This is a genomic window from Streptomyces sp. NPDC001157, from assembly GCF_053598255.1.
This window is the reverse complement of record NZ_JBSFJW010000004.1, coordinates 112,089-337,031: the sequence shown is the minus strand read 5'-3', so window position 1 is coordinate 337,031 and position 224,943 is coordinate 112,089. Positions and strand designations below refer to the sequence as shown.

The following is a 224,943-nucleotide window of genomic DNA, read 5'->3' as shown; positions in this document are numbered from 1 at the left end:
CCAGGTGGTCCGCGATCGCGTACGCGTCGAGGTGGTCGCGGACCCGGTCGTAGACCCGGATCAGGGCGTGCGTCATCAAGGTGTCGTCGGTGACGTGGCCGTCGCCCTTGTGGTACGGCGCGAGGGGGCGGGCCGTGCGCCAGGCCTCGCCGTTCCAGGGGCCGACGATGCCGTGGACGCGGCCGCTGTGGCGTTCGAGGATCTGGTCGGGGGAGTAGCCCTCGACGGGGCCGCCGAGGGCGTCGCCCACCGCCGCGCCCACGAGGGCCCCGGTGATCCGGTCCTCGAGGCTGGTTTTGGGGTTTTTGGTCCTCATGGCCCGAATCATCCTCCTGGTGGGGCCGGTTGTGTGGCTTCCAGGAGTTCGGCGAGTTCCACCAGGTCGGTGCCGGTGAGGCGGGGGAGAGCGCAGCCGGAGAGGGTGCGGCAGGCTTCGCGCCAGGACGGGGGGATCGATGCGCCGCCGCCCAGCGCGCCGGTGAGGGCGCCTGCGAGGGCGGGTGCCGAGTCGGCGACTCGGGAGAGGCAGGCCGCGGCCGGTACCGCCTCGGCGATACGGCCGTTCGACGCGGCGCTCAGGGCCAGGGCCACCGGGACTGTTTCGGCTGCGGCGATGCCGTAGCTGTAGACGTGGTCGACGATCTGGTGCTCCAGGAGGGGAACCAGGGTGAAGGCGGTCTCCGCGTCGGCGGCCAGCTTGAGAGCGTGGCGGGCGTTGCGGCCGATCTCCGTGGTCTCGGGGAGTTCGGTGAGGGCCGCACGTACGCAGGTCCCGACGTCCGCGCCGGACAGTGCCAGTGCGAGTGCCGCCGCCATCGCCCGGGCGCCGTGCACTCCGTCGCCGTCCTGGGTGTAGCGGGCGTCGAACTCGGCGAGGTCGGCGGCGAGTCGGGGGGCGCCGGGGTGGGCCACGGCGAGTACGCAGGCCCGTACGCAGGCCGCGTCGTCGAAGTAGTGGGGGTTGTCGTGGCCGGTGGCGGGCGGGCGCAGGCCGGTGGCGAGGTTGCCGAGGCCGGCGCGGACGGAGATACGGGCGCGGAGGGGGAGGACGGCGGACTCCACCTCCGGTGCGCGGTCCGCTGCGGCGGCCACCTCGCTGGCGAGGGTGTTCCAGGTGAGGTCGATGGCGGCTCTTGTACGGCGTTCTCGGCTGAGGTCGCCGAGGGCGGTGTCGTCGCCGGCGCGCAGGAGTGCCTCTGCGGCGAAGGCGGCCCACTCGGCGTCGTCGGAGGGGCCGAGGCGGAGGGGTTCGGGGGGTTGGTTCAGGGCGATGGGGACGGGGAGGGTGGTGGTGGCGTTCTGTTCGGCGAAGGTGTCGAGTTCGCGGGTGAGGCGGCGTGTCCACTCGGGCATACGGGCGGCTCGGTGGCGGGCGGCGGGCCAGCCGGCGGCGTCACCCGCGGCGAGACCGAGCAGCAGCCCCACGGTTCTTCCGGCCCCGGCGGGGGCGTGTGGGGGGCGGGGGTCGGCGGCCTGGGCGTGGCCCTGCCGGGGCCGGGGGTCGGCAGCCTTGGCGGAGCCGTGCGAGGGCCGGCGGTCGGCCGCCTCGGCTTCGCCATCGGCGGATTCGTTCCCACCCGCACCACCCGTGCGGCATTCGTCGTCGGGTGCGGGTAGCCCCTGTGGGGGGTTCTCGCCGTCGGCGACCGTGGGTTCGTCGGGCGTTGTGGGGTTCGTGCGGGTTTGGTTGTCGGGGGCGGGTGACCCCGCTGGGAGGTTCTGGCCGTCGGTGGTCGCGAGTTCGTCCCGCTTTGCGGGATCTGTGTGGGCTTCCTCCTCAAGGGCAGGTGGCCCCTGTAGGGGGCTTTCCGCGTCGGCCGCCGTGGGTTCGCACAGCTCCGCCGTTCCCTCGTCCCAGGGGGTGGGCGGGCTCATCGGGTCGGTTCCGTTTCGTCGTTCGCGCCCAGGGTGGAGGCGGTCGGGTCCGGCCGGGGGAAGGGATCGCGCACGACGACACGCGGTGTGGGTTCCTGTAGCAGCAGGTCCGCCACCTCCAGTACGTGGTGGCCCGCCATGGCCGGCAGGCAGCTGCCCCGTGCCGGGCCGATTGCCGCTGCCCAGGCCGGTGGGATCGCCGAGACTCCCTGGGTCGCTCCGGCCAGTGCGCCCGCCACCGCTGCCGTCGTGTCCGCGTCCCGGCCCATGTTGACCGCCGTGAGGACCGCGTCGCGGAAGTCGCCGTCCGCCGCCGCGTAGGCGCCGAAGGCCAGGGCGACCGCCTCCGGTGCGAGGTCGGTCCAGGGGTAGCCGCCGATGACGACCGCCGAGCGGACCGCCCGTTCGCCGCGATGGGCCACCGCCACGGCCCGGCGCAGCGAGCGGGCCGTCCAGGAGTCGTCCGGGACGACGGCGAGTGCGGAAGCCACGACGGCGATCGTCGGTGCGCCCGCCATCGCCGCGGCGACGCCCGCCGCGACCGCCTGGCCGCCGTAGATGCCCTCGCCGTCGTGGCTCACCGAACCGTCGATCGCCGCCAGCCGGGCCGCCTCGGCCGGGCGGCCCGCGGCGAAGACGCCGAAGGGGGCCGCGCGCATGGCCAGGCCGTCGCTCCAGGCATGGCGGTGCTGGGCCGAGATGGGGGCGGCGAGGCCGCGGCGGAGGTTCTCCAGGGTGCCGCGTTCGCTGAATCCCGCGCCCCGGAAGGGGCCTTCGTCGCGGTCCGCGATCCACTCGTGCCAGGCCGCCTCCACGTGTGAGGGGTTGAGTGCCGAGCCGTGCCGGGCCAGCAGCAGGCCGGAGAAGATCGCGTACTCGGTGTCGTCCGTGCCCGCCGGCTTGTCCGTCACGTAACCCGTGATGCGGCCCCAGCGGGCACGGATCTCCGACGGCTTCAGGTTCTCCGCCGGGGCCCCGAGGGCGTCGCCGACGGCCAGGCCCAGCAGCGCGCCACGTGCCCGCTCGCGGAGGTCGGTGGCGTTCCCGGGCGACGGGACCGAGGGAATGCAGGCGATCGATGCCATACGCGGCCTCTCCGGGGAGGGGGCTCGCACAGGGCGCGAACCCTTTGCCCATGTGTCCCACCGTCGGCGGTTGACCTGAGCCTTCGACCGAGCCATGTCACCCGGTCGACATCTGTGCGGGTGTGTGCACGGGTGAGCACGGAGAGGTAAAGCTGCAGGTTAGCCGAGCCTTTCCTTGCTGGCGGGAGGGGAATTCGGGGCGTAGGTTTGCTGTTGTCGAAGAGTAGAACTTGTCCAAAGTTAGCTTTGGCTTAGCTTCCCTGGGGGACTCCCGCAATGGCGATCATCGAGACCGAGGCCGCGCTGCACGTGGCGCACCGCGACAACCACACGCATCGGGATGTGAACGGCGGCTGGCTGCGGCCCGCGGTTTTCGGTGCGATGGACGGACTGGTCTCCAACCTCGCGCTGATGACCGGCGTCGCCGGCGGGGCCGTGGGTCAGCAGACCATCGTGCTGACCGGGCTTGCCGGTCTCGCCGCCGGTGCCTTCTCCATGGCCGCCGGGGAGTACACCTCCGTCGCCTCGCAGCGTGAGCTCGTCGAGGCCGAGCTGGATGTGGAGCGGGCCGAGCTGAGGAAGCACCCGGCGGACGAGGAGGCCGAGCTCGCGGCACTCTACGAGGCCCGGGGCGTCGAGCCGGAGCTGGCCCGGGAAGTGGCCCGGCAGCTGTCGAAGGACCCCGAGCAGGCCCTGGAGATACACGCCCGTGAGGAGCTCGGCATCGACCCCGGGGATCTGCCCTCGCCGCTCGTCGCCGCCGTGTCCTCGTTCGGTTCCTTCGCGCTGGGCGCCCTGCTGCCCGTACTGCCGTATCTGCTCGGTGCGACCGCGCTGTGGCCGGCCCTGCTGCTCGCGTTCTTCGGGCTGTTCGCCTGCGGTGCCGTGGTGGCCAAGGTGACGGCGCGCACCTGGTGGTTCAGCGGGTTCAGGCAGCTCGCGCTGGGCGCCGCGGCGGCCGGTGTGACGTACGCCCTGGGCATCGCGTTCGGAACGGCCGTAGGATAAGGCGGCTACGAGTTATGCGTTGGGCCGCATAAGTAGCCGTTACTCGCTGGTTTCGAATGCTTAACCACCGGGCATGAGCCGTAAGCGCTGTGGGCAATGAGGCCTGCCGCGCACCCGCGGGAAGGGCGACGCAGCCCTCCCCGTCTTTCGGGCCGATGGACATCGATCTGTCTCATTCGGTCCCCATAGCTTCCACCGCAGGCGCGGTACCCGCACTGCAGCCGCGCGGTGTCCGCATGCTGGAACGGAATATCCCGGTTCCCGAGAACCGCTCCATCATGTAACCTGCACGAAATTTTGCACGCCGCAGAGGGCCAACGTCGTCCCTCGGCAATATGCGCCCCCAGAGCCTCAAGAGCCTGGGAGGCGCCCCCAGCCACTTGAGACGACGACGGGAGAGCCGATGCGTACGCCGCGCCAGCCGTCCCAGCACTCCGCGAATGGCCAGAACTGGTCCTTCATGGATGCTCGCCCTGCTGCGCAGGGTATGTACGACCCCCGCAACGAACGCGACGCGTGCGGCGTCGGCTTCGTGGCGACCCTCACCGGCGAGGCGTCCCACACCCTGGTCGAACAGGCTCTGACGGTGCTGCGCAACCTTGAGCACCGCGGCGCCACCGGCTCGGAGCCCGACTCGGGTGACGGCGCCGGCATCCTCTCCCAGGTTCCCGACACCTTCTTCCGCGAGGTGGCCGGATTCGAGCTGCCCGAGGCCGGTGCCTACGCCGTCGGTATCGCCTTCCTCCCGGAGGACGGCACGGCCGAGACCGTCTCGCAGATCGAGACGATCGCGGCCGACGAGGGCCTCACCGTCCTCGGCTGGCGCGAGGTTCCGGTCGCTCCCGAGCTGCTCGGCGCCACCGCCCGTTCGACGATGCCCGCCTTCCGGCAGATCTTCGTCACCGACAACGCCGCTGTGCCTGCTACGGGTATCGCCCTCGACCGCAAGGCCTTCGTGCTGCGCAAGCGCGCCGAGCGTGAGGTGGGTGTCTACTTCCCGTCGCTCTCCGCTCGCACGATCGTCTACAAGGGCATGCTGACCACCGGCCAGCTGGAGCCCTTCTTCCCGGACCTCTCCGACCGCCGCTTCGCGTCGGCCATCGCGCTGGTCCACTCGCGCTTCTCCACGAACACCTTCCCGTCGTGGCCGCTCGCGCACCCGTACCGCTTCGTCGCGCACAACGGTGAGATCAACACCGTCAAGGGCAACCGCAACTGGATGGTCGCCCGCGAGTCGCAGCTGGTCTCCGACCTCTTCGGCGACAAGGGTCTGGAGCGGGTCTTCCCGATCTGCACGCCCGACGCCTCCGACTCCGCGTCCTTCGACGAGGTGCTCGAACTCCTGCATCTGGGCGGGCGTTCGCTGCCGCACTCCGTGCTGATGATGATCCCGGAGGCGTGGGAGAACCACGACTCCATGGACCCGGCCCGCCGCGCCTTCTACAACTTCCACTCCACGATGATGGAGCCCTGGGACGGCCCGGCCTGCGTCACCTTCACCGACGGCAAGCAGGTCGGCGCGGTCCTCGACCGCAACGGCCTTCGCCCCGGCCGCTACTGGGTCACCGACGACGGCCTGGTCGTCCTCGGCTCCGAGGTCGGCGTCCTCGACATCGACCCCGCCAAGGTCGTCCGCAAGGGCCGGCTGCAGCCCGGCAAGATGTTCCTCGTCGACACGGTCGAGCACCGCATCATCGAGGACGACGAGATCAAGGCGACCCTCGCCGCCGAGCAGCCGTACGCCGAGTGGATCGAGGCCGGTGAGATCGAGCTGGGCGACCTGCCCGAGCGCGAGCACATCGTCCACACCCACGCCTCGGTCACCCGCCGCCAGCAGACCTTCGGTTACACCGAGGAGGAGCTGCGCGTCATCCTCGCGCCGATGGCCAAGGCCGGTGCCGAGCCGATCGGTTCGATGGGTACGGACTCGCCGATCGCCGCGCTGTCCAGCCGCCCACGGCTGCTCTTCGACTACTTCACGCAGCTGTTCGCGCAGGTCACCAACCCGCCGCTGGACGCGATCCGCGAGGAGCTCGTCACCTCGCTGCGCTCGTCCCTCGGCCCGGGGAGCAACCTGCTGGAGCCGACGGCCGCTTCGTGCCGCTCGGTCACCCTGCCCTTCCCGGTCATCGACAACGACGAGCTGGCCAAGCTCATCCACATCAACGCCGACGGCGACATGCCCGGCTTCAAGGCCGCGACGCTGTCCGGCCTGTACCGGGTCTCCGGCGGCGGTGACGCCCTCGCCGCGCGCATCGACGAGATCTGCGCCGAGGCCGACGCCGCCATCGAGAACGGCGCCCGGCTGATCGTGCTGTCGGACCGCCACTCGGACGCCGAGCACGCGCCGATCCCGTCGCTGCTGCTCACCGCGGCCGTCCACCACCACCTCATCCGCACCAAGCAGCGCACCCACGTGGGCCTGCTGGTCGAGGCCGGCGACGTCCGCGAGGTCCACCACGTCGCCCTGCTCATCGGCTTCGGTGCCGCGGCCGTCAACCCGTACCTGGCGATGGAGTCCGTCGAGGACCTGGTCCGCGCGGGTACCTTCCTCTCGGACATAGAGCCCGAGCAGGCCATCCGCAACCTGATCTACGCCCTCGGCAAGGGCGTTCTGAAGGTCATGTCCAAGATGGGCATCTCGACCGTCGCCTCCTACCGCGGCGCCCAGGTCTTCGAGGCCGTCGGTCTCGACGAGGCCTTCGTCGAGAAGTACTTCAACGGCACGGCCACCAAGATCGGCGGCGTCGGCATCGACGTCATCGCCAAGGAGGTCGCCGCCCGCCACGCGAAGGCGTACCCGGCCTCCGGCATCGCGCCGGCCCACCGCGCTCTCGACATAGGGGGCGAGTACCAGTGGCGCCGCGAGGGTGAGCCGCACCTGTTCGACCCGGAGACGGTCTTCCGCCTCCAGCACTCCACCCGCACCGGCCGCTACGACGTCTTCAAGAAGTACACCGAGCGCGTCAACGAGCAGTCCGAGCGCCTGATGACGCTCCGCGGTCTGTTCGGCTTCAAGTCGGACCGCCCCTCGATCTCCATCGACGAGGTCGAGCCGGTCTCCGAGATCGTCAAGCGCTTCTCCACCGGCGCCATGTCGTACGGCTCCATCTCGCGCGAGGCGCACGAGACGCTCGCCATCGCCATGAACCAGCTGGGCGGCAAGTCCAACACCGGTGAGGGCGGCGAGGACCCGGACCGTCTCTACGACCCGGCCCGGCGCAGCGCCATCAAGCAGGTGGCCTCCGGCCGCTTCGGTGTGACCTCCGAGTACCTGGTCAACGCCGACGACATCCAGATCAAGATGGCCCAGGGCGCCAAGCCCGGCGAGGGCGGCCAGCTGCCCGGCCACAAGGTGTACCCGTGGGTCGCCAAGACCCGTCACTCGACCCCGGGTGTCGGTCTGATCTCCCCGCCGCCGCACCACGACATCTACTCCATCGAGGACCTGGCCCAGCTGATCCACGACCTGAAGAACGCGAACCCGCAGGCGCGGATTCACGTGAAGCTGGTCTCGGAGGTCGGCGTCGGTACGGTCGCCGCGGGTGTCTCCAAGGCGCACGCCGACGTGGTGCTGATCTCGGGTCACGACGGTGGTACGGGTGCCTCCCCGCTGACCTCCCTGAAGCACGCGGGCGGTCCCTGGGAGCTGGGTCTCGCCGAGACCCAGCAGACCCTGCTGCTCAACGGCCTGCGCGACCGCATCGTCGTCCAGACCGACGGTCAGCTGAAGACCGGCCGTGACGTCGTCATCGCCGCGCTGCTCGGCGCCGAGGAGTTCGGTTTCGCGACCGCGCCGCTCGTCGTCTCCGGCTGCGTCATGATGCGCGTCTGCCACCTGGACACCTGCCCGGTCGGCATCGCCACCCAGAACCCGACCCTCAGGGACCGGTTCTCCGGCAAGGCCGAGTACGTCGTCAACTTCTTCCAGTACATCGCCGAAGAGGTCCGCGAGATCCTCGCCGAGCTGGGCTTCCGCTCCATCGAGGAGGCCGTCGGCCACGCCGAGGCGCTCGACGTCACGCGTGCCGTCGACCACTGGAAGGCACAGGGCCTGAACCTGGAGCCGCTGTTCCACGTGCCCTCGCTGCCCGAAGGCGCGGTGCGCCACCAGGTCATCGCCCAGGACCACGGCCTGGAGAAGGCGCTCGACAACGAGCTGATCAAGCTCGCCGCCGACGCCCTGGCCGCGGACTCCGCCACCGACGCCCAGCCGGTGCGTGCGCAGGTGAGCATCCGCAACATCAACCGCACGGTCGGCACGATGCTCGGCCACGAGGTGACGAAGAAGTTCGGTGGCGCGGGCCTGCCCGACGACACCATCGACATCACCTTCACCGGCTCCGCGGGCCAGTCCTTCGGCGCCTTCCTGCCGCGCGGTGTCACGCTGCGCCTGGAGGGCGACGCCAACGACTACGTCGGCAAGGGCCTCTCCGGCGGCCGTGTGATCGTCCGCCCGGACCGGGGCGCCGACCACCTCGCCGAGTACTCGACGATCGCGGGCAACACCATCGCCTACGGCGCGACCGGCGGCGAGCTGTTCCTGCGCGGTCGTACCGGCGAGCGGTTCTGTGTCCGCAACTCCGGCGCGACGGTCGTCTCCGAGGGCGTGGGCGACCACGGCTGCGAGTACATGACCGGCGGTCGCGCGGTGGTCCTCGGCGAGACGGGCCGCAACTTCGCGGCCGGTATGTCGGGCGGCATCGCGTACGTCGTCGACCTGAACGTCGACAACGTCAACGTCGGCAACGTCAACGCCGTCGAGGCTCTGGACGAGACCGACAAGCAGTGGCTGCACGACGTGGTGCGCCGCCACCAGGAGGAGACCGGCTCCACGGTCGCCGAGAAGCTCCTGGCCGAGTGGGACACCGCGGTCGAGCGCTTCAGCAAGATCATCCCCAGCACGTACAAGGCAGTGCTCGCCGCCAAGGACGCCGCCGAGCAGGCGGGACTCTCCGAGTCCGAGATCACCGAGAAGATGATGGAGGCGGCGATCAATGGCTGACCCGAAGGGCTTCCTGAACCACGGCCGTGAGGTCGCCAAGTCCCGCCCGGTCGAGGAGCGTCTGAAGGACTGGAACGAGGTCTACGTCCCCGGTTCCCTGCTGCCGATCATCAGCAAGCAGGCCAGCCGGTGCATGGACTGCGGCATCCCCTTCTGCCACAACGGCTGTCCGCTGGGCAACCTCATCCCCGAGTGGAACGACTACGCCTACCGCGAGGACTGGTCGGCCGCGTCGGAGCGTCTGCACGCGACGAACAACTTCCCGGAGTTCACGGGCCGGCTGTGCCCCGCTCCGTGCGAGTCGGCGTGTGTGCTGGGCATCAACCAGCCGCCGGTGACCATCAAGAACGTCGAGGTCTCGATCATCGACAAGGCGTGGGAGACCGGGGATGTCGCCCCGCAGATCCCCGAGCGCCTCTCGGGCAAGACGGTCGCGGTCATCGGCTCGGGCCCCGCGGGCCTGGCCGCCGCCCAGCAGCTGACCCGGGCCGGTCACACCGTCGCCGTCTACGAGCGCGCGGACCGCATCGGAGGCCTTCTCCGGTACGGCATCCCCGAGTTCAAGATGGAGAAGCGGCACATCAACCGCCGTATCGAGCAGATGCGCGCGGAGGGCACCCGCTTCCGTACCGGGATCGAGATCGGCCGCGACCTCAAGGCGACCGACCTGAAGAAGCGGTACGACGCGGTCGTCATCGCCGCCGGTGCGACGACCGCCCGTGACCTCCCGGTGCCCGGCCGCGAGCTCAAGGGCATCTACCAGGCGATGGAGTACCTGCCCCTGTCGAACAAGGTCCAGGAGGGCGACTACGTCACCTCCCCGATCTCGGCCGAGGGCAAGCACGTCGTGGTCATCGGCGGCGGCGACACCGGCGCGGACTGCGTGGGCACCGCCCACCGCCAGGGCGCGGCCTCCGTCACCCAGCTGGAGATCATGCCCCGCCCGGGCGACGAGCGGAACCCGGTCTCCCAGCCGTGGCCGACCTTCCCGATGCTCTACAAGGTCACCTCCGCGCACGAGGAGGGCGGTGAGCGGGTCTACTCCGTCTCCACCACCCACTTCGAGGGCGACGAGGACGGCAACGTCCAGTGGCTGCACCTGACCGAGGTCGAGTTCATCGACGGCAAGCTGACCCCGAAGCCGGGCACGGAGCGCAAGATCCCCGCCCAGCTGGTCACCCTGGCGATGGGCTTCACGGGCACCGACCGGGAGAACGGTCTGGTCGAGCAGTTCGGCCTGGAGCTCGACGAGCGCGGCAACATCGCCCGCGACGCCGACTTCCAGACCAACGTCCCCGGCGTGTTCGTCGCCGGTGACGCGGGCCGCGGCCAGTCCCTCATCGTGTGGGCGATCGCGGAGGGCCGCTCGGCCGCCCGCGGCACCGACCGCTTCCTGACGGGCGCCAGCGACCTGCCGGCCCCGATCCGCCCGACGGACCGGGCCCTGATGGCCTGACGGTCCCTCATATACGTCCCGTACAAAGGCGTACGGAACACCGCAACGGCGCTTGCCCTGTCCCCGACCGGACGATGGCAGGCGCCGTCGCACGTCTGCGGTCGGCCGCCGGGCGGGGTGGGCTACGGCACCTTGTACGTCTCCCCGTACACCTTCCACGTCAGCGGCGTCGTAAGGGCCAGGTTCCCGGCGTACAGGAACTGCCGCTGGGCCGTGTCGACGCGGCTGGTGTCGATGTCCGGACGCGCGGTTTGCATGGCCTCGACGCGGATGTCGAGGAAGACGTCCAGGTAGTCCTTCTCGGAGCCGCCCTGTGAGGGGAGGTCCGCCTCGCCCATCGCCTGTTCGCGCAGGCCGTAGAAGCTGTTCGGGCCGGTGCCGGGGCCGTGCTGGACCATGGCGTCGTAGTAGACGAACTGGCCGAGTGTGCCGAGCCCGTCCAGCTTGGCGAGGCGGACGGCCGGGTCGAAGTAGACGCGGTCGCGCTCCTCGTCCTGGGCCTTCCGGAACGCGGGCAGCTCCGCCTCGGCCTTCCAGGCGGCGGTGAAGCCCGGGTCCAGGCCCTCGTGGGAGTCCGTACCGTCGACCTCGCGCAGGGCGGGCAGGTATTCGGCGAGGCCGTTGTCGGGATGGTCCTCGGTGTAGCGCTCGACGAGCGCGAGCAGGTCGTGGGTACCCGTGCAGAAGCCGACGATGCCGGCGGTGTAGCCCTGGCCGTCGTCGATGTCCTCGATGTAGCCGTAGGCACTGTGCCAGTCCAGCGTCGAGTTCTCGGCGCTGGCCACGAGCTCCTGGGCCAGCTCCTTCTTGGCGGGGGCGGCGAGGCCGGCCGGCAGGTCGGCGATCACCTCCTCGTCCTCCGCGCTCTCGTGCTCGGCCCGGCTCTTGGCGATCTGGCGGGCCTTCTGCGCGGCGCTGGTCGGGGTCCTGCTCCCGCTCCCGCCGGAGGATTCGGCGGGCGAGAGGACATAGACCACGCCCGTGACGACCGCGGGTAGGGCCGCGAACAGGAGGAACCCGGCACGTTTCATAGCGAAAGGGTACGGCCGGGTGATTCCGGGTGATTCCAGGTCAGACCGCCAGTTCAGTGACCTTCGCGACCGTCAGGATCACAAGGAGCGCCAGCAGGGCGAAGCAGGCACCCGCCTGGACGAGGTTGCGGCGGCCGTCACGCGGCGCGTACGCGTACGCCAGTGTCACCACGCCGCCGGCCAGCAGGCCGCCGAGGTGGCCCTGCCAGGAGGTGAGGCCCGCGGAGATCAGCAGCCACAGCAGCAGGCCCGCCATGAAACGGTTGACCTGGCTCATGTCGGCGCCGAGACGGCGGGCCATCACGTAGTACGCCGCCCCGAGCCCGAAGATCGCGCCGGAGGCGCCGAGGGTGGGGGTGTCGGGCGCGATCAGCAGCACGAGGGCCGAGCCGCCGAGCGCGGACAGCAGGTAGAGCGTGATGTAGCGGATACGGCCCAACTGCGACTCCACCACCCGGCCGATGTTCCACAGCGACACCATGTTCATCACGATGTGCAGGATCCCGAACGTGCCCCCGGTGACCGGCAGATGAAGGAACGCGCCGGTCAGCAGGCGGTACCACTCACCGGCGACGACCCCTTCGGCGTGGTAGTCCGAGGGGTGGTTGGCCACCCACATGTAGTGGCCGCCGTCCGGTCCCACCAGCCCGCGGCCCAGCATCTCGAACCGGTCCACGACCGACGACCGCACCAACTCGCCCAGATACGCGAGCACATTGAGCCCGATCAGGACGTACGTCACGACCGGCGCCGAGGTGATCCGGCCGCCGAACGCCGTGCGCGCCTGACGTACCGACCGCGCGCCCTCCCTCACGCACTCCACGCACTGGTGGCCGACGGCCGCCTCCCGCATGCAGTCCGGGCAGATGTACCGGTCGCAGCGGGTGCAGCGGACGAGGGACTCCACCTTGGGATGGCGGTAGCAGGTGGTGACGGTGGACTCGGATTCCACAGCCGGCTCCTCGGAGGGGGGTGGGACGGGCGGCGAGCCGGTGGGGACGGCGGCGAACAAAATAGCGAACGGCTGTGGGTGGTGAGAGGGGTGGGGTGGGCGTGACGTAACCTCGGCACGAACGAAGGGGGGAGCATGGCCGCGATCAGTCTCCGCAAGGTCGAGGAGACCGCGCCCGCGCTGGTCAGCCTGTACAAGAGCGCCGGGGTGTCACTCCAGAAGCACGGGCTGGACGGGCTGCGGGCGGCGGTGTACCTCGTAGTCGACTACTCCGGGTCGATGAAGCCGTACTACAAGGACGGCAGTGTGCAGGCCCTCGCCGACCGGGTGCTGGGGCTGTCCGCGCATCTCGACGACGACGGGCGCGTACCGGTGGTCTTCTTCTCGACGGACGTCGACGCCGAGACGGACATCGCGCTCGCCGGTCACGAGGGCCGGATCGAGAAGATCGTGGCCGGGCTCGGGCACATGGGCAAGACCAGCTACCACCTGGCGATGGACGCGGTCATCGACCACTACCTCGACAGCGGTTCGACCGCCCCCGCCCTGGTCGTCTTCCAGACCGACGGCGGCCCGATCAACAAGCTCGCCGCGGAGCGCTATCTGTGCAAGGCGGCCCGGCTGCCGCTGTTCTGGCAGTTCGTGGGCTTCGGGGACCCGGGCAGCAAGCAGTTCGACTTCCTGCGCAAGCTCGACGAGCTGGCGGTGCCGCACAAGCGGGTCGTCGACAACGCCGGGTTCTTCCACGCCGGATCCGATCCGGGGCGGGTGACCGACGCCGAGCTGTACGACCGGCTTGTCGGCGAGTTCCCCATGTGGCTGGCCGCCGCGCGGGCCCAGGGGATCGTGCGTCCCGCCTGAGAGCCCGCGAGGACGCGAGTCACTCGTACGGCTGCTGTCACCGTTGGCTTACCCGGGACGCCGTGCCACCCTGAGGATGATCCGACGGGGAGGCGACGAACATATGGACGGCGCACGATCGGGGAACGAGGCGGCCGGCTCCACGCGCAGGGAGCCGGCGCGCACGGGTGAGAAGCTGGCGGACTGGGCCGACGGACGGCTGGGCCTGTACGGGCTGGCCAAGGCCAACATGCGCAAGGTCTTCCCGGACCACTGGTCCTTCATGCTGGGGGAGATCTGCCTCTACAGCTTTCTCATCCTGATCCTCACCGGTATCTATCTCACCCTGTTCTTCGAACCGAGCGGCGTCGAGGTGATCTACCACGGCTCGTACGTCCCGCTCAACGGCGTCCCGATGACCCGGGCCTACGAGTCCACGCTCGACATCAGCTTCGACGTTCGCGGCGGGCTGTTGATCCGGCAGATCCACCACTGGGCGGCGCTGGTCTTCGTCACCGGCATGCTCGTACACATGATGCGGGTGTTCTTCACCGGCGCGTTCCGCAAGCCGCGCGAGCTCAACTGGCTGTTCGGCTGGACCCTGCTGTTCCTCGGCATCATCACCGGCCTGACCGGCTACTCGCTCCCCGACGACCTGCTGTCCGGCACCGGCATCCGCTTCGCCGACGGCGCGATCCTCTCCGTCCCGATCGTCGGGACGTATCTGTCGATGTTCCTGTTCGGCGGGGAGTTCCCGGGGCACGACATCATCTCGCGGCTCTTCCCCGTCCATGTCCTGCTGCTGCCGGGGATCATGCTGGGCCTGGTCGTCGCCCATCTGATCCTGGTCTTCTACCACAAGCACACCCAGTACCCGGGGCCCGGACGGGACCAGAAGACCGTGGTCGGCATGCCCTTCCTGCCGGTCTACATGGCGAAGGCGGGCGGTTTCTTCTTCCTGGTCTTCGGCGTGCTGGCGCTCATGGGCGGCATCGCCAGCATCAACCCTGTGTGGGCCTTCGGCCCCTACCGTCCTGACCTGGTGACCACGGGCGCCCAGCCCGACTGGTATCTCGGCTTCTCCGAGGGCCTGATCCGGGTGATGCCGGGATGGGAGCTCAACTTCTGGGGCCACACCCTGGAGCTCGGCGTCTTCATCCCCTTCTCGCTCTTCCCGCTGCTCCTGCTCGCCCTCGGCCTTTATCCCTTCCTCGAGGCATGGATCACCGGCGACAAACGCGAGCACCACATCCTGGACCGGCCGCGCAACATGCCCGTCCGCACCGGACTGGGCGCGGCCTGGCTGGCCCTGTACGTCGTCCTGCTGATCGGCGGCGGCAACGACATCGTGGCCACGCATCTGCATCTGTCCATCAACTCCATCACCTGGTTCGTGCGGGTCTCGTTCTTCGTGGCGCCGGTCGTCACGTTCCTCGTCACCAAACGGGTCTGCATGGGCCTGCAACGCCGGGACCGGGACAAGGTGCTGCACGGCAGGGAGAGCGGCACCATCAAACGGCTCCCGCACGGCGAGTTCGTCGAGGTCCACGAGCCCCTCGCGCAGGCCCAGCTGTTCACCCTCACCCAGCACGAGCAGAACCCGCCCTACGAGATCGGCCCGCTCGTCGACGCGAACGGCGTACGGCGGCCGGTCAAGCCGCGGCAGCGGGTGCGCGCCCGGCTGGCCCGGCTGATGTTCGGCTCGGAGTCGCACATCCCGAAGCCGACGGTGGAGGAGTACCGGGAACTCACCAGCGGCGATCACCACCACTGAGGACCAGGGCCCGGCACTCCTCGGGCCCGCCCCACGCGGTGCGCAGGGCGCGGGCCTTGGTCAGCCACAGGGACAGGTCGTACTCCGCGGTGTAGCCGATCGCGCCGTGCAGCTGCAGCGCCGTACGGGCGGTGGCGTACGCCGCCTCGGATGCCGTGACCTTGGCGGCGGCCACGTCGGCAGGGGTCATGGTGAGCGCGGCAGAGAACAGGAGGGGGCGGGCGAACTCCAACGCGATCTTCGCGTCGGCCAGTTGATGCTTGACGGCCTGGAAGGAGCCTATGGGGACACCGAACTGGGTGCGCTGCCCGACGTAGGCGACGGTTCTGTCCAGGAGGGCCAGTCCGATGCCGAGGCACTGGGCGGCGGTGGCGAGACGACCCCAGGTCAGGCCGTGGGCGACGGCTTCGGAGACCTGCGGACCCGTGGCGAGCAGTTCCCCGCCGGGGGCCGGCGCGAAGAGGCGGCGGGCGGGGTCGAGGGAGGGGTGCGGGCGGCCGGGCGGGGGAGCGAGGCGCAGCTCGGTGCTTCCTGGCGCCACGGTCAGCCGTACGTCCGCCATGTCCGCGTCCAGCGCATACGGCCCCGTCGCGAGCGTCGCCGCCGACTCGCCCGAGGCCAGCGCGGGCAGCAGGCGTTTGGCCGGGCCCGCGTCGTCCAGTGCGGCGAGCAGGGCGGCCGCCGCGACCGTCTCCACCAGTGGGCCCGCCACCGCATGCCGCCCCAACTCGACGAACGCGACGGCGAGTTCGACCGGACGCGGCCCCAGGCCGCCGTACTCCTCGGGGACCGCGAGGGCGAAGACGCCCGCGTCCGCGAGACGGGACCACAGTGCGCGGCCGCTGGTGTGCTTGCCTCGGCTCCAGTCCCGTACCGCCGAAGGCGTTTTTGCGGCCGTCAGCATCGCTTTGAGGGAGGCGGCGAAGGCCCGCTGATCGGCGTCGAGGAGGAAATGCATCAGTGCCGTCCCTTCAGGGCGCTGCGGTTCGGAAGCGCCCCAAAGGGGCGCGGGACTGTGCTGAACATGCGGCTACCGCCGCGTGGGCGCGACCAGCCACCATCGCCCCGCGGGCGACACACGACCCGTCGCGGCGCACCCGGCGGAGTCATCAGCGGCGCCCCTTCGGCAGGCCGAGCAGGCGCTCGGCGATGATGTCGCGCTGGATCTCGTTCGTGCCCGCGTAGATCGGGCCGGCCAGGGAGAAGACATAGCCCTCGGCCCACTCCGAGTCCGCCGTCTCGGCCTGTTCGCCGAGCAGATCGAGGGCCGTCTCGTGCAGCGCGATGTCGTACTCGGACCAGAAGACCTTGTTCAGACTGGACTCCGGGCCGATGGAGCCGCCCTCCAGGAAGCGGGAGGCGGCGGCGAAGGTGAACAGTTGGTAGGCCCGCGCGCCGATCAGGGCGTCCGCCACCTGGGCCTGGGCGGAGGGCGGGCACCCCTGTTGCTGCCAGAGGTGGCGCAGCCGTTCCGCCGCAGCCAGGAAGCGGCCGGGGGAGCGGAGCATCAGCCCCCGCTCGTTGCCCGCCGTCGACATCGCGATCCGCCAGCCCTCGCCGGGTGCGCCGATCACGTCCTCGTCCGGTACGAACACCTCGTCAAGGAACAGCTCGGCGAACGCCGGTTTCCCGTCGAGGCGGCCGACCGGGCGGACGGTGACGCCGGGTGCGCGCAGGTCGAACATCAGATAGGTCAGCCCCTGGTGGGGCTTCGGCGTGCCCGGGTCGCTGCGGAACAGGCCGAAGGCACGGTCCGCGAAGGCGGCCCGCGACGACCATGTCTTGTGCCCGCTCAGCAGCCAGCCGCCGTCCGTGCGCACCGCCTTCGACCGCAGGGAGGCCAGGTCCGAGCCCGCCTCCGGCTCCGACCAGGCCTGCGCCCACACCACCTCGCCCGTGGCCATGGGCGGCAGCACGCGTGCTCTCTGCTCCTCGGTGCCGTGTTCGAACAGGGTCGGTGCGAGCAGACTGATCCCGTTCTGACCGACCCGGGCCGGGGCCCCCGCCGCCCAGTACTCCTCCTCGAAGATCAGCCATCGGATCAGGCCGGAGTCCCTTCCGCCGTACGCCGTCGGCCAGTTGACGACCGACCAGTGGTCCGCGGCCAGTTCGGCCTCCCAGGACCGGTGGGCCGCGAAGCCCTCCGCGGTCTCCAGGGACGGCAGGGGAGCGCGCGGCACCCGGTCCGCGAGCCACGCCCGGGCCTCGGTGCGAAAGGCCTCCTCTTCCTGCGTGAAGGCGAGATCCATCGGCTGCCATCCTTCCCTAACAAGTGTTTGGTAGGTTAGCGTGGGGCTATGACAGTCGTCGAGAGTCCCGTGTACGAGCCGGGGCACGGGCTGCTGAAGGGACGCACCGCCGTCATCACCGCGGCGGCCGGAGCGGGCATCGGCGGCGCGACCGCGCGGCGCTTCCTGGAGGAGGGCGCACGCGTGCTGATCGGCGACGCGCATGTGCGGCGCCTCAAGGAGTACGAGGCCGAGCTCGCCGGCGAGTTCGGGGCCGCATCGGTCGCCGCCCTGCCCTGCGACGTCACCGACGAGGGCCAGGTGCAGGCGCTGTTCGAGGCCGCCGTGCGGGAGCACGGGCGGCTGGACGTCGTGGTCAACAACGCCGGTCTGGGCGGCACTTCGGACCTCGTCGACATGAGCGACGAGCAGTGGGCCCGCGTCCTCGACGTGACGTTGAACGGCACGTTCCGGTGCACACGGTCGGCGTTGCGGCTGATGCGGGCGGACGGGCGGGGCGGCGTGATCGTCAACAACGCCTCCGTGGTCGGCTGGCGCGCCCAGGCCGGCCAGGCCCACTACGCCGCGGCGAAGGCGGGCGTGATGGCGCTGACCCGGTGTGCGGCGATCGAGGCCGCCGAGTACGGGGTGCGGGTCAACGCGGTCTCGCCGAGCCTCGCCATGCACCCGCATCTGGTGAAGGTGACGACGCCGGAACTGCTGGAGGAACTGACCGCACGCGAGGCCTTCGGGCGGTATGCACAGCCCTGGGAAGTGGCCAACGTGATCGTGTTCCTGGCGTCCGGCTACTCCTCGTACATGACCGGAGAAGTCGTCTCCGTCAGCAGCCAGCACGCCTGAGGACCGGAGCGGACGACAATGGACCTGTGCCGACCAAGAAGAAGCCCCAGGTGACCGCCGCACCCGCGCGGCGCCGTGAACTCCTCGACACCGCCGCGGAGGTCTTCGCCGAGCAGGGCTACAACGCCACCACCGTACGCAAGATCGCGGACCACGCGGGCATGCTCGCGGGCAGCCTCTACTACCACTTCGACTCCAAGGAATCGATGCTGGAGGAGATCCTGCGCACCTTCCTCGACGAGCTCTGGGGCGGCTACGACTCCGTCCTGGACGCCGAGCTGGGGCCGCGGGAGACCCTGGAGGCCCTGGTCACGGAGTCGTTCAGGGAGATCGACCGGCACCGCGCCGCCGTCGCGATCTACCAGAAGGAGAGCAAGCAGCTGCTGGCGCAGGAGCGGTTCGCGTTCCTCGCCGAGTCGCAGCGCAAGTTCGAGAAGGCGTGGCTGGCCACGCTGGAGCGCGGGGTCGCCGCCCAGGTCTTCCGGGCCGACCTGGACGTCCGGCTCACCTACCGGTTCGTGCGCGACACCGTGTGGGTGGCCGCGTCCTGGTACCGGCCCGGCGGGCAGCACAGCCCGGAGGAGATCGCCCGGCAGTACCTGTCGATGGTGCTGGACGGGATCGCCGTACGCACGTAACTCATGGGGAAGGCTGGGGAGTTGCCATGGCCGAGGCCTATATCGTCGAAGCGGTCCGTACGCCCGTCGGGCGGCGTGGGGGCGGACTGAGCGGCGTCCATCCTGCCGACCTCGGTGCACATGTGCTGAAGGAGCTGATGGCCCGCTCGGGCGTGGACCCGGCCGCTGTCGAGGACGTCGTGTTCGGCTGTCTGGACGCGGTGGGGCCGCAGGCCGGGGACATCGCGCGGACCTGCTGGCTGGCGGCGGGGCTGCCCGAGGAGGTGCCGGGCGTGACGGTCGACCGGCAGTGCGGGTCCTCGCAGCAGGCCGTGCACTTCGCGGCGCAGGCCGTGCTGTCGGGCACGCAGGACCTGGTGGTCGCGGGCGGCGTGCAGAACATGTCGCAGATCCCCATCGCCTTCGCGACCCGCCAGGCCGCCGAGCCCCTGGGGTTCACCGAGGGGCCCTTCGCGGGCAGCGAGGGCTGGCGCGCCCGGTACGGGGACCAGCCGGTGAACCAGTTCGTCGGAGCCGAGATGATCGCCGCGAAGTGGGGAATCAGCCGCCAGGACCAGGAGGAGTTCGCGCTCAGGTCCCACCAGCGGGCGCTGCGGGCCATCGACGAGGGCCGCTTCGACCGCGAGACCGTCGCCCTCGGCCCGGTCGCCGTCGACGAGGGCCCGCGCCGGGACACCTCCCTGGAGAAGATGGCCGGGCTGGGGCCCGTCCTCGTCGGCGGCACCATCACCGCCGCCTGCTCCTCGCAGGTCTCCGACGGAGCGGCGGCGATGCTGCTGGCCTCGGAGCGGGCGGTGCGCGAGCACGGACTGACGCCACGCGCACGCGTGCACCACCTCTCCGTGCGCGGCGAGGACCCGATCCGCATGCTCTCCGCCCCGATACCGGCCACCGCCCACGCCCTGAAGAAGACCGGTCTGTCGATCGACGACATCGACCTCGTCGAGATCAACGAGGCCTTCGCGCCGGTCGTCCTGGCCTGGCTGAAGGAGACCGGCGCCGACCCGGACAAGGTCAACGCCAACGGCGGCGCGATCGCCCTCGGCCATCCCCTGGGCGCGACGGGCGTCAAGCTCATGACGACCCTCCTGCACGAACTGGAACGCACCAGCGGCCGTTTCGGCCTCCAGACGATGTGCGAGGGCGGCGGCCAGGCCAACGTGACGATCATTGAGAGGCTGTGAGGCGGGCGGCGAGTGCTCAGCGAGCCACTTGGGCGGAGGGGCGGCGCGGGGGCGCGAAGCGTGTGGGCCCGGGGGCGGGCGGTGTGAGGGGGCCGTTCGAGGGTGCGCCGGTGGGCGAGGGCGGTGAGCCAACGTGACGATCATCAAGAGGCCGTGACGGGCCGGCGAGCGGTCAAGCATCGCCGGACGTCAACTTGCCGATGATTTCCGCTGCTTGGTCAATGACGCCGGCCACCAGCTCCGCACACGACGGCAGATCCCCGATCACCCCGGCGACCTGCCCCGACGCCATCACCCCGAGGTCCGTACGGCCGTCCACCATGGCAGACCTGAGCAGCATGGGCGTGTTCGCGGCGAGCAGGACCTGACTCCAGGTGAGGTCCTTGCCGTGCTTCATGGCGAGCCCGTCGCGCACCATCTGCCGCCAGGTCAGCCCGGACAGCTTCCGGAAGCCTGCCGCCCGGCGGACCGCATGGAAGAGGGCCTTCGCGCGGCCGGAGTTCTCCAGGGAGTCCACCAGGTCCGTGCGCAGCATCCGGTGCGGCAGACCGTCCACCGCCCTGGTCACGGTGACGTCCCGCACGGTCGCCGCCAGATACCGCGCCTTCACCGCGTCCGGCACCGTCGAGTCCGAGGTCAGCAGGAATCGCGTGCCCATCGCGATCCCTGCCGCCCCGTACGCCAGCGCCGCGACCAGCCCCCGCCCGTCGAAGAAGCCGCCCGCCGCCACCACCGGTATCCGCACCGCGTCCACCACCTGCGGCAGCAGTACCGTCGTGGCGACCTCGCCGGTGTGCCCACCACCCTCGCCGCCCTGCACGATCACCGCGTCCGCGCCCCAGGCCGCTACCTTCTCGGCGTGCCGGCGGGCCCCTATGGAGGGGATGACGACCACGCCCGCCTCCTTCAGCTCCGCGATCAGCTCGGCGGAGGGCGCGAGGGCGAAGGAGGCGACCCGCACGCCCTCCTCGATCAGGATCCGCACCCGGTCGCCGGCATCCGAGGCGTCGGCCCGCAGATTGACCCCGAAGGGCTCCTGGGTGCGGGACTTGACCTCCCGTATCGCCTCGCGCAGCCGGTCGGCCGTCATGGTCGCGGAGGCCAGGATGCCCAGCGCGCCCGCGTTCGCCGAAGCGGAGACCAGACGCGGGCCCGCCACCCACCCCATGCCCGTCTGCACGATCGGATGCCGGACCCCGACCAGTCGGGTGAGGGCCGTCTCCATCACTCACGGACCTCCCTGGCACGGCTGCCGGCCGGGTCGATCACCTCGCGGATCAGCCGCAGCTCCTCGGCGGTCGGCTCACGCGTCGGCGGCACCTCGTCCGCGACGGCCAGATCGAAGCCCGTCGCCTCCCTGACCTGCTCCACCGTGACACCCGGGTGCACTGAAGCGAGCCGCATCGAGTGGTCGGGGGTGGCGAAGTCGAAGACGCCCAGATCGGAGACGACATACGGGATGCGGTGGTAGCGCGCACCGGCCGCCCGGTCGTATCCGACACCGCAGACCATGTCGACCTTCTCGACGAACACGCGCCGCGAATGCCTCGGTACCCAGTAACTCGTCGGGTTGTTCAGGGTGTTGACCGGTGCGCCCCGCACCCCGAGCAGCTGCCGTATCGGCCGTTCCCAGTCGCCGATGCACGAGATGTTCTGGTTGCCGAACCGGTCGATCTGGCTCGCGCCCATCATCACGTGCCGGCGGCCACTGGAGACCAGGGCAAGGTGCTGCCGGTACGGCAGCCAGCCCTCCGGGGTCCCGTCCGGGCGGACGAGTATCGCCTCGCCGTCGGTCAGCAGCAGATCCGGGGAGAAGGTGAGCCGGGCGAGACGGGCGCCGATGGACGGGATCAGCCCCATGGGGCTGGCGAGCACCTCACCGTTGCCCCGCCAGGCCTCGGCGCAGGCGATCACGCAGTACTCGGCGCGGGTGACGTCCGTCATGACTCCTCCCCGACCGCCGACTGATACGCCTGCTCGTCCCCGGCCAGGAACCGTGCGGCGAAGTCCGGCCACGGCGTGGACGCGTACATCTTCTGGAAGGCCTCGTCCCGCGCGTAGTCCGGCGCGCAGGAGGTGAAGTGCGCCCCGTTCGGCGCCTCGACGACGCCCGCCACCGTGTGCCGCTTGATCAGCAAGGTCTGCAGTGCGGCCTCCTTCGTCAACTCGGCCGTGTCGACGATCCGTTCGCACGACATGTACGCCGCGTCCGCCGCCCCGCAGAACAGGTCGTCGAAGTACGGGTCCGGGCCCAGATACTGCCCGTTGCCCAGCCGGTCGGCGCGGCCCACGTGCACCAGGGCCGCATCCATCCGCAGGGCGGGCATCGCCACGAACATCTCCCCGTCGTCGTAGGGCGAAGTCACCGTCCGCAGCCCGGGGTTGACCCGCATCACGTCCGAGCCGATCCCGGCGCGCACCGGCAGGAACGGCAGCCGGTTCGCCGCCGCGTGCAACCCCCACATGAACATCGCCTCGTCGATCTCCATCAGCTCGAAGGCACCGCCCTCGCGGGCCGCGCGGTAGTGCGGTTCGAGGGGGATGGAGTCCAGGGTGACGAAGGGCGCCACCAGTTTCCGGATCCGTCCGGCGGCCGCGAGCATGCCGACGTCCGGGCCGCCGTACGAGATGACGGTCAGGTTGTCGATACCGGACCGCAGCAGTGCCCTGACCAGGGCCATGGGTTTGCGTCGTGAACCCCAGCCGCCGATGCCGAGGGTCATGCCGCTCTGCAGACGGGAGACGACCTGCTCGGCGGTCATCGTCTTGTCACTCACGCCTGTGCACCCTCCCTCTCATCCCTCTCGTCCTTCTCCTTGCCGAAGGTGTCACGCACCCGGTCGCCCACCCCGACCGCGTTCGCCTCGTAGGTGAAGCCCTGCTCGAAGCGGTAGCTGCGGCGCACGTCGACCGGGTCGATGCCGTTGATGGCGGCCTTGGCCAGACGCAGCAGCTCACCGTCCTTGGCGGCTATCTCGCGCGCCAACTCAAGGGCCGCGGCCTGCAGTTCGTGCCGTGGCACCACTCGCCACACCGAGCCGTGTGCCTGCAACTCGGCGGCGGTCGCGGTGCGGGAGGTGTAGTACAGCGCGCGCATCAGGTGCTGCGGGACCAGCCGGGACAGGTGCGTGGCCGCGCCCAGGGCGCCCCGGTCCAGCTCCGGCAGCCCGAAGGTGGCGTCCTCGCTCGCCACGATCATGTCCGCGTTCCCCACCAGCCCGATCCCGCCGCCCAGGCAGAAGCCCTGCACCGCCGCCACCACGGGCACCGCGCACTCGTACACCGCGGCGAACGCCTCGAAGCAGCCGCGGTTGGCGCCGACCAGCGCGCTCGGCCCCTGCGCCTGTATCTCCTTGATGTCCACGCCCGCGTTGAACCCCCGCCCGCCCGCCGCCAGCACCACGCACCGCACCTGCGGGTCGCGGCCGGCCGCGCGCACCGCGTCGGCCAGCGCGAACCAGCCGTCCACCGGCAGCGCGTTCACCGGCGGGAAGTCGACCGTGACGAGCGAGATCCCCTCCTGAGGGGACGAGACGGAAATCCCCTTTTCCGGAGACGAGGTGGAGACACCCATGGGCGCATCAGCTACCTTTCCAACCAACGCCATTCCACCAAACATTTGTTAGGTGCGAGGCTTCGAAGCTAGCAGCCCTCGGATCGGAGCGGGAGGCCTGTGGATAAGTTGCGCCGGCCGCAGCTGAGCGGCAGGACCGTCGTCGTCACCGGTGGCACCCGAGGCGTCGGGGCCGGGATCGCGCAGGCCTTCGCCGAGGCCGGTGCCGAGGTCGTCGCCTGTGCGCGCCGACCGCCCGAAGTCCCGGTCGACGGCGTCGAGTTCGTGCCCCTCGACCTGCGCGATCCGCCCGCCGTACGTTCGTTCTTCGCCGACCTCTGCCGGCTCGACGTCCTGGTCAACAACGCGGGCGGCGGGCCCTACCGGCTGCTGGCCGACGCGGAAGCCGAGCGGCACGCGCGTGTGGTGGAGCTGAACCTCGTCGCACCGCTGACGGCCTCCCTCGCCGCGTACGAACAGCTCAGACGGGTACAGGGCGCCGTCGTGATGATCGGCAGCGTCAGCGGCAGCCGTCCCTCGCCCGGTTCGGCTGCCTACGGAGCGGCCAAGGCGGGCCTGGATAGCCTGGCCCGCTCGATGGCCGTGGAGTGGGCGCCCGAGGTGCGCGTCAACACCCTGGTCGTCGGCATGGTCCGCACCGAGCTGGCCCACCTCCACTACGGCGGCGAGGACGGCGTCGAGGCGGTCTCCCGCACGGTGCCGCTCGGCCGCCTGGCCACGCCCGCCGACGTGGGTGCGGCCGCCGTGTTCCTGGCCTCCGACGCGGCCGCCTACATCAGCGGGGCGAGCCTGCTGGTGCACGGGGGAGGGGAGCGGCCTGCGTTCCTGGATGCGGCAACTGCCAACAAGGAGACGTGAGATGAGCGGAATCTGCGACGGGCGGGTCGTGGTCGTCACCGGCGCGGGCCGCGGCCTCGGGCGAGCGCACGCGCGCGCGTACGCGGCGGAGGGCGCCCGGCTGGTCGTCAACGACCTGGGGGTGGGCCTGGACGGGGCGCCGGGCCCCGACAGCCCGGCCGGGCGGGTGGTGGACGAGATCCGTGCGGCGGGCGGCGAGGCGATCGCGCACGGCGGCGACATCGCCACCACCGAGGGGGCGTCCTCCCTGATCGAGGCGGCCCTGGAGGCGTACGGCAGGCTCGACACCCTCGTCAACAACGCGGGGTTCCTGCGCGACCGGATGCTCGTCAACCTCGACGAGGACGACTGGGACGCCGTCCTGCGCGTCCACCTCAAGGGCCACTTCCTGCCGCTGAAGCACGCGGCCGCGCACTGGCGGGCCGAGGCCAAGGCGGGCCGTATGCCGGTGGCCCGGATCGTCAACACCAGCAGCGGGGCCGGGCTGCTGGGGTCGGTCGGGCAGGGCAACTACAGCGCCGCGAAGGCCGGCATCGTCGGCCTGACGCTGGTCGCCGCGGCCGAACTGCGCCGGTACGGCGTCCAGGTCAACGCCGTGGCGCCCGCTGCCCGAACCCGGATGACGGAACGCACCTTCGCCGACACCATGACGGCGCCGGCGGCCGGCTTCGACGCGATGGCCCCCGAGAACGTCTCCCCGCTCGTCGTCTGGCTCGGCTCAGCCATGAGCGCCGGTGTGAGCGGGCGCGTGTTCGAGGCGGAGGGCGGCCGGATCACGGTCATGGAGGGCTGGCGGCCGGGCCCGAGCGCCGACAAGGGTGCCCGCTGGAGTCCCGGCGAGGCGGGCGAGGCGGCACTCAAGCTGCTGGCGGAGGCGGCGCAGCCGGGCGCGGTGTACGGGGCCTGAGCGCGCTCAGTCGCTGAGACGGGCGGCGGCCCTGCGCTGCTCCTGCGTCATCACCTGGAGGAAGCGGATCACGGTGTCCAGCTCGTCCGTGCTGAACTCCTCGCAGGCCGCGGCGATATCGCGCGCCCATTCCTCGAAGAACGCGAAGAGATGGGCGACTTTCTCCCGGTTCAGCTCGACGAGCACCCGCCGCTTGTCCGTCGGATGCTTGACCCGGCGTACGAAGTCCTTGGCTTCGAGGCGGTCGACCAGGCCGGTGACGGATGCGGGGGCCAGGCCGGTGTGCTCGGCGAGGTCCTTCGCGGTGAGCGGGCCGTGCCGCTCCAGGAGGTCGAGGGCCTTCTCCTCGCTCGGGATCAGGCCCTGCTTGGCGGACACCGCGGAATGGAACATCACGGTGGCCCCACTGTTCTCCCGGCCCACGGCGAACAGCCGCAACAGCGTCTCGGCCCGCCGCTTGTCGCCCGTGGGGACGGCCGACTCAAGGTTCGGCACCAGGGGCTGTTCGGATCCCGTCTCGCTGCCGCTCATGGCGCCATCGTAGCAAATATTTCGTTCGGTCGAACTAAGTACTTGCGATCACAGGAGTGTCGGTGCAAGTCTTTCGTTCGTCCGAACGAAATAAATCCGGACTCGACGAAGTCCGGGCCCGAACGGGAGACGCCATGACCACCACCCTTGCCATGTCCCCGCCCACCGGGGCGGATCCGTATCCGCGCCGCTGGGCCGCCGCCGTCGTGATGATGATCGCTGCGCTGATGGACCTGCTGGACGTGACGATCGTCAATGTGGCGATCCCGTCCATCGGCCGTGACCTGCACGCCTCACAGAGCGAGCTGCAGTGGGTGGTCTCGGCCTATCTGCTGGGCTTCGCCGCCACACTGATCGTCTCCGGGCATCTCGGGGACCGCTTCGGGCGCCGGGGACTCTTCCTCGCCGGCACCGCGGGCTTCGGCCTGGCCAGCCTGGGGTGCGGCCTCGCCCAGACGCCCGGGCAGCTGATCGCCGCGCGGGCCGTGCAGGGTGTGCTGGCGGCGGTGCTGATACCGCAGGTGCTCGGCTCCTTCCGCACCCTGTTCGCGGGCAAGGAGCGTGGTGCCGCGTTCGGGATGTACGGGGCCGTCGCCGGGTTCGCCTCGGCGGTGGGGCTGCTCCTCGGCGGCCTGCTGACCGATGCCGATCTGTTCGGCTGGGGCTGGCGCTCGGTGTTCCTGGTGAACGTGCCGGTGGCGGTTTGCACGCTGCTCGCGGGCCTGGTGCTGGTGCCGTCCACGAAGGAGCGGTCGGCCGGGCGGCCGGATCTGCTCGGGAGCGCGGTGCTGGCGGCCGGGCTGGTGGCGATCGTGCTCCCGCTGGTACAGGGCCGGGGGAACGGATGGCCGATGTGGGGTTGGTTCTGCCTCGCCGCGGGTGTCTGCGCCGTCGCCGGGCTCGGCGTGTTCGAGGCGCGCCGGCGCGGGGCGGGGACGGTGCCGCTGCTGCCGGCGCGGGCGTTCCGGCTGCCCGCGTTCTCCGTGGGCGTGCTGGTGCAGCTGCTGTTCTCGGTCGGCATGCAGGGGTTCTTCCTGGTCTTCGCGCTCTGGCTGCAGGGGAGCGAGCAGTACACGCCGATGCAGGCCGGAGTGGTGACCGTGGCCTTCTCGGCCGGGAGCTTCCTCACGGCGCCTGCCGCTGACGCACTCGCGATGCGGTTCGGGCGCCTGGTGCTCGGGGCCGGCGCCCTGATGATGGCCGCCGGTCTGGGCTGGGTGTGGGCAGCGGTCACCGGCGCGCCCGCCGTACACACCGGCGCCTGGCCGCTGGTGCCGGGCCTGGTGATCGCGGGGGCCGGACTGGGCTTCCTGGTGGTGCCGCTGGTGAACGTGGTGCTGTCCGCGGTGCCGGTGGAGCTGGCGGGCGGGGCGTCCGGGATCTTCTCCACGGCGCAGCAGTTCGGGGGCGCGCTGGGCGCGGCGACGGTCGGCACGGTGTTCTTCGACCACGCGGGCAACGGCCTGACGGACGCACTGACGGCGGCCATGCCCTGGGTGACCGCCGTGTTCGTGGCGTGCGCGGCACTGTGCGGAGCCCTCCCACGCCGCGCAGGTACTCTCAGCCCGTCCGGCGTGTGAGGACGAGGCCGTTCAGGCCGAACGGAGGTCCGGGAGCAGAGCCCCCGGACCTCACTGCAGCGCCGGGAGCAGAGCAGCACCCCTAGGTGTCACACTCCAGCACCGTCCGGCACAGCGCACACCGCGCGCGGACGCGCCCCCGTACCGGCACCCGGATCTTCTGATGACACGTCGGGCAGGGGAACGAGACGCGCAGGCGGCCGCCGCCGTCGGGGGTGAAGGTGTAGGGCACGCCGGGCTGCGGCCCGGGGGCGTGGCGGCGGTCGCGGGCGTAGCGGCGGCGGCCCGCCCAGCCGGCGGCCGTCAGCGGGGGCTGCTGCTCGTCGTGGCGGGCCTGTGCCATGCCCCGGGTGTAGGCCTCGTAGGCCTGGGGGCTGGTGAACCAGATCGACGGGTCCTCGTCGAAGATCAGCGCGCGCTTCGCCAGGACGTAGCCGAACTCCTCGGGGGTCAGATAGCCGAGCTTCTGGGAGGACGTCGAGTCCTCCCGGTAGGCGTCCAGCAGCAGCCAGCCCGCCCCCAGGTAGGTCGTCGCCGTGTCCGTGAGGATCTCGTTGTCGCGGGTGCCGGGGAAGGACAGGTCCAGGCGGTGCAGATACACATGCATGATCTCGTGGGCCAGGGCGGCACCGATGTCGCGGCGGTGGGTGCGGAAGCGGTCGTTCAGCTCGACGAAGTACTCGGGGCCCGCGGCGAGTTCGACGTTCGCCGCATGCTGCATCTCACGGAAGCTGACGATCAGCCGGGCGTCCGGCAGCCGGTAGTGGCGCACCAGCTCGCGGGCCACCCGCTGTGCGCCCAGATAGAGGTCGTCGGTGTCGCAGAAGGCCACATCGGCGGGCAGGACACTGCCGGAGAAGGTCTGGATGGTGTCGTACGACAGCCGTTTGTAGAGCGCGGTGATGGCGGCCCGCACCGTCTCCAGGTGTGGGTAGCCGTGCTGGACCGGTCCGCCGTTCGCCACGCCCGAACCCCCAAGACGCCCTGAACCCGATTCCACTCTACGGGGAGGTGGGCGGAATTTCCCCGGCCGGGTTCCAGGGCGCGGGCATGCTCCCGGCCTTTGGCATGCATGCCTCTGTCATGCATGCCTCCTGATCGCAATGCTGTGGGCCGCCCGTCCGCCCGTCGAACCGCCCCCATGAAGACCGCTAGAGGGCCTGCAACAGCGCGGCCCCCGCTGCCGCCTCCTCGAACTCCAGCAACCACACCTCGTTGTCGCCCTCGCGTAGCACCGGACCGGGCACGTACAGGGAGCGCTGGGGGCCCGCCGACCAGTAGCGGCCCAGGTTGAACCCGTTGACCCAGGCGAATCCGCGGGTCCAGCCGGGCAGTTCGAGCCGTGCGTCCCCGGCGCCCCGCACGGTGACGGTGCCCCGGTACAGCCCCGGGGCGCCGTCCCCCGCGAGCGGCTGGAAGCCGACGTCCCCGATGTCGTCCAGCGCATCCAGGCGCAGCCCACGCGCGCGTACTCCGTGCAGATACTGCCGCTCGTGCAGCAGGCCCCCGGTGATCCCCTTGGGCTCCCCGCTGCGCGGCCCGTAGTTGACGCGCCCCAGGGACTCCACCCACAGCTCCACGCGCGCGTGCCCGCCGATCGGTTCCTTGAGCTGCTCGTCGCCCTCGGCGAGCACACCGGCCCGCTCGCCGTCGACGTACACCACGGCCAGATCCCGCAGACCGCGTGCGGTCAGCGGATACGGCTGCCGCGGCCCGGGCACCGTCACCGCGTACCGGACGAGCCCGCGGTCCACGTCCAGTTCCTCGAAGGTGGGCGGCACGGGCGCCGAGGTCTCCGGGCCTCCCCGCGCCTCCAGTACGGCGGCCAACGGCGCCCACCCGTCCAGGCGCACCTCGGCCGACGCCCCCAACCGCGCGGGCGCGGGCGGCAGTTCGGGCAGCGGATCCTCGGCGTACTCGGCGAGGACCTCCCGCAGCCGCCAGAACTTCTCCGTCGGCCGGCCGAACTCGTCGATCGGGGCGTCGTAGTCGTACGACGTCACATCCGGCTCCAGCGGCCCCTCGTGCAGCGCGCCGCCGCCCCTGTTGGCGCCCGCCCAGCCGGCGAAACTGGTCCCGCCGTGCGCCATGTACAGGTTGACCGAGGCCCCGCACTCCAGGATCTCCCGCAGGGCGGCCGCGGCATCGTCGGCGCCACGGGTGATGTGCTCGCCGCCCCAGTGGTCGAACCAGCCGCACCAGAACTCCATGCACATCAGCGGCCCCTCGGGACGGTGCCGGCGCAGCGTCTCGAAGCCCTCACGCGCGCGGGAGCCGAAGTTCACCGTGGCGAGCACCCCCGGGATGCTGCCGCCGCCGAGCATGTGGTCCTCCGGGCCGTCCGAGGTGACCAGCGGCACCCTGACCCCCGCGTCCCGCAGCAGGTCGGCCAGGTGGCGCAGATACACGGCGTCCGAGCCGTAGCTGCCGTACTCGTTCTCCACCTGCACCATGATCACCGGGCCGCCGCGGTCGATCTGCCGGTCCACGACCTGAGGCAGCAGCACGCCGAACCAGCGCTCCAGGTGGCTCAGGAACCGCTCGTCGCGGGTACGCGCGCGCGTGCCCAGCTCGCCCGTCAGCCAGTGCGGCAGCCCGCCGTTCTCCCACTCGGCGCAGATGTACGGCCCCGGCCGCACGATCGCCCACAGCCCCGCCTCCCGGGCCGCGTCCAGGAAACGGCCCAGCGCCTGCACGTCAGCGAAGCGCCCCGGACCCGGCTCGTGCAGGTTCCACGGCACATACGTCTCCACGCAGTTCAGGCCCATCGACCGCAGCATCGCCAGCCGGTGACCCCAGTGCTCCTCGTGCACCCGGAAGTAGTGCAGCGCACCCGACAGCACCCGCACCGGCCGCCCGTCCAGCAGGAAGTCCGCATCGCCCACCGTGAACTCGCTCATGCACCCCAGCCTCACCCCTGGCACCGATCACCGTCCATGGACAAAGATCGGCGCTGCTTGGACGAAAACACGACCGCCGGACGACGATCCGAACAATGGCCGGGCAACGGCCCCGAACGACGCCGGGAGGAGCGCAGGCGATGTACCACACCTGGATGCGGTTCTTCACGCCCGGACCGGCCCACCACCGCCTCGGCCTCGTCTGCCTCGGCGTCGGCCTGCAGTACGGCCCGCTGCCCACCGTCGGCCCCCGCACCCTCGACCACCACGTCGCCGTCGTCATCAACACCGGCAGCGGCTGGTACCAGCACCCCGACGGCCGCCGCGCCACCGTCACCGCGCCCGCACTGCTGTGGCTCACCCCCGGCACACCGCACCACTACGGACCCGACCCCGGCACCGGCTGGGACGAGGGCTTCGCCGTCTTCACCGGGCCCGCCACCACCACCTACACCGAACTCGGCTACATCGAACCCGACCGCCCCGTCGTCCCCCTCTCCGACGCCACCGGCCCGCGCGCCGTCATCGGCCGCATCGCCCGCGCCGCCCGCCACGGCAACCCCCTCCTGGAGGTGGAGACCGGCGCCGCCGTCCACGAACTCCTCGTCGCCCTGCGCCGCGCCCGAGCCGACCTCGCCCCCGACGGCGACCCCGTGCTCAAGGCCCTCGCCCGCGACGCCTGCCTGCCCCTGACGGTCGCCGACCACGCCGCCCGGCACGGCATGACCCCCGCCGAACTGCGCACCGCCGTACGCCGCGGCGCCGGCTGCAGCCCCAAGGACTACCTGCTCGGCATCCGCCTCGGCCGCGCCAAGGAGCTCCTCGCCGCCACCGAACTCCCCGTCGCCGCCGTCGCCCGCCGCGTCGGCTACGACGACCCCGCCTACTTCTCCCGCCTTTTCACGCGCCGCGTCGGCATGCCGCCCGTCCGCTTCCGCGCCCAGCAGTACGGCGCCGTCCCCGGCGGCTGGAGCAACCAGGTTCCCGGCCCCGACGATCCGCCGATGATCGAACCCCCGCCCGCCAAGTAGGCAAACAGGGATGATCGAACCCACGCCCGCCACGTAGGCTGGGCGCTCATGACCACCAGCAACACCGGCACCCGCGACGTCGACCCCGCCGTCCGCGAGGAACTCGCCCGGCTGCGCGACAGCATCGACAACATCGACGCAGCCGTCATCCACATGCTCGCCGAACGCTTCAAGGCCACCCAGCAGGTCGGCCACCTCAAGGCCGCACACAAGCTGCCGCCCGCCGACCCCGCCCGCGAGGCCCGCCAGATCGAGCGGCTGCGCGCCCTCGCCGAAAGCGCCAAGCTGGACCCGGCGTTCGCTGAGAAGTTCCTGAATTTCATCATCGCCGAAGTGATCCGCCACCACGAACGCATCGCCGACGACGCCGTGAACGGCTCCGCAAAAACGGCGAATTGACCTCGCTGGATGCCGCAGAGGACGTGACAGAAGGGCCCGCACAGGGCATGCTGCGCTGTGCACTCCTTGTCAGCTGACGGCCACGCCACGTCAGCACCTCGGACATAAGCTGGTTGTCCACGCGGGAGGGACGACGGGCCATGCCGGAAGCCAAGATCCTCATCGTGGACGACCACGAGGACACCCTGTACGCCCTGGAGAGCGCCCTGGCCCCGCTGGGCTATCAGCTGGGCCGCGCCACCAACGGCGACGAGGCCCTCAAGCAGGTGCTCCGCGGACAGGTCGGCCTCCTCCTGCTCGACGTCCGCATGCCCGGCGTCAGCGGCCTGGACGTCGTCCGCTACATGCGCCGCGTGGAACAGACCCAGCACATCCCGGTCATCCTCCTCACCGGCTTCGGCCCCGACCAGTTACTGACCGCCACCGCCTTCGCCCTCGGCGTCGCCGACCTCGTCATGAAACCCATAGACCCCTGGTCGCTGCGCACCAAGGTCCGCTACCTCTACGACACCCACCGCCGCCACCTCGCCCTCGAGCAGGAGATCCGCGAACTGCGCGCCCTCGTCAAGGACCACACCGACGACCCCGCCCGCCGCCCCGCCGCCCTGCCCCACCCCGACCCCCGCCTCCCCACCCAGCGCCTCAGCCAGGCGCACAACGGGGAGCTCGAAGGGGAACGGACATAGGCCGCGTAACGGTCCGCCCCTGTGCCTTGTCAGTGCCATCGGGCAGCATTACCTGCATGTCCGTTCTGACGCGCGACGAAGCGCAGACCCGTGCCAAGCTCCTCGACGTCCACCGCTACACGATCGACCTCGATCTGACCACCGGCGACGAGACCTTCGACTCCCGCACCGTCATCCGCTTCACCGCGCGCACGGACGCAGACACCTTCGTCGAACTCAAGCCCGCCCAGCTGCGCACCGCCACCCTCGACGGACAGCCCCTCGACCCGGAAACCCTCGACGGCAACCGCCTGCCCCTGAACAACCTCACCGCCGGCGAGCACGAACTGCACCTCGACGCGAGCATGCGCTACTCCCGCACCGGCGAGGGCATGCACCGCTTCACCGACCCCACCGACGGCGAGACCTACGTCTACACCCAGCTGTTCATGGACGACGTCCAGCGCGTCTTCGCCGCCTTCGACCAGCCCGACCTCAAGGCCGTCTTCGACCTGACCGTGAAGGCCCCCGAAGGCTGGAGCGTCCTCGCCAACGGCATCACCGAACACCTCGGCGAAGGCCGCTGGCAGGCCACCACCACCCCCCTGATCTCCACCTACCTCGTCGCCGTCGCCGCCGGCCCCTGGCACTCCGTGCGCACCGAACACCGCGACCTGCCCTTCGGCCTGCACTGCCGCCGCTCCCTCGCCCCCCACCTGGACGCGGACGCCGAAGAACTCCTCGAGATCACCAAGCAGTGCTACGACCGCTACCACGAAAAATTCGAGGAGCCCTACCCCTTCGACTCCTACGACCAGGCCTTCGTCCCCGAGTTCAACGCCGGCGCCATGGAGAACCCCGGCCTGGTCACCTTCCGCGACGAATTCGTCTACCGCTCCGCCGTCACCGACACCGAACGCCAGACCCGCGCCATGGTCATCGCCCACGAGATGGCCCACATGTGGTTCGGCGACCTCGTCACCCTCCGCTGGTGGGACGACATCTGGCTGAACGAGTCCTTCGCCGAGTACATGGGCTACCAGACCCTCACCGAGGCGACCCGCTTCACCGACACCTGGACCGACTTCGGAGTCGCCCGCAAAGCCTGGGGCTACGACGCCGACCAACGCCCGTCCACCCACCCCGTAGCCCCCGAGAACGTCGAGGACACGGCCTCCGCCCTCCTCAACTTCGACGGCATCTCCTACGCCAAGGGCGCCTCCGCCCTACGCCAACTCGTCGCCTGGCTCGGCGACAAGGACTTCCTCGCCGGCATCAACACCCACTTCGCCCGCCACAAATTCGCCAACGCCACCCTCGCCGACTTCATCGACTCCCTCGCCACCGCCACCGAACGCGACGTCCACGCCTGGGCCGACGCCTGGCTGCGCACCACCGGCGTCGACACCCTCACCCCCGTGGTGACCCCCGGCGACGACGGCACCTGCACCCTCACCGTCGAACACACCGGCAGCCGCCCCCACCGCATCGCCGTCGGCCTCTACGACCTGGACGTCGCCGACGAGGGCCGCCACCTCATCCTGCGCGACCGCCTCGACCTCGACATCCCGCACACCACAGCCGAGCCCCTCGGCAAACGCCCCGCCCTGCTCCTCCTCAACGACGGCGACCTCACCTACGCCAAGATCCGCTTCGACACCGACTCCTTCGAAGCCGTCCGCACCAGCCTCTCCGGCCTGCCCGACCCCCTCACCCGAGCAGTCGTCTGGAACGCCCTGCGCGACGCCGTCCGCGACGGCGAACTCCCGCCCACCGCCTACCTGGAGACCGCCCGCACCCACCTCCCGCACGAAACCGACCTCGCCCTCGTCCAGGGCGTCCTCGCCTTCGCCGGCACCAAGGTCGCCGACCGCTACCTCACCCCCGAACAGCGCCCGGCAGCCCTCACCACCCTCACCTCCCTGTGCCGCGACCTCATCCGCCGCACCGAGGACGGCGACAACCCCGGACTGCGCCTGATCGCCGTACGCCACCTCATCGACGTCGCCGCCCACCCCGACACCATCGCCGCCTGGCTCGCCGACGGCACCGTCCCCGGCGGCCCCGAACTCGACCCCGAACTGCGCTGGCGCGTCCTCGCCCGCCTCGCCGTCCTCGGCGCCACCGACGAGCAGGCCATCGCCGCCGAACTAGACCGCGACCCCTCCGCCACCGGCCAGGAGGGCGCCGCCCGCTGCCGCGCCGCCCTCCCCGACGCCGAAGCCAAGGCCAGGGCCTGGGAAGCCATGTTCGGCAGCGACGACCGCACCGACCTGTCCAACTACCTCTTCACCGCCACCGCCCGCGGCTTCTGGCAGCCCGAACAGGCCGACCTGGTACGCGAGTACGTGCCCCGCTACTACGAGGACGCCGTCGCCGTCGCCGCCCGCCGCGGCCCCGCCATCGCCGCCGCCGTCGGCCGCTGGGCCTTCCCCGCCCACGCCGTCGACACCGAGAACCTGCACCTCGGCGAAGAGTGCCTCGCCACCGCCGACCCGATCCCAGCCCTGCGCCGCAGCCTGACCGACGAACTCGACGACCTGGCACGGGCGTTGCGGGTCAGGCAGGCCTAGGACCGGGGACGTACGACACCGCGGGCACGGCTGGTCCCTGACGACGATGCGGGGAGCTGATCGTCCTTCCTGGGCTCGACCGGGCCAAGGACGATCAGCCCGCACTCTCCTCAGGAGGCAACCCCGTGATCGTGGTGACCGGCGCCACCGGCAATGTCGGCCTTGCCCTCGTCGAACGCCTCGTCGCCGACGGGCAGCCGGTGCGGGCCCTGACCCGTGACCCACAGCGGGCCGCACTGCCCCACGGGGCCGAGGTGGTACGCCTCCAACACGACCGGCCTGAGGCCCTGTTCGAAGGAGCGTCCAGGCTCTTCCTCTACATCCAGGCAGACACCGACCTGCTGACGGCGGCCCGCACGGCCGGCGTCCGCTTCGGGCCCGGTGAGGCGGTGGACGGCGCCTTCGTGGCCGGGGTCGAGGAGGGCGCGTTCGGCGACCGCGGCGACGTCGTCCTCGTGGATGGGGGCGCTCCATCGGCCGGGCCATCGGACGCGACCTGGACTTCGTCGAGGTGGCGCCCGACCAAGCCGGCCCCGAGCTCTTCCCGGGCCTCCCGCCGCAGCTGCGCGAGAGCCTGCTGAAGTCCTTCGCGGCCACCGTCGGCGTCCCCCCCCGGAGATCACCACCACCGTCGAAAAGATCACCGGAACCCCGGCCCGCACCTTCACCGCCCGGGCCGACGACCACATAGACGACTTCCGGGCCTGAGACCGGGCAACGGTACAGGGCCTGAGACCGGGCAACGGCCCCAACACCCAGACCCCTAACAGGTTTCCCCCGCAGGAAAGCCGCAAGGCCACCCTTTCGGGTTCTGATCGTTGAACCTCTCGGGCACGCGCACACAAACACCGACAAGCTGGAACCCCCTCTGCCCGCGCGCCCGGGAGGAACCCCATGAGCACACCGAGCCTCGCCTCCGGCCCCGAAGGCCCCCACGTCCTGAGGCCGTTGCTCGACACCGTGCTCCACGCACTCGACGACGGCGCACACGCACGCGGAGGGCCCCTGCCCGCCGGCGGACCCGCCGCCGTCGCCACCCGCCTACGGGGCGCCCTCGGCGACGTACTGCCCCAGCACGGCGACCCCGACGCGCTGGGCACCCTCGTGCACGCCCTCGCCGAAGGCGCCGCCGACCCCGCCGACCCGCTGTGCGCCGCCCATCTGCACTGCCCGCCCCTCGCCGTCGCCACCGCCGCCGACCTCGCCGCAAGCGTCCTCAACCCCTCCCTCGACTCCTGGGACCAGGCCCCGGCCGCCTCCGAACTGGAAACCCTCGTCACCGAGGCACTGGCGAGAGAAGCCGGCGCATCCGACGCCCTCGTCACCACCGGCGGCACCGAATCCAACCAACTCGCCCTCCTCCTCGCCCGCGAGACCCTCGGAGCCGGTGTCCACCTGGTCTGCGGGGCCAACGCCCACCACTCCCTGCCGCGTGCCGCCTGGCTACTGGGACTGCCCGAACCGGTGATGGTGCCCGCGCCCGCCGGGATCCTCGACCCCGGTGCCCTCGACGAAGCCCTCACCACCCTCCCCGGCCCCCACCTCGTCGCCGCCACCGCCGGCACCACCGACGCCGGACTCATCGACCCGCTCCCCGAGATCGCCACCGTCTGCCGAACCCACGGCACCCGCCTGCACATCGACGCCGCCTACGGCGGAGGCCTCCTCTTCAGCGACCGCCACCGCGCAAAACTCACCGGCCTGGACCACGCCCACACCATCACCCTCGACCTGCACAAACTCGGCTGGCAGCCGGTCGCGGCCGGCCTCCTCGCCGTACGCGACCCCCACGACCTCGCCGCCCTGAACCAGCACGCCGACTACCTCAACGCCGACGACGACACCGAGGCCGGCCTCCCCGACCTCCTCGGCCGCTCCCTGCGCACCACCCGCCGCCCCGACATCCTCAAGATCGCCGTCACCCTCAAAACCCTCGGCCGCACCGGACTCGGCGTACTCGTCGACCAAGTCTGCGAACAGGCACAGGAGTTCGCCGCCCTCGTCCGCGACCATCCGCGCTTCGAGCTCCACGGCCGCCCCACCATCAGCACAGTCCTGTTCCGGCCCGCACACACCACCGACGACGCCGTCGCCGCCGTACGCCGAAAACTCCTCCACCAGGGCCGCGCCGTCCTCGGCCGCGCCCGCCTCGACGGCCGCCTCTGGCTCAAAGCCACCCTGCTCAACCCCCACACCCGCCCCGACGACCTCGCCACCCTCCTCACGCTCGTCGAAAAGGCCACCGACGAACCCGCCTGAGTGAAGTCACCCGAGCGAAGCCGCCTGACACCAAGCCGCCCGACACCAAGCCGCCCGAGACGAAGCCGCCCGCGAAATCGAAGAACCCACCGAAGACCCCGCCGAAGACCCGTGGAAGGAACCACCCCGATGAGCACGCCCCCGCACCCACACCCCCACCCTCCACACCACGAGCCCGACGCACCCCGCGACCTCGTCGGCATCGGCATCGGCCCCTTCAACCTCTCCCTCGCCGCCCTAGCCCACCCCCTCGCCGAACTCGACACCGCCTTCTACGACCAGCGCGCCACCTTCGCCTGGCACCCCGGCCTCCTCATCGACGGCGCCCGCATCCAAGTCCCCTTCCTCGCCGACCTGGTGACCCTCGCCGACCCCACCAGCCCCTGGACCTTCCTCAACCACCTCAAATCCCGCGACCGCCTCTTCCCCTTCTACTTCGCCGAGCGCTTCCACATCCAGCGCGCCGAGTACGACACCTACTGCCGCTGGGTCGCAGCGGGCCTCCCCGCACTCCACTTCGGCCACCAGATCGACGCCGTCCGCTGGAACCCCGAACGCGACATCTTCGAAGTCGACTACACCCAACTCGGCCCCGACGGAGAAGCCGAAGCCCTCGGCCGCACCCACACCCGCAACATCGCCCTCGGCATCGGCACCGAACCCCACATCCCCGAACCCCTCAAAACCCTCGTCGAAGCGCCCGGCGTACCCGTCGTCCACTCCGCCGACTACCTCGCCCACCGCGACACGTTCCTCACCGCCGACCACGTCACCGTCATCGGATCAGGACAGTCGGGCGCCGAAATCTTCCTCGACCTGCTCCGCGCCCGCCCCGCCGGCCGCGAAAACCTCCACTGGCTCGGCCGCACCGAGGCCTTCGCCCCGATGGAGTACTCCAAACTCGGCCTCGAACACTTCACCCCCGACTACACCCGCTACTTCCACGCTCTCCCCGAAGCCGTCCGCGACCGCCTCGTCACCAGCCAGTGGCAACTCCACAAAGGCATCGACACCGACACCATCGCCGCCATCCACGACGAGCTCTACAACCGCACCCTCGACGGCAGCTGGCCCGACGTCGTCCTCACCCCCGGTGTCCGCGTCCGCACCGCAGGCCGCCTCGCCACCACCAAAGTCGAACTCCACCTGGAACACACCCAGCAGGACACCCGCTCCCGCCTCACCACCGACGCCGTCATCCTCGCCACCGGCTACCAAGAACGCCCCCTCGACCGCCTCCTCGCCGGCCTCGACCCCTACCTGCGCCGCGACAGCCAGGGCCGCCCCCGCATCGACGAACACTTCCGCCTCGCCCTCGACCCCTCCATCAGCGCCGCCAACTGCCACGTCTACGTACAGAACGCCGAACGCCACACCCACGGAGTCGGCACCCCCGACCTCGGCCTCGCCGCCTGGCGCTCGGCCACCATCCTCAACTCCCTCACCGGCAAAGAGACTTACCCCCTCCCCACCCGAACCGCCTTCACCACCTTCGGACTCGACCAGCAGCAACACCCGCACATCCCACGCGCACGCCAGGCACCGGTCCTCACCCCCCTCGTCGACGACAGGCAATGAGCCACCAAAAGGCAGGAAGAACTCCGGCGGCGGTGACGTTGGAGCACACCATGACCACGACCTGGACCGCAGCCCACCGCACCGCCGTCGTCAACCCGCACGAGGCCTTCCACCTCTTCGAACCCCGCGGCTTCTCCGACCAGACCATCAGGCAGTCGATCCGCCTCGTCGGCGGCGGCGAAGCACTACGACTACGGCTCAGCAACCGCTACGGCAAAGAACCCCTCGACATCGGCGGCGCCCACCTCGCAGTCCGCACCCACGGCAGCGGCATCGACCCCACCAGCGACACACCCCTGCACTTCTCCGGCACCGAAACCGTCACCATCCCCGTCGGCGAGGACATCATCAGCGACCCCGTCGAGCTCCCCGTCAGCGCCGGCGAAGAACTCACCATCAGCCTCTACCTGCCCGGCGACACAGGACTCAGCACCTACAGCGCAGTCCCCTACGACCTCGGACACGCCGTCCCCGGCAACCAACTCTCCGCCGAACACCTCCACAACGCCGAAGAGTTGCCCACCGGCCACTTCCTCACCGGCGTCGACGTCCTCGCCCCCGCCGACACCCGCATCGCCGTCGCCTTCGGCGACTCCTGGATCGAAGGCGCCTTCACCACCCCCGGCACCGACAACAGCTTCCCCGCACAACTCAGCCGCCGACTCACCCGCGGCTGGATCGTCAACCAGGGCATCTCCGGCAACCGCCTCCTCACCGACGAGATCGGCGACCACCTGCTCTCCCGCATCGACCGCGACGTCCTCGCCGTCCCCGGTGCCAGCCACGTCCTCATCCACATCGGCCTCAACGACCTCGGACTCTCCGGCGTCATCGCCCACCCCGAACCCGCCGAAGGCCCCACCACCACAGAACTCATCGCAGGCCTGACCACCCTCGCCGACCGACTGCACACCGCCGGACTCACCGTCATCGGCTCCACGATCGGCCCCTACCGCGGCACCGCCTACGAGGGCTACGACACCGAAACCGGCCAGACCGTACGCCGCGAGGTCAACGCCTGGCTCCTCGGCACCGACCACCCCTTCGACGCCGTCATCGACCTCGCCGCCGCCGTCGCCGACCCCGCCCAACCGGACAGGATCCGCCCCGAGTTCAACGCCGGCGACGGCCTCCACATCAACGACGCCGGCGCAAAAGCCATCGCCGACGCCGTGGACCTGTCACTGCTCAAGCTCTAGAAGATCTAGAAGCTCTGGAAAACCGGCACACCACCCCGCGTCAGTCGCCAGTCCACCGACGCAAACTCCTTCGGATCCAGCACACCCTTCGCCGTCACCCACTCCGCGATCCGCGTCCGGATCTCCGTCGACTCCGACCACAGCTCCTGCGCGGACGCCACATGCGGGAACGCACCACCACCGTTGGCCCGGTAGTTGTTCACCGCGAACACGAACTTCTGCGCGTCATCCAGCGCGGCACCGTTGTAGGTCACATTCCTGATCCGCGAACCCGCCGCCTGGGCGATGTCGATCTCGTACGACAGCCCCGACACATAGTCGAAGTTGTAGTCGGGGCGGCCATTCGCGTTCGTCAGCTTCTCCACATCGACCACCACGTCCGGCGCCGTCTGCACGAAGTACTCCGCCGAATACTCCAGGTACGCCTTGAGCTGCGCACCCGTCAGCAACTTCGCGACGAGCGTGTTGTCGTACACGTACAGGCTGGAAAGATCCCGGATGGTCACATCACCGGCCGGGATCTCGGACGTCCGGGAGAACGGCGAAGCCTGCGCGATCACCGGCAGCGAGGCATACGACGTACCCGCCAGCGCCGCCTTGACGACATCCTCCTGCACCTTGGTGATCAGATCGATGATCGGCGCATCCTTGTACCGCGCCTCCACCGTCGTCAGCGTCTGCGTCGCCGTACCGACCACCTGGTTGACGTACTTGACCACCTTCGCGTGCTCATCGCTGAGCAGCTTGGTGATCTTCGGGTCATCGGCGACCGAGTTCGAATTCAGCACCTTGGACGACACCGACTCGACGGACCAGCGGCCCTTCGCGAAGACCAGCTCGACGTCGAACAACGACAGCCGCTCCGCATACGCCAGCGGCTCCGACAACACCACCGTCTTCCCGGTCTTGATGTTGGTGACCCTCAGCTCCGGGATCTCCACATGCGCATGCCCGACCAGAATCGCATCGATGTCCGGCACCTGCTGCGCCACCAGAGCCGCCGAATTCTCCACATACGGCAACTGGTCACCGTAGGAGGAGGTACCCGAGGAACCGGAGTGCGCCGAGACGACCACCACATCAGCACCCATCGACTTCAGCCTCGGCACCCACTTCGCCGCCTGCTCCTCCAGACCAGGGAACTCCAACTTCCCCTGCACATAAGCCTTGTCCCAGATCGCGATACCAGGGTTGGTGAGCCCGAGCACCGCCACCTTCACCGGCGGCAGACCCGGCACCCGGAACTTCTTGATGAAATACGGCGGGAAGGCGGGCTTCTGCGTCTTCGCGTCCAGCGCATTCGCGCCCAGCAACGGGAAGTGCAACTGCTCCTCGAACTTCCGCAGCGTCTCCAGACCGTAGTTGAACTCGTGGTTGCCCAGCGCCGCCGCGTCATACCCGATCGCATTCATCGCCTGCGCCATCGGATGCACCGGACCGCCCTCGGCGGTGATCGGGTCGACCTTCGCGTAGTAGTACGTCAGCGGCGTGCCCTGGATCGTGTCACCCGCGTCCAGCAGGAGCGTGTTGCAACGCCCCTTCTCCGCACGCACCTGGTTCACCAGCGTCGAGATACGGGACAGACCCTGCGCGTTGCCGGCCTTGTCGGAGTACTCCGCGTCCTTGAAGTAGTCCCAGTTGAAGACGTGCCCATGCAGGTCGGTCGTGCCCATCACGGTCAGCGAGTACCGCTTCCCGGGCTTCTTCGCCGCCGTGCCCTCCGCGGCCTGAGCCGACGGAGCGGCGACGGCACTCGCCACCGCCACCCCCGCTCCGGTCGCAGCGGACTTCTGCAGGAACCTCCGGCGGTTCAAGGGCATGTCTCGATCTCCTAAGGGAAGGGTCAACAACGCGCGTAGATTCTGACCTGCACATGACCGACCGCAACAGGTCCGGCAGGTTGCGATTGGATGACCGAAGCGGACAACCACACGGCGCCAGCCGACCAAGAGGTGACAGAGTGGGGCGTATGACCACCCCTTCGCCGGACACCCCCCACCCCGCCGTCCCCTACGGCACCCCCGACGCCCCCCGCATCGCCGTCCGCGGCGAAGCCCGCCTCGAAGTCGACCCCGAAATCGCCCGCATCGGCATCACCGTCGCCTCCCGCGGCAAAGACCGCCGCGCCGCCCTCGACGACCTCACCCGCCGCAACACCACCGCCCTCGACCTCATCAAGACCTACGGAGACGCCGTAGAACGACTGGAGACCGGCTCCTTCTCCATCACCCCCGAACTCAAGGAACACGGCCGCGGCGAACGCATCCACGCCTACCACGGCCGCGTCCACATCACCGCCGAGCTCACGGACTTCACCGCCCTCGGCGAACTCACCACCCGTCTCGCCGACCTCGAACTCGCCCGAGTCGACGGCCCCTGGTGGGCCCTGCGCCCCGACTCACCCGCCCACCGCCAAGCCCGACAACAGGCAGTAAAAGAAGCAGTCCAACGAGCCAGGGAGTACGCCGAGGCCCTCGGCACCTCACTCGCAGCCCTGGTGGAACTCGCCGACATCGGCGCCGAAGACGCCCAGCCCTACCCACCCGCCCCCGGCGCCCGCATGCGCTCCATGGCCTACGGCGCACCCGCCGAAGACACCGCAGCAGCACTCGACCTCGAACCCCAACGCCAGCACGTATACGCCGCCGTCAACGCCCGATTCACCATGGCACCACCACAGCTCTAGAACCCGCGTCCGGAGCCGTTCGAATGCTCATCGGAGCATGCATCTGCACACTTCAATACTTGTCAACACCCCTTCACCTAAAGGTTGTTGAGTAGTCACGCACGCCAAATTCTCTACCCGCTGGTAAGGCCTAGGGTCAAACCATGCGCCGAGCAAAAATCGTCTGCACCCTGGGCCCCGCCACCGACTCCTACGACCAGATCAAAGCCCTCGTAGAAGCCGGAATGGACGTCGCCCGCTTCAACCTCAGCCACGGCACCCACGCCGAACACGAGGACCGCTACCAGCGCGTACGGAAGGCCGCCGACGAAACCGGCCGCAGCGTCGGACTCCTCGCCGACCTTCAAGGCCCGAAGATCCGACTCGGCCACTTCACCGAAGGCCCCGTACTCCTTGAACGCGGCGACACCTTCACCATCACCGTCGAAGAAGGCACCGAAGGCAACGGCCACACCTGCGGCACCACATACCCCGGCCTCGCCACCGACGTCACCCCCGGCGAACGCATCCTCGTCGACGACGGCAAAGTCTGCCTCGAAGTCACCGACATCGATGGCCCCCGCGTCCACACCCGCGTCATCGAAGGCGGCATGGTCTCCGACCACAAAGGCCTGAACCTCCCGGGCGTCGCGGTCTCGGTCCCCGCCCTCTCGCCCAAGGACGAGGACGACCTCCGCTGGGCCCTGCGCACCGGCTTCGACGTCATCGCCCTCTCCTTCGTCCGCAGCGGCCGCGACATCGAAGACGTCCACCGCATCATGGACGAAGAGGCACGCCGACTCCCCGTCATCGCCAAGGTCGAGAAACCGCAGGCGGTGGAGGCCATCGACGACATCGTCGCCGCCTTCGACGGCATCATGGTCGCGCGTGGAGATCTGGGCGTGGAGATGCCTCTCGAACAAGTCCCGATCGTCCAGAAACGCGCCATCAAACTGGCGAAGCGCAACGCCAAGCCGGTCATCGTGGCAACCCAGATGCTCGACTCGATGATCGAGAATTCCCGCCCCACGCGCGCGGAGGCCAGCGACGTCGCGAACGCCGTCATCGACGGCACGGACGCGGTCATGCTGTCCGGCGAGACGAGCGTCGGCAAATACCCCATCGAGACGGTCCGCACGATGGCCAAGATCGTCGAAGCGGCGGAGGAGGACGTCCTCGCGAAGGGCCTCCCACCCTTGACGGAACGGAACAAGCCCCGCACCCAGGGCGGAGCGGTCGCCCGCGCGGCGGCGGAAATGGGCGACTTCCTGGGCGCGAAGTTCCTGGTCGCCTTTACCCAGTCGGGCGACACGGCCCGTCGGCTTTCACGCTACCGGTCGCCCATTCCGCTGCTGGCTTTCACGCCAGAGCCGGCGACGCGGTCGCAGCTGAGTCTGACGTGGGGTGCGGAGACATTCCTCGGGCCGCATGTGGACTCTACGGATGCGATGGTCGAGCAGGTGGATGAGCTGCTGTTGAAGTACGGCCGCTGCCAGAAGGGAGACGTCGTGGTGATTACGGCGGGGTCGCCTCCGGGGGTTTCGGGGGCGACGAACATGGTGCGGGTGCATCACATTGGGGAGGATGACAGTCCCAAGTAGGAGGCTGGGGTTAGTACTTGGGGCCTACGTGGATGTCCATGAGGGCTACGGAGGCTTTGCGGGCGATAGAGATGTTGAACGGGTCACTGCCGCGCGCGAGAGTTGTCCACTCGACGCCGACCTTGTCGAGCGTGTCCGTGAGGAGCTTGCGGATGTCGTCCGACTTGTTGGAGAAGAAGTACCGCGGGTATTCATAGCGCTTGCGCACTCCGGCAACGGTCTTCTCAGTCCAGTTGGTGATGCGGCAGCCGTCGGAGTGGACGAGGCCGCGGATGAACTCCCAGGGGTGGGCATCGACGATTTCCTGTTGCCAGGCGTCGAGGACGATCGGGCGGTCGTGTTTCTTGCCAGGACCGTGCTGGGGAAAGAGGCACGGCCAGTGCTTGCTGGCGCTGGAAACAGCGAAGCAACCTTTCCGCTTGACTCGGAAGACGCTGTTGTTCGGGCGCACTCCTCGGAGGGCTCTTTCGCACGCGTCGACAACCCCCGGCCAGGCCTTGTCGAGCACGATGCGCATGAAGTACACGCCTCGACGGTGCGCGCTGATGCACCCGTCGCCTAAGTAGAGGCCCAGGAGGTAGGCGTACGCAGCCTGGTCCTCTGGTGGGCGTGGCGCGTCCTCGCATCGAGGGCAGGGGCGACCTGTCTGCCTTCGGGGCCGGGGTTCGATACGGCGTTGCCAATTGCGGAGGGTGGCCCGGGAGATGCCCGTCTCTTTGCTGACGGAGGTCAGGCTGCGCCCCTGGGAGACCAGCGCCAATGCTCGCTTGCGCGTGCTGATGTCGTACATGTGATCACCGTGCGGGAGCGATCGCGGCGACACGCAGCAAAAAGCGGATGTTCACGAGAACGTGGACATCCGCTTTCCGGTGACTACCTTGGAATTGAAGGAAAAGTGCCCCGGGTGGGATTCGAACCCACACTGTATGCTGTTTGAGAGCATCGCCTGCTGCCGATTGGGCTACCGGGGCCAGTGAATCGAAGGTTTACCCCGACCCGCTGCCCGTCCACCATACCGCAGCTAGGTACGCTCTTGGGAGCAGCACCCCTGCCCTGAACGAGGAGCCCCCGTGACCGCCCCCGAGTCGCCCCAGCCCGTAGACGCGCCCGACGACGACAAGTCGCACGTGCCTCCGCTGACGACCCGTGTCGTCATCGCCGAGGACGAGGCCCTGATCCGGCTCGACCTCAAAGAGATGCTGGAGGAAGAGGGCTACAGCGTCGTCGGCGAGGCCGGTGACGGCGAGCAGGCCATCGAGCTTGCCCGTGAGCACCAGCCGGACCTCGTGATCCTCGACGTGAAGATGCCCAAGCTGGACGGTATCTCGGCGGCCGAGAAGATCGCCGAGGAGGGCATTGCCCCCGTCCTGATGCTTACCGCCTTCTCGCAGCGTGACCTCGTCGAGCGGGCTCGCGACGCCGGTGCGATGGCGTACCTGGTGAAGCCGTTCAGCAAGAGTGATGTCGTGCCGGCCATTGAGATGGCTGTCTCGCGGTTCACGGAGCTGAAGGAGCTGGAGAAGGAGGTCGCCGACCTCACGCTCCGCCTGGAGACTCGCAAGCTTGTCGACCGGGCGAAGTCCATTCTTCAGACGGAGTACGGGCTGACGGAGCCGGCTGCGTTCCGGTGGATTCAGAAGACGTCGATGGATCGTCGGATGTCGATGCAGCAGGTTGCTGAGGCGGTTATCCAGGACGCGGATGAGAAGAAGGCCGCGAAGGGCTGACCTCCGGCACCCGGACACAGACCGAGGCCCGCGCCCCTGGGAGACCAGGGGCGCGGGCCTCGTCGTACCGCCGTGAAGACCGGGCTCAGTCCTCGCCGAGGTATGCCTTGCGTACGGATTCGTCGTGCAGCAGGTCCTGGCCGGTGCCGGAGAGGACGATGTTGCCGACTTCCATGACGTGGCCGTGGTCGGCGAGTGAGAGTGCTGCCTGGGCGTTCTGCTCGACCAGGAGGATGGTCGTGCCCTGGGCCTTGAGCTCCACGATCGTCGCCATGATCTTCTGCATCATGATCGGGGAGAGGCCCATGGAGGGTTCGTCGAGCATCAGCAGCTTGGGCTGGGACATGAGGGCGCGGCCCATGGCCAGCATCTGCTGTTCGCCGCCCGAGAGGGTGCCTGCGGCTTGCTTGCGGCGCTCTCCCAGGATGGGGAAGAGGTCGTAGGCCCGCTGGATGTCCTTCTCGATGCCGGCCTTGTCGCTGCGTAGGAAGGCGCCGAGGCGGAGGTTGTCCTCGATCGTCATGCGGGGGAAGATGTGCCGCCCCTCGGGGGAGTGTGCGAGGCCGAGGGAGACGATCTGGTGGGCGGGGACCTTCTTCAGTGACTTGCCGTCGAACTTGATCTGGCCGCCGACGGGCTTGAGCAGGCCGGAGAGTGTGCGCAGGGTGGTCGTCTTGCCGGCGCCGTTGGTGCCGATGAGGGTGACGACCTCGCCTGCTTCGACCTTGAAGGAGATGCCTTTGACGGCCTCGATCTTGCCGTAGGCGACGCGGAGGTCCTCGACCTCCAGGAGTGCGGTCATCGGTCGTTCTCCTTGCCGGGCGCGTCGGCCTGGTTCTCTGCGGCTTCGACCTCGGCGACTTCTGCGTCGCCGGGGGCGTTGTCGAAGGGTTCTCCGAGGTAGGCGGCGATGACGCGTTCGTCGCCCTGGACGGTTGCGCTGTCGCCCTCGACGAGCTTCTCGCCCTGTACGAGTACGGCGACGCGGTCGCAGAGGTTGAAGATGAACCGCATGTCGTGCTCGATGACGAGGACGGCGATGCCCATGTCGCGGATGGCGAAGACGAGTTCCTCGGTGGCCCGCGTTTCCTGGGGGTTCATGCCGGCTGTCGGCTCGTCGAGCAGGAGCAGGCCGGGCTCGCTGGCGAGGGCACGGGCGATCTCCAGCTTGCGCTGTTCGCCGTAGGGCAGGTTGCGCGCGAGGTGGTCGGCCTTGTGTTGGAGGCCGATGAACTCGAGGAGTTCCATGGCTCGTTCGCGGGAGGCTTTTTCCGCGCGGTGGAAGCCGGGGCCGCGCAGGACGGCGGACCAGAAGCCTTCCTTGGTGCGGGTGTGGCGGCCGACGAGGACGTTTTCCAGGACGGTCATGTTGCCGAACAGGCGGATGTTCTGGAAGGTGCGGGCGATGCCTGCGGCGGTGACTTTGAAGGATTTCGGTGGGAGGACGCTGCCTTTGAAGCGGACTTCGCCCTCGGTGGGGATGTAGAGGCCGGTGAGGCAGTTGAAGAAGGTTGTTTTGCCTGCGCCGTTGGGGCCGATGAGGCCGACGATTTCGCCGCTGTTGACGGTGAGGTCGACGCCTCGTACGGCGGTGAGGCCGCCGAAGCGCATGGTGACGCCGCGGGCGTCGAGGACGGTTTCGCCGGGGGTGGTGGCGCCGGGGGTGCTGTCCTGGGTGGTGGTGTCGGTGGTCATGTGGTCAGGCCCCTGTCGTGCTCAGGACGGTGGGCGCTTCGGCCTCTTCGTGGAACTCCAGTTGGCGGCGCCGGTTGGCGACGAGGCCTTCGGGGCGGAAGCGCATCAGCAGGATGAGTGCGAGGCCGAAGGCGAAGAGCTGGTAGTCGCCGAGGAATTGGAGCTTGTTGGGGATGAGGTAGAGCAGGGAGGCGCCGATGAGGGGGCCGCCGATGGTGCCCATGCCGCCGAGGACGACTGCGGCGAGCAGGAAGGCGGAGTTGGGGGGGATGGGTCCGGCGAACTGGTACTGCTCGGGGGTGACTGTGTAGGTGACGTGGGCCTGGACGGTGCCGGCGAGGCCGGCGAGGGAGGCGCCGACGGCGAAGGCGATGAGTTTGACCTTGAAGCCGTTGATGCCCATGGCGAGGGCGGCGGTTTCGTCTTCGCGGATGGCGACCCAGGCGCGGCCGATGCGGGAGTCGCCGCTGCGTCGGAAGACGAGGACGACGATGGCTGTGATGATCAGCATCAGCAGGAAGTAGTTGGCGAACCGGCCGATGGTGAAGCCGAGGATGTCGTGGGGGGCGCCGAGGTCCCAGCCGAGGATCTTCAGGTTGGGGATCGAGGAGATGCCGTTGGAGCCGTTGGTGAGGCTGGGGCCGGAGGTGCCGTCGAGGTTGTTGGCGGTGATGCGGAAGATCTCTCCGAAGCCCAGTGTCACGATGGCCAGGTAGTCGCCGCGCAGTCGCAGGGTGGGGGCGCCGATGACGACGCCGAAGACGAGTGAGGCGAGGGCGCCGACGAGGACGGCTGCCCAGAACGGGAAGTGGACGTTGAAGGGTGAGCTGGGGGAGCCGGAGACGAGGGCTGCGGCGTAGGCGCCGACGCCGAGGAAGGCGACGTAGCCGAGGTCGAGGAGGCCGGCGAGGCCGACGACGATGTTGAGGCCGAGGGCGACGGTGGCGAAGATCAGGATGTAGACGCCGAGGGTCGCGTACTGGTCGTCGGTCTGGGTGAAGGGGAACAGGGCCGCGGCGACGAAGGCGCCGCAGACGGTGATGTTCTGGTGCCGGGCGGTGATCTGGGTGGCCTGGGCGACGAGGCCGGCCTTGTTGAGGGCGGCGAAGCCGAAGCCGGCGGTGATGAGGAAGCCGATGAAGAGTTCGTCGTACTCGGTGCCGATGCCGTAGGTGAAGACGAGCAGGCTGAGGGCGAGGACGCCGGCGATGATCAGGATCTCGACGTAGGCGGGGAGTTTGCCGACGGGGCGGGGGGAGCCTGCGGTGAAGGCGGCCTTGATGGTGTCCCGCTTGTGGGCGGCCTTGTTCTTGAACTTTTCCCAGGCGCCGTCGTCGGGGTCGATCGGGTCGGGCTCGGGGTGTTGGAAGGGCAGTGCCAGGGCGCCGATGAGTGCGGCGAGTGTGGCGATGGCGACGAGGAAGCCGCCCGGGTCGAGGTTGACGAGGCCGCCGAGTTCGTCGCTGATCGCGATGACCGTGTACCAGGCGGTGGCGAAGGCGGCGAGGGCGGCGAATCTGAGGGCGGCGTCGCCGCCGGCGGGTACGAGGTGGCGCAGGCCCTTGATTCCGTAGCCGGCGAGGGCGAGGAGGGTGGTGAGGGCGCCGCCGATGAGGACGAGGACCTGGAGGCCGCCCGGGTAGCCGTAGACGGTGAGGTCGCCGGGGAATGCGGCGGTCCAGGTCCATGACATGAATGTGGATATGACGGTGAGTATGCCGCCGCCGGTGGCGAGTGCGCGCCCGATGGGGGTGGGGATGCCGATGAGGCCGGTCGGGGTTGACGCGGCGGGGGTGCCCGGGGTTTCGGGTGCGGTGGTCTGTGTTGTCATCGGTGTCACGCCCTGTCCGCGACGCGCTCGCCGAGCAGGCCTTGGGGCCTGAAGAGGAGCACGAGGATGAGGAGTACGAAGGCCCAGACGTCGGCCCAGGACTGGCTGCCGAACTTTTCCATGCCGGGGATGTTGGAGATGTATGCGGAGGCGAGGGTTTCGGCGATTCCGAGGACGACGCCGCCGATCATGGCTCCGTAGATGTTGCCGATGCCGCCGAGGACGGCCGCGGTGAAGGCCTTGAGGCCGAGGATGAAGCCCATGCGGAAGTCGATCTCGCCGTACTTGAGGCCGTAGGCGACGCCTCCGATGGCGGCGAAGGTGGCGCCGAGGGCGAAGGCGACCACGATGATGCGGTCGGTGTTGATGCCCATCAGTTTGGCGGTGTCGGGGTCCTGGGCGGTGGCCTGCATGCCGCGGCCGGTGCGGGTCTTCATGACGAAGTAGGCGAGGACGGCCATGCTGATGGGGGCGGCGACGAGCAGGAAGATGTCGCCGGTCTGGATGGTGACGTCGCCGATGTGGAAGGGCCCGCCGTTGATCTCGGGGAAGGTGATCGAGGACTTGGCGTGCGGGTACCAGGCCCAGACCGCCTGCTGGAGGGCGAGGGAGAGGCCGATGGCGGTGATGAGGGGCGCGAGGCGGGGGGCAGTGCGCAGAGGGCGGTAGGCGAACCGTTCCGCTCCCACGGCGACCGTGACGGAGACGATGATGGCGCCGATGAGCATCAGCGGCAGGGCGATCAGCATGGATGTGCCGTCCGGCAGGACGTACAGGTAGACCGTCAGAGCGCCGAAGGCGCCGGTCATGAAGATCTCGCCGTGGGCGAAGTTGATGAGCTGGACGATGCCATAGACCATCGTGTAGCCGATGGCGACCAGCCCGTACATGGATCCCAGTAGCAGGCCGTTGACCAGCTGCTGCGGCAGTTCGTTCACCGCATGTCCTCCGAGACTATTCGGATGTTTTCGACGGATGGGGCCGGATGCGAGAACGCGCGGGGCGCTTGTGGAACAGCGCCCCGCGCGGCTCGTGAGTGGTGCGGGTGAGGGTCAGCCGGTGTAGGTACCGGACTTGACGGCGGCAAAGGCACCGTTCTTGACGGCGTAGACGGTGAGCTGCTTGTTGGTGGCGTCACCGAACTCGTCGAAGGAGACCTTGCCGGTCACTCCGTCGAAGGAGACGTTCTGCATGGCTGCGGTGATCTTGGCGCGGGCGTCGGAGGGCAGCTTGCCGCCGTTGTCGGCGACGACCTTCTTGACGGCCTGGATGATGGCCATGGTGGAGTCGTAGGAGTAGCCGCCGTAGGCGCCGTAGTCCTCCGAGTAGCCGCCCGCCTTGTAGTCGTCGACGAACTTCTTGGCGGAGGGGAGGGTGTCGACGGGAGCGCCGACGGAGGTGGCGAGGTCGCCGGTGCTCTTGGGGCCGGCCAGCTTGATGTAGGTCGGGTCGAAGATGCCGTCACCGCCGACCACGGGGATGTTGGCGCCGGCCGCCTTGATCTGCTTGCTGAGCGGGCCGCCGTTGGGGTACTCGCCGCCGAAGTAGACGACGTCGGCGCCGGAGTTCTTCACCTGGGTGGCGACCGAGGTGTAGTCCTTGGTGTCGGGGTTGATGTGCTGGGTGCCCACGACCTTTCCGCCGAGCTTCTTGAACTCCTGGGTGAAGGTGGCGGCGAGGCCGACGCCGTAGGTGCCCTTGTTGTCGATGACGAAGACCTTGGTCTTCTTGCTGGTGTTGTAGACGTACTGTGCGGCGAACGGGCCCTGGATGGCGTCCGTGGTCGCGGTGCGGAAGTACGACTTGAAGGGGCGGACCTTCTTCGTCTGCCAGTCGTTGCCCTGGGTCAGGGTGGGGTTGGTGTTGGCCGGGGAGACCTCGACCAGCTTGGCGTCGTCGAAGACCTTCTGCATGGCCTGGGCGACGGCGGAGTTCAGCGGGCCGACCACGCCGAGGACGCTCTTGTCGGCGACCAGGGCGGTGGCGTTCTGCTGTCCGGCGGAGGCCTGCTTCTGGTCGTCCTTGGCCTCGATCTTGAAGGTGATGCCGTCGACCAGCTTTTCCTTGTTGGCCGTTTTGACGGCCAGGTCCACGGAGTTCTTGATGCCCAGGCCCAGAGCGGACAGGTCGCCGGTCAGCGGGGCGTCGACCCCGATGGTGACGGTGGTGCCGCCGCTGCTGGAGCCCCCCTTGTCGCTGCTGTCGCGCGAGCCGCAGGCGGTGAGGGTGAGTGCTCCCGCTGCCAGCGCGGCGGTTATGGCGATGAGCGAACGTTGACGCACGGTCAGTCCTTTCCCTGGACGGCACTCCCTCCTGGAAGTGGCCGAGTCGTGGCGCCGGGTCGAAGTGACACTTCGGCGGCACGGTGACTGGCGGTGACTCTAAGCGGGTTGAGGAAGTCTGGAGGAGGGTCTGGGTGAGGCTGTGACTGTCTTGTTATGACATCGCGTAATGCAGAGCGGTGTTGGGTGGGTGGAACAGCGGAATTCCAGCCGATTCGCCCTGTCCACATTCTGAGAACTTGCAGGACCCATCGGTTGCTGTCAGGTGCTTCAAGCGTTTTGGTAATTACGGGGATCTGTGGTTACAGATGGCTTGCAGGGCGGTTGTGAGGTGCTGTGCGTAACGCTGCCCCAGGATGAAACTGTGGACCTCTATTGCGCGCGTATTACGCAGAGTTACATCCAGGAAAGGGAGTCCGGCGCTTTCCGGCGCTTTCCGGCATTGCGTGACGTGCATGGTGATCACGATCCTGCGGCTTGTCGCCGCCTGCGTCCGGAACGGTGTGTGGGGCCGCGTGGTCAGGGACAGGCCGGCGTAGGGCTGGGTGATGTCTCTGACGGTGACCGGCGGGCCCGACAGCACGCTCAGGTCCACCGCGAAGCTGAAGCTGCCGGGCTGAGCCGGCTTCGGTGGGGTCACGGGGTCGATGTAGGTGAGGTCCACGACCTGGGACGGGTACGGCGGGGCGGGGGCCGGCGGCTTGTGCGGCCGGGTGAGGTAGAGGTAGCCGCCGGCCGCGAGCAGGACGGCGGCCATGGCGGCGCTGAGGGTGGCGCGCCGGTGCCGGTCGTACCACTGCGGGAGGCGTCCGCGCGGGCGGCGGGGCGGGACGCTGTCGCGCGCCTCAGGGGAGTCCCATGCGCGGGTGCCCTCGCCCGGTTCGACGGGGCCGACGCCGCTCACTGCCACGCCCCGCTGCTCGGACTGCCGGTGCGGTACCGGTCCCGGCAGTCCTCGCGCGCCCGACGTCCGATCAACTCGTCGGCTGCTTCGGTGGCTTGGTGTTTCTTGGTGGCTCTGGCTGTGTTCACGACGCCCCGCAGGATGTCGTGCCGGCCGTGGGACAGGCCCGTCGTCCGGTAGCCCCCGTAGGTGACGCAGCCCGGCACCGCCCCCGCCCGGAGGGCTCCTCCCGTTCTCATGGCATGACGCTATGGCCTGATCGACGGGTCGGGCCAGAGGCGGGACGGTCAGCCGGCGGCGCCCGCGCGCGCCCCGTCGCCGGGCCGGACGTCCCGCAGCAGGCACGTCAGGCGTGCGCTGCACACGCGCCGTCCGTCCTCGTCGCTGATCACGATCTCGTACGTGGCGGTGGAGCGGCCGCGGTGGACGGGTGTGGCGACGCCGGTGACCAGGCCGGAGCGTACGCCGCGGTGGTGGGTGCAGTTCAGGTCGACGCCGACCGCGATCTTGGAGCTGCCGCCGTGGAGCATGGAGCCGACGGAGCCGAGGGTCTCGGCGAGGACGGCGGAGGCGCCGCCGTGCAGGAGGCCGTAGGGCTGGGTGTTGCCCTCGACGGGCATGGTGCCGACGACGCGGTCCGCGGAGGCCTCGATGATCTCCACGCCCATGCGGGTGCCGAGGTGTCCGGCGGAGAAGAGGGCCGGGAGGTCGACGCCGAGTGCGGCGTACTCGTCGATGACCTCCTGCGGGAACTTCACGTACTGCTGCTCACCCATGGGCCCGGCTCCGTTCGTCCTGATCACTCGTCCAGCCTGCCTGAGCAAACGCTCAGTCGGTTGCCGATTGTTCCAGACGCACGACGACGGACTTGCTGGCCGGGGTGTTGCTGGTGTCCGCGGTGGAGTCCAGCGGCACCAGGACGTTGGTCTCGGGGTAGTAGGCGGCGGCGCAGCCGCGTGCCGTCGGATAGTGCACGACGCGGAAGCCGGGTGCCCTGCGCTCCACGCCGTCCTTCCACTCGCCGACCAGGTCGACGTACGACCCGTCGGCGACGCCGAGTGCAGTTGCGTCCTCGGGGTTGACCAGGACGACGCGGCGGCCGTTCCTGATGCCGCGGTAGCGGTCGTCGAGGCCGTAGATGGTGGTGTTGTACTGGTCGTGCGAGCGCAGCGTCTGCAGCAGCAGACGTCCTTCGGGCAGCCTGGGGTACTCCACGGGAGCCGCCGTGAAGTTCGCCTTCCCCGTCGCCGTCGGGAAGCGGCGTTCGTCGCGTGGGGCGTGGGGGAGGGTGAAGCCGCCGGGGCGGGCCACGCGCGCGTTGAAGTCCTCGAAGCCGGGGACCACGCGCGCGATGCGGTCGCGGATGGTGGCGTAGTCCTTCTCGAACTCCTCCCAGGGCACCGTACTGTCCTCGCCGAGCACACGGCGGGCCAGGCGGCAGACGATGGCCGGTTCGGACAGCAGGTGGCTGCTCGCGGGCTCCAGGCGGCCGCGGGAGGCGTGCACCATGCCCATGGAGTCCTCGACGGTCACGAACTGCTCGCCGCTGCCCTGCAGGTCGCGCTCGGTGCGGCCGAGGGTGGGCAGGATCAGGGCACGCGCGCCCGTGACGACATGCGAGCGGTTGAGCTTGGTCGACACGTGCACGGTGAGGCGGGCGCGCCGCATGGCCGCCTCGGTGACCTCGGTGTCGGGGGAGGCGGACACGAAGTTGCCGCCCATCGCGAAGAACACCTTCGCCCGGCCGTCGCGCAGGGCGCGGATGGCCTGGACGACGTCGTAGCCGTGCGCGCGCGGCGGGGCGAAGCCGAACTCCCTCTCCAGGGCGTCCAGGAAGGCGGGGGCGGGGCGCTCGAAGATGCCCATCGTCCGGTCGCCCTGCACGTTCGAGTGGCCGCGCACCGGGCACACGCCCGCGCCCGGGCGGCCGATGTTGCCGCGCAGCAGGAGGAAGTTGACGACCTCGCGGATGGTGGGCACGGAGTGCTTGTGCTGGGTGAGACCCATCGCCCAGCACACGATGGTGCGCTTCGAGGCGAGGACCATCTCCAGGGCGGCTTCGATCTCCGCGCGCGTGAGACCGGTCGCGGTCAGGGTCTCGTCCCAGTCGGCGGCCTTGGCGGCTGCGGCGAACTCCTCGTAGCCGTGGGTGTGTTCGCGGACGAACTCCTCGTCGACGGCGCCCTCGGTCTCCAGGATGAGTTTGTTGAGGAGGCGGAAGAGAGCCTGGTCGCCGCCGATGCGGATCTGCAGGAACAGGTCGTTGAGGGCGGCGCCCTTGAGCATGCCCTGCGGGGTCTGCGGGTTCTTGAACCGCTCCAGACCGGCCTCGGGCAGCGGGTTGACGCTGATGATCTTCGCGCCGCCCGCCTTGGCCTTCTCCAGGGCGGAGAGCATGCGCGGGTGGTTGGTGCCCGGGTTCTGGCCGGCGACGATGATCAGGTCGGCCTTGTAGAGGTCCTCCAGCAGGACGCTGCCCTTGCCGATGCCGATCGTCTCGCTCAGTGCCGAACCGGACGACTCGTGGCACATGTTGGAGCAGTCGGGCAGGTTGTTGGTGCCGAGCCGGCGGGCGAAGAGCTGGTAGAGGAAGGCCGCTTCGTTGCTGGTGCGACCCGAGGTGTAGAAGAGCGCCTCGTCGGGGGAGGCGAGGGCGGCGATTTCCTCGGCGACGATGTCGAAGGCGCGCTCCCAGCTCACCGGCTCGTAGTGCGTGCCCCCTTCGGGCAGATGCATGGGGTGGGTGAGCCGGCCCTGCTGGCCCAGCCAGTAGCCGCTGCGGCCGGCGAGGTCGGCGACGGAGTGCGCGGCGAAGAACTCCGGGGTGACCCGGCGCAGGGTGGCCTCCTCGGCGACCGCCTTCGCGCCGTTCTCACAGAACTCCGCCTTGTGCCGGTGGTCCGGCTCCGGCCAGGCGCAGCCCGGGCAGTCGAAGCCGTCCTTCTGGTTGACGCGCAGCAGCGTCAGCGCGGTCCGCTTCACGCCCATCTGCTGCTGGGCGATGCGCAGGGTGTGCCCGATGGCCGGCAGTCCCGCCGCCGCGTGCTTGGGTTCGGCGACCTGCGGTGCGTCCTGGACCGGATCACCCTTGGGCGGCTTCGTCGCCATCGCGCACTCTCCTTCACAGACACCTGCGAGCTACCGGTTCGATCCTCGCACGCGCGACTGACAGCGGGGACAACCGGTTCTGTGCGGGGAGCGTGATCTCCGGTCGGGTCGGCGCCGGTCGCTGCTGTTCTCCGCTGTGGCGTTGCGTCGGCGCCCGTCGCCTTTCTTTGCGCCGGGTCGGCGATCGACTTCGACGACGGTGACGGGGGCTTCCCGGCTCTCAAAGCGGTGGGGGAGGCGCCGATCCGGCGGGGAGCCACGACTGTCAGTGGCACGTGGCAGGATCGGGGCGTGGCAGAAACAGCATCGAAGACGACCGACAAGACCGCCGGCGGCAACACGCGGCCCCGCCTCATGCTCATGGACGGGCACTCGCTGGCGTACCGCGCGTTCTTCGCGCTGCCCGCGGAGAACTTCACGACCGCGACGGGCCAGCCGACGAACGCGATCTACGGCTTCGCGTCGATGCTGGCCAACACCCTGCGTGACGAGGAGCCCACCCACTTCGCGGTGGCCTTCGACGTCTCCCGCAAGACCTGGCGCTCCGAGGAGTTCACGGAGTACAAGGCCAACCGCTCCAAGACCCCGGACGAGTTCAAGGGCCAGGTCGAGCTGATCGGCGAGCTCCTCGACGCGATGCACGCCGCGCGGTTCGCGGTCGACGGCTTCGAGGCGGACGACATCATCGCCACCCTCGCCACCCAGGCCGAGGCCGAGGGCTTCGAGGTGCTGATCGTCACCGGCGACCGCGACTCCTTCCAGCTGGTCAGCGAGCACACGACGGTGCTCTATCCGACGAAGGGCGTCTCCGAGCTGACCCGGTTCACCCCGGAGAAGGTCTTCGAGAAGTACGGGCTGACGCCCGCGCAGTACCCCGACTTCGCGGCGCTGCGCGGCGACCCGTCCGACAACCTGCCGGGCATCCCGGGCGTCGGTGAGAAGACCGCCGCGAAGTGGATCAATCAGTTCGGTTCGTTCGCGGAGCTCGTCGAGCGCGTCGAGGAGGTCAAGGGCAAGGCCGGGCAGAACCTGCGCGAGCACCTGGAGGCGGTCAAGCTCAACCGCCGCCTGACCGAGATGGTGCGCACGGTCGAGCTGCCCAAGGCGGTCGCCGACCTGGAGCGCGCCCCGTACGACCGCACGGCCGTCGCGATGGTCCTGGACACCCTGGAGATCAGGAACCCCTCGCTGCGCGAGCGGCTGCTCGCCGTCGACCCGGGCGGCGAGGAGGCCGAGGCGACGCCGGTGGCGCCCGGTGTGGAGCTGGACGGGACGGTGCTGGGCACGGGCGAGCTGGCCGGCTGGCTCAGCGAGCACGGCACCGAGACGCTCGGCATCGCCACCGTCGACACCTGGGCGCTGGGCACCGGCTCGGTCGCCGAGGTCGCGCTCGCCACCGCCGAGGGGCCGGCCGCCTGGTTCGACCCCTCCCAGCTGGACGAGGCCGACGAGAACGCGTGGGCCGGCTGGCTGGCCGCCGAGGACCGCCCCAAGGTCCTGCACAACGCCAAGGGCGCCATGCGTGTCCTCGCCGAGCACGGCTGGTCCCTCGCCGGTGTCTCGATGGACACCGCGCTGGCCGCCTACCTGGTCAAGCCGGGCCGCCGCTCCTTCGACCTGGACGCGTTGTCCCTGGAGTACCTGGGCCGTGAGCTGGCCCCCGCCGCCGTGGCCGACGGCCAGCTCGCCTTCGGCGCCGACGACGGCGCGGAGGCCGAGGCGCTCATGGTGCAGGCCCGCGCGATCCTCGACCTCGGCGAGGCCTTCCGGGGCCGTCTGGAGGAGGTCGGCGCCGCGGACCTGCTGCGCGACATGGAGCTGCCCACCTCGATCCTGCTCGCCCGCATGGAGCGGCATGGCATCGCCGCCGACCGGGCCCATCTGGAGGCCATGGAGCAGATGTTCGCGGGCGCCGTGCAGCAGGCGGTGAAGGAGGCGCACGCGGCGGCGGGCCACGAGTTCAACCTGGGCTCGCCCAAGCAGCTCCAGGAAGTCCTCTTCGGCGAGCTGGGCCTGCCCAAGACGAAGAAGACCAAGACCGGCTACACCACGGACGCCGACGCCCTGGCCTGGCTGGCCACCCAGACGGACAACGAACTGCCGGTGGTCATGCTCCGCCACCGCGAGCAGGCCAAGCTGCGCGTCACCGTCGAGGGCCTGATCAAGACGATCGCCGCCGACGGCCGCATCCACACCACCTTCAACCAGACGGTCGCCGCGACTGGCCGGCTCTCCTCCACCGACCCGAACCTGCAGAACATCCCCGTCCGCACCGACGAGGGCCGCGCCATCCGCCGCGGCTTCGTCGTAGGCGAGGGCTTCGAGTCGCTGATGACCGCCGACTACAGCCAGATCGAACTGCGCGTGATGGCCCATCTCTCCGAGGACGAGGGCCTGATCGAGGCGTTCACCTCCGGTGAGGACCTCCACAACACGGTTGCGGCGCAGGTCTTCTCGGTCGACCGGGAGCATGTCGACGCGGAGATGCGGCGCAAGATCAAGGCCATGTCGTACGGCCTGGCGTACGGGCTGTCGGCGTTCGGCCTGTCCCAGCAGCTGAACATCGACGCGGGCGAGGCACGGGTCCTGATGGACACCTACTTCGAGCGGTTCGGCGGCGTCCGCGACTATCTGCGCCGCGCCGTGGACGAGGCCAGGGCTACCGGCTACACGGCGACCCTCTTCGGCCGCCGCCGCTATCTGCCCGACCTCAACAGCGACAACCGCCAGCGCCGCGAGGCGGCCGAGCGGATGGCTCTGAACGCGCCGATCCAGGGCACCGCCGCGGACATCGTCAAGATCGCCATGCTCAAGGTGGACGACGCGCTGCGGGGGGCGGGCCTCACGTCCCGCATGCTCCTTCAGGTCCACGACGAAATCGTCCTGGAGATCGCTCCCGGGGAGCGCGCCGCCGCGGAGGAGATCGTTCGCCGCGAGATGGCTGACGCCGTTCATCTGAGGGTGCCGCTCGGCGTCTCGGTGGGCTTGGGCTCCGACTGGGAGTCGGCTGCGCATTAGCCTCCGGCCGTGGGGCGGGGATTCGGTGCTGCCTGGCCGGGTGGCGAGCGGGCCCTCCGGCCAGGGTGAGGCGCCCAGCCAGGGGAGCCCTCCGCGCAGGGGTTGTCGGGTGTCTGCGGGCTCGTCGTGGCTGGTCGCGCAGTTCCCCGCGCCCCTTCAGGGCGCGGCCGAACCCGGCGCGCAGGGGTGCACCCTCCGAGCAAGAGGCCTGCCGCACTCGTCAAGCCCCGCAGGGGACCGTCACTCAGGTGGCCCCCGCGAAAAGGCCCCCACCGCCTTCGCACCGTAAGGATGCGGGCATGGGTATACGCATGCTCAACCGCCGACCGGCGAGAGCGCAGGCGAGTGCCGAGTCGGCGCCCGCCGTGCCACCCGCACCGGTGCCGGCCTTCGCCGCTCGTGCAAGCACCGCCCGCATCCCCACCGACCTCGCCGTCGTGCTGCGCCGCACGGCGGCGGACCTCCGGCGCCGGCTGCCCCGGCCCGGCGCGGGACCCGCGGAGCCGTCGGCCTGGCGGCTGTGGGCGGGCCTGGGCCGCAGCTACGTCACCGGGCTGCTCGTCCGCGTCCGCCGCAGCCGCCACGCCCGTACCGTCAGAGTGTTCATCGTGACCGCGGGCACCCTCACCGACCGGCCGGACGGCCCTGCTCCACGCTGACCCGCTCCGGCTCCCCGGCAGACGGCACCGGCCGCCACACCCGTACGCCCACCACGTACAGCAGCAGCCCGAGCAGCAGCCCCGCGCCCGCGCCGAAGCACAGGGCCGGAATCAGCTCCCAGGGCCTGGCCACCGCGCCCCAGTAGTCCCACCACCGCGCCGCCCGCTCCACGGCCCAGACCCCCGCACACCCGAAGATCACCACACAGGCCCACCACCGGTCCCGCAGCGACAAGACGGGGACCGCGACCGAAACCGGGTGCGCCGACGCCCTCCGCAGCGCCCGCGTCACCCACAGCACGATCACCACCGCGGCCACCACCGAACTCCCGTACTGCAGGTACCAGTACAGGGGAGACCCCCACAGCTCCCGGCCCAGTACGGGAAACAGCCGTACGCCCCACCGGTCGTGATGGGTGAAGGCGTCCCACACCACGTGGGTCAGGGCGCCGAGCGCCGCGGACGCGTACCACCACGCGGCCAGGGGCGGCCGTATGGGCGCGCGTGGTGCCCCACAGCGCAGCAGGGCGGCCGGCCGCGGCTGCCAGGGCCGCGGCAGCAGCGCCACCAGCGGCTCGCGCACCAGCAGCCACAGCCCGACCAGCGCCCAGGCCACCACCACGTCGACCGTGAAAACGCCGGGAACGGAGTGCGTGACCGAGCCGAACTCCATCGCACCGGGTACCGCACTTGCCGCGTAGTAGGTCATGTCGGGCGCGAAGGACCCGGCCACGAGGACGGCCGGAATCAGCCGTCCTCGGCCCGTTCCGTCGCTGCGTACGGCGGGCAGGACGGCGGCCGCATGGCTCAGGGTGAACGGCAACTGGGCTCCTCACGCCGGACATTGCCCGAGCGGACGGCCCGGGTGATCGCTCCGGTCCAGTATGCGTGCGGCGATTCCGCGCCGGTCGCACATGGCCAATCGGTGAATATCGGGCACGAACGGGTCCCTGTGGAAAGCAAGTTGTCGTAGGGTCGCCTGGGTCACCGTGCCGGGCGTCACGCTCGAACAGGTGAACGCGGCAACTCGACAGGAACTCGCCGGAGAAACGACACAGAAACAGAGAGCGATACGAGGGCAACCCGCACGCCGGGTCGATCGTCACAACAGGGCGGGCGCACTTCGCGCCGGGCAGACGAAGACGGACGCTGGTGCGTCCACGGGAGGGGTTCACTCTATGGCGGCGCAATTCGGCATGAGGCTGCGCAAAGGAGCGGCAACCACAGCCGTGGCAGCGGCCGCGGTCGCTGCCCTGTCCGCGTCCCAGGCTCCGGGGGTCACGGTCGACGACCACGGCAGACAGACCGCCTCCAAGGCCCAGTCCTCACCCGATGCGTCCGCAGGTGACGGCGCGGCGACCGGCAACTCGCCGTACTACACCGATCTCCCCCCGCTCAACAGCCCGAACCCCTCGCCGACGCCGGGCGCCACCGGCACCCCCGTGGCGCAGGGCGCGGCGGAGGCGGGCATCCCCGCCACGGTCCTCGACGCCTACAAGAAGGCCGAGGCCGAGCTGCGCGAGTCCAAGCCCGGCTGCAACCTGCCCTGGCAACTGCTCGCCGCGATCGGCAAGGTGGAGTCGGGCCAGGCCCGCGGCGGCCGCGTGGGCGCCGACGGCACCACGATCACCCCGATCCTCGGCCCGCAGCTCGACGGCAACGGCTTCGCGCTGATCAAGGACACCGACGGCGGCAAGTACGACGGCAACAGCTCCTACGACCAGGCTGTCGGCCCCATGCAGTTCATCCCGTCCACCTGGGCGTGGGCGGGCCGCGACGGGAACGGCGACGGGGTCAAGGATCCCAACAACGTCTACGACGCCGCCCTGGCCGCCGGCCACTACCTGTGCCGCAACGGCTGGGACCTCTCCGTCCCGGCGGACGTCAACCGCGCGATCCTCAGCTACAACGACTCGCAGGACTACCTGAACACCGTCCTGTCGTGGCTGGAGTACTACCGCAAGGGCACCCACGAGATCCCGGACGGCAGCGGCAGCGTCCCCTCGGGCCGCAGCGACGACGGCCAGAAGGCCAACCCCAAGCCCTCACCCACGCCGCCCGCGAAGCCCAAGCCGCCGAGCAGCGGCTCCCCGAGCCCCAGTGCACCGCCGTCGAGCACGCCCGGCACTCCGAGCACGCCGGGCAGCCCGTCGCCCACCCCCACCCCCACCGACACCGTGGACCACCTGGCGGACGCGGGCACCGCGAAGCTCACCGCGATGGCCGGTGACGCGTTCACTCAGAAGATCAGCACCAAGGCCGTGACCAAGTCCGGCAAGGCGGTCGGCAAGGTCAGGGTCCGCTTCACCGTCGTCGGCGACACCGACACCACCTTCACCGGCGGCGAGTCCGTCGCCACGGTCGTCACCAACAGCTCCGGCGTGGCCGTCGCCCCCACCCTGCAGGCGGGCGAGAAGACCGGCGCGTTCACCGTCCGCGCCACCGTCGTGGGCCGCGTGGTCACCGGCCTCGACTACACCGCCACCGTCACCGAGCGCGTCGCCGACAGCGTCGTGCGCACCAGCGACACCGCGCTGACCTGCACGCCGGGCGGAGAGTTCGCGGACCAGGCCGAGGTGAAGGCCACCTACAAGGGCGCCGTCGCCGACAAGGTCGCGGTCACCGCAACCCTGATCAAGTCCGTGCTCGACCCGACCGAGAACGACAAGGGCCCCTACTTCAAGGACGCCGACGGCAAGACCGTGCGCACCCTGACCGGGCTGACGACGGACGCCAAGGGCCTGCTGACGCTGCCGAAGCTGTACGCCGACGACAACACCGGCGACTTCATCCTCCGCATCACCACCGCGGGCGGCGCGACCCTCGACATCCAGCTGACGGTCGCGGCGGCCGACTCCTCGGCGAGCCCCAGCCCGTCACCCAGCCCCTCCGCGTAATTCTCCGTATCGTCCCTGCGACGGCGGCGGCGCTCCTCGACCAGAGGGCGCCGCCGTCGTTGTGTGTGCAACGTGTTCTCATCTCGCCCGCCCGTTGCTACGGTGCCGGACCTGACGATGTATCAGTTCCAGTCCGTGTTCCCGTCCGCCGGGAGGCAGGCATGCGCGCCCTGATCGCCGCCGCGACCGGTCTCGCCGTTGCCCTCGCGCTGGTCCTCACGATCACGGCCATGGGCAGTCCCACGGGCAAGACGTCCCCGAAACCGCTGCTGACGACGGTGCCCGCACACCCGTAACCGCCCGGGAGGGAGGCCGAGATGCGCCGCAAGGCCAGTCTGGTCCTGCTCGCCTTCGCCGTGTTCTTCGCGGCACTGTCCCCGCTGCTGCGCTGGTACGCCTTCCCACGCCTGGCCAAGATCCCGGCCGACCAGTACCAGGACATGGTCCTGGAGGCGAAGAACGCGACCCTCCTCGACTACGGCACCATGAAGGCCCGCACGGTCCCCGAGGTCACCATCGTGCAGACCCTCAAGGGCAATGTGGAGGCCGCGAAGAAGATCGAGAAGACGGCCGGCCGGGACGTCGTCGTCTGGGACGGCCTCTCCTACGTCCAGGGCCCCGACGGCAAGATGGTCTCCCGGATCCCCGAGCGCTACATCTTCGACGCCCACAGCCAGGCCCCCGTCCATGCCACCGGCGAGATGGTCGACGGCGACCCGGTGAAGCGAACCGGCATCGAGTTCAAGTGGCCCTTCCTGACCCAGAAACGGGACTACGAGTACTTCGACGCGCAGACCCGCACCACCAACCCCATCCACTACAAGGGCACCCAGGACTTCCACGGTCTGGAGGTCTACTACTTCGAGCAGACCATCCCCTGGACCAAGGTCAAGTTCCCCAGGACCATGCCCGTCCAGGGCATCACCCCCGAGTCGGTCGCCGAGACCGGCACCACCCGCTGGTACACCACGGTCCGCAAGTTCTGGGTCGAGCCCGTCACCGGCGCCCCCGTCTACGGCGAGGAGATCCACAAGGAGGAACTCCGTGGCGGCACGCTCCTGGGGGGCCGGGAGAAGGTCACGGCCTTCGCGGGCCACGTCAAGATGCGCGAGGACTACATCAAACACACCGTCGACCTGGTCAAGTCCAACCGCACCCTGGTCCTGCTGATGACGTCCTACCTGCCCTGGGGCTTCCTCGCCCTCGGCGTCCTGCTGCTCGCCCTGTCGCTGTGGCTGGAGGCCAGCAGCCGCCGCCCCGGCGACCCGGAACCGGCCGAGTCCACCACACCGGAACCGGTCACCGCCTGAGCCGCGCATTGGTGTGCCGGGTCGGCTCCGCGCCGGCCGGGTCCTCGGGCCACGGATGCTTCGGATACCGGCCCCGCAGCTCCGCCCGTACGCCCTTGTAGCCGTCCCTCCAGAAGGAGGCGAGGTCGGCGGTGACCGCGGCCGGCCGCCCGGCGGGGGAGAGCAGATGCACGAGCAACGGCACCCCCGCGACGGCGGGCGACTCGTGCAGCCCGAACATCTCCTGCAACTTCACCGCGAGCACGGGCTGCTCAGGATTTCCATAGTCGATCCGGATCCTGGACCCACTGGGGACGGTGATGCGCTCCGGGGCCAGCTCGTCGAGCCGCCCCGCCTCCCCCGAGGCCCACGGCAGCAGGCGGTTGAGTGCCTGGCCCGCGTCGATCCGCGCGAGGTCGGCCCGCCGCCGGGCCCGGCCCAGCTCGGGCTCCAGCCACTCGTCCACGCGCGCGTGCAGCGCATCACCGGACACGTCGGGCCACGGCTCCCCGAGATGCAGACGCAGAAACGCCAGCCGCTGCCGCAGCACGAGCGCCTCGGGCGACCACCGCAACAGCCCGAACCCTTCCTGCCGCAGCCCTTCGAGAAGCGCCATGCGTACGAGGAGCGGGTCGGCGTCGGCCAGAGGCCGCACCGCCAGCTCGATCGCCCCCAGCCGCTCCACCCGACGCGCCACGACGTCCCCCTCGGCCCAGTGGACCTCCTGTCCCTCGGAGTACAGCGAGGCCGCCGCCGACCGGGCCATGTCCTCGTCCACCACGGCGGCAAGCTGCACGCGCGCGTGCCCCTTGCCCACGGGACGATCCGCGACGGCCACCGCGATCCAGCCGACGCCGCGCAGAGGACTGCCCTCGCCCAGTTCGGCGCGTGTCCCGGAGGCCATGAGAAAGGACCCACCGTCGGCCTTGGCGACCCGCTCGGGGAAGGCGAGGGCAGCCACGAGCCCGACGAGACGGTCGCCGCCGTCACCTGCCCGTCCACCCGCCCCGGGCGGGGCGACCGCGGCCGAAGCAGCGACGGAACCGGGCCGGGAAGGCACGCCGCCCGCGTCGCTGTCCGCGGTCCCGGCGGCAGGGCCTCCGGCGGTCGGCGGCGCGAGTTTCTTGGTGGTGGGCTGGAGGGGTTGTGCCTCTTCGGGCGGGGGAGGTTCGGTGGCCGTCCCGCGTGAGGCGTCGGTGCCTCCCGCTTCCGGAACAAGGCCCCCGGCTGACGGCCGCGTGAACTCCTTCGCGACGGCTCGGAGGCGCTGGGCCTCCGTGCGCCAGCGCGTGGCGTAGGCGTCACCGCCGCGGCGCGCGGTGCGCAGGGCGGCGGTCAGGTCGTCGCCGTAGGTGCGCGGTGGCTCTTCGGAGAGCAGTGCCACCGTCTCGGCGCCCTTGCCGGCCGTGTCCAGCAGCGCACGCCCCAGCCGCGGATGTACTCCCAGCCGGGCCAGCGCGGCGCCCCGCTCCGTCGCCCGCCCGGCGGCGTCCACCGCGCCGATCGCCGTCAGCACGGCCCGCGCCGCCGCCATCGCCCCGCCCGGCGGCGGGTCCAGCAGCGCCAGACCGGACGCGTCCGGATCGCCCCAGCACGCCGTCTGCAGGGCGAACGCCGTCAGGTCGGCCAGCTTGATCTCCGGCGCCGGGTAACGCGGCAGACGTGCATCCTCGGCCTCCGTCCAGCACCGGTACACCGCCCCTGGCGCCTCACGCCCGGCCCGGCCCGCCCGCTGCCGCCCGGCCGCCTGCGAGGCCCGTACGGTCGTCAGTGCGCTCAGCCCGCGGGCGTGGTCGACACGCGGCTCGCGCGCCAGCCCCGAGTCGACGACCACCCGCACGCCAGGAACCGTCAGCGACGACTCCGCCACCGAGGTGGCGAGCACGACCCTGCGCCGTTCGCCCGGCGCCAGCACAGCGTCCTGCACGGCGGCCGGCGCCCTCCCGTGCACCTGCAGCACCTCGACGTCGCCCAGGTCCCCCAGCTGCCCCGCCACGCGCCCGATCTCGCCCACGCCCGGCAGGAAGCACAGCACGTCCCCGTCCCGCTCGGCCAGGGCCCGCCGCACCACCGACGCCACATGCGTCAGCAGCGCGGGATCGACCCGCATGCCGTGCGGCGGCCGTACGGGACGGGCCGGCGGGGACCAGATCACCTCCACGGGGTGGGAGACGCCCTCCGCCTCGACCACCGGTGCGCCGCCCAGCAGTCGCGCCCACCCCTCGGCGTCAGTGGTCGCGGACGCGGCCACCAGCCGCAGCTCCGGCCGCAGCGTCTCCCGTACGTCCCACAGGAAGGCCGCCGTCGTGTCGGCGTCCAGATGCCGCTCGTGGCACTCGTCGAGCACCACCACGTCCACACCGGCCAGCTCTTGATCGCGCTGCAGCCGCTGCAGCAGCACACCGGTCGTCACGACCTCCACGCGTGCGTGCCGCCCGACGACCCGCTCGCCGCGCACGGTGTACCCGACGCTCCCGCCGGGCTTCTCGCCCAGCAGCCACGCCATGCGCCGGGCCGCGGCACGGGCGGCGATACGGCGAGGTTCGGCCACGACCACACGGCGCGCAGGCCCGTCCCCGAGCAGCCCGGCCAGCGCCAACGGCACCAGCGTCGTCTTGCCGGTACCGGGCGGCGCCACCAGAACGGCGGTGCCGTGCCCCTCCAGGGCATCGCTCAGAGCGGGCAGCGCACCACGTACCGGCAGCGCGTCCAGGGCGTCGTAACGGATCACGCACTCAGTCTCGTACGCACACGAAGATCGCGGTCCCCGGGATCAGGTTCCCGCGCAACGGCGACCAGCCGCCCCACTCGGACGTGTTCCAGGTCGGCCACTCCGGCTCGACCAGGTCCACCAGCCGGAAACCCGACGCGACGACGTCCCGGACCCGGTCGCCGAGCGTCCTGTGGTGCTCGACGTAGACAGCGCGGCCGTCCTCGTCCTGCTCGACGTAGGGCGTGCGGTCGAAGTAGGAGGCGGAGACGGACAGCCCCTCGGGGCCCGGCTCGTCCGGGAACGCCCAGCGGATCGGGTGGGTCACCGAGAAGACGAAACGCCCGCCCGGGCGCAGCACCCGCCGCACCTCCGTCAGGACCCGCACCGGGTCGGCGACGAACGGCAGCGCCCCGTACGCCGAGCACGCCAGGTCGAAGGAACCGTCCGCGAAGGGCAGCGCACCCGCGTCGGCGCACACCAGAGGGAACGTTTTGCCGATGCGCAGCGCGTGCTGCAGCTGACGGTGCGAGATGTCCAGGGCGACCGGGCGGGCACCCTGGGCGGCCAGCCAGCGCGCGCACTGGGCCGCACCGGCGCCGATCTCCAGGACAGCCCTGCCCTTGAGCTCCTCCGGCGGGCCGAGCAGCTCCGCCTCCACCTCGTCGAGGCCCTCGGGACCCCACACGAAACGGTCGTCGCCCAGGAACGTGCCGTGCTCGACCTGGTACTCGTCCGCGTTCCGGTCCCACCAGCCCCGGTTGGCGCGGGCGCTCTCCGTGACGTCGGACGCGCGGCGGGTGGCTTCCGGCTCGAACGCGGAATCGGAAGATACGGGCTCTTGGATGATCGGCTCCCTCGTCGTACTCTTCCGTCACCCTTATGGCGCAGTCGGCCTCTCGGCAGTGTCACGGAAGAGGTCTCTCAGGCCTGCGCGGCCTCCAGAGACAGTTCTTGTGCCGGGTATGCGGCGATCCGCCCCGGGTGTGCGCGTTCGCGCATTGACCCTGTCCGGCTGCCCCCGTATGCTACAAGTTGCGCTGCGGGCCTGCGCACCTCAGACGTAGCAGGCTGCGCTCGCATCTGTTGTATGTCCCCTCGGTTGTCGAGGCGCCATCACCAGTTTCTGGATTTTCCAGTTGGCTGTTGGGGCGCTTCCTTGGCTGTCCGGCTTCTTCAGAGCGATACGGGCTCCCGGCGTAGCAGTACCTACGACTTCAATGTCCGTACCGGAGCCCTTTCCCACATGACGAGCAGCACCGAGACCACCGCCACCACCCCGCAGGTTGCGGTCAACGACATCGGTAACGAGGAAGCTTTCCTCGCCGCGATCGACGAGACGATCAAGTACTTCAACGACGGCGACATCGTCGACGGCGTCATCGTGAAGGTCGACCGGGACGAGGTCCTGCTCGACATCGGTTACAAGACCGAAGGTGTCATCCCGAGCCGCGAGCTCTCCATCAAGCACGACGTCGACCCGAACGAGGTCGTCGCCGTCGGTGACGAGATCGAGGCCCTTGTCCTCCAGAAGGAGGACAAGGAAGGCCGCCTGATCCTCTCGAAGAAGCGCGCCCAGTACGAGCGCGCCTGGGGCACCATCGAGAAGATCAAGGAAGAGGACGGCATCGTCACCGGTACCGTCATCGAGGTCGTCAAGGGTGGTCTCATCCTCGACATCGGCCTCCGTGGCTTCCTGCCGGCTTCTCTCGTCGAGATGCGCCGTGTCCGCGACCTCCAGCCCTACGTGGGCAAGGAGCTCGAGGCGAAGATCATCGAGCTGGACAAGAACCGCAACAACGTGGTCCTGTCCCGCCGTGCCTGGCTGGAGCAGACCCAGTCCGAGGTCCGCCAGACGTTCCTCACGACCCTCCAGAAGGGTCAGGTCCGCTCCGGCGTCGTCTCCTCGATCGTCAACTTCGGTGCCTTCGTGGACCTGGGTGGCGTCGACGGTCTGGTCCACGTCTCCGAGCTGTCCTGGAAGCACATCGACCACCCCTCCGAGGTCGTCGAGGTCGGCCAGGAGGTCACCGTCGAGGTTCTCGACGTCGACATGGACCGCGAGCGCGTCTCCCTGTCGCTGAAGGCGACCCAGGAAGACCCGTGGCAGCAGTTCGCCCGCACGCACCAGATCGGTCAGGTCGTGCCCGGCAAGGTCACGAAGCTGGTTCCGTTCGGTGCGTTCGTCCGCGTGGACGAGGGCATCGAGGGTCTGGTCCACATCTCCGAGCTGGCCGAGCGCCACGTGGAGATCCCGGAGCAGGTCGTCCAGGTCAACGACGAGATCTTCGTCAAGGTCATCGACATCGACCTCGAGCGTCGTCGCATCAGCCTCTCGCTGAAGCAGGCCAACGAGTCCTTCGGTGCCGACCCGGCCTCGGTCGAGTTCGACCCGACCCTGTACGGCATGGCCGCGTCGTACGACGACCAGGGCAACTACATCTACCCCGAGGGCTTCGACCCCGAGACCAACGACTGGCTCGAGGGCTACGAGAAGCAGCGCGAGGAGTGGGAGCGCCAGTACGCCGAGGCGCAGACCCGCTTCGAGCAGCACCAGCAGCAGGTCATCAAGAGCCGCGAGGCCGACGCCGCCGCTGCCGCCGAGGGCGGCGAGGCTGCGGGTGCGGCTCCGGCCGCGGGTGGTGGCTCGTACTCCTCCGAGGGTGCGGACACCTCCGGTGCGCTCGCTTCCGACGAGGCGCTTGCCGCGCTTCGCGAGAAGCTGGCCGGGGGCCAGAGCTGAACGCTGCCGCTGAGGCTTAGCCGGTAGCTGAGGGGCCGCACCTTTTGAGGTGCGGCCCTTCAGTGCTGCCCGGGTCTTGTTGTTCGGCTGCGGGTCGGTGGGGGCTTGTCGCGCCCACGCGGCGGAGCCGCATATCGACACAGCCCCGCGCCCCTGAGGGTGTGGCCATCGCCCCTTGCGGAAACGTGCGGGATACACGAGTAACTGATGGGCTGTAACCGGCTGTTGGGAGGCTCCCCCGGTCAATCGTGATCGGAAAAGGGGAGCCGACAGATGGCACAGTCTCAGTACACGTCCGGTACCAGCCGCCGTTCCTTCCTCCGGAACGTCGGGCTCACCAGCGGTGCCGGCGCCATGTTCGCCACCATGGGGGCCCTCGGGCTCGCCCCCACCGCCCAGGCCGCCCAGCGGGAGCAGGCTTTCCGGGCGCCGAGCGTCGGCGACTTCAGCCTCACCGGGCGTGCCGCCGCCAAGGTCGTGATCATCGGCGGGGGCATCGCCGGTCTCGCCACCGCCTACGAACTCGGCAAGGCCGGCTATGACTGTACGGTCCTGGAGGCCAGAGACCGCACCGGCGGGCGCAACTTCACCGTGCGCGGTGGGGACACCACGACCGACCTCTACGGCCATACGCAGACCGCTCGTTTCTCCGACGGGCACTACATGAACTGCGGGCCCGCCCGCATTCCGCAGTGGATGGTCACCCTGGACTACTGCCGTGAACTCGGCGTGCCCATCGAGGTGTTCACCAACGTCAACGCCGACGCGTACATCTACAACGAGTCCGCCGGGATGACCAAGCCCATGCGGTACCGGACCGCGAAGGCCGATGTCTACGGCTATGTCTCGGAGTTGCTGGCGAAAGCCACCAACAAGGGCGCACTCGACAAGGAGTTGACCGCCGACGACCAGGAGCGGCTCGGCGAGTTCCTGAAGGACTGGGGCGAGCTCGGCGACAAGCTGACGTACGAAGGTGGTGAGCGGCGTGGGTACACGACCGTGCCCGCCGCGGCCGGGACGCCGGGCGTGCTGCTCGGGGATGTACCCACCGTTTCCGAGGTCTTCGCCAGCGGGGTAGGCCGCTACTTCTCCTTCGAGTTCGGCTTCGACCAGGCGATGCTGATGTTCCAGCCGGTCGGCGGCATGGATCAGATACCCAGGGCGCTGACCAGGGCGATCGGCGCCCGTCGTATCCGTACCGGCGCGGTCGTCTCGAAGATCACCGACACGGGTGGTGGGGTGTCGGTCGCCTACACCCAGGGCGGTCGTACGAAGGTGATCGACGCCGACTACTGCGTCGCCGCGATGCCGCCCAACATCCTCGCCAAGGTGTCGCACAACCTGGGATCGGGTGTGCAGTCCGCGTTGGAGGCGATCACCCCGTCCTCCGCCGCCAAGATCGGACTGGAGTACCGGACCCGCTGGTGGGAGCTCGACCACAACATCTACGGCGGCATCACCGAGACCGACCAGGACGTCACCCACATCTGGCATCCCTCGTACGGCTTCCATGGTGAACGAGGGGTCCTCATCGGGTACTACAACTACGGCGACGACGCGGACTCCTACGCGAAGCTCACGCCCGAGCAGCGCGAAAAGCGTGCGGTGGCCGCCGGCGTGAAGATCTACGGAGGGAAGTACCGCACCCAGCTCGCCTCCTCCTTCTCCCACCACTGGCGTCAGACGCCCCACCTGGAGGCCGCCTGGCACGACACCCCGGGCGGCCCCGACGACCCCCGCTACAAGCCGCTGAACGAACCGACCGGGCGGGTCTGGTTCGCCGGCGACTGGCTCAGCTACACCGACGCCTGGCAGCACGGCGCGTTCACCTCCGCGCGCAGGGCCGTCACCTCGCTCCACGCGCGCGTGCTGTCGTCGTAGGTCTGCGGCAGGGCATGAAAAGCCAGTAAGAGACGCCTGATCAGGGGCACGGGCGGGAATGCCCGTGCCCTGGGGCGCGTTGTGCAGTACGAACACGAGGAGGAGCGGTCACTGTGCTTGATCCGCAGGGTTTGTACGCATGGGAGCCGAAGGGGCTGGCTGTCGTCGACATGGCGCTTGCCCAGGAGTCGGCCGGTCTTGTCATGCTCTACCACTTCGACGGATACATCGACGCGGGCGAGACCGGCGACCAGATCGTCGACCGGATCCTCGACTCGCAGCCCCACCAGGTCGTCGCCCGCTTCGACCACGACCGGCTCGTGGACTACCGTGCCCGCCGTCCGCTGCTGACCTTCAAGCGCGACCGGTGGACCGAGTACGAGGAGCCCACCATCGACGTGCGGCTCGTCCAGGACACCACTGGGGCGCCCTTCCTGCTGCTGTCCGGCCCGGAGCCGGACGTCGAGTGGGAGCGGTTCGCCGCGGCCGTCCAGCAGATCGTGGAGCGGCTGGGCGTGCGCCTGTCCGTGAACTTCCACGGCATTCCGATGGGCGTTCCGCACACCCGCCCCGTGGGCCTGACCCCGCACGGCAACCGCAACGACCTCGTCCCGGGCCACCGCAGCCCCTTCGACGAGGCGCAGGTCCCCGGCAGCGCCGAGTCCCTGGTCGAGTACCGCCTCATGGAGGCCGGCTTCGACGTCCTCGGTGTCGCCGCGCACGTGCCGCACTACATCGCCAGGTCCCCGTACCCGGACGCCGCCCTGACCGTCCTGGAGGCCATCACCGCGGCCACCGGCCTGGTGCTCCCGGGCATCGCGCACTCCCTGCGCACGGACGCGCACCGCACGCAGACCGAGATCGACCGGCAGATCCAGGAGGGCGACGAGGAGCTCACCGCCCTCGTCTCGGGCCTGGAGAACCAGTACGACGCGGTCGCGGGCGCCGAGAGCCGGGGCAACATGCTGGCCGAGCCCGTCGACATCCCGTCGGCGGACGAGATCGGCCTCGAGTTCGAGCGCTTCCTGGCGGAACGCGAAGGCGACAACTGACCTCCGGTGGTCCCGCTGTCAGTGGCAGGCCCTAAGCTGCCGCTCATGCTGACAGTGGGCCTGACGGGCGGGATCGGTGCCGGCAAGAGCGAGGTGTCGCGGCTGCTCGTCGAGTGCGGCGCCGTGCTGATCGACGCCGACCGGATCGCGCGCGAGGTCGTCGCGCCGGGGACACCCGGGCTGGCCGCCGTCGTGGAGGCATTCGGTGAAGAGGTGCTCGCCGCCGACGGCGGTCTCGACCGGCCGAAGCTGGGCTCGATCGTCTTCGCCGACCCGGAGAAGCTGGCCGTTCTAAACTCGATCGTGCACCCGCTGGTGGGCGCACGCTCCCGAGAGCTGGAGGCCGCAGCCGCCGAGGACGCGGTCGTCGTCCACGACGTGCCGCTGCTCGCGGAGAACGGCCTCGCACCGCTGTACGACCTCGTGATCGTCGTCGACGCGAGCCCCGAGACCCAGCTCGACCGGCTCGTACGGCTGCGCGGTATGACCGAGGAGGACGCACGCGCGCGCATGGCCGCGCAGGCGACCCGCGACAAGCGCCGGCAGATCGCGGACGTCGTGATCGACAACGACGTACCGCTGGAAGACCTGCGGCGCCGGGTGAAGGACGTCTGGGCGGAGCTCGTACGCAGAGCGCAGGCCGCGTCCGGGGCGTCCGGTGCGCCACGATCACCGCAGGAATAGGGCCCCCTGATGGGGGCGTTGAACCCTTCGAGTGAGGGAAGGACTCTGCCGTGCCCGAGACCAGCGGTTCCACCGGACGTACTCCGGAGACGCATGTCATCGACTTCCGTGCCGCCGAGCAGCTGCTCAACGCACGGGACCCGCGGGGCGCGGTGAAGCTGCTCGACTCCGTCATCGCCGCCCACCCGGAGAACACCGCGGCCCGGCTGCTGCGCGCGCGAGCCTTCTTCGCCGCCGCGCAACTGCGGCCCGCCGAGCTGGAGTTCACGATCGTCCTGGAGCGCGAACCGGACAACGCGTTCGCGCACTTCGCGCTCGCCCGGACCTATGAGCGCCGGGGTGAGGCCGAGCAGGCCAAGCGCCATTTCAGACTGGCGGCCGCGCTCGACCCCAACCCGCAGTACCTGAAGGCGGCGCGGTTCGACTCGTGAGCACCGGCTAGCGGGGCCGGGGCCGGCTCTCCGGCGGCCGGTACGGGGGTATGTCCCGGCCCGGCTGGAAGTGCGGGCCCTGGCGCATGTGCTTGAGGATGACGGTCATGTCGACCGTGACCACCAGCCACAGCACACCGCACGCGGCTGCCCACCCGGGGCGCCCCACCAGGGCGAACGCGGCCGTGCCGAAGATCGCCCAGACCAGCCCCCACACGCTCAGCCAGAAGCGCGCCCGCAGTGCACTGCGCGCGGTGGTCGGCTCACTGCCCGTACGCATCGGGATCACCACTCCTGAGTGCAACGTACTCTTCGGGACGGACGTTCACCAAGGGGAACGGGACTAGGGGGTCGCCGCGTGCTGCCGGATGCCGATGAGCTCGCCGAGGTGCTGCTGGACCTCGCCGTACCGCACGAGGACATCAACCAGCTCGTACGGATGGGCCGACGGGTGACGGACGACCCGGAGCTGCTGCGCTTCCTCGAGGCGTCCGTGGAGGAACTCGTCCGGGGGATGGGGGAGGTCGGCACCGCCGTCGACCTGCCCCAGCTGGACTGGGCGTCGGGGCCGCTGCAGCGCTGCTTCCCGGTGTATGTGTTCGTGGCGGCGCTGCCGTACACGCGCGCGTACCACCGTGCGCGGGGCGTCCCGGACGACGTCTCCCGGCGCACCCTCGCCGACCTCGGACGGAACATGGCCGTGCACCGCAGGCGGCACCGCCGGGCGGGTGTGCAGGCGCCGTGGTGGCTCACCCACCACTTCCGGGGCGAGCTCTACCAGCTGGGCCGGCTGCAGTTCGAGCGGGCGCGGCACGGGCAGCGCACGGCGCGGGTGCTGGCGGCGGCCGGCCTGGACGTGGCGCCCGGCACGCCCTGTCTGAACGTCCACATCCCCGACCACCTCGGCCCGCTGTCACCGGCGGCCTGCGAGCGCTCGCTGGCGCTCGCGACGGAGTTCTTCGCGCGGCACTACCCCGAGGAGAAGTACCGGGCCGCGCTGTGCCACTCCTGGCTGCTGGATGCGCAGTTGAAGGAGTATCTGCCGGAGGACTCGAACATCGTGCGGTTCCAGGACCGCTTCCGGGTCGCCCGCGAGGACCGGGAGCCGGCCGACAAGGAACCCGTCCAGTTCGTGTTCGGCGACCCGGAGTTGCCCGTCGAGAGCCTGCCGCGGCGTACGGCGGTGGAGCGGGCGGTCGGCGACCACCTCAGGGCGGGCCGGCACTGGTACATCGGGCACGGCTGGTTCCCGTTGTAGGGAACCACGCGAAATTCCGCTCGGCGGCGATGAGTTCCCGGGCGGCGGCCGGTCTACCCCTGTGACAGCACGACGAACCGCTCACCACAGGAGAACCCCATGTCCGAGACCACCGCCCGCGTCGCCTCCGTCCCCGTCGTCGCCGAGTCCGCGACCGCCCGCGGCCGCCGCGCCCGGATCGCCCTGCGCACGCTGCAGGTGCTGCTCGCCCTCTTCTACGGCATCGCGAGCGCCCTGCCCAAGCTGATCGGCAACCACTACGCCGTCGACGCCTTCGACAAGATCGGCTGGGGCAGCGCGGGCATGTACACCATCGGCGCCCTCGAACTGGCCGGTGCGGTGGCCCTGTTGATCCCGGTGCTGCAGTCGGTCGCGGCGATCGCGCTGAGCGGGCTCATGGTCGGCGCGTTCGTCGTCCAGACCACCGTCTTCGACGGCCAGAACGCCGCGACCCCGCTGATCCTGATCGTGCCGCTGGCCCTCATCGCCTGGGCCCGGCGGGGTTCCACCGGGGAACTGCTGAAGCTGGTACGACGACGGGTGTGAGCCCTGAAGACGCAGGTGGCGTCCGGTCCGAGCCGGACGCCATTTCCGTGTGTCATCGTCCGCTCGGCCTCGGCTTGCCGCCCTCCATGAGCCCCCGCAGGCGCTCCATGTCGCGGCGGTCCCGCTTGGTCGGGCGGCCCGTGCCGCGGTCACGGATGCCGGCCGGGGCGGCGAAGGGCTCGCGGGGCGGCGGGGGCGGGGAGTTGTCGACGTAGCACTGGGCGGCCACCGGGGCACCCACTCGCTTGCGGATCAGCCGTTTGACGACGACGATCCGCTCCCAGCCCTCCTGCCGGACGCGCACCTCGTCGCCGACCCGCACGGTGTGCGCGGGCTTCACACGCACACCGTTCACCTGCACATGCCCGCCCTTGCAGGCGGCCGCGCCGACCGAGCGGGTCTTGGCCAGACGTACGGCCCAGATCCAGCTGTCGATCCGCACGGTCGTGCCGTCCGCGGGGCCCGCGGCCTCCGCGGCGGCGATGGCGGCGACGATCTTGGGGTCGACCGCCCCGGGCCCGGCCGCCTCGGGTGCCGTCCGCTCGGGCTCGGCGGAGCCCGGTCCGCCCTTCTCCTCGTCAGCTTCGGAAGCCATGCTCCCGACCTTAGTCCCCCGAGGCGGGTGGGCCGGATGGATTTCCGTGTGCACTCAGCTGATCGATCCAGGTGGATCGATCAGTTTCTCGATCAGCCGGCTCGATCGGCACCGCGCAGAAACAGTGCGCTGGTCAGGACGCCGAGCAGGACGACGGCCGCGTTCACCGCGATCGCCGTCCTCAGGCCGCCGAGGACGGCCGCGGCGCCCGATCCGGTCATCGCTGCGGTGGCGACGGCGCTCATGACCGGCGTACCCATGGTGATGCCGATCTGCTGGGTCATCGTCGCGAGCCCGGTGGCCAGGCCCTGTTCGTGGTCGGCCAGTCCCGAGGTGGCCGTGACCATGAAACCGACGATGACCAGCATGTTGCCGACCCCGCCGAGGAAGGTGCCGATCAGGAGCAGCCACAGCCACGACCGGTCCGCGCCCAACCCCACCAGTGCGGCGGTGGCGAGGGTCTGCGCCATTCCGCCGGCGATCAGCGTCGGCCTGCTGCCGATGCGGCCGATGACCTTCGGGGCGATCGAGCCGCCGACGACCGTGCCCAGTCCCAGCACACCGAAGCTCAGACCGGCGGCCAGCGGGGAGAAGCCGAGCACCTCCTGGAGGTAGAGGGTCAGCAGGAAGACGAGCGACGTCTCGGTCAGGAACGCGACCAGACCGGCGATGTTGCCCCAGGCCACGGACCGCCTGCCGAGCACACTCAGCGGTACCAGTGGGGCGGACACCCGGCGCTCGACGCCGTGGAAGACGAGGAGGAGTGCGGCGCCCGCCGCGAGTGGCAGCAGGGCGGTCGACGAGCCCCAGCCGTTCTCACCGGCCCGGGTGAAGCCGAACACGAGGGCCAGCAGGCCGAGCGTGACACTGACGGCGCCGGGCAGGTCCAGCCTCGGGCGCTCGGCCGGCCGGGACTCCTTGATGACCGTCGGGGCGACGAGGAGGACGGCGAGGGCGACGGGGACGTTGATGAAGAACGACCACCTCCACGACAGCAGGTCCGTCAGTAGTCCGCCGAGGATCGCGCCGGTGGTGAAGCCGGCGGACATCAGTGCTCCGTTCAGGCCCAGCGCCTTCTCCCGCAGCGGGCCCTCGGGGAACGAGGTCGTCAGCAGGGACAGGCCGGCCGGGGTGACCGCCGCGGTCGCCAGGCCCTGGAAGACCCTCGCCGTGATCAGCACCTGCGGGCTCTGCGCCAGACCGCCCACGAGCGAGGCCGCGCCGAGCACCACGAGACCGCCCAGGAACAGCCGACGGCGGCCGAACAGATCCGCGATCCGCCCGAAGAGGAGGGTGAAGCCGGCCGCGCACAAGGCGAACGCGGTGCCGATCCACTGCAGATGCCCCAGCGAGAAGCCGAGGCCCGCACCGATGACCGGCAGGGCCACGTTCAGGATGGAGAAGTCCACTGCCAGCATGAACTGGGCCGCCAGCAGCAGCACCAGCACCAGCCGTAGGCGCGGGGTGAGGACGGCCGCAGCGGCGCCGGTCGCCCTCGTATCGGTGACGGTCATGACGTCGAGTTCCTTCCTGGTCGCCTGATCAGCCGATCGGCTGAATCGGTCGTGCAGGAAGGCTCACTCGTGTCGACAGGCCCAGCCAGAACCCTCTTTTGGGTGGTCATGACGTGACCACCCTTGTCGGTCCCGCTCGCGCGGACCGGCGGGCATCATGGGCCCGGAGACCGAGGAGGCTGTCATGGACGCCCTGTCCGAGCTGGGGGACTTCCTCAAGTCCCGCCGTGCCGCGCTGCGCCCCGAGGACGTCGGCATCACCCCGCACCCCACCCGTCGCCGGGTCGCCGGGCTGCGGCGCGAGGAGCTGGCCCTGCTCGCGGGCGTCAGCATCACGCACTACACCCGCCTCGAACAGGGGCGCGGAAACGGCGTCTCGGACGCCGTACTCGAAGCGATCGCGCGCACGCTCCGGCTCAGCGAGGACGAGGCGGCGCACCTCAAGAACCTGGCCCGCCCTGCCTCCGGATCCCGGCCCGCTCCGGTGCGGGCCGAGCAGGCCAGTGCGTCGGCACGGCAGCTGCTCGCGGCCATGACCGAGATACCGGCCCTCGTCCTGGACCGGCGCGGCGACGTCCTCGCCTGGAACCCCCTCGGGCACGCCCTGCTCGCCGGGCACCTGGCGCCCGACAGTCCCACCGCGTCCGCCACCCGGCCGAACGTGACCCGGATGCTCTTCCTCGACGAGCGCTACCGGGAGCTGTACCCGGACCGCGGCAGGGAGGCCAAGCTCGCCGTCGCCTCCCTGCGGCAGGTGGCCGGCCGCCATCCCGACGACCGCAAGCTGGCCCACCTGATCGGCGAACTCTCCATGAAATCAACGGAGTTCACCGCGCTCTGGGCCCGCCATCCGGTACGCACCTGCACCTCGGGCGTCAAGCAACTGCATCACCCGCTGGCCGGCCCGATGGACCTCAGCTTCGAGAACCTCCTCATCCCCGGCGGCTCGGGACAGCGGCTGATCGCCTACACCGCCGAACCCGGCTCGCCGAGCGATGCGGCCCTGCGACTGCTGAGTGGCGTCAGCGCAGTGGTGGGAGAGGTTCCGCGTGTCACCGCCCGCGTTCCACGTACTTCTTGAAGTGCTGCAGATCCGTGCGGACGATCCGTTCGATCGTGCTCGCCTGGGCGAATCCCCTCGGTCCGCCGAAGGCCGCCCGGAGGGCGTCGGGGTCGTACTCGAGGCGTGCCTGGACCCGGGTGTGGTTGCGGTCGATCGGCTGCAGGGAGAAGGAGCCCGTCAGCTCGGGGGTGCCCATGGTGTGCCACTCCATCACGCGTTCCCCGTAGCGGTCGGAGACCTCGGCGTCGAACTCCCGGTCGCGCCCGCCGGCCTCGACGTCCAGGTGCGCCCGCCCTTTCGCCTCCGTACGGGCCCCACGCACGCCCTCCACGAAGCGTGAGTAGTTCTCCACCCGGTGGAGGCTGTCCCAGGCCTGGTCGATCGGAACTCCGACGTCGACGTGTTCTTCGAGGGTGCTCATGGCCCACCTCCAGGTTCGGCTCATGGCGCATGTCCCGCTTGTCCCCAGTGTGCGCCCACCGCCTGCGGCAGGCGCTCCGGGAAGCCGGTCATCGGGACCGGCCGCCGGCTACGTCGTGCTGTTCCACACGTACGGCCCGCCACCACGCCATTCGATCAGCTCGGGGTCGTCGACGGCCCGGTCCTCCTCGGCGGGCAGGCCCGCACCGTGCACGAAGTCCAGCACGTCGAAGAGGGTGTAGGCGGTGCCGACGCGCTTGCCGCGGATCGTCACGCGCCGTCCGCCGTCCGATTGCGGCGGAAGCACGACGACAGGGGGGACGACAGGGGGTTGCACGTCCATGACTCCAGCATGGGCCGGGATCGGCAGACCCGCCGCTCGGCGCCCGCGCATCGGGTGGTCATACCGTTGGGGAATGGACAGCCTGGCCGAGCTCGACACCCGTATCGCGGGCTGCGCCGCGTGTCCCCGGCTCGTGGAGTGGCGGGAGGAGGTCGGGCGGACGAAGCGCGCGGCCTTCCAGGACTGGACGTACTGGGCGCGCCCGGTGCCCGGCTTCGGTCCCGCCGACGCCTCGCTCCTGATCATCGGCCTCGCGCCCGCCGCCCACGGCGGCAACCGCACCGGCCGCATGTTCACCGGTGACCGCTCGGGGGACGTGCTGTACCGGGCGATGTACGACGTCGGCCTCGCCTCGCAGCCCACGTCGGTGGCCGCGGACGACGGCCTGGAGCTGCACGGCGTCCGCGTCACCGCCCCCGTGCACTGCGCCCCGCCCGAGAACAAGCCCACCCCCGGGGAGCGCGACACCTGCCGCCCCTGGCTGGTCCAGGAGCTGACGCTGCTGCGGCCGACCCTGCGCGCGGTCGTCGTCCTCGGCGCCTTCGGCTGGCAGGCTGCGCTGCCCGCGTTCACCGCGGCGGGCTGGACGGTTCCCCGGCCACGGCCCGTCTTCGCCCACGGCACACGCGTGCCGCTCGACGGCCTCGACCTCTTCGGCTGCTTCCACGTCAGCCAGCGCAACACCTTCACCGGCAAGCTCACCCCCGAGATGCTGCGGGACGTGCTGCGCAGGGCGGGGGAGGCGGCGGGACTGCCCGTGAAATGAGGGGGCGGGGAGGGCCGTAGGAGCGTTACGGTGCCCGGATGCCCCTCTACCCGGAGATCGAACCGTACGACCACGGCATGCTCGACGTCGGCGACGGCAACCGCGTGTACTGGGAGACCTGCGGCAACCCGCACGGCAAGCCCGCGGTCGTGCTGCACGGCGGGCCGGGGTCCGGCCGCAACCCCTACTCACGGCGCCTTTTCGACCCTGCCGCCTACCGGATCGTGCTGCTCGACCAGCGCGGCTGCGGACGCTCGACGCCGCCTGCGAGCGCGTACGACACCGACATGAGCGTCAACACGACGGCTCATCTCATCGCCGACCTGGAGCTGCTGCGGGCTCACCTGGGGATCGAACAGTGGCTGGTGTGGGGCGCGTCGTGGGGTTCGGTGCTCGGGCTGCGGTACGCGCAGACGCATCCGGCGGCGGTGTCCGAGCTGGTCCTGACCCTCGTCGCCACCGGCGCCGACGCGGAGCACGCGCTGCTGACCAGGGGACTGGGAAAGATCTTCCCGGAAGCGTTCGAGCGGTTCCTGGCCGAACTGCCCGCCGACGACCGGGACGGCAACCTCGCCGCCGCGTACAACCGCCTCCTCGAGTCGCCCGACCCCGCCGTACGGGAGCGGGCGGCGCGCGCCTGGACCGACTGGGAGACGGCGATCATTCCCGCGCCGCCGCGCTCGGTGCAGCGTTTCGAGGACCCGGCCTTCCGCATGGGGTTCGCGCGGACGGTCACGCACTACTGGGGCAACGACTGCTTCTTCGGCGAGGGCAACGACGAAGGCGTGGTCCTGCGGGACGCGCCCCTGCTCAAGGACATTCCCGGCACTCTCGTCCAGGGCAGTCTCGACTTCGGCAACCTGCTCGGTACCGTCTGGCGCCTGCACCACGCCTGGCCCGGCAGCGAGTTGGTCGTCGTCGACGAGGTCGGGCACGACACGCGGGCGCCGGGAGTCGCCGATGCGCTGGTGGCGGCGACCGACAAGTACGCGGTCACCCGGAGGTGAGTTGCGCGCCGAGCTTCTTCAGCTGGGTGCTGACGACCGCGTCCGGTACGACGGCCGCTTCTTTGCCTCGGTTCGACGTGCTGAACATGGCGACCGTGGCCCCCTGCCGGACGGCCACCAGCGCGTACGGAACCCGGACGGCGTCGTCGTATCCGGCCCCCGTCACCAGCTGCGTCAGTCGCAGGGACACGGACTCGTCGCCGTAACCGGGGTCGGGCTGCACCTTGACGCCTTCGTACGCGAGGTCCGCGGTGACGTCCTTGAAGCTCCCGCACTTCGCGGCGGCCGTCCGCAGCCGGTCCATCACCCGCACCGCGTCCGCGACGCTGTGCGACGACAGGGTCAGCCGCGTCGGCCTGCCGGCCTTCTTCGGGTAGACGGACCGGCCGACCCGCGCGGTGGCGGTGAAACCGCTGCCTCCCCCCACCGCGTGCATCACGGGAGCGCACTCCTCGGGATCCGTCGCCTTGTGCGCGGAGCCGACGGACGTGAACGAGCGTTCGACCTCGTAGCCGTCGAGGTCGGTCCCCTTGACCGCGGCCTGTTCAAGGGCCGTCGCGGTCAGCGTTCTGGCCTGCGCACCGGACGTCCCGGTCCTCGCCGTCCTGTCCGGCGCGGCGCCTTGCTGCGAGTCCTTCCCGGATCCGCATGCGGCCAGCAGGCCGAAAGTCATGAGCATGGCAATCGAGATGCCGCCGAGTCGTGCTGCGCGTGCCACTGTTGTCCCCCGCCTGATGGATCGTCGAGCAGCAGAGTAGAGCGTCGACGGTCGAGTCGGGGCGGGATTCTCCGGCGCGATGTCAGTCGGGCGTCTCGGCCTCGCCGAACAGATGCCGCACCGTGGAGCGGTAGTTGGTCCGCACATGGGCGAGGGCGTGGGCGCGGGCGCGGTCCGGGTCGCCGGAGGCGATCGCCTCGTACAACTCGCGGTGTTCCACGAGGAGTTGGGGCCACTCCTCGTTCCGCCGGGTCATCCAGCGCAGTCGGCCGGCGACCGGTTCCAGGGCCTCGGTCAGCAGGCTGTTGCCGGCGATCGCCACGATACGGTCGTGCAGACGGCTGTTGACGTCCGTGATCACTTCCGCGTCCCCCGCCTCGGTCGCGGTGGCCGCGAGGTCGAGCAGCTCCCGGACCCGGGCCAGATCCTCCGGTGTCGCGCGGGCCGCGGCGAGCCCGGCGGCGTAGACCTCCAGGGCCTCGCGCAGTTCGAAGAGCTCCTGGACGTCGTGCGGGGTGAGACGGCGTACGACCGTGCGGCGCGGCGTCTCGAAGTGCACGAACCCCTCGGCGACCAGCGCGCGGATCGCCTCGCGGACCGGCACCCGGGAGACCCCGAAACGGTCGGCCAGCTCCCGCTCGACCAGCCGGTCACCAGGGCGGAGGGTGCCCGCGATGATCTCCTGCCGCAGACTCGCCAGGACCCGCTCGCGGACCGCGCCCAGGGGTTCGATCTTCGTCGTCGTGGAGCTCATGGAGCCATCCTCTCCGACGCCGGGGCTGTTTTACCGAGCGTTAACGATGACGACATCGGACGGAATGCTTGACGGCAGGACCATGTCGGCAGTTTGGTATACCAAACGGTTGCCGTCTCCACCCTCCGCCCCGTCCCCTGGAGGCCCCGTGTCCCTCGCCGACCGCGCCGAAGCCACCGGCGCACCAGCGTTCGTCCCCGATCCCCGGCTCACCAACGAAGACCTCGCGCCCGCCGAGAAGCGCAACTGGAAGGTCTTCGACCTCTTCGCCATGTGGATGTCCGACGTCCACAACCTCGGCAACTACACCTTCGCCGCCGGACTGCTGGTCCTCGGCATGAACGTGTGGCAGGTCTTCACCTCCCTGCTCGTCGGCTTCGTGATCATCTACGTCGGCATGAACTGGATGGGGAAGATCGGTCAGCGCCACGGCGTGCCCTTCCCGGTCGTCAGCCGCATCAGCTTCGGTGTCTGGGGCGCCAACATCCCGGCCCTGATCCGGGCCGTGATCGCCATCATGTGGTACGGCATCCAGACCTATCTCGCCTCCGTCGCCGTCAACGTGATGCTGCTGGCCGCCTGGCCGGGCCTGGAGTCCTGGACGCACCACTCCTTCCTGGGACTCAACGCGCTCGGCTGGGTGTCGTTCGTGTCGCTGTGGCTGATCCAGGCGCTGATCATCAGCCAGGGCATGGAGTCCGTGCGGAAGTTCCAGGACTTCTGCGGCCCGGCGATCTGGCTGGTCATGATCGCGCTGGCGGTATGGGTCCTGTCCAAGGCCGACTGGAGCATCTCGCTCACCTCCACCCCGCACCCGGTCTCGACCGGCGAGCAGTGGCGGCAGTGGTTCGGCGCGATCGGCCTGATCCTGGCCACCTACGGCACGCTGATGCTCAACTTCTGCGACTTCTCCCGCTTCGCACCGGACTACCGCACCGTCCGCCGCGGCAACTTCTGGGGCCTGCCAATCAACTCGACGGCCTTCGTGGTCGTGTCGGTGATCGTCACGGCCGGCTCGCTGAAGGTGTTCGGCCAGGCGATCACGGACCCCGCGGAGCTGGTGGCGAAGGTGGGCAACACCTGGGTGCTGGTCGTGGCCGCGTTCACCTTCGCCGTCGCCACCATGGGCGTCAACATCGTCGCCAACTTCGTCTCACCGGCGTACGACCTGGCCAACGTCTGGCCGCAGAAGATCACCTTCAAGGTCGGCGGCATGATCAGCACGGTGGCGGCCCTGGTCGTGACGCCGTGGAACCTGTTCTCCAACCCCACGGTCGTCAACTACTTCCTCGGTGGCCTCGGCGCCTTCCTCGGCCCGCTGTTCGGCGTGATCATGGTCGACTACTACCTCGTCAAGCGCGGCCGCGTCGACGTGGACGAGCTCTTCGACGCCCGCCCCGGCTCCCGCTACTACTACCGCAAGGGCGTCAACCCCAAGGCGCTGGCCGCGTTCCTGCCGTCGGCGGCGGTCGCGGCGGTACTCGCCCTGGTGAAGACCTTCAGCGACGTGGCCCCGTACTCCTGGTTCATCGGCACGGCCCTGGGCGCCGGCCTGTACCTGGTGATCTGCCGGTCCGAGCGCGCCCCTGTCCCTGAGCCGACTGCTGTGGAGGTCTGACGAGCGTGCGGATCGTCGTCACCAACTGCAACACCACGCAGGAGATGACCGAGGAGATCGTACGAGGTGCCCGGGCCGCCGCAGGCCCGGGCACCACCGTGCTCGGTCTGACCCCCGCGTGGGGACCGGAGTCTGCGGAGGGCTGGCTCGACAGCTACCTCTCGGCCACGGCCGTCATCGACCTGCTGCGCACCTACGAGGGCCCGTCCTACGACGCCGTGGTGATGGCCGGCTTCGGGGAGCACGGGCGGGAAGGCGTACGGGAGTTGGTGGACGTACCCGTCGTCGACATCACGGAGGCCGCGGCCCATCTGGCCTGCTTGCTGGGGCGCCGGTACGGGGTCGTGACGACGCTGGAGCGGTCGTGCGGACAGATCGAGGACAGCCTGGAGTTGGCGGGGGTCGGGCGCAACTGCGCCGCCGTCGTCGGGACCGGCCTGGGGGTCCTCGACCTGGGCGACGCGGACCGTACGGAGGCCGCTTTCCTGACGGCGGCCGAACGGGTGCGGGAGGCCGGGGCCGAGGTTCTGGTGCTCGGGTGCGCCGGGATGACGGGACTCCAGCGGGTGGTGGGGGAGAAGCTCGGGCTGCCGGTGGTGGACGGGGTCGGGGCGGCCGTGAAACTGGCGGAGTCACTGGTGGCGTTGGAACTGACGACCAGCCGGGCGGGGAGTTATGCGAAGCCGGTGCAGAAGCGGAGGGCGTGGGGCGCACCCGCCCCCACGGCTCGCGATCACCGTCCCCGACAATGAGCGCCATGAACCTTCCTGACGGACTCGTCCCGGTCGCCGACGGACTCCACCTGTGGTCCCCGGGCCACGCGGGCACCTGGGGCTTCGCGAACTGCCTGCTCATCACCTCCGGCGAGCAGGCGGCTCTGGTCGACACCCCCTACGACCAGCCGATGACCGAGGCCCTGCTCGCCGCGGCCCGCCCGGTCCTGCCTGCGGGCGCGGCCGCCGTGACGACGATCGTCAACACCCACGTCAACGGCGACCACACCTTCGGCAACGCCTGTTTCCCGGGCGCCGAGATCATCGCCACGAAGGCGAGCGCGGAGCACCTCTGCCGCGAACCCTCCCCGCAGCAGATGCACTTCCTCACCCACCAGACACCCGCCGACCAGCCGCTGGGCTGGTACGCGCGCGAGCACTTCGGCCGTTATGCGTACGAGGGCGTGGAGGCCGTCCCGCCCACCACCACCTTCTCCGGCCGGTATGCCCTGACCGTGGGAGACATCGAGGCCGAACTGATCGAGGTGGGGCCCGCGCACTCGGCCGGTGACCTCATGGTCCACCTGCCCGGGCAGCGGGTCGTGTGTGCGGGGGACGTCCTGTTCGCCGACGACCACCCCGTCCACTGGGACGGCCCGCTCGCCCGGGTCGCCGCAGCCTGCGAGACGATCCTGGCCCTGGACCCCGAGGTGGTGATTCCCGGACACGGGCCGGTGATGACCGTCGAGGACGTCCGCGGCTACGTCACCTACCTGCGGGAGCTGGAAGCCCTCGTCCACGCGCACCACGCGGCCGGCGTCCCCGCGGGCGAGGCCGCCGCCGACATCCTCGCCTCCGGGTTCCACGACCACCTGGGCCTGCGCGAACGGATAGTGATCCTCACGGCGGTCGAGTACCGGCACCTCGACGGTGACGCCGGGGAAGTGGACGTGGTCGGGCTCGCGGCTCAGGCGGCGGCATGGGCGTACCGGGATCACGGGCCCGGGAAGCTCTGAGCTGAGCGGAAGTTCAGGGGCGTTCAGGGGCGCCACACATACTGCACGTCCGGCTCCTGCTCCTCGTTCCCGCTGCCGTCCGTGTACTCGACGGCGACGAAGCCGTGCCGCTCGTAGAACCGGTGGGCGGGCTTGTTGACCTGGAAGGTCCACAGGCTGAGCCCGCCGGGACTCCGCTCCTTGGCGAGCGCGACGAAACGGTCACCGATGCCGCGCCCACGCCAATCGGGACGCAGGTACAGCTGGGAGAGCTCGTCGTCGTGGAGCACCATCACGCCGACGATGCCGCCCTCGGCTCCGGCGTCCGCGACCCAGGTCTCGCGCAGGGGTACCACGACATCCCGGAAGTAGGTGCGCACGTCGTCGGCGGAGCGGGGGCTGACGACCGTGGGCAGGGCGGCGGCGAAGGAGGTCAGCCAGACGTCGGCCGCGGCGGCGGCATCGGGGGCCGAGGCGGCTCGGCGGAGAGTTATCGGAAAGGCTTCGGAAGGCAAGTGCGGTCCCGTCAGTCGTTGAGGGTGACGTCGTGGTGGTGGGCGCCGTAGTAGTCGACCTGGCGGGCCATGATGTCCCGCATGGAGGTGCCGCGCCGGACACCGTAGAGCGTGCCGGGGAAGTTCAACTCCTGCTGTACAGCCCATAGTTCGTCGTGCTCACCCGGCGCGAAGAGCCGAGCCGTCGGCGTCCCGGCCGCGATCCAGCCGATGGGTACGACGGTGCCGGGCGGCAGCACCGAGTTGACGTGCAGCACGCTGTTGATCCGCAACTCGGAGCCGGCGCCCGCGACGGCCCCCGGGAAGACGGAGGCCCCGGTGGCGACGAACACCTCGTCCTCGATGGTCGCGCCGTTGACATGGGCGTGCGGTCCGATGAGCACCGCGTCGCCGATGAAGGCGGGGTGCCCGGCGCGCCCACGTACCAGCGCGTTCTCCATGACGACGACGTCGGAGCCGACGCGGACCTCCCCGTCCTCGGCGGTGAGCACGGCACCGTGCAGCACCCGGGCACGCTCTCCCAGGGTCACGGCACCACACAGCACAGCTGTCGGGGCGACGTACGCGGAGTCGGGGACTACGGGACGCCGCCCGCGATGCTCGATCAACATGCGACCCCTTACGAAACGTGGGAAGCCTCGGAAACCACGGCGGTGGCTGTAATCTCCACCAGCTGCCCCGTGTACCCCAGACACGCCACGCCGATCAGTGTCGAGGAGTGCGGACCGGCACTGAGCCCGGAGGCCTCGACGACGTCCCAGACGGCGGAGAGCACGGCGGTCTCACTGCTGACGACGTATACGTCGGTGGCCACGACATGCGCCAAGTCGCTCCCGACCGCGTGCAGTTGCTCCTCAAGATTCGCCAGCACCTGCTCGGCCTGCCGTACGGGGTCGCCCTCGCCGACGAGCTTTCCTTCGGCGTCGAGGGGGACGGAGCCGGCGAGGAAGGCGAGTTTGGTACCGGCCTCCACCACGGAGGCGTGGGAGTAGACGGGCGGCGGGAAGAGGGACGGGACGGTGACGCGGCGGATCATGGGGCGGCTCCCGGAGTGGGCGACGGGACAACTCACCGATGGTCCGGTCCGGTCGCCGGGAGCGCACCCGAATTTCCCTCCGAGGTCAGGTCGCGGCCGGGCGGGCCGACCTCGGTGCCCCCCGGTCACGGAAACGCCGTGACCGGGGGGCACCAGGATCAGCCGGCGCGGAAGGCGCCGACCTCCGCTAGTTCCGGTACCGGAACACGATCCGGCCCCGCGTCAGGTCGTACGGCGGCAGCTCCACCAGCACCCGGTCCTCCAGCATGATCCTGATGTAGTTCTTGCGGATCTTCCCGCTGATGTGCGCGAGCACCTGGTGGCCGTTCTCGAGCTCCACGGTGAACATGGCGCTGCGCAGGCACTCGACGACCTTGCCCTCGACCTCGATGACGTTCTTGTTCTTCGTCATCGCACCAGCTCCAGGTTGCTGCTCGCCGGCCTGGCGCCGATGCCCTCGAACAGCGCCGAGGCCGCTTGGTTGGGCTCCTGGACTTCAGCCCAGGCCGTGGCGAACCCGGAGCGGTGCAGCGTCCCCAGCGTGTGCGCGAGCAGCGCCCGCGCGATGCCGCGGCGCCGTTCACCGGCCCGGACCGCGACCAGCCCGATGCGCGGCTGCTTCACCGTCACCACCCGGATCAGACCCAGGTAGCGGTCCGGCGCCGCGGCCACCGCGTACTTCGACGGGTCGACGATGGTGTCGTCCACGGGGCGGGGAATGACCTCCGCGGGCATCGACTGCCACCCGACGGTCGCCTCGACCTCGGCACGGATCGTGCGGTCCACCGCCCGCAACAGGCCCTCGTCCGCCTGACCGGCGGGCACGATCGTCACGCCCGCGGGCGGCCGGACCGCTTCGAGCCCTGTGACCTGCGGGTCGGTCGGCACCACGTACTCCCACTCGCGGCGCCGGATCGTGAACCCGGCCCGCCGCCAGCCGGCCGTCAGCTCCACGTCGGCTTCGTCGACCACCGTGTACAGCGGCGCCGGCAGGTGCGCCAGCATCGCCTCGGCGAGCCGGTCGAAGGTGGCGTCGTGCCAGGCGTCGATGCTGACGAACAAGCGTCCGTCGGGCCGGTGCTGCGCATGCCCGCGGCCGACCACCAGGTCGTCATCCAGCGCATGCCATTGCCGGTCCGCGACGCGCGTGATCACCACCGCGTTCTCGCCCGGACCGGATGTGAAAGGCTTTGTGTTCATCGGAGTCTCCCTCCAGGAGTGCCTCGATCTCAGGCGCTCCTGGCGACACCGAACGTCAGCCGCCGGACCGTGACGGGTTGAGGGAGCACCCACGGGTAACTGTGTTCACGGGGCTCACCTCCAAGCGACGACTTCACGGTCCATCAGGAACGTAACAGCGGGGCTCGGCCTCGCTCAAACCATTTCTACGAGCGTGATATTGCGTGGCACGGACACTTCGGTGAGCGGCAGGCTGGCCGGCATGGTGGAGATGACCAAAGACGATCAGGGGTTCCTCGACACCGTCGCCGACCGCCTCGCCACCCTTCCCGGTGTCCGGGCCGTCGCCCTCGGCGGTTCACGCGCCCAGGGCACGCACCGGCCCGACAGCGACTGGGACCTGGCGGTCTACTACCGCGGGCATTTCGACCCCGCCGACCTGCGTGCCCTCGGCTGGGAGGGTGAGGTCTCCGAGGTCGGGGGATGGGGCGGCGGCGTCTTCAACGGAGGTGCCTGGCTGACGATCGACGGGCGGCGTGTCGACGTCCACTACCGCGATCTCGACGTCGTCGAGCACGAGTTGGCGGAGGCGGAGGAAGGGCGGTTCCGGGTGGAACCGTTGATGTTCCATCTCGCCGGGATTCCGAGCTATCTGGTCGTCGCCGAACTGGCGGTCAACCGGGTGCTTCGCGGCGAGGCGTCACGACCGGCCGCGTATCCGGAGAAGCTGCGGGCCTCGGCCGCCCAGCGCTGGCGGGGCACCGCCCACGTCACGCTCGCCTACGCGAAGGCCAACCACGCCCCGCACGGCCGCCTCACCGAGGTCGCCGGAGCCGTCGCCACGGCCGCCGTACAGACCGGGCACGCCGTGCTGGCGGCACGAGGGGAGTGGGTGACGAACGAGAAGCGGTTGCTGGAGCGGGCCGGTCTACGGGGGCTCGACCCGGTACTTGAGCAACTGCGCTCGGATCCGGAGGTGTTGGTGCGGGTGATCGCTGACGCGGAGGACCTGTTCTCGTCCGCCTTCTCTTCAGCCGGCCCCGGTGGCGCGACGACGTTCGGGGAATTGCGTTCATAAAGAAGGCACCTTTCCGGCCGACCGTCACACCCCGGAAACACAATCGTCCCGTTCGCTCCAGGAACGCGATCTACCGTGGACACCACACCCCGCAACTCGGCCACCGTCGCCCGAAGGCACACCCCGCCCTCGTCCGGACAGGAGCCCCGTGTCCCGCCCCGCCGTACCGCTCGCACTACCGCCCTGGCTCGCCCACACCCTTCGCGCCCAGCGCGGCCCCATCCCCTGGAGCGCCGTCGTACGAGGTGCTCTCGCCGCCGGGCCGCTCCTTCTCGCCGCCGTCCTCCTCGGCCGCACCTCCCTCGGTGTCGTCGCCGCCATCGCCGCCATGCTCGCCGGGATCAACGACCGGCCCGGCAGCCGGCGCGCCTCCGTCCAGCGGCTCGGGGTGCCCGCGCTCGCGGGGGCCGGTGGGCTGCTCGTCGGGACGTATGCCGGGGCGCATGTCGGAGCGGTCGTGCTCACCCTCCTGCTCAGCGGCATCGGGCTTCTCGCCGGAGGCATCAGCGCCATCGGGCCCGTCGCCTCCGGTGCGGGGACGCAGTTGCTCGTCGCCTCCGCCATCGGGGCCGGCATGCCTGTCCCGGAGGCGGGGTGGCTGCGCGCTCTGGCCTTCCTCGCGGGCGCCGGTTGGCTGCTCGCCCTGCGGCTGCTGCTGCCCACCCCCGGTGCCACCGCCGGTGACTTCCGGTTCGACGGGGAGCGGGATGCCGTGGCGGCCGTGTACGACGCCGTCGCCGATCTGCTCGAAGCGGCGGGGTCGGAGCACGGCATCGCCCGCCGGGCCGCGCTGACCGCGGCCCTCGACCATGCACAGGACGCCCTCACCGGCCCCCGGCTGCGGCGTTGCGCCTCCTCCTCCGCGGAGCGACGGCTGCACGCGCAGTACGCGGCCGCTCTCCCTCTCGCAGAGGCCGCGACCGCTCTGGCGTGGGCCGGGGAGGCCGTCAGCGGGCGGGCATCCGAAGGGCCCCGGCGGCTCGCGGCCGCCGTACGGGAGAACACGCACACCGGGCCGCTGCCCGCACCCCACCGCTCGGCTCCCGCCCTGCGCGCCCTCGACGACGCCCTCCTGCACGCCGCCGACGCCTTCGACCAGGGGGAAGGGGCCGACCTGCACACCCGACGGCGTACCGCCAAGGACCTCTTCCGGGTCGCCTTCGGGGCCGGTGGGCGGGAGTACGGGCTGCGGGTCGCCCTGTGCTTCGGGGCCGGCGCGGGCGTGGCGCAGGCCCTGCACCACGCCCGCTGGTACGGGCAGCACGCGCACTGGTACTGGCTGCCCGCCACGGCCGTCTTCCTCGTCAAGCCCGACCTCGGGCCGCTCGTCTCACGGGTGCTGTGCCGGGCGGCCGGGACGGTGCTGGGGGCTCTTGTCTTCGCCGGCTTCGCGGCTGTGCTGCCGCGGCCCGAGGGGCTCATCGCGCTCGTGGCCGTCAGCGGGGCCCTCATCCCCGTCGCGACCCGGCACTTCGCCGCGCAGACCGCCGTCGTCACCGTGCTCGTGCTCGCCCTGGTGATGGTCGGCGGGGAGCCGCAGGCTTCCGCCGGCCGGATCGGTGAAACCCTGTTGGCCTGCGCGATCGTCCTTGTCGTCGGGCATCTGCCGATGCCGGGGCAGCGGGGCGGGACGGTGCGGGCACGGCTCGTCGCGGCGGGCAGCGCCGCGCACGCCTACCTCGCCCATGTTCTGCGTGAGGCCCGCGACCCGATGGCCGGCCCCGACTCCCGAGCCACCCGCTGGACCCTCCGCCGCGAGGCCTACCGCACGCTCGCCGAAGCCCACACCGCCATCGCCGTGGCCGCCGCCGAACTCCCCGCGCTCGCCCGGCACTCGGAGGGCGCGGACGACGTCGTCGCCGTCCTCGAACGGCTCGTCGACACGACCACCGCCTGTGCCGTGCAACTGGACGACTCGGGACGTCTGTCCGCCCGCCACCGGGAGCAACTCGCCGAGCTGCTCGGGCAGTTCGAGAAGAGGCGAGAACGGACGGGGCTACGTCTGCCCGAGCTGCCCCTCGCCGTGTAGCACCCGCGCCGCCACCGCCTTCACGGCAGCAGCCGCCGCTCCTTCGCCACCGCCACCGCCCCCGCCCGCGTCTCCACCCCCAACTTGCCGTAGATCCGCCCCAGATGGGTCTTCACCGTCGCCTCGCTGATGAACAGGGCCCGGGCGATCTCCCGGTTGCCCAGGCCGCGGGCCAGCTGGCCGAGGATGTCCTGTTCGCGGGCCGAGAGGGTGGGGCGCGGGCTGCGCATCTGGGCCAGGAGACGGTCGGCCACCGGCGCCGACAGGGTCGTACGGCCAAAGGCGGCGCTGCGGATCGCCGCGAAGAGCTCGTCCGGACGTTCCGCCTTCAGCAGGTACCCCGTGGCGCCCGCCTCGATGGCGCGGGTGATGTCGACGTCGGTGTCGAACATGGTCAACACCAGTACACGGGTGGCCCCTTCAGCGGTCAGCCGCCCGGTGGCCGTCACTCCGTCCATGCCCTCGCCGAGCTGGAGGTCCATCAGGACGACATCGGGGTGCAGGCGTGCCGCCATGGCGAGTGCCTCCTCGCCGCTGCCCGCCTCGCCGACCACCTCGATGCCGTCGGCACTCGACAGCAGCGCGCGCAGACCGGCCCGTACCACCACGTGGTCGTCGCAGAGAAGGACGCTGACGGGCATACTCAAGAGACCGCCTCCGTCACGGTCAACGGGACGGCGGCCGACACGACCGTGCCCTCGCCAGGCGTCGACTCCACGGTGAGGGTGCCGCCCGACTGGCGGGCCCGGATGCGCATGGCCGGCAGACCGTGGCCGCGTGTCCGGTCCGGCGCCGCGGGGGACGCGGTCGCGTCGAACCCGCGCCCGTTGTCCGCCACATCCAGCGAGATCTGATCGTCCAGGCAGGTCAGCGTCAGCGCGGCCCGGGTCGCTGCCGCGTGTTCCCGTACGTTGGCCAGGGCGCCCTGGGCGATGCGCAGAAGGGCGGCCTCCACCCGCTCGGGGAGCCGGCCCGGGGCGCCGTCGAGCCGGAACTCGACCGTCAGGCCGGGGCCGCTCTCCCGCTCGGCGAGCGCGCTCAGCGCCGCGGGCAGCGACTGCTCCGTGAGGTCGGTCGGGGCCAGGTCGTGGACGAAGCGGCGGGCCTCGGCGAGGCTGCGGGAGGTGATTCCGGCCGCCTTGCGGATGTGTGCGCCGGCCGAGTCCGGGTCCGTTTCCCACACGCGCTCGGCCGCCTGCAACAGCATCTGCTGGCTGGACAGGCCCTGTGCCAGGGTGTCGTGGATCTCCGTCGACAGGCGTTGCCGTTCCGCCAGCACGCCCGCCCGGCGTTCGGTCGCCGCCAGCTCTCGGCGGGTCCGGACCAGGTCGTCGATCAGGGCGCGCTGCCGGGTCGCCTGGCGCTGCAGATGGACGAAGAGGGCGGTCGCGACCGCGGCCACGGCGACCGGTGCCACCACCATGTTGGGGTTCAACGGGCCCTCAGCCACGCGCACTTCGGAGATCACGACCAGCGTGGTGAGTGCGGCGGCCAGCGGCACGGCGATCCGTGGCGGCAGCGCGTACAGGCCGGCGAACAGCAGCGGCATCGCACACCACGTGGCACTCGGCGTGAGAGCCAGCAGCGCGACCCAGACCGCGGACACCGAAGCCAGCCAAGTGAGGTGGCGTGTGGTGGGCGGGGTTCCGGCGCGCGAAGGCGGGGCGACCAAGCGGCCGAACACGTAGAGCACCCCGAAGGCCGCGAACAGCGCCGTCACCACCCATCCGGCCCCCGCACCGCCCTGGTCGCGGGAGAGGTGACGGACGAACGACGAGCACAGCAGCAGAAAGAACGCGGCATGCACGACCGCGTTCAGCCGCCGCTCGTCCGCTTCGGTGGTGTTCTCCATGCTCCGTGTCTAACGCGGCCGACCGTGGATCGCATCAACCGATCGGCTGACATCGCGATCGCCCGAACCGCCCGCCGAGCAGCGCCTCTCGACCGAGCCGGACACCGCGCCACCGCCCCGAGGCTTGCATCAGCCCCGCACCAGCACCTCGGAAAGGCAACGGCCCATGCCCGCCAGGAACCTCACCGCCAACCGCGCCGCCCTCACCCACCGCATCACCTACGCCCTGCGCCACCCGGGCCGCGTGCCCCGCCATCTCGCCCGCGCCGCCCGGGACCTGTGGCTCAGCCACCGCCACCCCGACCACATCTCCTACTACCGCGCCGTCATGCGCTCCGACACCCGTGCCGACCCGGACGCGGCCGTCGGCAGCCGCAGCCGGGAGCGCTGGCTGGCGCTCGGCGCGATGCAGTTCGACTACCTCGTCGGCCACGGACTGCGGCCCGAGCACCGCATGCTGGAGATCGGCTGCGGCAATCTGCGCGGCGGCTGGCGGTTCATCCGGCATCTGGAGCCGGGGCACTACTACGGCATCGACATCTCGCCGGACATCCTCGTCGCCGCGCAGCACACGGTCGTGGAGATGGGGCTGGAGAAGCGGCTGCCCACCCTCACCCCGGTACGCGATCTGACGCTGCGCTTCCTGCCCGACGCCCACTTCGACGTCGTACACGCGCACAGCGTCTTCTCGCACTCCCCGCTTCCCGTCATCGAGGAGTGCCTGGCCCACGTCGGGCGGGTGCTCGCACCGGGCGGCTGGTTCGACTTCACCTTCGACCGCACGGAGGGGGAGGAGCACCACGTACTGCGGGAGGACTTCTACTACCGCACCGAGACGCTCCTCGCCCTGGCCGAGAAGCACGGGCTGCGGGCCCGGTTCATGGACGACTGGGAGGAACTTCCGCACGGGCAGTCGAAGATCCGGGTGAGTGCGGGGTGAACACGCTGCCGCGCACTTCCCGTACGGATCACTGCCCCACCCGCACCCACACCGGCGCATGGTCCGAGCCCGGCTTCCCCCGCCGGTCCGCCGGATCCGGTCCCACCGACGGCAGCCGCAGTGTCCCGTCGCCCGGCAGGCCCGTGCCCGCCGCCGTCACCCGCCTCACCAGGCGGTGGCCGGCCAGGATGTGGTCGATCAGTTCGCGGCGCCCGGAGTTGATGCGGGAGTAGCGCTGCTCGGCGGGGATCAGCGGGGCCACGTCCCACAGCCGCTGCGCATCGCCCTGGTCGGGCCGGTCGTAGCCCGGTGTGCCGATCTCGGAGCCGGGCGGGCCGAGCAGGATCTGCGTGGTCGCGGCCTGCACCTCGTCGTTCAGGTCGCCCAGTACGGCGACGTCCCGTTCGCGTCCGTCCCCGGCCAGCAGGGTGTCGGCCAGCGCGCGCAGGGTCGCCGCCTCGGCGGCGCGCCGGTAGAGGGCGTAGGCGCCGTAGCGGGCCCGTTCGCCCTCGTCATGGGGGAAGAAGCGGTTCCCGGGATAGGTCAGCAGCTTCGACTTGAGGTGGGCCACGGCCACCCGCAGCGGGCCGAAGTCCGTCGCGACCTCGACCGCCAGGAAGCCGCGTCCCGCCGCCGACACCGGCGCACCGGAGTCGTCCTCCTGCACGGGCCGCAGCTTCGCCGGGAACGCGTTCGTGTCGGCCACCACCTCCACCGCCGTACGGCTGAGGAAGCCGACCCGGATGCCCCGGCCGTCCGGATGCCCGGACAGCGCGACATGCCAGTCGCCGTCCAGCATGCCGACCAGGTCGTCCAGCGCCTCCGGCTCGCCGACCTCCTGCACGCCGAGGAGCGTCGGGTCGAGCTCCGTGATCACGGCGGCGAGGGAGGCGAGCTTCGTCTCGTAGGCGGCCTTGTCCTTGGGCCCGAAGGGGCCGCCGGGCCGGTAGAGGTTCTCCAGGTTCCAGGTGCCGAGGAGCATGCCGGGCCCCTTCCAGAAGCCGTGCGGCGAGCTGTGGTGAGGACAGGTTCCCCGAGACCGGCCGTTTCCGCGAGCGGGCGGGACAGGATGCGCGGTTCGGCTCACGCCGGCCGACGACGGCGCCGTACGTTGGCGGGATGACCGACTCTCCCGCCGACCTCGTCATCACCGGCTGCACCGTCCTCGTGCACGACGATCAGGAACGGGTCGGGTTCGAGGAGGACGCCGCCGTCGTCGTACGGGACGGGGTCGTCGAGTCGGTGACGGCCGCCTCCGCGGTGCATCACCTGCGCGCGGCCGAGCGCATCGACGGGCGCGGCCAGGTCGCCATGCCCGGCCTGGTCAACTGCCACACGCACGCGCCGATGGTCGCCCTGCGCGGCGCCGCCGAGGACCTGCCCACCGAGGAGTGGTTCAACGACGTCGTCTGGCCCGTCGAGTCCAACCTCACCGAAAGGGACGTGGAGTTGGGGGCGCGGCTCGCCTGCGCCGAGATGATCCGCGGCGGCGTCACCTGCTTCGCGGACCACTACTTCGCCATGGACGCGGTTGCCGCCGTGGTCGAGGAGTGCGGGATCCGGGCCCACCTGGGCGAGGCGTACTTCTCCTCCCAGGGGCCCCGAGGCCGCGAGAAATCCCTGGAGTTCGCGCTACGGCACCGGGGTGGCGCCGACGGCCGCATCACCACCGCCCTCGCCCCGCACGCGCCGTACACCGTCGACGACGTCGACCTCACCGCCACCGCCGAACTCGCCCGTGCACACGGCCTGCCCGTCCACATCCACGCCGCCGAGAACCGCGACCAGACCGACGTCAGCCTCGACCGCCACGGCGTCACCCCGATCGAGGTGCTGCAGCGCACCGGCATCCTCGACACCGACGTCCTCATCGCCCACGGCACCGGCATCACCGAGCGCGACCTGCCCGTGCTCGAAGGCGCCACCGGCCGCGTGGCCGTCGCCACCGCGCCCCGCGGCTATCTCAAGTTCGCCTGGCCCACCACCACGCCCATGCGCGCCCTGTACGACATCGGCGTCCCCGTCGGGCTGGCCACGGACGGCGCGGCCTCCAACAACTCCCTCGACGTGTGGGAGTCGATGGCGCTCACCGCCCTCATCCAGAAGCAGACCACCGGCGACCCACGCTGGCTGACAGCCCGTCAGGCCCTCCACCACGCAACCCTGCAGAGCGCCCGGGCGGTCGGCCTCGGCCACACCCTCGGCACCCTCGCCCCCGGCCGTCGCGCGGACATCGTCCTCGTCGACCTCACCGGCCCGCACACCCAGCCGGTCCACGACCTCGCCGCCACCCTCGTGCACAGCGCCCGCTCGTCCGACGTGCGGACGACGGTCGTCGACGGGCGGGTACTGATGCGGGACCGGGAGCTGCTCACCCTCGATGTCCCGGCGGTCGTACGAGAGTTGGGCGAGCGGGTGCCCGCACTGCTCGACCGCGGTCATGGCCGCCGGATCCAGGATTACAAGACCTAGAAATCAGCCCTGCAGAAGCGTTTTGCCGCCAACCACCGGTGATCGGGCAGTCGCGGTAAGTGGTTTCACGCTACACAGGAAGGCCGGGACGTACGGGACGTACCCGTCTGACGGGAGGCCGGCCGGTGGAGCTCACGATCGATGTGGCGGTGCTGCTCGCTGTCGTCATCTTCGTGCGAATAAGTCGCCGCGATGTGCAGGCCCGCAGCCGTAACGACCAGTGGCTGACGGTCTTTCTGGCCCTGGCCTTCGGCGTGCTGATCGCCCCGACCACCTTCGGCCAGGGCGTCTTCCACGTCGTCGGTCAGCTCGCCCAGGGGATAACGCAGTCGGCCCCCAATCCGTGAGCCGGCCGCGCCCTACGCTGCTCCCATGGACCCCGCCGACGGCCTCCTCGACCATCCCTACGACGTCTACCGGCGGCTGCGCGAGACCACGCCCGTGCACCGGATCGCCGGGCCGGACGGCACTCCCGCCTGGCTCGTCACCCGCTACGAGGACGTACGGGCCGCCCTCGCCGACCCGCGGCTCTCGCTGGACAAACGGCACGCCACCGCCGGGACCTACAAGGGGTTCTCGCTGCCGCCGGCGCTCGACGCCAACCTGCTCAACATGGACCCGCCCGACAACACCCGCGTCCGTCGCCTGGTCGGCCGCGCCTTCACCACGCGGCGCGTCGAGCAGCTCCGTACGCCGATCCGCCGCACCGCCGACCGGCTCCTCGACGCGCTCGGCCCGCAGGGCACCACAGACCTGATCGCCGCCTACGCCGCGCCCCTGCCGATCACCGTCATCTGCGATCTGCTCGGCATCCCGGAGCAGCACCGCCTCGACTTCCGGGTCTGGACCGACACCCTCGTCGCCCCGGCTCCGGACGCCGGGCCCGAGGTCGCCAAGGAGGCGGTGGTGGCGATGCTCGGTTACTTCACCCGGCTTCTGGCGGACAAGCGCGGCGAGCCCGCCGACGACCTGCTCTCCGATCTGATCGCCGTGCGTGACGAGGGCGACCGGCTCAGCGAGGACGAGCTGATGTCCCTCGCCTTCCTCATCCTCTTCGCCGGCTACGAGAACACGGTGCAGCTCATCGGCAACGCCGTCCTCGCCCTGTTGCAGCACCCCGGGCAACTGGCCGCCCTGCGCGAGGACCTGACCCGCCTCCCGGCCGCGGTGCAGGAGTTCCTGCGCTACGAGGGCCCCGCACTGCTCGCCATCCGGCGCTTCCCCGTGGCGGACATGGCCATCGGCGGGGTCACGATCCCCGCCGGCGAGACGGTCTGGGTGTCCCCGTCCGCCGCCGACCGCGACCCCGCCCGCTTCCCCGACCCCGACCGCCTCGACCTGGCCCGCGACACCTCCGGTCATCTCGCCCTCGGCCACGGCATCCACTACTGCCTGGGTGCACCGCTCGCCCGCGCCGAGACGGAGATCGCCGTCGCCGCCCTCCTGGAGCGTTTCCCCGAACTCACCCTCGCGGACGAGAACCCGCGGTGGCGCCGCTCCCTGCGCGCCCGCGGCCTGGTCGAGCTCCCGGTGTTGTATGCAATGAGGCGTTACGACAAGTACGAGGAATGAAACAGAAAGTAGTCGATGTGTGGCTGGGATCTTCACTAAGTGACCGGATCCTCACACTCCGCGGTGAACGAGTGTCAACTACGTCTCAGTCCGGCAACTGAGCGAGGCGTTCAGCCCCTGGAAGGCGTTAACTCCTACAAGTACAACGCTTTCTGGAGGTGCAGGATGGTGAACGGGCGAACAGTGCTCGAACGCTTTCCCGCGGGCGGGCCGCGGGGATCGTGGCCGGCCGAGGAGTTCGCGCATGCGCGGCGCCTGGAGGGGCTGGCCGCCGAGGTCGTCATGGACCTGGCGACGGACACGTTTCTCGTGGTCGTCCGCGGCGAGGCGACCGCCGACGCGGTCGCCTGACCGCTCCGCAGCGGCGTCGGCTCAACCGGCCTTCGGCACCGGCGCCGAGTACTGCTCGGCCTGGAGCGAGTACAGCTCCGCGTAGATACCGCCGCTCGCCAGCAGCTCGTCCGGGGTTCCGGACTCCGCCAGCCGGCCCTGGTCGAGGACGTGCACCAGGTCCGCATGGCGCACCGACGCTAGCCGGTGGGTGATCAGCACGACGGTCTGCCCTGCCGAGGCCAGGGCCCGGATCTTCTCGAAGACCTCCAGCTCGGCCCGCGCGTCCAGGGCCGCCGTGGGCTCGTCCACGACCAGGATCCGGCCGCGCCGGTAGGCGGCCCGTGCCACGCCGAGCCGCTGCCACTGGCCGCCGGACAGCTCGTGGCCGCCGTTGAACTGGCGGGCCAGCAGGGTGTCCAGGCCGCGCGGCAGATCGGCCACCACGTCCTCCGCGCCGGCCTCCGCGAGCGATGTGGCCATGCGCTCCTCGGTCAGAGGCGCGGAGGAGCGGCCGATGGCCACGTTGACGCGGGCCGTGAACGGCCAGCGTTTGAAGTCCTGGGCCACCATCGCGACCCGCTCGGCGAGCTGGTGGCGGTCCGCGGTGGCCGCGTCGACGCCGTCCCACAGGATCCGGCCGCCGTCCGGCTTGTACAGGCCCGCGAGCAGCTTGACCAGGGTGGTCTTGCCGGAGCCGTTCTCACCGACCAGCGCCACGATCCGGCCCAGCGGGAGGGTGAGCGTGACGTCGTCGAGGGCGGGTCGGGCGGACTCGCCCGGGTAGCTGAACGTGACGTTCTCGAAGCGGATCTCCCGAGGGTCCTCGGGCAGCGGATCGCCGCCGACCGGGATCGCCCGCTCGGCCGCCTCGACGTACAGCTTCTGCAGATCGCCCACGAACAGGGCGTCCTCGTGGAGCGAGTTGACCGCCACCACCAGGTTGTCCAGGCTCGACGAGCCCGTGCGGATCGCGATCACCGCCGTACCGGCCACGGACAGCGCCATCGCCCCGGCGAGCAACAGCCCGGCGAGCGTCGCGTAGGTCGCCACGCTCGCGAGGCCCGTCCAGGCCGACGCGATCACCCCGGTGCGCGCCGCCAGCCGGGCCAGCCGCGCCTGTTCGGCCTCCGCCGTCTCCGCCATGGCGCGGTAGTGCCGCAGCAGGAAGGGGCCGACCCCGTGCAGCCGGATCTCGGGTGCCGCGGCAGGTTCGGTGAGCAGGCCGCTGAGCAGATAGCCGGCCCGGGCATGCTGGACCCAGGTGTGCCAGGACTCGTAGCGCCGACGGGCGTTCGTCAGCGCGCTCCAAGCGGTCGGCAGCGTCATCGTCGCGAGCAGCGGGAGCAGGACGGGGTGCAGCACGGTCAGCACGCCCGCCGCCGCGATCAGCGAGATCAGCGCGCTCACCACGCGCGTGGAGTACGAGATCATCCGCCGCGCCGAGCCGGCGCCGTACTGCGCGGTGTCCAGCAGCTTGTGGAACGCGTGGTCCTCGATCGCGGCCAGCTCCACGGCCGCCGCCCGCTCCAGATACAGCTCGGTCGCGACCCGCTCCACCTTGGGTTCGAGGCGTCCGGTCGCATACGTCGACGCACCCCGCAGCAGCGCCCCGAGCAGGGCCACGGCGGCCATCGCGGCCAGCACCGGTACGGCGTCGCGCAGCCGGTCCTCGATCGCGCCGCCGGTGATCAGCCGCCCGAGCACGCTGTTCATGGCGAGCAGGCCCACCGCCTGTGCCACACCCCGGCCCGCCTCGGCCGCCAGCACCATCCGCGCCGCCCGCCGGTCGGCCTGCCAGGCGAGCCGGAAACTGGAGCCCAGCAGGGCCGGCAGCCGCGTCACCATGGCCCGGAAGTTCAGCTCCATGAACGCGTCCCGGTGCTGGTTCCAGCCCAGGTCGTAGCGCAACGGCCCGCCGAAGAGCAGTTGTTCCGACTCGGAGACCTCGGGCGGGCCCTCGCCGCGCTTCCTCTCCCGCCTGCCCGAGCCCCGTGCCGTCCCGCGTCCGCCCGAGCCCTGTGTTTCCGCCACCGTCGGCCTCCCCCGATCCACGTCGACGAACGGCCACTATCGCGGGACCGGACCCTCCGGGGGAGAGCGCATGGCGCAGCGGGACGAGCGCGCGGGCGCACGCCCTGCAAGGCGCGATGTTTACGCAATCACGAGCGTCATGCGACGGCCGGCCGCGACCACGTCGGCGTTGTCCCCGTCACCCGGCACAGCGCCAGATACAGCGGGATCGGCGGGGTGTAGGGGAGTGTGCCGGCCGGCCGGTGGATGAGGTCGGGGACCGCCGGGGCGTCCGGAACTAGCGCCCCGGCGGCGTACTGCGCGGGCGTCGGCCACTGAAGTGCGTAGTCGGAGTCGGACGGGACGAGCCACCACCAGTGCGCCGCGTCGGCGTACACGCAGCCCACGCGTGGCAGCCGGGACAGCACCAGCGGGCCGAAGCGGGCGGGCACCTCCACGGCGTCGCAGCCCATCGGGGCCGTCATGCCGTCCGGCACGGGCAGCCGCCGGGGCGTGCCCGGCGTGCGCGCCCCGCGCCCGAGGCGGACCAGCGTGTCCAGGCTCAGCACCCGGCCGCCGGTCGCGGCGCTCACCGCCATGCGGCCCCCGTCCCGTGCTGCCCGTGGTGTGCGTCCCCGCCGTGCGGTGCGGCCGCCTCGTCCTCGTCGCCCGAACCACCGGCCGGGCCCGGCTTGGGGCGGGCTCCCCAGCCCAGGTCGTCATGGGGCTCGTTCGTCCTTGTGCAGGGCCCGCAGTCATGGCGGGGAGTGTCGGCCTTGCGCGGCAGCTCCGCCCAGACCAGCAGCCCCGGACCGTGCTCATGGGCGCCCCATGCCTCGCACAGCGCGTCGATGAGGAGCAAACCCCTCCCGTGCTCCTCCTCGGGCCGCGCCCGCGACGCATGGGGCGCACCCGCGGAGCAGCCCTCGTCCCGCACGGCTATGCGCACCAGCTCGCCGTCGTGCAGCTCGCAGACGATGTGGCTGCTCGCCGTGTGCACGAGGGCGTTGGTGACCAGCTCGGAGACGACCAGAGCCGCGGTGTCGCAGATGTCCTCGCACACCGACCAGACGTTCAGCCGGGCCCTCGTCAGGCGTCTGGCCTGCGCGGGAGAAGCCGGGTGCGCGGCCAGCTCGAAGCGGAACCGGCGGTCGGCGAAGGCCCCCTCGTGGCGTGCACCGAGGCTGTGGGGGCGGCCTTCGGTGGCGTCTGTTCCTAAGGGCGCGGACGGAATCACGCTTGCCACTATCGCCCCGGCGTGAACACTTGGCAAGTGTCACTCTGAAAATTGCAGAGTGCCCTGTGACGGTGTGGAAGGCCGTGGCACACTGCTCGCAACAGCACGTCAGACGGCGCCAGTTGGGATCGAGGGAGATCCGTACGAAACCGTACAGATCTTCGAATAGGTCTTCGAATGGCGCCGTATGGCTGTCAGCATGCTTTTTTTGGACTCTCAGCGGCCACGGGAGGTGGAGGGTGAGCGAACCGCGGTCCGCACCGACGGTCGGCCAAGTCGTCCTCGGTCGCCGCCTGTTGGACCTGAGGGAGCACGCCGGCCTCAAGCGCGAGGAGGCCGCCCGCATCCTCCGGGTCGCCCCCGCCACCGTCCGCCGCATGGAGATGGCGGAGGTCGCGCTCAAAATCCCGTACCTCCAGCTGCTCCTGAAGTCCTACGGCGTCTCCGACGAGGAGGCCGAGGTCTTCGTGCAGCTGGCCGAGGAGGCCAACAGGCCCGGCTGGTGGCAGCGGTTCCACGACATCCTGCCCGGCTGGTTCTCCATGTATGTCAGCCTCGAGGGCGCCGCGAGCCTCATCCGCTCCTACGACCCCCACTTCGTCCCCGGTCTGCTGCAGACCGAGGACTACGTCCGCGGAGTCCTGCGGTCGGGTGCGATCGGCCAGACCAGTCCCGAGGACATCGAGCGCCATGTCGCCCTGCGCATACAACGCCAGGAACTGCTCACCCGTCAGGACGCGCCGCGCTTCTGGGCCGTCATGGACGAGACCGCGCTGCGCCGCCCGGTCGGCGGCCCGGAGGTGATGCGTGCCCAGATCGACAGACTGCTCGAGGCCACGAAGCTGCCCCATGTGACCGTGCAGGTCGCGCCCTTTGCGGGCGGCCCGCACCCGGGCACGTACGGACCCTTCGTGCTGTTCCGATTTGCCATGCCGGAACTGCCGGACATGGTCTACAGCGAGTACCTGACCGGCGCCGTCTACCTCGACGCGCGCGCCGAGGTGGCGGCCCACCTCGAGGTCATGGACCGCATGGCGGCGCAGGCCGCTACGGCACATCGCACGAAGGAGATCCTCGAGGATCTCCGCAAGGAGCTGTGAATGGATCGCATCAAGGCGCGGGGGCGCGTCTACAACGGCATGCCCGCGCGGGAGTTGGGCAGCGAGGGCTGGCTCAAGCCGTGGAGCGGCGGCAACGGCGGCAACTGCCTGGAGGCGATGAAGCTGGCCGACGGCCGGATCGCCGTCCGCCAGTCCACCGACCCGGACGGGCCGGCGCTGATCTACACCACCGACGAGATGACGGCGTTCATCGAGGGCGCCAAGGCGGGGGAGGCGGACTTCCTGCTGTCGTGACGCACTGGTCCGACGCCTGCTCGGACACTTGATCAACTGTCCCGTCCTGATGGTGAACAAAGCTCGATTGTGAACTGATGGATCGTCAATCAATGGTTGAGATCGACGCCGACAAGCCGCATCCCGTGCGGATGTACGACTGGCACGTCGGCGGTAGGGGCAACTACCCGGTGGGCGAGGCCATGGGCCGCCGGATGCTCGCCCTCGACCCGCGCCGAACGCCCCTCCGGAAGCCACCTGGTGGGGGGTCGGTGCCCGGTCAGGGCGACGGGGTGACTCCGGGGTACGGGGCCGTGGGACGCAAGCCCTGACCCCTGTGGGGGAGGCGGATCAGCGGGAGGCGGGACGGGGTTTGTCCCCCTCCGGCGGCAGCACTCCGCACAGTGCCTCCAACGCCGCGCCGTACGCATGCTCGGAGGGCGTGGCGTACCCCACGACCAGACCGTCCTGGGCCGCCATGTCCGCCGCCGGGTGGCGGAAATCGGCCAGTCCGTCGAGGGCGACTCCCTGCCAGGCGGCGGCCTTGACGGCGGACCGTTCCGTGCCGGGCGGCAGCCGCAGCACCGCGTGCAGGCCCGCCGCCACCCCGGTGACCTCGATGTGCGGTGCGTGCCCGGCGAGCGCCGCGACGAGGCGGTCGCGGCGGCTGCGGTACCGCTGCCGCATACGCCGCACATGACGGTCGTACGAGCCCGACACGATGAAGTCGGCGAGACTCAGCTGGTCGAGGACGCTCGCCCACGCCTCGCGCTCGCCCTTGGCCGCGAGCACACCGGCCACGTACCGCCCGGGCAGCACCATCCAGCCCAGCCGCACGGCCGGCGAAAGGCTCTTGCTGACCGAGCCGAGGAGGATCACCCGCTCGGGGTCGAGTCCCTGGACCGCCCCGACGGGCCTGCGGTCGTAACGGAACTCCCCGTCGTAGTCGTCCTCCACCACCACCCCGCCACGCGCGCGTGCCCAGTCCACGACCGCGGCCCGGCGCTCCGCGTGCAGCGGCCCTCCGGTGGGGAACTGGTGCGCGGGCGTGAGCAGAACGGCCCGCTCCCGCGCCAGCCGGTCGACGCGTGCGCCCTGTTCGTCCAGGGGGAGCGGCACGGTCCGCACGCCCGCGGCAGCGAGCAGCTCCCGGTGGAACGGCAGCCCGTACGCCTCCACGGCCAGGGGGCCGGCGAGGACCGGGTCCCGGGAGCCGAAGAGCAGCCGCAGCCCGTGCGCGAAACCGGAGCAGATCACGATCCGGTCCGGCTCGGTGCGCACACCACGCGCGCGTGCCAGATACTCCGTGAGCGCCTTCCGCAGCTCGATCCGGCCGGCGGGATCGCCGGGGCCGAACACCTCGTTGGGCGCCTGCTGCACGGCCCGCCGATAGGACGCCAGCCAGGCCGCACGCGGGAACGCGGACGCGTCCGGGGTGCCCTGGCGCAGATCGTGGCGAGGTCCACGCGCGCGTGCCGGTGCCTTTCCGGGTGCCCGCTCGGCATGCCGCAGAGGTTCGGCTCGGTCCGCCACCCGGGTGCCCGAGCCCTGCCGGGCGGTGAGCCAACCCTCCGCCACGAGCTCCGCGTACGCGTCGGCCACCGTGTTGCGGGCGACACCGAGGTCGGCGGCGAGCGAGCGATACGGCGGCAGCCGGGTGCCCGGAGCGAGCCGCCCCTCCCGTACGGCCTCGCGCAGCGCCCCGATGAGCGCGGCCCGCCGCCCACCCGCCTCGGCCAGCTCAAGATGCAGGTCGGCCCCGATCCGCTCGGCGGAATTGACCCATGCTTTCGCCATGAAAATGCACCCTACCGTGGGTCTTTCCACCGCATAGGTTGAAGCACATGACGACGAACACGACGACGAGCACACCGACGAACTCGACGAACGCGATCGGCACCTCCGTAGCCGCGGCCGTGGCCGAAAAGGCCCGCCTCGACTTCGCGAAGTCCGCCCCGAAGGTCTTCCGCGCGCTCATCGGCTTCGACGCCGCCGCCCGCGAGGGACTCGACCCGACCCTCGTCGAACTGATCCAGATCCGGGCCTCGCACCTCAACCACTGCGCGTACTGCCTGCACATGCACACGGGCGACGCCCGCAAGGCCGGCGAGAGCGAGGACCGGCTGCACATGGTGGCCGTATGGCGCGAGGCCCGCCACTTCTTCACCGAGCGGGAACAGGCCGCCCTCGCCCTGACGGAGGCGGTGACGCTGGTGGCCGACGGCGGCGTCCCGGACGAGGTCTATGCGCAGGCCGCGGCCCATTTCGACGAGCAGGAACTGGCCCACGTACTCGCCCTGATCTTCACGATCAACACCTGGAACCGGGTGGCGCTCTCGACGGGCAAGGTGGCGGGGACGGACGAGCGGCGCCGCTGAGCGCTCCGCGGGTGTGCCGGTGTGTGGCTCCGCCGCCGGGCGGCGAGGTGCCGTCTTTTGGCTGCGGCATCGTTGTGGCTGGTCGCGCCGCGGAGCCGCATAGGGATGCAGCCCGCGCCCCTCAAGGGGCGCTGCCGAACCGCAGTGGACTTCGCCTGACCTGCTTGACCTCTGGGCGGGACAGGGAGGCGCCGGGCTACACCGTCATCGGGCGGTCGTACGGCCCGATCGGCGCCGGGAGCCGCGAACTCCCCGTCAGATAGCGGTCGACGGCCGCCGCCACCGCCCGCCCCTCCGCGATCGCCCACACGATCAGCGACTGCCCCCGCGCGGCATCCCCGGCCGCGAACACACCGGACACGTTCGTCGCGAACCCCGCATCCCGGGCGATCGTCCCGCGGGGCTCCATCGCCAGCCCGAGCTGGTCGACGAGCCCGTCCTCCCGGTCGGGTCCGGAGAAGCCGAGCGCGAGCAGCACGAGGTCCGCGGGGAGCGTCCGCCCGGTGCCCGGCAGCGGGCGCCGGCCCGCGTCCACCTCGACCAGGTGCAGCGAGCGCACATGCCCGCTCTCGTCGCCGGTGAAGCGGAGCGTGGATGCCGCGAACAGCCGTGCGTCCGCGTCCGCCGCCGGTGCCGTCTCCAGATCCCGCGCCTCCTCGTGGGCGGCCGACAGGCGGTAGATCTTCGGATACGTCGGCCAGGGCTCGGCGTCCTCGTCGCGCTCGGCGCCGGGCTGGGCGTAGATGTCCAACTGCGTGACGGACGCGGCCCCTTCACGCACCGCGGTCCCCAGACAGTCCGCCCCCGTGTCGCCGCCGCCGACGATGACGACGTGCTTCCCCGCGGCGGACATCGGAGAGCTCTCCAAGTCGCCTTCGCGCACCCGGTTGGACAGCGGAAGGTACTCCATCGCCTGCTGTATTCCGGCCAACTCCCGCCCGGGTATGGGCAGTTCACGCCACGCGGTCGCCCCCGTCGCGATCACCACGGCGTCGTACCGGGCCCGCAGCTCCGCCGCCCCCACGTCCCGCCCGACCGACGTCGACGTACGGAACTTGGTCCCCTCGGCCCGCATCTGCTCCAGTCGCCGGTCCAGATGGTGCTTCTCCATCTTGAACTCGGGGATGCCGTACCGCATCAGCCCGCCGAGCCGGTCGTCCTTCTCGTACACGGCGACCGTATGCCCGGCCCGTGTCAGCTGCTGGGCGGCGGCCAGCCCGGTCGGCCCGGACCCGATCACGGCGACGGTCCGCCCGGACAGCCGGTCCGGCGGCCGCGGCGGCGCGAACCCCAGCTCCCAGGCCTGGTCCGCGATGGCGGCCTCGACGTTCTTGATCGTGACCGCCGGCTGGTTGATGGCGAGCACACACCCCGCCTCGCACGGCGCGGGACACAACCGCCCGGTGAACTCGGGGAAGTTGTTCGTGGCATGCAGCCGGTCGGCCGCCTGCCGCCAGTCGTCCCGGCTGACGAGGTCGTTCCACTCCGGTATCAGATTCCCCAGCGGACAGGCGTCGTGGCAGAACGGTATGCCGCAGTCCATGCACCGGTCGGCCTGCTTGTTGATGATGGGCAGCAGCGCTCCGGGGACGTAGACCTCGTCCCAGTCCTGGACCCGTTCCGCGACCGGGCGGCGGGGCCAGTCCTGGCGAGGCGTGGTCATGAATCCCTTGGGATCGGCCATGGCCGTCTTCCTTGCCTACGCGTACGACGAGCCGTGCGTCATCGGGCGGCACTCTTTCGGCCACGATACGACTCCACGGGCCCATGCGCAGAGGGGACGGACAGCGCTTTCCGCAACGCCTTTCTCAGGCTTCTCCCAGCATCCGCCCGGAACTCCTCAGCGCCCGCTCAGTCCTCTGAGCACTCTCAGGTCAGCGCCAGCACATACGCCACCGCCGAACCGGCCGAGGCGACCATCCGCACGTGATTCCAGAACGTCCACTCGCGTATGTACGACGGCCAGTACGCGGCGGCTTCCGGGGTGCCCGGGTCGAGCTTGGCCAGAGTGTCGTTGCGCGGCACGTTCGCGACCATGGTCACCCCGAAGGAGCCGAACAAATACAGCGCGCTGCCCACCAGCAGTTCCACCCGCCCGTCGTCGGGCCACAGCACGAACGTCACCACCGCGAGCACCGCGCACAGCACCGCCGACCCCACGAACACGAGCATGAACGCCGGCATCACCGCGGTCACGTTGATCGCATTCATCGCGGCCACGCCCTGCGCGGGCGGCAGAGCGGCGAGCCCCCTCATCACGAACGTCGAGAAGCCGCAGAAAACCCCGGCCACCAGACCGGTCCCGAGCACGCCCAGCACCGTCAGCCAGAGATACGGTCCATCGATCATGTCGTCAACTCCCGCTTAGAGCCGAGATCTTCCCCGGCACCTCCTGTCACCACAAGTGAATTCCCGTACGAGCACAGTGACCATGGCCGAAGAACGCGCTCACATACGCGAGCGTCCAGCCATGATCCGCCGGCCGTCGGTCGTGCCCGCGACGAAGGCGAGCCGCCTGCGACCCGATCTCCCTTCGGCAAGGGCCCCGTGCCTTTCGCCGACAGTTCCGTGCGTCTTGCCAACCGGCCCGGGCCTGCTGCCAACGCATCCGGGCCTCTCGCCGCCGGTCCCCGGCTTTTCGCCAAACCTGGGGCACCGGTACGGGCACCGGCGTAATGGTGCCGTTCGTCGACCACGCCAAGCAGGCCGCTCGCAACGCACCGCAGGTCATGGCCTTTCGCCAACGGACCCTGGTTCTTCATCGATGGCCCCCGCGTCTTGCGTCAACGGCCCCGCCTTTCGCCGATCGACGTCGGCTTTTTGCCGACGGCCTCTGCCCTTCAGTAAGTGATCTCGGCCTGACGATGTGCTCGGTGTTCGCCGATCGACCTCGGCCTTTCGCTGACGGCCTCCGTCCTTCCGCAATTGATGTCGGCCTGTCGTCGATGGGCTCGGTCTTCGCCAATCGCTCTCGGCCTTTTGCCGACGGCCTCTGCCCTTCAGTAATTGATGTCGGCCTGTTGTCTATGGGCTCGGTCTTTGCCGATCGACCTCGGCCTTTCGCTGACGGCCTCTGCCCTTCGGCAATTGACGTCGGCCTGTTGTCTAGGGGCTCGGCCGTCGCCTATCGACCTTGGCTTGTCGCTGATCGGCCTCGCCCTTCGCCTGCTGCCGTCGGCTGTCGCCGACGGCCCCCACCCTTGGACAATCGACCCCGGCCAGCCGTCGACGAGCCGCGGCCATCTTTAATCGATCTCGGCCATTTGCCGATGAGCCTCTGCCTTTCGTGGAGCGACTCCGGCCTGTCGCCGACGAGCCTCTGCCTTTCGCGGAGCGGCCGCGTTCCGTCCTCAGTGGTGCCCGCCTTTCATGGACCGACCCGATCTTCTTCGTCAACGACCCCCGCCTTTGGCCACGACCCCGGACCTTCACTGACGGGCCGGCCCCCGGACGCGCATCGACGGGCCCCGGCCTTTCGCCGACCGATCCCGCCCTGCGCCAGCGGCCCCCGGCCCGCGTCAGCCGACCCCCGCCCCGCGTCAACCAACCCCCCACACCCCGCGTCAACCGACCCCCGCCTCTTCGGAACGCCACCCTCGCAGCACCGTCTCCACCGCCGCCCCGATCCGCCGCCGAGCCTCGTGCCTCGGTACGCCGCTCATCAGCAGCTGGTCGTACGGCGTGTCCACGTGCCGGACGGACGCCGCGACCGCGGAGACCACCGCCGCCTCGGACAGCGCCCGCCCGGCCGCACTCCGACCCACCCGCCCACTGCCCCGCACCGACGCATGCGCAGCGATCGCCTGGGCCCGCTCCGCCGGGCACCCGGGAAACAGTCGTCGTATCTCCGCCGCGAACGCCTCCGTGAACCGCAGGTCCTCCTCGATCCGCCGCCGGGCGTCCCGCACCCGGCGCCGCCGCCGAGCCTCCGCGTCCGCCAGGCACCGCTCCTCGGCCCGTGCGAGCCCCGCCTCCTCGACCAGGACGCCCTGCCGCTCGTACCGCGATCTGCGCCGGTTGAAGCGCACCACTACCGCCGACAACGCACTCTCCTCCCGCGACCGCCGGGTCAGTGCCGTGTCGCCGCGCGGCAGGAACACCAGATGTCCGAGATCGGCACAGTCGAGGCACCGCGGTGCCCCCTCCTCCAGCACGAGCAGCGGCAACGGTCCTGCATGGCACTCCCCGCAGTGCCGTCTCTTGATCGGCTGGAAGACGACAATCCCGGTGCGCGGCGCAGGAGTTGCAAGATGTGCCATAGATACTTCCTTCCCCCCGACGGCACTCCGGACTACCGCGAAATCGCGCCCGCCGCACCCTCTCCCTCCATCCCTCCTCCGCGCCGCCCTTCGACCGGTGCGAGGCGCATCCCGGCCGACGGCTGACGCATCATGGGCCATGTGCGACTCGAAGCGATCACCTGGGACCGGCTCGGCGACCTCCTGGCCGAGCGTCTGCTCGACCTGAAGCCCGCCGACGGCAGCCCCTGGCCCCGCATCGCCTTCGACGGAGCCCCGGCAGCCCGCCCGGTGGACCTCGCCGAACGCGTCGCCGAGGCCCTGCGCGTTCGCGGCCGCCCCTCGCTGACCGTCGGCGCGGAGGGCTTTCTGCGCCCCGCCTCCGTCCGCCTCGAGTACGGCCACCGCGACGTCGACGCCTATTACGACGGCTGGCTGGACACCGGCGCCCTCTGGCGCGAAGTGTTCGGCCCACTCGAACCCGACGGCGACGGACGCGTCCTGCCCGACCTGTGGGACCCGGTCACCGACCGCGCCACCCGCACGCCCTACACCCAACTCCCGCCCGGCGGCTTCCTGTTGCTGCACGGCCCCCTCCTGCTGCGCCACTGGTTCCCCTTCGACCTGACCGTCCATGTCCTCCTCTCGCCCGGCGCCCTCCGCCGCCGCACCCCCGAGGCCGACCACTGGACGCTCCCCGCCTTCGAGCGCTACACCGACGAGACCGATCCGGCCGGCACGGCCGACGTCCTGGTACGTGCCGACGACCCACGCCATCCCGCATGGAGGGGCTGATCGACAACCCCCTTTTATATGCAAGCGCATGTAGTTACTGTGGTCCCATGACGACCTCCTCGAGTGCTCCCGTCCCCTTCGCCGACTCCGTCCGCACTCTCCTCGACGGCAAGAACTTCGCCAGCGTCGCCACCCTCGGCCCCGACGGCGCCCCGCAGAACTCGGTGGTCTGGATCAAGCGCGAGGGCGACACCGTGCTCTTCTCCTCCACCGACGGACGCCAGAAGGTGCGAAACCTCCGCCGCGACCCCCGCATCAGCCTCTCGGTCTTCGACCTCGCCGACCCCTACACCTCGGTCGAGATCCGCGGCACCGCCGAGATCCTCCCCGACGAGGGCAAGCGGCTCCCGTACGAGCTCTCGCACAAGTACCTCGGCATCGACCCGCCCGGCGAGAAGGACGACGAGGTCCGCGTGATCATCCGCATCGTCCCGCGGAAGATCGTGGGCTTCTCGGCCTGAGGTCTCTCAGGCGCCGCGCCCCGGCCGCCCGTTACCGCGGAGTTCCGGGTGCAGGTGTCGGGCCGCGCGGCGAGAATGTAGGGCGCCGGGACTAGCGGTGCGTCCCCGCGCCGCGCCGGCCGTCCGGCACCGGGAGGTACTCCATGACCACCGCCGGAGACATCATGCACCGTGGCGCCCAGTGGATCCCCGCCCACGAGACACTGGACCGCGCGGCCCAGCTGATGCGCGAACTGAACGTCGGAGCCCTGCCCATCAGCGACCAGAACGAGCGGCTCTGCGGCATCCTCACCGACCGCGACATCGTCATCGGCTGCGTAGCCATGGGCCACGACCCGGCCAAGGTCACCGCCGGCGAGATGGCCCACGGCACCCCCCGCTGGATCGACGCGAACGCCGACGTCGGTGACGTGCTCCGGGAGATGCAGGACCATCAGATCCGCCGGCTCCCCGTCATCGAGAACAAGCGGCTGGTCGGCATGATCAGCGAGGCCGACGTGGCCCGGCACCTGACGGAGGAGCAGATCGCCGACTTCGCCCACGGTGTCTACGCGCGAGGCACGACGCGCTGACCCGCCCGACGGAGCGCCTCACAGCCAGCCGCTGCGCCGGAAGCCGCGGTACAGCGCCAGGCACGCCACCGTCATCACGCCTATGACCAGGGGGTATCCGAACCTCCAGTGCAGTTCCGGCATGTGATCGAAGTTCATGCCGTACACACCGCAGACCATCGTCGGCACCGCGATCACCGCGGCCCAGGCCGTGATCTTCCGCATGTCCTCGTTCTGTGCGACCGTGACCTGCGCGAGATGGGCCTGCAAGATCGAGTTGAGCAGTTCGTCGAAGGAGGCGATCTGCTCCTTCGCCCGCATGAGGTGGTCGAGGACGTCCCGGAAGTAGGCCTGTATCTCCGGGTCGACCACCCGGATCGGCCGGGTCGCCAGATCCTCCACAGGGCGTCCTAGGGGGACCACGGCCCGCTTCAGCTCGAGGAGTTCACGCTTGAGCTGGTAGATCCGGCCGGGGTCGGCCCGAGCGCCGTTCTCCGCGAACACGTCCATCTCCACCTGGTCGATGTCCGCCTGCACCGAGTCGGTGACCAGCAGGTAGTCGTCGACCACATGGTCCGCGATCGCGTGCAGCACCGCGGCCGGCCCCTTCGCGAGCTGCTGCGGGTCGGCCTCCAGCCCCTCGCGCAGCGGGCCCAGCGAACCATGCATCCCGTGCCGGACCGTGATCACGAAGTCCTCGCCGACGAACACCATGATCTCGCCGGTGTTCACCACCTCGCTGGTCGCCGTGAGCTCCTCGTGCTCGACGTAGCAGACCGTCTTGAACACCGCGAACAGCGTCTCGCCGTACCGCTCCAGCTTCGGGCGCTGATGGGCCTCGATCGCGTCCTCGACCGCCAGCGGATGCAGATCGAAGAGCTCGGCGATGCCCGCGAACTCCTGGTCCGTCGGCTCGTGCAGCCCGAGCCACACGAACCCGTCACGGTTTTTCCGGACTCGCTCCACTGCGTCGACCAGGTCACTGCCCCCGGGCACCCGCACGCCGTCCCGGTACGTCACGCAGTTCACCACTGAGGAGCCCAGCGGGGACCGGGCCGGGTGACTCAGGTCGACGCGTGGCCGCCGCCTGGCCAGCCGTGCCACCTTGCGCAGGCCGCCGACCGTGCTGAGGTGGGTGACCTTGCGCAGATTCCCTGCCATGGACATATCTGGATCTCCTTGCGTGGATCTCCGGGCTCGATGCGCGGTTCGCGGTTCGCCCCCGTGGTGAGCCGCCTGTCTGTGCCTTGGCGCGCCAGTTTGCCAGGTCTGCGTAAGGGGCGGGTGAGCCTGTGGGAGCACGGCATTCCGGTTGGTTCCCGCCTGTGGACGAAGGGGTTGCCGACAGAACGTCTGCCCAGCTCGCCGCAGGTGACTCGTCGACCGCTTCGGGTTGGCCGGGCAAGTGGGACCATCGCGTCATGAAGCGATCCGACGGCTATCTCCTCGACAACCGGCAGAGCGAGGCGGCGGAGCGCTTCGATGCCTTCGCCACCCTCTTCGACCCCACGACCTTCCGGCACCTGGAAGCGCTCGGCATCGACTCCGGCCTGCGCTGCTGGGAGGTCGGCGCGGGCGGCACCTCGGTGGTGTCCTGGCTCGCCGAGAAGGTCGGCCCGACCGGACAGGTCGTCGCCACCGACATCGACACGTCGCTGCTCGCCTCCGCGGCCCGCCCGCAGGTGGACGTGCGCGTCCACGACGTGGGCGCCGAGGAACCGCCGGGTGAGGCCTTCGACCTGGTGCACGCCCGGCTGGTCCTCGTCCATGTGCCGGACCGCGAACGGGCGTTGCGGTCGATGATCAAGGCCCTGCGGCCCGGCGGCCGACTCCTGATCGAGGATGCCGACCCCGCGCTGCAGCCCCTGCTCTGCCCCGATGAGCACGGCCCCGAGCAACGACTCGCCAACCGTCTGCGGCACGGATTCCGCAGGCTGCTCGCCGACCGCGGCGCGGACCTCTCCTACGGTCGTCGCCTGCCACGTCTGCTCCGCGAGGTCGGCCTGCACGGCGTGGAGGCCGATGTGTACTTCCCCCTCACCTCCCCGGCCTGCGCCGCCCTCGAGTCGGCCACGATCCGCCAGATCCGCGACACCCTCGTCACCGCGAACCTCGCCACGAACGAGGACATCGACCGCCACCTGGCGAACATCCAGGCCGGCGGGATGGACCTGGCCACGGCACCGATGATCTCGGCTTGGGGGACCAAGGCGTAGTCCCGCGACCGGGAGCTCCGGTCACACCCTTGCGGCCCGGTGGAGGCGGTACCAGCCTGAAGAACATGACGGACAACACGACACGTCTCGACCATGTCGTCCTGTGGGTGCACGACCCGGTCGCCTCGGCCGACTTCTACGAGAAGGCGGTCGGGCTGCGCCCCCTGAGGATCACCGAGTTCTCCGCGGGGAAGGCGTCGTTCCCCTCGGTACGGCTCAACGACGAGACCATCCTCGACCTCATGCCCCACTCCATGGCGGAGCACATGAAGATGCTCCCGGGCGCCGCCGACAGCGCGGGCCACCCCGTCAACCACGTCTGTCTGGCGCTGCCCGGCGACGACTTCGACGCTCTGCACAGCCGCCTCGAGGAACGCGCCGTCCCCGTCTCCGAGTTCTCCTACGACTCCTACGGCGCCCGCGGAAAGGCCAGGCGCAGCTTCTACTTCCGCGACCCGGACGGAAACGTCTTCGAAGCCCGGCACTACGACTAGCGAGGTGCCCAGGCGGACCGGCGGGTGCCCACGCGCGCGTGGGCACCCATGTCCCTTTCCGGCCTCTCCTGTCGTGCAGTTCAGGACTTCAGACGGGGCGCACGCCGTTCAGTGCCCCATGCGGATCGAGCACGTACTTGCGGCTGGCGCCCTGGTCGAACTCGGCGTAGCCGCGTGGTGCGTCCTCCAGGCCGATGACGGTCGCGTTCACCGCCTTGGCGATGTGCACGCGCCCGTGCAGGATCGCCATCATCAGGCCCCGGTGGTACTTCATCACCGGGCACTGACCGGTCGTGAAGTGATGGCTCTTGGCCCAGCCGAGCCCGAGCCGAACCTTCAGGGTCCCGGACTTGGCGTCCTCGTCGATCCCGCCGGGGTCGGCCGTGACGTACAGCCCGGGGATGCCCAGCGCACCGCCCGCGCGCGTGATGCCCATCAGCGAGTTGAGTACCGTCGCGGGCGCCTCCCCGGCGTCCTTGCCGTGCGCCCGGGCCTCGAAGCCGACCGCGTCGACTGCCGCGTCCACCTCGGGCTCCCCGAGGATCTGCGCGAGCTGGTCCTCGACGCTGCCCTGGGAGACGTCGACGGTCTCGCAGCCGAAGCTCCTTGCCTGCGCGAGGCGTTCGGCATTGAGGTCGCCGACGACGACCACGGCGGCGCCCAGCAGCTGCGCCGACGCGGCCGCGGCGAGACCGACCGGCCCCGCTCCGGCGATGTAGACCGTCGAGCCGACCCCGGCACCCGAGGACACCACGCCGTGGAAGTCGGTCGGGAAGATGTCCGACAGCATGGTCAGATCGAGCAGCTTCTCGCGCGCCTCGTCCCGGTCCGGGAACTTCAGCAGGTTGAAGTCCGCGTACGGGACCATGGCGTACTGGGCCTGGCCGCCGACCCAGCCGCCCATGTCGACATAGCCGTACGCCGCCCCGGGGCGGGCCGGGTTGACGTTCAGACAGATGCCGGTCTTGCGCTCCTTGCAGTTGCGGCACCGCCCGCAGGCGATGTTGAACGGTACGGAGACGATGTCGCCGACATCGATGAACTCGACGTCCGGACCCCGTTCGACGACCTCTCCGGTGATCTCGTGTCCGAGGGCCAGCCCTTCCGGTGCGGTCGTCCGCCCGCGCACCATGTGCTGGTCGCTTCCGCAGATGTTGGTGGCGAGCACCTTGAGGATCACACCGTGCCGGCACTTGCGGCCGACGTTCTCGGGTGCGACCCCTGGCCCGTCCTGGAGTTCAAGCGTCGGGTAGTCGATGGTCCTGACTTCCACCGCGCCCGGCTTGAGATACGCGACTGCCCTGTTTCCGCTCATGCGTGATCGCCGTCCCTTCGGCTCCGAGCCTTCGGATGCCAGTGGCTGTGCGCATGGCGGAGTCTGCTACCGCCCCCGCTTCCCGACCACCCTTCGCGCGCCTCCGGGGGCCTGTGTCTCAGAACAGCGGCTCGGGCAGCACTCCTTCCAGGGCCAGCAGCTTGCGCTTCGTCTCCAGCCCGCCCCCGAAGCCGCCGATGCCCCCGTCGCTCTCCACCACCCGGTGACAGGGCACGACGATCGGCAGCGGATTGGACCCCATCGCCACCCCCACGGCCTGGGCCGCGCCCGGCTGACCCACCCGCCCGGCCAGGTCGCCGTAGCCCACGACCGCGCCGTACGGCACGCCCGAGGCCAGCTCGCGCAGCACCTGCCGGTTGAAGCCCGAGATCAGCGACCAGTCCAGCGACAGCTCGAAGTCGCGCCGCTCGCCCGCGAAGTACGACTCGACCTGCCGTATCGCCTCGGCCAGCAGGGGCGAGTCGGGTGCCTCGACGGGCTCGCGGCCCAGCCGGGACGCCAGCCGCTCGAGTGCCCTGTCACGCACCGCGTCCGTGGCGTGGAACACGACGTTGACCAGGCCCTCGCGGGTCGCGGCCAGCAGCAGCGGACCGATCCCGGTACCGACCACCGCCCACACGACCTGCTGTTCGTACTGCCCATCGCTGTCCATGCGCCCACCGTACGACCCGCCACTGACAACGCCCGGCGAACGGGGCTCAGGGTGCCTGGAGCGCGGCCCGGACCACGTCGGGCTCGTTGGTGATGATGCCGTCCACGCCGTACCGGGTGACCTGCCGGGCGGTGTCCGCGTCGTTCACGGTCCAGGTGAAGACGTTGAGCGGCTTGCCGTGCGGTCCCGTGAAAGCGTGCACGGCGGCGACGTAACCCATCGAGATCGAGCCGAAAGAGGGATTGATCCCGTCGGTGAAGTGCGCATAGGCGGGCAGGTCCGAGACGTGCGGTGTACCGAGGAAGCTCGTCCTGACGGCGGGCTTCAGGTCGTGGACGATCCGCAGGCTGTCCGCGCTGAAGCTCTGCACGACCAGCCGGTCGGCCAGGTGCTGACGGTCGAGCCAGCCGTCATTGGCGAGCACCTTCAGGGTCTGCTGTTCGATGCCCGGATACAGCTCGGGATTCTTGATCTCCAGCAGCAGCTTCTGGTGGTTGTGCTCGACACGGCGCATGTACTCGTCCAGCCTCGGCACGCGTGCGCCCGCGTACCGGTGACCGAACCAGCTTCCCGCGTCGAGGCGGGCGATCTCGGCCGCGGTGAAGTCCTTCACATCCCAGGACGTCCGGCAGGGGAAGACCTGCTCGACGTCGGTCGTGCGCTGCAGGCTGTCGTCGTGGATGACGACGAGCTCGCCGTCCTTGGTGCGCTGGACGTCGTTCTCCACCCATGGGATGCCCAGCCGGGCCGCCTTGTCGATGGAGGCCAGCGTGTTCTCCGGAGCGTAGGCGGACGCCCCCCGGTGCCCGATGACCAGCGGGCGTTCGTCGACGTCGCCGGCCCGCGCGGCGGAGCCGGGCAGCAGGACGCCGGCGGTCCCCAGGAGCGCGGTGGTGATGGCGGCGACTGCGCGCGCGTACATGCGTACTCCTCGTGTCGAATGAACACGGACAGCTCAACTGTGACAGCAGAGCGTCAACGACGGAGGGGTACAGAACGACCACACATTGAACGCACTCGCCCAAGTCCGCTCACTGCGGCCGCACAAGTGGGGCAGCGACGTGTTTCTTTGCCGGAAAATCGTTCGACCATTCTGGTGGGAGTCATACTCTCTGCCTCAACCCTGACCGCTCGGGCGGTCCTGGGAGGGGGCGCATTTCAGGGAATTCCGGGACGTAAGAGGGCGGGAAGGGCAGCCGCGCATGCAGGGCACGGTCGACGGATTCAGCTACGGACTCGTCACACCGGTGGTGGCCTATCTCATGGCCTCCCTCGGTGGCGCCCTGGGGCTGCGCTGCACGACCAGATCCATGCTCGTGGCTCGCTCCTGGCGGCCCGGCTGGCTGGCCCTCGGGTCGGCGGCCATCGGCTCCGGCATATGGACCATGCACTTCGTCGCGATGATGGGGTTCACGGTCAAACAGGCGCCGATCCATTACGACAAGGCGACCACGTTCGCCAGCCTCGGTGTCGCCATTGTCATGGTGGGCGTCGGGATCTTCATCGTCGGTTACAAGGGCGCGAAGGGGACAGCCCTGTTCACCGGGGGCACGATCACCGGCCTGGGAATCGCCTCGATGCACTATCTGGGCATGGCGGGAATGCGCCTGAACGGAAGGCTGGAATACAACACGGTGACCGTCGGTGCCTCCGTCGTCATCGCGATGGTGGCCGCAACCGCCGCCCTGTGGGCAGCCGGACAGGTCAGGGGCTTCCTGTGGAGCGTGGGCGCGAGCCTGGTCATGGGGCTCGCCGTCAGCGGCATGCACTACACGGGCATGGCGGCCCTCAGCGTCCACCTCCACGACACCGCCGCCCCGGCCTCCGGGGACTCGCCCGCCGCACTGCTGTGGCCCATGCTGGTGGGCCCTCTCGCCTTCCTCGCGCTCGCCGCCGTGGTCGTGATGTTCGATCCGCTGATGGTCATGGGCAAGCCCACCCTGACCCCCGTCGAGAACAAGCCGGGCGTCCCGGCCCACCCGGCCGTCCACCACCCGGCCCACGCCCCGCTCCGCCCTGCCCGGCAGTCGGCCCGACGCAGCTCCCGCACCCCGCAGAACCGCTGATCGGTCCCCGTTGTCAGTGCCGGGTCGTACGGTTGATTCCATGCGGCCCGTTTCCAACATCGAACGCACGGTGGCGCCCTTCGAGGTCGTCAGCCCCTACCAGCCCAGCGGCGACCAGCCGCAGGCGATCGCCGAACTCGCCCGGCGCATCGAGGCAGGCGAGAAGGACGTCGTCCTGCTCGGCGCCACCGGCACCGGCAAGTCCGCCACCACGGCGTGGATGATCGAGAAGCTTCAGCGCCCCACCCTGGTGATGGCGCCGAACAAGACCCTGGCCGCCCAGCTGGCGAACGAGTTCCGCGAGCTGCTGCCGAACAACGCGGTCGAGTACTTCGTCTCGTACTACGACTACTACCAGCCCGAGGCCTACGTCCCGCAGTCGGACACCTACATCGAGAAGGACTCCTCGATCAACGAGGAGGTCGAGCGCCTGCGCCACTCCGCGACGAACTCGCTGCTCACCCGCCGTGACGTCGTCGTGGTCGCCTCGGTGTCCTGCATCTACGGCCTCGGCACGCCACAGGAGTACGTGGACCGCATGGTCCCGCTCAGGGTCGGCGACGAGATCGACCGCGACCAGCTGCTGCGCCGCTTCGTCGACATCCAGTACACGCGCAACGACCTGGCCTTCACCCGGGGCACCTTCCGCGTTCGCGGCGACACCATCGAGATCTTCCCGGTCTACGAGGAACTCGCCGTCCGCATCGAGATGTTCGGCGACGAGATCGAGGCTCTCTCCACGCTCCACCCGATCACCGGCGAGATCATCAGCGACGACCAGCAGTTGTACGTCTTCCCGGCCTCCCATTACGTCGCCGGCCCCGAGCGCATGGAGCGGGCGGTCAACGACATCGAGAAGGAGCTCGGGGAGCGCCTGGCCGAGCTGGAGAAGCAGGGCAAGCTCCTGGAGGCCCAGCGCCTGCGGATGCGGACGACGTACGACCTCGAGATGCTCCGCCAGATCGGCTCCTGCTCCGGCGTGGAGAACTACTCGATGCACTTCGACGGCCGGCAACCCGGCTCCCCGCCCAACACCCTGCTGGACTATTTCCCGGACGACTTCCTGCTGGTCATCGACGAGTCCCACAACACCGTCCCGCAGATCGGCGCGATGTACGAGGGCGACGCCTCCCGCAAGCGCACCCTCGTCGACCACGGCTTCCGCCTGCCCTCAGCCCTCGACAACCGGCCCCTGAAGTGGGAGGAGTTCCAGGAGCGCATCGGGCAGACGGTCTATCTGTCGGCGACCCCGGGCAAGTACGAGCTCTCGCGCGCGGACGGCGCCGTGGAGCAGATCATCCGCCCCACCGGCCTGATCGACCCGGAGGTGGTGGTCAAGCCCACCGAGGGCCAGATCGACGACCTGGTGCACGAGATCCGCACCCGCACCGAGAAGGACGAGCGCGTCCTGGTCACCACCCTCACCAAGAAGATGGCCGAGGACCTCACGGACTACTTCCTGGAGCTCGGCATCCAGGTCCGTTATCTGCACAGCGACGTCGACACCCTGCGCCGCATCGAGCTGCTGCGCGAACTGCGCTCCGGCGAGTTCGACGTCCTGGTCGGCATCAACCTGCTGCGAGAGGGCCTCGACCTGCCCGAGGTGTCCCTGGTGGCCATCCTGGACGCCGACAAGGAAGGCTTCCTGCGCTCCGGTACGTCGCTGATCCAGACCATCGGCCGCGCCGCGCGCAACGTCTCGGGCCAGGTCCACATGTACGCCGACAAGATCACCCCGGCGATGGAGAAGGCCATCGAGGAGACCAACCGCCGCCGGGAGAAGCAGGTCGCGTACAACACGGCGAACGGCATCGACCCCCAGCCGCTGCGCAAGAAGATCAACGACATCGTCGCCCAGATCGCCCGCGAGGACGTCGACACGGAACAGCTGCTCGGCTCGGGCTACCGCAAGCTGAAGGACGGCAAGGGCGCCAAGGCACCTGTGCCCGCTCTCGGCTCCAAGGCGGCCGGCGGTGCCAAGACCGCCAAGGGCAAGGCCAAGGAGACGGTCCCGACCGACCGTCCCGCGGCCGAACTCGCCGACCAGATCGAGGAGATGACGGCGCGTATGCGCGCCGCCGCCGCCGACCTCCAGTTCGAGGTCGCGGCCCGGCTGCGCGACGAGGTATCCGAGATGAAGAAGGAGCTGCGCCAGATGAGAGAGGCTGGCCTGGCCTGACCGCGCGCCGCCGCACCTCGGCCCATGCGCTCTGTGTTGCAAGACCGACACAAAGTACGGGTCGGGGTGCGGCAGTCTCGGCGGCCCTGCGTAGGGTTTTGGTCAACCGCGGACTTTGCGGCAACAGGGGACAGTTCGAGAGGGGATCAGCGCGTGACCGTCAACATGACCAAGGGTCAGGCCATCAGTCTGCAGAAGAACGACGGAGGCAGCCTGACCGCGGTCCGCATGGGTCTCGGCTGGCAGGCGGCCCCCCGGCGCGGCCTGTTCGGCTCGCGCACCCGGGAGATCGACCTGGATGCCTCCGCTGTCCTGTTCGCCGACAAGCAGCCGGTCGACGTCGTCTTCTTCCGCCACCTGGTGAGCGACGACGGCTCCGTGCGCCACACCGGTGACAACCTCGTCGGCGGTGTCGGCCAGGGCGGCGACGACGAGGCGATCCTCGTGGACCTGGCGCGCATCCCGGTCCACATCGACCAGATCGTCTTCACCGTGAACTCCTTCACCGGCCAGACGTTCCAGGAGGTGCAGAACGCGTTCTGCCGCCTCGTCGACGAGACCAACGGCCAGGAGCTCGCCCGCTACACGCTTGCGGGCGGCGGCGCCTACACGGCCCAGATCATGGCGAAGGTACACCGCTCGGGTCCGGGCTGGACGATGACGGCCCTCGGCACCCCGGCCAACGGCCGCACCTTCCAGGACCTGATGCCGGCGATCCTGCCGCACCTGTAGAACCTCCCCGCCGGGGCCTGCCGCCAAGACAGGTCCCGGCGGCACCCGACACGACACACCAGCGACACAGGGGGACGAGGGCGATGACGGCCGAGCTGGTGCGGGGGCAGAACCACCCGCTCTCCCAGTCCCGTCTCGAGATCCGGGTTGCGGCCGGCACGCCGATCGTGGCCTCGGCCACGCTCAGCGACGAGAACGGCAAGGCCCGCGGCGTCGAATGGGTGGCCCACCCGGGGGCGCCGACCCTGCCCGGGCTCGAGGTCTCCAAGCAGGCGGCCGCCGACCACCGTCTCGCGGTGGACCTGGACGCCATGCCGGAGGCCGTGCACCGGGTCAATGTGCTGCTCGCCCTGCCCACGGCAGGCGGGGGAGGCCCGGTCCGCTTCGGCACGGTCGCCGCCCCCTTCGTGGCGGTCACGGGCCTGGACGGCACCGAGGTCGCCAGCTACACGATCACCGGTCTGGACGCCGAGTGCGCCGTCGTCGCCCTGGAGCTCTACCGCCGCCAGGGTGCCTGGAAGGTGCGTGCCGTCGGCCAGGGGTACGCGGGCGGCCTCGCCGAGCTCTTCGCCGACCAGGGACTGACCGAGGCCCAGCGCCTCGCGGGCACCATCAACGACGCGGTCGCCCAGGGCCTGGCCCGGTCGGTTCCGGCACCCCCGCAGCGCACCGCGGAGGGGGACCGCACCCGCCAGGCCGCCGCGCCGGCGCACGGACCCGACCAGGGCGGTACCGCGGCACCCCAGGGCGTCCCCGGTCCCGTACCCCCGCCGCCCGCATCTCCGTATGGACCACAGGGCGCCCAGTCCGGGTACCCGGCGGATCCTTCCGCGGTCACGCAGCCGTCCTCGCCCACCGCCGGCGGCCCGGTCAACTACAGCCACCCGGGGCGGCAGGCCGCCGCTCCGCCACCGCCCCCGCCGACCGCGCCCCCGGCCCCGCCAGGACAGCCCGCGCCGCCGATCGCGGGCGACGCGACCGGCTGGTCCATGGACGAGCGGTTGTACAACCAGGTCTGGGGCATGTTCGAAGACCTCGCCCGCACCACGGCCGCCTACCGCAGTGCCGTCGACTTCGCCGACTCGCGCATGGAGAAGGAGCTCGACCAGGCCCTGTCCGACCCGCGCAACAGAATCGGCGGCCAGGGCGACGCCGCGCGCGAGGCGGCCCGCGCCAAGCACGCGCAGCTCGTCGACCAGGCCAGGGCGGCGCTCGACCGGGACCTCGCCCAGCTCGCCGCCGAGGCCGATGTGGTCGAGCCCGCGCTGCCGCCCGCGTACGCGCGCTGGGACAACCCCGTCTGGCACGCCTACCGGGTGCCGATGGAGATCCCCATGGCCCTGCGTCTGGGCGACCTCTCGCTGCCCGAGAGCGAGCTGTTGCGCATCCCGATGCTGGTCCGCCTGCCGCTCGAACGCGGCCTGTGGATCGACAGCGGACGTCCGGCGTCCCTCGACGACCCGGTCGCGGACGCCAATGAGCTGGGACGCCTCGCGATGGACACCGCGGTGGCGCTCGCGGCCCGGCTGCTCGCGGTCTATCCGACGGGCGAGTTCACCGTGCACGTCATCGACCCGGCCGGCTCCGCGGCCCAGCCGCTCGCTCCGCTCGTGCACAGCGGCGTACTCGCGGGCCCGCCTGCCCTGGGGGCGGCGGGTGTGGCGGACGTCCTGACCCGGCTCACCGAGCGCGTCGACCTGGTGCAGATGGCGGTGCGCGGCGGTGCGGCCGACTCGCTCCCGCCCGGCCTGGACACCGCCGAACAGCTCCTGATCGTCAACGACTTCCCGCACGGCTTCGACGACCGGGCCGTCACCCAGCTGCGCTATCTCGCGGACGAGGGCCCGGCCGTGGGCGTCCATCTGATGATGGTTGCGGACCGCGAGGAGGCCGCCGGGTACGGTCCTCTGCTCGACCCCCTGTGGCGTTCGCTGCTGCGCCTCACCCCGCTGCCCGACGACCACCTCGCCGACCCGTGGGTCGGCCACGCCTGGACCTACGAGCCGGCCCTGGTGCCCAACGGCAGCCAGGTGCTCCAGCAGGTGCTCACCCAGGTGGCAACGGCCCGCACCAAGTACCGGTAAAGGCCACTGACCTGGTATTTTGACCTTTCTTTTGCTAACTGCTTTACCTTTCCTTGGCGATGTGGGTACTGTAGTCCTCACGGAGGGGAGTACTCCCTGTCGACTGCGGCGTACCCGTCAATACGGATCAAGGCTGATCCCGGGGCGTCGGCCCACCCTGGGTGGAAGAGACCTCCGGCAGCGCGACGACGCTGGTCATCTGCCGTTACGTATTGCCGGAGGCGCAGTGGATGTTTCCCCGACCCTGTGGGTCCTGACCATCGTGGGCCTTGCCGCCCTGATCGCGGTCGACTTCTTCATCGGCCGCAAACCGCACGACGTCTCGATCAAGGAAGCCGGGATCTGGACGGTCGTCTGGATCGCCCTGGCCGGGCTCTTCGGGCTCGGGCTGCTCCTCTTCGGCGGCGGCCAGGCCGGCGGCGAGTTCTTCGCGGGCTTCATCACCGAGAAGTCCCTGAGCGTCGACAACCTCTTCGTCTTCGTCCTGATCATGGCGAAGTTCGCGGTGCCGTCCCAGTACCAGCAGCGGGTGCTGCTCGTGGGCGTCCTCATAGCCCTGGTCCTGCGGGCGATCTTCATCGCCGCCGGTGCGGCGATCCTCGCCAGCTTCGCGTGGGTCTTCTACCTCTTCGGCGCCTTCCTCATCTGGACCGCCTGGAAGCTCATCCAGGAGGCTCGGGCCGATGAGGAGGACGAGGAGTTCGAGGAGAACAAGCTGCTCAAGGCCGCCGAGCGCCGCTTCGGCGTCGCCGACCGCTACCACGGCACCAAGCTGTGGATCCAGCAGAACGGCAAGCGGGTCATGACGCCGATGCTGGTCGTGATGCTCGCCATCGGCACCACCGACGTCCTGTTCGCGCTCGACTCGATCCCCGCGATCTTCGGCCTGACCCAGGACCCGTACATCGTCTTCACCGCCAACGCCTTCGCGCTGATGGGCCTCAGGCAGCTGTACTTCCTGATCGGCGGACTGCTGAAGAAGCTGGTCCACCTCAGCTACGGCCTGTCGATCATCCTCGGCTTCATCGGCGTCAAGCTGGTGCTGCACGCACTGCACGAGTCCGGCGTCCACGTCCCGGAGATCTCCATACCGGTCTCCCTCGGCGTGATCTGCTCGGTCCTCATCGTCACCACCATCACCAGCCTGCGGGCGTCCAAGAAGCAGGCGGCGTCCCAGGCGGCGCAGAGCAAGAGCGAAGGCGCTGCGAAGGACAGCATCCAGGCCTGACTGCGACGGACGTAGAAACAACCACCACCGGGACCGGTGCGCGGCGAATTGCCGACCACCGTTCCCGGTGCTTCGTTGAGTGCTGAGCGCTTCCGCCCGGGAGCGCCGCTGCCGGGTGGAGGCACCATGGAAGCACCGATGAAGTTCGCCCAGATCATCGACTTCGAAACCGAGCGCATCGAGGAGATGCGTGCGCTGGTCCAGGAGGCCGACAAGCGTGCGTCGAGCCGCAGCGGCGGCCCGACGCACCGCCTGGTCCTCCAGGACCGGAACCAGCCGGGCCGCTACCTCGTCGTGATCGAGTTCGACTCGTACGAGGAGGCCATGCGCAACAGCAGCGACCCCGAGACGAGCAGGATGGCCGAGCAGATGGCCGCGCTGTGCAGCCGGCCACCGACCTTCACCGACTGCGACGTACGGGAGATGACCGAGCTGAAGTGACCGCTCCGGGCCCCGCACCGCCGGAGTGCGGGGCCCGTACGCCTCTGCAACGATCGCTGCATGATCGCTCGGCTCGGATCGCTCACGACGCGGTGGACGTCCGTCGTGCCGGTGCTCGCGATCGTCCTGCTCGCCTTCACCTGGGGGCGTGATCTGCCCGCCGCGGTCATCGCTGTGGTCAGCCTCGTCCTCGCCGGCGCAGTCCTCGCCGCCGTGCACCATGCCGAGGTGGTCGCCCACCGGGTCGGCGAACCCTTCGGCTCGCTCGTGCTCGCCGTCGCCGTCACGGTCATCGAGGTCGCCCTGATCGTCACCCTGATGGCAGACGGCGGCGGCAAGAGCTCGACCCTGGCCAGGGACACGGTCTTCGCGGCCGTGATGATCACCTGCAACGGCATCGTCGGCCTCTGTCTGCTGGTCGCCTCCGTGCGCCACGGCACCGCGGTCTTCAACCCCGAAGGCACCGGCGCCGCGCTCGCCACCGTCGCCACCCTGGCCACGCTCAGCCTGGTCCTGCCGACCTTCACCACCAGCAAGCCCGGCCCGGAGTTCTCGGGCGTACAGCTCACCTTCGCCGCGATCTCCTCGCTGATCCTCTACGGCCTGTTCGTAGCGACCCAGACCGTGCGGCACCGCGACTACTTCCTGCCCATCAGCCGCCAGGGCGGGGTGATCACCGCGGACGACCACGCGGCCACCCCGACCGTCCGCGCCGCGTGGATCAGCCTGGGCCTGCTCGCTCTCGCGCTGATCGGCGTGGTCGGACTCGCCAAGGGCGTCTCGCCCACGATCGAGTCCGCAGTGGAGGCCGCCGGACTGCACCACGCGGTCGTCGGCGTGATCATCGCCCTGCTGGTGCTGCTCCCGGAGACCATCGCGGCCCTGCGCTCCGCCCGCCGCGACCGGGTGCAGACCAGCCTGAACCTCGCCCTCGGCTCCGCCATGGCCAGCATCGGCCTGACCATCCCCGCCGTCGCCCTGGCATCCATCTGGCTCTCCGGCCCGCTCGTCCTCGGCCTCGGCTCCACCCACATGGTGCTGCTCGCCCTGACCGTGGTGGTGAGCTCGCTGACGGTGGTCCCGGGCCGGGCCACGCCGCTGCAGGGCGGGGTCCATCTGGTGCTGTTCGCGGCGTACTTGGAGCTCGCGGTCAATCCATGACCGGCTCCGCAACGACAACCGGCACCGGCCGCGTCTCCGGCAGCAGCGCGAAGCACGCCAGGCTCAGCAACGCGATCCCCGTCAGATAGGCGCCCACGCCCCACGGCACCCGGCCTCCGTGCTCGGCCAGCGCCGTCGCCGCGATCGGCGTGAGCGCGCCCCCGAGCACCCCGCCGAGGTTGTAGCCGACGGCCGCTCCCGTGCAGCGCACCCGCGGCTCGTACAGCTCGGGCAGATACGCGGCGATCACTCCGAACATCGTGACGAACGCGAGCAGCGCCCCCAGGAAGCCGGCGAACATCAGCAGCGGCTCACCGGTACCGAGGAGGTAGACCGTCGGAAACATCCACGCGGCGGCTGCGGTGCACCCCGTCAGGCACATCGGTCGCCGCCCGTAGCGGTCCCCGAGCAGCGCGGCCAGCGGTGTGAGCGCGCCCTTCACCACCACCGCGGCCATGATGCAGGTCAGCATGACGATGCGGCTGACTCCGAGCCGCTCCGTCGCATACGCGAGGGACCAGGTCGTCACGGCGTAGAAGATCGCGTATCCGACCGAGAGTGCCCCGGCCGTCAGCAGGACGAGGCGCCAGTGCTCGCGTACGACCTCCGCGAGCGGCACGCGCGCGTGGTCGTCGATCTCGAGGAAGCTGGGGCTCTCGGCGAGCGACGACCGCAGCCACAGCCCGACCGCGGCCAGGACACCCGCCGCCCAGAACGGCACCCGCCATCCCCACTGGGCGAACTGCGCGTCGGACAGCGTCGCCGACAGCGCCAGCACCACACCGTTGGCGAGCAGGAAGCCCAGGGCAGGCCCGACCTGCGGAAAGCTCGACCACAGGGCACGCCGTTCGGCGGGCGCGTGCTCGGCGGTGAGCAGCACGGCCCCGCCCCACTCCCCGCCGAGCCCCAGCCCCTGCAGAAAACGCAGCACCAGCAGCAGCGCGGGGGCGGCCACACCGATCGACTCGTACGTCGGCACACAGCCGACCGCGACCGTGGAGGCGCCGGTCAGCAGAAGCGAGCCGACCAGGACCGGCCGCCGTCCGCGCCGGTCCCCGATGTGCCCGAACAGGACCGAGCCCAGCGGCCGCGCCACGAACCCCACGCCGAACGTGACGAAGGCGGCGAGCGTCCCCGCCACCGGTGAGAACGCCGGGAAGAACAGCGGGCCCAGGACCAGTGCCGCGGCGGTCCCGTAGACGAAGAAGTCGTAGAACTCGATGGCCGTCCCGGCGAGCGAGGCGGCCGCGAGCCGCAGCATGGACGGTCTCATTACGGTGCGTACGTCGTGCATGCCGCGTCAACTACCCACGGTGACAGCGGGTTACGGGGGCGCACGGGCGTGATCGCGCCACGTCACTACGTGACGGTGATGCGCCGGGCGGCCGTCGGGAGTGCGGGCCGTCCCGGTGCGAATGCACCGTGATAAACCGGGTGCGGACAGCGGTCCTCGACGGATCGCCGCAAACCACCGGACCGGAGGAACCGTGCCCCGCACCCTGGCCAACGCCCCGATCATGATCCTCAACGGGCCCAACCTGAACCTGCTCGGCCAGCGCCAGCCGGAGATCTACGGCAAGGACACCCTCGCCGACGTCGAGGCACTGTGCGCCAAGGCGGCCGCCGCGCACGGCGGCACGGTGGACTTCCGCCAGTCCAACCACGAGGGCGAGTTGGTCGACTGGATCCACGAGGCACGGCTGAACCACTGCGGGATCGTCATCAACCCCGGCGCCTACTCCCACACGTCGGTCGCGATTCTGGACGCACTCAACACCTGCGACGGACTGCCCGTGCTGGAGGTGCACATCTCCAACATCCACCGGCGCGAGTCGTTCCGGCACCACTCGTACGTCTCCCTGCGTGCCGACGGTGTCATCGCCGGATGCGGAGTGCAGGGGTACGTGTTCGGCGTGGAGCGCGTCGCGGCGCTGGTGGGGGCCGCTCAGGCCGACGCGTAAGCCCCGATCACCAGGCGCGCGGGTCTTACAGCCGGCCCGCCTCCACGATCCGCCGCAGGAACCGCTGCGTGCGTTCCTGCTGCGGGTCGCCGAAGACCTGCTCGGCGGTGCCGCGCTCCAGGACCACCCCGGAGTCCAGAAAACAAACCTGGTCGGCGACGTCCCGGGCGAAGCCCATCTCGTGCGTGGCCAGCACCATGGTCATGCCGTCGTCCTTCAGGTCCCGCACGACGGTCAGCACCTCGCCGACGAGCTCGGGGTCCAGCGCGGCGGTGATCTCGTCGAGCAGCAGCAGCCGCGGCCGTACGGCCAGGGCGCGCACGATCGCCACACGCTGCTGCTGACCGCCGCTCAGCCGGTCCGGGTACTCGCCCGCCTTGCCGCCCAGTCCGAGCCGCTCCAGCAGCTCCCGGGCACGCTCCTCGGCCTCCGCGCGGGAGGCGCCGTGCACCCGCCGCGGGGCGAGGGTGATGTTGTCCAGGACCGTCATGTGCGGGAACAGGTTGTAGGCCTGGAAGACCACGCCGATTCGGCGGCGCACCGCGTCCTGGTCGGCGCGCGGATCGGTGATCTCCTCGCCGTCCAGCCAGATCGCTCCGTCGTCGATCTCCTCCAGGAGGTTCGCGCACCGCAGCAGTGTCGACTTGCCCGAGCCGGAGGCGCCGATCAGCGCGGTCACCGTGTGCGGCGCGACCTCCAGGTCGACATCGCGCAGGACGACCGAATCGCCGAAGGTCTTGCGCACGGACTCCATGCGCAGCACGGGCGCGTCGCTCATATCGATCCTCCCTGGGCCCGCCGGCGGTCCATCCGTGCCGTCACCCAGTCCGTGAAGCGGGTCATCGGGATGGTCAGCGCCACGAACACCAGGCCCGCGACGATGTACGGCGTGTAGTTGAGGCTGCGCTGGGCGATGATGTCGGCCGCTCGAACGGCGTCGATCGCGCCGCCGATGGACACGAGCCCGGTGTCCTTCTGGAGGGACACCAGGTCGTTCAGCAGGGGCGGCACCTGCCGGCGCACGGCCTGGGGGAGCACCACGTACCGCAGCGCCTGCCGGTTGGTCAGGCCCAGCGAACGGGCTGCGGCGCGCTGCGAGGGGTGTACGGACTCGATGCCGGCCCGGAACACCTCGGCGACGTAGGCCGCATATGTCAGTGTCAGCGCCGTACCGCCGAGCCACACGGGATCCACGGTCACACCCTGCAGGCGCAGCGCGGGCACACCGAAGACCACGATCATCAAATTGATGATGAGCGGCAGACCACGGAAGAAGTCCGTGTACGCGGCCGCCAGTGCCCGCACGGGGAAGAACACCGGCCCGGGCAGCGTACGCGCGATGGCGATCAGCATGCCCAGGACGAGCACCAGCACGCCGCAGATCAGCAGCAGCCGGACGTTGAGCCACAGCCCTTCGAGGACCTTGGGCAGGGCCTCGCGCGCGTAGTGCGCGTCGAAGAAGGTCTCCTTGGTGCGCTGCCAGCCCGGTGCGCTGACCACGACCACATACAGGACGACGGCCGTGACCAGAGTCGACAGCGCGGCGATCGCCGTGGCGCGACGGGCGCGGGCCCGCTTGTAGCGCTCACGGTCCAGGCGCCGCTGCGAGGGGACGTACGTGTCGCCCCCGCCGGGCATGTCGCCCTTGTCGTCCGCGCCCTCCCGGCTGGAATCGTCCTTCAGGAGCGTCACTTGAGCACCGGAGCGTCGACGGCGTCGGACAGCCACTGCTTCTCCAGCTTCGCCAGCGTGCCGTCCTTGCGCAGGGCGTCCACGGCCGACGTCACGCAGGACGTGAGGTCGCTGCCCTTGTCGAGGACGAGCCCGAACTGCTCGGGCGTGCCGCCCCGGTTCTCGAACTGGCCCACGATCTTGGCGTTGGTGACCTGGGCCGCGGTGACGTAGAACGCGGTCGGCAGGTCGGTGACGATGGCGTCCACCTGGCCGTTCTTCAGTGCGGAGATGGCCTGGTCGTTCTTGGAGTACGCGGCCGCCTCCTGCGAGGGCTTCACCACGTCGCCGATGTAGTTGAGGCTCGTGGTGCCGACCTGGGCGCCCAGCTTGAGGCCCTTCAGGTCCGCGATGCTCGTCGCCTTCGCGGCCTTCGAACCCTTCAGCGCGATGACGGCCTGGCGTACGTCGTAGTAGCCGGAGGAGAAGTCCACGGCCTTCTTGCGCTCATCGCTGATGGACACCTGGTTGATGTCGAAGTCGAACGTCTTCACGCCGGGTGCGAAGGCCTTGTTGAAGGGCACCTGCTGCCAGACGACGGCGCTCTTGTCGTAGCCGAGCTGATTCGCCACGGCGTAGGCGACCGCCGACTCGAAGCCCTTGCCGTTGGCGGGCTTGTCGTCCTTGAACCACGGCTCGTAGGCGGGCTCGTCGGTGGCGATGGTGAGCTTGCCGGACGTCTGGGTGGCCAGTTTGCCCTTGGCGCAGGTCTTCGAGGCCGAACCGGACGGTGTGGCAGCCGCCTTGTCCTCCGGCTGCGGAGCGCAGCCGACAGCGGTGGCGAGCAGGCCTATGGTTGCCGCGGCGACGGCGCGGCGCAGTGCGCGAGGGGCGAGGTGCATGGCGGGAGAGTGGCAGTCCAGCGTCCCGTTTGTCGAGGTCACGACGGGAATTGTCCGCATAGTGGGAACGAGTGTTGCGACTATGTGAACAGTTCCAGAGGGAACGCCGGGGCCGCCGGTCGAGGGCGGGGATCGAAAGACCGGCGGCCCATACCGCGCAGGAGCCGTCATCCTGTGCGGGGCTGCTTCCAGTTGACTGCGCAACAAGGTGTGCGGGGAGCGCGCGCAGGACTTCGGCTCGTGTGAATGGTTCACACGGGGCACGTGCGTCAAGTCGGCGCGGGTGTAGAGGGTGTTCACGCCGGAGCGGGCGCCGAGGGCGCGGGCCACGGCCCTTCGCACGATGGCGGGTGCGCGGCCGGGACGTGACGCATCTGCCGCTCTGTGCGCTGTAGGGCATGACTCCCATGGGTCATGGCCCGTCCTCTCGAGGCGGCAAGCGGGCCGAGGCGTACAGGGGCGGTCAGGTCATGGCACCTGACCGCCCCTGTGTGCCGTTCGGCGTTCTCACCACCCGCGCGCGTGCCACTCCGGCAGATGCGGCCGCTCCGCGCCCAGCGTCGTGTCGTTGCCGTGCCCGGGGTAGACCCAGGTCTCGTCCGGCAGCACGTCGAAGATCTTCGACTCGACGTCGTCGATCAGACTGGCGAACGCCTTCGGATCCTTACGGGTGTTGCCGACGCCGCCCGGGAAGAGGCAGTCCCCCGTGAAGACATGGGGATGCCCGTGCGGGTCGTCGTAGACGAGGGCGATCGAGCCCGGCGTGTGCCCGACCAGGTGGCGCGCGGTGAGCTCCACGCGCCCCACCCGGATGGTGTCGCCGTCGTCGACGAGGACATCGGTCGGCACCGGGATGCCGACGGCGTCCTCCCGGCCCGCGTACGTACGGGCGCCGGTGGCCGCGACGACCTGGGCGAGCGCCTGCCAGTGGTCGCCGTGCTGATGGGTGGTGACGACGGAGGCGATGCCGTCGTCACCGATCATGCCGAGCAGTGTGTCCGCGTCATTGGCCGCGTCGATCAGCAACTGCTCATCGGTGGCCCGGCAGCGCAGCAGATAGGCGTTGTTGTCCATCGGGCCGACCGCGATCTTGGTGATCATCAGGTCCTTCAGCTCGTGCACATCCGCCGGGCCGCCGACCGTCACCTGTCCGCTGTACGTCATGGCGGCAGCCTATAGCGGGGAGCAGGCCGGGAGCCCCCGCCATGGGCCGCGCGGTCACAACGGGGGGAGCGTCGGCAACGGGCCGCCCTGCACGGTGAGTCCGGAGCCGTCGCGCCGCCCGGCCAGCCAGCCGAGCAGCTCGGGCGCCGGGCCCGAGACGGTGACCTCCGGCTCCGTCGCCTCCCGGCCCGTCCGCCACGCGCGCGTGCCGTCCGTCAACTGCGCAGGGGGCACATCGGGGAGCCCGGAGAAGCGCGCGGCGAGGAAATCGATCTCCCGCTCCGAGAACTCCGCCGGCACATCCTCCAGCTCGTACCCGATACCGAGGTCCACATGGTGCAGCTCCACCTCGGCCCATCGGCGGAACGGCACCCTGGACGCCGAGTCGGTGACCCCGTTGCGCAGCTCCACCGTGCGTGACCAGTCCGCCGGCACGGCTCCCGCCTCCTGGAAGCGGGCCGCGCTGTCGCGCAGGTCGGTGAGCTGGACGTGGAGGGGGCGCGGGGCGTCCCGCTCGATGTCGGCGTCGCGGGCCTCCCCGGACGGATACATGGGACGGCCCTCCAGGACGTTCACGAGGGCGTCCGCGTTGCGGGCGAGGTGGGCGAGGACGTGGCCGCGGCTCCAGCCGGGGAGCCGTGACGGCTCGGCCACCGACGCGTTGTCCAGCTTGGCGGCTGCGGTGAGCAGCCGGTCCGTTGCGTCACGTACAGACGCCAGGTCATGACCGTGATCAATCATGGTGCTGACCCTAGCCCCGCCACACCTTTGGGTGAAGGTGGTGAAGCCGTGCCGTAAATCGAATGCGCGTGCTATATGGTCGAGCGTGGCGTCGGGCATGCTGGAGAGCCGGGGATTGTTATGCAACCCGGGAATCCGACCGGCGTTGTCAGTGGCTCCCCCTAGTCTGAGAAAGCACGGGGGCCTCGCCCCTGTCACTCCTCTCAAGCCAAGAAAGGTGCGGACCGGCGTGGCCGACCGTCTCATCGTCCGTGGCGCGCGCGAGCACAACCTCAAGAATGTCTCGCTCGACCTGCCGCGCGACTCGCTCATCGTCTTCACGGGCCTGTCGGGGTCGGGCAAGTCCTCGCTGGCCTTCGACACCATCTTCGCCGAGGGCCAGCGGCGCTATGTGGAGTCGCTCTCCTCGTACGCCCGCCAGTTCCTCGGCCAGATGGACAAGCCGGACGTCGACTTCATCGAAGGTCTGTCCCCGGCCGTCTCCATCGACCAGAAGTCGACCTCGCGCAACCCGCGCTCGACGGTCGGCACCATCACCGAGGTCTACGACTACCTGCGTCTGCTCTTCGCGCGCATCGGCAAGCCGCACTGCCCCGAGTGCGGCCGCCCGATCTCGCGCCAGTCGCCGCAGGCCATCGTCGACAAGGTCCTGGAGCTGCCGGAGGGGAGCCGCTTCCAGGTGCTGTCGCCGCTGGTGCGCGAGCGCAAGGGGGAGTTCGTCGATCTCTTCGCCGATCTCCAGACCAAGGGCTACTCCCGCGCGCGTGTGGACGGCGAGACCATCCAGCTCTCCAGCCCGCCCACGCTGAAGAAGCAGGAGAAGCACACCATCGAGGTGGTCGTCGACCGCCTCACGGTGAAGGACTCCGCCAAGCGCCGCCTCACCGACTCCGTGGAGACCGCCCTCGGTCTGTCCGGTGGCATGGTCGTGCTCGACTTCGTCGACCTCCCCGAGGACGACCCCGAGCGTGAGCGCATGTACTCGGAGCACCTGTACTGCGCGTACGACGACCTGTCCTTCGAGGAGCTGGAGCCGCGCTCCTTCTCCTTCAACTCGCCCTTCGGCGCCTGCCCCGAGTGCACCGGCATCGGCACGCGCATGGAGGTCGACCCCGAGCTGATCGTCCCGGACGAGGACAAGTCCCTCGACGAGGGCGCCATCCACCCCTGGTCGCACGGCCACACCAAGGACTACTTCGGCCGCCTGATCGGCGCCCTGGCGGACGCCCTGGGATTCAGGACCGACATCCCCTTCGCGGGTCTGCCGCAGCGCGCCAAGAAGGCCCTGCTGTACGGCCACAAGACGCAGATCGAGGTCCGCTACCGCAACCGGTACGGGCGCGAGCGCGTCTACACCACGCCCTTCGAAGGTGCCGTCCCCTTCGTCAAGCGCCGGCACAGCGAGTCCGAGAGCGACGCCAGCCGCGAGCGCTTCGAGGGCTATATGCGCGAGGTGCCCTGCCCCACCTGTCAGGGCACCCGCCTGAAGCCGATCGTCCTCGCGGTCACGATCATGGGGAAGTCGATCGCCGAGGTCTCCGGCATGTCCATCAGCGACTGCGCCGACTTCCTGGGCGAGCTGAAGCTCAACGCCCGCGACAAGAAGATCGCCGAGCGTGTGCTGAAGGAGGTCAACGAGCGGCTGCGGTTCCTGGTCGACGTCGGCCTGGACTACCTCTCGCTGAACCGCGCGGCCGGCACTCTCTCCGGCGGCGAGGCCCAGCGCATCCGCCTGGCCACCCAGATCGGCTCCGGCCTCGTCGGTGTCCTGTACGTCCTGGACGAGCCGTCCATCGGCCTGCACCAGCGCGACAACCACCGCCTGATCGAGACCCTGGTCAGACTCCGCGACATGGGCAACACGCTCATCGTCGTCGAGCACGACGAGGACACCATCAAGGTCGCCGACTGGGTCGTCGACATCGGCCCCGGCGCGGGCGAGCACGGCGGCAAGGTCGTGCACAGCGGCTCCCTGAAGGACCTGCTCACCAACGCCGAGTCCATGACCGGCCAGTACCTGGCCGGCAAGAAGGCGATCCCGCTCCCCGACATCCGCCGCCCGCAGGACCCCTCCCGCAGGCTCACGGTGCACGGCGCCCGCGAGAACAACCTCCAGGACATCGACGTCTCGTTCCCGCTGGGCGTGTTCACCGCGGTCACGGGCGTGTCCGGCTCCGGCAAGTCGACGCTGGTCAACGACATCCTGTACACGCACCTGGCCCGCGAGCTGAACGGCGCGAGGAGCGTTCCCGGGCGGCACACGCGCGTGGACGGCGACGACCTCGTCGACAAGGTCGTGCATGTCGACCAGTCGCCCATCGGCCGCACCCCGCGCTCCAACCCGGCCACGTACACCGGCGTCTTCGACCACATCCGCAAGCTGTTCGCCGAGACCACCGAGGCGAAGGTCCGCGGCTACATGCCCGGCCGCTTCTCCTTCAACGTCAAGGGCGGCCGCTGCGAGAACTGCGCCGGCGACGGCACGATCAAGATCGAGATGAACTTCCTCCCGGACGTGTACGTCCCGTGCGAGGTCTGCCACGGTGCCCGCTACAACCGGGAGACCCTGGAGGTCCACTACAAGGGCAAGTCCATCGCCGAGGTCCTGAACATGCCCATCGAAGAAGCCATGAACTTCTTCGAGGCGGTCCCGGCGATCAACCGTCACCTCAAGACGCTGAACGACGTCGGTCTCGGCTACGTCCGGCTCGGCCAGTCCGCCACCACCCTGTCCGGCGGCGAGGCACAGCGTGTGAAGCTCGCCAGCGAGCTGCAGAAGCGCTCCACCGGCCGCACGGTCTACGTCCTGGACGAGCCGACCACCGGTCTGCACTTCGAGGACATCAGCAAGCTGCTGACGGTGCTGGCCGGCCTGGTCGACAAGGGCAACACGGTCATCGTCATCGAGCACAACCTCGACGTGATCAAGACCGCCGACTGGATCGTCGACATGGGTCCCGAGGGCGGCGCGGGCGGCGGACTCGTCGTCGCCGAGGGCACGCCCGAGGAGGTCGCCGGGATCCCGGCCAGCCACACCGGCAAGTTCCTGCGGGAGATCCTCGGCGCCGACCGGATCAGCGACGCCAGCTCGGTACCGGCCCCGCGCAAGACCGCGGCCAGGAAGACGGTCGCGGCCGGGGCGACGGCGAAGAAGACGGCGTCGGCCCGGACTGCCAACAACACGGCCACGAAGAAGGCGGCCGCGGTCACCAAGAAGGCCACGCCCGCGAAGAAGACGACGCGGGCACGAAAGGCCTGAACAGCCCGAACGGACAGAGAACGGTGCGGCGCCCCGCGGGAGAACTTCTCGCGGGGCGCCGCCCGTCGAGGCCGGGCTGCCGGACCGGCCCAGGAGAGAAACCGGCCCCCTACACCTCGCCCACTTCGTACGCATACGGCGGCTCCGCGCCCGCCCGGGAGCAGGTGATCGCGGCTGCCCGCGCCGCGAAGCGCAGCAGCCTGGTCCAGCCGTCGGCGCCCAGTCCCAGGAGCGCCTCACAGGACAGGGCGTCCTGGGCGGCCAGCCCGTGCAGCAGGGCCGCGTTCACCGTGTCGCCGGCGCCGATGGTGTCGACGACGTCGACCTTCTCACCCGGTACGGGGTGCACGGCCCCGTCCCGGGTGAAGGCGCTGAGCCCGTCGCCGCCATGAGTGATCACCACAGCCGCGGGTCCGGCGGCCAGCCACTCCCGCGGGGAGCCGCCCAGCCACAGGGCGTCCTCCTCGGAGAGCTTGAGCAGCGACACCGAGGGCAGCCAGCTCCGAAAACGCGCCCGGTAGGCGTCAGGGTCGGGAATCAGGCCCGCCCGGATGTTGGGGTCGAGCGCGGTGAAGACACCCTGCGCGGCCGCGGTCCGCAGCAGGGCCTCGTAGGCCGTCGCGCCGGGCTCCAGGACGAGCGAGCAGGTGCCGAAGGACACCGCGCGCGTCTCGGCGGGGAGCGCCTCGGGCGCCGCGAACAGCCGGTCGGCGGTGCCCTCGACGTAGAAGGAGTAGGCGGCGGACCCGTTGCCGTCGATCGTGGCGACCGCGAGGGTGGTCGGCTCCGCACCGCGCTGCACGGCCGAGACGTCCACGCCCGCTGCCCGGAGTCCGTCGAGCAGCGCCTCGCCGTAGGCGTCGCGGGAGGTACGGGAGCAGAACGCCGTGGGGGAGCCGAGACGGCCGAGGGCCACGGCCGTGTTGTACGGGCCGCCGCCGAGCGCCGGTTTCAGGCCCGCGAGGGCACCCGTGCCCTGCGGTACCAGGTCGATCAGAGCCTCACCGGCGACGACGATCACGAGGCGGTTCCTTTCTCGCACTTGCCGAACTTCTCGGGCTGCTTGAATTTCTCGGCTGTTCGGGGTGTTCGGACCGCACCGGCCCCTGCGGACAGCCGCACGAGGTCCGGTGGATGAAGGTGCAGGGGAGCCGCAGGGTGCGGGCGGGGCGGTCCGGGGAGGCGAGGCGTTCCAGGAGCACCTGGACCGCCTGGGCGCCGATCTCCCGGCTGGGCTGGGCGACGGCGGTCAGCCGGGGCGAGAACAGGTCGGCCCAGGCGAAGTCGTCGAAGCAGCACAGCGCCATGTCCTCGGGCACGGACAGACCGCGGTCGCGCAGGGCGCGCAGAGCACCGATGGTCATCGCGTTGTTGGCGGTGACGAGTGCGGTGGGCGGGGCGGCAAGGGAGAGGAGGGCGGTGGTGGCGCGCTCGGCCTCGGCGGACTCGGAGTTGCCGTGCACCAGGAGGCGTTCGTCGTGGGGGAGCCCGGAGGCGGCGAGGCCGTGGCGGTATCCGGCGACGCGTTCGCGGGTGGTGCTGAGCCCGGGCCGGCCTGCGACCAGGGCGATCCGGCGGTGGCCGAGCTCGGCGAGATGGGTGACCAGCCGGGCGGTCGGCTCGACACTCTCGGCGCAGACCTGGTCGTAGGCGGGTGCGCCGTCGGCCGGGGTACCGACGAGCCGGTCGAGGAAGACGGCCGGCACGCCGTGGCGGCCGAGGTAGGCGAGGAGGTCGCCCGGGGTCGCCGAAGGGGCGACGATCATGCCGTCGACCCGGCGTTCATGCAGCAGCTGGACGACCTTGAGCTCATGCTCCGGGTCGTCGTGCGGATCGGCGATGAGCAGGCTGTAGCCGTGTTCCAGGGCGGCGGCCTCGACGCCCTGGAGGATCTCCGTGAAGTACGGGTTGCTGATCGCCGACACCGCGAGCCCGATGGACCGGGTGCGCGAGGTCACCAGGGACCGGGCGAGGGTGTTCGGGGTGTAGCCGAGCCTCTCGACGGCGTCCAGGACGGCCTGGCGGGTGTGGGGGAGGACGGGCCTGGTGCCGTTCAGCACGTGCGAGACGGTCGCCACGGAGACCCCGGCGCTTCGAGCGACGTCGGCCATGGTCGCCATCGCGTCCCCCTTCCCGGGCCCGGCCCCTTTCGACGGCACGGTGTGCCTTCCGGCCGGGACGGTATCCCATCGAAGGCCCCGCGTAAACGCTTGCGCAAACGTTTACGTCCCTTGACGGCGGAGAAGTGTGCCGATCTGCCCGGACCGTCGGACAGAGCTCACTCCCAGTCCCACCCGATGCCGACGATCCCCGTTCGCACCCGGGGCTCGACGAGATGGACCGAGCGGTGGCGGCCGCTGAGGGGCAGCTCCTGGCGGCCGCTGCGCGGGGCCGCCGGCGAGTGCTGGGCGAAGCGGTGGCAGCGGGAGGGCAGGGCATGCTCGTCGAAGTGCACCTGGAGCGCGTACTGCCCGCCCGCCGGCCCGAAGCCGCGGATGTACTCGCGGGACACGCCGGCGGTGCCGTCCTCGACGCCGTAGCGGAAGAGGAAGGTGTCCCCGGCCCGCAGGCGGGTGTCGAACAGGAGCTCGGCCGCGAGCACGCCGGTGTCGTGGTGCACGCGCACGCGTCCCGTGCGGCAGTTCTCCAGCGCGTGCACCCGCATGCGTTCCGGTGCGCAGCCCGGGTCGCCGTGGTGGACGGCCACGAAGCGGTCGACGCCGTCCTTGTGGGCGCGCACTATGTGATGGGACTCGCGCCCCGCCAGTTCGCGGTGGGCGCCGATGCGTACCCGCTCGTGGTGCCCCAGGGTGTGCAGGCCCCCGTCCAGGGGCGTGCCCAGCTCGGCCAGCAGCCGCTCCAGGACGCCCGACGCCTCCACCAAGGAGCGATAGGAACGGCCCGCGTGCCGCCCAGCGCACGAGGGTTCGTCGCTCTCGGCGAGCAGCCGGATCAGGGACTCCTCCGGCAGCTGGAGGATCTCCTCCAGCGCGCGTACGGCCCGCAGGGACTCGGGGCGCTGCGGGCGTCGGGCACCCTGCTGCCAGTAACTCAGGCTCGTCACACCGACCTTGACCCCGTAGCGCGACAGATGGTGCTGCACACGCTGCAGCGGCAGTCCGCGGGCGGCGATCGCGGCACGCAGTGCGACGTGGAAGGGGCCGCCCCGCAGGGCCGAGTCCAGTTCCGCGGTGGCGACGGCGGCGACGTCCGCGTGCTGTGTGGCGTGCGGCATGCAGGGGCCTTTCTGTGAATGCTCGCTACGGCTGGTCGGGCCGGGTTTGTGCGTGTCGTCGGGGCCACCCCGTCGGCGCCGTGGAGTCTTCACATCCGTACGCCGTCGTTCCCGGTCCCGAGTTCCCCCGCATTGAAGCGTGTTGACCTAGTCCCGACAACACCTGAGACCCAACAGCAGTGCACTCCTGGCCGAGACACGATCGGTGACCTCAAGTCGGCGCGCCGTTCCCGCCGTTGCCGAGCACCTTTCCGGTGGGACGGGCGAGTGGCACCGCACGACTCCCGGCACCGGCTCGCGCCCGGGCACGGTACGCAGGCCGTGGTTCACCGAGGGTGACGTTCCCCGAGTCCCGGGTGCCCGCCCGGCGGCGTTGTCCACAGCCCCGCCGCACTGTCAGCCCCCGCCAGTAGGGTGTGAGACATGGCCGATCCCTCCAGCTACCGCCCCAAGCCGGGACAGATCCCGGACTCCCCAGGGGTGTACAGGTTCCGTGACGAGCACCGCCGGGTGATCTACGTCGGGAAGGCGAAGAGCCTGCGCCAGCGCCTGGCGAACTACTTCCAGGACCTGGCCGGACTCCACCCCCGCACCCGCACCATGGTCACCACTGCCGCGTCCGTGGAGTGGACCGTGGTGTCCACGGAGGTCGAGGCCCTGCAGCTGGAGTACTCCTGGATCAAGGAGTTCGACCCCCGGTTCAACGTCAAGTACCGCGACGACAAGAGCTACCCGTACCTCGCGGTGACGATGAACGAGGAGTTCCCGCGCGTCCAGGTGATGCGCGGCCACAAGCGCAAGGGTGTGCGCTACTTCGGGCCGTACGGGCACGCCTGGGCGATCCGCGACACCGTGGACCTCCTGCTGCGCGTCTTCCCGGTGCGCACCTGCTCGGCGGGTGTCTTCAAGAACGCCGCCCGCACCGGACGCCCCTGTCTGCTCGGGTACATCGGCAAGTGCTCCGCCCCCTGCGTCGAGCGCGTCTCCGCCGAGGAACACCGCGAACTGGCGGAGGAGTTCTGCGACTTCATGGCCGGCCGTACGGGGACGTACCTCCGCCGCCTGGAGAAGCAGATGACCGAGGCGGCCGAAGAGATGGAGTACGAGCGGGCGGCCCGCCTGCGCGACGACATCGAGGCCCTGAAGAAGGCCATGGAGAAGAACGCGGTCGTGCTCGCCGACGCGACCGACGCCGACCTGATCGCGGTCGCCGAGGACGAGCTGGAGGCAGCGGTCCAGATCTTCCACGTACGCGGTGGACGGGTGCGCGGCCAGCGCGGCTGGGTCACCGACAAGGTCGAGGAGATCACCACCGGCGCCCTGGTCGAACACGCCCTGCAGCAACTGTACGGCGAGGAGAAGGGCGACTCCGTCCCCAAGGAGGTCCTCGTCCCCGCCCTGCCCGACCCGGTCGAGCCCGTCCAGGAGTGGCTCGCCGAGCGCCGCGGCTCCGCGGTCTCGCTGCGCATCCCCCAGCGCGGCGACAAGAAGGCCCTGATGGAGACGGTGGAGCGCAATGCCCAGCAGGCGCTCGTGCTGCACAAGACCAAGCGCGCCTCCGACCTGACCACGCGCTCGCGCGCCCTGGAGGAGATCGCCGAGGCGCTCGACCTGGACAGCGCCCCCCTCCGAATCGAGTGCTACGACATCTCGCACCTCCAGGGCGACGACGTGGTGGCCTCCATGGTCGTCTTCGAGGACGGCCTGCAGCGCAAGAGCGAGTACCGCCGCTTCCAGATCAAGGGCTTCGAGGGGCAGGACGACGTCCGCTCCATGCACGAGGTGATCACCCGCCGCTTCAAGCGGTACATCGCCGAGAAGGAGAAGACGGGGGAGTGGGCCGACGGCGAGAACGCACTCACCGAGGAGGACGGCCGCCCCAAGAAGTTCGCCTACCCGCCCCAGCTCGTCGTCGTCGACGGCGGGCAGCCGCAGGTCGCGGCGGCCAAGAAAGCCCTCGACGAGCTGGGTGTCGACGACGTCGCCGTGTGCGGCCTCGCCAAGCGCCTGGAGGAGGTGTGGCTGCCGGACGACGACGACCCCGTGGTCCTGCCCCGGACCAGCGAGGGCCTCTACCTGCTGCAGCGCGTCCGTGACGAGGCCCACCGCTTCGCGATCACCTACCAGCGCACCAAGCGGGCCAAGCGCTTCAGGTCGAGCCCCCTGGACGACGTGCCGGGACTCGGGGACACACGCAAGCAGGCACTGCTGAAACATTTCGGTTCGCTGAAGAAACTACGATCCGCCACCATCGACCAGATCTGCGAGGTGCCCGGCATAGGCCGCAAGACGGCCGAGACCATCGCCGTGGCCCTCGCCCAGGCGGCCCCGGCCGCGCCCGCCGTGAATACGGCGACTGGAGAGATCATGGAGGAGGAACCCGGAACAATGGGTTCCAGCGGGCAGTCCGTAACCATGGGCGCCCCGGACGAACGACGGGGGCAGGAGACATGAATGTGAACGAGCACGACGGGCAAGAAAGCCAGGCCGGAGACGGAGCACAGGTGAGTACGGGCAACGACACACCCGGGTCGGTCCCCGAGGCGGCCATCCCGGAGCTGGTGATCATCTCGGGCATGTCCGGTGCGGGCAGGTCGACCGCCGCCAAGTGTCTGGAGGACCTCGGCTGGTTCGTCGTCGACAACCTGCCGCCCGCGCTGATCCCCACCATGGTGGAGCTCGGCGCCCGCTCGCAGGGCAACGTCGCCAGGATCGCGGTCGTCGTCGACGTCCGCGGCCGCCGTTTCTTCGACAACCTCCGCGAGTCCCTCGCCGACCTGGAGGCCAAGAACGTCACCCGGCGGATCGTCTTCCTGGAGTCCTCCGACGACGCCCTGGTGCGCCGCTTCGAGTCGGTGCGCCGCCCGCACCCCCTCCAGGGCGACGGCCGGATCGTCGACGGCATCGCCGCCGAGCGCGAGCTGCTGCGCGAGCTGCGCGGCGACGCCGACCTGGTGATCGACACCTCCAGCCTGAACGTGCACGAGCTGCGCGCCAAGATGGACGCCCAGTTCGCCGGCGAGGAGGAGCCGGAGCTGCGGGCCACCGTCATGTCCTTCGGCTTCAAGTACGGCCTCCCGGTCGACGCCGACCTGGTCGCGGACATGCGCTTCCTGCCCAACCCGCACTGGGTCCCCGAGCTGCGCCCCTTCACGGGCCTCAACGAGGAGGTGTCGGCGTACGTCTTCAACCAGCCCGGCGCCAAGGAGTTCATCGACCGGTACGCCGAACTGCTGAGGCTCATCGCGGCCGGATACCGCCGCGAGGGCAAGCGGTACGTGACGATCGCCATCGGCTGCACGGGAGGCAAGCACCGCTCGGTCGCCACGTCGGAGAAACTCGCCGCGCGCCTCGCGGCCGAGGGTGTGGAGACGGTGGTCGTGCACCGGGACATGGGACGCGAATGACGGAACGTTCTTCGCGGCTGGGCAGGCTGCGCCGGGTGGTGCCCGAGTCCCGCGCGGGCCGGCCCGTCGAGGCCCGCGGCGCCCGGCCGCGCCGTCGCGGTGCCCAGCCCAAGGTGGTCGCCCTCGGCGGCGGCATGGGCCTGTCCGCCTCGCTCGCCGCACTGCGCCGGATCACCGGCGACCTCACCGCCGTCGTCACCGTGGCCGACGACGGAGGCTCCAGCGGCCGGCTGCGCGACGAGCTGGGGGTGCTGCCGCCCGGCGACCTGCGCAAGGCGCTGGCCGCGCTGTGCGGCGACGACGACTGGGGACAGACCTGGGCCCGCGTCATCCAGCACCGCTTCCAGTCCAAGGGCGACCTGCACGAACACGCGGTCGGCAACCTCCTGATCGTCGCCCTCTGGGAGCAGCTCGGCGACCACGTGCAGGCCCTCGACCTGGTCGGCAAGCTGCTCGGCGCGCACGGGCGCGTGCTGCCCATGTCCGCCGTGCCCCTGGAGCTGCAGGCGCTGGTCAAGGGGCACGACCCGGAGCGGCCCGAGGACGTCGACACCGTGCGGGGACAGGCGACCGTGGCGCTCACGCCGGGCGAGGTGCAGTCCGTGCACCTCGTGCCGCACGACCCGCCCGCCGTCCCCGAGGCCGTCGAGGCGGTCCTGGACGCCGACTGGGTCGTTCTCGGCCCCGGCTCCTGGTTCTCCTCGGTCATCCCGCACCTGCTCGTTCCCGAACTCCTGGACGCCCTCACCGAGACGAAGGCGCGCCGGGTACTCTCGCTGAACCTCGCCCCGCAGCCCGGAGAAACCGAAGGCTTCTCCCCGCAGCGTCATTTGGAGGTTTTGGGACGACACGCCCCTAAACTCGCCCTGGACGTGGTGCTGGCCGACGAGGCCGCCGTGCCTGACCGTGACGTGCTCACCGAGGCCGCCAAGCGGTTCGGTGCCGCGGTCGAGCTGGCGCCGGTGGCCCGGAGGGACGGAACTCCGCGGCATGACCCGGAGCTGCTGGCCGCCGCGTACGACCGTATTTTTCGGATGCATGGAAGGATCGGCCCATGGCGATGACGGCAGCGGTGAAGGATGAGATCTCCCGGCTCCCCGTCACCCGGACCTGCTGCAGAAAGGCGGAGGTCTCCGCCATTCTGCGGTTCGCCGGCGGCCTCCACCTGGTCAGCGGGCGCATCGTGATCGAAGCGGAGCTGGACACCGCGATGGCGGCGCGGCGCCTGAAGCGGGACATCCTGGAGATCTTCGGTCACAGCTCCGAACTGATCGTGATGGCGCCGGGTGGACTGCGCCGCGGTTCGCGCTACGTCGTCAGGGTGGTCGCCGGCGGTGACCAGCTCGCCCGCCAGACCGGCCTGGTCGACGGCCGCGGCCGTCCGATCCGCGGTCTCCCCCCGCAGGTGGTCTCGGGGGCCACCTGCGATGCGGAGGCCGCTTGGCGCGGCGCCTTCCTGGCGCACGGCTCGCTGACCGAGCCCGGCCGCTCCTCCTCCCTGGAGGTGACCTGCCCCGGCCCGGAGGCCGCACTCGCCCTGGTCGGCGCCGCCCGCCGGCTGTCGATCGCCGCGAAGGCGCGTGAGGTGCGCGGTGTGGACCGCGTGGTCGTCCGCGACGGCGACGCGATCGGCGCCCTGCTCACCCGTCTCGGCGCGCACGAGTCGGTGCTGGCCTGGGAGGAGCGCCGGATGCGCCGCGAGGTGCGGGCCACGGCCAACCGTCTCGCCAACTTCGACGACGCCAACCTGCGCCGCTCCGCGCGCGCGGCCGTCGCCGCCGGCGCCCGCGTGCAGCGCGCTCTGGAGATCCTCGGTGACGAGGTCCCCGAGCACCTCGCGGCCGCCGGGCGCCTGCGCATGGAGCACAAGCAGGCCTCGCTGGAGGAGCTGGGCGCGCTCGCCGACCCGCCGCTGACCAAGGACGCCGTCGCGGGCCGTATCCGCCGACTCCTGGCGATGGCCGACAAGCGCGCCTCCGACCTCGGCATCCCGGGCACGGAGTCCAGCATCACCGAGGAGATGGCCGACAACCTGGTCGGCTGACCCCGCGCAGGAACATCTGAAGATCGCTCAACATGCCGGTGCCGGCGCCCCTTTGGGACGTCGGCACCGGCATGTGGCTGTCCGTGAGGCGCCCTTGACTCGATCATGAAGTGTCATGAGCCTGGCAACAGTTCGCTGCTGTGGCGGACCATTGCTAGGGGGGTTCATGAGACACAGAGCGAGATCGATCCTCGCTGTCGGCGCGCTCCTGCTCGGCGGCGCGAGCCTCGCACCCATCGCCCAGGCGCAGAACGGAAGTTCGCAGGGATCCGACCCGGGCGAGGTCAAGGTCTACCGCGCCGATGTCACCGCCAAGCAGGTACCCCTGCTGCTGGCGGCCGGGCAGGACGGCAACGAACTCGGCGAGCAGGTCCCGGAGAAGGGCACCGCCTCGGTCGAGGTCTATCTCACCGGCCAACAGGCCCAGAAGCTGGAGAAGCAGGGCGTAGCCCTCACCGAGCACACGCTTTCGGCCAAGGCGGAGAAACGCGTGGACGCCGCCGCCCAGGGCGTCTTCCGCCCGTACGGCGGAAGCGGCGGTCTCAAGGAGGAGATCGTCCGGACCGGGCAGGAGAACCCCGGCCTCACCAAGGTCGTCTCCATCGGCAAGACCGTCAACGGACAGGACATCCTCGCCCTCAAACTGACCAAGGGCGCGAAGAAGTCCAAGGACGGCTCGAAACCCTCCGTCCTCTACATGTCCAACCAGCACGCGCGCGAGTGGATCACGCCGGAGATGACCCGCCGGCTGATGCACTACTACCTGGACCACTACAAGACCGACCAGCGCATCAAGAAGATCGTCGATTCCACCGAGCTGTGGTTCGTGATCTCGGCCAACCCCGACGGCTACGACTACACCTTCAAGAACTCCGAGACCCGCCTGTGGCGCAAGAACCTGCGGGACGTCAACGGCGACGGTGTCATATCCACCGGTGACGGCGTCGACCTCAACCGCAACTTCGCCTACAAGTGGGGCTACGACGACGAGGGTTCGTCCCCCAACCCCACCAGCGAGACCTACCGCGGCGCGAGCCCCGCCTCCGAGCCCGAGACCAGGGCGCTGGACGCCTTCGAGAAGCGCATCGGCTTCGCGTACGCCATCAACTACCACTCCGCCGCCGAACTCCTCCTCTACGGCGTCGGCTGGCAGGTCGCCACCCCGACCCCCGACGACGTGGTCTACAAGGCCCTCGCCGGTTCGCCGGACAACTCCGCGATCCCCGGCTACCGCCCCCAGGTCTCCTCCGAGCTGTACACCACCAACGGGGAGGCGGACGGACACGCGGGGAACGTCAACGGCATGTCGATGTTCACCCCGGAGATGTCGACGTGCCAGACCGCGTCGAACATCGACCCCAACGACCAGTGGAAGGCGGCCGACTGCCAGTCCGTCTTCAACTTCCCGGACGACGAGAAGCTGATCCAGCAGGAGTTCGAGAAGAACATCCCGTTCGCGCTGTCGGTCGCCGAGACCGCCCCGCACCCCGACACCCCGTCCTCCTCGCTCGGTCTGACCGCCGCCGACTTCACCCCGGCGAAGTTCTCGACGTCGTACTCGCGCGGCGCGGACCAGGAGGTCTCCGTCGTCGTACGCAAGGCCGTGCGTGACAAGGAGCTCAAGTACCGCGTCAACGGCGGCCGTACCCAGGACCAGGGGCTCAGGGCCTGGAAGGGCGGCGAGACCTACGGCGGGGACGACAACCTGCACTTCGACGAGTACCGGGCCAAGGTCAAGGACGGCGACCCGGGCGACAAGGTCGAGGTGTGGTTCACCGGCCGGGCCAGGAACGGCAAGAAGGTCTCCAGCGAGCACTTCACCTACACGGTCGCCCAGCGGCCCAAGGCCGACACGCTCGTCGTCGCCGAGGAAGGTGCCGCCGCCACGCAGGCGCAGACGTACGTGGACGCGCTGAAGGCGAACGGCCGCAAGGCGATCGTCTGGGACGTCGCCACCCAGGGCGCACCCGACGCGCTCGGCGTGCTGAAGCACTTCAAGACCGTCGTCCACTACACCGGGGCGAGTGTCCCGGGCAATGCCACCCAGCTCCAGCTGCGTGCCTACCTCAACGAGGGCGGCAAGCTGATCGAGGCGGGCGAGCAGGCGGGCGGCAGCGTCGACCTCGGCGGCGGCACCCTGTCGAACGACTTCAGCCAGTACTACCTGGGTGCCTACTCCCGTACGTCGACCCCCGGAGCCACCGGCTTCGCCGGCTCCGGCAAGCTCGACGGCTTCAGCGGGGCGCTCGGCGCCGCCACCGGCAACCCGCTCGACAAGGCGGGCACCTACAGCGTCACCTCCGACTCGCTGCCCGCCGACAAGTACCCCCAGTTCGCCAGCGCGGGCGCGGGGCAGTTCGCCGGGACCGTCAACCCGTACGGGCCGTACGCCGGCTCCTTCATGGCGGCCGCCGTTCACACCGACGACGCGTACAAGCGCCTCACCCGCACCATCGACCTCACCGGTGTCACCGCGGCCCAGCAGCCCACCCTGCGCGGCCAGTTGCTGTGGGACACCGAGCCCGGCTACGACCACGTGATCGTCGAGGCCCACACCACCGGCGCCGACGACTGGACGACTCTCCCGGAGAGGGGCGGCGCGACCAAGCAGACCGTGCCGAGCGAGTGCGGGGCGGGCTTCCTGGTGAACGAGCACCCGTGGCTCAAGCACTACCTGACCATCGCCGACAACAACTGCACCGCAACCGGCACAAGCGGTTCCTGGAACAGTCTCACCGGCGCCTCCAACGGCTGGGAGCAGGTCAACTTCGACCTGAGCGCGTACGCCGGCAAGTCCGTGGAGGTCTCCATCAGCTACGTCACCGACCCGGGTACCGGCGGGCACGGCGTCCTCGCCGACGACGCCTCCCTCGTGGTCGGCGGCACCGCGACCCAGACCGAGGGCTTCGAGACGTCGCTCGGCGCCTGGAACGTGCCCGGACCGCCCGCGGGCAGCCCCGCCGTCCTCAAGGACTGGACGCGCACCGGAGCCCTGTTCAGGACATACGGAGCGATCACCACCGACCGGACCGTGCTGCTGGGCTTCGGCCTGGAGCACGTCACCGCGGCGGCCGACCGCAACACCCTCATGAAGAAGGCCCTCGCGGCCCTGGAAGGGTGAATGCCCTGGTCAACGATGACTAGCTCACCGTAGTCAAAAAGAGTGATCGGTCTTCCGGGCCGGGCGGTCCGTACCCCTACTGGCGGGTACGGACCGCCTGCCCATGTATGGGGCGTCTCGATGTCACTCCGGGGCCCTCAGGGAGGTAGGGTCGGGGGTGGTCGGGGACATCCCAAACAGAGCTCGCCGGCACCGCATGGCCGGCGTACCAACGAGGAGATCGGTTCGTGACGATCCGCGTAGGCATCAACGGCTTCGGTCGTATCGGTCGCAACTACTTCCGCGCACTGCTGGAGCAGGGTGCAGACATCGAGATCGTGGCTGTCAACGACCTGGGTGACACCGCGACCACCGCCCACCTGCTGAAGTACGACACCATCCTGGGCCGCCTCAAGGCCGAGGTGTCGCACACCGCCGACACGATCACCGTCGACGGGCACACCATCAAGGTCCTTTCCGAGCGCAACCCCGCCGACATCCCGTGGGGCGAGCTGGGCGTCGACATCGTCGTCGAGTCGACGGGCATCTTCACGAAGAAGGCCGACGCCGAGAAGCACATCGCCGGCGGCGCCAAGAAGGTCCTCATCTCGGCGCCGGCCAAGGACGAGGACATCACCATCGTGATGGGCGTCAACCAGGACAAGTACGACGCGGCCAACCACCACGTCATCTCCAACGCCTCCTGCACCACCAACTGTGTGGCGCCGATGGCGAAGGTCCTCGACGAGAACTTCGGCATCGTCAAGGGCCTGATGACGACGGTCCACGCGTACACCAACGACCAGCGCATCCTGGACTTCCCGCACTCGGACCTGCGCCGCGCCCGTGCCGCCGCCGAGAACATCATCCCGACCACCACCGGTGCCGCCAAGGCCACCGCCCTGGTCCTCCCGCAGCTCAAGGGCAAGCTGGACGGCATCGCCATGCGCGTCCCGGTCCCCACCGGCTCGGCCACCGACCTGGTCGTGACGCTGCAGCGCGAGGTCACCAAGGACGAGGTCAACGCCGCGTTCAAGAAGGCCTCCGAGGACGGCGACCTCAAGGGCTACCTGTCGTACACCGAGGACCCGATCGTCTCCTCGGACATCGTCAGCGACCCCGCCTCCTGCACCTTCGACTCCTCCCTGACCATGGTCCAGGAGGGCAACTCGGTGAAGATCCTCGGCTGGTACGACAACGAGTGGGGCTACTCCAACCGCCTCGTCGACCTGACGGTCTTCGTGGGCAACCAGCTCTGATCTGATCCACAGAGCAGGCAACTCGATGTGAACGCAGGGCTCGGGCGGCGCAGGGACGCGCCGCCCGGGCCCTGACTCGCGTACGCAGCAGCCCTCGTACGATCAGAGCAACCCTCACCAGGAGCCTCCCTAATGAAGACGATCGACGAACTTCTCGCCGACGGCGTGGACGGCAAGCGGGTCTTCGTCCGCGCCGACCTCAACGTGCCGCTCGCCGACGGCCTCATCACCGACGACGGCCGCATCCGCGCCGTCCTGCCCACCGTCAAGGCCCTCGCGGACGCGGGCGCCAAGGTGGTCGTGGCCTCGCACCTCGGCCGCCCCAAGGGCGCGCCGGACCCTGCCTTCTCCCTCCTCCCGGCCGCCGAGCGGCTCGGTGAACTCCTGGGCGCCCCGGTCGCGTTCGCCCAGGACACCGTGGGCCCGGCCGCCCACGCCGCCGTCGACGGCTTGGAGCCCGGCCAGGTCGCGGTCATCGAGAACCTGCGTTTCAACGCGGGCGAGACCTCCAAGGACGACGCCGAGCGCGGCGAGTTCGCGGATCGGCTGGCCGCCCTCGCGGACGTCTATGTCGGAGACGGCTTCGGCGCCGTGCACCGCAAGCACGCCTCGGTCTTCGACCTCCCGGCGCGCCTGCCGCACGCCGCCGGCTACCTCATCGCGAACGAGGTCGCCGTACTGAAGAAGCTCACCGACGACGTACAGCGCCCGTACGTCGTCGCCCTCGGCGGCGCCAAGGTCTCCGACAAGCTCGCCGTCATCGACCAGCTGCTCGGCAAGGCCGACCGCCTGCTCATCGGCGGTGGCATGGCGTACACCTTCCTCAAGGCCAAGGGCTACGAGATCGGCAAGTCGCTCCTCCAGGAGGACCAGATCCCGGCCGTCCTCGAGTACATCGAGCGCGCGGAGAAGACCGGCGTCGAGCTGGTGCTGCCCGTCGACACCCTGGTCTCCACGGACTTCCCGGACCTGAAGACCAAGGCGCCGGCCAACCCCACCACCGTCCCCGCGGACGCCATCCCGGCCGACCAGGAGGGCCTGGACGTCGGGCCGGAGACCCGCAAGCTGTACGCCTCGAAGATCGCCGACGCCGCCACCGTCTTCTGGAACGGCCCGATGGGCGTCTTCGAGCACCCCGATTTCGCCGAGGGCACCAAGGCGGTCGCCCAGGCCCTCCTCGACTCCCCGGCCTTCACGGTCGTCGGCGGCGGAGACTCCGCCGCGGCCGTGCGCCTCCTGGGCTTCGACGAGAACGCATTCGGCCACATCTCGACCGGCGGCGGCGCCTCCCTCGAATACCTCGAGGGCAAGACGCTCCCCGGCCTCGCCGCACTGGAGGACTGACCCACATGACCGCGCGCACGCCGCTGATGGCGGGCAACTGGAAGATGAACCTCAACCACCTCGAGGCCATCGCCCACGTCCAGAAGCTCGCCTTCGCCCTCGCGGACAAGGACTACGAGGCCGTCGAGGTCGCCGTCCTGCCGCCCTTCACCGACCTGCGCTCCGTGCAGACCCTGGTCGACGGCGACAAGCTCAAGATCAAGTACGGCGCCCAGGACCTCTCGGCCCACGACTCCGGCGCCTACACCGGCGAGATCTCGGGCTCCATGCTGGCCAAGCTGAAGTGCACCTACGTGGCCATCGGCCACTCCGAGCGCCGCCAGTACCACAACGAGACCGACGAACTGGTCAACGCCAAGGTCAAGGCCGCCTACAAGCACGGCCTGACCCCGATCCTGTGCGTCGGCGAGGAGCTGGAGGTGCGCGAGGCGGGCAACCACGTCACGCACACCCTCGCCCAGGTCGAGGGCGGTCTGAAGGGCCTCCCGGCCGAGCAGGCCGAGACCGTCGTGATCGCCTACGAGCCCGTCTGGGCCATCGGCACCGGCAAGGTCTGCGGCGCCGAGGACGCCCAGGAGGTCTGCGCCGCCATCCGTGGCAAGATCGCCGAGCTGTACACCCAGGAGCTGGCCAACCAGGTCCGCATCCAGTACGGCGGCTCCGTCAAGGCCGGCAACGTCGCCGAGATCATGGCGCAGGCCGACATCGACGGCGCCCTGGTCGGCGGCGCCTCGCTGGACGCGGACGAGTTCGTCAAGATCGTGCGCTTCCGCGACCAGTGACACGAGCTGGGAGTATGCGGTAGCGGCGATACGTCGTACCCTTGCGGGGGCACAGCTTGGTTGCTGTGCCCCCCGTCGTTCATCCGAATCCGAGGAAGTTGGTCCAGCCGTGGTTTTGGGGTTCTCGATCGCCCTGATCGTCTTCAGCCTGCTGCTGATGCTGCTGGTGCTGATGCACAAGGGGAAGGGCGGCGGCCTCTCCGACATGTTCGGTGGCGGCATGCAGTCGTCCGTCGGCGGCTCCTCGGTCGCCGAGCGCAACCTCGACCGCATCACCGTGGTGATCGGTCTGCTCTGGTTCGCGTGCATTGTCGTACTCGGCATCCTCATGAAGTCCAACAGCTGAGCAGCGACGCACACAGCACGTACATTCCGCACGTAAGGCCCCATGTTCGGTACGCGCAGCTGAGCGCGGCCTATCATGGGGCTTGCGTCTAGGTGTGGGGGGTGTAACTCCAATCACTGGACGCGCGTTGGGCCTTACGTAGACTGAGGCGCTCGCAACGAAGCGAAACGCCGACTCGCTTCGCGGCACCATCACGCAGGGAGTTACGACCGTGGCAAGTGGCAACGCGATCCGAGGAAGCCGGGTCGGGGCGGGGCCGATGGGCGAGGCCGAGCGCGGCGAGTCCGCGCCGCGTCTGCGCATCTCCTTCTGGTGCTCGAACGGGCACGAGACGCAGCCCAGCTTCGCCAGCGACGCGCAGGTTCCCGAGACCTGGGACTGCCCGCGCTGCGGCTTCCCCGCCGGACAGGACCGGGACAACCCGCCGGACCCGCCGCGCACCGAGCCCTACAAGACGCACCTCGCGTACGTCAGGGAGCGGCGCAGTGACGCGGACGGCGAGGCGATCCTCGCCGAGGCGCTCGCCAAACTGCGGGGCGAGATCTAGGAGTTGAGAGCCGGTCGGGCACCGAGGAGTGCCTGGCCGGAGCTGTTTCGTGCCCGGCCGCCGGCCGGCTCCGGACCGATTGTCAGTGGTGCCCTCTACGGTTTGTGTATCGGCGAATCGTGAGGGGGAGTTGTGGCGACGGTCGAGGGGGTGGACAGTCTCGCGCCCGCGTGGCGTGGGGGGTTCGGGCGACTGTGGACGGCCGCGGTGGTGTCCCGGTTCGGAGACGCGCTGCGGGGTGCGGCGCTGCCCCTGCTCGCCGCGTCCCTGACCGACCGCCCCCTGCTCATCGCATCCGTGACCGCCTGCGGCTATCTGCCCTGGATCGTCTTCGGACTGCTCGGCGGCGCGGTCGCGGACCGGGTGGACCAGCGGCGCGCCATGTGGACGGTGGATGCGGTACGGGGACTGCTCGTCGCCGCCTTCGCCGTGGCCGTCGCGCTCGGCCACGCCTCGATCGCGCTGCTCATCGCGCTCGCCTTCGTGCTGACCGCCCTCCAGACGCTCTTCGACAACGCCTCCACTGCCCTGTTGCCCGTCCTGGTGGACCAGGAGGCGCTCGGCAGCGCCAATGCCCGGCTGATGACGGGACAGCAGATCGCGGGCGGCCTGATAGGGGCACCGGCGGTGCCGCTGCTGCTCGCCGCCGGGGCCGCCGTCCCCTTCGCAGCCGACGCCGGGACCTTCCTGGTGGCCGCCGCGCTGGTCGCGTCCCTGCGCACCACCGCACCCGAGCGCGGACCGAAACCGGCGGGCAGCACTCTGCGCCGGGAGATCGCGGAGGGACTGCGCACCCTGTGGCGCGACCGGGCCCTGCGCGGACTGTGCGCCGCGACCGCCCTGTGCAACATCGGTATGGGCGCTCTCATCGCCACCCTGGTCGTCCTGGTGATCGGCTGGCTGGACGCAGGCACCGCCGGATACGCGGTGGCGACCACCGCCTACACGGTCGGCGGCCTGGCCGGGGGCGCCGTGAACCGGCAGCTCACCACCCGCCTCGGACCCATGCGGGCTGTGCTGCTAGCGGGCCTCGTACAGATAGCCGCCCTCGTCGTCATGGGCAGCGTGCGCAGCCTGTCCGCGACGGCGGCCGCACTCGCCGTGTTCGGCTTCATGGGAATGGTGTGGAACGTCAACACGACCACGCTGATGCAGCAGCGCACCCCCGCCGACCTGCTCGGCCGGGTCAGCTCTGCCTTCCGCACCCTGGCCGTCGCCGGGGCTCCGCTGGGCGCCCTGCTCGGTGGCGCGGTCGCCACAGCCTGGGGCCTGAACACACCGGCCCTGCTGACCGCCGCCTTCTTCGTTCTGTCGGTCCTCGCCCTGATACCTGCCCGCAAGCCGGACGTACCTGTGGTTGCGCCGCACGGCGACGCCACGACAGCTCATGTCACGCGCTGATCAACTAGGTTGGGACCGGCAGCGGGGCACGGCAGGAAAGAAGGCTGAAGTCCGAAATGAACGCAGACGTCCGTAACAGGCTCAACCAGACGCCCGAGTGGACCGCCCTGGCCAAGCACCGTCAGGAGCTCGGCGAAGTGCGGCTGAGGGACCTGTTCGCCGCCGACCCGGGGCGCGGCGCCGGGTACACACTCCAGGTCGGCGACCTGTACATCGACTACTCCAAGCACCTGGTCACCGACGAGACCCTGCGGCTGCTGCGCGACCTGGCCGCCGCCACCGACGTGTTCGGCCTGCGGGACGCCATGTTCCGCGGCGAGAAGATCAACACAACCGAGAACCGGGCGGTCCTGCACACCGCGCTGCGCGCCCCGCGTGACGCCGTGATCGAGGTCGACGGGGAGAACGTCGTCCCTGGTGTGCACGCGGTGCTCGACAGGATGGCCGAGTTCGCCGAGCGGGTCCGCTCCGGCGCCTGGACGGGTCACACCGGCAAGCGCATCAAGAACGTCGTCAACATCGGTATCGGCGGCTCCGACCTGGGCCCGGCGATGGCGTACGAGGTGCTGCGCAGCTACACCGACCGCGATCTCACGGTCCGCTTCGTGTCGAATGTCGACGGCGCCGACCTGCATGAGGCGACCCGCGACCTGGACGCGGCGGAGACCCTGTTTGTCATCGCCTCCAAGACCTTCACCACCATCGAGACGATCACGAACGCGACCTCGGCGCGGGAGTGGCTGCTCGGCGAGCTGAAAGCCGGTCAGGAAGCCGTCGCCCAGCACTTCGTGGCGCTGTCGACGAATGCCGGGAAGGTGTCGGAGTTCGGCATCGACACGGCGAACATGTTCGAGTTCTGGGACTGGGTCGGCGGCCGGTACTCGTACGACTCGGCGATCGGGCTGGCGCTGATGATCGCCATCGGCCCGGATCGCTTCCGGGAGATGCTCGACGGGTTCCGGCTGGTGGACGAGCACTTCAGGTCGGCGCCCGTCGAGTCCAACGTGCCCTTGCTGCTGGGGCTGTTGGGCATCTGGTACGGCAACTTCCATGACGCCCAGTCGCATGCGGTGCTGCCGTACAGCCACTACCTCTCCAAGTTCACCGCCTATCTGCAGCAGCTGGACATGGAGTCCAACGGCAAGTACGTGGGGCGGGACGGGCAGGAAGTGGACTGGCAGACGGGGCCGGTGGTGTGGGGCACGCCCGGCACCAACGGGCAGCACGCCTACTACCAGCTGATCCATCAGGGCACGAAGCTGATCCCGGCGGACTTCATCGGGTTCGCCGAGCCGGTGGCCGAGCTGAGCGACGGGCTCAAGGCACAGCACGATCTGCTGATGGCGAACTTCTTCGCCCAGACGCAGGCCCTCGCCTTCGGCAAGACACCGGACGAGGTGCGGGCCGAGGGGGTGCCGGAGGAGCTGGTGGCGCACAAGACGTTCAAGGGCAATCACCCGACGACGACGATCCTGGCGCGCGAGCTGACGCCGTCCGTGCTGGGCCAGTTGGTCGCGCTGTACGAGCACAAGGTGTTCGTGCAGGGGGCGGTGTGGAACATCGACTCCTTCGACCAGTGGGGCGTCGAGCTCGGCAAGGTGCTGGCCAAGCGGGTCGAACCCGCGCTGACCGAGGGGGCTGAGGTGGCGGGCCTCGACGAGTCCAGCAAGGCGCTGGTCGCCAAGTACCGGGAGCTTCGGGGCCGGGCGTAACACCGCGACTGCGGCAGGGGGGGAGGCGAGCGGCGCATGACCGTCCGCTTCCCGCCGCCCTACAACTCCCACGATTTCTACGGCAGTTGACGTGCGCGGCCTTCCCTGTCAGGCCACCGCGCTGAGGGTGTCCGCGAGCCGTCGTCTTGCGGCGCGTGCCGCCGGGAGGGCGGCGAGTGCGGCCGCGCCGAGCACCGCGGTGGCGCCGAAGAGCACGAGCAGTACCGGCGACGGGCTCTGGGCGATTCCCGCGCCGATACCGCTCGATCTGCCCTGGGAGTCGATCAGCCAGTGTGCGAGGGGGGTGCCCAGGGCCGTACCGACGAGGGCGGCGGCCAGGGCGGTGCAGCCGGTGGCCGTGACGGTGATCGCGGTGATCTGGCGCGGGGACAGACCGATGGCCTTGAGGGCGAGCAGATCGCGCTCGCCTTCGCGGACGGTGCCGGCGATCGCGGTGAGCAGTTCGACGAGCCCGATGAGGGCCAGGACGGCGATCAGGCCGACGACGACCGAGCGCAGGGGGGAGAGGCCGTCGGCCGGGTTGGTCACGGCGTGCACGTCGAGCCGGCCGTGCCCGGCGGCGGCCAGCCGGCCTGCGACCGCATGCGGGTCGGCGCCGGGGCGCAGGCGGAGCTGGTAGAGGGTGGCGGTGAGGCGCGGGTCGTTCTCGCGGAGGGTGTCGAGCGAGGTGGAGATGACCCGGCCGGCGTTCTCCGGTTCGATGCTGCGGCCCACGATGTGCAGGATCTGCGGCTGGTCGCCGACCGTCATCCGGACCCAGTCACCGACGCGGACGTCCAGCAGATCCAGGAGGCCCTGCCCGGCCACCGCCTCGTCGCTGCCGTGTGCGGCGCGGCCCTCGGCGAGGGTGTACGGGTAGGGGTTCCGGCCGGTGCCGAGGCCGCGCAGGGCGATCGTGGCCGTCTGGCCCGGCACCAGGGCGGCGACCTCGACACCCGGGTAGACGGCGGCGACCTGCGGGTCGCGCTGAAGCAGGGAGCGGGTGGCCCGGTCGCTCAGACCCGCGTCGGCGTGGACGGTGAGCGCGGCCGGGAGCCCGATCTGCTCGGGTTCGCTGTGGAAGCGGTCGATGGTGGTCCAGGCACTCATCGCCACGACGATCAGCAGCAGGGGCAGGGCCAGCCGGGCCACAGTGGCCACGGACCGCAGCCGCCGGACCGAGGCAGTGTGCCACCCCAGCACCAAGGCGGGCGGCACACCGAGCCCCAACGCCCGCCGGGCCATACCGGAGAGGTGCCTGCCGGAGGGGGCGGTGGGGCGCGGGCTCGTGGTGCGGTGGGCGTGGCCGCCGGGTTGTCCGGTCGCCGGAGCCGTGGGGCGAGTGCTGGACGTCCCCTCCGCCCGGCTCGGCGGTGGGGGTTCTGTCGGGGCGCCGGGCTGTGCCGTCAGCCTCTGGTTTGCCACCTCCAGTGGCTCTTTGGCTGCCGTAGCCGGAGGCCGCGGGGTGGGCGCCCCTCGCGGCGGATCCGATCGCGGGTGGTCCGCCGAACCAGCCAGCCGTGCACCCAGCCTCAGCGTCCGTCGGGCCGGCTCCAGCAGCCCGCTGCCTCCCGCGGTCGCGGGCCGGGGGGTGGACAGCTGTGGGTCCGCGGATCGGGGTGCCGGGTCTGTGGAGTGTCCGTCGGGCGGGGGGCCGGGTGTCCGTAGAGCTCGGTCCGGCAGCCGGGGGGCGGCTTCCAGTCCGAGTGCTCGGCGAGCCAGGACCAGCCCTCCACCCCCACGACCCGCAGGCCGTGCCACCGGGACCGGTGGGACGCGGCCCGCTCGCCAGGCCGCCAGGGCTGTGGTGGCGCCGATGAAGAGCACGGCGCCCGCCGGGATGGCGAACAGGGTCGGTGTATGGCCGGGCAGGCCCTGCCATACACCGAGGGCGTCTCCGAGGCGGCCGGGGAAGCGGCTGCCCAGGGACTGGGTGAGCGTTGCCGCGGCTGCGGCGCCGAGGACGGCGTAGGCGATGTGCTGGAACAGGAATACGCGGACGACCTGGGCCGGGGTGAAGCCGATCGCCTTCAGGACGGAGATGTCGCGGAGGTGGCCGCGGATGCGGGTGGCGATCGCACCGTGGACGGCGAGGCCCGCGGCGATCAGTGCGCCCAGGCCGAACAGACCCAGGACCTGGCCAAGGAGCCGGTTGTCGCCCTGTGCCTCGGCGCGGGCCTGCTGCCAGGTGGAGACCTCGCCGATGGCGCCCGCGCCCAGGACGGTGACGGCGCGCTGGACTGCGTAGTCCGTGTCCTCGGGGTCGGTGAGGCGCAGGCCGATGACCTGGCCGGTGGGGTGGGGTACCGCGGAGGGGAGGGCCCATACCAGGCCCGGCTGTTCGTTGGCGCGGTAGCGGGGCTCCGCGCTGTCCGCCACGCCCACGACGGTGACCGTCCGTGCCGTGCCCGGCAGGGTGAGCGTGTCGCCCGGTTCGGCGAGCAGGGCGCGCGCGAGGCGGCTCTCCAGTACCACGCCGTCGGGGGTGGCCGGGTTCAGCCAGTGGCCTGCGCTGAGCAGCGGGCGGCCGACCTGGGGGCGCTCGGGCGGCGTCGTGCGCAGTTCGACCGAGGCTCGGGTGCCGCGTGAGGCGAGGGTGGCGACGGCGGTGGGGTAGGGGCCGGCGACGGACTGCACACCGTCCAGGCCTGCCAGCTTTCCCACCTGGGCCGACTTGTCCGTGTGGATCCAGACGTGCGCGCCCCGCTCCTGGGTGAAGATCCGCTGCCAGGGGTTGGTGGCATACCCGAACAGGGCCGTGGCCAGTAGCAGCGACACCACGATCCCGGCCGTGGCGAGGACCAGGAACAGCGCCTCGCCGCGGTGCGTGCGCAGGTCGGAGTGCGCCCAGCGCAGTGTTGCTCGCATGTCGGCTCAGGCCTTCCGGGGATCGTCGTCGTTCGCCCGCATGTCAGTCCCTGAGCTCCAGCACCCCGGATATCCCGCTCCGGCGGGACACTCCGGTGCCGTCCAGCTCCGCGTCGTCGGCGATCCGGCCGTCGAAGAAGCTGATCACACGGTCCGCGGCGCTCGCCAGCCGGGCGTCATGGGTGACCAGCACGATCGTCTGGCCGCGCTGGTGGAAGCGGGACAGCAGCCGCATCACCTCACGGGTGCCCTTGCTGTCCAGGCTGCCCGCGGGTTCGTCGGCCAGCAGGAGCGGCGGATGGTTGACCAGGGCGCGAGCCAGTGCGACCCGCTGCTGTTCGCCGCCGGACAGCTCGCCCGGCATGCTGCGCTCCTTGCCGCTCAGCCCCAGTTCGCCGAGCAGCTGCTCCCGCTCGGCCCGCGCCTGCTTCGGGGCGGCCCCCGCGAGCAGGGCCGGCAGCTCCACATTGTCGGCGACCGACAGATTGGAGACGAGATTGAAGAACTGGAAGACGATGCCGATCCGTTTCCTGCGCTCCACCGCCCAGCGCGCCTCGCTCCACGCGTCCGTGCGCTCACCGTCCAGCCGGATGCTGCCGCCGTCCGGCCGCTGCAGCCCGCCCAGCAGATGCAGCAAGGTCGACTTGCCCGCGCCGGACGGACCGGTGACGGCCACGAACTCGCCCTGCCGGACGCACAGATCGACCCCGCGCACGGCATGCGCCGGCGCGCCCTCGCCGTAGTGCGTCTTGACCAGGCCTTCTGCGTGCAGCACGGGAGCGGGACTGTCGCTCACTCCAGCTCCTCCAGCTCTTCCTGGCACCGTTCCAGCCAGTCGAGGTCGGCCTGCAGGTGCAGCATCGCGCCCTCGATCAGCAGATGGGCGATGCGGTTGTCGCGGTCTTCGGCGGCGGCCAGTTTCGACAGGTCGCGCATGGTGTTGAGGTACTGACGCCGCTGCTTGTTGATCAGGGCGATCTGTTCGGCGAGACCCGTCTGCGGGGCGAGCGCCAGCTTCATGAAGAACTCGTCCCGCACCCGCGGCTCGTCCTCGGGCTCCTCGAACCAGGCGCGCAGCGCCTCCCGCCCGGTGTCGGTGAGGTGGTAGACCTTTTTGTTGGGCCGGCTCGACTGCTCGACGTCCTCGCCCTCGATCAGACCTTGCTTCTCGAGGCGGCCGAGGGTTACGTAGATCTGGCCGACGTTCGGCTGAGGGTACGCGGACCCCAGCAGTTGCTCAAGGTCCTGCTTGAGCTCGTAGCCATGGGCCGGACCGCGTGCCAGGAGTGCCAGGAGGGGCAGGCGCACTCGTGCTGTCCTCCTGTCCTCGGAATGTGCTCCAGGCCCTAGTATCGCGCATACCTAACAGGTATACATGGCCTCTGACTCCGGGCGAAGATGCCCGTCGCCGGTGTACAGGGAGGAACCTATGCGGTGGATCCATGCCGCCGGTAGGGGCCTCCTTGTTCTCGTCGTGGTCATGACCGGATACATCGCCTCCGGTGCGCACGCCGACGAGGGTGCGACGGACGGCCGCGGGCCGTTGACGCTCGCCACCGCCGGAGATCTCACCAACTACCTCGACCCCCTTCTCCAGGGCTGGAATCGCACCCATCCCGGCGAGAAGGCCCATCTCGTCGAGCTCCCGGACTCCGCCGACGAGACCCATGCGCAGATGGTCACCGACCTGCGCGGCGGGGACCGCAGCCGGTTCGACGTCCTCAACATCGACGTCAGCTGGACCTCGGAGTTCGCGGCGGCGGGCTGGATACGGCCGCTGCCCCGCGACCGCTTCCCGATGAAGGGCTTCCTGAAGCCGGTCGTCGACACGGCGACCTACGACGACCATCTGTACGCCGTCCCGTACGTGACCAATGCCGGCCTGCTCCTCTACCGCAAGGACATCCTCGCCAAGGAGGGCGTCCCGCCGCCGCGCACCTGGGCCGAGCTGGAGTACGACGTGAAGACCATCGCGCCGAAGTACGGACTCGACGGCTACGCGGGGCAGTTCCTCCCGTACGAGGGCCTCACCGTCAACGCGGCCGAGGCCGTCTACTCCGCGGGTGGCAGCATCCTCGGCGACGAGGGCGCACGCGTCACCGTCGACTCGGCCGCCGCACGCGAGGGCATCGGCTTCCTCGCCCGGGGCGTGCGCGAGGGCTGGATCCCGAAGAAGGCACTGATGTACAAGGAGGAGGAGTCCAAGCAGGCCTTCCAGGACGGCCGTCTGCTCTTCCTCCGCAACTGGCCCTACGCCTACGTCGGCGCGTCGGCCAAGGGCTCCCCGGTCGCCGGCAGGATCGGCGCCGTGCCGCTGCCCGGCCCGGACGGGCCCGGCAGGAGTGTCCTCGGCGGCTCCAATCTGGCCGTCAACACGCACACACAGCACCCCGACTCCGCCGCGCGCCTGCTCGCGTACCTCACCAGCGAACCCGTCCAGCGCCAGGTCCTCACCCGTGGCGCGCTGCCGCCCGTACGGGCCGCGCTGTACCAGGACCCCGAGCTGATACGGCGGTTCCCGTATCTGCCGACCCTGCGCACGAGCGTCCTGCATGCCGCGCCGCGCCCCAAGAGCCCGCGCTACGACCAGGTCAGCCTGGTGGTGCAGGCGGTCGTGCGCGACGCGATGACCGGGCACGAGACACCCGCGGCGGCGGTGCGGAGGCTGGCGCGGGAGCTGGCGGCCGTCTCCAGTCGCTAGTTACTTGTTAAGTAACGCGGAAGTCTCATCTGGGCTCAGAATGCCCCTTTAGGTCCGCTTTTGCCACGCCAACTCGCCAGTAGCTTCTGTTTCTTTCATTGACACCCTCACGACACGCCTACCTAACATGCATACATGTTGAGTAAGTACCGCTGGTGGCGTGACGCGGTGATCTACCAGGTGTACGTCCGCAGCTTCCTGGACAGCACCGGCGACGGCGTCGGCGATCTGGCCGGGGTCCGCGCCGGACTGCCGTACCTGAAGAAGCTGGGCGTCGACGGGATCTGGCTGAGCCCCTTCTATCCGTCCCCGCAGCACGATCACGGCTACGACGTGGCCGACTACTGCGACGTCGACCCGCTCTTCGGCGACCTCGCCGAGTTCGACCTGCTGATGGCCTCCGCCCGGAAGCTGGGCGTCAAGGTGCTGCTGGACGTCGTGCCCAACCACTGCTCCAGCGAGCACCCGTGGTTCCAGGAGGCCCTCGCCTCGCAGCCGGGCAGCGCGGCCCGCGCCCGCTTCCACTTCGCCGACGGCCGCGGCGCCGACGGCTCGCAGCCGCCCAACAACTGGCACTCCATGTTCGGCGGCCCCGCCTGGACCCGGGTGACCGAGCCGGACGGCCGCCCCGGCCAGTGGTACCTGCACATGTTCGCGCCCGAGCAGCCCGACTGGAACTGGCGCAACCCCGAGACCGGCGCCGAGTTCGACCGGGTCCTGCGCTTCTGGCTCGACCGGGGCATCGACGGCTTCCGCATCGACGTCGCCGCCGGCCTCTACAAGCACCCCGAACTGCCCGACTCCGACGACCCGGAGGCCGACGCCCGCACCCGCGACTCCGTCAACCCGCTCGCCTGGAACCAGCCCGAGGTGCACGACGTGTGGCGGCACTGGCGGGCGGTGTGCGAGGAGTACACGGCACGCGACGGCCGCGAGCGGCTGCTGGTCGGCGAGGTGTCGGTCCCGACCGCGCGCGAGCACGCGAAGTATGTGCGGGCGGACGAGCTCCATCAGGCCTTCTTCTTCGACCTGCTCAGCGCCCCCTGGAACGCCGACGCCTTCCGCAAGGTCATCACCGAGGCCATGCAGGACATAGCCGGCACGGGCTCGACGGTCACCTGGGTCCTCAACAACCACGACCAGGTCCGCACCGTCACCCGCTACGGCGAACCCGCGCCGGAGGGCAGCGGCCTGGGCACGGCCCGCGCCCGCGCCGCCGCGCTGCTGATGCTGGCGCTGCCCGGAGCCGCGTACATCTACCAGGGCGAGGAACTGGGCCTGCCCGAGGTCGTCGACCTGCCCGACGACGTGCTCACCGACCCGATCTTCCGCCGCACCGGAAGCCGTGCCCGCATCCGCGACGGCTGCCGGGTCCCGCTGCCGTGGTCGGGACAGGCCTCACCCTTCGGCTTCACCTCCGGCGCCGAAAGCGCACGGCCGTGGCTGCCGCAGCCCTCCTACTTCGCCGAGTACGCCACCGACCGCGCCCTCGCCGACACCCGCTCCTTCTGGCACCTGTACCGCGACGGCCTCCAACTGCGGGCCGCACTGCCCCAGTTGGGTGAAGGAACGCTCGACTGGCTGGCCAGTCCGCCCGGCGTCCTCGCCTTCACCCGCGGCGACGGCCTCGTCTGCGCCGTCAACTTCGGTACGGCGCCCATGCCCGCGCCGGTCTCCGGCACCCCGCTGCTCTCCAGCGGCCCCTGCACGGCCGGGGTGCTGCCCGGTTCGACGGCGGCCTGGTGGATCAACGACCTCTGACCACCACGGCCCGTCACCCCTGATTGTTCGTCAGTTTCCCACCCCTTGAAGGGACATCAATGATGATGCGACGACGCACGACCCTGCTCGCGAGCTGCACCGCCCTCGCCCTCGCGCTCGGCGCCACCGCCTGCGGAGGCGGCCCGGTCTCCGCAGGCGGCGGCGACAAGGCGCTGGGCGGCCAGACCGTCACGGTGGCCGGAGTCTGGACCGGCAGCGAGCAGAAGAACTTCCAGAAGGTACTGGACGCCTTCAGCGCGAAGACCGGCGCCAAGACGCAGTTCATCTCCACCGGCGACAACGTCTCCACCGTCGTCGGCAGCAAGATCGAAGGTGGTAACGCGCCCGACGTGGTGATGGTCCCGCAGGTCGGCGTGTTGCAGCAGTTCGCCAAGAAGGGCTGGCTCAAGCCGCTGTCCGCCACCACCCAGAAGGCCGTGGACGCGGGCTACGCCCCCGTGTGGAAGAAGTACGGCAGCGTCGACGGCACCCTGTACGGCCTCTACTTCAAGGCCGCCCACAAGTCGACGGTCTGGTACAGCCCCGAGGCCCTCACCCAGGCAGGCGTCAAGCCGCCGAAGACGTACGACGAGATGCTGAAGGCCGGACACACCGTCTCCGACTCCGGCGTTGCCGCCTTCTCGGTCGCCGGGCAGGACGGCTGGACCCTCACCGACTGGTTCGAGAACATCTACCTCTCACAGGCGGGCCCCGAGAAGTACGACGCCCTGGCCGCCCACAAGTTGAAGTGGACGGACGCGAGCGTGGTCAAGGCGCTCGGCACCCTCGGCAAGCTGTTCAAGGACAAGCAGCTGATGGCCGGCGGCCAGAAGGAGGCCCTCAACACCGACTTCCCGGGCTCGGTGGAGAAGGTCTTCGGGCCCAAGCCCGAGGCCGGCATGGTCTACGAGGGCGACTTCGTCGCCGGGGTCGCACACGACCAGTTCGGCAAGACCATCGGCACGGACGCGAACTTCTTCCCCTTCCCCGCGGTCGACGGCGGCAAGGCGCCGGTGGTCAGCGGCGGTGACGCGGCCGTCGTCCTCAAGGACGGCAAGAACGCCACGGCAGGCATGAAGCTCCTGGAGTACCTGGCGACCCCGGAGGCGGCCGCCGTATGGGCGAAGGCCGGTGGCTTCCTGTCCCCGAACAAGAAGCTCTCTCCCGACTCCTACGGCGACGACGTCACCCGGGCCACCGCCAAGTCCCTTGTCTCGGCCGGGGATTCGGTCCGCTTCGACATGTCCGACCAGGCCCCGGCGGCATTCGGCGGCACCAAGGGCGCGGGCGAGTGGAAGCTGCTCCAGGACTTCCTGAGCGACCCGTCGAACCCGAAGGGCACCGCGGCACAGCTGGAGGCCGCGGCGGCCAAGGCCTACAAGGGCTGACGCACCATGACCACGACTCTGGTGAAAGAGACAAGCCCGCCCGCGATCGGGGGCGCCGAGCGGGCCCGGCGCTCCCGTCGCCGGGCCCGGATCATCGCCCTGCTCTTCGTCTTCCCGGCACTGCTCCTGCTGGGTGCGCTCGTCGTGTACCCCGTGCTGTTCTCGGTCGGCCGCAGCTTCTTCGACGCGTCCGGTACGCGCTTCGTGGGCGGCGAGAACTACACCGAGATGTTCCGCGACCCGGCGACCCTCAACGCCGTACGGAACACGGCCATCTGGGTCGTCGTGGCGCCCGCGCTGCTCACCGGCCTCGGCCTGATCCTCGCCGTACTGGTGGAGAAGGTCCGCTGGGCGACGGCCTTCAAACTCCTGCTGTTCATGCCGATGGCGGTGTCCTTCCTGGCGGCCGGCATCATCTTCCGGCTCGCCTACGACGAGGACCCGAACAAGGGCGTGCTCAACGCGGCCGTGGTCTCGGTGCACGACGCCTTCAAGGGCACCTCGGAGTATCCGACCGCGCGGGCTCGCGTGGGCCAGGGGCTGAAGGCGGCGCCGGACGGCTCGTACCGGACGAACGGGAGCGTGTCGCCGGGGCAGTCGGTGGCGCTCGGGCTCGTCGGCGTCGCGCCGAAGGACCTGCCCGGCGGTGCCGAGCCCGCGTACGGCGCCGCGCACCGCAAGGCCGCGGCCGACGAGGTGAGCGGGGTCGTCTATCTGGACTTCACCCCCGGCGGGGGCGGGAAGCAGGGCAAGGTCGACCCGCGGGAGAGCGGGCTGCCCGAGATGAAGGTCGAGGCGGTGCGGGACGACGGGACCACGGCCGGGAGTACGGCCACTGCCGCTGACGGCTCCTTCCACTTCGCGGGGCTGAAGTCCGGCTCGTACACGGTGAAGTTGCCCGCGTCGAACTTCGCGCAGCCGTACCAGGGTGTCTCGTGGCTCGGACCGATGCTCGTCACGCCGGCGATCATCGGGGCGTATCTGTGGATCTGGACCGGGTTCGCGATGGTGCTGATCGGGGCCGGCCTTGCGACGCTGCCGCGCGATGCGCTGGAAGCGGCGCGGATGGACGGCGCGAACGAGTGGCAGATCTTCCGGCGGATCACGGTGCCGCTGCTGGCGCCGGTACTGACGGTCGTCTTCGTGACCCTCGTGATCAACGTGATGAAGGTCTTCGACCTCGTCTACATCATCGCGCCCGGGCCGGTGCAGGAGGACGCGACCGTGCTCGCCACCCAGATGTGGCTGGTGTCCTTCGGCGGCGGCAACAACCAGGGGCTCGGCAGTGCGCTGGGCGTGCTGCTCCTGCTGCTCGTGGTCCCCGCCATGGTCTTCAACGTCCGTCGTTTCCGGAGGAGTCAGCGATGAACGCGGTCAGGCGTGGCCTGGGGAACGGGCTGGTGCAGGCTTTCCTGGTGGTGATCGGTCTGGTGTGGCTGACGCCGCTCGCGGGGTTGTTCCTGTCGTCGTTGCGGTCCTCGCAGGACTCGGCGAGCAGCGGCTGGTGGACGGTGTTCAGCAGCCCGGGTCAGCTGTCCTTCGACAACTACTCGGCGCTGCTGAAGAACTCCGGGATGACTCAGGCCTTCTGGAACACGGTGCTGATCTCCGTGCCGGCGACCGTGCTGGTCGTGGTGCTGGCGGCACTGGCCGGATATGCCTTCGCCTGGCTGGACTTCCCCGGGCGGGAGGCCGTCTTCCTGGTCGTGGTGGCGCTGTTGGTGGTGCCGGTGCAGATCGGGTTGCTGCCGGTGGCCAAACTCTTCGGTCAGCTGGGGCTGTTCGGGACGATTCCGGGGGTCGTGCTGTTCCATGTGGCGTACGGGCTGCCGTTCGCGGTGTTCCTGCTGAGGAACTACTTCGCCGAGATGCCGAAGGAGATGCTGGAGGCCGCCCGTATGGACGGCGGGAGCGAGTGGCGGATCTTCACGCGGCTGGTGCTGCCGGTGGGGCGGCCCGCGATCGCCTCGCTGGCCATCTTCCAGTTTCTGTGGGTGTGGAACGACATGCTGGTGGCGCTGTTGTTCGCGGACAGTTCCTCGCAGCCGCTGACGGTGCAACTTCAGTCGCAGATACGGCAGTTCGGGAGCAATATCGATGTGCTGGCGCCGGGGGCGTTCGTGTCGCTGGTGGTGCCGGTGGTGGTGTTCTTCGCGTTCCAGAAGCACTTTGTGCAGGGCGTGATGGCGGGTTCGGTGAAGTGAGTCTTCTTCGGCCTGAACGGCCTCGTCCTCAAACGCCGGACGGGCTGAAAATAGCCCCTCCGGCGTTTGAGGAGCGGGGGTCCGGGGGCTGGCCCCGGGACGGGTAGGGGCGGCGGGGGCGAAAAAATCCTCCGCCGCACCCTCGACTCACGGTGAAGCCGGTGGGTACAGCGAGCGGGGCAGTTGGGAGGCTGCCGTCGCGTCCAGTAGCCACAGGGTGCGGGAGCGGCCGCGGGCGCCCGCGGCCGGAGCCTGCACCTCGCCCGCTCCGGACAGGGCGATCGCAGCAGCCTGCGCCTTGTCCTCGCCGGCCGCCAGCAGCCAGACCTCCCGTGCCGCGCGGATGGCGGGGAGGGTCAGCGTCACCCGGGTCGGCGGAGGCTTGGGCGCCCCATGGACGCCCACCACCGTCCGCTCCGTCTCCCGTACCGCGGGCAGCTCCGGGAACAGCGAGGCCACATGCGTGTCCGGACCCACACCCAGCATCAGGACGTCGAAGGTCGGCACGGCACCGTGGTTCTCGGGCCCGGCCGCCCGGGCCAGCTCCTGCGCATAGCCCTCCGCCGCCGCCTCGACGTCGCCACCGTACGGACCGTCCGACGCCGGCATGGCGTGCACCCGCTTCGGGTCCAACGGGACGGAGTCCAGCAGGGCCTCGCGGGCCTGGGTGACATTGCGGTCCGGGTCGCCCTCGGGCAGGAAGCGCTCGTCCCCCCACCACAGATCGAGCCGGCCCCAGTCGATCGCGTCCCGGGCCGGTGCGGCAGCCAGGGCGGCCAGCAGGCCATTGCCGTTGCGGCCGCCCGTCAGGACCACGGACGCATAGCCCCGGGAGCTCTGCGCGTCCACGATCTTCGTGATGAGACGGGCCGCGGCGGCCTGCGCCATCAGTTCCTTGTCGTGGTGCACGACCAGCTGCGGAGTACTCACTTCGCCGCCGCCTTCTTCCCCGATTCCGCGGATTCCGCGGATTCCGCGGATTCCGAGGCGTCCGAGTCCGTCACCGGCGCCTCCGCCGCTTCCGGTGCGGAAGCTTCCGCAGCGACCTCGCCGTCCGCTCCTTTGGGAGCAGGCTCCGCCGGCTCCGGAAAGGAGACCTCCGGCAGCGAAGGGTTCAGCCGGTCCACCCCGAACCGCAGCGCCGACGCATACGTGTCGTCCGGATCCAGCCGCCGCAGCTCCTCCGCGATCAGCTCGGCCGTCTCACGCCGCTTCAGCGCCACCGCGCGGTCCGGCTGGCCCTGGATGGAGAGGGTCGCCAGGGAGCCGTCCGCACGGTCCAGGACTATCTGGCCGGTGTCCGTCGCCATGCGGACCGCCGTCAGGCCGGGGCCGTTCGACAGCGACCGCTTCACCGGTACGTCCAGGCGGTCCGCCAGCCACATGGCCAGCAGTTCGCAGCTCGGGTTGAACTCCTCGCCCTCCACCTCGACGGCCTCCACCTCGCAGGTGACCTGGTCGAGCGCGGCGGCCAGCATCGAACGCCAGGGCGTGATGCGGGTCCAGGACAGGTCGGTGTCGCCGGGGGTGTAGGTGTCGGCGCGCGCCGACAGCTCCCGTACCGGCTGCTCCGCGGCGTACGTGTCCGTCACCCGGCGCTGGGCCAGTGCGCCCAGGGGGTCGTTCGCCGGGTCGAGGGGGGCGTTCACCGGCCACCAGGCCACCACCGGGGCGTCCGGCAGCAGCAGGGGCAGGACCACCGACTGTGCGTGGTCCACGATCTCGCCGTACAGGCGCAGGATCACCGTCTCGCCGGTGCCCGCGTCGGCGCCCACCCGCACCTCGGCGTCGAGGCGCGACTGCGTACGGTCGCGGGGCGAGCGCGAGACGCGCTTGATGACCACGAGGGTGCGCGAGGGGTGCTCGTGCGAGGCGTCGTTCGCGGCCTTCAGAGCGTCGTACGCGTTCTCCTCGTCCGTCACGATGACCAGCGTGAGCACCATGCCGACGGCCGGCGTGCCGATGGCACGGCGGCCCTGCACCAGCGCCTTGTTGATCTTGCTGGCCGTGGTGTCCGTGAGGTCCATCTTCATGGCCGGCGCCAGCTCCGTCCGTCTCGCTCCAGCATTTCGTCCGCCTCGACGGGCCCCCACGTGCCGGACGGGTACTGCGCCGGCCGGCCGTTCTGGTCCCAGTACTGCTCGATCGGGTCGAGGATCTGCCAGGACAGCTCGACCTCCTCGGTGCGCGGGAAGAGGTTCGAGTCGCCGAGCAGGACGTCCAGGATCAGACGCTCGTACGCCTCCGGGGAGGACTCGGTGAAGGACTCGCCGTACGCGAAGTCCATGGACACGTCCCGGATCTCCATCGAGGTGCCGGGCACCTTGGAGCCGAAGCGGACCGTCACGCCCTCGTCCGGCTGGACGCGGATGACGATCGCGTTCTTGCCGAGCTCCTCCGTCGCCGTGTGGTCGAAGGGGGAGTGCGGGGCCCGCTGGAAGACCACCGCGATCTCGGTGACCCGGCGGCCCAGGCGCTTGCCGGTGCGCAGGTAGAACGGGACGCCCGCCCAACGGCGGTTGTCCACCTCCAGCTTGATGGCCGCGTAGGTGTCCGTCTTCGACTTGGGGTCGATGCCCTCCTCCTGGAGGTACCCGACCGCCTTCTCGCCGCCCTGCCAACCGGCCGCGTACTGGCCGCGCACGGTGTCCCGGCCCAGGTCCTTCGGCAGCCGTACGGCCCCGAGCACCTTGGTCTTCTCGGCGGCCAGCGCGTCCGCGTCGAAGGAGGCGGGCTCCTCCATGGCCGTCAGGGCCATCAGCTGGAGGAGGTGGTTCTGGATGACGTCACGGGCGGCGCCGATGCCGTCGTAGTAGCCGGCCCGGCCGCCGATGCCGATGTCCTCGGCCATGGTGATCTGCACATGGTCCACGAAGGACCGGTTCCAGATCGGCTCGAACATCGTGTTGGCGAAGCGCAGCGCCAGGATGTTCTGGACGGTCTCCTTGCCCAGGTAGTGGTCGATGCGGAAGACCTGGTCCGGGGCGAAGACCTCGTGGACGACCTTGTTGAGCTCCTCGGCCGACTTCAGGTCGTGGCCGAAGGGCTTCTCGATGACCGCCCGGCGCCAGGAGCCGCCGGTCTGGTCGGCAAGGCCGTGCTTCTTCAGCTGCTGGATGACGACCGGGAAGGAGCGCGGCGGCACGGAGAGGTAGAAGGCGAAGTTGCCGCCCGTGCCCTGTGCCTTGTCGAGCTCCTCGATGGTGCCGCGCAGCCGCTCGAACGCGTCGTCGTCGTCGAAGGTGCCCTGGACGAAGCGCATCCCCTGGATGAGCTGCTGCCAGACCTCCTCGCGGAACGGCGTACGGGCGTGCTCCTTGACGGCGTCGTGGACCTCGGCGGCGAAGTCCTCGTGCTGCCACTCGCGGCGCGCGAAGCCGACGAGGGAGAAGCCCGGCGGCAGCAGACCCCTGTTGGCGAGGTCGTACACGGCGGGCATGAGCTTCTTCCGTGACAGATCGCCCGTGACGCCGAAGATGACCAGGCCCGACGGCCCCGCGATACGCGGGAGCCGCCGGTCTGCAGGGTCACGCAGCGGGTTGCTGCTCGACAAGGTTTCAGCCCTCCGAGGGGGCGAGGCGCTCCAGCTCCGCCTCGGTCGACTTGAGCAGGTCGTTCCAGGACGCCTCGAACTTCTCGACGCCCTCGTCCTCCAGGAGCTGCACCACGTCGTTGTACGAGATCCCGAGCTTCTCGACGGCGTCGATGTCGGCGCGGGCCTGCTCGTAGGTGCCGGCCACGGTGTTGCCGGTGATCGAGCCGTGCTCCTCGGTGGCCTGCAGGGTGGCCTCCGGCATGGTGTTGACCGTGTTCGGCGCGACCAGGTCGTCGACGTAGAGGGTCGGCTTGTAGGCCGGGTCCTTCACGCCGGTGGAGGCCCACAGCGGACGCTGCTTGCGGGCGCCCGCGTTCTCCAGCTTGCTCCAGCGGTCGGAGGAGAAGATCTCCTCGTACGCCTGGTAGGCCAGCCGCGCGTTGGCGACCGCGGCCTTGCCGCGCAGCGCCTTGGCCTCGTCGGTGCCCAGCGCGTCCAGGCGCTTGTCGATCTCGGTGTCCACGCGGGACACGAAGAAGGACGCCACCGAACGGATCAGCGAGAGGTCCAGGCCGCGCTCCTTGGCCTTCTCCAGGCCGGAGAGGTAGGCGTCCATGACCTCGCGGTAGCGCTCCAGCGAGAAGATCAGCGTCACGTTGACGCTGATGCCGAGGCCGATGACCTCGGTGATCGCCGGCAGACCCGCCTTGGTGGCCGGGATCTTGATGAGCGTGTTGGGGCGGTCGACCAGCCAGGCCAGCTGCTTGGCCTCGGCGACCGTCGCCCTGGTGTTGTGGGCGAGGCGCGGGTCGACCTCGATCGACACGCGGCCGTCCTGGCCGTCGGTGGCGTCGAAGACCGGGCGCAGGATGTCGGCGGCGTCCCGCACGTCCGCCGTCGTGATCATGCGGACGGCCTCTTCGACGGTGACCTTGCGGGCGGCAAGGTCGGCGAGCTGCTGCTCGTAACCGTCGCCCGACGAGATCGCCTTCTGGAAGATCGTCGGGTTGGTGGTGACGCCCACGACGTGCTGCTGGTCGATCAGCTCGGCGAGATTGCCGGACGTGATCCGCTTGCGCGACAGGTCGTCCAGCCAGATCGCGACGCCTTCTTCGGAGAGGCGCTTGAGTGCGTCTGTCATGGAATTACATCTCCTACGTGTCGTATGTGAGCGTCAGCGCTGGGCGGCGGCGAGGGATTCCCGGGCCTTGGCGGCCACGTTCTCGGCAGTGAAGCCGAACTCGCGGAAAAGGACCTTGCCGTCGGCGGAAGCACCGAAGTGCTCCAGGGAAACGATGCGACCGGCGTCCCCGACGTACTTGTGCCAGGTGAGACCGATGCCCGCCTCGACCGCTACCCGCGCCTTCACCTGCGGCGGCAGGACGCTGTCCCGGTACCCCTGGTCCTGCTCCTCGAACCACTCCACGGAGGGCATGGACACGACCCGCGTCGGCACCCCGTCCGCCTGCAGCTGCTCACGCGCCTCGACAGCCACGTGCACCTCGGAACCGGTGGCGATCAGGATGACCTGCGCCGCGGCGCTCTGCCCTTCGGGCCCTTCGGCCTCGAACAGGACGTAACCGCCCTTCGCCGCCTCGTCGTTGGCCTCGTACGTCGGTACGCCCTGCCGGGTCAGCGCGAGGCCGTGCGGGGCGCCCTTGCCGAACTCCTTGGTGTACCGCTTGAGGATCTCGCGCCAGGCGATCGCGGTCTCGTTGGCGTCGGCGGGGCGCACGACGTTGAGACCCGGGATGGCGCGCAGCGACGCGAGGTGCTCGATCGGCTGGTGCGTCGGGCCGTCCTCGCCGAGACCGATGGAGTCGTGCGTCCACACGTACGTCACCGGCAGGTGCATCAGCGCCGACAGACGCACGGCGTTGCGCATGTAGTCGGAGAAGACCAGGAACGTACCGCCGTAGATACGGGTGTGGCCGTGCAGCGCGATGCCGTTCATCTCCGCGGCCATGGAGTGCTCGCGGATGCCGTAGTGGATCGTGCGGCCGTACGGGTTCGCCTCCGGCAGCGGGTTGTCCGCCGGCAGGAACGAACTCGTCTTGTCGATGGTCGTGTTGTTCGAGCCGGCCAGGTCGGCGGAGCCGCCCCACAGCTCGGGGATGATCGCGCCCAGCGCCTGCAGCACCTTGCCGGAGGCGGCACGCGTGGCGACGCCCTTGCCCGGCTCGAAGACGGGGAGCTTGTCCTCCCAACCGGCGGGCAGCTCACCGGCGTTGATGCGGTCGAACTCGGCGGCGCGCTCGGGGTTGTTCTGCCGCCACAGCTGGAAGGACTTCTCCCACTCGGCCTTCGCCTCGCGGCCGCGCTCCAGCGCCTGGCGGGTGTGCTTGATGACGTCGTCGGAGACCTCGAAGGACTGCTCCGGGTCGAAGCCGAGGACGCGCTTGGTGGCCGCCACCTCGTCGTCGCCGAGCGCCGAGCCGTGCGCGGCCTCGGTGTTCTGCGCGTTCGGGGCGGGCCAGGCGATGATCGAGCGCATCGCGATGAAGGACGGCTTGTCCGTCACCTGCTTCGCGGCCTCGATCGCGTTGTAGATCGCGTGCGGGTCGAGGTCGCCGTCGGGCTTCGGGGCGATGCGCTGCACATGCCAGCCGTAGGCCTCGTAGCGCTTGACGGTGTCCTCGGAGACGGCCGTCTCGGTGTCGCCCTCGATCGAGATGTGGTTGTCGTCCCACAGCAGGATCAGGTTGCCGAGCTTCTGGTGGCCGGCCAGCGAGGACGCCTCGGCGGAGATGCCCTCCTGGAGGCAGCCGTCACCGGCGATCGCGAAGACGAAGTGGTCGAAGGGCGACTCGCCCTGCGGGGCGTCCGGGTCGAACAGGCCGCGCTCGTAGCGGGCGGCCATCGCCATGCCCACCGCGTTGGCGACACCCTGGCCGAGCGGGCCGGTCGTCGTCTCGACGCCCTTGGTGTGGCCGTACTCCGGGTGGCCCGGGGTCTTCGAGCCCCAGGTGCGGAAGGCCTTCAGGTCGTCCAGCTCCAGGCCGAAACCGGCCAGGTAGAGCTGTGTGTAGAGGGTCAGGGACGAGTGACCGGCGGACAGCACGAAGCGGTCGCGGGCGACCCAGTCCGGGTCGGCCGGGTCATGCCGCATCACCTTCTGGAAGAGGGTGTAGGCGGCGGGCGCCAGGCTCATGGCCGTACCAGGATGGCCGTTGCCGACCTTCTGTACGGCGTCGGCGGCCAGGACGCGGGCGGTGTCGACGGCCCGCTGGTCCAACTCGGTCCACTCGAGGTCTGTGGTGGTCGGCTTGGTGCTCACCCTGAGTCAGGGCTCCTCTCCACATGTCACGCATGTCGAATGCCGGCGCACTGGACGCCCACCGGCCGCTGTCGAGCCTACCCCCGTAAGTACGTGCAATTTTTCGAGTCATTCCAGACTGCCGGGCCTACGGGGGATCCGCCTCCCGACTGGGCAGATCGCATTCGGCAACTGAATACGGAGCGGCTCATCCGAGTGCTCAATCGAGCTCCCGATCGAGCTTCTGTACGACCCCTCCCAACACGACCCCACCCCCGCGAAGGCCGAGGTATGGGCAACGTCTACAGTGGCGTGGTACGCGCGAGCCTTTACCGGGACTTCACACGGGTGAGGCTTGCTGGGATGTCTCTGTAGGGGTGTGCGTGACGGCCGTCGAATCCCGTCCAGCCGGGGTGCTGGGGGAGAGCAGGAGCTCGAGTCACCGGCCGTTCGGGGCCCGTGTCAAGGCGTTCGTGGCGCTCACCAAGCCGCGGATCATCGAGCTGCTGCTCATCACCACCGTTCCGGTGATGTTCCTGGCCCAGCAGGGCGTGCCGGACCTGACGCTGGTGCTGCTCACCTGCGTCGGCGGCTACCTCTCGGCGGGCGGCGCCAACGCGCTGAACATGTACATCGACCGCGACATCGACGCCCTCATGGACCGCACCTCGCAGCGCCCGCTGGTGACGGGAATGGTCAGCCCCCGTGAATGCCTGGCCTTCGGCATCACCCTCGCGGTGGTCTCCACGCTCCTGTTCGGCTTCACCGTCAACTGGCTGAGCGCCTGGCTCTCCCTCGGCGCACTCCTCTTCTACGTCGTCGTCTACACGATGATCCTCAAGCGCCGTACCTCGCAGAACATCGTGTGGGGCGGCATCGCGGGCTGTCTCCCGGTGCTCATCGGCTGGTCGTCCGTCACGAACTCCATGTCGTGGGCGCCGATCATCCTCTTCCTCGTCATGTTCTTCTGGACGCCGCCGCACTACTGGCCGCTGTCCATGAAGGTCAAGGACGACTACGCGCGCGTGGGCGTGCCGATGCTGCCGGTCGTCGCCTCCAACAAGGTGGTGGCCAAGCAGATCGTCATCTACAGCTGGGTGATGGTCGCCGTCTCGCTGCTGCTGACCCCGCTCGGCTACACGGGCTGGTTCTACACGCTCGTGGCACTGCTGGCCGGCGGCTTCTGGCTGTGGGAGGCACACGGCCTGCAGAACCGGGCCAAGGCCGAGGTGACGGGCGCGAAGCTGAAGGAGATGCGCCTGTTCCACTGGTCCATCACCTACGTGTCGATCCTGTTCGTGGCGGTCGCGGTGGACCCCTTCCTGCGCTAGTCCTTCTCTGTACGTCGCCGCGGGCGGGGTGCGTGGTCAAGGCCACGCACCCCGCCCGTCGCCGTTCGACCTACCCGTCGGTAGCATCCTGGCCATGGCAGAGACTCAGCAGGTTGACCCGAAGGCCGAGCGCAAGGTGGCGCGGCTCGCCAAGCAGATCAGCGCCTTCTCCAAGGCGCACGGCGGGGCCGAGGGCCAGGTGGCCTACATCGGCGAGCGCGGCGCGCGCATCGTCCTCGTCGGCGAGGACGGCGGCTGGGGCGACCTGGTGGCGCCCTCGTACGAGCTGGCCGAGAAAGCAGTGGAGAAGGCCGGCATCACCGTCCACGAGGACTTCGACGGCGAGTTCGCGGCCAAGGTGAAGACGGGCCGGTACGAGTGGACGCGCATGGCGGGCATCCAGGTGGGCGGTCCGAGCAACACCTAGTGCCGGGTTCACCCGTTAGGCCCTGCGACAAGCGCAGACGTCGGCACACGGGGAGCCCGGATGATCGAAACACCGTCCCTCGTGGACCAGTACTGCCACGGCGTACTGAGGACGGAGCTGGGCCTCGGCACCTTCGAGGCCCAGCTGTCCCGCACCGAGGGCCCGCCCGCCCCCGGCACGACCCTCTTCGACACACAGACCGGTTTCGCCGTACGACGCTGGTGCCCTCCGCTGCTCGGCCTGGAACCGCACTGCGCGCCCGCCCGCTATCTCGCCCGCCGTCGTGAACTGGGCGTACTGGAAACGGGCCGCAGGCTGCTGCGCGGCAGCGGCATCACGACGTATCTGGTCGACACGGGGCTGCCCGGCGATCTGACCGGGCCCTCGGAGCTCGCGTCCGCCGGGGCCGCCGAGGCCCGCGAGATCGTCCGCCTGGAGTTACTGGCCGAACAGGTCGCCGACACCTCCGGGACCGTGGAGTCCTTCCTCGCCAACCTCGCCGAGTCGGTGCACGCCGCGGCCGCGAACGCCGTGGCCTTCACATCGGTCGCGGGCGTACGGCACGGTCTGGCGCTCGCTCCCGAGCCGCCGGGCCCGGGGGAGGTGCGGGGCGCCGCCGGCCGGTGGCTGGCCGGTCGCCGGGTCGGCGGCGAGCTGACCGACGCCGTACTCCTGCGGCACCTGCTGTGGATCGCCGTCGCCTCCGGCCTGCCGCTCCAGCTCCACGCTGGCCTCGGCGAACCGGGCCAGCGCATCGACCGCACCGATCCGGTGCTGCTCACGGACTTCGTCCGCGCGACGGCGGGCCTGGGCACCGACCTGGTCCTGCTGCACGGCTACCCCTACCACCGCCACGCCGCCCACCTGGCCGGCGTCTTCCCGCACGTCTACGCCGACTCGGGCGCCGCCCTGGTCCGCACCGGCGCCCGCGCCGCAACGGTCCTCGCCGAGATCCTGGAACTGGCCCCCTTCGGCAAGATCCTCTTCTCCAGCGGGGCTCATGGCCTGCCCGAACTGCACGTGGTGGGGGCGCGGCTGTTCCGGGAGGCCCTGGGGCGGGTGCTGGGCGGCTGGGTCGCCGAGGGGGCATGGTCGTTGGGGGACGCACAGCGGGTGGCGGGGATGGTGGCGTCCGGGAACGCGTGCAGGGTGTACGGACTGGAGTGAGCCGTACCGGAACGGGGGCCTGGGGCAGGCCCTAAGCGCGGCTTGCCACCGTCACCTCGGCCGAGGGGCCGGGCAGGTCGGCAATGGCCTGAGGCCGCTCCCGCAGTGCCAGCAGCACCCGCAGTACCCAGATCCAGATCAGGCAGGAGCCGAGCATGTGCAGTCCGACAAGCACCTCGGGCAGGTGCGTGAAGTACTGGACGTAGCCGATGACGCCCTGCGCGAGCAGGACCAGGAACAGCTCGCGGGTGCGGGCCAACGGGTCCTTGGGGGCGTCGACCGCCTTCAGGACGAACCAGAGGGCGAAGGTCAGCGTCACCACGATCCACGCGAGCACCGCGTGCAGCTTGGCCACCGTCTCCCAGTCGATCGGGATCCGCTCGACCTTGTTGGAGTCGCCCGCGTGCGGTCCCGCGCCGGTGACCACCGTGCCCACCGCGATCAGCAGCACGGTGGCGAGGACCAGGAACCACACCATCTGCTGCACCGGCTTGCCGACCAGCGGGCGGGGCGCCCCGTCGCCCTCGCGGGTGCGCTGCCACATCACGACGGCGACCGCGATCAGCGCCGAGGCGAGCAGGAAGTGGGCCGCGACCGTGTACGGGTTCAGACCGACCAGGACCACGATGCCGCCGAGCACCGCGTTGCTCATGACCAGCCAGAACTGCGCCCAGCCCAGGCGGGTCAGGCTGCGCCGGAACGGCTTCTCGGAGCGCGCGGCGACGATCGCCCAGCCGATGGCGGCGCACAGCACATACGTCAGCATGCGGTTGCCGAACTCGATGGCGCTGTGGAAGTTCATCTCGCCCGTCGGTGCGAGCGAGTTCGCGGTGCACTTGGGCCAGGTCGGGCAGCCGAGCCCGGAACCGGTCAGCCGCACCGCACCGCCGGTGACGACGATGACCACCGACATGACGAGCGCGGAAAGAGCAGACCGCTGGACCGTCCGGGGCTCGGGGGTCCAGCGTCCGGCGATGAAGGAGAGCGGGTTGCGCAGGGCCGCCACGGCGTCGGCGCGGGTCACGTTTGGCACGGGCCCATCGTAGGCGGGCCGCTTGTGCACGCGTTCACGAGGGTCCGCGAAGCCCCTGTCCCCGCACTGCTGCGGGCTACTCCCAGCGGAAGAACCTGCCGGCCGCCGCGAGCCCCACGACCGCCCACACCCCCAGAATCCCCAGGTCACCCCACGGCATCCCGGCTCCGTGCTGCAGCACGTCCCGCAAGCCGTCGGAGAGGGCGGAGATCGGCAGGAGTCCCAGCACGTCCTGGGCGCCCTGCGGGAACTTTTCCATCGGCACGATCACGCCGCCGCCCACGAGCAGCAGCAGGAAGACCAGGTTGGCGGCGGCCAGGGTCGCCTCCGCCTTCAGCGTGCCCGCCATGAGGAGACCGAGGCCGGAGAAGGCCGCCGTACCGAGGACGAGCAACAGCAGGACGGCTGCCACGCTTGTAAATGTTCCAGCGCCGTGCGGGGACCAGCCCAGCGCGAAGGCGATCACCGTCAGGAGGATCACCTGAAGGATCTCCGTGACCAGCACCGACGCCGTCTTCGCGGTCATCAGGCCCCAGCGGGGGAGCGGCGAGGAGGCCAGGCGCTTGAGGACGCCGTAGCGGCGCTCGAAGCCCGTGGCGATCGCCTGGCCGGTGAACGCCGTCGACATCACGGCGAGCGCCAGGATGCCGGGGGCGAGGAAGTCGACGGACTTGCCCGCGCCCGTGTCGACGATGTCCACCGAGCTGAACAGGACCAGCAGCAGGGTCGGGATCACGACCGTCAACAGGAGCTGCTCACCGTTGCGCAGCAGCATCTTCGTCTCGAGCGCGGCCTGGGCCGCGATCATGCGAGGGAGGGGGGCCGCGCCCGGCTTGGGGGTGTAAGTGCCGGTGATCGTCACGAGCGCAGCTCCTTGCCGGTGAGCTCCAGAAACACGTCTTCGAGGGTGTGCCGTTCGACCGAGATCTTGTCCGGCATCACCCCGTGCTGCGCGCACCAGGACGCCACCGTCGCCAGCAGCTGCGGGTCGACCTTGCCGACGACCCGGTAGGAGCCCGGTGTCAGCTCCGCCGCCGAGCAGTCCGCGGGGAGCGCCTTGAGGAGGGAGCCCACGTCCAGGCCGGGGCGGCCGGTGAAGCGGAGCGTGTTCTCGGCGCCGCCGCGGCACAGCTCCTCCGGGGAGCCCTGGGCGATGACCCGGCCTGCGTCGATGATCGCGACGTCGTCGGCGAGCTGTTCGGCCTCGTCCATGTAGTGCGTGGTGAGGATGACCGAGACGCCGTCGGCGCGCAGGTCGCGGACCAGGTCCCAGGTGGCGTGCCGGGCCTGCGGGTCGAGGCCGGCGGTCGGCTCGTCCAGGAACACCAGCTCCGGGCGGCCCACGACCGCCATCGCGAGCGCGAGGCGCTGCTGCTGGCCGCCGGAGAGGCGGCGGTAGGTCGTACGGCCGCAGGAGCCGAGCCCGAGTCGCTCGATCAGGGCGTCCACGTCCAGCGGGTTCGCATGCAGTTTCGCCACGTGCCGCAGCATCTCGTCGGCCCGGGCGCCCGAGTAGACGCCGCCGGACTGCAGCATCACGCCGATGCGCGGATGCAGTTGACGGGCCTGCCGCACCGGGTCGAGCCCCAGGACGCGCACCGTGCCGGAGTCCGGTCTGCGGTATCCCTCACAGGTCTCGACGGTCGTGGTCTTGCCCGCGCCGTTCGGGCCGAGTACGGCGGTCACGCCCGCCTGGGCCACCAGGTCGAGGCCGTCCACAGCGGTTTTGGTGCCGTACCGCTTCACCAGGGCCTGAACCTGGACCACGGGCTCACTTCGCATGGGCGAGAGTCTAGGTACGGGTTCCACGGCCCGGACCGGCGGGTGCAGGATCTCCACTCCCGGGGGGCGCGGGCTCGTCCTCCCGGGACCGGTGCAACGCCAGCCACCGCTGCGCGTACGCCACCGCGTCCGCCACCGGGAACAGCCGGACGTCGGCGGCGCCCACCTTTCCGCGTACGACGGCACGGTCCCGCTCGAAGTCGTACCCGAGCTCGTCGAACCGCTCCGAGGTGATCGACACCTCGGTCACCGTCTCCCAGCCGCCACCGGGGGCGGGGCGGCCCACCGCGACGAGCGGTGACGGTATCCGGTACTCGGCGAGGTGGAAGCTCGTGCACGACCCGTACCCGGCGCCGAGCAGCAGCACCCGGGCGCCCAGCTCCTCCAGCCGTGCCAGCGGGCTGCGCTCGCCGAGCCGGCAGTCGGTCGCGTGGTCGTCGACGATCTCCGCCGCGCGCGGACCGACTGCCGCGAAGGAAGTCTGCGGGTGCGCGCTGCGCCGGGCGCCCGGCCAGGTGCGCACGGTCTCCGGGATCACCCCGACCCCGCGCGAGGGTGTGACCAGCGGGTCGTAGGCGGGCATGGTGGCCCGGATCCGCTCCCACCACTCCTCGGGCACCGGCGGATTGCTCCACAGCGCCGGGTCCGAGAGGTCTCCCGTCTGGGTCGGGACGACGATCGTGCCCTCATGGCCGACAGCGTCGAGAAGACCTTGCACGACCGCGACGGCACCTCCACACACCCAGCCGAGGCTGCTGAGAGAGGAGTGCACCAGGAGGATCTCGCCGGTCTCGACGCCCAGCAGGCGCAGCTGTGTGGCGATGGTGTCGCGAGTGACAAGAGGGCCGGTCGGAGGGGGTGTCGGCATGGTTGGGGAGTGTTCCCGAAGGGGCCCCGGAGCGCCACCGAATTGTCCCGGCTCTGATCGATCAAAGATCGTTTCCGCAGGTCAGGTTAGGTGTGCCTAAGTGACGCAGGGCACCGTCCACTGGCCGGGACGTGGGTTGCCCGGTCCTGAGGAATTACGCAACAATGGCGTTGTGAAAAACGTCGGCGAGGCTCTGGAGACCCCCACGGGGGCCCAGCAGGACGAGCACGCGACCGGTGAGCGTTCGACGCGCAACCGGGTCGCGCGGTCGATCCTGGACCACGGGCCGTCGACCGTCACCGAGCTGGCCGGCCGCCTGGGGCTCACCCCCGCGGCCGTACGACGTCATCTGGACGCGCTGGTCGCGGACGATGTCGTGGAGGCCCGGGAGCAGCGGGTGTATGGCGCGCGCACGCGCGGCCGTCCCGCCAAGGTGTTCGCCCTGACCGACTGCGGCCGTGACGCCTTCGACCAGTCCTACGACAAGCTCGCCGCGGACGCCCTGCGCTGGATCTCGGAGCGGTTCGGCGGGGACGAGGCGGTCGTCGCCTTCGCACGCGCGAGGATCGCCGAGCAGGCCGGTGCCTACCGCAGGGCGATCGAGGCCGCAGCCCCCGAGGAGCGCACCGAAGCCCTGGCCAAGGCCCTGAGCGCGGACGGGTACGCTGCTACGGCGCGCAGCGCACCGGTCGGCGAGCAGCTGTGCCAGCACCACTGCCCCGTCGCCCATGTCGCGGAACAGTTCCCTCAGCTCTGCGAGGCGGAGACCGAGATCTTCTCCCAGCTGCTCGGCACGCATGTCCAGCGACTGGCGACCATCGCGCACGGTGACGGCGTCTGCACGACGTTCATCCCCAAGATTTCCAAGACCACTGACAACGCAACCGCAAGCACGGCCGGGAGGAACCCCGCATGACTCTCCCCACGGAGACTGCCCACCCTGAGCTCGAGGGTCTGGGCAAGTACGAATACGGCTGGGCCGACTCCGACGAGGCCGGTGCCTCTGCCAAGCGCGGTCTCAGCGAGGACGTCGTCCGGGACATCTCCGCCAAGAAGAACGAGCCGGAGTGGATGACCAAGCTCCGTCTCAAGGGCCTGCGCCTGTTCGAGAAGAAGCCCATGCCGAACTGGGGCTCCGACCTCTCGGGCATCGACTTCGACAACATCAAGTACTTCGTGCGCTCCACGGAGAAGCAGGCGGAGTCCTGGGAGGACCTGCCCGAGGACATCAAGAACACGTACGACAAGCTCGGCATCCCGGAGGCGGAGAAGCAGCGCCTCGTCGCCGGTGTCGCGGCCCAGTACGAGTCCGAGGTCGTCTACCACCAGATCCGCGAGGACCTGGAGGAGCAGGGCGTCATCTTCCTGGACACCGACACCGCCCTGAAGGAGCACCCGGAGCTCTTCAAGGAGTACTTCGGCACGGTCATCCCCGTCGGCGACAACAAGTTCGCGTCGCTGAACACCGCGGTGTGGTCCGGCGGCTCCTTCATCTACGTGCCGAAGGGCGTGCACGTGGAGATCCCGCTCCAGGCCTACTTCCGCATCAACACGGAGAACATGGGCCAGTTCGAGCGGACGCTGATCATCGTCGACGAGGACGCCTACGTCCACTACGTCGAGGGCTGTACGGCGCCGATCTACAAGTCGGACTCCCTGCACTCCGCGGTCGTCGAGATCATCGTCAAGAAGGGCGCCCGCTGCCGCTACACGACCATCCAGAACTGGTCGAACAACGTCTACAACCTGGTCACCAAGCGCGCCGTGGCGTACGAGGGCGCGACCATGGAGTGGATCGACGGCAACATCGGCTCCAAGGTCACGATGAAGTACCCGGCCGTCTACCTGATGGGCGAGCACGCCAAGGGCGAGACCCTGTCCATCGCCTTCGCGGGCGAGGGGCAGCACCAGGACGCCGGTTCCAAGATGGTCCACATGGCGCCGAACACCTCCTCCAACATCGTCTCCAAGTCGGTGGCGCGCGGCGGCGGCCGTACGTCCTACCGCGGTCTCGTCGAGATCGGTGAGGGCGCCGCCGGATCCAAGTCGAACGTGCTGTGCGACGCGCTGCTCGTCGACACCATCTCCCGCTCCGACACGTACCCCTACGTGGACGTCCGCGAGGACGACGTGTCCATGGGCCACGAGGCGACCGTCTCCAAGGTCTCCGAGGACCAGCTCTTCTACCTGATGAGCCGCGGCCTCAGCGAGTTCGAGGCGATGGCGATGATCGTGCGCGGCTTCGTCGAGCCCATCGCGAAGGAGCTGCCGATGGAGTACGCGCTGGAACTCAACCGGCTGATCGAGCTCCAGATGGAAGGTGCGGTCGGCTAAGCAACGGCCGCCCCCATCAAGTCACTTACGTAGGAAGAGAGCAGACCGACAGCCATGGCTGAGGCTCAGAACATCCCCGTGGGGTCCACCACCGCGGGCCAGATCGCGGTGGCCGCCGAGTCGACCGTCGCCACGCGCATGAGCGCGCCCCCGTCCTTCGACGTGGCGGACTTCCCGGTCCCGCACGGCCGCGAGGAGGAGTGGCGGTTCACCCCGCTGGAGCGCCTGCGCGGGCTGCACGACGGCACCGCCGTCGCGACCGGCGAGGGCGTGAAGGTCGAGGTCGAGGCCCCCGAGGGCGTCACCGTCGAGCTCGTGGACCGTGACGACCCGCGCCTCGGCAAGGCCGGCACCCCGGTGGACCGCATCGCCGCCCAGGCGTACTCGGCGTTCGAGAAGGCCGGCGTGGTCACCGTCCCCAAGGAGACGGTGCTCACCGAGCCGATCCGCATCGCCGTGCACGGCGAGGGCGGAGTCGCCTACGGCCACCAGGTCGTGGAGCTCGGAGCCTTCGCCGAGGCCGTCGTCGTCATCGACCACACCGGTGACGCGGTGCTCGCCGCCAACGTCGACTACATCCTGGGCGACGGCGCCAAGCTGACCGTCGTCTCCGTCCAGGACTGGGACGACAAGGCCGTGCACGTGGCCCAGCACAACGCCCTCGTCGGCCGGGACGCCTCGTTCAAGTCGGTCGTGGTGACCTTCGGAGGCGACGTCGTACGGCTGCACCCGCGTGTCTCCTACGCCGGCACCGGCGGCGAGGCCGAGCTGTTCGGGCTGTACTTCACGGACGCCGGTCAGCACCAGGAGCACCGTCTCCTGGTCGACCACAACGTCCCGCACTGCAAGTCGAACGTCGTCTACAAGGGCGCGCTGCAGGGCGAGTCCGCCCACGCGGTGTGGATCGGCGACGTCCTCATCGAGGCCAAGGCCGAGGGCACGGACACGTACGAGATGAACCGGAACCTCGTCCTGACGGACGGCGCCCGGGTCGACTCCGTGCCGAACCTGGAGATCGAGACCGGCGAGATCGTCGGCGCGGGGCACGCGAGTGCCACCGGCCGCTTCGACGACGAGCAGCTCTTCTATCTGATGGCCCGCGGCATCCCGGCCGACGAGGCCCGTCGTCTGGTGGTCCGCGGCTTCTTCGCCGAGCTGGTCCAGCAGATCGGTGTCGACGACATCCAAGAGCGCCTTCTCGTGAAGATCGACGAGGAGCTGGAGGCCACGGTCTGATGGCCTTCGTACGCGCCTGTGCGCTGAGCGAGCTGGAGGAGGACACCCCGAAGCGGGTGGAACTCGACGGCACGCCCATCTCGGTCGTGCAGACCGAGGGCGAAGTGTTCGCGATCCACGACATCTGCTCGCACGCGAACGTCTCGCTCTCCGAGGGCGAGGTGGAGGACTGCCAGATCGAGTGCTGGCTGCACGGCTCCAGCTTCGACCTCCGCACCGGCAAGCCGTCCGGCCTCCCCGCGACGCGCCCCGTCCCCGTATACCCCGTAAAGATCGAAGGGGACGACGTTCTCGTCTCCCTCAACCAGGAGTCCTGAGGCACCCATGGCAACGCTTGAAATCCGCGACCTGCACGTCACCGTCGAGGCCGACAACGCCACGAAGGAGATCCTCAAGGGCGTCGACCTCACCGTGAAGCAGGGCGAGACGCACGCCATCATGGGCCCCAACGGCTCCGGCAAGTCGACCCTCGCCTACTCCCTCGCGGGCCACCCGAAGTACACGATCACCGGCGGCACCGTCACCCTCGACGGCGAGGACGTCCTGGAGATGTCCGTCGACGAGCGCGCCCGCGCGGGCCTGTTCCTGGCGATGCAGTACCCGGTCGAGGTTCCCGGTGTGTCCGTGTCGAACTTCCTCCGCACGTCCGCCACGGCGATCCGCGGCGAGGCCCCCAAGCTGCGCACCTGGGTGAAGGAGGTCAAGGAGACCATGGAGCGCCTCTCCATGGACCCGTCCTTCGCCGAGCGCAACGTCAACGAGGGCTTCTCCGGCGGTGAGAAGAAGCGCCACGAGATCCTCCAGCTCGAACTGCTCAAGCCGAAGATCGCGATCCTCGACGAGACCGACTCCGGCCTCGACGTCGACGCCCTTCGTGTCGTCTCCGAGGGCGTCAACCGCGTCCGCGAGACCGGCGAGGTCGGCACCCTGCTGATCACGCACTACACGCGCATCCTGCGCTACATCAAGCCCGACCACGTCCACGTCTTCTCCGGCGGGCGCATCGTCGAGTCCGGCGGCGCCGAGCTCGCCGACAAGCTGGAGGACGAGGGCTACGAGGCATACACGAAGGGTGGCGCATCCGCGTGACACTGCTGCCGGGCCTCCTCGACACTGAGGCGATCCGCAAGGACTTCCCCATCCTGGACCGACAGGTCCACGACGGGCAGAAGCTCGTGTACCTGGACAACGCGGCGACCTCGCAGAAGCCGCGCCAGGTGCTGGACGCCCTGAACGAGTACTACGAGCGCTACAACGCCAACGTCCACCGCGGTGTGCATGTGCTCGCCGAGGAGGCCACGGCGCTGTACGAGGGCGCGCGGGACAAGGTCGCGTCGTTCATCAACGCGCCGAGCCGCGACGAGGTGATCTTCACCAAGAACGCCTCCGAGTCGCTCAACCTCGTGGCGAACATGCTGGGCTGGGCCGACGAGCCCTACCGCGTGGACCACGAGACCGAGATCGTCATCACGGAGATGGAGCACCACTCCAACATCGTGCCGTGGCAGCTGCTCTCGCAGCGCACGGGCGCGAAGCTGAAGTGGTTCGGCCTGACCGACGACGGCCGCCTGGACCTCTCCAACATCGACGAGATCATCACGGAGAAGACGAAGATCGTCTCCTTCGTGCTGGTGTCGAACATCCTCGGCACGGTCAACCCGGTCGAGGCGATAGTCCGACGCGCCCAGGAGGTCGGTGCGCTGGTCTGCATCGACGCCTCGCAGGCCGCCCCGCACATGCCGCTGGACGTGCAGTCGCTGCAGGCCGACTTCGTGGCCTTCACCGGCCACAAGATGTGCGGCCCGACCGGCATCGGCGTCCTGTGGGGCCGGCAGGAGCTGCTGGAGGACCTGCCCCCGTTCCTGGGCGGCGGCGAGATGATCGAGACGGTGTCGATGCACTCGTCGACGTACGCTCCCGCCCCGCACAAGTTCGAGGCGGGCACCCCGCCGATCGCGCAGGCGGTCGGCCTGGGCGCGGCGATCGACTACCTCTCCTCGATCGGCATGGACAAGATCCTCGCCCACGAGCACGCCCTCACCGAGTACGCGGTGAAGCGGCTGAGCGAGGTCCCGGACCTGCGGATCATCGGCCCCACCACGGCCGAGGACCGCGGCGCGGCGATCTCCTTCACGCTCGGCGACATCCACCCGCACGACGTGGGCCAGGTCCTCGACGAGCAGGGCATCGCGGTCCGTGTCGGCCACCACTGCGCGCGGCCGGTCTGCCTGCGTTACGGAATTCCTGCGACCACGCGAGCGTCGTTCTATCTGTACTCCACGCCGGCCGAGATCGACGCTCTGGTCGACGGACTGGAGCACGTACGGAACTTCTTCGGCTGAGGGACGTGAGCTGAGACAGTGAAGCTGGACTCGATGTACCAGGAAGTCATCCTGGACCACTACAAGAACCCGCACGGGCGTGGTCTTCGGGATGGCGACGCCGAGGTGCACCACGTGAACCCGACGTGCGGCGACGAGATCACCCTGCGTGTGAAGTACGACGGCACGAAGATCGAGGACGTCTCCTACGAGGGCCAGGGCTGCTCGATCAGCCAGGCCTCGGCCTCCGTCCTGAACGAACTGCTGGTCGGCAAGGACCTTGCGGACGCCCAGAAGATCCAGGAGACCTTCCTGGAGCTGATGCAGTCCAAGGGCCGGATCGAGCCGGACGACGCGATGGAGGAGGTGCTGGAGGACGCGGTCGCGTTCTCCGGTGTCTCCAAGTACCCGGCCCGGGTCAAGTGCGCCCTCCTCAGCTGGATGGCGTGGAAGGACGCGACGGCCCAGGCCCTGGGCGGAGCCGACGCCGAAAGGAAGACGGCATGAGCGAGACCGTTGAGATGAAGCCGGCCTCGGAGGAAGAGATCCGCGAGGCGCTGTACGACGTCGTCGACCCCGAGCTGGGTATCGATGTCGTCAACCTCGGCCTGATCTACGGCATTCACATCGACGACGCGAACATCGCGACGCTCGACATGACGCTGACGTCGGCGGCCTGTCCGCTGACGGACGTCATCGAGGACCAGGCCAAGTCCGCCACGGACGGCCTCGTCAGCGAGCTGCGCATCAACTGGGTGTGGATGCCGCCGTGGGGCCCCGACAAGATCACGGACGACGGGCGGGAGCAGCTGCGGGCACTCGGGTTCAACGTCTGAGTCCCACGCACTCGTTCAAGACAACGGCGACGCCCTCAGGGCGTCGCCGTTGTTGTGTCATCAGGTGCTGTGGCCTCAGATGTTGTGTCCTCAGGCCAGGCCGGCCACCAACCGGAACGCCGAATCCGCCCGGTAGCCGTCGCCGTACTGGTAAGGGTCAAGCTCCAGCTGGAAGTTCTGGTGCCGCAGGAAGCGGCCCGGATAGTTCACCGACTCCAGCATGACCGCTCCCGAGTAGGCGGAGGCGCGGGGGCAGAAGGTGGCGTCCTGCTTGAAGAGGCCGGAGCCGTCGTTCGGTTCGTCGCGGAGCAGGAAGTTGCGGTGGCGCAGGTACTTGCCGTCGTGCGTGACGAACGAATAACAAGAGCTGTCCGCCAGGCCCCTGACCACCTTGAAGGTGGAGCCCTGGCGGGACTCCGAGCCGGTCGGCGGGTCGAGCTTCACGTAGTCGCCGCTCACGTGCCAGTAGCGGTCGGGGTAGTTCACCGACTGCAGGGACCTGTAGGCGGCCGACGGTTTCGAGTGGTGGCTCGGCGAACTCGCGTGAGGCTTGGGCGACTTGGACGGCTCGGTGCCGCCGGCCGCCGAGTCGTGCGGGCCGGGCGCGGGGGAGGAGCTGGTCTGTGCGGACGACAGGCCGCTCTTCCCGGCGGGTGTCTTGACGCCGTTCGTGGACGGGGTGGCGAAGGAGATCAGGCCGGGGGGCGTTTCGGCGACGGGCGACGACGGGGTCCCGGACGCCCGTGACGGGCGGTCAGAGTCCTTGTCCATCACGGTTATCGCCGTCGCGCACGCGACGATCGTGGCCAGGGCCAGCGCGCCGGCCAGCCAGAGTCTTCGGGTTCCCGGGGCTCGGGAGGTGTCGGGGGACCAGCCGTTGTCCCAGGGCTGGTTCCGGGGTGGCTCGGGGGTGGTTTCTGGCATGCGCTGTTTCTCCAGCGGCGCCCGAGGCGGCGGCCGGGGGTGAGGTGGGGGTGAGGTGAGTGAGCGGTGAAACCTTAGTGGAGAGGGGAGATCGCGGGGAGTCGTTTGAGTGAGCGATTTCCATGAAAGTTGAACCTCCTCATGCGGAATGCGGGCTTACGGATCTCTCGGCGTCGACGTGCCGTTGTGTACGGTCGTACGCATCATTGTGTACGCTCGTACACATGGCACTCCTGATGCTTTTCGCGGCCATCGCCGCCGAGGTGGGCGGTACCACCGCCATGAAGTTCAGCCACGGCTTCAGCAAGCTGTGGCCGTCCGTGCTGACGCTCGTCGGATACGGCGTCTCCTTCTGGCTGCTCGCCCAGACGCTGAAGACCATCCCGGTCGGCACGGCCTACGCGATCTGGGCCGGCCTCGGCACCGCGGCCATCGTGGCCATCGGCATCCTCTTCCTCGGCGAGGGCCTGACCGTCCCGAAGGCCGTGGGGATCGGGCTGATCATCGTCGGGGTCGTGGTGCTCAACCTGGGAGGCGCGCACTGATGCCCCGCCGCTACGACCCCGACCGGCGGCAGCGGATCATCGACGCGGCGATCCGGGTGGTGGGCGAGAAGGGCCTGACCGGGCTGAGCCACCGCTCCGCCGCCGCCGAGGCCGACGTGCCGCTCGGTTCGACGACGTACCACTTCAAGACCCTCGACGAGCTGATGGTCGCCGCGCTGCGGCAGGCGAGCGAGGGCTTCGCCGACGTGGTCGCCTCCCGCGGCGGCCTGGAGGATCCGCGGCCCGACCTCGCCGCCGAACTCGCGGGCTGTCTGGGCGAGTGGCTCGCCGGCGACCGCACCGGCGTCGAGCTGGAGTACGAGCTCTATCTCGCCGCCCTGCGCCGCCCCGCCCTGCGCCCGGTGGCCGCCGAATGGGCCGATGACGTCGCCGAACAGATCGCCCGGCACACCGACCCGGTGACGGCCCGGGGGCTGGTCGCGCTGATGGACGGCATCTGTCTGCAGGTGCTGCTGACGGGGGCGCCCTATGACGAGGAGTACGCGCGCGAGGTGCTGGCGCGGATGATCCCCGGCCCCCGTTCATGAGCCGGCGCCGCCCGCGTCATTCCTCCGAGGCGAGACGCCGGACCGTGGCCAGGGCGCCCGCCACGCTTCCCGCGATGTCCGTCACCGGGTACTGCACCTCCCGTACGACCCGCTCCCGGTCCACGATCAGCGTGAGCCGCTTCAGCCGGCTGGCCCCCGCCGCGCGGAACGTCGGCAGCCGCAGTGCGGCGATGAGCGACAGCCCGGCGTCCGACAACAGCGGGAAGTGCAGCCCCTCCTTCTCCGCGAACGCCCGCTGTTCGTCCGGGCGTTGGGTGGAGACACCGTGCACGGCGGCCCCCGCGGCGGTGAACTCGGCGAGCCGGTCGCGATAGGTGCAGGACTCCAGGGTGCAGCCGGGCGTGCCGGGGATGTCCGTCCAGCCCGGCGGGTAGGAGTCGGCGCGGGCGTAGGCGCCGGGGAAGCAGTACAGGACGGTGTACGGGCTGTCGGCGGCGACCGGGTCGAGCAACCCGCCCGTGTGGCCCGGGAGCCGGAGCTCGGGGATCCGTTCGCCGACCAGTTCGTGCACCCGCTGGGCCTCGGCGGACGCCTCGGCGGTCGTGGCCGTCGTGCTCCCGTCGCCCAGGACCCAGGCATCGCCCCAGTCCTGAAGGGCGATCAGGACGGGGAGCAGGGCACGGCCGCGCGGGGTGAGGCGGTACTCGTGGCGGACGGGGCGCTCCTGGTACGGCACCCGGGAGAGCACGTCCGCCTCCACGAGAAGGCGCAACCGCTCGGTCAACACCTTTCTGGACACGCCGAGTTCGGCCTGCAGCTCGTCGAAGCGGTGCACTCCGCGTGCCGCGTCCCGGACGATCAGCAGCGTCCACCAGTCGCCGACCACGTCCAGGGCCTGGGCGATGGCGCAGGTGGCGTCCTCAAGGCTCGTCCTGCGGGCCATGGATTCCCGTCCCTTCGTGCACAGGTCGTGGTTGACCCGAGGTTGTCATGCCTCCATAGTAAGTTCCTAAAAGGAACTCACTGGGGGACGAGTGCGAGGTCTGCGAGAAGTGCCGCGGACGGTCTGGCTGCTGGCCTGCGGGACCTTCGTGAACATGGTCGTGAGCGTGAGCTTCGCCTACACGTTCCTGTATCTGACCGGGCCGAGGGGGCTGGGCACGGGCCAGGCGGGCCTGCTCAGCGGCGTCGCGGGGGCTGGGCTGGTGGCGGGGAACTTCACCGGCGGCTGGTACGGAGACCGGTTCGGGCACCGGCGGGTGCTGCTCGCGGGCGCCGCGGTGTCCGGGCTGGTGCTGGCCGCCGTGCCGCTGCTGCCGACCTCGCTGCTGTTCGCCGCACTGCCGCTGTCCCAGTACGCGTCCGGGGTGCAGCGCGCGGCCAACTCCGCGCTCGTCGCGGTCATCGTGCCCGAGGGGGCGCGGCGGCAGGCGTTCGCCGTGGTGCGGGCCGCGGCGAACGGGGGGTTCACTCTGGGGCCGGTCCTCGGGGCGCTGGTCGCCACCCGCTTCTCGTACGACTGGCTGTACGTCGCCGAGGGGCTCGGGAGCCTGGGGCTGGCGTGCTGGACGGCGCGGGTGGTGCCGGCGCGGGGGGCTGCCGGGCGGGGGCGGGCGGGGCGTGGGGAGCGGCGGGGTGGGGTGTGGGCGGCGCTTCGGGCTCGGCCCGCGGTGTTGGTGCTGCTGCCGGCGATTCTGGTGATCGACGTCGTCTATCGGCAGCAGTACTCCACGTTTCCTCTGTTTCTCGCGGATCACGGGATGGATGCGCGGGTGTACGGGGCGCTGCTCGCGATCAACGGGGGAGTGCTGCTGTGTCTGGAGCTGCCGGTGGCGGTGGTGCTGCGGCGGCTGGCGCCGTTGCGGATCGTGGGGTGCGGGCTGTTGTTGGTGGGTGGGGGATATGGGGTGCTGCTGGTGGGGGCCGGGGTCGGTACGGCGGTGGTGATGATGGGGCTGCTGACCTTGGGGGAGGTGCTGTACAAGACGACTGCCACGGCTTATGTCGCTGATCAGGCGCCGGAGCATGTGCTGGGGCGGTTTCAGTCGCTGTATGCCGGGGTGTCGATCAGTGGGGTGGTGTTGGCTGCGCCGTTGGGTGGGGTGCTGTATGAGGCGGCGCCGGGGGTGTTGTGGCCGGTGTGTGCGGGGGTGGGGGTGGTGGCTGGGGGTGCGGTGCTGTTGGCTGCCGGACGTTCGCCCGCGGCCGCCGGGGTCCTGGGAGGTTCTCGCCCCCGCCGCCCCTACCCGTCCCGTCCCAGGGGCGCTGCCCCTTCGGCCCCGCTGGGAGCTGCGCCCCCAGACCCCCCTTCGGCCTGAACGGCCTCGTCCTCAAACGCCGGACGGGCTGGGTGGGGGCCCGCCCGTTACCTGAGACGGGGGCGCCATCGGTTGGCCTGGGTGGGGTTCGGGCGGTTAGGTTGCCCTCATGACCGACACGACTGCTCCTCGTACCACCGGCGCCGTGGGCGCCGGGCTCGCCACGATCGCCACTGACGGCACTGTTCTCGACACCTGGTTCCCCGCGCCCGTGCTGAGCGAGGAGGCCGGTCCGGCCGGGACCGAGCGGCTGTCTGTGGAGAAGGCCGTGGAGCTGCTCGGGGACGGTGCGGCGAAGGCGATCGGGCCGGACGCCCGCCGGGGCGTCGAGGTCGTCGCGGTGCGCACGGTCATCTCCTCGCTCGACGAGAAGCCGATCGACACGCACGACGCCTACCTGCGGCTGCACCTGCTCTCGCACCGCCTGGTCCAGCCGCACGGCCAGAGCCTGGACGGCATCTTCGGCCTGCTGCCCAACGTCGCCTGGACCTCGCTCGGCCCGGTCGCCGTCGACGAGATCGAGAAGGTGCGGCTCAACGCCCGTGCCGAGGGTCTGCACCTCCAGGTGACCTCTGTCGACAAGTTCCCGCGCATGACGGACTACGTCGCTCCCAAGGGCGTCCGTATCGCCGACGCCGACCGGGTGCGGCTCGGTGCGCACCTCGCCGCGGGCACCACCGTCATGCACGAGGGCTTCGTCAACTTCAACGCCGGCACGCTCGGCACGTCCATGGTCGAGGGCCGTATCTCCGCGGGCGTCGTCATCGGCGACGGCTCCGACATCGGCGGTGGCGCCTCCACCATGGGCACGCTGTCCGGCGGCGGCAACGTCCGCATCACCATCGGCGAGCGCTGCCTGATCGGCGCCGAGGCGGGCGTCGGCATCGCGCTCGGCGACGAGTGCGTCGTCGAGGCCGGGCTGTACGTCACCGCGGGCACCCGCGTGACCATGCCCGACGGGCAGATCGTCAAGGCCCGTGAACTCTCCGGCGCCTCCAATATCCTCTTCCGCCGCAACTCGGTCACCGGCACGGTCGAGGCCCGCCCGAACAACGCGGTCTGGGGCGGTCTGAACGAGATCCTGCACAGCCACAACTGATCACCGGCGGGCGTCGCCGCCGAACTTGCACACCCCAGAGGGGGGCGTAACGTCGTTTATGCCCCTCTTATGGCAGGGTGGCAGTGTTGATCGGGAACGGCGTCGCGGGGCCGGGCACCGGCACCCGCTGGGGTACGGCGAGGCTTCTCGCGTCTCGCCGTACAGGCGTGCCCCGACAGCGCGGTCCGCCGCAGCGCGTGCAGCAGCCAAGGGCGGGATTCATGTGGCCGGACTTCCGGCCGACGCCTTCGGGCACATCCACACGTCGAATCGCGCTGCGAATGAGGCGATTTCTCATGCGACGAAGCGCACTGTTCCTGCTTCCCGCGGCGACGGCGATGACCGCCGTGTCGCTGCTTGCGGGTCCCGCTTACGCGGGCAGTCCGCACTTCATCAAGTCGGATACCACTGTGAGCCGGTCCGATGACACTCTGACCGTCAGCGCCAAGGAGGCCGGGCTCGGCGACGAAGCTCAGATCCATGTCGTCCTGAATGCCACCGCCCTGTGCATCAACGGCGGCGGCAACCACCCGCATGCGGTCAACAAGACGTCCGTCAGCGCTGCCAAGGACACTCCGGTGCAGAACGGCAAGGCCGATTACACACTGTCGGCGACGGCTACCTTCTCGCCGTCGTGCAGCCCGCCGATGACCGTCGAGTTCACCAACGTCTCGGTCACCGACAGCACCAACAACCTCACTCTCAACATCCCCGGCACCTTCTGACGGCGCCGCAGGCATGAGGCCGCCCGTCCAGGTTTCATGCCCTCATGGCCGCCGCGAACTCCGCCAGCGCGGCGAAGTCCTCCTCGCGCAGCCCCCGTCGCGGGCTGACATGGTGCAGGAGCGCGGGGGCCGGGTGGTGTGCGGTCACGTACTCCTCGTCCGCCGGGCTCTGCTCGTCGTCCACCCAGGCGAACGGGCGGCCCTCGGCGTACGCCACGATCGCCTCCGTCTTCCAGTGCACCCCGTCGGGCCGGAGCGCGAACAGGCCCGCCCCGAAGTCGACGTACGGCAGCTCGGGCAGGCCGATGACCGGGGCGATCCAGCGGTTGGCGGCGTCCATCCAGGTCGTGGCCCAGCAGAGGTCGTAGTCCAGGGAGAGGAGCGCCGGGCCGTGGGACGGGTTCAGCCAGACCCGCAGGGGCCGGCCGGGGTGCAGGGCCACCCGGATCGTCGTATAGCCCTCGGGGCGTCGTTCCGGCTGTGCGGCCCACGGGTTGAGCGGGCCGTCGACGTCGAGGAACAGCAGGGGGCGGCTCACAGCAACAACGTACGGAAAAATTCTTCGTCATGGCAGGTGTAGCCGCGGACGGCCGGACACGAAGGTGACGATGAATGCCGAAGGGCCGGACAGCTTCCGCGAGTTCGTGGACAGCAGGTCGTCGGCTCTGGTCAACGACCCGGGACTGAAGTCCGGGGCGGTTGACTGCGCCCCGCGCCGCCACAACTCCCACGCTCTGGCGCGGATGTTGCGGGAGCTGTTCCGAACTGCGTGATCAACGGATCCGCGGTTCCGGCACGCGAACCAGGCCTGAGAGACCCGGTTCGCCTTGTCGAGGTGGCCGCACTCGGCGCAGGTGCGCGAGGTGTACGTCGCGTCTTCTTGACGACATGCTGGGCGGCCTGCGCCCCCAGCCCCCAGCCCCCAGCGGGCCATTTCACGTCCTTCTCGAAAGCTGCGCCGCTGGCCCAGGTCGCCGCTTCGTTGCAGGCGCGTAAGGTCGCCTCAAGTGCCGCCGCCTGCACGGGCGTCGGCAGCAGCCTGACCTGCACCACCAGCTTCACGAGCATCAAACCCACGCACACGTGCGACTGCCCACCGCGTGTTCACCGTGTGTCACCGGCGCGAAACCGAGGTGAAGGGGCAGCAACTGCTTGCCCGGGGTGGGGAGGAGTGGCTGATCGCCCAGGACATCGTCCCGGGCATCAACGAGTTCCACCAGCGGCTGGTGCCGGTGACCATCGGCAGCGACAAGGAGGTGCCGCTCAGCGGTTTCCGCAGGGGCAACGAGGGGGCCGCCGGGCGGTGGGAGCCGCTCTTCGCTCAGCCCTAGCGGTCACTCGGCCGTGAGCTCCTCGTAGGCCGCCAGCAGCCCGTCGACCGCCTCGCGGCCGGCGGGCCGCAGGGGGGCGCGGACGGTTCCCGCGGGCAGGCCGAGTCGGCCGAGGAGCGCCTTCGCGGTGACCGTGCCGGGCAGGCCCGCCGACATCATCAACTCGATGAGCGGCGTGGCGCGTTGCTGGAGGCGGGCGGAGACGGGGGTGTCGCCCGCCTCGAACGCGTCGATGACCGGGCGGAGTTGTTCCGGAACCACGTTCGCGACCGTGCTGATGTAGCCCGCTCCGCCCACCGCGTACAGGGCGAGGTTGTGTTCGTCGCAGCCCGCGTAGTACGCCAACTCCGTTCGGGACAGCACCTTCTGGGCCGCGAGGAAGTCGTAGGAGCAGTCCTTGACCGCCACGATCCGGGGGTGCTCGGCCAGCCGGATCAGCGTGTCCGGTTCGATGCGGGTGCCGGTGCGGGCCGGGATGTCGTACAGCACGACCGGCAGCCCGGAGGCGTCCGCCACCGTCCGGAAGTGCTCCTCCAGTGCGTCCTGCGGGGGCCTGCTGTAGTACGGGCTGACCACCAGCACGCCGTCCGCGCCCGCCTTTTCGGCCTCCCGGGCGAGCTCCACGGTGTGCCGGGTGTCGAAGGTGCCGACGCCCGCCACGACCGAGGCCCGGCCGCCCACCGCCTCCCGGACCGCCTCGACCAGCGCCGCCTTCTCGGCGTCCGTGGTGGTCGGCGACTCGCCCGTCGTACCGGAGAGCACCAGACCGTCGCACCCCCGGGAGACCAGGTGGTCGGCGAGCCGCTGCGCCCCGTCGAGATCGAGTGCGCCCTCCTCGGTGAAGGGGGTGATCATCGCGCAGAGCGCACGGCCGAAGGGAGCGGGGGCGTCAGTTGTCATGTTCTCAGTCTCGGCGGGCCGACAGTGAAGCTCCACTTAATTCTTCTACGAGATATTGATAAGCGTTGCTGTGCTGCGGCAGGCGAGAAGCCATGTCCGTCCAGGCCCTATGTCCATTTCGCCCGCCATGGGTCAGCATGGTCGTGACGGTCATCGGCATCGGCCCATGGAGGCGTCATGAAGCTCGGCAAGGCACTGGCCACCGGAGTCGCGGAGGAACAGCCGCGCATCCATGAGGAAGAGCTCGAACTGCCGGAGGAGACCCAGGACGTCGAGGCGTCCGCGCGCGAAGAGGTTCCGGCGGCCCGATGAGAGTGCGGCTTCCGGAGGAACGCCCGACGGAGCCGCCGACCGGATACAAGATCGCCCACCCGGTGCTGTCCCAGGACGGCACCCGGGCCGGGTTCACCGGTGTGTCGCTGGGCGGCGCGCTGCCGTACGGAGTCCTGGCCGACGCGTCCTGTGTCTACGGTCTGCGCCACCGGGCACCGCACCGCCGCTGCGACTGCGGCTTCCACTGCGTGCACGACCGCACGGCGGCCGAGGCGCTGCTGTGCACGGCCGAGCACCGGGCGGCCGTCCTGCTGGAGGTCCTGGTTCTCGGCCGCTACATCCGCTTCGAGCGCGGCTTCCGCTATGCCCGCCAGCGGGTGCGGACCGCCACGGTCGGCCCCTGCGTGTGCGGCACGGTCGCCGCCGCCCTGGCCGACGCGGGCTGGGGCCGGCCCGGCTGGCGTGCGCTGGCCCCCTCGTGCGCGGGCTGCGTCCGCGGCCGTACGTCCGTCTCGCTCGCTGCCTTTGCGCGGCTGGCCGGGGAGGGACTGCGGGTGGTGGCGGGCAGCGGCGCCGCACTGCCGACGGGGGACCTCGCGGTGCCCGAGGGGCTCGGGGTGCCCGAACTCGTCGCCGAGGCAGCCCTGTTGCAGGCCCGCCTCGACTGGTTCCAGACCCAGCTCGGCCGGCTCGGCGAGCGCGGGCCGGGCGGTGGCCGACAGGGGTAGCGGAGGTCGACAGGGGTACCCGGGGGGCTCCGAACGGAGGAAGCCGAGAGGGACGCGAGAGGAGGCGACCCCATGACCGGGACCATGCACCCCCAGCCGGTGCGCGACGGTCACCACTCGGTGGGCGAGCTCGTCGGACAGGCCACCGAACAGCTTTCCCGGCTCGTACGACAGGAAGTGGCCCTCGCCAAGGAGGAGTTGTCCGCCAAGGGCCGGCGTGCCGGGCGCGGCGGCGGACTGCTCGGCGCCGCGGGCGCCTTCGCCTACGCCGGGCTGCTCGCTCTGGCCGGCACGGGCGTCGCCGCTCTCTCGCTGGTGCTGTCGGTCTGGGCTGCGGCGCTCATCGTGACCGGTGTGCTGTTCGTGATCGCGGGCGTGCTGGCCGTGACCGGCCGCGCCCAGCTGCGCCGCGCCGCACCGCCGACGCCCGAGGAGACCCTCGGCAGCGTCCGTGCCGATGTCGAGGAGATCAGGGAAAGGGTGCACCGATGACGGACAGGGCAGGGCCTTCCGGCGCCAAGGGGCCCGATGAGCTGAGGCGGCAGATCGAGCAGACGCGCAGTCAACTCGGCGCAACTGTGGAGGAGTTGGCGGAGAAGATGGATGTGAAGGGACGCGCGCGGGCCCGGGCGGCCGACCTGAAGGACAAGGCGAGCGCCATGACCGTGCAGCTGCGCAGCACGGCCGCGCAGGCCGGCCATGCGGTCCAGGACCGGGCCACGCAGACCGGCCACAAGGTGCACGACCGGGCCATGCAGGCGGGTCACCAGGTGCACGACCGGGCCACGCAGGCAGGCCACCAGGTGCACGACAGGGCGACGAGCGCCGGTCACCAGGTGCACGACCGGGCTCTGACGGCGGGCCACGCCGCCCAGGACAGGGCCACCCGGACCGGACACACGCTGGAGCACAGGGCCGAACACGACATGCCCTGGCCCGCCGGCCCCGTCGTCAGGGCGGCGGTACGGCATCCGCGGCCCGCGCTGGTCATCGGAGCGGCGCTGGTCGTTGTCGTGGTGGTGGGCTGGAGGTACCCCAAGCGGTAACAGGACCACCGTCCTGCCACTTGCCCTGACACCGTCCCACCGAAAATCTCAGTCTTCTGGACAAAAAAAGTTTTCGGTGGGACGGTGGACGCATGCTGGACGTGACCGTCATCGAGGACCCCGAGGCCGCCGCCGTCTCCCTGGACCCCACAAGGGCCGCGCTGCTCGCCGAGCTGGCGGCCGGACCCGCGTCGGCGGCGATGCTCGCCGGCCGGGTCGGCCTGCCGCGGCAGAAGGTGAACTACCACCTCAAGGCGCTGGAGCGGCACGGCCTGGTCGAGCTGGCCGGGGAGCGCCGCAAGGGCAATGTCACCGAGCGGCTGATGCAGGCCACCGCGGCCTCGTACGTCATCTCGCCGCTCGCGCTCGCCGCCGTGCAGCCCGACCCGGACCGCTTCCGGGATCAGCTGTCCGCGCGGTGGCTGCTGGCGCTCGGTGCCCGGCTCGTGCGGGACGTCGGCTCGCTGATCACCGGTGCCGCGAAGGCCCGTAAACGGCTGGCCACGTATGCGCTCGACGGCGAGGTGCGCTTCGCCTCCGCGGCCGAACGGGCCGCGTTCGTCCAGGAGTTGACGGCGGGCGTCACCGCTCTGATCCGCAAGTACGACGCGCCCGACGCCGAAGGCGGACGCGACCACCGGATCGTCGTGGCCGTCCATCCCACCCTCAAGGCAACCGAGCAGGACTAGTCAGGAGCCCACCATGTCCAAGGAATTCGAGATCGCCAGAGAGTTCGAGGTCGACGCCACTCCGGAGGAGGTGTGGGAGGCGATCACCACCGGAACCGGTGGATATCTGTGGCCGATGGAGCCGCCGGAGCCCCGGGTCGGCGGCACGGGACCCTTCGGGTCCAAGGTCGTCGCCTGGGACCCGCCGCACCGCTACACGAACCGCGTCGAGGACGTCGAAGGCATCACCGAGCAGACGCTCAACCAGCTGGACTACACGATCGAGCCGCGCGACGAGGGCCGTCGGGCGTGGGTGCGATACGTGCACAGCGGCATCTTCGTCGACGACTGGGACAACCAGTACGACGGCGCTGCCAAGCACACCGACTTCTATCTGCACACCCTGCGCGAGTACCTGGTGCACTTCGCGCCGCGGCCGGCCGCCTTCGCCACCTTCGACGGGCCCGACGCGTCGAAGGCCGCCGACGCCCTCGCCGTCGTCGGGCGGGCGCTCGGTGTCGGCGATGACGTGGCTGCCGGCACCCGGGTGACGGTCCGAGGGCCCGACGAGTTCGACGCCGTGGTCGACTTCCGCAACCCGTACTTCATCGGGCTGCGCACGGACCGCGGCCTCACCCGCATCTTCGGACGCAACCACTGGGGTCACCCGGTCGGCATCTCCCTGCACGACTTCACCCCGGACGCCGACATCAAGGAGTGCGAGGCCGCCTGGCAGGACTGGCTGAACGGCGTGTTCAGCCAGTCCTGAGCGGGGCCGGGCCCGTTACGGGCGGAAGCGCAGCACCTGCGGGTCGTGGTCGCTGATCTGGTCGTTGAACTCCGAGTTGACGTGCACGCTGTCGTACTCGAAGTCGCAGGACCGCCGGATCGACGGGCTGATCAGGATCTGGTCCAGGACCTGCTGGTTGCCCTGGTAGTCGTAGGTGTAACGCTCGCTCTTCGGCAGCGACTTGATCGCCGACCAGAGCTCGCCGTCACCCTCCAGGATCTTGGCGGTGTCGGAGAACTCGAAGTCGTTCATGTCGCCGAGCGCGACGACGTCCGCGTTCTTCTGGACGTCCAGGATGCTCTTGACGAACGCGTTGACCAGCGTCGCCTGGGCGTGGCGCTGGGTCTCCGAGCTGCGGGTCGGGGGCTGGTACTGCGAGGTCAGCCCCTGGTCGCCGCCCTTGGAGTTCAGGTGGTTGGCGATCACGAAGACCGTGCGGCCACGGAAGACGAACTCGCCGGCCAGCGGCTTGCGGCTGGACTTCCAGGCGACGTCGGAGGGGTCGATGCGGCCGGGGGAGGCCGTCAGCTGCGCCTTGCCGTTCACCTTGGTGACACCGACGGCCGTGGTGGAGTCGCCGCCCGCGCGGTCCACGAAGGAGACGCGCTCAGGGTTGAACAGGAACACCTGGCGGATGTTGCCGCCGGGCTCGCCGCCGTCCTGGTCGTTGACCGGGTTGATCGAGCGCCAGTCGTACTTGGGGCCGCCGGCCGCGACGATCGCGTCGATCAGCTTGTTCACCGTCACGTCGGCGGCGACCGTGCCGTCGTCCGTGGCGCCGTTGTTGTCCTGGATCTCCTCCAGGGACACGATGTCGGGCGACTGCAGGTTGTTCACGATCGCGGCGGCGTGCGCGTCGAAGGTCTTGTCGGACGGGTCGAGGTTCTCGACGTTGTACGTCGCGACCGCCAGCTCGCCGCGCGACTGCTTCTGCGTCGTCTCGCGCTGCAGACCGCCGCTCTTCAGCGTGCCCAACTGGCTCGCGACCAGGGTGTAGCCGCCGAACTGGTTGAAGTCCAGCGGGCCGGCCGTGGTGCCGGTCAGAGTGTCGCCGACGTTCGCCTTGGGGAAGTCGGCCGTCGCGCCCAGCGACTGGATCTGCAGGCGTCCGGTGTTCTGCGACTCGTAGGAGCCGTACAGCGTGCCACCGCGGTGGGTGCGGTGCTCGTGCGGCTTCACGGTGACCCACAGCTCGGAGTACGGGTCGGTCGCGGTGACCACGCGGGCGTCGGCGACCTGGACGTTCATGCCCTCCAGGGACTCGTAGTGGTCCAGGGCGTACGTCGAGGGCTGCAGCGTCAGACCGTTGATCGAGCCGCTCGCGGCGGTGTCGCCCGCCGGGGTGTAGAGCGCGGGCACCGACTTCGCGTCGATCACCGTCGGAGCCGGCACCGCGTTGCCGGTGGAGACGGTGGTGATCGTCGGCTTGGTGATCTCGGTGACCGACTGGTTGCCGGACGAGGCACCGCCCGGCACGTACTCGGAGACCGTGCCGGTGACCGTGACGGAGTCACCGATGGCGGCCTTCGGGGTGGAGCTGGTGAAGACGAATACGCCCTCACTGGTCGCCGGGTTGTCGTCCGGGTTCGGATCCTGGATCCAGAAGCCTTTGGAGGAGCCGTAGGTGCGCACGCCGGTGACAATTCCGGCCACGTCGGCGACCTTCTGGCCGGCGTACGGAGAAATGCGCGTGCTGCCCTGGATGTCATGGATGCGCACGGTGTCGGCATGCGCGGGTGAGGTCAGGGCGACGGCGGACGCCGCGGAACAGACGGCGGCGACGGTGAGCGCGGCGAGACGCGCGGAAGACTTGCTCGGCAACGGGATCCCTCCGGGGACATGCGTGGGTGCCGGGACGAGGGTGGTGCGTGGGACGGTCCGAGGCCGCGACCTGTGGGGCGGTGGCGACGCGCGTAGAAAATACAGTGAACATATGTCCGCTTCATTTCTACGCGCGTCAATCTCCTGTGTACTCCCGCCAGTTGTCAAGGTTTCGGCCATGTACGGACGGGGTCCGGGAGATGAACCGGGCGGCATGGGTGGAAATCCGTCTAGGCTGAGCGTTTGAGTGGTACGACACGCCCGAGGAGAACCAGCCGATGTCAGACAGCTCCCCCCTGCCGCCGGTGCGGCTGCATCCCGAAGCGGAGCTGGCGCGGGACGCGTTGGCCACACCGTTGCTCTCCCGGGCCGCGCGGCTCGCCCGTTGGGCCGGGCCGGACACCCGGGTCGACGCCGGGGGCGGGCTCGTGGAGGAGCAGTTGCCGGCCGCCGCCGAACAGCTCGGGCTGAGCGGGGACGACGCCGCGGCCCTCGCGAGCGAGGCCTGGCGGGTCGCCGTGGACACCGGACTCGTCGAGATCGTCGACTCCGAGGACTCCGAGGACGAGGACACCGTCACCGCCGGACAGGACCTGGCACTGCTCACCCAGGGCTCGCCGCACGAGGTGCTGGCCGTGTGGCAGGAGGCCCTGGAGACGGTGCTCGCCGACGCGAGCGTCCCCGACCTGGACGACCTGGAAGGCGCCCTCGACGAGACCGGCGAGATCGACTTCTCCCGGCTGGAGTGGGACCCCGAGGCGGAGGCCGAGTTCCTCGACGGTGTCCTCGGCAACCTCTACCTGCTCACCGTCAGCGAGGACGGCCCCGGCGACGGACCCGTCCCGCTGCCCGCCCTCGCCGCGTCGATGATCGTGCCCAGCGACATGGGGGAACCCACCAACGACGTCCTGGAGCAGGTCTCCGACGCGATGATGCGGCTCGACGACCAGTTCCGGCTGCTGGAGCCGGTGGGACTCGTCGAGTACCAGCCGGTCGACGAGGCGCTGATGGCGGAGCCCGACGACGCTGCCGCGGAACCCGCCGCCCGGGCCGACGACACCGACGTCTCGCGCTACGGCATGGTGCGGCTGACCCCGCTCGGCCTGTACGGGCTGCGGGCACGGCTGCTGGAGGCCGGGCTCACGGCGCCCGCGGTCGGCGACCTCGTGGACAAGGGCGCCGACGCGCTGCTCGACGGCACGGCCACCTTCCCCCAGGCCGCGGCACAGGCCGAGACGGAACAGTGGCTGGCCCGCCGCGAACCCCTCGCCGCCGCACGGGAGTTGCTGGCGGCGGCCCGCGGTCTGGACGCGGGCGCGCCCCTGCGCCGGCTGCGCTGCCAGCAGGCGCTGTCCCTCGTCGGCGCCGAGGCCGAACCCGCACTGCGCGAAGTCCTCGACGACCCGGAGCTGGGGGGCCTCGCCCGGGTCTGGCTGACCGAGCACGGCGCACCGGACGTGCCCGCGCCGTCCGAGGCGATGATCTTCTGGCTGACCATCGACACGATTGCCGCGCAGCTGGCTGCGGAGGGGAACTCCGAGGAGCTGCGGGCGCTGGTGCAGGGGTTGGCCGCTCAGCACGGCGGGTTCTTCGCGGCGGCTTGGCGGGTCGACCATCCTGCCACGGCGGATGTGCTGGAGGCGATGGGGCGGCTGCATCCGGACAAGCGGATTGCGAAGGAAGCGCGGAAGGCCGCGTTCAAGGCGCGGTCGCAGCACGGGGGTTGAGCTGCGCGCTCCGCTCCGCGGGTTGTGCCGCGATGGGTAGTTGGTTGTCTGCGGGCCTCGTCGTGGCTGGTCGCGCAGTTCCCCGCGCCCCTTGAAGGGGCGCAGGGAACGTAACGCCTAGCAGTGGTAGACCGTCGTGTGCTTGAAGGACGACGTCGCTCCGTTGAAGCCGTACGTTCCGCGGTACGCGGGCGGGTTCTGGTACTCGCCCACGATGGTGACCGTCGTGGTGCCGTTGTGCTGCTTGGCGTCCAGGCGGATGGTGTCGCCGATGAAGCCGCCCGTGATGTTCCAGGGCGGACTGGCGATGGTGCCCGTGATCTGGCCGCCGAGGACGACGTACGGATGGGTGTTGGGGTTGTACTTCACCTCCAGCTCCCAGGTGACCGTCGCCCCGTTGTGCAGCTCCAGCTTGGCCGTGGCGGACACAGCCTCCGGCGACACCTCCTGCTGCCCCGCGAACGCCTCGTCGCGCGTCTTGACCTCGGCGCCCTGAGCGTTGTGGAAGCGGTGCTCCACCGACGCCGCGGGCCTCTGCCTGCGTGCCTGTGTGGTCATGGGAACGAGCCTTTCCTCGTACGGAAATCGATCGACCGTCAGGCCAGTTGCTCGGCGACCTCGATGCGCAGCAGCGCGCGGACGTTCTCGACGTGGTTGGCGATCGTGACGGTGGACGAACCCGCGAACAGCAAGCCCACCGCGACGTTGTCCAGCGAGGTGACCAGGGAGCCCGAGTCGCCGCCCGCCGAGATGTTCGTCGTGAGGATCTGGTCCTTGAAGCGGGCCGTGCCCGCCGTGCCGTAGTTGACGTCGATCGTCGCGTCGACCGCCATGATCCGGCCGAAACTGATGTTGGTCGTCCGGCCCGTCTTCTTCACCAGGTCGCCGACCGCGACATTGGCCTTGCGTCGCCAGGCGCGCGGGGCCCCGCTGAAGTACTGCTCACGGGTGGCGTCCTGGAACTCCACCGCGCCGAGCGCGCAGTCCACCACGTTGTTCTGCCGGTCCAGGGGGATCTGCGGCGCGAACTGGATGGTGATGAAGCGGTCCAGCGTCGCGATCCGGTCCGCCGGGTCCGTGCCGCCGTCGAAGACACCCGGCTGCACGATCGGGCTGCCCAGCTGCGCCCGGTTGGAGTCAGCCAGCACATGGTTGTTGGAGAGCACGTAGAACTTCGCGGGCGTGCCGAGGCCGGGGCCCGGTGGGTCGACCGTCGCGCCCGGCAGGAAGTCGTACACCACGCTGCCCAGCGTGCCCGCCGTCACCCGCACGTTGCCCACCGAGAAGCCCGAAGGGCACGGCCGCATACGGCGCTTGAGGATCTGCGGCTCGAACGCCGCCGGAGCACCGCTCAGTTCCTCGAGCAACGGCTGGGTCAGACGCGCCAGTTGGTCCTCGACGCCGCCGTCGGGCCCGTACGCCGTCCCGCGCCGCTCCTCACGGCGCGGGCCCGTCTGCCGCTGCTGGCGCTGCGCGGCGACATGGCCGACCGCCACCACGTCCGTGGGCGTCCCGTCGTCCATCCGGTACGGCACCACGTCCCGCTCCGGCAGCATCGACTCCGGGACCTTCTGCGTCACGAACACCAACACGGCCTCCTGGCCGGTGGGTTCACCGCCGCTCCACTTCACGCCGTGGCCGAAGCCGACCACGTTCGCCAGCGGCTGCTCGCGGCGCAGGAAGTCCGACAGCGCCTGCTGCCGGGAACTGTCGCTGAGCTGTCCGCCGGTCGGTCCTCGCATCAGTTCGGGCTGGCTCGTCACGGCCAGACCACCTTCTTCCGCGGTGTCACGGTGATTCCGGGACCGCGGCTACTCCTGCGCCCAGACCTCGCCGATCGCGAGTACGCGCACGGGTACGCCCTCAAGTTCCTCCGGAACCACGTCCTCGTCCCTGAGCCGGTCCCGGGGCACCTTGCGGGTCACGAAGACGATGATGACGTCCCGGCCCGTGGCCTCGTCCTTCCCGGTTCCGACCCCCGTCACGTTGGGCAGGCCCATCAGCCGGCCCTCATGGAGGCTGCGCGCACGACGTGCGTCCACTTCGGCTCGCCTCCCCCGGGTTCTCCAGGCAACTGGGTGTCTATTGCCGTGGACACCGGCGGTCAAGGTGTCCTGCCTTAAATCATGGGATCGGTGACGATAAGCGTCATTGGACCTTCCTTACGAAGATTCGTCTGACCAATTACCCGGACACCAGAGTTTTTTGAGTCCCGTGGTCCTATGCGTACGGATTCATGGAAGCGAGCCTGCAGGCGTCGCCCGGTGTTCAACTCCCGTTCAGGCGTGGGCGGGACGGTGGCGCCGACCGAGGTCCGCCACCCTCCACGGCACGCCCACCGTCACAGGAGACACCATGTCGCTCACCCGCAGGGACTTCGCCAGAAAATCCGCGATCACCGGTGCCGGTGTCGCGCTGGCGGGCAGCGTCGGCGCCCTCGCCACCGCCCCCAATGCCCTTGCGTCAACGGACAGCGAGGACGCCGACGGGGAGTCCGCCGGCGCACACGGCGGCGTCGGCTACGGACCGCTGGTTCCCGACCCGGACGGCATCCTCGCCCTCCCCGCAGGCTTCAAGTACCGCATCATCACCTACAGCGGCAGGACCAAGCTGGAGTCGGGCGAGTTCACCCCCTCCAACCACGACGGCACCTCCACCTTCGACGGCCCCCGCGGCGCCACCCTCCTCGTCAACAACCACGAGCTGAAGGGCCCGCGCGCCAACTGGCCGCACCCCGTGCCGCTCACCGAGGGCCTCGTCTACGACCCCGCCGCATCCGGCGGCTGCACGGTCGTCGAGGTGCGCCGCGACCACGTCGCCGAGTGGGTCGGCATCGCCGGCACCTCCACCAACTGCGCGGGCGGCAACACCCCTTGGGGCACCTGGCTCACCTGCGAGGAGACCGAGGACAAGGCCGGCCAGAACGGCATGACCAAGGACCACGGCTACGTCTTCGAGGTCGACCCCGCCGACCGCCGCGCCAACCGTGACCCCAAGCCCATCAAGGCGCTGGGCCGGTACGCCCATGAGGCGGTCGTGGTCGACCCCAGGCGCGGCCACCTCTACCTGACCGAGGACGCGGCGACCCCCAACGGCCTGCTCTACCGCTGGACCCCGCCGGAGGGCTTCTGCCACGGCCGCGACAAGCTCCGCACCCTCGCCGACGACGCCGGCGTCCTCCAGGCCTTCAAGTGCTTCGACTCCGGCGGCCAGTTCGTCGACGACCTCTCCCGGGCCACGAGGATCGGCACGGTCTACGGCGTCGACTGGGTGGACGTCCCCGACCGCGACGCGAAGACGACCTCCGTCCGCAAGCAGTTCACCACCGGCCAGGTCACCCGCGCCCGCAAGCTCGAAGGCATGTGGTGGGGCGACGGCGGCGCCTACATCGTCTCCTCCTACGCCCGTGCCGAGAGCCCCGTGCAGCACGACGGCGCCGTCTGGTTCTATGACCCCAAGCGCCGCACCCTGACTCTGAAGGTCCTGCTCGGCGTCAACCCCGACCCCTCCGCGGACGGCAACTTCGACGGCCCGGACAACATCACCGTCTCCCCGTACGGCGGCCTGGTCATCGCGGAGGACGGCGAGGGCCTTCAGCACCTCTTCGGCGCGACGGACAGCGGCCGCACGTACCCGATCGCCCGCAACGAACTCAACATCGGCACCGAAGAGAAGCCTGAATACAGCGAGTTCACGGGTGTCACCTTCTCGCCCGACGGCAGCACGCTGTTCGCCAACATTCAGGAGCCGGGGATCATGCTGGCGATCACCGGGCCCTGGAAGCGCCAGAAGCGCGGGTAATTAATTCGGTCGCTCGTCCCGCGGTACGCCTCTTAGAGTGATGAACGTCCAGGTGCGAAGGCAGGACCTACTTCCACTCATAATGGGGCGGCCGCGGGTTCGAGTCCCGCCACCGGTACAACGCGCCGGTGTAGCTCAGGGGTTAGAGCACCTACGTCGGTTCCGCCGGCCTTGAACTCTGGACACCACAACTTCATTGCACCTCCCGGTGCGAACCATTTGATCTCGGGGAGGCGCAGCTCAAGGTGGGTGCCCGGTGCGCAGGCAGCGGATACTTCAGGGGACTGGTGGGGGAAAGCCCTCATGCGGGTTCGAATCCCGTCATCGACCCGGGTTCGGTGTGGCGGAACGGAAGACGCGCCAGTTGACAAGCACCGCAGCCGAATTCGACCTCGGACACCCTCCTTCTGCTGCGCCTCCCTCCGAAACGGAAACGAATTCGGGGGAATTCACCATGGCGCGATTCAACACCAAGGCTGCGCGGGCGCAGCCCACTTCGCGTGTCACCTCCACGGGCCGCGTGCTCCGTACATACGAGGGCGGCCGCGGCCGTGAGCGGGACGAGCGCTCCGAGCTTTTTCTGCTCGCGATCGCCAACTTCGTGTCGCAGCGGACGTTTTACGAGAGCGGCGCCGACCGCGACGACCGGTTCGCGCGTCTCGTACGGCGGCTCGCCGTCGAGGACCCGACCTGGACCGCCGGTCTGCTGGCCTGGCTGCGCGGGGAGGGCAACATCCGTACGGCCTCGCTCGTCGGCGCCGCCGAGTACGTGAAGGCACGCCTCGACGCGGGTGCCACCGACGGCCCGTCGAACCGCCGGGTCATCGCCTCCGTACTGCAGCGGCCGGACGAGCCCGGCGAACTGCTCGCGTACTGGACCGCGACGTACGGCCGCAGCGTCCCCAAGCCCGTCAAGCGCGGGATCGCCGACGCCGTGCGCCGCCTCTACAGCGGCAAGTCGCTGCTGAAGTACGACACCGCGTCCAAGGGCTACCGCTTCGGCGACATCCTCAACCTGGTGCACGCCGCGCCCGACCCGGACAAGCCGTGGCAGGGCGAGCTGTTCCAGTACGCCCTCGACCGCCGGCACAACCCGGACACCGCGGTGCCGCCGACGTCGAACCGCGTACTGACCGCGCACCGCGAGCTGATGGCGGTGCCGGTGGCCGAGCGGCGCGCGGTCGTGACCTCGCGCCGTGGAGCGGAGCGGCTCGCGGCGGCCGGGATGACCTGGGAGGCGCTGGCCGGGTGGCTCCAGGGGCCCATGGACAAGGCGGCCTGGGAGGCCGTGATCCCGTCCACGGGGGTCATGGCGCTCGTGAGGAACCTGCGGAACTTCGACCAGGCCGGCGTCTCCGACAAGGTCGCGGCCCAGGTGGCCGCACGCATCAGCGACCCGGCGGAGGTCGCGCGCTCGCGGCAGTACCCCTTCCGGTACCTCGCCGCGTACCGGCACGCGCCCTCGCTGCGCTGGTCGTACCCGCTGGAGCAGGCGCTCGGCCACTCGCTGGCCAATGTGCCCGCGCTGCCAGGCCGGACGCTGGTGCTCGTCGACCGTTCCGGCTCGATGTGGGCGCCGCTGTCGGACCGCTCGGAGCTCAACCGGGCCGACGCCGCGGCGATCTTCGGCACGGCGCTCGCACTGCGGGCGGCGGAGGCGGACCTCGTCGAGTTCGGCACGACGAGCCGACGGCTGTCGTTCGACGAGGGCGAGTCGGTGCTGAAGATCCTCGGCCGCTTCGGCGACCTGGGCGGCACCGACACCACCTCGGCGATCCGCGCGCACTACCGGGGGCAGGACCGTGTACTGATCGTCACCGACGAGCAGTACACGTACAGCCGCCACGGCGACCCGACCGAGCAGGTCCCGGCGCATGTGCCGGTGTACACCTGGAACCTCGCCGGCTACCGGGTGGGCCACGGCCCCTCGGGCAAGGCGAACCGGCACACCTTCGGGGGCCTTACGGATGCGGCTTTCCGCATGGTCCCGTTGCTTGAGGCGGCACAGAGTGCCGACTGGCCCTGGGCGGCCTGAGTCGCACGGTCGTGGCCCGCACTTCTACGGGGTGCGGGCCACACCCTTGTCCGTGCCCGGACTGACATCTAACATTTCAGTTCATGGAGGCCATACGACCCGTCGAGCGCACCCTCCTCAGGGACCGCGCCTACGAATCCATCCGGGACGCCATCGTGGCCGGGGAGCTGGAGCCCGGCGCCGTGGTGCGGGACGCCGAGCTCGCCGAGCGGCTCGGGCTGTCCCGGGCGCCGGTACGGCAGGCCTTCTCCCGGCTGGTGGACGAGGGGCTGCTGGAGAGCAAGCCGCAGAGCTATACACGGGTCACCCCGGTCGTCACGGCCGAGGTGCGGGACGCGGCCGCCGTGGTCGGCTCCATGCACGAGCTGGCCACGCGGGTCGCCGTCCCCAGGCTGTTCGCCGCGGACATCCAGGCGATGCGCGCGGCCAACGAGCGGTTCGCCGCGGCCGTCGGCTCGCGGGACGTCGACGGTGCCCTGCGCGCCGACGACGAGCTCCACGACGTGCTCGTGCGCGTCGCCGGCAACTTGGCGGCGGCCGCCACCATCGCCCGCTACACCCCCCTCATCCGCCGACTGGAGCGACGCCGCTTCGGCGAGAGCACCTGCCGCTCGGCCGGCCTGCACGAGCAGCTGATCGACGCCTGCGCGGACGGCGACGTGGCTGAGGCGGTCCGCGTCACCGCGGAGATCTGGCGCACCCTCGCCGACGACCTCGCCGACGGCGACTGATCCCGACCCCGGGAGGACCCATGTCCCTTTCCTCGTACGAGCGTTACCCGCTCCTCTTCGGCCCCTCGCCGGTGCACCCGCTGGAGCGCCTGACCGCCCACCTCGGCGGCGCCTCCCTGTGGGCCAAGCGCGAGGACTGCAACTCCGGTGTCGCCTACGGCGGCAACAAGACCCGCAAGCTGGAGTACCTGGTCGCCGACGCGCTCGCCAAGGGCTGCGACACGCTCGTGTCCATCGGTGGCGTCCAGTCCAACCACACCCGCCAGGTCGCCGCCTGCGCCGCCCGCGCCGGGCTCAAGTGCGTGCTGGTGCAGGAGAGCTGGGTGGAGTGGCCGGACTCCGTGTACGACAAGGTCGGCAACATCCTGATCAGCCGGCTCGCCGGGGCGGACGTACGGCTGGTGCGGGCCGGGTTCGGGATCGGGTTCAAGGAGAGCTGGGAGCAGGCGCTCAGGGAGGTGGAGGAGTCGGGCGGCAAGCCGTACGCCATCCCGGCCGGGGCCTCCGACCACCCGCTCGGCGGCCTCGGCTTCGCCGGATGGGCGTACGAAGTCGCCGAGCAGGAGCGGGAGTTGGGGGTCTTCTTCGACACGGTGGTGGTGTGTTCCGTCACCGGGTCGACCCAGGCCGGCATGGTCGCAGGGTTCGCCGCCCTGGAGGAGGCCGGCGGACGGCCCCGACGCGTGCTCGGCATCGACGCCTCGGCCAAGCCCGCCACCACCCGGGAGCAGATCGCCCGGATCGCCCGGAACACCGGCCAACTCATCGGCGTCAAGAGCGAGTTGACCGAGGAAGACGTCGAACTGGACGAGCGGTACCACGCGGGCGTCTACGGCATCCCCGACGAGACCACTCTCGCCGCCATGCGCCTCGCGGCCCGCACCGAGGGAATGGTCACCGACCCCGTGTACGAGGGGAAGTCGATGGCCGGGATGGTGGACCTGGTCGAGCGAGGGGAGATCGGCCGGGACTCGACCGTGCTCTACGCGCACCTGGGCGGGCAGCCCGCGCTCAACGCGTACAGCGCCCTGTTCTAAGCGGCTTCACGCCGGGCGACCTGCTTCTGCCCTGTGATCACGAACGCCGACACCAGCAGGGCGGCGAGCGCGATCAGTGCGCCGACGCCGAACGCGCGCGCCGACCCTTCCGTGAGGATCTCGGCCGGGGTGCCGGAGGCATGCCGGGTCGCCGTGCCGAACACGGTGACCAGGACGGACAGTCCGAGGGTGCCGCCGAGCCACTGCAGGGTCTGGAGGAGGCCGGAGGCGGCGCCCGCCTCGCGCGGCTCGATACGGGCGAGGATCGTCGCGTTGAGCGGCATGAAGCTCAGGCCGACACCGACGCCCATCAGCAGCAGCGGGCCGAGCAGACCGGACGGGTAGCCCTCGCCGGGTTCGAGCCGCCACAGCCAGGCGGCCGCGGCGACGAGGAGGCCCATGCCGGTGAGCAGGACCGGCTTGACCCCGAACCGGGCCAGCAGCCGCGGCACGAAGCGGACGGTGGTGAACATCGCCAGGGTCATCGGCAGGAAGGCGAATCCTGCGCGCAACGGGCTGTATTCCAGGACCTGTTGACTCATCAGGGTGAGGAAGTAGAACGCGCCGAACATGCCGGCCGGCAGCAACAGCACGCCCGCGTAGCCGCCCGCGCGGTTGCGGTCCGAGAAGAGCCGCAGCGGCATGATCGGCTGGACGGCGCGGGACTCGACAATAGTGAAGGCGGCGAGCAGGGCGGCGGCCGTACTGAAGCCGAGCAGCGACTGGGTGTCGCTCCAGCCCGCCTCGGAGACCCGGATGAAGGCGTATACGAGTGAGGTCATGCCCGCGGTGCCGGTCAGTGCGCCGGCCGCGTCGAACCGGCCTGCGTGGCGCGGCGTCTCGTTGACGAAGCGGGGCAGGGCGAGGGCCACCCCGATCCCTATCGGGACGTTGATCAGCAGTGCCCAGCGCCAGGACGCCCAGGAGGTGAGCATGCCGCCCAGGACCAGTCCGATGGAGGCGCCGATGCCCGCCATGGAGGAGTAGATGCCGAGGGCGTGGTGCCGACGCGGGCCCTCCGGGAAGTTGGTGGTGATCAGGGCGAGGGTGCTGGGGGCGGTGAGCGCGGCGCCCGCGCCCTGCAGCGCGCGGGCCGCGAGCAGCCAGGCGCTGTCGGTGGCGAGCCCGCCGAGCAGGGAGGAGCCGGCGAAGAGCAGAACGCCGGTGGCGAGCGTGCGGCGGCGGCCGACGATGTCCCCGACGCGCCCGCCGAGCAGCAGCAGACCGCCGAAGGCGAGCGTGTAGGCGTTGAGGACCCAGGACAGGCCGGTGCGGCTGAAGCCGAGGTCCTGCTGGATGTCGGGCAGGGCGACGTTGACGACGGTGGAGTCGACACCGACCATCAGGTAGGCGGTGACGATGACGAAGAGGACGGTGCCGAGCCTGGCGGGGTGTTGTGGTGTCAAGAGTGCTTCGGTGGTGGTGCCGGACGGGCTGGACATGGAGTTCTCCCGTTGCGAAGCCCCGGGGCGGATGTGCGCGGGCAGCACGAAGTGATCACGAAGTGATGGAGTACGGGCAGGCGAGGTGGCCCGCGGAGATAACCGGGGACTGTCTCCGTTTAACTCTCGCTAAGATACGGAGAGGGTCCCCGGTTCGCAAGGAGTATCTGGATGACGCAGGTCAGGCCCATGCGCGCGGACGCTCGGCGCAACTATGAGCGGCTGCTGAAGGTGGCGGCGGAGGCCTTCGCCGAGTATGGGGAGCAGGCGTCCCTCGACGAGATCGCCAAGCGGGCGGGGGTCGGGTCGGGCACGCTGTACCGGCATTTCCCGACGCGGCAGGCGCTGCTGGAGGCGGTGTACGTCGATGCCATCGAGGCGCTCGCGGCACGCGCCGACGACTTCGCGCGGGAACTGCCGCCGGGCGAGGCGCTGGTGGAGTGGCTGAATGAACTCAGCGCCGGGATGATCCAGGTCAGGGGCCTCAAGACCCTGCTCGGCTCGGCCGTCACGGACGGCAGCAGTGCCGTGGTCACGGCCTGCGGCAACTCGGTGAAGGGGGCGGCGGAACGGCTGGTCGGGGCGGCGAAGCGGGAGGGGACCCTGCGCGAGGACGTCGAGCCGATCGAGATCCTGCGGCTGGCGCACGGTGTGGCCACGGCGTCCGAGCTGGCGAACGGCGAGGGCAAGTACATCCGCCGCTATCTGTCGCTGCTGACGGACGGTCTGCGTCCCGCAACCGAGGCGTGAACGCCGGGCGCCCCCCTGGCCGGGGGCGCCCATGGTCGTTCGCAGGACGGGCTACAGCGCCTGCGCGGCCGGCTTCACCATGTTCCGGACCGTGCGGGCCTTCACGAACTCGCCCATCGCCGTCATCTCCCACTCGCCGGAGAACTGGCGGATCAGCTTGGCCATCATCACGCCCGTCTGCGGTTCGGCGTTGGTGAGGTCGAAGCGGACGAGTTCCTCGCCGGTTGCCGCGTCCAGGAGGCGGCAGTAGGCCTTGGCTACCTCGGTGAACTTCTGGCCGGAGAAGGAATTGACGGTGAAGACCAGGCCGGTGGCTTCCTGCGGGATGCGGCCGAGGTCGACCACGATGACCTCGTCGTCGCCTCCGCCCTCACCCGTGAGGTTGTCGCCGGAGTGCTTGATCGCCCCGTTGAGGATGGACAGCTTGCCGAAGTAGCAGCTGTCGATGTGGTTGCGCTGCGGGCCGTAGGCGATGACCGACGCGTCCAGGTCGATGTCCTTGCCGCCGTAGGCGGGCTCCCAGCCGAGGCCCATCTTGACCTGCGAGAGCAGCGGGCGGCCGCCCTTGACGAGGGACACCGTCTGGTTCTTCTGGAGGCTGACCCGGCCCTTGTCGAGGTTGATCTTTCCGGTGCCGGGGGCGGGCGGGCCCGCCGCGGGGGCGGGTGTGGCCGGCGGAGGCGGCGGGGTGGTGGACAGGGGCGGGGCCGGCGGGGTCACCGGGGGCTGCATCGTGGGCGTCGGCGGGGCGACCGGCTGGGGCGGGGCGGCCGCGGCCGGCTCCTCCACCGTGACGCCGAAGTCGGTGGCGATGCCCGCCAGGCCGTTGGCGTAGCCCTGGCCGACCGCGCGGGCCTTCCACTGGCCGCCCCGCAGATAGATCTCGACGACCACCAGTGCCGTCTCGGTGCCGAGCTGCGGGGGTGTGAACGTGGCCAGGACGGTGTTGTCGTCCGCGTTGCGGATCGTGGCCGTCGGTTCGATGCCCTGGAAGGTCTGGCCCTGGGCGTCCGGGCTGGCGGTGACCACGATCTTCTCGATGCCCGGGGGGACGGCGGCGGTGTCGACGGTGATCGCGTCGGGTGCCGTGCCCCCGCCCGACCGGTAGGTCACGCCCGGGCCGACCGGCTGGTTGTAGAAGATGAAGTCGTCGTCGGAGCGCACCTTGCCGTCGGCGGTGAGCAGCAGGCCCGATACGTCGAGCCGCACGGGGGCGGCGACGTCCACCGTTACGCGGGCGGTGGGGAGAGGGATGTTCGAGCCGGGGGTCATAGCTGTCATGCCGGGTGAACGAGCGGGGGCGCTTTACCGTTCCCTTACCCTGCGCCCAATTGGCCGGACCCCCGCTCCTCAAACGCCGGAGGGGCTGATTTTGCCGGGCTTGGTCTTTCAGCCCGTCCGGCGTTTGAGGACGAGGCCGTTCAGGCCGAACGGGGGTCTGGGGGCGGAGCCCCCAGGGACGGGACGGGTAGGGGCGGCGGGGGCGACACCCCTTACGGGATCACCACGATCTTGCGGCCCACCCCCGCCGCGAACTGGTCCAGCGCCTCCGGATACCGCTCCAGCGGGATACGGTCGCTGATGAAGATCTCCGGATCCAGCACCCCGTTGGCGAACAACTCCGCCGCCCGCTCGAAGCTGTGCAGCACCGCCATCGAACCGGTGATCGTGATCTCCTGGTTGTAGATGCGGTACGGATCGATCGTCACCCGCGTCGCATAATCCGCCACCCCGAACTGCAGGAACGTGCCGGCCTTCGCGACCCGCCCCAGCCCGTCCTGGATCGCGGCCGCGTTCCCGGTGGCGTCGACCACGACGTCCCAGCCCTGCGGCCGGTCCAGTTCGTCCGCGTTCGAAGCCGCCGCCGACACCCCCAGCCGTACCGCCGTCTCCAGCCGCGCCGGGTTCAGGTCCACCACGTCCACGCTCGCCGCCCCCGTGCGCTTGGCGAGCTCCAGCATCATCAGGCCCATGGTCCCCGAGCCGTAGATCAGGACGTGCGCGCCCAGGCGTGACTTGAGGACGTCGTAGCCGCGGACGGCACAGGAAAGAGGCTCCACCAGGGCCGCGTCCTCCGTGCGTACGTGCTCGGGCAGTTTCACGCAGTTCGCCACCGGCGCCACCGCGAACTGCGCCGCGCCGCCGGCCGTCGTGACGCCGATCGCGGCCCACCGTTCGCAGAGGTTGTTGTGGCCCGTACGGCAGTACCGGCACTCGTAGCAGTACAGGGACGGGTCGACCGCCACCCGGTCACCGACCGCGACCTCCGTGACCTGGGTCCCGACCCCGACCACCTGGCCCGCGAACTCGTGTCCGGGGACGATCGGCAGCTTGGGCGCGAACTCGCCCTGGAGGATGTGGAGGTCCGTGCCGCACAGGCCGCAGGCCGCGACCTCGACGACGACCTCGCGCGGGCCGGGTGTCGGGTCGGGGACCTCGGTGACGACGGCGCGGCCCACGGACTCGATGACGGCGGCCTTCATTTGACGGCTCCCAGTGACAGGCCCTGGACCAGCTTGTCCTGGGCGGCGAACCCCGCGGCGAGCACCGGCAGGGAGATGACGAGCGACGCGGCGCACACCTTGGCCAGGAACAGGCCCTGGCTGGTGATGAAGCCGGTCAGGAAGACGGGGGCCGTCTCGGCCACCACGCCGGTCAGGACTCGGGCGAACAACAGCTCGTTCCAGCTGAAGATGAAGCAGATAAGGGCCGTTGCGGCGATGCCGGGCAGGGCGATCGGGGCCACCACGCGCGCGAGGATCGTCGGCAGCCGGGCGCCGTCGATCTGCGCCGCCTCGATCACCGCCACCGGTACCTCGGCGAGGAAGGACTGCATCATCCACACCGCGATCGGCAGGTTCATGGAGGTGTAGAGGATGACCAGCAGCCAGATGTTGTCCAGCATGTCGGTGTTCTTGGCGAACAGGTAGATCGGGAGGAGCCCCGCCACGATCGGCAGCATCTTCGTCGACAGGAAGAAGAACAGGACGTCCGTCCATTTCTTCACCGGGCGGATGGAGAGTGCGTATGCCGCGGGGAGGGCCAGCAGCAGGACCAGGACCGTCGAACCCACCGACGCCACCGCGGAGTTGACCAGCGCCGGCCAGGGGCTCGCGCCGCCGCCCGTGCCGAAGAACTCGCGGTAGCCGTCGAGGGTGAGGGCGGCGCCGAAGGACGGCGGGTTGGTCGCCGCGTCCGACTCCGAGTGGAAGGACGTCAGCGCCATCCAGGCGATGGGCAGGAAGAAGACGACGCCGAGCAGCCAGGCCACCAGACCCAGGCCGACTCCCTTGCGGCGGGGGCTCGTTCGTACGGCGACCGTGCTCATGCGCGGGACACCTCCTCGCGGAACAGGGACGACACGACGCGCAGGGCGAAGGTCGCGATGATGATCGAGCCGATGACCACCAGGACGCCCGCGGCCGAGGCGAGGCCGTTCTCGTGGGCCTGGTAGAAGCTCTGGTAGACCGTGTACGGCAGATTCGCCGTGCCCAGGCCGCCGGACGTGATCGTGAAGACCGCGTCGAAGTTCTGGACGATGTAGATCGAGCCGAGCAGGGCGCCCAGCTCCAGATACCTGCGCAGGTGCGGGAGCGTCAGATGGCGGAAGATCTGCCAGTCGTTCGCGCCGTCCACGCGCGCGGCTTCGAGCTGCTGGCTGTCGCGGCTCTGCAGGCCCGCCAGCAGGATCAGCATCATGAACGGCGTCCACTGCCAGATCAGGGAGGCCTCTACGGCGAGCAGCGGCGTGTTGGAGATCCAGTCCGGCTGTGGGCCGCCCACATAGTGCAACAGGCCGTTGAGCAGGCCGTATTCGGGGTTGTAGAGGACGTGCTTCCACAGCAGGGCCGCGGCCACCGGGACCACCAGGAAGGGGGCGATCAGCAGGGTGCGGACCACTCCTCGGCCCCGGAACCTACGGTCGAGGAGGAGCGCCAGCACCAGGCCGAGGACCAGGCTGACCAGGACCACCGTCACCGTCAGCAGGACCGTCGTCCACACCGAGTGGCGCAGGTCGGCGTCGGTGAGGACCTCCTGGTAGTTGTCGAAGCCGGTGAAGTGGCGGGCCTTGGGATACAGGGCGTTCCAGTCGAAGAACGAGATCACCAGGGTCGCCACGAACGGCAGCTGGGTCACCACGATCATGAAGACCAGGGCGGGCAGCAGCGGGGCCCGAGTGGACCAGGCGCGCAGCCGGGCGGAGGGCCGGCGTGTCATGCGTACGGGAGTTGCCGTGATGCGGGCGGTTGTCGTGGCGCTCATCGTCCCTCGTACTCCTTCGAGATCTTCTCGGCGAGCTGCTGGGACTTCCTCAGCGCCGAGTCGACGGACTGCCGTCCGGCGATGGCCGCGCTGATCTCCTGGGAGACCTTGGTGCCGAGATCGGTGAACTCGGGGATGCCGACGAACTGGATGCCGGGCGCGGGGCGCGGCTGCACCCCCGGGTTGTCGGGTTTGGCGCCCTCGATGGCCTCCCTGGTCATCTCCTGGAAGGCGCCGGCCTCCTTGCGGTAGTCGGCGTTGGTGTACGTCGAGGCGCGCTTGCCGGCGGGGACGTTGGACCAGCCGCTGGTGTCGCCGACCAGTTGCTCGTACTGCTTGCTGGACGCCCAGGACACGAACTTCCAGGCCTTGTCGGGGTTGCGGGAGGCCTTCTGGATGCCCCAGGCCCAGGTGTAGAGCCAGCCGGAGGAGTCGGTCTTCTCGACGGGGGCGGGGGCGTAGCCGAGCTTGCCCTTGACGGGGGAGCCCTTGGCCTCCAGGGATCCGGCGGCGGAGGTGGCGTCGTACCACATGGCGACCTTGCCCTGGGTCATGTTGTTGAGGCACTCGGCGAAACCGGACTGTGCGGCGCCGGACTCGCCGTGCCCCCGCACCAGGTCGACGTAGAACTTCGTCGCCTTCTCGAAGGCGGGGGAGTCGAGTCGGGCCTTCCAGTCCTTGGTGAACCAGGTGCCGCCGAAGGTGTTCACGACGGTGGTGAGCGGTGCCATGAGTTCGCCCCAGCCGGGCAGGCCGCGCAGACAGATGCCGCGCATCCCGGACTTGGCCCCGTCGACCTCGGCGGCGAGCTTCGCCACCTGGTCCCAGGTGGGGTGGGCCGGCATCGTCAGGCCCTTCTCGGCGAAGATGTCCTTGCGGTACATGAGGAAGGACGACTCGCCGTAGAAGGGCTGGCCGTAGAGCTTGCCGTCGTCGGCCGTGAGGGACTGCCGCATCGGCTTCAGGACGTCCTGCTCGTCGTACGACGGGTCCTTGGCGACGTACGAGTTCATCTCGTGCAGCCAGCTGTTCTTGGCGTAGATCGGGATCTCGTAGTTGCTGAGCGTCGCGACGTCGTACTGGCCCGCCTGGTTGGCGAAGTCCTGGCTGATCTTGTCGCGGACGTCGTTCTCCGGCAGGACGGTGAAGTTCACCTTGATGCCGGTCTCCTTGGTGAAGTGCGCGGCGGTGAGTTTCTGCAGCTCCACCATCTGCGGGTTGTTGACCATCAGGACGTTGACGGAGTTGCCGCCGGAACCGGACCCGCCCGCCCCGACCCAACAGCCGGAGAGCAGCGGGGCGAGCAGCGTCCCTGCGGCGGCCAGGGCGAGCGTGGCTCGCGGTGGCCGTCGTCGGCTCGGGGTGCGCATGTATCGCTCCTGAACATATGGGGAGATAAGGGGCGGTTGTGGGCGTGGGAGTGCCCTGGGAGGGGAGGTGAGTTGGTCTTTCAGGCGCGCACGCGCGGGCGTGGACGGGTCTTCTAGACGCGGATGACCTGTGGGCCCAGCAGTGAGTAGCGGTGGGCCTCGGCCGAGGGGAGCAGGGTGCTCGTGACGATCGTCTCCAGTGCGCCGATCTCCGCGAACCGGTAGAAGCTGACCGCCCCGAACTTGGTGTGCACGCCCGCGAACACCGTGCGGCGCGCGGCCCGGATGGCCTGCGCCTTGACCTCGCTGACGGCGGGGTCGGGGGTGGTCAGGCCGTGCTCGCGGGAGATGCCGTTGGCGCCGATGAAGGCGAGGTCGAGGACGAAGCCGGCCAGCATCTTCGTCGTCCAGTGGTCGACGGTGGCCAGGGTCCCGGAGCGGACCCGGCCGCCGAGCAGCAGGACGGAGACGCCGTCGGCCTCGGCGAGTGTGCCCGCGACCGGCAGGGACGCGGTGACCACGGTCAGCGGCCGGTCCCTGGGCAATGCCTCGGCGATGAGCTGCGGGGTGAAGCCCTCGTCGACGAAGACCGTCTCGGCGTCACCGAGCAGCTCGGCCGCGGCGGCCGCGATCCGGCGCTTCTCGGGTACGTGGCTGGTGGCGCGGAACTCGAGCGTGGTCTCGAAGCCCGCACTCTCCACGGGGTAGGCGCCGCCGTGGGTGCGGCGGACCAGGCCGTGGTCCTCCAGGGCGCGCAGATCCCGCCGTACGGTCTCCTTGGCCACGCCCAGTTCGGCGGCGAGCGCGGTGACGTCGACCGAGCCGGTGGCGCGTGCGGTCCGCACGATCTCGCGCTGGCGCTCCTCTGCCGTTTTCGCAGTGTTCGCCGTCATCGCCGTCACCTGCTCTCGTGCCGTGCTGCCCGTTCGGGCCCGGTGGGGCCCTCGCAGGAAGTTCTACCCCCGGTGTGCGGCACTGACCAGGCCTGTTGCAGGGCGGATGCTGCCCGGGTGTGCCCGTTTGCGGAGCGGAGTGCCCGCCTCGGACCTGCGTGGCTGTGAGCGGGGGCGTGGGATCGGGCGCGTGCGGTGCCCGAACAGGAGGGCGGGCGGGCCCGTTCGGTGCCCGGACGCTCCGCTGGTTGTGTCGTTGATCGTCTGCGGCGCCGTCGTGGCTGGTCGCGCCCGCGCGGCGGAGCCGTACATAGATGCAGTCCCGCGCCCCTTCAGGGCGCTGCCGAACTGCAGCGGATCTCGCCCCGCCTACTCATGGACGCCGGGATCTCAGTACGGCCAGATCGGTGGGTCGCTCACGAAATGGCCGCCCAGGTAGGCGTGGGTGATGTTTTCGGGGTCCAGTTCGCCCTGGTCGGCGATCAGTTTTTCCGCGTACGGCTCGGAGTCGTCCTGTGGCTCGTAGCCGAGTGCCCGTGCCGTGGAGAGGTCCCACCACAGGCGTGTGTTGGCGGAGGAGCCGTAGACGACGGTGTGGCCGACGTTCTCCGCGGTCAGCGCCGCGTGGAAGAGGCGGGCGCCGTCGGCCGGGCTCATCCAGATGGACAGCATGCGCACGCTGGTGGGCTCGGGGAAGCAGGAGCCGATGCGCACCGACACCGTCTCCAGGCCGTGCTTGTCCCAGTACAGCTGCGCGAGGTCCTCGCCGAAGGACTTGGACAGGCCGTAGAAGGTGTCGGGGCGGCGCGGGGTGTCGATGGGGATCAGTGCGCTTGAATCAAGAGGTGTGTCGCCCTGCGGGCGCGGGGTGAAGCCCACCGCGTGGTTGGAGGACGCGAAGACGATCCGCTGTACGCCCTCCTCGCGCGCGGCCTCGTACAGGTTGTACGTGCCCTCGATGTTCGCCGCGAGGATCTTCTCGAAGGGGGCTTCCAGGGAGATGCCGGCCAGGTGGATGATCGCGTCCACACCCCGTACGGCCTCGCGCAGGGCCTTCTTGTCGGCGAGGTCCGCGGTGACGGCGTCCGGGTCGCCCTCGATCGGGCGCATGTCGAGGAGGCGCAGCTCGTAGCCGAAGGCCGGCAGCAGGTTCCGCATCAGGGTGCCGAGGCCGCCGGCGGCGCCGGTGAGCAGAACGGTGCGGGGGGCTGGCATCCTCGCTTCTCCTTCGGTCGGCGGGCGCATGCCTGCACAGTATTCACATCCATGGACACGCTATGGAGCCGGGCGGACCCCGTCAAGTGCCCTGCCGTGCTCTGCGAAATGCGGAAATCCGCTGATGCGATGCGGGGAGGCGCGCTTGACCGGCCATGAAGAGGCGCCTTAGCGTGGTGGCGTTCAGAAATGTAGACACAGATCATGAACATGGAATCGGTGACCATGGAATCGGGAGCGCCCGTGACGCCAGTCCCTCTCGCCGCTCGACTCGGCATCCCCAGCGGGCCGCTGTTCTTCCCGGTCACCGCCTACGGCCCCGACAGCTCGGTCGACCTCGACGTGTACCGCGCCCATGTGCGCCGTGGGGTCGAGGGCGGGGCGGCCGCGGTCTTCGCGTGCTGCGGCACCGGCGAGTTCCATGCGCTCACTCCCGAGGAGTTCGAGGCGTGCGTGCGCGTGGCGGTGGAGGCTGCGGACGGCCGCGTGCCGGTCGTGGCCGGCGCCGGGTACGGCACGGCGCTCGCCGTCCGGTACGCGCGCGTGGCGGAGGTTGCCGGGGCGGACGGGCTGCTCGCCATGCCGCCGTACCTCGTGCTCGCCGGTCAGGAGGGACTGCTGCGGCACTACCGGGAGGTGGCAGCCGCGACCGCACTGCCCGTGATCGTCTACCAGCGCGACAACGCCGTGTTCACGCCGGAGTCCGTCGTCGAACTGGCTCGCACGGACGGGATCATCGGCTTCAAGGACGGCCTCGGCGACCTCGACCTCATGCAGCGCATCGTCAGCGCCGTGCGCACCGAGGTCCCCGGGGACTTCCTCTACTTCAACGGCCTGCCGACCGCCGAACAGACCCAGCTCGCCTACCGCGCCATCGGTGTCCCGCTCTACTCCTCCGCCGTCTTCTGCTTCGCCCCGGAGATCGCGCTCGCCTTCCACCGGGCACTGGAGTCCGGCGACACCACCACCGCGCACCGGCTCCTCGACGGCTTCTACCGGCCGTTCGTCGAACTGCGCGCACAGGGGCGCGGTTACGCCGTCGCCCTGGTCAAGGCGGGGGTACGGCTGCGCGGGCTCGACGTCGGCGAGGTCCGGCCGCCGCTGCACGAGCCCACCGAGGATCACGTCAAGCAGCTCGCCGAGCTGATCGAGCGTGGATACGCGCTGTTGGAAGAGAACAAGTGAAGGCGGAGAGCGAGTGAAGGCGTCGACTTTCGTCTACCCCTGGGACGTCAACGGGGACCCGGAGGCCGCGGGCCGTATCGCCGCGCTCGGTGTGCAGCAGGTGACGCTCGCCTCCGCGTACCACTCCACGCGTGCGCTGACGCCCCGCCACCCGCGCCACCGCATCGTCACCGCCGAGCACGCGGCCGTGCTGTATCCCCCTGGCGGCCGCTGGGACGGACGTGCGCTGCGCCCGTACCCGGCCGGGGACTGGGCGCCCGGAGACGCCTACGGCGAGGCGGCCGCGGCCCTGGCGGATGCCGACCTGGAGGTGCACACCTGGGTCGTCCTCGCCCACAACTCCCGCCTGGGCGCCGAGCATCCGGGCACCTCCGTGGTCAACGCGTACGGCGATCGCTACCCCTGGGCGCCGTGCATCGCCCAGCCCGCCACGCGCGCGTACCTCGTCGACCTGGCCGTCGAGGCGGCCGTACGGCCGGGAGCGCGCGGCACCGAGCTGGAGTCCCTCGGCTGGTACGGACTCCAGCACCTGCACGCCCACGACAAGACCGGCGGGGTCGGCCTCGGCGACGCCGGGATGTACCTCATGGCGCTCTGCTTCTGCCCGGCCTGCCGGGAGGGGTACGGCGAACAGGGTCTGGACGCCGACGAGTTGGCGGCCGCCGTACGCGAGGCGCTGGAGCCGCTGTGGCAGGGTGCGCCCGACGGCGGGGGAGGCTGGGCCGAGGCCGAGAAACTGCTCGGCGAGGCGAAGGCGGCCGCCACGCGCGCGTGGCGCGACGAAACCGCCCGCACGCTCCAGGAGACCGCCGTACGGGCGGTCCGCGCGGTGACCCCCGACGGCTTCCAGATCCTGCTGCACGCCGACCCCGTGACCTACCACGTCGGCGCCAACCCGGGCGTGGACCCTGCCCACATCCTGTCCGTCGCGGACGGCGTGGTCGTACCGTGCGCGGGCGGCACGGAGCTGCTGACGCCGTTCGCCGAGCAGGGCCGCGAGGGCGCCGTCATCGCCGCCAACTTTCCCGTTGTCTCTGGGATGGGCGGCAGCCCGGCCACGCTCGCCGCGGACGCGAGGCAGGCAGGACACCGCGGAGCGACCGAACTGCGTCTGTATCACGCCGGTTTGGCGTCGAACGGTGACCTGGAGAAGGTGCGCACGACACTCGCCGGGCTCTGAGGGAGCCCGGCGGGGGTGGGGCTGTGTGTCGGGGGTGCTGGTCCTGGGGTGGGCGGCTGCCCGGACGCAGTGACTGCGGAGGTGGGGCAGGCGGCGGGCGGGGGCGGCCGAACTGCGGTTGTTTCATGCCGGGTTGGTGTCGGGCGGTGGCTGGGTGGGGGTGCGGTTGGCGTTCGAGGGGCTTTGTGGGAGCAGCCGGGCGGCCGTGGTCGGGAGGGTTGCGGTAAGGGGATTGCTGGCAGCCTTCGTCGGGAGGGGTGGTCGTCCCGACTCGTTGGCCGGGTACGCGAGGTGGGCAAGGGCGGCGGGGCCAGCCGAATTGCGGTTGTTTCACTCTGGGTTGGAGTCGGACGGCGACCGGGCGGTGATGCGGTCGGTCTTCGACGGGGTTTGCGGGAGCAGTCGGGTGGCCGTGGTCAGCAGAGCTGCTCCGAGGGCGAGCAACAGGGGGCGGTAGTCGGTGAGTTCGACCAAGGTCGCGCCGGCTGCCAGGCCGAGTACGTTCGGCGTGAAGATCAGTGTGTTGGCTGTGGCGGCCGTGCGGCCCAGCAGTGCGTCCGGGGTCTCGTGCTGTACGGCGGTCAGTGCGGCGATCAGGACGCAGGGCAGTCCCGCCCCGATCGCCGCGCTGCACAGCAGGGCGACCGGGTCCCAGGGGACGGCCCGCGCGGCGACCGCGACGCCCGTGAGGGCGATTCCGCAGGCTGCGAACCGGTGTCCGCCCAGGCGGCGCAGTGCCGGGCCGGAGGCCAGGCCGACGGCGACCGAGCCGACGCCCTGGACGGCGTACAGGACACCCGCGTAGGCGGGGGAGTGCCCGAGGCCGTCGATGACGGCGTAGAGCAGCGCCCCGGACAGCCCCGCGCAGAACATCGTGGTGCCGCCCGCCAGGACGAGGGGGCGCAGCCGGGCGTGCGTCCACAGGTGTCCGACGCCCTCCGCGGTCCGTGACCCCCGGCCGCTCGCGGGCGGCCGCGGCCTCTCCTCGTGGACACGCAGCAGTGCGTACGCGCCTGTGGCCAGCACGAACGTGACAGCGTCCAGCAGGGCGACGCTCGGGCCGCCGTACGCCGCGAAGAGGGCCGCGCCCGCGAGCGGGGCCACCAGCTTCATGCCCTCGGTGGCCGTCATGCGCAGTCCGTTGAAGTCGCCCAGCAGGGACCGGTCGACCGCGGCCGCGACGAGAGCCGACTCGGCCGCGTCGTGTACGACGCCTGCGGCGCCGTACACGAACAGGACCGTGTAGAGCAGCCACAGCCGCCCCGGGGAGTCGACGGCGAAGAGGGTGAGCAGGAGGGCGGCCAGGAGCAGGTTCACGCCGATGAGAAGGGGTTTGCGGCGGAAGCGGTCGGCGAGGGTGCCGAGCAGGGGGCCCGCGAGCGTGGGCGCCCACATGGCGAGCAGGCACAGCGCGGCCAGTCCGTCCGAGCCGGTCAGCTCCTTGGCCCACACGCCGGACGCCAGCCACAGCGCCGACGTCCCGAAGCCGGAGATCACCACGCCGGCGAGATACAGGCCCGCGTCGCGATCCCGCAGGACCCGTACGACTGCCCATGTCGATGTCGTCATGCCTGGCCATCGTGGGTCTAAGGCCCCCGGTCGGGGATCAGGCATGTGCCTTAAGAACCCGGCCGCACTCCAGGCCTCCCACGACTTCCTACTGGCCGCGGCCGGGCGACCCGTGCAGGGGCGGCGGCATCTTCGGGCCCGTGGTGCCCCTTACCGCCTCAGGATCCGCTGCTCGACCGGACGGTGTGGCTGAGCGGCCGCTACCCGGGGTGGACGCGCACGCCGTGACGTGCGGGGCGATGGCGTCCGCCGGGCCAGGACCCCTCGTCCGAGTCCGAACTGCCGCCCTGCAAGCCCAACTTCCTTTGTCAGAAGCATTGACGCAACATGCGCCCCCTCCTACCTTCAACGCGTCGTACTTCGTACGTCATATATGAGACGCGATACGCGAGATCAGATACCGAGCTCTGATACCGAGCTCTGATACGTGACTTCCGAGAGGCGCGTATGACCTCTGTGCCCACGCCGATCCCGTCCCGCACGCAGTACGTGCTGGACGCGATCAAACACCGCATCCTCACCGGGCAGTTGACGCCGGGTAAGGCCCTGGTCGAGACCGAGCTCGCCGCGCAGTTCGGGGTGTCCAAGACCCCCGTGCGCGAGGCGCTCAAGACCCTGGCCGGTACCGGGCTCGTCGTGATGAGCCAGTACAAGGGCGTCACGGTGCGCATGGTGGACGCGGACATGGCGCGTGAGGTGTACGACGTGCGGCTGCTGCTGGAGCCCGAGGCGCTCAGGCGTGCGGTGCGGCGAGGGGCCTCCCTCGACGCCGCACGCACCGCGCTGACCAGGGCCGACGACGCCACCGATACCGCCGAACGGTCCCTCGCCAACCGGGAGTTCCACCGCGCCCTGTACCTGCCCTGCGGCAACCCGCTGCTCGGCCGCATGCTCGACGAGGTCCGCGACCAGGCGGCCCTCGTCTCCACCGTGGCCTGGGCGGCCTCGCCCTCCTGGGAACGGGAGGCCGGCGAGCACCGCGAGATCCTGCGGCTCGCCCTGGCGGGCGACGCCGACGGCGCGGCCCGCGCCCTGCACGCCCATATCGCGTCCTTCGTCGAGCGAGCGTTCCCCCAGGCAACCGACCAGGCAACCGGCCAGGTCACGGACCAGGCAGCGAACCAGGAAGGCACCGCATGAGCAGCGTGACGTTCGAGACCCAACGGGCCGCCCTGGCCGACGTGGTGGCGATCCCGGTGACTCCGTTCGCCGAGGACGGCACCGTCGACCAGGACGCCCACCGGGCCCTGCTGCGTCGGCTGCTCGAAGGCGGGATCGGCATCCTCACCCCCAACGGAAACACCGGCGAGTTCTACGCCCTGGCCCCCGAAGAGCGCCGTCTCGTCACCGAGTTGACCATCGAGGAGACCGGCGACCGCGCAGCGGTCCTCGTCGGCGTCGGCCACGACCTGCCCACCGCCATCGCCTCCGCCCGGCACGCCCGCGAGCACGGCGCCCAGATGGTGATGGTCCATCAGCCCGTCCACCCGTACGTCTCCCAGGGCGGCTGGGTCGACTACCACCGCGCCATCGCCGAGGCCGTCCCCGAACTGGGTGTCGTCCCGTACATCCGCAACGCCCTGCCGGCCGGCGCCCGCCTCGCCGAACTCGCCGACACCTGCCCGAACGTCATCGGCGTCAAGTACGCCGTCCCGGACGCCGCCAAGTTCGCCGCCTTCGCCCGGGACGCAGGGCTCGACCGCTTCGTCTGGGTCGCCGGTCTCGCCGAGCCCTACGCGCCCTCGTACTTCTCCGCGGGCGCCACCGGCTTCACCTCCGGACTCGTGAACGTCGCCCCCTCCGTCTCGCTGAACATGATCGAAGCCCTTCGATCCGGGGACTATCCGGCCGCCATGAAGGTCTGGGAGCAGATCCGCCGCTTCGAGGAACTCCGCGCGGCCAACGGTTCCGCCGACAACGTCGCCGTCGTCAAGGAGGCCCTCGCCTCCCTCGGCCTGTGCCGGCGCGACGTCCGCCCGCCGAGCAAGGAGCTGCCGGAGGACGCACGCGCGGAGGTCGCCGCGATAGCAGCCGGGTGGTCGATATGACCCACAGGAAGAGCCCGGAA

Annotated in this window: 208 protein-coding genes, 1 tRNA gene and 1 pseudogene (2 of these 210 running past the window's edge); 117 read left to right on the top strand and 93 right to left on the bottom strand. The window is 70.3% G+C overall.

What is annotated here, in order from left to right; all coding sequences use genetic code 11:
• The 3 genes in view from ACWDAG_RS09855 to ACWDAG_RS09845 are tightly spaced (at most 8 nt apart) and all read right to left on the bottom strand, a layout consistent with a single transcriptional unit that may run on beyond the window.
• Positions 1-316 carry the beginning of an ADP-ribosylglycohydrolase family protein gene (locus ACWDAG_RS09855; RefSeq protein ID WP_450695074.1) on the bottom strand. 851 nt of this gene lie to the left of the window's left edge, so only the first 316 of its 1,167 coding nucleotides appear in the window; it begins with the start codon at positions 314-316; the stop codon falls past the left edge of the window.
• An 8-nt stretch (positions 317-324) separates the two neighbouring features.
• Positions 325-1,875 (bottom strand): ADP-ribosylglycohydrolase family protein, encoded by a 1,551-nt coding sequence (locus tag ACWDAG_RS09850; RefSeq protein ID WP_450695073.1) that lies wholly within the window; start codon positions 1,873-1,875, stop codon positions 325-327.
• Positions 1,872-2,960: an ADP-ribosylglycohydrolase family protein gene (locus tag ACWDAG_RS09845; protein WP_450695072.1), complete on the bottom strand. Its 1,089-nt coding sequence runs from the start codon at positions 2,958-2,960 to the stop codon at positions 1,872-1,874. The genes ACWDAG_RS09850 and ACWDAG_RS09845 overlap by 4 nt, the downstream gene beginning before the upstream one ends.
• A gap of 276 nt (positions 2,961-3,236) precedes the next feature.
• Here ACWDAG_RS09845 and ACWDAG_RS09840 point away from each other — a divergent pair, with 276 nt between their 5' ends.
• The 3 genes from ACWDAG_RS09840 (at position 3,237) to ACWDAG_RS09830 (ending at position 10,429) form a co-directional block, all read left to right on the top strand.
• Positions 3,237-3,968 carry a VIT1/CCC1 transporter family protein gene (locus ACWDAG_RS09840; RefSeq protein ID WP_450695071.1) on the top strand — a complete coding sequence of 244 codons (732 nt, stop codon included), beginning with the start codon at positions 3,237-3,239 and terminating at the stop codon, positions 3,966-3,968.
• 403 nt (positions 3,969-4,371) lie between these two features.
• Positions 4,372-8,973, top strand: a complete 4,602-nt coding sequence (gltB, locus tag ACWDAG_RS09835; protein ID WP_450695070.1) for a glutamate synthase large subunit — start codon at positions 4,372-4,374, stop codon at positions 8,971-8,973.
• Positions 8,966-10,429, top strand: coding sequence for a glutamate synthase subunit beta (locus ACWDAG_RS09830; RefSeq protein WP_450695069.1), 1,464 nt, complete (start codon positions 8,966-8,968; stop codon positions 10,427-10,429). Before gltB ends, ACWDAG_RS09830 begins: the two co-directional genes overlap by 8 nt.
• Positions 10,430-10,551: 122 nt before the next feature.
• Here ACWDAG_RS09830 and ACWDAG_RS09825 read toward each other — a convergent pair whose 3' ends face one another.
• Both ACWDAG_RS09825 and ACWDAG_RS09820 read right to left on the bottom strand, forming a co-directional pair.
• Positions 10,552-11,460, bottom strand: a complete 909-nt coding sequence (locus tag ACWDAG_RS09825; protein ID WP_450695068.1) for a chitosanase — start codon at positions 11,458-11,460, stop codon at positions 10,552-10,554.
• A gap of 40 nt (positions 11,461-11,500) precedes the next feature.
• A complete protein-coding gene (locus ACWDAG_RS09820; protein ID WP_450695067.1) occupies positions 11,501-12,412 on the bottom strand; it encodes a rhomboid family intramembrane serine protease in 912 nt (303 codons plus the stop codon).
• Between the two features lie 135 nt (positions 12,413-12,547).
• Between ACWDAG_RS09820 and ACWDAG_RS09815 the strand changes: the two genes are divergently transcribed.
• A complete protein-coding gene (locus ACWDAG_RS09815; protein WP_450695066.1) occupies positions 12,548-13,273 on the top strand; it encodes a vWA domain-containing protein in 726 nt (241 codons plus the stop codon).
• A 103-nt stretch (positions 13,274-13,376) separates the two neighbouring features.
• Positions 13,377-15,026, top strand: coding sequence for a cytochrome bc1 complex cytochrome b subunit (gene qcrB / locus ACWDAG_RS09810; RefSeq protein WP_450695065.1), 1,650 nt, complete (start codon positions 13,377-13,379; stop codon positions 15,024-15,026).
• On the opposite strand, the gene ACWDAG_RS09805 is transcribed toward qcrB, so the two are convergent.
• Positions 15,001-15,984 (bottom strand): acyl-CoA dehydrogenase family protein, encoded by a 984-nt coding sequence (locus ACWDAG_RS09805; protein ID WP_450695064.1) that lies wholly within the window; start codon positions 15,982-15,984, stop codon positions 15,001-15,003. The two genes, qcrB and ACWDAG_RS09805, sit on opposite strands and share 26 nt — an antisense overlap.
• A 151-nt stretch (positions 15,985-16,135) precedes the next feature.
• Positions 16,136-17,275 (bottom strand): acyl-CoA dehydrogenase family protein, encoded by a 1,140-nt coding sequence (locus tag ACWDAG_RS09800; protein WP_450695063.1) that lies wholly within the window; start codon positions 17,273-17,275, stop codon positions 16,136-16,138.
• Between the two features lie 48 nt (positions 17,276-17,323).
• Here ACWDAG_RS09800 and ACWDAG_RS09795 point away from each other — a divergent pair, with 48 nt between their 5' ends.
• The 3 genes from ACWDAG_RS09795 to ACWDAG_RS09785 are packed head-to-tail and all read left to right on the top strand — an operon-like array spanning position 17,324 to position 19,937.
• Positions 17,324-18,115 carry an SDR family oxidoreductase gene (locus ACWDAG_RS09795; protein WP_450695062.1) on the top strand — a complete coding sequence of 264 codons (792 nt, stop codon included), beginning with the start codon at positions 17,324-17,326 and terminating at the stop codon, positions 18,113-18,115.
• A gap of 26 nt (positions 18,116-18,141) precedes the next feature.
• Positions 18,142-18,753, top strand: a complete 612-nt coding sequence (locus tag ACWDAG_RS09790; protein ID WP_450695061.1) for a TetR/AcrR family transcriptional regulator — start codon at positions 18,142-18,144, stop codon at positions 18,751-18,753.
• A 26-nt stretch (positions 18,754-18,779) separates the two neighbouring features.
• Positions 18,780-19,937, top strand: coding sequence for an acetyl-CoA C-acetyltransferase (locus ACWDAG_RS09785; protein WP_450695060.1), 1,158 nt, complete (start codon positions 18,780-18,782; stop codon positions 19,935-19,937).
• Positions 19,938-20,109: 172 nt separating this feature from the next.
• Here the strand turns inward: ACWDAG_RS09785 and ACWDAG_RS09780 are convergent, their stop codons facing one another.
• The 4 genes from ACWDAG_RS09780 to ACWDAG_RS09765 are packed head-to-tail and all read right to left on the bottom strand — an operon-like array spanning position 20,110 to position 23,511.
• Positions 20,110-21,162, bottom strand: a complete 1,053-nt coding sequence (locus ACWDAG_RS09780; protein WP_450695059.1) for an NAD(P)H-dependent flavin oxidoreductase — start codon at positions 21,160-21,162, stop codon at positions 20,110-20,112.
• On the bottom strand, positions 21,162-21,881 hold the full coding sequence (locus tag ACWDAG_RS09775) for a CoA-transferase subunit beta (protein WP_450695058.1): 720 nt from the start codon (positions 21,879-21,881) through the stop codon (positions 21,162-21,164). Before ACWDAG_RS09775 ends, ACWDAG_RS09780 begins: the two co-directional genes overlap by 1 nt.
• Entirely contained in the window at positions 21,878-22,714 is an 837-nt protein-coding gene (locus tag ACWDAG_RS09770) for a CoA transferase subunit A (protein ID WP_450695057.1), read from the bottom strand. Before ACWDAG_RS09770 ends, ACWDAG_RS09775 begins: the two co-directional genes overlap by 4 nt.
• A complete protein-coding gene (locus tag ACWDAG_RS09765) occupies positions 22,711-23,511 on the bottom strand; it encodes an enoyl-CoA hydratase family protein (protein ID WP_450695056.1) in 801 nt (266 codons plus the stop codon). The genes ACWDAG_RS09770 and ACWDAG_RS09765 overlap by 4 nt, the downstream gene beginning before the upstream one ends.
• Positions 23,512-23,610: 99 nt before the next feature.
• Here ACWDAG_RS09765 and ACWDAG_RS09760 point away from each other — a divergent pair, with 99 nt between their 5' ends.
• Positions 23,611-24,369: an SDR family oxidoreductase gene (locus ACWDAG_RS09760; RefSeq protein WP_450695055.1), complete on the top strand. Its 759-nt coding sequence runs from the start codon at positions 23,611-23,613 to the stop codon at positions 24,367-24,369.
• Between the two features lies 1 nt (position 24,370).
• Entirely contained in the window at positions 24,371-25,276 is a 906-nt protein-coding gene (locus tag ACWDAG_RS09755) for an SDR family oxidoreductase (protein WP_450695054.1), read from the top strand.
• Between the two features lie 6 nt (positions 25,277-25,282).
• Here ACWDAG_RS09755 and ACWDAG_RS09750 read toward each other — a convergent pair whose 3' ends face one another.
• The gene (locus ACWDAG_RS09750) at positions 25,283-25,807 is read right to left on the bottom strand and encodes a MarR family winged helix-turn-helix transcriptional regulator (protein ID WP_450695053.1); all 525 of its coding nucleotides are present in this window, start codon (positions 25,805-25,807) and stop codon (positions 25,283-25,285) included.
• 134 nt (positions 25,808-25,941) lie between these two features.
• Between ACWDAG_RS09750 and ACWDAG_RS09745 the strand changes: the two genes are divergently transcribed.
• The gene (locus ACWDAG_RS09745) at positions 25,942-27,387 is read left to right on the top strand and encodes an MFS transporter (protein WP_450695052.1); all 1,446 of its coding nucleotides are present in this window, start codon (positions 25,942-25,944) and stop codon (positions 27,385-27,387) included.
• An 82-nt stretch (positions 27,388-27,469) separates the two neighbouring features.
• Here the strand turns inward: ACWDAG_RS09745 and ACWDAG_RS09740 are convergent, their stop codons facing one another.
• Both ACWDAG_RS09740 and ACWDAG_RS09735 read right to left on the bottom strand, forming a co-directional pair.
• Complete coding sequence (locus tag ACWDAG_RS09740; protein WP_450695051.1) at positions 27,470-28,351, bottom strand: hypothetical protein; 882 nt, start codon at positions 28,349-28,351, stop codon at positions 27,470-27,472.
• 187 nt (positions 28,352-28,538) lie between these two features.
• A complete protein-coding gene (locus ACWDAG_RS09735) occupies positions 28,539-30,287 on the bottom strand; it encodes a glycoside hydrolase family 35 protein (RefSeq protein ID WP_450695050.1) in 1,749 nt (582 codons plus the stop codon).
• A 140-nt stretch (positions 30,288-30,427) separates the two neighbouring features.
• Here ACWDAG_RS09735 and ACWDAG_RS09730 point away from each other — a divergent pair, with 140 nt between their 5' ends.
• The 8 genes from ACWDAG_RS09730 to ACWDAG_RS09695 all read left to right on the top strand — a co-directional run bounded on the left by ACWDAG_RS09730 (position 30,428) and on the right by ACWDAG_RS09695 (position 39,991).
• Positions 30,428-31,318, top strand: coding sequence for a helix-turn-helix domain-containing protein (locus ACWDAG_RS09730; protein WP_450695049.1), 891 nt, complete (start codon positions 30,428-30,430; stop codon positions 31,316-31,318).
• Between the two features lie 48 nt (positions 31,319-31,366).
• On the top strand, positions 31,367-31,717 hold the full coding sequence (locus ACWDAG_RS09725) for a chorismate mutase (RefSeq protein ID WP_030933038.1): 351 nt from the start codon (positions 31,367-31,369) through the stop codon (positions 31,715-31,717).
• A 140-nt stretch (positions 31,718-31,857) separates the two neighbouring features.
• Entirely contained in the window at positions 31,858-32,403 is a 546-nt protein-coding gene (locus tag ACWDAG_RS09720; RefSeq protein WP_450695048.1) for a response regulator, read from the top strand.
• A gap of 56 nt (positions 32,404-32,459) precedes the next feature.
• The gene (gene pepN, locus ACWDAG_RS09715) at positions 32,460-34,955 is read left to right on the top strand and encodes an aminopeptidase N (protein WP_450695047.1); all 2,496 of its coding nucleotides are present in this window, start codon (positions 32,460-32,462) and stop codon (positions 34,953-34,955) included.
• Positions 34,956-35,080: 125 nt separating this feature from the next.
• On the top strand, positions 35,081-35,536 hold the full coding sequence (locus tag ACWDAG_RS09710) for an SDR family oxidoreductase (RefSeq protein ID WP_450695046.1): 456 nt from the start codon (positions 35,081-35,083) through the stop codon (positions 35,534-35,536).
• A gap of 313 nt (positions 35,537-35,849) precedes the next feature.
• On the top strand, positions 35,850-37,214 hold the full coding sequence (locus tag ACWDAG_RS09705) for a pyridoxal phosphate-dependent decarboxylase family protein (protein WP_450695045.1): 1,365 nt from the start codon (positions 35,850-35,852) through the stop codon (positions 37,212-37,214).
• 129 nt (positions 37,215-37,343) lie between these two features.
• Positions 37,344-38,792, top strand: a complete 1,449-nt coding sequence (locus tag ACWDAG_RS09700) for a lysine N(6)-hydroxylase/L-ornithine N(5)-oxygenase family protein (RefSeq protein ID WP_450695044.1) — start codon at positions 37,344-37,346, stop codon at positions 38,790-38,792.
• A gap of 50 nt (positions 38,793-38,842) precedes the next feature.
• Positions 38,843-39,991, top strand: coding sequence for a GDSL-type esterase/lipase family protein (locus ACWDAG_RS09695; protein WP_450695043.1), 1,149 nt, complete (start codon positions 38,843-38,845; stop codon positions 39,989-39,991).
• A gap of 5 nt (positions 39,992-39,996) precedes the next feature.
• On the opposite strand, the gene ACWDAG_RS09690 is transcribed toward ACWDAG_RS09695, so the two are convergent.
• Entirely contained in the window at positions 39,997-41,811 is a 1,815-nt protein-coding gene (locus ACWDAG_RS09690; RefSeq protein WP_450695042.1) for a bifunctional metallophosphatase/5'-nucleotidase, read from the bottom strand.
• Between the two features lie 149 nt (positions 41,812-41,960).
• Between ACWDAG_RS09690 and ACWDAG_RS09685 the strand changes: the two genes are divergently transcribed.
• The gene (locus ACWDAG_RS09685; protein WP_450695041.1) at positions 41,961-42,677 is read left to right on the top strand and encodes an SIMPL domain-containing protein; all 717 of its coding nucleotides are present in this window, start codon (positions 41,961-41,963) and stop codon (positions 42,675-42,677) included.
• 143 nt (positions 42,678-42,820) lie between these two features.
• Entirely contained in the window at positions 42,821-44,257 is a 1,437-nt protein-coding gene (gene pyk, locus ACWDAG_RS09680; RefSeq protein ID WP_450695040.1) for a pyruvate kinase, read from the top strand.
• A gap of 10 nt (positions 44,258-44,267) precedes the next feature.
• Here pyk and ACWDAG_RS09675 read toward each other — a convergent pair whose 3' ends face one another.
• Positions 44,268-45,047: a helix-turn-helix domain-containing protein gene (locus tag ACWDAG_RS09675; RefSeq protein ID WP_450695039.1), complete on the bottom strand. Its 780-nt coding sequence runs from the start codon at positions 45,045-45,047 to the stop codon at positions 44,268-44,270.
• Positions 45,048-45,153: 106 nt separating this feature from the next.
• A tRNA-Leu gene (locus ACWDAG_RS09670) sits at positions 45,154-45,228 on the bottom strand.
• 99 nt (positions 45,229-45,327) lie between these two features.
• On the opposite strand from ACWDAG_RS09670, the gene ACWDAG_RS09665 reads away from it, so the two are divergent.
• Positions 45,328-45,984: an ANTAR domain-containing response regulator gene (locus ACWDAG_RS09665; protein ID WP_123964488.1), complete on the top strand. Its 657-nt coding sequence runs from the start codon at positions 45,328-45,330 to the stop codon at positions 45,982-45,984.
• 85 nt (positions 45,985-46,069) lie between these two features.
• Here ACWDAG_RS09665 and ACWDAG_RS09660 read toward each other — a convergent pair whose 3' ends face one another.
• The 9 genes from ACWDAG_RS09660 to ACWDAG_RS09620 all read right to left on the bottom strand — a co-directional run bounded on the left by ACWDAG_RS09660 (position 46,070) and on the right by ACWDAG_RS09620 (position 55,804).
• Positions 46,070-46,786, bottom strand: a complete 717-nt coding sequence (locus ACWDAG_RS09660) for an ABC transporter ATP-binding protein (protein ID WP_450695038.1) — start codon at positions 46,784-46,786, stop codon at positions 46,070-46,072.
• Entirely contained in the window at positions 46,783-47,679 is an 897-nt protein-coding gene (locus ACWDAG_RS09655; protein ID WP_450695037.1) for an ABC transporter ATP-binding protein, read from the bottom strand. The genes ACWDAG_RS09660 and ACWDAG_RS09655 overlap by 4 nt, the downstream gene beginning before the upstream one ends.
• Positions 47,680-47,683: 4 nt before the next feature.
• The gene (locus ACWDAG_RS09650) at positions 47,684-49,510 is read right to left on the bottom strand and encodes a branched-chain amino acid ABC transporter permease (protein WP_450695036.1); all 1,827 of its coding nucleotides are present in this window, start codon (positions 49,508-49,510) and stop codon (positions 47,684-47,686) included.
• A gap of 5 nt (positions 49,511-49,515) precedes the next feature.
• Positions 49,516-50,448: a branched-chain amino acid ABC transporter permease gene (locus ACWDAG_RS09645; RefSeq protein ID WP_450695035.1), complete on the bottom strand. Its 933-nt coding sequence runs from the start codon at positions 50,446-50,448 to the stop codon at positions 49,516-49,518.
• Between the two features lie 114 nt (positions 50,449-50,562).
• The gene (locus tag ACWDAG_RS09640; protein ID WP_450695034.1) at positions 50,563-51,792 is read right to left on the bottom strand and encodes a branched-chain amino acid ABC transporter substrate-binding protein; all 1,230 of its coding nucleotides are present in this window, start codon (positions 51,790-51,792) and stop codon (positions 50,563-50,565) included.
• A gap of 286 nt (positions 51,793-52,078) precedes the next feature.
• Entirely contained in the window at positions 52,079-52,696 is a 618-nt protein-coding gene (locus ACWDAG_RS09635; RefSeq protein ID WP_450695199.1) for a Tat pathway signal sequence domain protein, read from the bottom strand.
• Complete coding sequence (locus tag ACWDAG_RS09630; protein ID WP_450695033.1) at positions 52,693-52,935, bottom strand: hypothetical protein; 243 nt, start codon at positions 52,933-52,935, stop codon at positions 52,693-52,695. The genes ACWDAG_RS09635 and ACWDAG_RS09630 overlap by 4 nt, the downstream gene beginning before the upstream one ends.
• A 48-nt stretch (positions 52,936-52,983) precedes the next feature.
• On the bottom strand, positions 52,984-53,472 hold the full coding sequence (locus ACWDAG_RS09625) for a PaaI family thioesterase (protein ID WP_450695032.1): 489 nt from the start codon (positions 53,470-53,472) through the stop codon (positions 52,984-52,986).
• Between the two features lie 52 nt (positions 53,473-53,524).
• Positions 53,525-55,804, bottom strand: a complete 2,280-nt coding sequence (locus ACWDAG_RS09620; protein ID WP_450695031.1) for an FdhF/YdeP family oxidoreductase — start codon at positions 55,802-55,804, stop codon at positions 53,525-53,527.
• A 291-nt stretch (positions 55,805-56,095) separates the two neighbouring features.
• Between ACWDAG_RS09620 and polA the strand changes: the two genes are divergently transcribed.
• The gene (polA, locus tag ACWDAG_RS09615) at positions 56,096-58,822 is read left to right on the top strand and encodes a DNA polymerase I (RefSeq protein ID WP_450695030.1); all 2,727 of its coding nucleotides are present in this window, start codon (positions 56,096-56,098) and stop codon (positions 58,820-58,822) included.
• Positions 58,823-59,121: 299 nt separating this feature from the next.
• Positions 59,122-59,481, top strand: a complete 360-nt coding sequence (locus ACWDAG_RS09610) for a hypothetical protein (RefSeq protein WP_450695029.1) — start codon at positions 59,122-59,124, stop codon at positions 59,479-59,481.
• Here ACWDAG_RS09610 and ACWDAG_RS09605 read toward each other — a convergent pair.
• Entirely contained in the window at positions 59,447-60,304 is an 858-nt protein-coding gene (locus ACWDAG_RS09605; RefSeq protein ID WP_450695028.1) for a DUF4184 family protein, read from the bottom strand. The two genes, ACWDAG_RS09610 and ACWDAG_RS09605, sit on opposite strands and share 35 nt — an antisense overlap.
• A gap of 355 nt (positions 60,305-60,659) precedes the next feature.
• Between ACWDAG_RS09605 and ACWDAG_RS09600 the strand changes: the two genes are divergently transcribed.
• From ACWDAG_RS09600 to ACWDAG_RS09590, 3 genes are all read left to right on the top strand, one after another.
• On the top strand, positions 60,660-62,378 hold the full coding sequence (locus ACWDAG_RS09600; protein ID WP_450695027.1) for a lytic transglycosylase domain-containing protein: 1,719 nt from the start codon (positions 60,660-60,662) through the stop codon (positions 62,376-62,378).
• Positions 62,379-62,539: 161 nt separating this feature from the next.
• Positions 62,540-62,674, top strand: coding sequence for an SPW_0924 family protein (locus tag ACWDAG_RS09595; RefSeq protein ID WP_450695026.1), 135 nt, complete (start codon positions 62,540-62,542; stop codon positions 62,672-62,674).
• 21 nt (positions 62,675-62,695) lie between these two features.
• A complete protein-coding gene (locus tag ACWDAG_RS09590) occupies positions 62,696-63,688 on the top strand; it encodes a DUF3068 domain-containing protein (protein ID WP_450695025.1) in 993 nt (330 codons plus the stop codon).
• Here the strand turns inward: ACWDAG_RS09590 and ACWDAG_RS09585 are convergent.
• On the bottom strand, positions 63,678-66,398 hold the full coding sequence (locus ACWDAG_RS09585; RefSeq protein WP_450695024.1) for an ATP-dependent RNA helicase: 2,721 nt from the start codon (positions 66,396-66,398) through the stop codon (positions 63,678-63,680). The genes ACWDAG_RS09590 and ACWDAG_RS09585 overlap by 11 nt on opposite strands.
• Positions 66,399-66,402: 4 nt before the next feature.
• Positions 66,403-67,224, bottom strand: coding sequence for a class I SAM-dependent methyltransferase (locus ACWDAG_RS09580; protein WP_450695198.1), 822 nt, complete (start codon positions 67,222-67,224; stop codon positions 66,403-66,405).
• A gap of 399 nt (positions 67,225-67,623) precedes the next feature.
• Between ACWDAG_RS09580 and rpsA the strand changes: the two genes are divergently transcribed.
• The 5 genes from rpsA (at position 67,624) to ACWDAG_RS09555 (ending at position 73,168) form a co-directional block, all read left to right on the top strand.
• Positions 67,624-69,120, top strand: coding sequence for a 30S ribosomal protein S1 (rpsA, locus tag ACWDAG_RS09575; RefSeq protein ID WP_099928071.1), 1,497 nt, complete (start codon positions 67,624-67,626; stop codon positions 69,118-69,120).
• A 354-nt stretch (positions 69,121-69,474) separates the two neighbouring features.
• Positions 69,475-71,001, top strand: coding sequence for a flavin monoamine oxidase family protein (locus tag ACWDAG_RS09570; protein ID WP_450695197.1), 1,527 nt, complete (start codon positions 69,475-69,477; stop codon positions 70,999-71,001).
• A gap of 113 nt (positions 71,002-71,114) precedes the next feature.
• Positions 71,115-72,053, top strand: a complete 939-nt coding sequence (locus ACWDAG_RS09565; protein ID WP_450695023.1) for a PAC2 family protein — start codon at positions 71,115-71,117, stop codon at positions 72,051-72,053.
• A gap of 45 nt (positions 72,054-72,098) precedes the next feature.
• Positions 72,099-72,737 carry a dephospho-CoA kinase gene (gene coaE, locus ACWDAG_RS09560; protein WP_450695022.1) on the top strand — a complete coding sequence of 213 codons (639 nt, stop codon included), beginning with the start codon at positions 72,099-72,101 and terminating at the stop codon, positions 72,735-72,737.
• Between the two features lie 50 nt (positions 72,738-72,787).
• Complete coding sequence (locus ACWDAG_RS09555) at positions 72,788-73,168, top strand: tetratricopeptide repeat protein (protein ID WP_123964467.1); 381 nt, start codon at positions 72,788-72,790, stop codon at positions 73,166-73,168.
• Positions 73,169-73,175: 7 nt separating this feature from the next.
• Here ACWDAG_RS09555 and ACWDAG_RS09550 read toward each other — a convergent pair whose 3' ends face one another.
• A complete protein-coding gene (locus tag ACWDAG_RS09550; protein WP_450695021.1) occupies positions 73,176-73,448 on the bottom strand; it encodes a DUF6343 family protein in 273 nt (90 codons plus the stop codon).
• Between the two features lie 78 nt (positions 73,449-73,526).
• On the opposite strand from ACWDAG_RS09550, the gene ACWDAG_RS09545 reads away from it, so the two are divergent.
• A complete protein-coding gene (locus ACWDAG_RS09545) occupies positions 73,527-74,426 on the top strand; it encodes an acyltransferase domain-containing protein (protein ID WP_450695020.1) in 900 nt (299 codons plus the stop codon).
• A 99-nt stretch (positions 74,427-74,525) separates the two neighbouring features.
• A complete protein-coding gene (locus tag ACWDAG_RS09540; protein WP_450695019.1) occupies positions 74,526-74,972 on the top strand; it encodes a DoxX family protein in 447 nt (148 codons plus the stop codon).
• Positions 74,973-75,024: 52 nt separating this feature from the next.
• Here ACWDAG_RS09540 and ACWDAG_RS09535 read toward each other — a convergent pair whose 3' ends face one another.
• Together ACWDAG_RS09535 and ACWDAG_RS09530 are read right to left on the bottom strand one after the other, a co-directional pair.
• Complete coding sequence (locus ACWDAG_RS09535) at positions 75,025-75,567, bottom strand: RNA-binding S4 domain-containing protein (protein ID WP_450695018.1); 543 nt, start codon at positions 75,565-75,567, stop codon at positions 75,025-75,027.
• Between the two features lie 92 nt (positions 75,568-75,659).
• A complete protein-coding gene (locus ACWDAG_RS09530; RefSeq protein WP_450695017.1) occupies positions 75,660-77,081 on the bottom strand; it encodes an MFS transporter in 1,422 nt (473 codons plus the stop codon).
• Positions 77,082-77,265: 184 nt separating this feature from the next.
• On the opposite strand from ACWDAG_RS09530, the gene ACWDAG_RS09525 reads away from it, so the two are divergent.
• A complete protein-coding gene (locus ACWDAG_RS09525) occupies positions 77,266-78,162 on the top strand; it encodes a helix-turn-helix transcriptional regulator (protein ID WP_450695016.1) in 897 nt (298 codons plus the stop codon).
• On the opposite strand, the gene ACWDAG_RS09520 is transcribed toward ACWDAG_RS09525, so the two are convergent.
• Together ACWDAG_RS09520 and ACWDAG_RS09515 are read right to left on the bottom strand one after the other, a co-directional pair.
• Positions 78,134-78,565: an SRPBCC family protein gene (locus ACWDAG_RS09520; protein WP_450695015.1), complete on the bottom strand. Its 432-nt coding sequence runs from the start codon at positions 78,563-78,565 to the stop codon at positions 78,134-78,136. The two genes, ACWDAG_RS09525 and ACWDAG_RS09520, sit on opposite strands and share 29 nt — an antisense overlap.
• A gap of 108 nt (positions 78,566-78,673) precedes the next feature.
• Positions 78,674-78,907: a hypothetical protein gene (locus tag ACWDAG_RS09515; protein WP_450695014.1), complete on the bottom strand. Its 234-nt coding sequence runs from the start codon at positions 78,905-78,907 to the stop codon at positions 78,674-78,676.
• Between the two features lie 73 nt (positions 78,908-78,980).
• Between ACWDAG_RS09515 and ACWDAG_RS09510 the strand changes: the two genes are divergently transcribed.
• Positions 78,981-79,673: a uracil-DNA glycosylase gene (locus tag ACWDAG_RS09510; RefSeq protein WP_450695013.1), complete on the top strand. Its 693-nt coding sequence runs from the start codon at positions 78,981-78,983 to the stop codon at positions 79,671-79,673.
• Positions 79,674-79,711: 38 nt separating this feature from the next.
• Positions 79,712-80,680 carry a prolyl aminopeptidase gene (gene pip, locus ACWDAG_RS09505; RefSeq protein WP_450695012.1) on the top strand — a complete coding sequence of 323 codons (969 nt, stop codon included), beginning with the start codon at positions 79,712-79,714 and terminating at the stop codon, positions 80,678-80,680.
• Here pip and ACWDAG_RS09500 read toward each other — a convergent pair.
• Positions 80,667-81,359, bottom strand: coding sequence for a hypothetical protein (locus ACWDAG_RS09500; RefSeq protein WP_450695011.1), 693 nt, complete (start codon positions 81,357-81,359; stop codon positions 80,667-80,669). The genes pip and ACWDAG_RS09500 overlap by 14 nt on opposite strands.
• Before the next feature lie 121 nt (positions 81,360-81,480).
• Complete coding sequence (locus ACWDAG_RS09495) at positions 81,481-82,152, bottom strand: GntR family transcriptional regulator (protein WP_450695010.1); 672 nt, start codon at positions 82,150-82,152, stop codon at positions 81,481-81,483.
• 148 nt (positions 82,153-82,300) lie between these two features.
• On the opposite strand from ACWDAG_RS09495, the gene ACWDAG_RS09490 reads away from it, so the two are divergent.
• Genes ACWDAG_RS09490 through ACWDAG_RS09480 form a run of 3 tightly spaced genes read left to right on the top strand, consistent with a single transcriptional unit; the run spans position 82,301 to position 85,499 of the window.
• Positions 82,301-83,770: an NCS1 family nucleobase:cation symporter-1 gene (locus ACWDAG_RS09490; RefSeq protein WP_450695009.1), complete on the top strand. Its 1,470-nt coding sequence runs from the start codon at positions 82,301-82,303 to the stop codon at positions 83,768-83,770.
• 5 nt (positions 83,771-83,775) lie between these two features.
• Positions 83,776-84,522, top strand: coding sequence for an aspartate/glutamate racemase family protein (locus ACWDAG_RS09485; RefSeq protein WP_450695008.1), 747 nt, complete (start codon positions 83,776-83,778; stop codon positions 84,520-84,522).
• Positions 84,523-84,527: 5 nt separating this feature from the next.
• Positions 84,528-85,499, top strand: coding sequence for an MBL fold metallo-hydrolase (locus ACWDAG_RS09480; protein ID WP_450695007.1), 972 nt, complete (start codon positions 84,528-84,530; stop codon positions 85,497-85,499).
• Between the two features lie 23 nt (positions 85,500-85,522).
• On the opposite strand, the gene ACWDAG_RS09475 is transcribed toward ACWDAG_RS09480, so the two are convergent.
• The 5 genes from ACWDAG_RS09475 to ACWDAG_RS09455 all read right to left on the bottom strand — a co-directional run bounded on the left by ACWDAG_RS09475 (position 85,523) and on the right by ACWDAG_RS09455 (position 88,229).
• Positions 85,523-85,993 carry a GNAT family N-acetyltransferase gene (locus ACWDAG_RS09475; protein ID WP_450695006.1) on the bottom strand — a complete coding sequence of 157 codons (471 nt, stop codon included), beginning with the start codon at positions 85,991-85,993 and terminating at the stop codon, positions 85,523-85,525.
• An 11-nt stretch (positions 85,994-86,004) separates the two neighbouring features.
• Complete coding sequence (locus tag ACWDAG_RS09470; protein WP_450695005.1) at positions 86,005-86,604, bottom strand: gamma carbonic anhydrase family protein; 600 nt, start codon at positions 86,602-86,604, stop codon at positions 86,005-86,007.
• An 8-nt stretch (positions 86,605-86,612) separates the two neighbouring features.
• On the bottom strand, positions 86,613-87,029 hold the full coding sequence (locus tag ACWDAG_RS09465; RefSeq protein ID WP_450695004.1) for a RidA family protein: 417 nt from the start codon (positions 87,027-87,029) through the stop codon (positions 86,613-86,615).
• Between the two features lie 187 nt (positions 87,030-87,216).
• Positions 87,217-87,441: a translation initiation factor IF-1 gene (gene infA / locus ACWDAG_RS09460; protein ID WP_403868016.1), complete on the bottom strand. Its 225-nt coding sequence runs from the start codon at positions 87,439-87,441 to the stop codon at positions 87,217-87,219.
• Positions 87,438-88,229, bottom strand: coding sequence for a GNAT family N-acetyltransferase (locus ACWDAG_RS09455; RefSeq protein ID WP_450695003.1), 792 nt, complete (start codon positions 88,227-88,229; stop codon positions 87,438-87,440). The genes infA and ACWDAG_RS09455 overlap by 4 nt, the downstream gene beginning before the upstream one ends.
• Before the next feature lie 250 nt (positions 88,230-88,479).
• Between ACWDAG_RS09455 and ACWDAG_RS09450 the strand changes: the two genes are divergently transcribed.
• Positions 88,480-89,286, top strand: coding sequence for a nucleotidyltransferase domain-containing protein (locus ACWDAG_RS09450; protein WP_450695196.1), 807 nt, complete (start codon positions 88,480-88,482; stop codon positions 89,284-89,286).
• Between the two features lie 148 nt (positions 89,287-89,434).
• Positions 89,435-91,315 (top strand): FUSC family protein, encoded by a 1,881-nt coding sequence (locus ACWDAG_RS09445; protein ID WP_450695002.1) that lies wholly within the window; start codon positions 89,435-89,437, stop codon positions 91,313-91,315.
• Positions 91,316-91,335: 20 nt separating this feature from the next.
• On the opposite strand, the gene ACWDAG_RS09440 is transcribed toward ACWDAG_RS09445, so the two are convergent.
• Positions 91,336-91,956, bottom strand: a complete 621-nt coding sequence (locus tag ACWDAG_RS09440) for a response regulator (RefSeq protein WP_450695195.1) — start codon at positions 91,954-91,956, stop codon at positions 91,336-91,338.
• Positions 91,957-91,958: 2 nt separating this feature from the next.
• Positions 91,959-93,167 (bottom strand): sensor histidine kinase, encoded by a 1,209-nt coding sequence (locus tag ACWDAG_RS09435; protein WP_450695001.1) that lies wholly within the window; start codon positions 93,165-93,167, stop codon positions 91,959-91,961.
• A gap of 166 nt (positions 93,168-93,333) precedes the next feature.
• Between ACWDAG_RS09435 and ACWDAG_RS09430 the strand changes: the two genes are divergently transcribed.
• On the top strand, positions 93,334-94,107 hold the full coding sequence (locus ACWDAG_RS09430) for a class I SAM-dependent methyltransferase (RefSeq protein WP_450695000.1): 774 nt from the start codon (positions 93,334-93,336) through the stop codon (positions 94,105-94,107).
• 28 nt (positions 94,108-94,135) lie between these two features.
• Here ACWDAG_RS09430 and ACWDAG_RS09425 read toward each other — a convergent pair whose 3' ends face one another.
• On the bottom strand, positions 94,136-95,089 hold the full coding sequence (locus ACWDAG_RS09425; protein WP_450694999.1) for an endonuclease/exonuclease/phosphatase family protein: 954 nt from the start codon (positions 95,087-95,089) through the stop codon (positions 94,136-94,138).
• Between the two features lie 137 nt (positions 95,090-95,226).
• Here ACWDAG_RS09425 and ACWDAG_RS09420 point away from each other — a divergent pair, with 137 nt between their 5' ends.
• From ACWDAG_RS09420 to ACWDAG_RS09405, 4 genes are all read left to right on the top strand, one after another.
• Positions 95,227-96,579 (top strand): amidohydrolase, encoded by a 1,353-nt coding sequence (locus tag ACWDAG_RS09420; protein ID WP_450694998.1) that lies wholly within the window; start codon positions 95,227-95,229, stop codon positions 96,577-96,579.
• A gap of 125 nt (positions 96,580-96,704) precedes the next feature.
• Positions 96,705-96,926 carry a hypothetical protein gene (locus ACWDAG_RS09415; RefSeq protein WP_450694997.1) on the top strand — a complete coding sequence of 74 codons (222 nt, stop codon included), beginning with the start codon at positions 96,705-96,707 and terminating at the stop codon, positions 96,924-96,926.
• 25 nt (positions 96,927-96,951) lie between these two features.
• A complete protein-coding gene (locus ACWDAG_RS09410) occupies positions 96,952-98,151 on the top strand; it encodes a cytochrome P450 family protein (protein WP_450694996.1) in 1,200 nt (399 codons plus the stop codon).
• A gap of 165 nt (positions 98,152-98,316) precedes the next feature.
• A complete protein-coding gene (locus ACWDAG_RS09405) occupies positions 98,317-98,502 on the top strand; it encodes a hypothetical protein (RefSeq protein ID WP_351469433.1) in 186 nt (61 codons plus the stop codon).
• Between the two features lie 21 nt (positions 98,503-98,523).
• Here the strand turns inward: ACWDAG_RS09405 and ACWDAG_RS09400 are convergent, their stop codons facing one another.
• The 3 genes from ACWDAG_RS09400 to ACWDAG_RS09390 form a co-directional block, all read right to left on the bottom strand.
• Positions 98,524-100,380, bottom strand: a complete 1,857-nt coding sequence (locus tag ACWDAG_RS09400) for an ABC transporter ATP-binding protein (RefSeq protein WP_450695194.1) — start codon at positions 100,378-100,380, stop codon at positions 98,524-98,526.
• Positions 100,381-100,652: 272 nt separating this feature from the next.
• Positions 100,653-101,093 carry a hypothetical protein gene (locus tag ACWDAG_RS09395; RefSeq protein WP_450694995.1) on the bottom strand — a complete coding sequence of 147 codons (441 nt, stop codon included), beginning with the start codon at positions 101,091-101,093 and terminating at the stop codon, positions 100,653-100,655.
• A complete protein-coding gene (locus tag ACWDAG_RS09390; RefSeq protein WP_450694994.1) occupies positions 101,084-101,740 on the bottom strand; it encodes an ATP-binding protein in 657 nt (218 codons plus the stop codon). Before ACWDAG_RS09390 ends, ACWDAG_RS09395 begins: the two co-directional genes overlap by 10 nt.
• Positions 101,741-101,970: 230 nt before the next feature.
• Between ACWDAG_RS09390 and ACWDAG_RS09385 the strand changes: the two genes are divergently transcribed.
• The 3 genes and pseudogenes from ACWDAG_RS09385 to ACWDAG_RS09375 all read left to right on the top strand — a co-directional run.
• Positions 101,971-102,831 (top strand): helix-turn-helix domain-containing protein, encoded by an 861-nt coding sequence (locus tag ACWDAG_RS09385; RefSeq protein ID WP_450694993.1) that lies wholly within the window; start codon positions 101,971-101,973, stop codon positions 102,829-102,831.
• The gene (locus tag ACWDAG_RS09380) at positions 102,832-103,086 is read left to right on the top strand and encodes a DUF397 domain-containing protein (protein ID WP_351469421.1); all 255 of its coding nucleotides are present in this window, start codon (positions 102,832-102,834) and stop codon (positions 103,084-103,086) included.
• A gap of 77 nt (positions 103,087-103,163) precedes the next feature.
• Positions 103,164-103,301: pseudogene (locus ACWDAG_RS09375) on the top strand (SAM-dependent methyltransferase); the annotation flags it as partial.
• 115 nt (positions 103,302-103,416) lie between these two features.
• Here ACWDAG_RS09375 and pdxR read toward each other — a convergent pair.
• The gene (gene pdxR / locus ACWDAG_RS09370; RefSeq protein ID WP_450694992.1) at positions 103,417-104,862 is read right to left on the bottom strand and encodes a MocR-like pyridoxine biosynthesis transcription factor PdxR; all 1,446 of its coding nucleotides are present in this window, start codon (positions 104,860-104,862) and stop codon (positions 103,417-103,419) included.
• A gap of 47 nt (positions 104,863-104,909) precedes the next feature.
• On the opposite strand from pdxR, the gene ACWDAG_RS09365 reads away from it, so the two are divergent.
• Complete coding sequence (locus tag ACWDAG_RS09365) at positions 104,910-105,443, top strand: carboxymuconolactone decarboxylase family protein (protein WP_450694991.1); 534 nt, start codon at positions 104,910-104,912, stop codon at positions 105,441-105,443.
• 196 nt (positions 105,444-105,639) lie between these two features.
• Here the strand turns inward: ACWDAG_RS09365 and ACWDAG_RS09360 are convergent, their stop codons facing one another.
• The 3 genes from ACWDAG_RS09360 to ACWDAG_RS09350 all read right to left on the bottom strand — a co-directional run bounded on the left by ACWDAG_RS09360 (position 105,640) and on the right by ACWDAG_RS09350 (position 109,702).
• Positions 105,640-107,127, bottom strand: a complete 1,488-nt coding sequence (locus ACWDAG_RS09360; protein ID WP_450694990.1) for a glutamate synthase subunit beta — start codon at positions 107,125-107,127, stop codon at positions 105,640-105,642.
• Positions 107,128-107,312: 185 nt separating this feature from the next.
• On the bottom strand, positions 107,313-107,792 hold the full coding sequence (locus ACWDAG_RS09355) for an anthrone oxygenase family protein (protein WP_450694989.1): 480 nt from the start codon (positions 107,790-107,792) through the stop codon (positions 107,313-107,315).
• A 1,214-nt stretch (positions 107,793-109,006) separates the two neighbouring features.
• Positions 109,007-109,702, bottom strand: coding sequence for a DUF2293 domain-containing protein (locus ACWDAG_RS09350; protein ID WP_450694988.1), 696 nt, complete (start codon positions 109,700-109,702; stop codon positions 109,007-109,009).
• 141 nt (positions 109,703-109,843) lie between these two features.
• Between ACWDAG_RS09350 and ACWDAG_RS09345 the strand changes: the two genes are divergently transcribed.
• The 3 genes from ACWDAG_RS09345 (at position 109,844) to ACWDAG_RS09335 (ending at position 111,509) form a co-directional block, all read left to right on the top strand.
• Positions 109,844-110,476 carry a uridine kinase gene (locus ACWDAG_RS09345; RefSeq protein WP_450694987.1) on the top strand — a complete coding sequence of 211 codons (633 nt, stop codon included), beginning with the start codon at positions 109,844-109,846 and terminating at the stop codon, positions 110,474-110,476.
• 47 nt (positions 110,477-110,523) lie between these two features.
• Positions 110,524-110,937, top strand: a complete 414-nt coding sequence (locus ACWDAG_RS09340) for a PPOX class F420-dependent oxidoreductase (protein WP_450694986.1) — start codon at positions 110,524-110,526, stop codon at positions 110,935-110,937.
• 143 nt (positions 110,938-111,080) lie between these two features.
• On the top strand, positions 111,081-111,509 hold the full coding sequence (locus tag ACWDAG_RS09335; RefSeq protein WP_450694985.1) for a CBS domain-containing protein: 429 nt from the start codon (positions 111,081-111,083) through the stop codon (positions 111,507-111,509).
• 18 nt (positions 111,510-111,527) lie between these two features.
• On the opposite strand, the gene ACWDAG_RS09330 is transcribed toward ACWDAG_RS09335, so the two are convergent.
• On the bottom strand, positions 111,528-112,655 hold the full coding sequence (locus ACWDAG_RS09330) for a magnesium and cobalt transport protein CorA (RefSeq protein WP_450694984.1): 1,128 nt from the start codon (positions 112,653-112,655) through the stop codon (positions 111,528-111,530).
• Between the two features lie 254 nt (positions 112,656-112,909).
• Here ACWDAG_RS09330 and ACWDAG_RS09325 point away from each other — a divergent pair, with 254 nt between their 5' ends.
• A complete protein-coding gene (locus ACWDAG_RS09325) occupies positions 112,910-113,704 on the top strand; it encodes a methyltransferase domain-containing protein (protein WP_450694983.1) in 795 nt (264 codons plus the stop codon).
• A gap of 65 nt (positions 113,705-113,769) precedes the next feature.
• Positions 113,770-114,198 carry a VOC family protein gene (locus ACWDAG_RS09320; RefSeq protein WP_450694982.1) on the top strand — a complete coding sequence of 143 codons (429 nt, stop codon included), beginning with the start codon at positions 113,770-113,772 and terminating at the stop codon, positions 114,196-114,198.
• An 88-nt stretch (positions 114,199-114,286) separates the two neighbouring features.
• Here ACWDAG_RS09320 and fdhA read toward each other — a convergent pair whose 3' ends face one another.
• The 3 genes from fdhA to ACWDAG_RS09305 form a co-directional block, all read right to left on the bottom strand.
• The gene (fdhA, locus tag ACWDAG_RS09315) at positions 114,287-115,513 is read right to left on the bottom strand and encodes a formaldehyde dehydrogenase, glutathione-independent (RefSeq protein WP_450694981.1); all 1,227 of its coding nucleotides are present in this window, start codon (positions 115,511-115,513) and stop codon (positions 114,287-114,289) included.
• A gap of 118 nt (positions 115,514-115,631) precedes the next feature.
• Complete coding sequence (locus ACWDAG_RS09310; RefSeq protein ID WP_450694980.1) at positions 115,632-116,186, bottom strand: methylated-DNA--[protein]-cysteine S-methyltransferase; 555 nt, start codon at positions 116,184-116,186, stop codon at positions 115,632-115,634.
• A 46-nt stretch (positions 116,187-116,232) separates the two neighbouring features.
• A complete protein-coding gene (locus ACWDAG_RS09305) occupies positions 116,233-117,108 on the bottom strand; it encodes a glycerophosphodiester phosphodiesterase (protein WP_450694979.1) in 876 nt (291 codons plus the stop codon).
• A 280-nt stretch (positions 117,109-117,388) separates the two neighbouring features.
• On the opposite strand from ACWDAG_RS09305, the gene ACWDAG_RS09300 reads away from it, so the two are divergent.
• The 7 genes from ACWDAG_RS09300 to ACWDAG_RS09270 all read left to right on the top strand — a co-directional run bounded on the left by ACWDAG_RS09300 (position 117,389) and on the right by ACWDAG_RS09270 (position 126,077).
• On the top strand, positions 117,389-118,252 hold the full coding sequence (locus ACWDAG_RS09300; RefSeq protein WP_450694978.1) for an MHYT domain-containing protein: 864 nt from the start codon (positions 117,389-117,391) through the stop codon (positions 118,250-118,252).
• A 40-nt stretch (positions 118,253-118,292) separates the two neighbouring features.
• Positions 118,293-120,431: an excinuclease ABC subunit UvrB gene (gene uvrB, locus ACWDAG_RS09295; RefSeq protein WP_450694977.1), complete on the top strand. Its 2,139-nt coding sequence runs from the start codon at positions 118,293-118,295 to the stop codon at positions 120,429-120,431.
• 153 nt (positions 120,432-120,584) lie between these two features.
• Entirely contained in the window at positions 120,585-121,163 is a 579-nt protein-coding gene (locus ACWDAG_RS09290) for a TerD family protein (RefSeq protein ID WP_030933261.1), read from the top strand.
• 83 nt (positions 121,164-121,246) lie between these two features.
• Positions 121,247-123,247 (top strand): TerD family protein, encoded by a 2,001-nt coding sequence (locus ACWDAG_RS09285; RefSeq protein ID WP_450694976.1) that lies wholly within the window; start codon positions 121,247-121,249, stop codon positions 123,245-123,247.
• Positions 123,248-123,473: 226 nt separating this feature from the next.
• Positions 123,474-124,475: a TerC/Alx family metal homeostasis membrane protein gene (locus ACWDAG_RS09280; protein WP_450694975.1), complete on the top strand. Its 1,002-nt coding sequence runs from the start codon at positions 123,474-123,476 to the stop codon at positions 124,473-124,475.
• Between the two features lie 126 nt (positions 124,476-124,601).
• Positions 124,602-124,916, top strand: coding sequence for a hypothetical protein (locus ACWDAG_RS09275; RefSeq protein WP_450694974.1), 315 nt, complete (start codon positions 124,602-124,604; stop codon positions 124,914-124,916).
• 60 nt (positions 124,917-124,976) lie between these two features.
• Positions 124,977-126,077, top strand: coding sequence for a calcium:proton antiporter (locus ACWDAG_RS09270; protein ID WP_450694973.1), 1,101 nt, complete (start codon positions 124,977-124,979; stop codon positions 126,075-126,077).
• Here ACWDAG_RS09270 and ACWDAG_RS09265 read toward each other — a convergent pair.
• Positions 126,067-127,338: an MFS transporter gene (locus ACWDAG_RS09265; RefSeq protein WP_450694972.1), complete on the bottom strand. Its 1,272-nt coding sequence runs from the start codon at positions 127,336-127,338 to the stop codon at positions 126,067-126,069. The two genes, ACWDAG_RS09270 and ACWDAG_RS09265, sit on opposite strands and share 11 nt — an antisense overlap.
• A 226-nt stretch (positions 127,339-127,564) precedes the next feature.
• Here ACWDAG_RS09265 and aroQ point away from each other — a divergent pair, with 226 nt between their 5' ends.
• Positions 127,565-128,038, top strand: a complete 474-nt coding sequence (gene aroQ / locus ACWDAG_RS09260; protein ID WP_115908816.1) for a type II 3-dehydroquinate dehydratase — start codon at positions 127,565-127,567, stop codon at positions 128,036-128,038.
• A gap of 25 nt (positions 128,039-128,063) precedes the next feature.
• Here aroQ and ACWDAG_RS09255 read toward each other — a convergent pair whose 3' ends face one another.
• From ACWDAG_RS09255 to ACWDAG_RS09235, 5 genes are all read right to left on the bottom strand, one after another.
• Positions 128,064-128,816 carry an amino acid ABC transporter ATP-binding protein gene (locus ACWDAG_RS09255; protein WP_344403903.1) on the bottom strand — a complete coding sequence of 251 codons (753 nt, stop codon included), beginning with the start codon at positions 128,814-128,816 and terminating at the stop codon, positions 128,064-128,066.
• On the bottom strand, positions 128,813-129,676 hold the full coding sequence (locus tag ACWDAG_RS09250; protein WP_450695193.1) for an amino acid ABC transporter permease: 864 nt from the start codon (positions 129,674-129,676) through the stop codon (positions 128,813-128,815). Before ACWDAG_RS09250 ends, ACWDAG_RS09255 begins: the two co-directional genes overlap by 4 nt.
• Before the next feature lie 50 nt (positions 129,677-129,726).
• The gene (locus ACWDAG_RS09245) at positions 129,727-130,611 is read right to left on the bottom strand and encodes an ABC transporter substrate-binding protein (protein WP_450695192.1); all 885 of its coding nucleotides are present in this window, start codon (positions 130,609-130,611) and stop codon (positions 129,727-129,729) included.
• Positions 130,612-131,118: 507 nt separating this feature from the next.
• Positions 131,119-131,775, bottom strand: coding sequence for an MBL fold metallo-hydrolase (locus tag ACWDAG_RS09240; RefSeq protein WP_450694971.1), 657 nt, complete (start codon positions 131,773-131,775; stop codon positions 131,119-131,121).
• A gap of 54 nt (positions 131,776-131,829) precedes the next feature.
• Positions 131,830-132,516 carry a maleylpyruvate isomerase family mycothiol-dependent enzyme gene (locus ACWDAG_RS09235; protein ID WP_450694970.1) on the bottom strand — a complete coding sequence of 229 codons (687 nt, stop codon included), beginning with the start codon at positions 132,514-132,516 and terminating at the stop codon, positions 131,830-131,832.
• Positions 132,517-132,745: 229 nt separating this feature from the next.
• Between ACWDAG_RS09235 and uvrA the strand changes: the two genes are divergently transcribed.
• The gene (gene uvrA / locus ACWDAG_RS09230; RefSeq protein WP_450694969.1) at positions 132,746-135,775 is read left to right on the top strand and encodes an excinuclease ABC subunit UvrA; all 3,030 of its coding nucleotides are present in this window, start codon (positions 132,746-132,748) and stop codon (positions 135,773-135,775) included.
• Positions 135,776-135,884: 109 nt separating this feature from the next.
• Here uvrA and ACWDAG_RS09225 read toward each other — a convergent pair whose 3' ends face one another.
• From ACWDAG_RS09225 to ACWDAG_RS09215, 3 genes are all read right to left on the bottom strand, one after another.
• Positions 135,885-136,796 (bottom strand): carbohydrate kinase family protein, encoded by a 912-nt coding sequence (locus tag ACWDAG_RS09225; protein ID WP_450694968.1) that lies wholly within the window; start codon positions 136,794-136,796, stop codon positions 135,885-135,887.
• Positions 136,777-137,895 (bottom strand): LacI family DNA-binding transcriptional regulator, encoded by a 1,119-nt coding sequence (locus ACWDAG_RS09220; protein ID WP_450694967.1) that lies wholly within the window; start codon positions 137,893-137,895, stop codon positions 136,777-136,779. Before ACWDAG_RS09220 ends, ACWDAG_RS09225 begins: the two co-directional genes overlap by 20 nt.
• Positions 137,896-138,053: 158 nt before the next feature.
• Entirely contained in the window at positions 138,054-139,010 is a 957-nt protein-coding gene (locus ACWDAG_RS09215; protein ID WP_450694966.1) for a hypothetical protein, read from the bottom strand.
• Between the two features lie 423 nt (positions 139,011-139,433).
• Here ACWDAG_RS09215 and uvrC point away from each other — a divergent pair, with 423 nt between their 5' ends.
• The 12 genes from uvrC (at position 139,434) to pgi (ending at position 154,952) form a co-directional block, all read left to right on the top strand.
• Positions 139,434-141,464 (top strand): excinuclease ABC subunit UvrC, encoded by a 2,031-nt coding sequence (uvrC, locus tag ACWDAG_RS09210; RefSeq protein ID WP_450694965.1) that lies wholly within the window; start codon positions 139,434-139,436, stop codon positions 141,462-141,464.
• A complete protein-coding gene (gene rapZ, locus ACWDAG_RS09205; RefSeq protein WP_450694964.1) occupies positions 141,461-142,417 on the top strand; it encodes an RNase adapter RapZ in 957 nt (318 codons plus the stop codon). The genes uvrC and rapZ overlap by 4 nt, the downstream gene beginning before the upstream one ends.
• Positions 142,414-143,481: a gluconeogenesis factor YvcK family protein gene (locus ACWDAG_RS09200; protein ID WP_450694963.1), complete on the top strand. Its 1,068-nt coding sequence runs from the start codon at positions 142,414-142,416 to the stop codon at positions 143,479-143,481. Before rapZ ends, ACWDAG_RS09200 begins: the two co-directional genes overlap by 4 nt.
• A complete protein-coding gene (whiA, locus tag ACWDAG_RS09195) occupies positions 143,472-144,461 on the top strand; it encodes a DNA-binding protein WhiA (protein ID WP_030933313.1) in 990 nt (329 codons plus the stop codon). Before ACWDAG_RS09200 ends, whiA begins: the two co-directional genes overlap by 10 nt.
• 166 nt (positions 144,462-144,627) lie before the next feature.
• Entirely contained in the window at positions 144,628-147,582 is a 2,955-nt protein-coding gene (locus ACWDAG_RS09190) for a M14 family zinc carboxypeptidase (protein WP_450694962.1), read from the top strand.
• 227 nt (positions 147,583-147,809) lie between these two features.
• A complete protein-coding gene (gap, locus tag ACWDAG_RS09185; protein ID WP_057618359.1) occupies positions 147,810-148,820 on the top strand; it encodes a type I glyceraldehyde-3-phosphate dehydrogenase in 1,011 nt (336 codons plus the stop codon).
• Positions 148,821-148,952: 132 nt separating this feature from the next.
• The gene (locus tag ACWDAG_RS09180) at positions 148,953-150,164 is read left to right on the top strand and encodes a phosphoglycerate kinase (RefSeq protein ID WP_450694961.1); all 1,212 of its coding nucleotides are present in this window, start codon (positions 148,953-148,955) and stop codon (positions 150,162-150,164) included.
• 5 nt (positions 150,165-150,169) lie between these two features.
• On the top strand, positions 150,170-150,946 hold the full coding sequence (gene tpiA / locus ACWDAG_RS09175) for a triose-phosphate isomerase (protein WP_450694960.1): 777 nt from the start codon (positions 150,170-150,172) through the stop codon (positions 150,944-150,946).
• A gap of 109 nt (positions 150,947-151,055) precedes the next feature.
• On the top strand, positions 151,056-151,292 hold the full coding sequence (gene secG, locus ACWDAG_RS09170; RefSeq protein WP_110627372.1) for a preprotein translocase subunit SecG: 237 nt from the start codon (positions 151,056-151,058) through the stop codon (positions 151,290-151,292).
• A gap of 211 nt (positions 151,293-151,503) precedes the next feature.
• A complete protein-coding gene (locus ACWDAG_RS09165) occupies positions 151,504-151,839 on the top strand; it encodes an RNA polymerase-binding protein RbpA (RefSeq protein ID WP_003976875.1) in 336 nt (111 codons plus the stop codon).
• 132 nt (positions 151,840-151,971) lie between these two features.
• On the top strand, positions 151,972-153,240 hold the full coding sequence (locus ACWDAG_RS09160; RefSeq protein ID WP_450694959.1) for an MFS transporter: 1,269 nt from the start codon (positions 151,972-151,974) through the stop codon (positions 153,238-153,240).
• 56 nt (positions 153,241-153,296) lie between these two features.
• Positions 153,297-154,952, top strand: a complete 1,656-nt coding sequence (gene pgi, locus ACWDAG_RS09155; protein WP_450694958.1) for a glucose-6-phosphate isomerase — start codon at positions 153,297-153,299, stop codon at positions 154,950-154,952.
• Between the two features lie 108 nt (positions 154,953-155,060).
• On the opposite strand, the gene ACWDAG_RS09150 is transcribed toward pgi, so the two are convergent.
• The 3 genes from ACWDAG_RS09150 to ACWDAG_RS09140 are packed head-to-tail and all read right to left on the bottom strand — an operon-like array spanning position 155,061 to position 159,128.
• Positions 155,061-157,820 (bottom strand): FtsX-like permease family protein, encoded by a 2,760-nt coding sequence (locus ACWDAG_RS09150; RefSeq protein ID WP_450694957.1) that lies wholly within the window; start codon positions 157,818-157,820, stop codon positions 155,061-155,063.
• A 43-nt stretch (positions 157,821-157,863) separates the two neighbouring features.
• The gene (locus ACWDAG_RS09145) at positions 157,864-158,616 is read right to left on the bottom strand and encodes an ABC transporter ATP-binding protein (protein WP_450694956.1); all 753 of its coding nucleotides are present in this window, start codon (positions 158,614-158,616) and stop codon (positions 157,864-157,866) included.
• The gene (locus ACWDAG_RS09140; RefSeq protein WP_030933343.1) at positions 158,613-159,128 is read right to left on the bottom strand and encodes a PadR family transcriptional regulator; all 516 of its coding nucleotides are present in this window, start codon (positions 159,126-159,128) and stop codon (positions 158,613-158,615) included. Before ACWDAG_RS09140 ends, ACWDAG_RS09145 begins: the two co-directional genes overlap by 4 nt.
• Before the next feature lie 121 nt (positions 159,129-159,249).
• Between ACWDAG_RS09140 and ACWDAG_RS09135 the strand changes: the two genes are divergently transcribed.
• The 5 genes from ACWDAG_RS09135 to ACWDAG_RS09115 all read left to right on the top strand — a co-directional run bounded on the left by ACWDAG_RS09135 (position 159,250) and on the right by ACWDAG_RS09115 (position 165,874).
• On the top strand, positions 159,250-160,521 hold the full coding sequence (locus tag ACWDAG_RS09135) for an ABC transporter substrate-binding protein (protein WP_450694955.1): 1,272 nt from the start codon (positions 159,250-159,252) through the stop codon (positions 160,519-160,521).
• A gap of 135 nt (positions 160,522-160,656) precedes the next feature.
• On the top strand, positions 160,657-162,282 hold the full coding sequence (locus tag ACWDAG_RS09130) for a glycoside hydrolase family 13 protein (RefSeq protein ID WP_450694954.1): 1,626 nt from the start codon (positions 160,657-160,659) through the stop codon (positions 162,280-162,282).
• Positions 162,283-162,344: 62 nt separating this feature from the next.
• Positions 162,345-163,670, top strand: a complete 1,326-nt coding sequence (locus ACWDAG_RS09125; RefSeq protein WP_450695191.1) for an ABC transporter substrate-binding protein — start codon at positions 162,345-162,347, stop codon at positions 163,668-163,670.
• A 6-nt stretch (positions 163,671-163,676) separates the two neighbouring features.
• On the top strand, positions 163,677-165,038 hold the full coding sequence (locus ACWDAG_RS09120; protein WP_450694953.1) for a carbohydrate ABC transporter permease: 1,362 nt from the start codon (positions 163,677-163,679) through the stop codon (positions 165,036-165,038).
• Positions 165,035-165,874 carry a carbohydrate ABC transporter permease gene (locus tag ACWDAG_RS09115; RefSeq protein ID WP_344403882.1) on the top strand — a complete coding sequence of 280 codons (840 nt, stop codon included), beginning with the start codon at positions 165,035-165,037 and terminating at the stop codon, positions 165,872-165,874. Before ACWDAG_RS09120 ends, ACWDAG_RS09115 begins: the two co-directional genes overlap by 4 nt.
• 147 nt (positions 165,875-166,021) lie before the next feature.
• Here ACWDAG_RS09115 and pgl read toward each other — a convergent pair whose 3' ends face one another.
• The 5 genes from pgl to tkt are packed head-to-tail and all read right to left on the bottom strand — an operon-like array spanning position 166,022 to position 172,686.
• Positions 166,022-166,804 (bottom strand): 6-phosphogluconolactonase, encoded by a 783-nt coding sequence (pgl, locus tag ACWDAG_RS09110; RefSeq protein WP_450694952.1) that lies wholly within the window; start codon positions 166,802-166,804, stop codon positions 166,022-166,024.
• Positions 166,801-167,907: a glucose-6-phosphate dehydrogenase assembly protein OpcA gene (gene opcA / locus ACWDAG_RS09105; RefSeq protein ID WP_450694951.1), complete on the bottom strand. Its 1,107-nt coding sequence runs from the start codon at positions 167,905-167,907 to the stop codon at positions 166,801-166,803. The genes pgl and opcA overlap by 4 nt, the downstream gene beginning before the upstream one ends.
• Positions 167,904-169,427, bottom strand: coding sequence for a glucose-6-phosphate dehydrogenase (gene zwf, locus ACWDAG_RS09100; RefSeq protein ID WP_450694950.1), 1,524 nt, complete (start codon positions 169,425-169,427; stop codon positions 167,904-167,906). The genes opcA and zwf overlap by 4 nt, the downstream gene beginning before the upstream one ends.
• Positions 169,428-169,431: 4 nt before the next feature.
• A complete protein-coding gene (gene tal / locus ACWDAG_RS09095; RefSeq protein WP_450694949.1) occupies positions 169,432-170,550 on the bottom strand; it encodes a transaldolase in 1,119 nt (372 codons plus the stop codon).
• A 33-nt stretch (positions 170,551-170,583) separates the two neighbouring features.
• Positions 170,584-172,686 carry a transketolase gene (gene tkt / locus ACWDAG_RS09090; protein ID WP_450694948.1) on the bottom strand — a complete coding sequence of 701 codons (2,103 nt, stop codon included), beginning with the start codon at positions 172,684-172,686 and terminating at the stop codon, positions 170,584-170,586.
• Positions 172,687-173,042: 356 nt separating this feature from the next.
• Here tkt and ACWDAG_RS09085 point away from each other — a divergent pair, with 356 nt between their 5' ends.
• The 3 genes from ACWDAG_RS09085 (at position 173,043) to ACWDAG_RS09075 (ending at position 175,590) form a co-directional block, all read left to right on the top strand.
• Positions 173,043-173,996 carry a heme o synthase gene (locus ACWDAG_RS09085; protein ID WP_450694947.1) on the top strand — a complete coding sequence of 318 codons (954 nt, stop codon included), beginning with the start codon at positions 173,043-173,045 and terminating at the stop codon, positions 173,994-173,996.
• 94 nt (positions 173,997-174,090) lie between these two features.
• On the top strand, positions 174,091-174,423 hold the full coding sequence (locus ACWDAG_RS09080) for a hypothetical protein (protein WP_181922503.1): 333 nt from the start codon (positions 174,091-174,093) through the stop codon (positions 174,421-174,423).
• 60 nt (positions 174,424-174,483) lie between these two features.
• A complete protein-coding gene (locus tag ACWDAG_RS09075; RefSeq protein WP_450694946.1) occupies positions 174,484-175,590 on the top strand; it encodes an amidohydrolase family protein in 1,107 nt (368 codons plus the stop codon).
• Positions 175,591-175,621: 31 nt separating this feature from the next.
• On the opposite strand, the gene ACWDAG_RS09070 is transcribed toward ACWDAG_RS09075, so the two are convergent.
• The 4 genes from ACWDAG_RS09070 to ACWDAG_RS09055 all read right to left on the bottom strand — a co-directional run bounded on the left by ACWDAG_RS09070 (position 175,622) and on the right by ACWDAG_RS09055 (position 179,273).
• Positions 175,622-176,614: a COX15/CtaA family protein gene (locus ACWDAG_RS09070; RefSeq protein WP_450695190.1), complete on the bottom strand. Its 993-nt coding sequence runs from the start codon at positions 176,612-176,614 to the stop codon at positions 175,622-175,624.
• Between the two features lie 85 nt (positions 176,615-176,699).
• Complete coding sequence (locus ACWDAG_RS09065) at positions 176,700-177,431, bottom strand: ABC transporter permease (RefSeq protein WP_450695189.1); 732 nt, start codon at positions 177,429-177,431, stop codon at positions 176,700-176,702.
• Between the two features lie 50 nt (positions 177,432-177,481).
• Positions 177,482-178,405, bottom strand: a complete 924-nt coding sequence (locus ACWDAG_RS09060) for an ABC transporter ATP-binding protein (RefSeq protein WP_450694945.1) — start codon at positions 178,403-178,405, stop codon at positions 177,482-177,484.
• Positions 178,406-178,415: 10 nt separating this feature from the next.
• Positions 178,416-179,273, bottom strand: a complete 858-nt coding sequence (locus ACWDAG_RS09055; RefSeq protein WP_450694944.1) for an aminoglycoside N(3)-acetyltransferase — start codon at positions 179,271-179,273, stop codon at positions 178,416-178,418.
• 172 nt (positions 179,274-179,445) lie between these two features.
• On the opposite strand from ACWDAG_RS09055, the gene ACWDAG_RS09050 reads away from it, so the two are divergent.
• From ACWDAG_RS09050 to ACWDAG_RS09015, 8 genes are read left to right on the top strand one after another with little or no spacing between them, the layout of a single operon-like run.
• Positions 179,446-180,189 (top strand): helix-turn-helix transcriptional regulator, encoded by a 744-nt coding sequence (locus ACWDAG_RS09050; RefSeq protein ID WP_450694943.1) that lies wholly within the window; start codon positions 179,446-179,448, stop codon positions 180,187-180,189.
• Positions 180,186-181,607, top strand: a complete 1,422-nt coding sequence (gene sufB, locus ACWDAG_RS09045) for a Fe-S cluster assembly protein SufB (protein WP_344403868.1) — start codon at positions 180,186-180,188, stop codon at positions 181,605-181,607. Before ACWDAG_RS09050 ends, sufB begins: the two co-directional genes overlap by 4 nt.
• 54 nt (positions 181,608-181,661) lie before the next feature.
• On the top strand, positions 181,662-182,843 hold the full coding sequence (gene sufD, locus ACWDAG_RS09040) for a Fe-S cluster assembly protein SufD (protein ID WP_450694942.1): 1,182 nt from the start codon (positions 181,662-181,664) through the stop codon (positions 182,841-182,843).
• Positions 182,843-183,160: a bifunctional 3-phenylpropionate/cinnamic acid dioxygenase ferredoxin subunit gene (locus ACWDAG_RS09035; protein ID WP_099927980.1), complete on the top strand. Its 318-nt coding sequence runs from the start codon at positions 182,843-182,845 to the stop codon at positions 183,158-183,160. Before sufD ends, ACWDAG_RS09035 begins: the two co-directional genes overlap by 1 nt.
• A gap of 7 nt (positions 183,161-183,167) precedes the next feature.
• Positions 183,168-183,932 carry a Fe-S cluster assembly ATPase SufC gene (gene sufC / locus ACWDAG_RS09030; RefSeq protein ID WP_030933405.1) on the top strand — a complete coding sequence of 255 codons (765 nt, stop codon included), beginning with the start codon at positions 183,168-183,170 and terminating at the stop codon, positions 183,930-183,932.
• Entirely contained in the window at positions 183,929-185,185 is a 1,257-nt protein-coding gene (locus tag ACWDAG_RS09025) for a cysteine desulfurase (RefSeq protein ID WP_450694941.1), read from the top strand. Before sufC ends, ACWDAG_RS09025 begins: the two co-directional genes overlap by 4 nt.
• Before the next feature lie 18 nt (positions 185,186-185,203).
• Entirely contained in the window at positions 185,204-185,671 is a 468-nt protein-coding gene (gene sufU, locus ACWDAG_RS09020; RefSeq protein WP_099927977.1) for a Fe-S cluster assembly sulfur transfer protein SufU, read from the top strand.
• Complete coding sequence (locus tag ACWDAG_RS09015) at positions 185,668-186,000, top strand: metal-sulfur cluster assembly factor (RefSeq protein WP_037708299.1); 333 nt, start codon at positions 185,668-185,670, stop codon at positions 185,998-186,000. Before sufU ends, ACWDAG_RS09015 begins: the two co-directional genes overlap by 4 nt.
• A gap of 90 nt (positions 186,001-186,090) precedes the next feature.
• Here ACWDAG_RS09015 and ACWDAG_RS09010 read toward each other — a convergent pair whose 3' ends face one another.
• A complete protein-coding gene (locus tag ACWDAG_RS09010) occupies positions 186,091-186,924 on the bottom strand; it encodes an AbfB domain-containing protein (protein ID WP_450694940.1) in 834 nt (277 codons plus the stop codon).
• Between the two features lie 224 nt (positions 186,925-187,148).
• On the opposite strand from ACWDAG_RS09010, the gene ACWDAG_RS09005 reads away from it, so the two are divergent.
• Together ACWDAG_RS09005 and ACWDAG_RS09000 are read left to right on the top strand one after the other, a co-directional pair.
• Positions 187,149-187,469 carry a DMT family transporter gene (locus ACWDAG_RS09005; RefSeq protein ID WP_450694939.1) on the top strand — a complete coding sequence of 107 codons (321 nt, stop codon included), beginning with the start codon at positions 187,149-187,151 and terminating at the stop codon, positions 187,467-187,469.
• Entirely contained in the window at positions 187,469-188,017 is a 549-nt protein-coding gene (locus tag ACWDAG_RS09000; protein WP_450694938.1) for a TetR/AcrR family transcriptional regulator, read from the top strand. The genes ACWDAG_RS09005 and ACWDAG_RS09000 overlap by 1 nt, the downstream gene beginning before the upstream one ends.
• A 16-nt stretch (positions 188,018-188,033) precedes the next feature.
• Here ACWDAG_RS09000 and ACWDAG_RS08995 read toward each other — a convergent pair whose 3' ends face one another.
• The gene (locus ACWDAG_RS08995; RefSeq protein WP_450694937.1) at positions 188,034-188,921 is read right to left on the bottom strand and encodes a winged helix-turn-helix transcriptional regulator; all 888 of its coding nucleotides are present in this window, start codon (positions 188,919-188,921) and stop codon (positions 188,034-188,036) included.
• A gap of 100 nt (positions 188,922-189,021) precedes the next feature.
• Here ACWDAG_RS08995 and ACWDAG_RS08990 point away from each other — a divergent pair, with 100 nt between their 5' ends.
• The 3 genes from ACWDAG_RS08990 (at position 189,022) to ACWDAG_RS08980 (ending at position 192,120) form a co-directional block, all read left to right on the top strand.
• A complete protein-coding gene (locus tag ACWDAG_RS08990) occupies positions 189,022-190,296 on the top strand; it encodes an MFS transporter (protein WP_450695188.1) in 1,275 nt (424 codons plus the stop codon).
• A gap of 109 nt (positions 190,297-190,405) precedes the next feature.
• Entirely contained in the window at positions 190,406-191,395 is a 990-nt protein-coding gene (gene dapD / locus ACWDAG_RS08985; RefSeq protein WP_450694936.1) for a 2,3,4,5-tetrahydropyridine-2,6-dicarboxylate N-succinyltransferase, read from the top strand.
• 296 nt (positions 191,396-191,691) lie between these two features.
• Complete coding sequence (locus tag ACWDAG_RS08980) at positions 191,692-192,120, top strand: hypothetical protein (protein WP_450694935.1); 429 nt, start codon at positions 191,692-191,694, stop codon at positions 192,118-192,120.
• A gap of 34 nt (positions 192,121-192,154) precedes the next feature.
• Here ACWDAG_RS08980 and ACWDAG_RS08975 read toward each other — a convergent pair whose 3' ends face one another.
• Positions 192,155-192,658 (bottom strand): hypothetical protein, encoded by a 504-nt coding sequence (locus ACWDAG_RS08975; RefSeq protein ID WP_450694934.1) that lies wholly within the window; start codon positions 192,656-192,658, stop codon positions 192,155-192,157.
• Positions 192,659-192,728: 70 nt separating this feature from the next.
• Between ACWDAG_RS08975 and ACWDAG_RS08970 the strand changes: the two genes are divergently transcribed.
• Entirely contained in the window at positions 192,729-192,893 is a 165-nt protein-coding gene (locus tag ACWDAG_RS08970) for a hypothetical protein (RefSeq protein WP_450694933.1), read from the top strand.
• 327 nt (positions 192,894-193,220) lie between these two features.
• Positions 193,221-193,451, top strand: a complete 231-nt coding sequence (locus tag ACWDAG_RS08965) for a hypothetical protein (protein ID WP_450694932.1) — start codon at positions 193,221-193,223, stop codon at positions 193,449-193,451.
• Between the two features lie 3 nt (positions 193,452-193,454).
• Here ACWDAG_RS08965 and dapA read toward each other — a convergent pair whose 3' ends face one another.
• Positions 193,455-194,351 carry a 4-hydroxy-tetrahydrodipicolinate synthase gene (gene dapA, locus ACWDAG_RS08960; RefSeq protein ID WP_450694931.1) on the bottom strand — a complete coding sequence of 299 codons (897 nt, stop codon included), beginning with the start codon at positions 194,349-194,351 and terminating at the stop codon, positions 193,455-193,457.
• Between the two features lie 177 nt (positions 194,352-194,528).
• Here dapA and ACWDAG_RS08955 point away from each other — a divergent pair, with 177 nt between their 5' ends.
• The 6 genes from ACWDAG_RS08955 to ACWDAG_RS08930 all read left to right on the top strand — a co-directional run bounded on the left by ACWDAG_RS08955 (position 194,529) and on the right by ACWDAG_RS08930 (position 197,835).
• Positions 194,529-194,663, top strand: a complete 135-nt coding sequence (locus tag ACWDAG_RS08955) for a hypothetical protein (protein WP_450694930.1) — start codon at positions 194,529-194,531, stop codon at positions 194,661-194,663.
• On the top strand, positions 194,660-195,352 hold the full coding sequence (locus tag ACWDAG_RS08950; RefSeq protein WP_450694929.1) for a hypothetical protein: 693 nt from the start codon (positions 194,660-194,662) through the stop codon (positions 195,350-195,352). The genes ACWDAG_RS08955 and ACWDAG_RS08950 overlap by 4 nt, the downstream gene beginning before the upstream one ends.
• A 72-nt stretch (positions 195,353-195,424) precedes the next feature.
• A complete protein-coding gene (locus tag ACWDAG_RS08945; RefSeq protein WP_450694928.1) occupies positions 195,425-195,844 on the top strand; it encodes a phage holin family protein in 420 nt (139 codons plus the stop codon).
• On the top strand, positions 195,841-196,398 hold the full coding sequence (locus tag ACWDAG_RS08940; RefSeq protein WP_450694927.1) for a DUF3618 domain-containing protein: 558 nt from the start codon (positions 195,841-195,843) through the stop codon (positions 196,396-196,398). Before ACWDAG_RS08945 ends, ACWDAG_RS08940 begins: the two co-directional genes overlap by 4 nt.
• 92 nt (positions 196,399-196,490) lie before the next feature.
• Entirely contained in the window at positions 196,491-197,087 is a 597-nt protein-coding gene (locus ACWDAG_RS08935; RefSeq protein ID WP_450694926.1) for an ArsR/SmtB family transcription factor, read from the top strand.
• 13 nt (positions 197,088-197,100) lie between these two features.
• Positions 197,101-197,835: an SRPBCC family protein gene (locus ACWDAG_RS08930; RefSeq protein ID WP_450694925.1), complete on the top strand. Its 735-nt coding sequence runs from the start codon at positions 197,101-197,103 to the stop codon at positions 197,833-197,835.
• A 15-nt stretch (positions 197,836-197,850) separates the two neighbouring features.
• On the opposite strand, the gene ACWDAG_RS08925 is transcribed toward ACWDAG_RS08930, so the two are convergent.
• Complete coding sequence (locus tag ACWDAG_RS08925) at positions 197,851-199,677, bottom strand: endonuclease/exonuclease/phosphatase family protein (RefSeq protein ID WP_450694924.1); 1,827 nt, start codon at positions 199,675-199,677, stop codon at positions 197,851-197,853.
• Between the two features lie 278 nt (positions 199,678-199,955).
• Between ACWDAG_RS08925 and ACWDAG_RS08920 the strand changes: the two genes are divergently transcribed.
• Positions 199,956-201,404, top strand: coding sequence for a hypothetical protein (locus ACWDAG_RS08920; protein ID WP_450694923.1), 1,449 nt, complete (start codon positions 199,956-199,958; stop codon positions 201,402-201,404).
• 117 nt (positions 201,405-201,521) lie between these two features.
• On the opposite strand, the gene ACWDAG_RS08915 is transcribed toward ACWDAG_RS08920, so the two are convergent.
• From ACWDAG_RS08915 to ACWDAG_RS08905, 3 genes are read right to left on the bottom strand one after another with little or no spacing between them, the layout of a single operon-like run.
• Positions 201,522-201,962: a hypothetical protein gene (locus tag ACWDAG_RS08915; RefSeq protein ID WP_450694922.1), complete on the bottom strand. Its 441-nt coding sequence runs from the start codon at positions 201,960-201,962 to the stop codon at positions 201,522-201,524.
• Between the two features lie 38 nt (positions 201,963-202,000).
• Positions 202,001-203,167, bottom strand: a complete 1,167-nt coding sequence (locus ACWDAG_RS08910) for a hypothetical protein (protein WP_450694921.1) — start codon at positions 203,165-203,167, stop codon at positions 202,001-202,003.
• Positions 203,168-203,215: 48 nt separating this feature from the next.
• Positions 203,216-203,446, bottom strand: coding sequence for a hypothetical protein (locus ACWDAG_RS08905; protein ID WP_450694920.1), 231 nt, complete (start codon positions 203,444-203,446; stop codon positions 203,216-203,218).
• Between the two features lie 313 nt (positions 203,447-203,759).
• Here ACWDAG_RS08905 and ACWDAG_RS08900 point away from each other — a divergent pair, with 313 nt between their 5' ends.
• The 4 genes from ACWDAG_RS08900 (at position 203,760) to ACWDAG_RS08885 (ending at position 209,008) form a co-directional block, all read left to right on the top strand.
• On the top strand, positions 203,760-205,205 hold the full coding sequence (locus ACWDAG_RS08900; protein ID WP_450694919.1) for an alkaline phosphatase PhoX: 1,446 nt from the start codon (positions 203,760-203,762) through the stop codon (positions 205,203-205,205).
• Positions 205,206-205,659: 454 nt separating this feature from the next.
• Positions 205,660-207,240 (top strand): TROVE domain-containing protein, encoded by a 1,581-nt coding sequence (locus ACWDAG_RS08895; RefSeq protein WP_450694918.1) that lies wholly within the window; start codon positions 205,660-205,662, stop codon positions 207,238-207,240.
• A gap of 83 nt (positions 207,241-207,323) precedes the next feature.
• Positions 207,324-207,971: a GntR family transcriptional regulator gene (locus ACWDAG_RS08890; RefSeq protein ID WP_450694917.1), complete on the top strand. Its 648-nt coding sequence runs from the start codon at positions 207,324-207,326 to the stop codon at positions 207,969-207,971.
• 20 nt (positions 207,972-207,991) lie between these two features.
• Positions 207,992-209,008 carry a 1-aminocyclopropane-1-carboxylate deaminase gene (locus ACWDAG_RS08885; protein WP_450694916.1) on the top strand — a complete coding sequence of 339 codons (1,017 nt, stop codon included), beginning with the start codon at positions 207,992-207,994 and terminating at the stop codon, positions 209,006-209,008.
• Here the strand turns inward: ACWDAG_RS08885 and ACWDAG_RS08880 are convergent.
• The gene (locus tag ACWDAG_RS08880) at positions 209,005-210,450 is read right to left on the bottom strand and encodes an MFS transporter (RefSeq protein WP_450694915.1); all 1,446 of its coding nucleotides are present in this window, start codon (positions 210,448-210,450) and stop codon (positions 209,005-209,007) included. The genes ACWDAG_RS08885 and ACWDAG_RS08880 overlap by 4 nt on opposite strands.
• A 171-nt stretch (positions 210,451-210,621) precedes the next feature.
• Between ACWDAG_RS08880 and ACWDAG_RS08875 the strand changes: the two genes are divergently transcribed.
• Positions 210,622-211,200, top strand: a complete 579-nt coding sequence (locus ACWDAG_RS08875; protein WP_450694914.1) for a TetR/AcrR family transcriptional regulator — start codon at positions 210,622-210,624, stop codon at positions 211,198-211,200.
• 51 nt (positions 211,201-211,251) lie between these two features.
• Here ACWDAG_RS08875 and ACWDAG_RS08870 read toward each other — a convergent pair whose 3' ends face one another.
• From ACWDAG_RS08870 to ACWDAG_RS08840, 7 genes are all read right to left on the bottom strand, one after another.
• Complete coding sequence (locus ACWDAG_RS08870) at positions 211,252-212,472, bottom strand: TerD family protein (RefSeq protein ID WP_450695187.1); 1,221 nt, start codon at positions 212,470-212,472, stop codon at positions 211,252-211,254.
• A 221-nt stretch (positions 212,473-212,693) separates the two neighbouring features.
• Entirely contained in the window at positions 212,694-213,683 is a 990-nt protein-coding gene (locus ACWDAG_RS08865; protein ID WP_450694913.1) for a zinc-dependent alcohol dehydrogenase family protein, read from the bottom strand.
• Positions 213,680-214,528: a carbohydrate ABC transporter permease gene (locus ACWDAG_RS08860; protein ID WP_450694912.1), complete on the bottom strand. Its 849-nt coding sequence runs from the start codon at positions 214,526-214,528 to the stop codon at positions 213,680-213,682. Before ACWDAG_RS08860 ends, ACWDAG_RS08865 begins: the two co-directional genes overlap by 4 nt.
• Positions 214,525-215,463, bottom strand: coding sequence for a carbohydrate ABC transporter permease (locus ACWDAG_RS08855; protein WP_450694911.1), 939 nt, complete (start codon positions 215,461-215,463; stop codon positions 214,525-214,527). Before ACWDAG_RS08855 ends, ACWDAG_RS08860 begins: the two co-directional genes overlap by 4 nt.
• The gene (locus ACWDAG_RS08850; protein ID WP_450694910.1) at positions 215,460-216,833 is read right to left on the bottom strand and encodes an ABC transporter substrate-binding protein; all 1,374 of its coding nucleotides are present in this window, start codon (positions 216,831-216,833) and stop codon (positions 215,460-215,462) included. Before ACWDAG_RS08850 ends, ACWDAG_RS08855 begins: the two co-directional genes overlap by 4 nt.
• A gap of 113 nt (positions 216,834-216,946) precedes the next feature.
• A complete protein-coding gene (locus ACWDAG_RS08845; RefSeq protein ID WP_450694909.1) occupies positions 216,947-217,726 on the bottom strand; it encodes a DeoR/GlpR family DNA-binding transcription regulator in 780 nt (259 codons plus the stop codon).
• 390 nt (positions 217,727-218,116) lie between these two features.
• Positions 218,117-218,941, bottom strand: a complete 825-nt coding sequence (locus ACWDAG_RS08840) for an NAD-dependent epimerase/dehydratase family protein (RefSeq protein ID WP_450694908.1) — start codon at positions 218,939-218,941, stop codon at positions 218,117-218,119.
• Positions 218,942-219,184: 243 nt separating this feature from the next.
• Between ACWDAG_RS08840 and ACWDAG_RS08835 the strand changes: the two genes are divergently transcribed.
• Both ACWDAG_RS08835 and ACWDAG_RS08830 read left to right on the top strand, forming a co-directional pair.
• Entirely contained in the window at positions 219,185-220,126 is a 942-nt protein-coding gene (locus ACWDAG_RS08835; RefSeq protein ID WP_450694907.1) for a 5-dehydro-4-deoxyglucarate dehydratase, read from the top strand.
• Positions 220,127-220,139: 13 nt separating this feature from the next.
• Positions 220,140-221,306 carry a hypothetical protein gene (locus ACWDAG_RS08830; protein WP_450694906.1) on the top strand — a complete coding sequence of 389 codons (1,167 nt, stop codon included), beginning with the start codon at positions 220,140-220,142 and terminating at the stop codon, positions 221,304-221,306.
• A gap of 330 nt (positions 221,307-221,636) precedes the next feature.
• Here ACWDAG_RS08830 and ACWDAG_RS08825 read toward each other — a convergent pair whose 3' ends face one another.
• Positions 221,637-222,875, bottom strand: a complete 1,239-nt coding sequence (locus tag ACWDAG_RS08825) for an MFS transporter (RefSeq protein WP_450694905.1) — start codon at positions 222,873-222,875, stop codon at positions 221,637-221,639.
• 447 nt (positions 222,876-223,322) lie between these two features.
• Between ACWDAG_RS08825 and ACWDAG_RS08820 the strand changes: the two genes are divergently transcribed.
• The 3 genes in view from ACWDAG_RS08820 to araD are tightly spaced (each overlapping or abutting the next) and all read left to right on the top strand, a layout consistent with a single transcriptional unit that may run on beyond the window.
• On the top strand, positions 223,323-224,015 hold the full coding sequence (locus ACWDAG_RS08820) for a GntR family transcriptional regulator (protein ID WP_450694904.1): 693 nt from the start codon (positions 223,323-223,325) through the stop codon (positions 224,013-224,015).
• Positions 224,012-224,923 (top strand): dihydrodipicolinate synthase family protein, encoded by a 912-nt coding sequence (locus tag ACWDAG_RS08815; protein ID WP_450694903.1) that lies wholly within the window; start codon positions 224,012-224,014, stop codon positions 224,921-224,923. Before ACWDAG_RS08820 ends, ACWDAG_RS08815 begins: the two co-directional genes overlap by 4 nt.
• Positions 224,920-224,943, top strand: the beginning of a protein-coding gene (gene araD / locus ACWDAG_RS08810; protein WP_450694902.1) for an L-arabinonate dehydratase. 1,707 nt of this gene lie beyond the right edge of the window; only the first 24 of its 1,731 coding nucleotides appear in the window; its start codon is at positions 224,920-224,922; its stop codon lies beyond the right edge, outside the window. The genes ACWDAG_RS08815 and araD overlap by 4 nt, the downstream gene beginning before the upstream one ends.

What these genes read in the sequence shown, in the direction of transcription:
- ACWDAG_RS09690 (WP_450695042.1), bottom strand. Translation starts at nt 41,811, where the DNA reads ATGCCCTTGAACCGCCGGAGGTTCCTGCAGAAGTCCGCTGCGACCGGA.
- rpsA (WP_099928071.1), top strand. Translation starts at nt 67,624, where the DNA reads ATGACGAGCAGCACCGAGACCACCGCCACCACCCCGCAGGTTGCGGTC.
- ACWDAG_RS09775 (WP_450695058.1), bottom strand. Translation starts at nt 21,881, where the DNA reads ATGACGGACGTCACCCGCGCCGAGTACTGCGTGATCGCCTGCGCCGAG.
- ACWDAG_RS08945 (WP_450694928.1), top strand. Translation starts at nt 195,425, where the DNA reads ATGACCGGGACCATGCACCCCCAGCCGGTGCGCGACGGTCACCACTCG.
- ACWDAG_RS09325 (WP_450694983.1), top strand. Translation starts at nt 112,910, where the DNA reads ATGAAGCGATCCGACGGCTATCTCCTCGACAACCGGCAGAGCGAGGCG.
- ACWDAG_RS09035 (WP_099927980.1), top strand. Translation starts at nt 182,843, where the DNA reads ATGGCCTTCGTACGCGCCTGTGCGCTGAGCGAGCTGGAGGAGGACACC.
- ACWDAG_RS09355 (WP_450694989.1), bottom strand. Translation starts at nt 107,792, where the DNA reads ATGATCGATGGACCGTATCTCTGGCTGACGGTGCTGGGCGTGCTCGGG.
- ACWDAG_RS09130 (WP_450694954.1), top strand. Translation starts at nt 160,657, where the DNA reads ATGTTGAGTAAGTACCGCTGGTGGCGTGACGCGGTGATCTACCAGGTG.
- ACWDAG_RS08845 (WP_450694909.1), bottom strand. Translation starts at nt 217,726, where the DNA reads ATGACGGCGAACACTGCGAAAACGGCAGAGGAGCGCCAGCGCGAGATC.
- ACWDAG_RS08885 (WP_450694916.1), top strand. Translation starts at nt 207,992, where the DNA reads ATGTCCCTTTCCTCGTACGAGCGTTACCCGCTCCTCTTCGGCCCCTCG.
- ACWDAG_RS09120 (WP_450694953.1), top strand. Translation starts at nt 163,677, where the DNA reads ATGACCACGACTCTGGTGAAAGAGACAAGCCCGCCCGCGATCGGGGGC.
- ACWDAG_RS09675 (WP_450695039.1), bottom strand. Translation starts at nt 45,047, where the DNA reads ATGTACGACATCAGCACGCGCAAGCGAGCATTGGCGCTGGTCTCCCAG.
- ACWDAG_RS09065 (WP_450695189.1), bottom strand. Translation starts at nt 177,431, where the DNA reads ATGATCGCGGCCCAGGCCGCGCTCGAGACGAAGATGCTGCTGCGCAAC.
- ACWDAG_RS08820 (WP_450694904.1), top strand. Translation starts at nt 223,323, where the DNA reads ATGACCTCTGTGCCCACGCCGATCCCGTCCCGCACGCAGTACGTGCTG.
- ACWDAG_RS09455 (WP_450695003.1), bottom strand. Translation starts at nt 88,229, where the DNA reads ATGAACACAAAGCCTTTCACATCCGGTCCGGGCGAGAACGCGGTGGTG.
- ACWDAG_RS09625 (WP_450695032.1), bottom strand. Translation starts at nt 53,472, where the DNA reads ATGGGTGAGCAGCAGTACGTGAAGTTCCCGCAGGAGGTCATCGACGAG.
- ACWDAG_RS09125 (WP_450695191.1), top strand. Translation starts at nt 162,345, where the DNA reads ATGATGCGACGACGCACGACCCTGCTCGCGAGCTGCACCGCCCTCGCC.
- ACWDAG_RS09000 (WP_450694938.1), top strand. Translation starts at nt 187,469, where the DNA reads ATGCCCCGCCGCTACGACCCCGACCGGCGGCAGCGGATCATCGACGCG.
- ACWDAG_RS09010 (WP_450694940.1), bottom strand. Translation starts at nt 186,924, where the DNA reads ATGCCAGAAACCACCCCCGAGCCACCCCGGAACCAGCCCTGGGACAAC.
- rapZ (WP_450694964.1), top strand. Translation starts at nt 141,461, where the DNA reads ATGAATGTGAACGAGCACGACGGGCAAGAAAGCCAGGCCGGAGACGGA.
- ACWDAG_RS09660 (WP_450695038.1), bottom strand. Translation starts at nt 46,786, where the DNA reads ATGACCGCACTCCTGGAGGTCGAGGACCTCCGCGTCGCCTACGGCAAG.
- sufD (WP_450694942.1), top strand. Translation starts at nt 181,662, where the DNA reads ATGGCTGAGGCTCAGAACATCCCCGTGGGGTCCACCACCGCGGGCCAG.
- ACWDAG_RS09610 (WP_450695029.1), top strand. Translation starts at nt 59,122, where the DNA reads ATGGGTATACGCATGCTCAACCGCCGACCGGCGAGAGCGCAGGCGAGT.
- ACWDAG_RS09685 (WP_450695041.1), top strand. Translation starts at nt 41,961, where the DNA reads ATGACCACCCCTTCGCCGGACACCCCCCACCCCGCCGTCCCCTACGGC.
- ACWDAG_RS09055 (WP_450694944.1), bottom strand. Translation starts at nt 179,273, where the DNA reads ATGCCGACACCCCCTCCGACCGGCCCTCTTGTCACTCGCGACACCATC.
- ACWDAG_RS09395 (WP_450694995.1), bottom strand. Translation starts at nt 101,093, where the DNA reads ATGGCGGTGAGCGCCGCGACCGGCGGCCGGGTGCTGAGCCTGGACACG.
- pdxR (WP_450694992.1), bottom strand. Translation starts at nt 104,862, where the DNA reads ATGGCGAAAGCATGGGTCAATTCCGCCGAGCGGATCGGGGCCGACCTG.
- ACWDAG_RS09440 (WP_450695195.1), bottom strand. Translation starts at nt 91,956, where the DNA reads ATGCCCGTCAGCGTCCTTCTCTGCGACGACCACGTGGTGGTACGGGCC.
- ACWDAG_RS08875 (WP_450694914.1), top strand. Translation starts at nt 210,622, where the DNA reads ATGACGCAGGTCAGGCCCATGCGCGCGGACGCTCGGCGCAACTATGAG.
- ACWDAG_RS09300 (WP_450694978.1), top strand. Translation starts at nt 117,389, where the DNA reads ATGCAGGGCACGGTCGACGGATTCAGCTACGGACTCGTCACACCGGTG.
- ACWDAG_RS09075 (WP_450694946.1), top strand. Translation starts at nt 174,484, where the DNA reads ATGATCGAAACACCGTCCCTCGTGGACCAGTACTGCCACGGCGTACTG.
- ACWDAG_RS08850 (WP_450694910.1), bottom strand. Translation starts at nt 216,833, where the DNA reads ATGCGCACCCCGAGCCGACGACGGCCACCGCGAGCCACGCTCGCCCTG.
- ACWDAG_RS09350 (WP_450694988.1), bottom strand. Translation starts at nt 109,702, where the DNA reads ATGGCACATCTTGCAACTCCTGCGCCGCGCACCGGGATTGTCGTCTTC.
- ACWDAG_RS09840 (WP_450695071.1), top strand. Translation starts at nt 3,237, where the DNA reads ATGGCGATCATCGAGACCGAGGCCGCGCTGCACGTGGCGCACCGCGAC.
- ACWDAG_RS09705 (WP_450695045.1), top strand. Translation starts at nt 35,850, where the DNA reads ATGAGCACACCGAGCCTCGCCTCCGGCCCCGAAGGCCCCCACGTCCTG.
- ACWDAG_RS09650 (WP_450695036.1), bottom strand. Translation starts at nt 49,510, where the DNA reads ATGACAACACAGACCACCGCACCCGAAACCCCGGGCACCCCCGCCGCG.
- sufC (WP_030933405.1), top strand. Translation starts at nt 183,168, where the DNA reads ATGGCAACGCTTGAAATCCGCGACCTGCACGTCACCGTCGAGGCCGAC.
- ACWDAG_RS09805 (WP_450695064.1), bottom strand. Translation starts at nt 15,984, where the DNA reads ATGCATTTCCTCCTCGACGCCGATCAGCGGGCCTTCGCCGCCTCCCTC.
- ACWDAG_RS08890 (WP_450694917.1), top strand. Translation starts at nt 207,324, where the DNA reads ATGGAGGCCATACGACCCGTCGAGCGCACCCTCCTCAGGGACCGCGCC.
- ACWDAG_RS09720 (WP_450695048.1), top strand. Translation starts at nt 31,858, where the DNA reads ATGCCGGAAGCCAAGATCCTCATCGTGGACGACCACGAGGACACCCTG.
- ACWDAG_RS09115 (WP_344403882.1), top strand. Translation starts at nt 165,035, where the DNA reads ATGAACGCGGTCAGGCGTGGCCTGGGGAACGGGCTGGTGCAGGCTTTC.
- ACWDAG_RS09525 (WP_450695016.1), top strand. Translation starts at nt 77,266, where the DNA reads ATGGACGCCCTGTCCGAGCTGGGGGACTTCCTCAAGTCCCGCCGTGCC.
- ACWDAG_RS09245 (WP_450695192.1), bottom strand. Translation starts at nt 130,611, where the DNA reads ATGCACCTCGCCCCTCGCGCACTGCGCCGCGCCGTCGCCGCGGCAACC.
- ACWDAG_RS09620 (WP_450695031.1), bottom strand. Translation starts at nt 55,804, where the DNA reads ATGGCGACGAAGCCGCCCAAGGGTGATCCGGTCCAGGACGCACCGCAG.
- ACWDAG_RS09540 (WP_450695019.1), top strand. Translation starts at nt 74,526, where the DNA reads ATGTCCGAGACCACCGCCCGCGTCGCCTCCGTCCCCGTCGTCGCCGAG.
- ACWDAG_RS09520 (WP_450695015.1), bottom strand. Translation starts at nt 78,565, where the DNA reads ATGAGCACCCTCGAAGAACACGTCGACGTCGGAGTTCCGATCGACCAG.
- ACWDAG_RS09755 (WP_450695054.1), top strand. Translation starts at nt 24,371, where the DNA reads ATGAGCGGAATCTGCGACGGGCGGGTCGTGGTCGTCACCGGCGCGGGC.
- whiA (WP_030933313.1), top strand. Translation starts at nt 143,472, where the DNA reads ATGGCGATGACGGCAGCGGTGAAGGATGAGATCTCCCGGCTCCCCGTC.
- ACWDAG_RS09590 (WP_450695025.1), top strand. Translation starts at nt 62,696, where the DNA reads ATGCGCCGCAAGGCCAGTCTGGTCCTGCTCGCCTTCGCCGTGTTCTTC.
- qcrB (WP_450695065.1), top strand. Translation starts at nt 13,377, where the DNA reads ATGGACGGCGCACGATCGGGGAACGAGGCGGCCGGCTCCACGCGCAGG.
- ACWDAG_RS09410 (WP_450694996.1), top strand. Translation starts at nt 96,952, where the DNA reads ATGGACCCCGCCGACGGCCTCCTCGACCATCCCTACGACGTCTACCGG.
- ACWDAG_RS08825 (WP_450694905.1), bottom strand. Translation starts at nt 222,875, where the DNA reads ATGACGACATCGACATGGGCAGTCGTACGGGTCCTGCGGGATCGCGAC.
- pgi (WP_450694958.1), top strand. Translation starts at nt 153,297, where the DNA reads ATGAACGCAGACGTCCGTAACAGGCTCAACCAGACGCCCGAGTGGACC.
- ACWDAG_RS09060 (WP_450694945.1), bottom strand. Translation starts at nt 178,405, where the DNA reads ATGCGAAGTGAGCCCGTGGTCCAGGTTCAGGCCCTGGTGAAGCGGTAC.
- ACWDAG_RS09735 (WP_450695050.1), bottom strand. Translation starts at nt 30,287, where the DNA reads ATGAGCGAGTTCACGGTGGGCGATGCGGACTTCCTGCTGGACGGGCGG.
- ACWDAG_RS09465 (WP_450695004.1), bottom strand. Translation starts at nt 87,029, where the DNA reads ATGATCCGCCGCGTCACCGTCCCGTCCCTCTTCCCGCCGCCCGTCTAC.
- ACWDAG_RS09435 (WP_450695001.1), bottom strand. Translation starts at nt 93,167, where the DNA reads ATGGAGAACACCACCGAAGCGGACGAGCGGCGGCTGAACGCGGTCGTG.
- ACWDAG_RS09135 (WP_450694955.1), top strand. Translation starts at nt 159,250, where the DNA reads ATGCGGTGGATCCATGCCGCCGGTAGGGGCCTCCTTGTTCTCGTCGTG.
- ACWDAG_RS08920 (WP_450694923.1), top strand. Translation starts at nt 199,956, where the DNA reads ATGTCAGACAGCTCCCCCCTGCCGCCGGTGCGGCTGCATCCCGAAGCG.
- ACWDAG_RS08995 (WP_450694937.1), bottom strand. Translation starts at nt 188,921, where the DNA reads ATGGCCCGCAGGACGAGCCTTGAGGACGCCACCTGCGCCATCGCCCAG.
- ACWDAG_RS09430 (WP_450695000.1), top strand. Translation starts at nt 93,334, where the DNA reads ATGCCCGCCAGGAACCTCACCGCCAACCGCGCCGCCCTCACCCACCGC.
- ACWDAG_RS09340 (WP_450694986.1), top strand. Translation starts at nt 110,524, where the DNA reads ATGACGACCTCCTCGAGTGCTCCCGTCCCCTTCGCCGACTCCGTCCGC.
- coaE (WP_450695022.1), top strand. Translation starts at nt 72,099, where the DNA reads ATGCTGACAGTGGGCCTGACGGGCGGGATCGGTGCCGGCAAGAGCGAG.
- ACWDAG_RS09845 (WP_450695072.1), bottom strand. Translation starts at nt 2,960, where the DNA reads ATGGCATCGATCGCCTGCATTCCCTCGGTCCCGTCGCCCGGGAACGCC.
- ACWDAG_RS09530 (WP_450695017.1), bottom strand. Translation starts at nt 77,081, where the DNA reads ATGACCGTCACCGATACGAGGGCGACCGGCGCCGCTGCGGCCGTCCTC.
- ACWDAG_RS09005 (WP_450694939.1), top strand. Translation starts at nt 187,149, where the DNA reads ATGGCACTCCTGATGCTTTTCGCGGCCATCGCCGCCGAGGTGGGCGGT.
- ACWDAG_RS09825 (WP_450695068.1), bottom strand. Translation starts at nt 11,460, where the DNA reads ATGAAACGTGCCGGGTTCCTCCTGTTCGCGGCCCTACCCGCGGTCGTC.
- ACWDAG_RS09725 (WP_030933038.1), top strand. Translation starts at nt 31,367, where the DNA reads ATGACCACCAGCAACACCGGCACCCGCGACGTCGACCCCGCCGTCCGC.
- ACWDAG_RS09745 (WP_450695052.1), top strand. Translation starts at nt 25,942, where the DNA reads ATGACCACCACCCTTGCCATGTCCCCGCCCACCGGGGCGGATCCGTAT.
- ACWDAG_RS08860 (WP_450694912.1), bottom strand. Translation starts at nt 214,528, where the DNA reads ATGAGCACGGTCGCCGTACGAACGAGCCCCCGCCGCAAGGGAGTCGGC.
- dapA (WP_450694931.1), bottom strand. Translation starts at nt 194,351, where the DNA reads ATGACAACTGACGCCCCCGCTCCCTTCGGCCGTGCGCTCTGCGCGATG.
- ACWDAG_RS09550 (WP_450695021.1), bottom strand. Translation starts at nt 73,448, where the DNA reads ATGCGTACGGGCAGTGAGCCGACCACCGCGCGCAGTGCACTGCGGGCG.
- ACWDAG_RS08980 (WP_450694935.1), top strand. Translation starts at nt 191,692, where the DNA reads ATGCGACGAAGCGCACTGTTCCTGCTTCCCGCGGCGACGGCGATGACC.
- ACWDAG_RS09150 (WP_450694957.1), bottom strand. Translation starts at nt 157,820, where the DNA reads ATGCGAGCAACACTGCGCTGGGCGCACTCCGACCTGCGCACGCACCGC.
- ACWDAG_RS08970 (WP_450694933.1), top strand. Translation starts at nt 192,729, where the DNA reads ATGAATGCCGAAGGGCCGGACAGCTTCCGCGAGTTCGTGGACAGCAGG.
- ACWDAG_RS09265 (WP_450694972.1), bottom strand. Translation starts at nt 127,338, where the DNA reads ATGCTGCGGCTCGCGGCCGCCTCGCTCGCCGGGACGGCCATCGAGTTC.
- gltB (WP_450695070.1), top strand. Translation starts at nt 4,372, where the DNA reads ATGCGTACGCCGCGCCAGCCGTCCCAGCACTCCGCGAATGGCCAGAAC.
- tpiA (WP_450694960.1), top strand. Translation starts at nt 150,170, where the DNA reads ATGACCGCGCGCACGCCGCTGATGGCGGGCAACTGGAAGATGAACCTC.
- opcA (WP_450694951.1), bottom strand. Translation starts at nt 167,907, where the DNA reads ATGAAGATGGACCTCACGGACACCACGGCCAGCAAGATCAACAAGGCG.
- ACWDAG_RS09270 (WP_450694973.1), top strand. Translation starts at nt 124,977, where the DNA reads ATGATCGCTCGGCTCGGATCGCTCACGACGCGGTGGACGTCCGTCGTG.
- ACWDAG_RS09730 (WP_450695049.1), top strand. Translation starts at nt 30,428, where the DNA reads ATGTACCACACCTGGATGCGGTTCTTCACGCCCGGACCGGCCCACCAC.
- ACWDAG_RS08895 (WP_450694918.1), top strand. Translation starts at nt 205,660, where the DNA reads ATGGCGCGATTCAACACCAAGGCTGCGCGGGCGCAGCCCACTTCGCGT.
- ACWDAG_RS09815 (WP_450695066.1), top strand. Translation starts at nt 12,548, where the DNA reads ATGGCCGCGATCAGTCTCCGCAAGGTCGAGGAGACCGCGCCCGCGCTG.
- ACWDAG_RS09250 (WP_450695193.1), bottom strand. Translation starts at nt 129,676, where the DNA reads ATGCCCGGCGGGGGCGACACGTACGTCCCCTCGCAGCGGCGCCTGGAC.
- ACWDAG_RS09285 (WP_450694976.1), top strand. Translation starts at nt 121,247, where the DNA reads ATGACGGCCGAGCTGGTGCGGGGGCAGAACCACCCGCTCTCCCAGTCC.
- tal (WP_450694949.1), bottom strand. Translation starts at nt 170,550, where the DNA reads ATGACAGACGCACTCAAGCGCCTCTCCGAAGAAGGCGTCGCGATCTGG.
- ACWDAG_RS09800 (WP_450695063.1), bottom strand. Translation starts at nt 17,275, where the DNA reads ATGGATCTCGCCTTCACGCAGGAAGAGGAGGCCTTTCGCACCGAGGCC.
- ACWDAG_RS09655 (WP_450695037.1), bottom strand. Translation starts at nt 47,679, where the DNA reads ATGACCACCGACACCACCACCCAGGACAGCACCCCCGGCGCCACCACC.
- ACWDAG_RS09785 (WP_450695060.1), top strand. Translation starts at nt 18,780, where the DNA reads ATGGCCGAGGCCTATATCGTCGAAGCGGTCCGTACGCCCGTCGGGCGG.
- ACWDAG_RS09320 (WP_450694982.1), top strand. Translation starts at nt 113,770, where the DNA reads ATGACGGACAACACGACACGTCTCGACCATGTCGTCCTGTGGGTGCAC.
- ACWDAG_RS08815 (WP_450694903.1), top strand. Translation starts at nt 224,012, where the DNA reads ATGAGCAGCGTGACGTTCGAGACCCAACGGGCCGCCCTGGCCGACGTG.
- ACWDAG_RS08855 (WP_450694911.1), bottom strand. Translation starts at nt 215,463, where the DNA reads ATGAGCGCCACGACAACCGCCCGCATCACGGCAACTCCCGTACGCATG.
- ACWDAG_RS09235 (WP_450694970.1), bottom strand. Translation starts at nt 132,516, where the DNA reads ATGATTGATCACGGTCATGACCTGGCGTCTGTACGTGACGCAACGGAC.
- ACWDAG_RS09380 (WP_351469421.1), top strand. Translation starts at nt 102,832, where the DNA reads ATGGATCGCATCAAGGCGCGGGGGCGCGTCTACAACGGCATGCCCGCG.
- ACWDAG_RS09500 (WP_450695011.1), bottom strand. Translation starts at nt 81,359, where the DNA reads ATGCTCATGACTTTCGGCCTGCTGGCCGCATGCGGATCCGGGAAGGAC.
- ACWDAG_RS09365 (WP_450694991.1), top strand. Translation starts at nt 104,910, where the DNA reads ATGACGACGAACACGACGACGAGCACACCGACGAACTCGACGAACGCG.
- ACWDAG_RS09330 (WP_450694984.1), bottom strand. Translation starts at nt 112,655, where the DNA reads ATGTCCATGGCAGGGAATCTGCGCAAGGTCACCCACCTCAGCACGGTC.
- ACWDAG_RS09275 (WP_450694974.1), top strand. Translation starts at nt 124,602, where the DNA reads ATGGAAGCACCGATGAAGTTCGCCCAGATCATCGACTTCGAAACCGAG.
- ACWDAG_RS09510 (WP_450695013.1), top strand. Translation starts at nt 78,981, where the DNA reads ATGGACAGCCTGGCCGAGCTCGACACCCGTATCGCGGGCTGCGCCGCG.
- ACWDAG_RS09335 (WP_450694985.1), top strand. Translation starts at nt 111,081, where the DNA reads ATGACCACCGCCGGAGACATCATGCACCGTGGCGCCCAGTGGATCCCC.
- infA (WP_403868016.1), bottom strand. Translation starts at nt 87,441, where the DNA reads ATGACGAAGAACAAGAACGTCATCGAGGTCGAGGGCAAGGTCGTCGAG.
- ACWDAG_RS09420 (WP_450694998.1), top strand. Translation starts at nt 95,227, where the DNA reads ATGACCGACTCTCCCGCCGACCTCGTCATCACCGGCTGCACCGTCCTC.
- pyk (WP_450695040.1), top strand. Translation starts at nt 42,821, where the DNA reads ATGCGCCGAGCAAAAATCGTCTGCACCCTGGGCCCCGCCACCGACTCC.
- ACWDAG_RS09600 (WP_450695027.1), top strand. Translation starts at nt 60,660, where the DNA reads ATGGCGGCGCAATTCGGCATGAGGCTGCGCAAAGGAGCGGCAACCACA.
- ACWDAG_RS09310 (WP_450694980.1), bottom strand. Translation starts at nt 116,186, where the DNA reads ATGGACAGCGATGGGCAGTACGAACAGCAGGTCGTGTGGGCGGTGGTC.
- ACWDAG_RS09425 (WP_450694999.1), bottom strand. Translation starts at nt 95,089, where the DNA reads ATGCTCCTCGGCACCTGGAACCTGGAGAACCTCTACCGGCCCGGCGGC.
- ACWDAG_RS09700 (WP_450695044.1), top strand. Translation starts at nt 37,344, where the DNA reads ATGAGCACGCCCCCGCACCCACACCCCCACCCTCCACACCACGAGCCC.
- ACWDAG_RS08955 (WP_450694930.1), top strand. Translation starts at nt 194,529, where the DNA reads ATGAAGCTCGGCAAGGCACTGGCCACCGGAGTCGCGGAGGAACAGCCG.
- fdhA (WP_450694981.1), bottom strand. Translation starts at nt 115,513, where the DNA reads ATGAGCGGAAACAGGGCAGTCGCGTATCTCAAGCCGGGCGCGGTGGAA.
- ACWDAG_RS09450 (WP_450695196.1), top strand. Translation starts at nt 88,480, where the DNA reads ATGACCAAAGACGATCAGGGGTTCCTCGACACCGTCGCCGACCGCCTC.
- ACWDAG_RS08900 (WP_450694919.1), top strand. Translation starts at nt 203,760, where the DNA reads ATGTCGCTCACCCGCAGGGACTTCGCCAGAAAATCCGCGATCACCGGT.
- ACWDAG_RS09850 (WP_450695073.1), bottom strand. Translation starts at nt 1,875, where the DNA reads ATGAGCCCGCCCACCCCCTGGGACGAGGGAACGGCGGAGCTGTGCGAA.
- ACWDAG_RS09255 (WP_344403903.1), bottom strand. Translation starts at nt 128,816, where the DNA reads ATGAGCGACGCGCCCGTGCTGCGCATGGAGTCCGTGCGCAAGACCTTC.
- uvrC (WP_450694965.1), top strand. Translation starts at nt 139,434, where the DNA reads ATGGCCGATCCCTCCAGCTACCGCCCCAAGCCGGGACAGATCCCGGAC.
- uvrB (WP_450694977.1), top strand. Translation starts at nt 118,293, where the DNA reads ATGCGGCCCGTTTCCAACATCGAACGCACGGTGGCGCCCTTCGAGGTC.
- ACWDAG_RS09780 (WP_450695059.1), bottom strand. Translation starts at nt 21,162, where the DNA reads ATGGAGACGGCCCTCACCCGACTGGTCGGGGTCCGGCATCCGATCGTG.
- ACWDAG_RS08915 (WP_450694922.1), bottom strand. Translation starts at nt 201,962, where the DNA reads ATGACCACACAGGCACGCAGGCAGAGGCCCGCGGCGTCGGTGGAGCAC.
- pepN (WP_450695047.1), top strand. Translation starts at nt 32,460, where the DNA reads ATGTCCGTTCTGACGCGCGACGAAGCGCAGACCCGTGCCAAGCTCCTC.
- ACWDAG_RS08840 (WP_450694908.1), bottom strand. Translation starts at nt 218,941, where the DNA reads ATGCCAGCCCCCCGCACCGTTCTGCTCACCGGCGCCGCCGGCGGCCTC.
- ACWDAG_RS09190 (WP_450694962.1), top strand. Translation starts at nt 144,628, where the DNA reads ATGAGACACAGAGCGAGATCGATCCTCGCTGTCGGCGCGCTCCTGCTC.
- ACWDAG_RS09570 (WP_450695197.1), top strand. Translation starts at nt 69,475, where the DNA reads ATGTTCGCCACCATGGGGGCCCTCGGGCTCGCCCCCACCGCCCAGGCC.
- ACWDAG_RS08940 (WP_450694927.1), top strand. Translation starts at nt 195,841, where the DNA reads ATGACGGACAGGGCAGGGCCTTCCGGCGCCAAGGGGCCCGATGAGCTG.
- ACWDAG_RS09750 (WP_450695053.1), bottom strand. Translation starts at nt 25,807, where the DNA reads ATGAGCGGCAGCGAGACGGGATCCGAACAGCCCCTGGTGCCGAACCTT.
- ACWDAG_RS09480 (WP_450695007.1), top strand. Translation starts at nt 84,528, where the DNA reads ATGAACCTTCCTGACGGACTCGTCCCGGTCGCCGACGGACTCCACCTG.
- ACWDAG_RS08930 (WP_450694925.1), top strand. Translation starts at nt 197,101, where the DNA reads ATGTCCAAGGAATTCGAGATCGCCAGAGAGTTCGAGGTCGACGCCACT.
- ACWDAG_RS09180 (WP_450694961.1), top strand. Translation starts at nt 148,953, where the DNA reads ATGAAGACGATCGACGAACTTCTCGCCGACGGCGTGGACGGCAAGCGG.
- ACWDAG_RS09360 (WP_450694990.1), bottom strand. Translation starts at nt 107,127, where the DNA reads ATGGCCGATCCCAAGGGATTCATGACCACGCCTCGCCAGGACTGGCCC.
- sufB (WP_344403868.1), top strand. Translation starts at nt 180,186, where the DNA reads ATGACTCTCCCCACGGAGACTGCCCACCCTGAGCTCGAGGGTCTGGGC.
- ACWDAG_RS08950 (WP_450694929.1), top strand. Translation starts at nt 194,660, where the DNA reads ATGAGAGTGCGGCTTCCGGAGGAACGCCCGACGGAGCCGCCGACCGGA.
- ACWDAG_RS09240 (WP_450694971.1), bottom strand. Translation starts at nt 131,775, where the DNA reads ATGACGTACAGCGGACAGGTGACGGTCGGCGGCCCGGCGGATGTGCAC.
- ACWDAG_RS09765 (WP_450695056.1), bottom strand. Translation starts at nt 23,511, where the DNA reads ATGGGTGTCTCCACCTCGTCTCCGGAAAAGGGGATTTCCGTCTCGTCC.
- ACWDAG_RS09080 (WP_181922503.1), top strand. Translation starts at nt 174,091, where the DNA reads ATGGCAGAGACTCAGCAGGTTGACCCGAAGGCCGAGCGCAAGGTGGCG.
- pip (WP_450695012.1), top strand. Translation starts at nt 79,712, where the DNA reads ATGCCCCTCTACCCGGAGATCGAACCGTACGACCACGGCATGCTCGAC.
- dapD (WP_450694936.1), top strand. Translation starts at nt 190,406, where the DNA reads ATGACCGACACGACTGCTCCTCGTACCACCGGCGCCGTGGGCGCCGGG.
- ACWDAG_RS09830 (WP_450695069.1), top strand. Translation starts at nt 8,966, where the DNA reads ATGGCTGACCCGAAGGGCTTCCTGAACCACGGCCGTGAGGTCGCCAAG.
- ACWDAG_RS08870 (WP_450695187.1), bottom strand. Translation starts at nt 212,472, where the DNA reads ATGACCCCCGGCTCGAACATCCCTCTCCCCACCGCCCGCGTAACGGTG.
- ACWDAG_RS09200 (WP_450694963.1), top strand. Translation starts at nt 142,414, where the DNA reads ATGACGGAACGTTCTTCGCGGCTGGGCAGGCTGCGCCGGGTGGTGCCC.
- ACWDAG_RS09215 (WP_450694966.1), bottom strand. Translation starts at nt 139,010, where the DNA reads ATGCCGCACGCCACACAGCACGCGGACGTCGCCGCCGTCGCCACCGCG.
- ACWDAG_RS09015 (WP_037708299.1), top strand. Translation starts at nt 185,668, where the DNA reads ATGAGCGAGACCGTTGAGATGAAGCCGGCCTCGGAGGAAGAGATCCGC.
- ACWDAG_RS09305 (WP_450694979.1), bottom strand. Translation starts at nt 117,108, where the DNA reads ATGTACGCGCGCGCAGTCGCCGCCATCACCACCGCGCTCCTGGGGACC.
- ACWDAG_RS09595 (WP_450695026.1), top strand. Translation starts at nt 62,540, where the DNA reads ATGCGCGCCCTGATCGCCGCCGCGACCGGTCTCGCCGTTGCCCTCGCG.
- ACWDAG_RS09695 (WP_450695043.1), top strand. Translation starts at nt 38,843, where the DNA reads ATGACCACGACCTGGACCGCAGCCCACCGCACCGCCGTCGTCAACCCG.
- ACWDAG_RS09535 (WP_450695018.1), bottom strand. Translation starts at nt 75,567, where the DNA reads ATGGCTTCCGAAGCTGACGAGGAGAAGGGCGGACCGGGCTCCGCCGAG.
- ACWDAG_RS09495 (WP_450695010.1), bottom strand. Translation starts at nt 82,152, where the DNA reads ATGAGCTCCACGACGACGAAGATCGAACCCCTGGGCGCGGTCCGCGAG.
- ACWDAG_RS09470 (WP_450695005.1), bottom strand. Translation starts at nt 86,604, where the DNA reads ATGTTGATCGAGCATCGCGGGCGGCGTCCCGTAGTCCCCGACTCCGCG.
- ACWDAG_RS08880 (WP_450694915.1), bottom strand. Translation starts at nt 210,450, where the DNA reads ATGTCCAGCCCGTCCGGCACCACCACCGAAGCACTCTTGACACCACAA.
- ACWDAG_RS08865 (WP_450694913.1), bottom strand. Translation starts at nt 213,683, where the DNA reads ATGAAGGCCGCCGTCATCGAGTCCGTGGGCCGCGCCGTCGTCACCGAG.
- ACWDAG_RS09220 (WP_450694967.1), bottom strand. Translation starts at nt 137,895, where the DNA reads ATGGCGACCATGGCCGACGTCGCTCGAAGCGCCGGGGTCTCCGTGGCG.
- ACWDAG_RS09795 (WP_450695062.1), top strand. Translation starts at nt 17,324, where the DNA reads ATGACAGTCGTCGAGAGTCCCGTGTACGAGCCGGGGCACGGGCTGCTG.
- ACWDAG_RS09515 (WP_450695014.1), bottom strand. Translation starts at nt 78,907, where the DNA reads ATGGACGTGCAACCCCCTGTCGTCCCCCCTGTCGTCGTGCTTCCGCCG.
- ACWDAG_RS09630 (WP_450695033.1), bottom strand. Translation starts at nt 52,935, where the DNA reads ATGAGAACGGGAGGAGCCCTCCGGGCGGGGGCGGTGCCGGGCTGCGTC.
- ACWDAG_RS09405 (WP_351469433.1), top strand. Translation starts at nt 98,317, where the DNA reads ATGGTGAACGGGCGAACAGTGCTCGAACGCTTTCCCGCGGGCGGGCCG.
- ACWDAG_RS08935 (WP_450694926.1), top strand. Translation starts at nt 196,491, where the DNA reads ATGCTGGACGTGACCGTCATCGAGGACCCCGAGGCCGCCGCCGTCTCC.